Source organism: Polynucleobacter sp. UB-Tiil-W10, from assembly GCF_018881605.1.
Lineage (GTDB): Bacteria > Pseudomonadota > Gammaproteobacteria > Burkholderiales > Burkholderiaceae > Polynucleobacter.
On record NZ_JACVPZ010000001.1, the window covers coordinates 57672 to 288357 of the forward strand.

217 protein-coding genes, 4 tRNA genes, 1 other RNA gene, 3 pseudogenes and 1 riboswitch (2 of these 226 only partly in view) are annotated in these 230686 nt (G+C 45.8%); of the genes and pseudogenes, 92 read left to right on the plus strand and 133 right to left on the minus strand.

Annotation, left to right across the window (positions count from 1 at the left end; translation table 11 throughout):
• The 3 genes from ICN33_RS00220 to purU all read left to right on the plus strand — a co-directional run.
• A protein-coding gene (locus tag ICN33_RS00220) for a penicillin acylase family protein (RefSeq protein ID WP_216193418.1) crosses the window boundary here: on the plus strand, nucleotides 1-807 show its 3' portion. The gene continues 1653 nt to the left of window position 1, outside the view; only the last 807 of its 2460 coding nucleotides appear in the window; its start codon lies off the left edge, out of view; the stop codon is at nucleotides 805-807.
• 86 nt (nucleotides 808-893) lie between these two features.
• Nucleotides 894-1298 carry a surface-adhesin E family protein gene (locus tag ICN33_RS00225; protein WP_216193420.1) on the plus strand — a complete coding sequence of 135 codons (405 nt, stop codon included), beginning with the start codon at nucleotides 894-896 and terminating at the stop codon, nucleotides 1296-1298.
• 453 nt (nucleotides 1299-1751) lie between these two features.
• Entirely contained in the window at nucleotides 1752-2606 is an 855-nt protein-coding gene (purU, locus tag ICN33_RS00230; RefSeq protein WP_216193422.1) for a formyltetrahydrofolate deformylase, read from the plus strand.
• A gap of 18 nt (nucleotides 2607-2624) precedes the next feature.
• On the opposite strand, the gene soxA is transcribed toward purU, so the two are convergent.
• From soxA to ICN33_RS00290, 12 genes are all read right to left on the minus strand, one after another.
• Nucleotides 2625-3407 carry a sulfur oxidation c-type cytochrome SoxA gene (gene soxA / locus ICN33_RS00235; RefSeq protein ID WP_216193424.1) on the minus strand — a complete coding sequence of 261 codons (783 nt, stop codon included), beginning with the start codon at nucleotides 3405-3407 and terminating at the stop codon, nucleotides 2625-2627.
• Nucleotides 3404-3733, minus strand: coding sequence for a thiosulfate oxidation carrier complex protein SoxZ (locus ICN33_RS00240; protein ID WP_216193426.1), 330 nt, complete (start codon nucleotides 3731-3733; stop codon nucleotides 3404-3406). Before ICN33_RS00240 ends, soxA begins: the two co-directional genes overlap by 4 nt.
• Entirely contained in the window at nucleotides 3730-4206 is a 477-nt protein-coding gene (locus ICN33_RS00245) for a SoxY-related AACIE arm protein (protein ID WP_216193434.1), read from the minus strand. Before ICN33_RS00245 ends, ICN33_RS00240 begins: the two co-directional genes overlap by 4 nt.
• A gap of 10 nt (nucleotides 4207-4216) precedes the next feature.
• Nucleotides 4217-4657: a sulfur oxidation c-type cytochrome SoxX gene (gene soxX / locus ICN33_RS00250; RefSeq protein WP_216193435.1), complete on the minus strand. Its 441-nt coding sequence runs from the start codon at nucleotides 4655-4657 to the stop codon at nucleotides 4217-4219.
• A 27-nt stretch (nucleotides 4658-4684) separates the two neighbouring features.
• A complete protein-coding gene (locus ICN33_RS00255) occupies nucleotides 4685-6901 on the minus strand; it encodes a molybdopterin cofactor-binding domain-containing protein (RefSeq protein ID WP_216193436.1) in 2217 nt (738 codons plus the stop codon).
• Nucleotides 6902-6911: 10 nt separating this feature from the next.
• Nucleotides 6912-7361 carry a (2Fe-2S)-binding protein gene (locus tag ICN33_RS00260; RefSeq protein WP_216193437.1) on the minus strand — a complete coding sequence of 150 codons (450 nt, stop codon included), beginning with the start codon at nucleotides 7359-7361 and terminating at the stop codon, nucleotides 6912-6914.
• A gap of 157 nt (nucleotides 7362-7518) precedes the next feature.
• Nucleotides 7519-8664 carry a M20 family metallopeptidase gene (locus tag ICN33_RS00265; protein WP_216193439.1) on the minus strand — a complete coding sequence of 382 codons (1146 nt, stop codon included), beginning with the start codon at nucleotides 8662-8664 and terminating at the stop codon, nucleotides 7519-7521.
• A 6-nt stretch (nucleotides 8665-8670) separates the two neighbouring features.
• The gene (locus tag ICN33_RS00270; RefSeq protein ID WP_216193441.1) at nucleotides 8671-9378 is read right to left on the minus strand and encodes an ABC transporter ATP-binding protein; all 708 of its coding nucleotides are present in this window, start codon (nucleotides 9376-9378) and stop codon (nucleotides 8671-8673) included.
• Between the two features lie 2 nt (nucleotides 9379-9380).
• Nucleotides 9381-10175, minus strand: a complete 795-nt coding sequence (locus tag ICN33_RS00275; protein WP_216193442.1) for an ABC transporter ATP-binding protein — start codon at nucleotides 10173-10175, stop codon at nucleotides 9381-9383.
• Nucleotides 10172-11314: a branched-chain amino acid ABC transporter permease gene (locus tag ICN33_RS00280; RefSeq protein ID WP_216193444.1), complete on the minus strand. Its 1143-nt coding sequence runs from the start codon at nucleotides 11312-11314 to the stop codon at nucleotides 10172-10174. The genes ICN33_RS00275 and ICN33_RS00280 overlap by 4 nt, the downstream gene beginning before the upstream one ends.
• A 2-nt stretch (nucleotides 11315-11316) precedes the next feature.
• A complete protein-coding gene (locus ICN33_RS00285) occupies nucleotides 11317-12249 on the minus strand; it encodes a branched-chain amino acid ABC transporter permease (protein WP_216193445.1) in 933 nt (310 codons plus the stop codon).
• Nucleotides 12250-12279: 30 nt separating this feature from the next.
• The gene (locus ICN33_RS00290; protein WP_216193448.1) at nucleotides 12280-13431 is read right to left on the minus strand and encodes a branched-chain amino acid ABC transporter substrate-binding protein; all 1152 of its coding nucleotides are present in this window, start codon (nucleotides 13429-13431) and stop codon (nucleotides 12280-12282) included.
• Between the two features lie 217 nt (nucleotides 13432-13648).
• On the opposite strand from ICN33_RS00290, the gene ICN33_RS00295 reads away from it, so the two are divergent.
• Together ICN33_RS00295 and ICN33_RS00300 are read left to right on the plus strand one after the other, a co-directional pair.
• Nucleotides 13649-13996 (plus strand): CidA/LrgA family protein, encoded by a 348-nt coding sequence (locus ICN33_RS00295; RefSeq protein ID WP_216193449.1) that lies wholly within the window; start codon nucleotides 13649-13651, stop codon nucleotides 13994-13996.
• Nucleotides 13989-14717, plus strand: a complete 729-nt coding sequence (locus ICN33_RS00300; RefSeq protein ID WP_216193451.1) for an LrgB family protein — start codon at nucleotides 13989-13991, stop codon at nucleotides 14715-14717. The genes ICN33_RS00295 and ICN33_RS00300 overlap by 8 nt, the downstream gene beginning before the upstream one ends.
• 3 nt (nucleotides 14718-14720) lie before the next feature.
• Here the strand turns inward: ICN33_RS00300 and ICN33_RS00305 are convergent, their stop codons facing one another.
• From ICN33_RS00305 to ICN33_RS00315, 3 genes are all read right to left on the minus strand, one after another.
• Nucleotides 14721-15035, minus strand: coding sequence for a HigA family addiction module antitoxin (locus ICN33_RS00305; RefSeq protein ID WP_216193453.1), 315 nt, complete (start codon nucleotides 15033-15035; stop codon nucleotides 14721-14723).
• Nucleotides 15036-15043: 8 nt separating this feature from the next.
• Nucleotides 15044-15322 (minus strand): type II toxin-antitoxin system RelE/ParE family toxin, encoded by a 279-nt coding sequence (locus ICN33_RS00310; protein ID WP_216193455.1) that lies wholly within the window; start codon nucleotides 15320-15322, stop codon nucleotides 15044-15046.
• Between the two features lie 62 nt (nucleotides 15323-15384).
• Nucleotides 15385-16728, minus strand: a complete 1344-nt coding sequence (locus ICN33_RS00315; RefSeq protein WP_216193457.1) for an aspartate aminotransferase family protein — start codon at nucleotides 16726-16728, stop codon at nucleotides 15385-15387.
• 100 nt (nucleotides 16729-16828) lie between these two features.
• On the opposite strand from ICN33_RS00315, the pseudogene ICN33_RS00320 reads away from it, so the two are divergent.
• From ICN33_RS00320 to ICN33_RS00335, 4 genes and pseudogenes are all read left to right on the plus strand, one after another.
• Nucleotides 16829-17226 (plus strand): annotated as a pseudogene (locus tag ICN33_RS00320) (nuclear transport factor 2 family protein).
• A 26-nt stretch (nucleotides 17227-17252) separates the two neighbouring features.
• Nucleotides 17253-18638, plus strand: a complete 1386-nt coding sequence (locus ICN33_RS00325; RefSeq protein WP_216193459.1) for an FAD-binding oxidoreductase — start codon at nucleotides 17253-17255, stop codon at nucleotides 18636-18638.
• 43 nt (nucleotides 18639-18681) lie between these two features.
• Nucleotides 18682-19662: a tripartite tricarboxylate transporter substrate binding protein gene (locus tag ICN33_RS00330; protein ID WP_216193461.1), complete on the plus strand. Its 981-nt coding sequence runs from the start codon at nucleotides 18682-18684 to the stop codon at nucleotides 19660-19662.
• Nucleotides 19663-19696: 34 nt separating this feature from the next.
• Nucleotides 19697-21286: a gamma-glutamyltransferase family protein gene (locus ICN33_RS00335; RefSeq protein WP_216193462.1), complete on the plus strand. Its 1590-nt coding sequence runs from the start codon at nucleotides 19697-19699 to the stop codon at nucleotides 21284-21286.
• A 22-nt stretch (nucleotides 21287-21308) separates the two neighbouring features.
• On the opposite strand, the gene ICN33_RS00340 is transcribed toward ICN33_RS00335, so the two are convergent.
• Nucleotides 21309-21500 carry a hypothetical protein gene (locus ICN33_RS00340; protein WP_216193464.1) on the minus strand — a complete coding sequence of 64 codons (192 nt, stop codon included), beginning with the start codon at nucleotides 21498-21500 and terminating at the stop codon, nucleotides 21309-21311.
• A 160-nt stretch (nucleotides 21501-21660) separates the two neighbouring features.
• Here ICN33_RS00340 and ICN33_RS00345 point away from each other — a divergent pair, with 160 nt between their 5' ends.
• Both ICN33_RS00345 and ICN33_RS00350 read left to right on the plus strand, forming a co-directional pair.
• Nucleotides 21661-21954 (plus strand): ADP-ribosyl-(dinitrogen reductase) hydrolase, encoded by a 294-nt coding sequence (locus tag ICN33_RS00345; protein ID WP_216193466.1) that lies wholly within the window; start codon nucleotides 21661-21663, stop codon nucleotides 21952-21954.
• A 55-nt stretch (nucleotides 21955-22009) separates the two neighbouring features.
• A complete protein-coding gene (locus ICN33_RS00350; RefSeq protein WP_216193468.1) occupies nucleotides 22010-22360 on the plus strand; it encodes a hypothetical protein in 351 nt (116 codons plus the stop codon).
• Between the two features lie 4 nt (nucleotides 22361-22364).
• On the opposite strand, the gene ICN33_RS10450 is transcribed toward ICN33_RS00350, so the two are convergent.
• The 15 genes from ICN33_RS10450 to ICN33_RS00425 all read right to left on the minus strand — a co-directional run bounded on the left by ICN33_RS10450 (nucleotide 22365) and on the right by ICN33_RS00425 (nucleotide 34249).
• Complete coding sequence (locus tag ICN33_RS10450) at nucleotides 22365-23693, minus strand: ATP-dependent RecD-like DNA helicase (protein WP_216193470.1); 1329 nt, start codon at nucleotides 23691-23693, stop codon at nucleotides 22365-22367.
• 3 nt (nucleotides 23694-23696) lie between these two features.
• Nucleotides 23697-24482 carry an SUMF1/EgtB/PvdO family nonheme iron enzyme gene (locus tag ICN33_RS00360; protein ID WP_216193472.1) on the minus strand — a complete coding sequence of 262 codons (786 nt, stop codon included), beginning with the start codon at nucleotides 24480-24482 and terminating at the stop codon, nucleotides 23697-23699.
• 52 nt (nucleotides 24483-24534) lie between these two features.
• Nucleotides 24535-24610 (minus strand) — tRNA-His (locus ICN33_RS00365).
• Nucleotides 24611-24675: 65 nt separating this feature from the next.
• On the minus strand, nucleotides 24676-25758 hold the full coding sequence (gene dusA, locus ICN33_RS00370) for a tRNA dihydrouridine(20/20a) synthase DusA (protein ID WP_370623206.1): 1083 nt from the start codon (nucleotides 25756-25758) through the stop codon (nucleotides 24676-24678).
• A 213-nt stretch (nucleotides 25759-25971) separates the two neighbouring features.
• Nucleotides 25972-27180: a DUF1501 domain-containing protein gene (locus ICN33_RS00375; RefSeq protein ID WP_216193474.1), complete on the minus strand. Its 1209-nt coding sequence runs from the start codon at nucleotides 27178-27180 to the stop codon at nucleotides 25972-25974.
• Entirely contained in the window at nucleotides 27177-28640 is a 1464-nt protein-coding gene (locus tag ICN33_RS00380) for a DUF1800 family protein (protein ID WP_216193476.1), read from the minus strand. The genes ICN33_RS00375 and ICN33_RS00380 overlap by 4 nt, the downstream gene beginning before the upstream one ends.
• Nucleotides 28641-28798: 158 nt before the next feature.
• Nucleotides 28799-29059: a hypothetical protein gene (locus ICN33_RS00385; protein WP_216193478.1), complete on the minus strand. Its 261-nt coding sequence runs from the start codon at nucleotides 29057-29059 to the stop codon at nucleotides 28799-28801.
• 22 nt (nucleotides 29060-29081) lie between these two features.
• On the minus strand, nucleotides 29082-29465 hold the full coding sequence (locus ICN33_RS00390) for a translational machinery protein (protein WP_216193480.1): 384 nt from the start codon (nucleotides 29463-29465) through the stop codon (nucleotides 29082-29084).
• A gap of 112 nt (nucleotides 29466-29577) precedes the next feature.
• The gene (locus tag ICN33_RS00395) at nucleotides 29578-30474 is read right to left on the minus strand and encodes a pseudouridine synthase (protein WP_216193483.1); all 897 of its coding nucleotides are present in this window, start codon (nucleotides 30472-30474) and stop codon (nucleotides 29578-29580) included.
• A gap of 73 nt (nucleotides 30475-30547) precedes the next feature.
• Nucleotides 30548-31336, minus strand: coding sequence for a methylmalonyl-CoA decarboxylase (gene scpB / locus ICN33_RS00400; protein WP_216193485.1), 789 nt, complete (start codon nucleotides 31334-31336; stop codon nucleotides 30548-30550).
• A 41-nt stretch (nucleotides 31337-31377) separates the two neighbouring features.
• Nucleotides 31378-31593, minus strand: a complete 216-nt coding sequence (locus tag ICN33_RS00405; RefSeq protein ID WP_216193487.1) for a hypothetical protein — start codon at nucleotides 31591-31593, stop codon at nucleotides 31378-31380.
• Nucleotides 31594-31606: 13 nt separating this feature from the next.
• Complete coding sequence (locus ICN33_RS00410) at nucleotides 31607-32824, minus strand: polyhydroxyalkanoate depolymerase (protein WP_216193489.1); 1218 nt, start codon at nucleotides 32822-32824, stop codon at nucleotides 31607-31609.
• Nucleotides 32821-33159 carry a hypothetical protein gene (locus ICN33_RS00415; protein WP_216193491.1) on the minus strand — a complete coding sequence of 113 codons (339 nt, stop codon included), beginning with the start codon at nucleotides 33157-33159 and terminating at the stop codon, nucleotides 32821-32823. The genes ICN33_RS00410 and ICN33_RS00415 overlap by 4 nt, the downstream gene beginning before the upstream one ends.
• Nucleotides 33150-33587 carry a cupin domain-containing protein gene (locus tag ICN33_RS00420; protein WP_216859625.1) on the minus strand — a complete coding sequence of 146 codons (438 nt, stop codon included), beginning with the start codon at nucleotides 33585-33587 and terminating at the stop codon, nucleotides 33150-33152. Before ICN33_RS00420 ends, ICN33_RS00415 begins: the two co-directional genes overlap by 10 nt.
• Before the next feature lie 2 nt (nucleotides 33588-33589).
• Entirely contained in the window at nucleotides 33590-34249 is a 660-nt protein-coding gene (locus ICN33_RS00425; protein WP_216193493.1) for a glutathione S-transferase family protein, read from the minus strand.
• A gap of 173 nt (nucleotides 34250-34422) precedes the next feature.
• Between ICN33_RS00425 and ICN33_RS00430 the strand changes: the two genes are divergently transcribed.
• Genes ICN33_RS00430 through ICN33_RS00440 form a run of 3 tightly spaced genes read left to right on the plus strand, consistent with a single transcriptional unit; the run spans nucleotide 34423 to nucleotide 41373 of the window.
• Nucleotides 34423-37815 carry a DUF2126 domain-containing protein gene (locus ICN33_RS00430; RefSeq protein WP_216193495.1) on the plus strand — a complete coding sequence of 1131 codons (3393 nt, stop codon included), beginning with the start codon at nucleotides 34423-34425 and terminating at the stop codon, nucleotides 37813-37815.
• Nucleotides 37816-37850: 35 nt separating this feature from the next.
• Complete coding sequence (locus tag ICN33_RS00435; RefSeq protein WP_216859626.1) at nucleotides 37851-40439, plus strand: circularly permuted type 2 ATP-grasp protein; 2589 nt, start codon at nucleotides 37851-37853, stop codon at nucleotides 40437-40439.
• Nucleotides 40417-41373, plus strand: a complete 957-nt coding sequence (locus tag ICN33_RS00440) for a transglutaminase family protein (RefSeq protein ID WP_255530470.1) — start codon at nucleotides 40417-40419, stop codon at nucleotides 41371-41373. Before ICN33_RS00435 ends, ICN33_RS00440 begins: the two co-directional genes overlap by 23 nt.
• 98 nt (nucleotides 41374-41471) lie before the next feature.
• Here the strand turns inward: ICN33_RS00440 and ICN33_RS00445 are convergent, their stop codons facing one another.
• The 10 genes from ICN33_RS00445 to scpB (ICN33_RS00490) all read right to left on the minus strand — a co-directional run bounded on the left by ICN33_RS00445 (nucleotide 41472) and on the right by scpB (ICN33_RS00490) (nucleotide 55627).
• Nucleotides 41472-42458 (minus strand): tripartite tricarboxylate transporter substrate-binding protein, encoded by a 987-nt coding sequence (locus tag ICN33_RS00445; RefSeq protein WP_216193499.1) that lies wholly within the window; start codon nucleotides 42456-42458, stop codon nucleotides 41472-41474.
• Between the two features lie 93 nt (nucleotides 42459-42551).
• Entirely contained in the window at nucleotides 42552-44915 is a 2364-nt protein-coding gene (locus ICN33_RS00450) for a Tex family protein (protein ID WP_216193500.1), read from the minus strand.
• A 103-nt stretch (nucleotides 44916-45018) separates the two neighbouring features.
• Nucleotides 45019-46836: a translational GTPase TypA gene (gene typA, locus ICN33_RS00455; protein ID WP_216193502.1), complete on the minus strand. Its 1818-nt coding sequence runs from the start codon at nucleotides 46834-46836 to the stop codon at nucleotides 45019-45021.
• Between the two features lie 51 nt (nucleotides 46837-46887).
• Nucleotides 46888-47799, minus strand: coding sequence for a tRNA pseudouridine(55) synthase TruB (gene truB / locus ICN33_RS00460; RefSeq protein ID WP_216193504.1), 912 nt, complete (start codon nucleotides 47797-47799; stop codon nucleotides 46888-46890).
• A gap of 3 nt (nucleotides 47800-47802) precedes the next feature.
• Nucleotides 47803-48180, minus strand: coding sequence for a 30S ribosome-binding factor RbfA (rbfA, locus tag ICN33_RS00465; RefSeq protein WP_216193506.1), 378 nt, complete (start codon nucleotides 48178-48180; stop codon nucleotides 47803-47805).
• A 5-nt stretch (nucleotides 48181-48185) separates the two neighbouring features.
• Nucleotides 48186-50945 carry a translation initiation factor IF-2 gene (gene infB / locus ICN33_RS00470; RefSeq protein ID WP_216193508.1) on the minus strand — a complete coding sequence of 920 codons (2760 nt, stop codon included), beginning with the start codon at nucleotides 50943-50945 and terminating at the stop codon, nucleotides 48186-48188.
• A 13-nt stretch (nucleotides 50946-50958) separates the two neighbouring features.
• The gene (gene nusA / locus ICN33_RS00475) at nucleotides 50959-52440 is read right to left on the minus strand and encodes a transcription termination factor NusA (protein WP_216193510.1); all 1482 of its coding nucleotides are present in this window, start codon (nucleotides 52438-52440) and stop codon (nucleotides 50959-50961) included.
• Nucleotides 52437-52928, minus strand: coding sequence for a ribosome maturation factor RimP (rimP, locus tag ICN33_RS00480; protein ID WP_216193512.1), 492 nt, complete (start codon nucleotides 52926-52928; stop codon nucleotides 52437-52439). The genes nusA and rimP overlap by 4 nt, the downstream gene beginning before the upstream one ends.
• A gap of 173 nt (nucleotides 52929-53101) precedes the next feature.
• Complete coding sequence (locus ICN33_RS00485) at nucleotides 53102-54901, minus strand: pseudouridine synthase (RefSeq protein WP_216193514.1); 1800 nt, start codon at nucleotides 54899-54901, stop codon at nucleotides 53102-53104.
• A gap of 6 nt (nucleotides 54902-54907) precedes the next feature.
• Entirely contained in the window at nucleotides 54908-55627 is a 720-nt protein-coding gene (gene scpB / locus ICN33_RS00490) for an SMC-Scp complex subunit ScpB (RefSeq protein WP_216193516.1), read from the minus strand.
• 298 nt (nucleotides 55628-55925) lie between these two features.
• Here scpB (ICN33_RS00490) and ICN33_RS00495 point away from each other — a divergent pair, with 298 nt between their 5' ends.
• The gene (locus ICN33_RS00495; protein ID WP_370623243.1) at nucleotides 55926-56738 is read left to right on the plus strand and encodes a patatin-like phospholipase family protein; all 813 of its coding nucleotides are present in this window, start codon (nucleotides 55926-55928) and stop codon (nucleotides 56736-56738) included.
• Between the two features lie 26 nt (nucleotides 56739-56764).
• On the opposite strand, the gene ICN33_RS00500 is transcribed toward ICN33_RS00495, so the two are convergent.
• From ICN33_RS00500 to ICN33_RS00520, 5 genes are all read right to left on the minus strand, one after another.
• Nucleotides 56765-57412, minus strand: coding sequence for a C40 family peptidase (locus ICN33_RS00500; RefSeq protein ID WP_216193520.1), 648 nt, complete (start codon nucleotides 57410-57412; stop codon nucleotides 56765-56767).
• Nucleotides 57413-57560: 148 nt separating this feature from the next.
• Nucleotides 57561-59222 (minus strand): ABC transporter ATP-binding protein, encoded by a 1662-nt coding sequence (locus ICN33_RS00505; protein ID WP_216193522.1) that lies wholly within the window; start codon nucleotides 59220-59222, stop codon nucleotides 57561-57563.
• Nucleotides 59219-60244, minus strand: a complete 1026-nt coding sequence (locus tag ICN33_RS00510; protein WP_216193524.1) for an ABC transporter permease — start codon at nucleotides 60242-60244, stop codon at nucleotides 59219-59221. The genes ICN33_RS00505 and ICN33_RS00510 overlap by 4 nt, the downstream gene beginning before the upstream one ends.
• Nucleotides 60241-61305 (minus strand): microcin C ABC transporter permease YejB, encoded by a 1065-nt coding sequence (locus ICN33_RS00515; protein WP_216196495.1) that lies wholly within the window; start codon nucleotides 61303-61305, stop codon nucleotides 60241-60243. The genes ICN33_RS00510 and ICN33_RS00515 overlap by 4 nt, the downstream gene beginning before the upstream one ends.
• A gap of 11 nt (nucleotides 61306-61316) precedes the next feature.
• Nucleotides 61317-63185 carry an extracellular solute-binding protein gene (locus ICN33_RS00520; protein WP_216193527.1) on the minus strand — a complete coding sequence of 623 codons (1869 nt, stop codon included), beginning with the start codon at nucleotides 63183-63185 and terminating at the stop codon, nucleotides 61317-61319.
• Between the two features lie 50 nt (nucleotides 63186-63235).
• On the opposite strand from ICN33_RS00520, the gene fabI reads away from it, so the two are divergent.
• The 6 genes from fabI (at nucleotide 63236) to ICN33_RS00550 (ending at nucleotide 69588) form a co-directional block, all read left to right on the plus strand.
• Nucleotides 63236-64021 carry an enoyl-ACP reductase FabI gene (fabI, locus tag ICN33_RS00525; protein WP_216193529.1) on the plus strand — a complete coding sequence of 262 codons (786 nt, stop codon included), beginning with the start codon at nucleotides 63236-63238 and terminating at the stop codon, nucleotides 64019-64021.
• On the plus strand, nucleotides 64018-65346 hold the full coding sequence (gene chrA / locus ICN33_RS00530) for a chromate efflux transporter (RefSeq protein ID WP_216193531.1): 1329 nt from the start codon (nucleotides 64018-64020) through the stop codon (nucleotides 65344-65346). Before fabI ends, chrA begins: the two co-directional genes overlap by 4 nt.
• Before the next feature lie 22 nt (nucleotides 65347-65368).
• Nucleotides 65369-66253, plus strand: coding sequence for a MaoC family dehydratase N-terminal domain-containing protein (locus tag ICN33_RS00535; protein ID WP_216193532.1), 885 nt, complete (start codon nucleotides 65369-65371; stop codon nucleotides 66251-66253).
• A 17-nt stretch (nucleotides 66254-66270) separates the two neighbouring features.
• Nucleotides 66271-67656 (plus strand): MmgE/PrpD family protein, encoded by a 1386-nt coding sequence (locus tag ICN33_RS00540; protein WP_216193534.1) that lies wholly within the window; start codon nucleotides 66271-66273, stop codon nucleotides 67654-67656.
• A gap of 27 nt (nucleotides 67657-67683) precedes the next feature.
• Nucleotides 67684-68529 carry a CoA ester lyase gene (locus tag ICN33_RS00545; RefSeq protein WP_216193536.1) on the plus strand — a complete coding sequence of 282 codons (846 nt, stop codon included), beginning with the start codon at nucleotides 67684-67686 and terminating at the stop codon, nucleotides 68527-68529.
• Nucleotides 68530-68604: 75 nt separating this feature from the next.
• A complete protein-coding gene (locus ICN33_RS00550) occupies nucleotides 68605-69588 on the plus strand; it encodes a tripartite tricarboxylate transporter substrate-binding protein (protein WP_255530806.1) in 984 nt (327 codons plus the stop codon).
• Nucleotides 69589-69666: 78 nt separating this feature from the next.
• Here the strand turns inward: ICN33_RS00550 and ICN33_RS00555 are convergent, their stop codons facing one another.
• From ICN33_RS00555 to ICN33_RS00565, 3 genes are read right to left on the minus strand one after another with little or no spacing between them, the layout of a single operon-like run.
• Nucleotides 69667-70281 carry a hypothetical protein gene (locus tag ICN33_RS00555; RefSeq protein ID WP_216193539.1) on the minus strand — a complete coding sequence of 205 codons (615 nt, stop codon included), beginning with the start codon at nucleotides 70279-70281 and terminating at the stop codon, nucleotides 69667-69669.
• Nucleotides 70281-71516: an exo-alpha-sialidase gene (locus ICN33_RS00560; RefSeq protein WP_216193541.1), complete on the minus strand. Its 1236-nt coding sequence runs from the start codon at nucleotides 71514-71516 to the stop codon at nucleotides 70281-70283. The genes ICN33_RS00555 and ICN33_RS00560 overlap by 1 nt, the downstream gene beginning before the upstream one ends.
• The gene (locus ICN33_RS00565; RefSeq protein WP_216193543.1) at nucleotides 71513-73234 is read right to left on the minus strand and encodes a glycosyltransferase family 39 protein; all 1722 of its coding nucleotides are present in this window, start codon (nucleotides 73232-73234) and stop codon (nucleotides 71513-71515) included. Before ICN33_RS00565 ends, ICN33_RS00560 begins: the two co-directional genes overlap by 4 nt.
• A gap of 181 nt (nucleotides 73235-73415) precedes the next feature.
• On the opposite strand from ICN33_RS00565, the gene ICN33_RS00570 reads away from it, so the two are divergent.
• Nucleotides 73416-73751: a c-type cytochrome gene (locus ICN33_RS00570; protein ID WP_216193545.1), complete on the plus strand. Its 336-nt coding sequence runs from the start codon at nucleotides 73416-73418 to the stop codon at nucleotides 73749-73751.
• Between the two features lie 11 nt (nucleotides 73752-73762).
• Entirely contained in the window at nucleotides 73763-75037 is a 1275-nt protein-coding gene (locus ICN33_RS00575; protein ID WP_216193546.1) for an NAD(P)/FAD-dependent oxidoreductase, read from the plus strand.
• A gap of 70 nt (nucleotides 75038-75107) precedes the next feature.
• Here the strand turns inward: ICN33_RS00575 and ICN33_RS00580 are convergent, their stop codons facing one another.
• A complete protein-coding gene (locus tag ICN33_RS00580) occupies nucleotides 75108-76436 on the minus strand; it encodes a DUF3422 domain-containing protein (RefSeq protein WP_216193548.1) in 1329 nt (442 codons plus the stop codon).
• Between the two features lie 68 nt (nucleotides 76437-76504).
• A complete protein-coding gene (locus ICN33_RS00585; protein WP_216193549.1) occupies nucleotides 76505-77917 on the minus strand; it encodes a TAXI family TRAP transporter solute-binding subunit in 1413 nt (470 codons plus the stop codon).
• A gap of 92 nt (nucleotides 77918-78009) precedes the next feature.
• Here ICN33_RS00585 and ICN33_RS00590 point away from each other — a divergent pair, with 92 nt between their 5' ends.
• The 4 genes from ICN33_RS00590 (at nucleotide 78010) to ICN33_RS00605 (ending at nucleotide 81668) form a co-directional block, all read left to right on the plus strand.
• Nucleotides 78010-78711: a pirin family protein gene (locus tag ICN33_RS00590; RefSeq protein WP_216193551.1), complete on the plus strand. Its 702-nt coding sequence runs from the start codon at nucleotides 78010-78012 to the stop codon at nucleotides 78709-78711.
• 53 nt (nucleotides 78712-78764) lie between these two features.
• Entirely contained in the window at nucleotides 78765-80312 is a 1548-nt protein-coding gene (locus ICN33_RS00595) for a UxaA family hydrolase (protein WP_216193553.1), read from the plus strand.
• 61 nt (nucleotides 80313-80373) lie between these two features.
• A complete protein-coding gene (locus ICN33_RS00600; protein ID WP_216193555.1) occupies nucleotides 80374-81354 on the plus strand; it encodes a DnaJ C-terminal domain-containing protein in 981 nt (326 codons plus the stop codon).
• Between the two features lie 5 nt (nucleotides 81355-81359).
• Nucleotides 81360-81668, plus strand: coding sequence for a chaperone modulator CbpM (locus tag ICN33_RS00605; RefSeq protein WP_216193557.1), 309 nt, complete (start codon nucleotides 81360-81362; stop codon nucleotides 81666-81668).
• Between the two features lie 9 nt (nucleotides 81669-81677).
• Here the strand turns inward: ICN33_RS00605 and ICN33_RS00610 are convergent, their stop codons facing one another.
• Nucleotides 81678-83618: an ATP-binding cassette domain-containing protein gene (locus ICN33_RS00610; RefSeq protein WP_216193559.1), complete on the minus strand. Its 1941-nt coding sequence runs from the start codon at nucleotides 83616-83618 to the stop codon at nucleotides 81678-81680.
• A 67-nt stretch (nucleotides 83619-83685) separates the two neighbouring features.
• On the opposite strand from ICN33_RS00610, the gene ICN33_RS00615 reads away from it, so the two are divergent.
• Nucleotides 83686-84282: an ATP-binding protein gene (locus tag ICN33_RS00615; protein WP_216193560.1), complete on the plus strand. Its 597-nt coding sequence runs from the start codon at nucleotides 83686-83688 to the stop codon at nucleotides 84280-84282.
• Between the two features lie 69 nt (nucleotides 84283-84351).
• Here the strand turns inward: ICN33_RS00615 and ICN33_RS00620 are convergent, their stop codons facing one another.
• The 3 genes from ICN33_RS00620 to ICN33_RS00630 all read right to left on the minus strand — a co-directional run bounded on the left by ICN33_RS00620 (nucleotide 84352) and on the right by ICN33_RS00630 (nucleotide 88234).
• On the minus strand, nucleotides 84352-85017 hold the full coding sequence (locus ICN33_RS00620; RefSeq protein ID WP_216193562.1) for an OmpW family protein: 666 nt from the start codon (nucleotides 85015-85017) through the stop codon (nucleotides 84352-84354).
• 169 nt (nucleotides 85018-85186) lie between these two features.
• Nucleotides 85187-86602: an oxygen-independent coproporphyrinogen III oxidase gene (gene hemN, locus ICN33_RS00625; RefSeq protein ID WP_216193564.1), complete on the minus strand. Its 1416-nt coding sequence runs from the start codon at nucleotides 86600-86602 to the stop codon at nucleotides 85187-85189.
• 18 nt (nucleotides 86603-86620) lie between these two features.
• Nucleotides 86621-88234, minus strand: coding sequence for an NAD(P)/FAD-dependent oxidoreductase (locus ICN33_RS00630; RefSeq protein ID WP_216193567.1), 1614 nt, complete (start codon nucleotides 88232-88234; stop codon nucleotides 86621-86623).
• A 120-nt stretch (nucleotides 88235-88354) separates the two neighbouring features.
• Here ICN33_RS00630 and ICN33_RS00635 point away from each other — a divergent pair, with 120 nt between their 5' ends.
• Nucleotides 88355-88897 (plus strand): YaeQ family protein, encoded by a 543-nt coding sequence (locus ICN33_RS00635; protein WP_216193569.1) that lies wholly within the window; start codon nucleotides 88355-88357, stop codon nucleotides 88895-88897.
• Nucleotides 88898-88921: 24 nt separating this feature from the next.
• The gene (locus ICN33_RS00640; RefSeq protein WP_216193570.1) at nucleotides 88922-89338 is read left to right on the plus strand and encodes a putative toxin-antitoxin system toxin component, PIN family; all 417 of its coding nucleotides are present in this window, start codon (nucleotides 88922-88924) and stop codon (nucleotides 89336-89338) included.
• On the opposite strand, the gene ICN33_RS00645 is transcribed toward ICN33_RS00640, so the two are convergent.
• Nucleotides 89333-90331: an LLM class flavin-dependent oxidoreductase gene (locus ICN33_RS00645; protein ID WP_216193572.1), complete on the minus strand. Its 999-nt coding sequence runs from the start codon at nucleotides 90329-90331 to the stop codon at nucleotides 89333-89335. The two genes, ICN33_RS00640 and ICN33_RS00645, sit on opposite strands and share 6 nt — an antisense overlap.
• 33 nt (nucleotides 90332-90364) lie before the next feature.
• On the opposite strand from ICN33_RS00645, the gene ICN33_RS00650 reads away from it, so the two are divergent.
• From ICN33_RS00650 to ICN33_RS00660, 3 genes are read left to right on the plus strand one after another with little or no spacing between them, the layout of a single operon-like run.
• Nucleotides 90365-90586, plus strand: coding sequence for a hypothetical protein (locus ICN33_RS00650; RefSeq protein WP_216193575.1), 222 nt, complete (start codon nucleotides 90365-90367; stop codon nucleotides 90584-90586).
• Nucleotides 90587-90601: 15 nt separating this feature from the next.
• Nucleotides 90602-90802, plus strand: a complete 201-nt coding sequence (locus ICN33_RS00655; protein ID WP_216193577.1) for a SlyX family protein — start codon at nucleotides 90602-90604, stop codon at nucleotides 90800-90802.
• A gap of 57 nt (nucleotides 90803-90859) precedes the next feature.
• Nucleotides 90860-91207: a phage holin family protein gene (locus ICN33_RS00660; protein ID WP_216193579.1), complete on the plus strand. Its 348-nt coding sequence runs from the start codon at nucleotides 90860-90862 to the stop codon at nucleotides 91205-91207.
• Between the two features lie 17 nt (nucleotides 91208-91224).
• Here the strand turns inward: ICN33_RS00660 and ICN33_RS00665 are convergent, their stop codons facing one another.
• Nucleotides 91225-93033: an AsmA family protein gene (locus tag ICN33_RS00665; RefSeq protein WP_216193581.1), complete on the minus strand. Its 1809-nt coding sequence runs from the start codon at nucleotides 93031-93033 to the stop codon at nucleotides 91225-91227.
• A gap of 66 nt (nucleotides 93034-93099) precedes the next feature.
• Between ICN33_RS00665 and ICN33_RS00670 the strand changes: the two genes are divergently transcribed.
• Nucleotides 93100-93444 carry a zinc ribbon domain-containing protein YjdM gene (locus ICN33_RS00670; protein WP_216193583.1) on the plus strand — a complete coding sequence of 115 codons (345 nt, stop codon included), beginning with the start codon at nucleotides 93100-93102 and terminating at the stop codon, nucleotides 93442-93444.
• Nucleotides 93445-93482: 38 nt separating this feature from the next.
• On the opposite strand, the gene ICN33_RS00675 is transcribed toward ICN33_RS00670, so the two are convergent.
• The gene (locus ICN33_RS00675; protein WP_216193585.1) at nucleotides 93483-93698 is read right to left on the minus strand and encodes a YdcH family protein; all 216 of its coding nucleotides are present in this window, start codon (nucleotides 93696-93698) and stop codon (nucleotides 93483-93485) included.
• Between the two features lie 217 nt (nucleotides 93699-93915).
• Here ICN33_RS00675 and ICN33_RS00680 point away from each other — a divergent pair, with 217 nt between their 5' ends.
• The gene (locus ICN33_RS00680; protein WP_216193587.1) at nucleotides 93916-94794 is read left to right on the plus strand and encodes a hypothetical protein; all 879 of its coding nucleotides are present in this window, start codon (nucleotides 93916-93918) and stop codon (nucleotides 94792-94794) included.
• Between the two features lie 36 nt (nucleotides 94795-94830).
• On the opposite strand, the gene ICN33_RS00685 is transcribed toward ICN33_RS00680, so the two are convergent.
• Nucleotides 94831-95094, minus strand: coding sequence for a hypothetical protein (locus tag ICN33_RS00685; RefSeq protein ID WP_216193590.1), 264 nt, complete (start codon nucleotides 95092-95094; stop codon nucleotides 94831-94833).
• A gap of 102 nt (nucleotides 95095-95196) precedes the next feature.
• On the opposite strand from ICN33_RS00685, the gene ICN33_RS00690 reads away from it, so the two are divergent.
• Nucleotides 95197-95568, plus strand: coding sequence for a YcgJ family protein (locus tag ICN33_RS00690; RefSeq protein ID WP_216193592.1), 372 nt, complete (start codon nucleotides 95197-95199; stop codon nucleotides 95566-95568).
• A 9-nt stretch (nucleotides 95569-95577) separates the two neighbouring features.
• Here ICN33_RS00690 and ICN33_RS00695 read toward each other — a convergent pair whose 3' ends face one another.
• The 3 genes from ICN33_RS00695 to ICN33_RS00705 are packed head-to-tail and all read right to left on the minus strand — an operon-like array spanning nucleotide 95578 to nucleotide 98718.
• Nucleotides 95578-96228 (minus strand): DUF6134 family protein, encoded by a 651-nt coding sequence (locus ICN33_RS00695; RefSeq protein ID WP_216193594.1) that lies wholly within the window; start codon nucleotides 96226-96228, stop codon nucleotides 95578-95580.
• Between the two features lie 27 nt (nucleotides 96229-96255).
• A complete protein-coding gene (locus tag ICN33_RS00700; RefSeq protein WP_216193596.1) occupies nucleotides 96256-98313 on the minus strand; it encodes an autotransporter outer membrane beta-barrel domain-containing protein in 2058 nt (685 codons plus the stop codon).
• Between the two features lie 15 nt (nucleotides 98314-98328).
• Entirely contained in the window at nucleotides 98329-98718 is a 390-nt protein-coding gene (locus tag ICN33_RS00705; RefSeq protein WP_216193598.1) for a hypothetical protein, read from the minus strand.
• A 49-nt stretch (nucleotides 98719-98767) separates the two neighbouring features.
• On the opposite strand from ICN33_RS00705, the gene ICN33_RS00710 reads away from it, so the two are divergent.
• Nucleotides 98768-99352: a TetR/AcrR family transcriptional regulator gene (locus tag ICN33_RS00710; RefSeq protein WP_216193600.1), complete on the plus strand. Its 585-nt coding sequence runs from the start codon at nucleotides 98768-98770 to the stop codon at nucleotides 99350-99352.
• Between the two features lie 277 nt (nucleotides 99353-99629).
• Here the strand turns inward: ICN33_RS00710 and arsB are convergent, their stop codons facing one another.
• The 3 genes from arsB to ICN33_RS00725 are packed head-to-tail and all read right to left on the minus strand — an operon-like array spanning nucleotide 99630 to nucleotide 101490.
• Complete coding sequence (arsB, locus tag ICN33_RS00715) at nucleotides 99630-100688, minus strand: ACR3 family arsenite efflux transporter (protein WP_216193602.1); 1059 nt, start codon at nucleotides 100686-100688, stop codon at nucleotides 99630-99632.
• Nucleotides 100685-101164 carry an arsenate reductase ArsC gene (locus ICN33_RS00720; RefSeq protein ID WP_216193604.1) on the minus strand — a complete coding sequence of 160 codons (480 nt, stop codon included), beginning with the start codon at nucleotides 101162-101164 and terminating at the stop codon, nucleotides 100685-100687. The genes arsB and ICN33_RS00720 overlap by 4 nt, the downstream gene beginning before the upstream one ends.
• Nucleotides 101161-101490, minus strand: a complete 330-nt coding sequence (locus ICN33_RS00725) for a helix-turn-helix transcriptional regulator (RefSeq protein ID WP_216193606.1) — start codon at nucleotides 101488-101490, stop codon at nucleotides 101161-101163. The genes ICN33_RS00720 and ICN33_RS00725 overlap by 4 nt, the downstream gene beginning before the upstream one ends.
• Before the next feature lie 158 nt (nucleotides 101491-101648).
• On the opposite strand from ICN33_RS00725, the gene ICN33_RS00730 reads away from it, so the two are divergent.
• Complete coding sequence (locus ICN33_RS00730) at nucleotides 101649-101930, plus strand: serine/threonine protein kinase (RefSeq protein ID WP_216193609.1); 282 nt, start codon at nucleotides 101649-101651, stop codon at nucleotides 101928-101930.
• Nucleotides 101930-102703 carry a polyphosphate kinase 2 gene (gene ppk2 / locus ICN33_RS00735; RefSeq protein WP_216193611.1) on the plus strand — a complete coding sequence of 258 codons (774 nt, stop codon included), beginning with the start codon at nucleotides 101930-101932 and terminating at the stop codon, nucleotides 102701-102703. Before ICN33_RS00730 ends, ppk2 (ICN33_RS00735) begins: the two co-directional genes overlap by 1 nt.
• Nucleotides 102704-102707: 4 nt before the next feature.
• Here the strand turns inward: ppk2 (ICN33_RS00735) and ppk2 (ICN33_RS00740) are convergent, their stop codons facing one another.
• Nucleotides 102708-103613, minus strand: coding sequence for a polyphosphate kinase 2 (gene ppk2, locus ICN33_RS00740; protein ID WP_216193613.1), 906 nt, complete (start codon nucleotides 103611-103613; stop codon nucleotides 102708-102710).
• 50 nt (nucleotides 103614-103663) lie between these two features.
• The gene (locus tag ICN33_RS00745; protein ID WP_216193615.1) at nucleotides 103664-104458 is read right to left on the minus strand and encodes a 1-acyl-sn-glycerol-3-phosphate acyltransferase; all 795 of its coding nucleotides are present in this window, start codon (nucleotides 104456-104458) and stop codon (nucleotides 103664-103666) included.
• A gap of 104 nt (nucleotides 104459-104562) precedes the next feature.
• Here ICN33_RS00745 and ICN33_RS00750 point away from each other — a divergent pair, with 104 nt between their 5' ends.
• Genes ICN33_RS00750 through ICN33_RS00765 form a run of 4 tightly spaced genes read left to right on the plus strand, consistent with a single transcriptional unit; the run spans nucleotide 104563 to nucleotide 107774 of the window.
• Entirely contained in the window at nucleotides 104563-105372 is an 810-nt protein-coding gene (locus ICN33_RS00750; RefSeq protein WP_370623208.1) for a UDP-2,3-diacylglucosamine diphosphatase, read from the plus strand.
• Nucleotides 105369-106397, plus strand: a complete 1029-nt coding sequence (locus ICN33_RS00755; RefSeq protein ID WP_216193617.1) for a glycosyltransferase family 1 protein — start codon at nucleotides 105369-105371, stop codon at nucleotides 106395-106397. Before ICN33_RS00750 ends, ICN33_RS00755 begins: the two co-directional genes overlap by 4 nt.
• Nucleotides 106398-106409: 12 nt before the next feature.
• Complete coding sequence (locus ICN33_RS00760) at nucleotides 106410-106814, plus strand: diacylglycerol kinase (RefSeq protein ID WP_216193619.1); 405 nt, start codon at nucleotides 106410-106412, stop codon at nucleotides 106812-106814.
• Between the two features lie 36 nt (nucleotides 106815-106850).
• A complete protein-coding gene (locus ICN33_RS00765; RefSeq protein ID WP_216859627.1) occupies nucleotides 106851-107774 on the plus strand; it encodes a GNAT family N-acyltransferase in 924 nt (307 codons plus the stop codon).
• Nucleotides 107775-107845: 71 nt separating this feature from the next.
• Here the strand turns inward: ICN33_RS00765 and ICN33_RS00770 are convergent, their stop codons facing one another.
• From ICN33_RS00770 to ICN33_RS00800, 7 genes are all read right to left on the minus strand, one after another.
• A complete protein-coding gene (locus ICN33_RS00770; protein ID WP_216196498.1) occupies nucleotides 107846-109327 on the minus strand; it encodes a Ppx/GppA phosphatase family protein in 1482 nt (493 codons plus the stop codon).
• A gap of 194 nt (nucleotides 109328-109521) precedes the next feature.
• The gene (locus tag ICN33_RS10455; RefSeq protein WP_370623209.1) at nucleotides 109522-109731 is read right to left on the minus strand and encodes a GDCCVxC domain-containing (seleno)protein; all 210 of its coding nucleotides are present in this window, start codon (nucleotides 109729-109731) and stop codon (nucleotides 109522-109524) included.
• A 54-nt stretch (nucleotides 109732-109785) separates the two neighbouring features.
• Nucleotides 109786-110502, minus strand: a complete 717-nt coding sequence (locus ICN33_RS00780) for an MgtC/SapB family protein (protein ID WP_216193620.1) — start codon at nucleotides 110500-110502, stop codon at nucleotides 109786-109788.
• 11 nt (nucleotides 110503-110513) lie between these two features.
• A complete protein-coding gene (locus ICN33_RS00785; RefSeq protein ID WP_216193622.1) occupies nucleotides 110514-112259 on the minus strand; it encodes an alkaline phosphatase in 1746 nt (581 codons plus the stop codon).
• A gap of 92 nt (nucleotides 112260-112351) precedes the next feature.
• Nucleotides 112352-113782 carry a DUF2252 domain-containing protein gene (locus ICN33_RS00790; RefSeq protein WP_216193624.1) on the minus strand — a complete coding sequence of 477 codons (1431 nt, stop codon included), beginning with the start codon at nucleotides 113780-113782 and terminating at the stop codon, nucleotides 112352-112354.
• 61 nt (nucleotides 113783-113843) lie between these two features.
• A complete protein-coding gene (locus ICN33_RS00795) occupies nucleotides 113844-114284 on the minus strand; it encodes a tautomerase family protein (RefSeq protein WP_216193626.1) in 441 nt (146 codons plus the stop codon).
• 23 nt (nucleotides 114285-114307) lie between these two features.
• The gene (locus ICN33_RS00800) at nucleotides 114308-114805 is read right to left on the minus strand and encodes an arsenate reductase ArsC (RefSeq protein WP_216193628.1); all 498 of its coding nucleotides are present in this window, start codon (nucleotides 114803-114805) and stop codon (nucleotides 114308-114310) included.
• Nucleotides 114806-115473: 668 nt separating this feature from the next.
• Here ICN33_RS00800 and ICN33_RS00805 point away from each other — a divergent pair.
• Together ICN33_RS00805 and ICN33_RS00810 are read left to right on the plus strand one after the other, a co-directional pair.
• On the plus strand, nucleotides 115474-115950 hold the full coding sequence (locus ICN33_RS00805; protein ID WP_216193629.1) for an MgtC/SapB family protein: 477 nt from the start codon (nucleotides 115474-115476) through the stop codon (nucleotides 115948-115950).
• Nucleotides 115951-116034: 84 nt separating this feature from the next.
• Nucleotides 116035-116235 (plus strand): hypothetical protein, encoded by a 201-nt coding sequence (locus ICN33_RS00810; protein WP_216193631.1) that lies wholly within the window; start codon nucleotides 116035-116037, stop codon nucleotides 116233-116235.
• 3 nt (nucleotides 116236-116238) lie between these two features.
• Here the strand turns inward: ICN33_RS00810 and phoR are convergent, their stop codons facing one another.
• The 8 genes from phoR to ICN33_RS00850 form a co-directional block, all read right to left on the minus strand.
• Nucleotides 116239-117537 (minus strand): phosphate regulon sensor histidine kinase PhoR, encoded by a 1299-nt coding sequence (gene phoR / locus ICN33_RS00815; protein WP_216193633.1) that lies wholly within the window; start codon nucleotides 117535-117537, stop codon nucleotides 116239-116241.
• Between the two features lie 65 nt (nucleotides 117538-117602).
• Complete coding sequence (phoB, locus tag ICN33_RS00820; protein WP_216193636.1) at nucleotides 117603-118316, minus strand: phosphate regulon transcriptional regulator PhoB; 714 nt, start codon at nucleotides 118314-118316, stop codon at nucleotides 117603-117605.
• Between the two features lie 17 nt (nucleotides 118317-118333).
• Nucleotides 118334-119038, minus strand: a complete 705-nt coding sequence (gene phoU, locus ICN33_RS00825; RefSeq protein ID WP_216193638.1) for a phosphate signaling complex protein PhoU — start codon at nucleotides 119036-119038, stop codon at nucleotides 118334-118336.
• Between the two features lie 13 nt (nucleotides 119039-119051).
• Nucleotides 119052-119888, minus strand: a complete 837-nt coding sequence (gene pstB / locus ICN33_RS00830; RefSeq protein ID WP_255530481.1) for a phosphate ABC transporter ATP-binding protein PstB — start codon at nucleotides 119886-119888, stop codon at nucleotides 119052-119054.
• 8 nt (nucleotides 119889-119896) lie between these two features.
• A complete protein-coding gene (gene pstA / locus ICN33_RS00835) occupies nucleotides 119897-120763 on the minus strand; it encodes a phosphate ABC transporter permease PstA (protein ID WP_216193640.1) in 867 nt (288 codons plus the stop codon).
• Nucleotides 120760-121746: a phosphate ABC transporter permease subunit PstC gene (pstC, locus tag ICN33_RS00840; RefSeq protein ID WP_216193642.1), complete on the minus strand. Its 987-nt coding sequence runs from the start codon at nucleotides 121744-121746 to the stop codon at nucleotides 120760-120762. The genes pstA and pstC overlap by 4 nt, the downstream gene beginning before the upstream one ends.
• Nucleotides 121747-121834: 88 nt before the next feature.
• Nucleotides 121835-122857: a phosphate ABC transporter substrate-binding protein PstS gene (gene pstS / locus ICN33_RS00845; RefSeq protein WP_216193644.1), complete on the minus strand. Its 1023-nt coding sequence runs from the start codon at nucleotides 122855-122857 to the stop codon at nucleotides 121835-121837.
• A gap of 184 nt (nucleotides 122858-123041) precedes the next feature.
• Entirely contained in the window at nucleotides 123042-124055 is a 1014-nt protein-coding gene (locus ICN33_RS00850; protein WP_216193646.1) for a CorA family divalent cation transporter, read from the minus strand.
• A 112-nt stretch (nucleotides 124056-124167) separates the two neighbouring features.
• On the opposite strand from ICN33_RS00850, the gene ICN33_RS00855 reads away from it, so the two are divergent.
• The 3 genes from ICN33_RS00855 (at nucleotide 124168) to ICN33_RS00865 (ending at nucleotide 126482) form a co-directional block, all read left to right on the plus strand.
• Nucleotides 124168-124998: a hypothetical protein gene (locus ICN33_RS00855; protein WP_216193647.1), complete on the plus strand. Its 831-nt coding sequence runs from the start codon at nucleotides 124168-124170 to the stop codon at nucleotides 124996-124998.
• 87 nt (nucleotides 124999-125085) lie between these two features.
• Nucleotides 125086-125505, plus strand: coding sequence for a hypothetical protein (locus ICN33_RS00860; RefSeq protein WP_216193649.1), 420 nt, complete (start codon nucleotides 125086-125088; stop codon nucleotides 125503-125505).
• A 2-nt stretch (nucleotides 125506-125507) separates the two neighbouring features.
• The gene (locus ICN33_RS00865) at nucleotides 125508-126482 is read left to right on the plus strand and encodes a hypothetical protein (protein WP_216193651.1); all 975 of its coding nucleotides are present in this window, start codon (nucleotides 125508-125510) and stop codon (nucleotides 126480-126482) included.
• Between the two features lie 315 nt (nucleotides 126483-126797).
• Here the strand turns inward: ICN33_RS00865 and ICN33_RS00870 are convergent, their stop codons facing one another.
• The 3 genes from ICN33_RS00870 to ICN33_RS00880 form a co-directional block, all read right to left on the minus strand.
• Nucleotides 126798-128096, minus strand: coding sequence for a lipase family protein (locus ICN33_RS00870; RefSeq protein ID WP_216193653.1), 1299 nt, complete (start codon nucleotides 128094-128096; stop codon nucleotides 126798-126800).
• A gap of 137 nt (nucleotides 128097-128233) precedes the next feature.
• The gene (gene recQ, locus ICN33_RS00875; RefSeq protein WP_216193655.1) at nucleotides 128234-130072 is read right to left on the minus strand and encodes a DNA helicase RecQ; all 1839 of its coding nucleotides are present in this window, start codon (nucleotides 130070-130072) and stop codon (nucleotides 128234-128236) included.
• A 122-nt stretch (nucleotides 130073-130194) separates the two neighbouring features.
• Nucleotides 130195-130284: transfer RNA gene (locus tag ICN33_RS00880), tRNA-Ser, on the minus strand.
• 133 nt (nucleotides 130285-130417) lie between these two features.
• Between ICN33_RS00880 and ICN33_RS00885 the strand changes: the two genes are divergently transcribed.
• The gene (locus ICN33_RS00885) at nucleotides 130418-130663 is read left to right on the plus strand and encodes an AbrB/MazE/SpoVT family DNA-binding domain-containing protein (protein WP_216193657.1); all 246 of its coding nucleotides are present in this window, start codon (nucleotides 130418-130420) and stop codon (nucleotides 130661-130663) included.
• On the plus strand, nucleotides 130663-131088 hold the full coding sequence (locus tag ICN33_RS00890; protein WP_216193660.1) for a type II toxin-antitoxin system VapC family toxin: 426 nt from the start codon (nucleotides 130663-130665) through the stop codon (nucleotides 131086-131088). Before ICN33_RS00885 ends, ICN33_RS00890 begins: the two co-directional genes overlap by 1 nt.
• 80 nt (nucleotides 131089-131168) lie before the next feature.
• Here ICN33_RS00890 and ICN33_RS00895 read toward each other — a convergent pair whose 3' ends face one another.
• From ICN33_RS00895 to ICN33_RS00910, 4 genes are read right to left on the minus strand one after another with little or no spacing between them, the layout of a single operon-like run.
• Entirely contained in the window at nucleotides 131169-131573 is a 405-nt protein-coding gene (locus ICN33_RS00895) for a hypothetical protein (protein ID WP_216193662.1), read from the minus strand.
• 32 nt (nucleotides 131574-131605) lie between these two features.
• Nucleotides 131606-132916 carry a serine--tRNA ligase gene (gene serS / locus ICN33_RS00900; protein ID WP_216193664.1) on the minus strand — a complete coding sequence of 437 codons (1311 nt, stop codon included), beginning with the start codon at nucleotides 132914-132916 and terminating at the stop codon, nucleotides 131606-131608.
• A gap of 49 nt (nucleotides 132917-132965) precedes the next feature.
• Nucleotides 132966-133649: an outer membrane lipoprotein carrier protein LolA gene (locus tag ICN33_RS00905; RefSeq protein WP_216193666.1), complete on the minus strand. Its 684-nt coding sequence runs from the start codon at nucleotides 133647-133649 to the stop codon at nucleotides 132966-132968.
• A gap of 6 nt (nucleotides 133650-133655) precedes the next feature.
• Nucleotides 133656-135932, minus strand: coding sequence for a DNA translocase FtsK (locus tag ICN33_RS00910; protein WP_370623244.1), 2277 nt, complete (start codon nucleotides 135930-135932; stop codon nucleotides 133656-133658).
• 75 nt (nucleotides 135933-136007) lie between these two features.
• Between ICN33_RS00910 and trxB the strand changes: the two genes are divergently transcribed.
• Nucleotides 136008-136964: a thioredoxin-disulfide reductase gene (gene trxB / locus ICN33_RS00915; protein ID WP_072583823.1), complete on the plus strand. Its 957-nt coding sequence runs from the start codon at nucleotides 136008-136010 to the stop codon at nucleotides 136962-136964.
• Nucleotides 136965-137061: 97 nt separating this feature from the next.
• Here trxB and ICN33_RS00920 read toward each other — a convergent pair whose 3' ends face one another.
• Nucleotides 137062-139122 carry a sodium-translocating pyrophosphatase gene (locus ICN33_RS00920; RefSeq protein ID WP_216193670.1) on the minus strand — a complete coding sequence of 687 codons (2061 nt, stop codon included), beginning with the start codon at nucleotides 139120-139122 and terminating at the stop codon, nucleotides 137062-137064.
• A 183-nt stretch (nucleotides 139123-139305) separates the two neighbouring features.
• On the opposite strand from ICN33_RS00920, the gene ppa reads away from it, so the two are divergent.
• The 3 genes from ppa (at nucleotide 139306) to ICN33_RS00935 (ending at nucleotide 141908) form a co-directional block, all read left to right on the plus strand.
• On the plus strand, nucleotides 139306-139842 hold the full coding sequence (gene ppa, locus ICN33_RS00925; protein ID WP_216193676.1) for an inorganic diphosphatase: 537 nt from the start codon (nucleotides 139306-139308) through the stop codon (nucleotides 139840-139842).
• A 35-nt stretch (nucleotides 139843-139877) separates the two neighbouring features.
• Nucleotides 139878-141497, plus strand: coding sequence for an NAD+ synthase (locus ICN33_RS00930; protein WP_216193678.1), 1620 nt, complete (start codon nucleotides 139878-139880; stop codon nucleotides 141495-141497).
• A gap of 72 nt (nucleotides 141498-141569) precedes the next feature.
• Nucleotides 141570-141908 carry a P-II family nitrogen regulator gene (locus ICN33_RS00935; protein ID WP_072583818.1) on the plus strand — a complete coding sequence of 113 codons (339 nt, stop codon included), beginning with the start codon at nucleotides 141570-141572 and terminating at the stop codon, nucleotides 141906-141908.
• Between the two features lie 28 nt (nucleotides 141909-141936).
• Here the strand turns inward: ICN33_RS00935 and ICN33_RS00940 are convergent, their stop codons facing one another.
• Nucleotides 141937-142944 carry a helix-turn-helix transcriptional regulator gene (locus ICN33_RS00940; protein ID WP_216193680.1) on the minus strand — a complete coding sequence of 336 codons (1008 nt, stop codon included), beginning with the start codon at nucleotides 142942-142944 and terminating at the stop codon, nucleotides 141937-141939.
• 279 nt (nucleotides 142945-143223) lie between these two features.
• Between ICN33_RS00940 and ilvD the strand changes: the two genes are divergently transcribed.
• Entirely contained in the window at nucleotides 143224-144915 is a 1692-nt protein-coding gene (gene ilvD, locus ICN33_RS00945) for a dihydroxy-acid dehydratase (protein WP_216193681.1), read from the plus strand.
• Between the two features lie 72 nt (nucleotides 144916-144987).
• On the opposite strand, the gene ICN33_RS00950 is transcribed toward ilvD, so the two are convergent.
• Nucleotides 144988-145467: a copper chaperone PCu(A)C gene (locus ICN33_RS00950; protein ID WP_216193683.1), complete on the minus strand. Its 480-nt coding sequence runs from the start codon at nucleotides 145465-145467 to the stop codon at nucleotides 144988-144990.
• A 41-nt stretch (nucleotides 145468-145508) separates the two neighbouring features.
• Here ICN33_RS00950 and ICN33_RS00955 point away from each other — a divergent pair, with 41 nt between their 5' ends.
• Nucleotides 145509-146024 carry a peroxiredoxin gene (locus tag ICN33_RS00955; protein ID WP_216193685.1) on the plus strand — a complete coding sequence of 172 codons (516 nt, stop codon included), beginning with the start codon at nucleotides 145509-145511 and terminating at the stop codon, nucleotides 146022-146024.
• Here ICN33_RS00955 and ICN33_RS00960 read toward each other — a convergent pair whose 3' ends face one another.
• From ICN33_RS00960 to ICN33_RS00985, 6 genes are all read right to left on the minus strand, one after another.
• A complete protein-coding gene (locus ICN33_RS00960) occupies nucleotides 146025-147095 on the minus strand; it encodes a TonB-dependent receptor (protein ID WP_216193687.1) in 1071 nt (356 codons plus the stop codon).
• Between the two features lie 82 nt (nucleotides 147096-147177).
• Complete coding sequence (locus ICN33_RS00965; RefSeq protein WP_216193689.1) at nucleotides 147178-147549, minus strand: DUF2946 domain-containing protein; 372 nt, start codon at nucleotides 147547-147549, stop codon at nucleotides 147178-147180.
• Nucleotides 147550-147662: 113 nt separating this feature from the next.
• Complete coding sequence (gene oxlT, locus ICN33_RS00970) at nucleotides 147663-148925, minus strand: oxalate/formate MFS antiporter (RefSeq protein ID WP_216193691.1); 1263 nt, start codon at nucleotides 148923-148925, stop codon at nucleotides 147663-147665.
• A 538-nt stretch (nucleotides 148926-149463) separates the two neighbouring features.
• A tRNA-Thr gene (locus ICN33_RS00975) sits at nucleotides 149464-149539 on the minus strand.
• Between the two features lie 15 nt (nucleotides 149540-149554).
• The gene (locus ICN33_RS00980; protein WP_216193693.1) at nucleotides 149555-150022 is read right to left on the minus strand and encodes a DUF1854 domain-containing protein; all 468 of its coding nucleotides are present in this window, start codon (nucleotides 150020-150022) and stop codon (nucleotides 149555-149557) included.
• Complete coding sequence (locus ICN33_RS00985) at nucleotides 150019-152352, minus strand: ABC transporter ATP-binding protein (RefSeq protein WP_216193695.1); 2334 nt, start codon at nucleotides 152350-152352, stop codon at nucleotides 150019-150021. Before ICN33_RS00985 ends, ICN33_RS00980 begins: the two co-directional genes overlap by 4 nt.
• Before the next feature lie 203 nt (nucleotides 152353-152555).
• On the opposite strand from ICN33_RS00985, the gene cphA (ICN33_RS00990) reads away from it, so the two are divergent.
• Complete coding sequence (gene cphA, locus ICN33_RS00990) at nucleotides 152556-154748, plus strand: cyanophycin synthetase (RefSeq protein WP_216193697.1); 2193 nt, start codon at nucleotides 152556-152558, stop codon at nucleotides 154746-154748.
• Entirely contained in the window at nucleotides 154749-157319 is a 2571-nt protein-coding gene (gene cphA / locus ICN33_RS00995; protein WP_216193699.1) for a cyanophycin synthetase, read from the plus strand.
• 68 nt (nucleotides 157320-157387) lie between these two features.
• Here cphA (ICN33_RS00995) and ICN33_RS01000 read toward each other — a convergent pair whose 3' ends face one another.
• A complete protein-coding gene (locus ICN33_RS01000) occupies nucleotides 157388-158386 on the minus strand; it encodes a class 1 fructose-bisphosphatase (protein ID WP_216193701.1) in 999 nt (332 codons plus the stop codon).
• A 117-nt stretch (nucleotides 158387-158503) separates the two neighbouring features.
• Between ICN33_RS01000 and ICN33_RS01005 the strand changes: the two genes are divergently transcribed.
• The gene (locus tag ICN33_RS01005; RefSeq protein ID WP_216193703.1) at nucleotides 158504-158680 is read left to right on the plus strand and encodes a type II toxin-antitoxin system VapB family antitoxin; all 177 of its coding nucleotides are present in this window, start codon (nucleotides 158504-158506) and stop codon (nucleotides 158678-158680) included.
• 2 nt (nucleotides 158681-158682) lie between these two features.
• Here ICN33_RS01005 and pepN read toward each other — a convergent pair whose 3' ends face one another.
• From pepN to ICN33_RS01030, 5 genes are all read right to left on the minus strand, one after another.
• The gene (gene pepN, locus ICN33_RS01010; protein WP_216193705.1) at nucleotides 158683-161292 is read right to left on the minus strand and encodes an aminopeptidase N; all 2610 of its coding nucleotides are present in this window, start codon (nucleotides 161290-161292) and stop codon (nucleotides 158683-158685) included.
• 45 nt (nucleotides 161293-161337) lie between these two features.
• Nucleotides 161338-161913 (minus strand): TMEM165/GDT1 family protein, encoded by a 576-nt coding sequence (locus ICN33_RS01015; RefSeq protein ID WP_216196501.1) that lies wholly within the window; start codon nucleotides 161911-161913, stop codon nucleotides 161338-161340.
• Nucleotides 161914-162010: 97 nt separating this feature from the next.
• Entirely contained in the window at nucleotides 162011-163129 is a 1119-nt protein-coding gene (gene ald / locus ICN33_RS01020) for an alanine dehydrogenase (RefSeq protein ID WP_216193707.1), read from the minus strand.
• A 12-nt stretch (nucleotides 163130-163141) separates the two neighbouring features.
• The gene (locus ICN33_RS01025) at nucleotides 163142-164524 is read right to left on the minus strand and encodes an amino acid permease (protein WP_216193709.1); all 1383 of its coding nucleotides are present in this window, start codon (nucleotides 164522-164524) and stop codon (nucleotides 163142-163144) included.
• 223 nt (nucleotides 164525-164747) lie between these two features.
• Nucleotides 164748-165521 (minus strand): ThiF family adenylyltransferase, encoded by a 774-nt coding sequence (locus ICN33_RS01030; protein ID WP_216193711.1) that lies wholly within the window; start codon nucleotides 165519-165521, stop codon nucleotides 164748-164750.
• 22 nt (nucleotides 165522-165543) lie between these two features.
• Between ICN33_RS01030 and pdxH the strand changes: the two genes are divergently transcribed.
• Nucleotides 165544-166179 carry a pyridoxamine 5'-phosphate oxidase gene (gene pdxH, locus ICN33_RS01035; RefSeq protein WP_216193713.1) on the plus strand — a complete coding sequence of 212 codons (636 nt, stop codon included), beginning with the start codon at nucleotides 165544-165546 and terminating at the stop codon, nucleotides 166177-166179.
• Between the two features lie 9 nt (nucleotides 166180-166188).
• Here pdxH and msrA read toward each other — a convergent pair whose 3' ends face one another.
• Entirely contained in the window at nucleotides 166189-166761 is a 573-nt protein-coding gene (gene msrA / locus ICN33_RS01040) for a peptide-methionine (S)-S-oxide reductase MsrA (RefSeq protein ID WP_216193715.1), read from the minus strand.
• Nucleotides 166762-166810: 49 nt separating this feature from the next.
• Between msrA and ICN33_RS01045 the strand changes: the two genes are divergently transcribed.
• From ICN33_RS01045 to ICN33_RS01055, 3 genes are all read left to right on the plus strand, one after another.
• Nucleotides 166811-168208: a coniferyl aldehyde dehydrogenase gene (locus tag ICN33_RS01045; RefSeq protein ID WP_216193718.1), complete on the plus strand. Its 1398-nt coding sequence runs from the start codon at nucleotides 166811-166813 to the stop codon at nucleotides 168206-168208.
• A 303-nt stretch (nucleotides 168209-168511) separates the two neighbouring features.
• The gene (locus tag ICN33_RS01050; protein ID WP_216193720.1) at nucleotides 168512-170062 is read left to right on the plus strand and encodes a DEAD/DEAH box helicase; all 1551 of its coding nucleotides are present in this window, start codon (nucleotides 168512-168514) and stop codon (nucleotides 170060-170062) included.
• 2 nt (nucleotides 170063-170064) lie between these two features.
• Complete coding sequence (locus ICN33_RS01055) at nucleotides 170065-170637, plus strand: chorismate lyase (RefSeq protein WP_216193722.1); 573 nt, start codon at nucleotides 170065-170067, stop codon at nucleotides 170635-170637.
• Nucleotides 170638-170659: 22 nt separating this feature from the next.
• Here ICN33_RS01055 and ICN33_RS01060 read toward each other — a convergent pair whose 3' ends face one another.
• Nucleotides 170660-171484, minus strand: coding sequence for a uroporphyrinogen-III synthase (locus tag ICN33_RS01060; protein ID WP_216193725.1), 825 nt, complete (start codon nucleotides 171482-171484; stop codon nucleotides 170660-170662).
• A 47-nt stretch (nucleotides 171485-171531) separates the two neighbouring features.
• Nucleotides 171532-172497 (minus strand): hydroxymethylbilane synthase, encoded by a 966-nt coding sequence (gene hemC, locus ICN33_RS01065; RefSeq protein ID WP_216193727.1) that lies wholly within the window; start codon nucleotides 172495-172497, stop codon nucleotides 171532-171534.
• Nucleotides 172498-172540: 43 nt separating this feature from the next.
• On the opposite strand from hemC, the gene argH reads away from it, so the two are divergent.
• Genes argH through ICN33_RS01080 form a run of 3 tightly spaced genes read left to right on the plus strand, consistent with a single transcriptional unit; the run spans nucleotide 172541 to nucleotide 176045 of the window.
• Nucleotides 172541-173959, plus strand: coding sequence for an argininosuccinate lyase (gene argH, locus ICN33_RS01070; protein ID WP_216193729.1), 1419 nt, complete (start codon nucleotides 172541-172543; stop codon nucleotides 173957-173959).
• 5 nt (nucleotides 173960-173964) lie between these two features.
• Entirely contained in the window at nucleotides 173965-174516 is a 552-nt protein-coding gene (locus tag ICN33_RS01075) for a TRAP transporter small permease subunit (protein ID WP_216193732.1), read from the plus strand.
• Nucleotides 174513-176045, plus strand: coding sequence for a TRAP transporter large permease subunit (locus ICN33_RS01080; protein ID WP_216193734.1), 1533 nt, complete (start codon nucleotides 174513-174515; stop codon nucleotides 176043-176045). Before ICN33_RS01075 ends, ICN33_RS01080 begins: the two co-directional genes overlap by 4 nt.
• Before the next feature lie 49 nt (nucleotides 176046-176094).
• Here ICN33_RS01080 and ICN33_RS01085 read toward each other — a convergent pair whose 3' ends face one another.
• The 4 genes from ICN33_RS01085 to ICN33_RS01100 are packed head-to-tail and all read right to left on the minus strand — an operon-like array spanning nucleotide 176095 to nucleotide 180735.
• A complete protein-coding gene (locus tag ICN33_RS01085; protein WP_216193736.1) occupies nucleotides 176095-178362 on the minus strand; it encodes an arginine/lysine/ornithine decarboxylase in 2268 nt (755 codons plus the stop codon).
• The gene (locus ICN33_RS01090) at nucleotides 178359-179273 is read right to left on the minus strand and encodes an ion channel (RefSeq protein WP_216193738.1); all 915 of its coding nucleotides are present in this window, start codon (nucleotides 179271-179273) and stop codon (nucleotides 178359-178361) included. Before ICN33_RS01090 ends, ICN33_RS01085 begins: the two co-directional genes overlap by 4 nt.
• A gap of 12 nt (nucleotides 179274-179285) precedes the next feature.
• The gene (gene dcd / locus ICN33_RS01095; protein ID WP_216193740.1) at nucleotides 179286-179852 is read right to left on the minus strand and encodes a dCTP deaminase; all 567 of its coding nucleotides are present in this window, start codon (nucleotides 179850-179852) and stop codon (nucleotides 179286-179288) included.
• 40 nt (nucleotides 179853-179892) lie between these two features.
• The gene (locus ICN33_RS01100) at nucleotides 179893-180735 is read right to left on the minus strand and encodes a formate dehydrogenase accessory sulfurtransferase FdhD (RefSeq protein WP_216193742.1); all 843 of its coding nucleotides are present in this window, start codon (nucleotides 180733-180735) and stop codon (nucleotides 179893-179895) included.
• A 153-nt stretch (nucleotides 180736-180888) separates the two neighbouring features.
• Between ICN33_RS01100 and metG the strand changes: the two genes are divergently transcribed.
• From metG to panC, 4 genes are all read left to right on the plus strand, one after another.
• Nucleotides 180889-182559 (plus strand): methionine--tRNA ligase, encoded by a 1671-nt coding sequence (metG, locus tag ICN33_RS01105; RefSeq protein WP_216193744.1) that lies wholly within the window; start codon nucleotides 180889-180891, stop codon nucleotides 182557-182559.
• A 103-nt stretch (nucleotides 182560-182662) separates the two neighbouring features.
• Nucleotides 182663-182851: a DUF3460 family protein gene (locus tag ICN33_RS01110; protein ID WP_216193746.1), complete on the plus strand. Its 189-nt coding sequence runs from the start codon at nucleotides 182663-182665 to the stop codon at nucleotides 182849-182851.
• Nucleotides 182844-183707: a ScpA family protein gene (locus tag ICN33_RS01115; RefSeq protein WP_216193748.1), complete on the plus strand. Its 864-nt coding sequence runs from the start codon at nucleotides 182844-182846 to the stop codon at nucleotides 183705-183707. Before ICN33_RS01110 ends, ICN33_RS01115 begins: the two co-directional genes overlap by 8 nt.
• Nucleotides 183704-184555, plus strand: a complete 852-nt coding sequence (gene panC / locus ICN33_RS01120) for a pantoate--beta-alanine ligase (protein ID WP_216193750.1) — start codon at nucleotides 183704-183706, stop codon at nucleotides 184553-184555. Before ICN33_RS01115 ends, panC begins: the two co-directional genes overlap by 4 nt.
• A 14-nt stretch (nucleotides 184556-184569) precedes the next feature.
• Here the strand turns inward: panC and ICN33_RS01125 are convergent, their stop codons facing one another.
• Nucleotides 184570-185409, minus strand: coding sequence for an autotransporter outer membrane beta-barrel domain-containing protein (locus ICN33_RS01125; RefSeq protein ID WP_216193752.1), 840 nt, complete (start codon nucleotides 185407-185409; stop codon nucleotides 184570-184572).
• On the minus strand, nucleotides 185384-186916 hold the full coding sequence (locus ICN33_RS01130; protein WP_216193753.1) for an autotransporter-associated beta strand repeat-containing protein: 1533 nt from the start codon (nucleotides 186914-186916) through the stop codon (nucleotides 185384-185386). The genes ICN33_RS01125 and ICN33_RS01130 overlap by 26 nt, the downstream gene beginning before the upstream one ends.
• Between ICN33_RS01130 and ICN33_RS01135 the strand changes: the two genes are divergently transcribed.
• Nucleotides 186897-187055: a hypothetical protein gene (locus ICN33_RS01135; RefSeq protein WP_216193755.1), complete on the plus strand. Its 159-nt coding sequence runs from the start codon at nucleotides 186897-186899 to the stop codon at nucleotides 187053-187055. The two genes, ICN33_RS01130 and ICN33_RS01135, sit on opposite strands and share 20 nt — an antisense overlap.
• Before the next feature lie 59 nt (nucleotides 187056-187114).
• Here the strand turns inward: ICN33_RS01135 and ICN33_RS01140 are convergent, their stop codons facing one another.
• From ICN33_RS01140 to ICN33_RS01165, 6 genes are all read right to left on the minus strand, one after another.
• Nucleotides 187115-188047, minus strand: coding sequence for a methionyl-tRNA formyltransferase (locus tag ICN33_RS01140; RefSeq protein WP_216193758.1), 933 nt, complete (start codon nucleotides 188045-188047; stop codon nucleotides 187115-187117).
• 1 nt (nucleotide 188048) lies between these two features.
• A complete protein-coding gene (gene frc, locus ICN33_RS01145; RefSeq protein ID WP_216193759.1) occupies nucleotides 188049-189296 on the minus strand; it encodes a formyl-CoA transferase in 1248 nt (415 codons plus the stop codon).
• Between the two features lie 140 nt (nucleotides 189297-189436).
• Nucleotides 189437-189865, minus strand: a complete 429-nt coding sequence (locus ICN33_RS01150; protein ID WP_216193761.1) for a PAS domain S-box protein — start codon at nucleotides 189863-189865, stop codon at nucleotides 189437-189439.
• Nucleotides 189866-189988: 123 nt separating this feature from the next.
• On the minus strand, nucleotides 189989-191239 hold the full coding sequence (frc, locus tag ICN33_RS01155) for a formyl-CoA transferase (RefSeq protein ID WP_216193763.1): 1251 nt from the start codon (nucleotides 191237-191239) through the stop codon (nucleotides 189989-189991).
• Between the two features lie 82 nt (nucleotides 191240-191321).
• Nucleotides 191322-193031 (minus strand): oxalyl-CoA decarboxylase, encoded by a 1710-nt coding sequence (gene oxc, locus ICN33_RS01160; protein ID WP_216193765.1) that lies wholly within the window; start codon nucleotides 193029-193031, stop codon nucleotides 191322-191324.
• 204 nt (nucleotides 193032-193235) lie between these two features.
• Nucleotides 193236-193853, minus strand: coding sequence for a Crp/Fnr family transcriptional regulator (locus ICN33_RS01165; protein WP_216193767.1), 618 nt, complete (start codon nucleotides 193851-193853; stop codon nucleotides 193236-193238).
• Nucleotides 193854-193935: 82 nt separating this feature from the next.
• Nucleotides 193936-194151, plus strand: a riboswitch (cobalamin riboswitch).
• Nucleotides 194152-194293: 142 nt separating this feature from the next.
• On the opposite strand from ICN33_RS01165, the gene ICN33_RS01170 reads away from it, so the two are divergent.
• The 5 genes and pseudogenes from ICN33_RS01170 (at nucleotide 194294) to ICN33_RS01190 (ending at nucleotide 198141) form a co-directional block, all read left to right on the plus strand.
• Nucleotides 194294-196417 carry a TonB-dependent receptor gene (locus tag ICN33_RS01170; RefSeq protein ID WP_216193770.1) on the plus strand — a complete coding sequence of 708 codons (2124 nt, stop codon included), beginning with the start codon at nucleotides 194294-194296 and terminating at the stop codon, nucleotides 196415-196417.
• A gap of 103 nt (nucleotides 196418-196520) precedes the next feature.
• The gene (locus ICN33_RS01175; protein ID WP_216193773.1) at nucleotides 196521-196808 is read left to right on the plus strand and encodes a hypothetical protein; all 288 of its coding nucleotides are present in this window, start codon (nucleotides 196521-196523) and stop codon (nucleotides 196806-196808) included.
• A pseudogene (locus ICN33_RS10460) lies at nucleotides 196789-197004 on the plus strand (cell division protein ZapA); the annotation flags it as partial. The gene ICN33_RS01175 and the pseudogene ICN33_RS10460, both read left to right, overlap by 20 nt.
• A gap of 99 nt (nucleotides 197005-197103) precedes the next feature.
• A non-coding RNA gene (gene ssrS, locus ICN33_RS01185) (6S RNA) lies at nucleotides 197104-197322 on the plus strand.
• Entirely contained in the window at nucleotides 197323-198141 is an 819-nt protein-coding gene (locus ICN33_RS01190) for a sulfite exporter TauE/SafE family protein (RefSeq protein WP_216193775.1), read from the plus strand.
• On the opposite strand, the gene ICN33_RS01195 is transcribed toward ICN33_RS01190, so the two are convergent.
• The 9 genes from ICN33_RS01195 to ICN33_RS01235 all read right to left on the minus strand — a co-directional run bounded on the left by ICN33_RS01195 (nucleotide 198142) and on the right by ICN33_RS01235 (nucleotide 208054).
• Nucleotides 198142-199665, minus strand: coding sequence for a malonyl-CoA synthase (locus ICN33_RS01195; RefSeq protein WP_216193777.1), 1524 nt, complete (start codon nucleotides 199663-199665; stop codon nucleotides 198142-198144).
• A gap of 40 nt (nucleotides 199666-199705) precedes the next feature.
• The gene (locus tag ICN33_RS01200; protein WP_216193779.1) at nucleotides 199706-201064 is read right to left on the minus strand and encodes a TRAP transporter large permease; all 1359 of its coding nucleotides are present in this window, start codon (nucleotides 201062-201064) and stop codon (nucleotides 199706-199708) included.
• A gap of 2 nt (nucleotides 201065-201066) precedes the next feature.
• Nucleotides 201067-201573: a TRAP transporter small permease gene (locus ICN33_RS01205; RefSeq protein WP_216193781.1), complete on the minus strand. Its 507-nt coding sequence runs from the start codon at nucleotides 201571-201573 to the stop codon at nucleotides 201067-201069.
• Between the two features lie 3 nt (nucleotides 201574-201576).
• Nucleotides 201577-202644, minus strand: a complete 1068-nt coding sequence (gene dctP, locus ICN33_RS01210; protein WP_216193783.1) for a TRAP transporter substrate-binding protein DctP — start codon at nucleotides 202642-202644, stop codon at nucleotides 201577-201579.
• Between the two features lie 130 nt (nucleotides 202645-202774).
• Nucleotides 202775-204079, minus strand: a complete 1305-nt coding sequence (locus ICN33_RS01215) for a malonyl-CoA decarboxylase domain-containing protein (protein WP_216193785.1) — start codon at nucleotides 204077-204079, stop codon at nucleotides 202775-202777.
• 120 nt (nucleotides 204080-204199) lie between these two features.
• Nucleotides 204200-205126: a LysR substrate-binding domain-containing protein gene (locus tag ICN33_RS01220; protein WP_216193787.1), complete on the minus strand. Its 927-nt coding sequence runs from the start codon at nucleotides 205124-205126 to the stop codon at nucleotides 204200-204202.
• 30 nt (nucleotides 205127-205156) lie between these two features.
• Complete coding sequence (gene lgt, locus ICN33_RS01225; protein ID WP_216193789.1) at nucleotides 205157-205945, minus strand: prolipoprotein diacylglyceryl transferase; 789 nt, start codon at nucleotides 205943-205945, stop codon at nucleotides 205157-205159.
• 5 nt (nucleotides 205946-205950) lie between these two features.
• A complete protein-coding gene (locus ICN33_RS01230) occupies nucleotides 205951-206415 on the minus strand; it encodes a DNA polymerase III subunit chi (RefSeq protein ID WP_216193790.1) in 465 nt (154 codons plus the stop codon).
• Nucleotides 206416-206449: 34 nt separating this feature from the next.
• Entirely contained in the window at nucleotides 206450-208054 is a 1605-nt protein-coding gene (locus ICN33_RS01235) for a leucyl aminopeptidase (RefSeq protein WP_370623245.1), read from the minus strand.
• A 164-nt stretch (nucleotides 208055-208218) separates the two neighbouring features.
• Here ICN33_RS01235 and lptF point away from each other — a divergent pair, with 164 nt between their 5' ends.
• The 4 genes from lptF to ICN33_RS01255 all read left to right on the plus strand — a co-directional run bounded on the left by lptF (nucleotide 208219) and on the right by ICN33_RS01255 (nucleotide 212923).
• Complete coding sequence (gene lptF, locus ICN33_RS01240; RefSeq protein WP_216193795.1) at nucleotides 208219-209334, plus strand: LPS export ABC transporter permease LptF; 1116 nt, start codon at nucleotides 208219-208221, stop codon at nucleotides 209332-209334.
• Nucleotides 209331-210485, plus strand: coding sequence for an LPS export ABC transporter permease LptG (lptG, locus tag ICN33_RS01245; protein ID WP_216193798.1), 1155 nt, complete (start codon nucleotides 209331-209333; stop codon nucleotides 210483-210485). Before lptF ends, lptG begins: the two co-directional genes overlap by 4 nt.
• 62 nt (nucleotides 210486-210547) lie before the next feature.
• Entirely contained in the window at nucleotides 210548-211489 is a 942-nt protein-coding gene (locus tag ICN33_RS01250) for a CysB family HTH-type transcriptional regulator (RefSeq protein ID WP_216193800.1), read from the plus strand.
• A 27-nt stretch (nucleotides 211490-211516) separates the two neighbouring features.
• On the plus strand, nucleotides 211517-212923 hold the full coding sequence (locus ICN33_RS01255; RefSeq protein ID WP_216193802.1) for a tetratricopeptide repeat protein: 1407 nt from the start codon (nucleotides 211517-211519) through the stop codon (nucleotides 212921-212923).
• 69 nt (nucleotides 212924-212992) lie between these two features.
• On the opposite strand, the gene ICN33_RS01260 is transcribed toward ICN33_RS01255, so the two are convergent.
• Nucleotides 212993-213077: transfer RNA gene (locus ICN33_RS01260), tRNA-Leu, on the minus strand.
• A gap of 152 nt (nucleotides 213078-213229) precedes the next feature.
• Between ICN33_RS01260 and ICN33_RS01265 the strand changes: the two genes are divergently transcribed.
• The 8 genes and pseudogenes from ICN33_RS01265 (at nucleotide 213230) to rng (ending at nucleotide 219933) form a co-directional block, all read left to right on the plus strand.
• Nucleotides 213230-213949 (plus strand): YebC/PmpR family DNA-binding transcriptional regulator, encoded by a 720-nt coding sequence (locus tag ICN33_RS01265; RefSeq protein ID WP_216193804.1) that lies wholly within the window; start codon nucleotides 213230-213232, stop codon nucleotides 213947-213949.
• Nucleotides 213950-214011: 62 nt separating this feature from the next.
• Nucleotides 214012-215289 carry a phosphoribosylamine--glycine ligase gene (gene purD, locus ICN33_RS01270; protein WP_216193806.1) on the plus strand — a complete coding sequence of 426 codons (1278 nt, stop codon included), beginning with the start codon at nucleotides 214012-214014 and terminating at the stop codon, nucleotides 215287-215289.
• Nucleotides 215290-215333: 44 nt separating this feature from the next.
• Complete coding sequence (gene hemF, locus ICN33_RS01275) at nucleotides 215334-216245, plus strand: oxygen-dependent coproporphyrinogen oxidase (RefSeq protein ID WP_216196502.1); 912 nt, start codon at nucleotides 215334-215336, stop codon at nucleotides 216243-216245.
• Nucleotides 216242-216946: a nicotinate-nucleotide adenylyltransferase gene (locus ICN33_RS01280; protein WP_216193808.1), complete on the plus strand. Its 705-nt coding sequence runs from the start codon at nucleotides 216242-216244 to the stop codon at nucleotides 216944-216946. The genes hemF and ICN33_RS01280 overlap by 4 nt, the downstream gene beginning before the upstream one ends.
• A gap of 45 nt (nucleotides 216947-216991) precedes the next feature.
• A pseudogene (gene rsfS, locus ICN33_RS01285) lies at nucleotides 216992-217378 on the plus strand (ribosome silencing factor); the annotation flags it as partial.
• A gap of 23 nt (nucleotides 217379-217401) precedes the next feature.
• A complete protein-coding gene (gene rlmH, locus ICN33_RS01290; RefSeq protein ID WP_216193812.1) occupies nucleotides 217402-217845 on the plus strand; it encodes a 23S rRNA (pseudouridine(1915)-N(3))-methyltransferase RlmH in 444 nt (147 codons plus the stop codon).
• 4 nt (nucleotides 217846-217849) lie between these two features.
• Nucleotides 217850-218473 carry a nucleoside triphosphate pyrophosphatase gene (locus ICN33_RS01295; protein WP_216193814.1) on the plus strand — a complete coding sequence of 208 codons (624 nt, stop codon included), beginning with the start codon at nucleotides 217850-217852 and terminating at the stop codon, nucleotides 218471-218473.
• Complete coding sequence (rng, locus tag ICN33_RS01300; protein WP_216193816.1) at nucleotides 218470-219933, plus strand: ribonuclease G; 1464 nt, start codon at nucleotides 218470-218472, stop codon at nucleotides 219931-219933. The genes ICN33_RS01295 and rng overlap by 4 nt, the downstream gene beginning before the upstream one ends.
• 15 nt (nucleotides 219934-219948) lie before the next feature.
• Here rng and msbA read toward each other — a convergent pair whose 3' ends face one another.
• Nucleotides 219949-221712, minus strand: coding sequence for a lipid A export permease/ATP-binding protein MsbA (gene msbA, locus ICN33_RS01305; RefSeq protein ID WP_216193818.1), 1764 nt, complete (start codon nucleotides 221710-221712; stop codon nucleotides 219949-219951).
• A 10-nt stretch (nucleotides 221713-221722) separates the two neighbouring features.
• On the opposite strand from msbA, the gene ICN33_RS01310 reads away from it, so the two are divergent.
• From ICN33_RS01310 to ICN33_RS01320, 3 genes are read left to right on the plus strand one after another with little or no spacing between them, the layout of a single operon-like run.
• Nucleotides 221723-222484, plus strand: a complete 762-nt coding sequence (locus ICN33_RS01310) for a glycosyltransferase family 2 protein (protein WP_216193820.1) — start codon at nucleotides 221723-221725, stop codon at nucleotides 222482-222484.
• Entirely contained in the window at nucleotides 222481-223260 is a 780-nt protein-coding gene (locus tag ICN33_RS01315; RefSeq protein WP_216193822.1) for a glycosyltransferase family 2 protein, read from the plus strand. The genes ICN33_RS01310 and ICN33_RS01315 overlap by 4 nt, the downstream gene beginning before the upstream one ends.
• Nucleotides 223261-223274: 14 nt before the next feature.
• Nucleotides 223275-224432, plus strand: a complete 1158-nt coding sequence (locus ICN33_RS01320) for a glycosyltransferase family 9 protein (protein ID WP_216193824.1) — start codon at nucleotides 223275-223277, stop codon at nucleotides 224430-224432.
• Between the two features lie 14 nt (nucleotides 224433-224446).
• Here the strand turns inward: ICN33_RS01320 and dnaE are convergent, their stop codons facing one another.
• Nucleotides 224447-228064 (minus strand): DNA polymerase III subunit alpha, encoded by a 3618-nt coding sequence (gene dnaE / locus ICN33_RS01325; RefSeq protein ID WP_216193825.1) that lies wholly within the window; start codon nucleotides 228062-228064, stop codon nucleotides 224447-224449.
• A gap of 3 nt (nucleotides 228065-228067) precedes the next feature.
• Here dnaE and gluQRS point away from each other — a divergent pair, with 3 nt between their 5' ends.
• Nucleotides 228068-229021: a tRNA glutamyl-Q(34) synthetase GluQRS gene (gluQRS, locus tag ICN33_RS01330; RefSeq protein WP_216193827.1), complete on the plus strand. Its 954-nt coding sequence runs from the start codon at nucleotides 228068-228070 to the stop codon at nucleotides 229019-229021.
• 9 nt (nucleotides 229022-229030) lie between these two features.
• Here the strand turns inward: gluQRS and ICN33_RS01335 are convergent, their stop codons facing one another.
• Entirely contained in the window at nucleotides 229031-230473 is a 1443-nt protein-coding gene (locus tag ICN33_RS01335) for a DEAD/DEAH box helicase (protein ID WP_216193830.1), read from the minus strand.
• A gap of 6 nt (nucleotides 230474-230479) precedes the next feature.
• On the minus strand, nucleotides 230480-230686 hold the 3' portion of the coding sequence (locus ICN33_RS01340) for a heme-binding protein (protein WP_215391278.1). 201 nt of this gene lie beyond the right edge of the window; the window shows 207 of its 408 coding nt (coding positions 202-408); its start codon lies off the right edge, out of view; its stop codon occupies nucleotides 230480-230482.

Below are 230686 nucleotides of genomic sequence, written 5' to 3' on the forward strand. Positions count from 1 at the left end.
GACCTCATCAAATCAAAGAATGTTCATACCTTAGACGATATGAAAACCATGCAAGGCGACACCCTATCGCTTGCAGCTACACCACTATTGGAGTTATTTAAATCTAGTCAAGGCTCACATCCTTTGAGCGCCAAGGCAATGGAAATGGGCAGAAGCTTTGATGGCGATATGAAAGTAGATAGCGCAGCTGCCCTTCTCTTTAACGCTTGGGCTGATCAACTAACGCGTAATCTTTTTGCTAGATTAGGTTATCTGTTTTTAGAAAACTATGGGGCACGTAACTACCGCGCCCCACTTTTGCTGCAAGTTAAAAATCCTAATAGCCCATGGTGCGATGATCCCAAAACACAGCAGATTGAATCCTGCCAAGATTCCTCCAATAATGCGCTTGATAAAGCCTTGGTCTATTTAAGTAAAGAATATGGTGACGATCCCAAAACTTGGGCTTGGGGTAAGGCGCACATTGCCATTTCCGAACATCGCCCTCTGAGCAAGATACCGTTTCTTGGCGACCTATTTAATATTAAAACTCCTTTCCCCGGTGACAGCTTCTCGATTAATGTGGGCAGACTAGAGTTATCGCAGTCTGAAAACCCGTATGAGACTTTACAGGCTCCTAGCTTAAGAGCAATCTATGATTTATCGGATCTTGAAAAATCCCTCTTTGTATATCAAACAGGTCAATCAGGATGGGTACAAAGCAAGCTATATCGAAATATGAACCCTCTTTGGGCAACAAATCAATATCTGCCGTTGCAGATGAAGCCTGAGAAAAGTAATCGCCAGCTTGAATTGAGTAATAAGTAGACAAGCCCCCTTATATTGGCGATTAGTGCCATTGGCGTTTAAAATGGCTTATCAATGTCAATAGCCATTACCAAGGACTTCATCACATGAAAATTATCGCCACCCTGCTCGCAATTTGTTCCGCATTATTGGCAAGCAGTAATGCTATGGCTGCCTGGCAAGAAATTGGTAAAAATGATCAGTCAACCGTTTTCGTGGATACCGCCACTATTCAAACACAGGGAAATCTGGCTCAGATCGTGTCGATGTTGGATTTTAAAAAGCCTGGCCAAGATCCTGCGACCAAAGAGACTGTAAATTCCATTATTGGCTTGAATGAATACGATTGCAGCACTGGAAAATATCGTCCGATTGAGTTCAAAGTATTTACTGGCAATCGCGGCAAAGGCAAAGTAGTCGTAGACCAAAAAACATCTGATAGTGTTTTTGATACCATTCCAAATGGCTCATGGGCCGCTGGAGTATTTAACGTTGCTTGCGGAAAAAAATAAGCTCTTTCCTCTTGAGATTGGGTGCTTTATCAGAATCCATAGCAGCCTATGTCTCTGTTTTCTGACTATTTTTTTTCTATCTGCCTGTGCTGCGCCGCTAGCATTCCTCAGTAGTTCGAGTTCCGCGGCAGCCAGCAGCATTGGATCAGCTGCAGTTGCTAACCCCGCCACTGCCGCGAGTTTGGCTTCCACCGCAGCAACAGGAAAATCTCCCCTGGAACACGCAGCTTCAGCAGCCACCAAAAAGGAGTGTAGCTTTTTTAACGTCATTGGCTCAAAACCAATATGTATCGAAGTGGTACTACCAACCATCACCGATAAAAGTGAGCCTCTACTGGGACCTACAGAGTCCCCAAAAAATACCGCCCAGCAATAGATTGATGGTTTTCCCTAGCAAGCGATCGGGAACAGTCTAAAATTGGTCTTTTACCAGCATTACCTTAACAATTGAACATGTCTACAGAAAACTACTACCTCACACTGACTTGCCCCAACAAACCCGGCATTGTTGCTGCGGTTTCTACCTATATATTTGAGCTGGGTGGCGATATTGAAGAGGCACAACAGTTTGATGACAAAGCATCCAAGCGTTTTTTTATGCGCGTTAGCTTTAGCTGCCCTGCAAACGTAGATTCTCTCCGAGCTGGATTTCTGGAAATTGCTAAGCGTTTTGAGCTAACTTGGGAATTACGCGCTGTAAAAGATCTCAAACGCGTATTAATCATGGCATCAAAGCTAGACCATTGCTTAGTTGACCTACTCTACCGCTGGCGCATTGGTGAATTGCCAATGATTATTTGCGGAATCGTCTCCAATCATCCACGCGAGGTCTATGCCAGTATCGATTTTGCCGACATTCCGTTCTACCATTTACCAGTCACTCCCGATACCAAGCCTGCTCAAGAAGCCAGACTTCTTGAAATCGTTGCTGAGTCTAAGGTGGATATGGTGATTCTGGCGCGCTATATGCAAATCTTGTCCGATGACTTATCGACCAAGCTCTCTGGCCGCTGCATTAACGTGCACCATTCATTCTTGCCAAGCTTTAAAGGCGCCAAGCCGTATCACCAGGCCCATGCTCGCGGCATCAAACTGATTGGCGCTACGGCCCATTTTGTTACCAGCGACTTAGATGAAGGTCCAATCATTGAGCAGGATGTCACTCGCGTTACGCATGGTGATACACCAGATGATTTGGTACGCAAGGGTCGTGATTTAGAGCGTGCCGTTCTTTCAAGAGCTTTGCGCTACTACCTGCATGATCGCGTCCTCATTAATGGCGCAACTTCTGTAGTTTTCTCAGACTAATTAAATCAACGTGATTGATTAAGGTCTCACCCCTGGAGATTCCAGGGGTAGACCTCTAGCGCGCCACATCAGAAACAACTCCAGCTGAGCCATTTCTGGTGAGCCGTACTCAAACTGTTGGGCTCTCACGCCGCTCATGCAATTGCGGAGGCGACGTTGCAAAGAGCCTAAGGTTTGCCACTCCAAACGATAAATAGGATAAGCATTTGGATGTCCTTGCGGTATTGGGCTGCCGCCTAACTTTAGACCAGCTCTATCTTCATGGCATTGTGCGCAAGATAAATTGAGTTGACCCATGCGTTCATTAAATGCCTGTCGACCTTTTTTTAAAAAAGGTGCATTGGCTTTGGTTTCGCTAACGGCGATTGGCATTCCTTTGGATTGAAAGGCAATAAAAGCTGTCAAAGCCAAAAGGTCTTTACTCTCGTAAGCCAATGCGGGAGAAGATTGCGCGCCTACTCGGCATTGATTGATCTGTCCCTCCAAGGTCTGCAACTTACCTTTAACTAACTTTGGATATTGCGTCGCTACACCCCGCATCGATTTTTTGGCATCGCCATGGCAAGTACTACAAGATTTATTCTGCGGCCCCATTTTTTGCTGCCACAAAGCTTCACCATCACCAACCCAAAACATGGCAGGGTTTAATGAGGAATCGTCCTGCATCGCTTTGTTTTCTGCAGACATCAACTCATAACTGGATTGCTGTAGCGAAGGCGCTGCATTTACTACCCCTATAGAAAAGAGGCTAGCAAGTATGAGATAAATACTGCTTAGAAGAAGAGATGCTTGCTTGTTCACGAAACAGTAATGCGAGCCTGGTTAATTGCCTCATATCCATCATCCCCTACCCACTTAAACTCGAGGGTTCCGGACTCTACCGCGACAGTGGTAAAGATCATTAAAGGATTAGCACCAATGCCCGAGTAAAAGTCTGCTTTAAATACTTCGACGGTGTTGTAAGTGCAGGTAAAGGTGCGAATAATATCCCGAGGAATGAGTTTGCCGCCCTCGGTATAGCGAAAACCTGACTCCATATCGTGTTGTGCGATCGCGCGGATCTCAATGATGGAATCTTTTTTTGCCGTCGCCGGCATCGTGATAGATGTGCGGGAGGTTTTACTCATACCATCTCCGTGCAAGCTGAAAGGGTTACCAAAGTTTCAGCGGAGCCCTGCCAAAAACTACCATTATTCATTTGCGCAATCGCCCAGACTCTCTGACTATCAGCCAAACGAACGCGAGTCGTAATGTTTGCCGTGCCAGATCTTGGGCTGAGGTAAACGGTGAAGATATTGGGCAAAGGATTTCCCTCTGCAATAACATGAATGGTCTTAACGTAATCATTGGCCGTCATGGGACTATCTACGCTCACTTTCAGTACCACTAAATTCCCATTCTCTACCAGCGGTGGTATCACCAAAGTTACCTTACCCTCCCGAATAGATGCGCCACCGGTGATTTTTTTAATGGCTTCATCCGCTTCTTCCTTCTTGGCAAAAGCAGTCATAGGGTTTAGACAAAATCCCAAGGCTAGTAAGCCAAGACCCTGGACTTGCCTAAGCCAATGTCGACGATGGTTATGAATGATTTTCTTCATCTAGTTTCAGTTAGTTTGAATTATTTAAGGTCATCAAGAAAGCAACAACATCCTCTATCTCTTGGCCATTCAATATCGTTTGACCAGCAAACTTCGGGGCTACACGATTCAGATTGCTAGTTTGATAATAGGCTGGCATGATGGTTTGCGGATTAAAGTAAGCCGCATTGACAATACGCGCCCTTAATTGAGGTGCATTTAAACGGGCAGCACTCGCTTTAAGCTCTGGCGCCAAGCTTCCCTGAAAACGCTCTTCTGGAAACGGCCCGCTATGACACAACAAACATAAACCCGTTTGACGACTAGCCACAATTGCCCTGCCACGCACTGGGTCACCAGGATTAGTAGAAAGGGATTCGAAAATCGAATCCCCCGTTATTGCTTGAGCGTTTGCAGTGCTGAAATTGAGGATGCCTAGCAATAAAAACGCTAATGCGATCCCCTTTTTCATCGACACAATTTCACTATGAGCGAACTCTTAAATCAACGTGATGCCGCTATTTTTCAACGGCACCGTACGCAGGCGTTTACCAGTTGCACGATAAATCGCATTAAGAACGGCTGGTGCAGCTACTGCAATCGTTGGCTCCCCTACTCCACCCCAGTCCTTACCGCCACCTTGAATGATGATGGTTTCGACCTTAGGCATCTGATAGAGGCGAATCGAGTTAAAGGTATCAAAGTTCTTCTGAACCACCGCACCATTTTCGAGGGTGATTTCTTCCTCGAATAAAGCGGATAAGCCGTAAACAAATGAACCAGATACTTGACGTTCAATTTGCGCAGGGTTCACTGCATAACCTGGATCGGTTGCAGCAACAATGCGATGAATCTTTACTTCGTTACCGTTTTTAACGGAAAGCTCACAAGCTGCGGCAACATAACTGCCAAAAGATCGCATTTGCGCAATGCCACGGTAAACACCTGGTGCAGCGGGCTTAGTCCAACCGATTCCATCAGCTACCGCATTAAGCACTGCTAACGCGCGGGGGTACTTTTCCATATGCTTGCGACGGAACTCTACTGCATCCATACCTGTAGCTTCAGCCATCTCATCCATGAACGTTTCAATAAAGATCGCGTTTTGATTGACGTTCACACCACGCCAGAATCCAGGTGGCACGTGAGTATTGCGCATCGCGTAATCAATATTCAGATTTGGGAAGCTATAGGTAATACCATGCTCGCCGGTTGGGTCCACACCCTGAAATGCCAGTGGATCCTTGCCCTTATTTGCCTCTACTACCGCTGGACGTACTGCAGCCAAAATAGACTGGCCAGATAAACGCATATTGACCGCTGTGACATTCTTCTTATCATCGATGGCAGCAGACATTTTGCACATCATTACCGGATGGTAGCGACCTTGGGTCATGTCTTCTTCACGCGTCCAAATCAACTTGATCGGAGTGCCCGGCATTTGTTTAGCAATGTTCACCGCTTGTGTGGTGTAGTCCTGGAATGCACCACGACGTCCAAAGCCACCGCCAAGATTTACTTTGTAAACATTACATTTTTCTGCAGGCAGTCCAGAAGCAGCAATCACGGCTGCTAGTGATGCTTCACCGTCTTGGGTTGGAACCCATGCTTCGCAGGAGTCAGCAGTCCACTTTGCAGTAGCTGTTTGTGGCTCTAAGGTTGCATGATTTAAGAATGGATAGAAATAGGTAGCTTCTAATTTTTTAGATGCTCCAGACATTGCCGCTTTGACATCACCATTGCTGTTGTGTTCAAAGGCATCATCTGCATTCAAGCCCTCTTCCAGCATCTTCTTAATAGAAGCACTAGAGACATTGGCATTGGATCCGTTACCCCAAACAATGTTCACTTGATCCATGGCGGTTTTAGCTTGCCAGAAAGTATCTGCAACGACTGCTACTGCTGAGTCGCCAACCTGAACAACTTTCTTGACGCCCTTCATCGACTGAGCCTTGGTGGCATCGTAGCTTTTCACCTTGCCACCAAATACTGGAGACTCTTTAATGTTGGCTACCAACATGCCTGGCATTTTTAAGTCAATTGCATATACCTGTCGACCAGTCACCTTGTCAGAAACGCCGTCGATACGATTGACGGGCTTGCCAATCAAGGTCCACTCTTTCGGATCTTTTAATGGCACATCTTTTGGCACTTCTAACTGTGAAGCAGCAACAGAAACTTTACCGAAAGTGGTCTTCTTGCCAGATGGAGTGTGTGTAATCACGCTATTTTGCGCAACACACTCTGACGCAGGCACATTCCACTGATTGGCTGCGGCCTGAATCAACATCATCCTAGCAGCAGCGCCACCTTTACGAACATACTGCTCTGAAGTACGAATACCACGGCTACCGCCGGTGGAATAACTGCCCCATACCTTATTACGTTTTAAATTTTCTCCAGGAGATGGATAGTCATAAGATACTTTTTTCCAATCACACTGTAATTCTTCAGCAACCATCTGAGCCAAACCAGTGATAGTGCCTTGGCCCATTTCAGAGCGAACAATACGCACAACAACATCATCATTTGGTTTAACCACAACCCATACACCAATCTCTGGGGTGGCTAAAGGAGTCATGGCAGTCGTGCCAGTACCCATGGCTGCATGCGCGGCAGACATAAAAGAAAGATCAAAGCCAATGGCCAAGCCAGTAGCAATTGCGCTAGAGCCAATAACAAAATGGCGGCGGGAAGTATTTGTATTTGTAGTCATGTCTTTCCCCTTAAGCCTTGCTTGCCGCATGAATAGCTGCGCGCACTTGCTGGAATGTTCCACAGCGGCAGATATTAGTAATGGATTCATCGATTTGAGCATCGGTAGGCTTTGGATTGTTACGCAACAAAGCAGTTGTTGCCATCACCATGCCAGATTGACAGTAGCCACACTGAGGTACCTGATTATCAACCCAAGCTTTTTGTACTCTCGAAAGCTGACCACTCTTCTCCAAGCTTTCAATAGTCTCAATCTTTTTACCTTCAGCAGCAGCTACAGGAATTGAGCAGCTACGAATAGCTTGACCTTCAAACAAAACTGTACAGGCACCGCACTGACCTACTCCGCAACCATATTTGGTGCCAGTTAACCCAACTTGTTCACGGATGACCCAAAGTAATGGGGTATCTGGATCTACATCCACCTTGTACTTTTTTCCGTTGACATTCAATTCGGCCATGAGTGCTCTCCTGTATTTTCTGAATTACTTCTTTTATTGTTTTAGGGGCACTTTTATACCCCTGCTGTTGGTGTGTTTATCTTAACCAAGAATTGATTTATTGCTTTGCAACATAAATTATGGAAAAGTGAACCTAAATAGACTCACTAGGCCAGATCTAGCACCCCTGCCAGTCGAGGATTAATTCAGAAAATAGCTGGGTTGCGTCAGTAATCTTGTCGACATAACAAAATTCATCTGTTTGATGAGCCATTTCTGGCTGCCCTGGCCCCAAGATGACAGTGGGCGGATTGCCAATGGCAGGCTTTAGTGCAGATGCATCAGTAAAGTAGGAGACAGTCTTCTCAATCGGACGGACGCCGTTGATCTTTTCACAAAAATCAAAAACACTTGCCATCCAAGGATCTGAAGCCGGCGTGAAAACGCCTTCAATATCAATAATGGTGTCTAAGCGCACTGACGGACCGAGCGCCTTACACAAGCAGCCGTAAATATGGGGGTGCTTTTGCCCTGCAACTGTTCGAATATCCAAAGTCATTTCAGCAGCATCAGGAACGGAATTGATATTGATACCCGATTTTGCGGTTCCCACATTCAGGGTACCTTGACCCATTAATGCATGAGCGGGGGTGTCAAATTCAAATTTTTCCAAGGTTAACGCTGCCTTGGCTAACTTATAAAAGGCATTATCACCACGCTCAGGCATTGAGCCATGAGCGGTGATGCCATCAGTAGAGGCTCTCAACCAATAAGCACCCTTATGGCCTAACAAAGGTTCATTTGCAGTTGGCTCGGCAACAATAAAACATCCCGCAGGTCCAAGAAAATCCACAATTTCCTGGTTAGTCACTAAATGAAATGCACCTTCACAGCCAGTTTCTTCACCCGCAGTAATAATTAAACTAACTCCTGCGCCCTGCTTTGCCGAGTCCGCCATCTTCATTGCAGCGATAATAAAAGCCGCTACACCACTCTTCATATCGCTTGAGCCGCGGCCATATAACTTACCATCCTCAATGACACCGGCAAATGGCTCGTATTTCCAGGGGCGCGCACCCAAGGGAACGACGTCGATATGCCCAGTAAAACAGATACTGGGTTTTTCAGAAGAGCAGGCACCAATCTTGGCAACCAAACTCATACGATGCGGAGCAAACTCAATCTTGCGACACTCATAACCAGCCGACTCCAAAAGCTTGGCTAGATATTCACAAACTTGATCCTCATTACCAGGAGGATTGATGGTATTAAAGCGAATGAGTTCTTGGGTTAATGCAACCGGATCGGGAAAGGGGTGTGTCATCTTCAATTATCCAAAATATGCCGCTTGTACTTCGGCGTTCTCAGCCAATGCAGTAGCACTTCCTTCGGCAACTACCTGCCCCTTAGAAATGACATACCCTCGATGGGCAATTGCCAGAGTTTGACGAACATTCTGCTCAACCAACAATACTGTCGTACCCATCTGGTTAATCTCTTTAATGATCTTGAAGTTTTCTTTTACAAACAAAGGCGAAAGCCCCAAAGAAGGTTCATCAAAAATCAGTAACTCGGGTGAGCTCATTAAGCTACGGCTGATAGCAAGCATGGCCTGCTCGCCACCCGACATAGTGCCCGCCAGTTGGTTGGAGCGCTCCGCCAAGCGAGGAAATAAATGCTTCACATGCTCGCGACGTTCTTCAATTACTTTCTTATCCGTTACCAAATAAGCACCAGCCGATAAATTTTCATCCACTGTCATACGCGGAAAGACACGACGCCCTTCTGGAACACATGCAATACCCGCCTCAATAATTCGATGCGTTGGTAGATGCGCAATATCTACTCCGTTAAACATAATCTTGCCGCGATTCGCTGGGGTCAATCCCAGGATAGATCGGATTAAAGTAGATTTGCCCGCTCCATTAGCGCCCAAGATGCAAGTGATTTCACCCTGCTCTACTTTGATGGACACATCCTCAAGAACATCGATTCGATCGTAAGCGGTGTATATGTGTTCAATCTCTAATAAGGCCATAATTATTCCTGCCCCAAATAAGCAACTTGCACTTCGCGATTATTCACAATTTCATCGTAAGTGCCCTCGGCAATCTTCTTGCCGTAGTTCAGAACAATGCAACGCTCAGTCATACGTTGTATTAAACCCATCTCATGTTCGATCAAAATAATCGTAAATGGCTTGATCTTGCTACGGACTTGCAAAATATCATCCATGACTTCTGCAGTCTCATCATGAGTCATACCAGCCGATGGCTCATCTAATAGCAATAAATCAGGCTGACTAATCAAAGCACGACAGATTTCAATACGACGGCGATCAATCATCGGCAGACTGGCAACTGGCTCAAATATTTTGTCGGCTAACTTAGGATTAAATGTGAGGAGCAGTTGTCTTACTTGCTCAACCAAGCCTTCGTATTCTTGCTTGAATTTTTCTCTCTGAAATAGATTAAAAATCAGCCCCGTATTGAGTCGGCGGTTATCCCCAATCGCAATATTGTCAAAGACCGTGAGAGGTAAGGATAGGCGCGAACGCTGGAAGGTGCGAGTAATCGCCTGCAGATACACCTGCTGAGCAGTGGCATCCGTTAAATCCTCTCCACGAAATGAAACATTTCCTGAGCTTGCTCGATACAGACCGGTAATCACATTGAAGAAGGTCGTCTTGCCTGAGCCATTTGGGCCTAACAAACCCAATACCTCGCCTTCGTTCACATGCAGATCTAATGAATCTAGTGCCGTTACTCCGCCAAAACGCATGGTGAGTTTATCTGCTACCAGAATACGATTCTTAGGGGATGTTGCAGAGCTCATTTCTGGCCTCCCGCTTTATTGCCTGGGAAATATTCTCTAATACGCCTTGGCAATAATCCATCTGGGCGGAAAAGCAGAATCAAGATCACCACGATCGCATATAGCAAGAAACGATACTCCTGAATAAATTGCAACTTTTCTGGAAGAATCACGACAATTGCCGCAGCAGGAATAATTCCCCAAGGATTGCCAATGCCACCCAAAATCACGATCGACACCAAAATCAACGAGTCGGCAAACGTAAAGTTATTCGGCGCGACATAAGCGGTCATCATTCCATAAAGCGCCCCTGCCATACCAGCAATGAAGTTACCCAAGGTAAACGCCACTACTTTCCAGTGCGCAATATTGACTCCAAATGTGGAGGCAGCAATTTCATCAGTGCGAACCATGTCCATACTTAAACCAATCCATGAACGCTCAAGATTGCGGGTAATTCTGAAGCTAGCAATCAATAAAACTAAGGCGATCAGTAAATAAGGAATGTAGAAAGAAAGTTCAAAACCACCAATATCTAAGCCGTCAGATAAATTCCAGCCAAAAATAGTTAATGGTGGAATTTTGAGACCTTGTGGGCCACCCAATGTATCGTTTACTTCCAAGAAATTACGGAACAAGATACCAAATGCAATCGTTACTAGAGCTGCATAGTGGCCGCGCGTTCTCAACACGGGGTAAATCAGTATGGAACCAATCAAGGCAGAGATCCCGGCTGCAATGAATAAAACAAGTAAGTGCGGAATAGCAGTATGCGTGGCCAAAATTGCAGCAGTGTAGCTACCGATACCAAAAAAAGCGGCACCTGCAAAGTTCACAATGCCTACGTAACCGAATTGAATATTTAAGCCTAGGCAAACAATGGAATAGATCAGCACTGTAGCCAGCATCAAAAGGGCAAAGTGCGAATTGTGGAACACCAGCATAGTGACCAATACACCTACAACCGCTGCGTAAGCTGGAAACTTAGGATGCTCTCTTACAGCGACTGCGAGCTTTTCCATCAAACCCATTTTTTTACCAACTAAGCTCACCACAAATGCGAGGACAACAAGGGCGCCAACTTCTAACTGATTTTCAGAGCCCAACAATAAAATGCTGTAGGCCAGACAAGCTACGAAGGTAGATATTAATAACTTCATACTTAAACTCGCTCGCTTGATTTTTCAGAAATCAAGCCCGTAGGCTTCAATCCCATAATGATGATGATGACTGCAAATGCAAATACGTCTTTGTAGGCGCTAGGAACGTTCGGCAATATTGCTGGTAGCAAAACAGCGCCAATAGTTTGTAGACCTGCAAATAAAAATCCACCCACAATCGCACCGTAGAAATTACCCAATCCCCCCACTACTGCAGCAGAGAAACCAATCACGCCAAGCAATAAACCCATACTGAAATTCACCTCGTTGTAGTAAAGACCATTCATTAGGCCGGCTAGAGCAGCTAAAGCCGAACCCAACATGAAGGTAATCAACACCACACGGTGAAAGTTAATGCCCATAATCCGCGCAGTTTCACTATCTTGAGCAACTGCACGAATCGCTAAACCAATTTTGCTTTTTGTAATCAGGCGTTGAACCGCCACAATCGTCAACACTCCAGTGATCAGCAAGATAAGACTGTCAGAGCGCAAAGTAAATTCACCCAGAACAATGCCATCAACTGGCAATAACTTAGGGAAAGGCTTAGGGTTAGATCCATTTGGATAAAACAAGCGCACTGCCTCTCGCAAAGCAAGGCCGAGCATCAAAGTTACCAACAAGGTATTGATTGGTGGCGCTTTTTGCAAGGGCAAGATGAGATAGCGCGCAATTACTGCACCCAGAAAAGCAGCCACTGAGAGGCTCACCAGCATCAATATAAATAGCTGGAGCCAGGGCGATGTAAATGTCTCAGCTATACCAATATAGGCGGTGAGGCCAGCAAAGGCCCCCACCATCAGGATGTCACCGTGAGAAAACTTAATGACATCCAATACACCGAAGTAGAGGGTAAATCCAACTGCCACGATTGCATAAATTACACCCAACATCAAACCATTGAGCAGGTACTGCAAAAAAATATCAAATGACATGCAAAATTACCCTCTTCTACTACGATTCAATTACTGCCCTAACTTACGCTGCTTTTTAGCGTAGAGACTGTCTTCCCAGAGAACCCATTTGCCATCTTGCGCAACATACTTCGAGATCAAAGGAACAATGTTTTGACGATGATCATCAAAGCTCACTTTGCCAATAATCGTTTCAACGTTTTGGGTGTTGTTTAAAACTTCCATTACCTTCTTGCGATTAGGGCCTGCCTTTTCAATTGCAGCCATGATCAAGTTAGCAGCGGTATAGGCAAATGGACCATAAGCTTCAGGCGCATCTGGATACTTCTGCTGTGAATACTTCGCAATAAACTCCAGTCCACCTGGGAGTTTTTCCCATGGCGCACCTTCGATGAAGGACAAAGAGCCTTCAGACAATTTACCCAAGCCCTCGATGTAAGCATCAGACTTGATACCAGAAGTTCCTTCGAATACAGCCTTAATACCTAAGCGATCCATTTGCGTACGAATGCGAATACCAATTGGAGTCAAGCCACCGAAGTAAACCACTTCAGGATTTAATTGCTTAATTTTGGTTAACTCTGCAGTGAAGTCCTGTTGATCGGCAGTTACACCAAACGTGCCCAAGATCTGCCCGCCATTTTTAGTGAGGAACTGGGTGAAGTACTTGTTGTGGCCTTTGCCGTAATCGGTAGTGTCATGAATGATGACCCACTTCTTGTAGCCCAAACCCGTTAAGAATTTAGCAGCTACTTCATTTTGGTTAATCATCGTGCCATTAACGCGATGAATCTCTTTATAGTCGTTGCCGTATGTAATTTCAGGAAGAACGGCGCCCCATACCATTACTGGCAAACCAAACTTGTGATAAACGTCGACTGTACTCATGGCTACTGCTGAGCAATAGTGGGTTACGCCTGCAATGATTGAGCTATCAGAAGCAATTTTAGTGGCGACCTGTACACCCACATTCGGCTTGCACTCATCATCAGCGGTAACCAATTCATACTTATATTTAGCATTGGGGTCTTGGTTCTTAAGGCGAACCGCTAAGTCTGCAGAATTTCGACCACCGATACCATTGGCAGAGACGCCTCCGGTCAAAGGTCCAATATAAGCAATCTTGACTGTATCTTTAGCGGATACAGAGAAAGAAAGGCTGGAACACAAAGCAAGAAGCAAGCCAGAAACAAGTGACTTCATGTTGAATCTCCTATTTATTAATATGAACTGCTATTTTCAGACCAGTGTAGCAAGATTTTGTATGCAAGATATTGACTGGAGTCATCTGTACACTAGTGCACAGCTCACTCTAGCTCAGGATTCCAAAACGAAACCCTATAGAAACCCCCTCTTTGGTGCCTGGGGCACTAGGATGGTTAGATAAGCACTCCATGCAAGCAGGCGGTAAGATAGGCGCATGATTTCTGGTCTGGTACAAATCCTTCTGTTTCAAAGCCTGGGCGAACTGGTTTCCAAGTTCCTGCTACCAACACTACCTGGTCCAGTGATTGGATTAGTTCTATTAGTCCTTTGGCTTGTATTACGCAAAGGAATCAATTCCGAATTAGCGATGGTTGCCGATGGGTTTAGTCAGTACCTGGGCCTACTTTTTGTACCTGCAGCCGTTGGCGTCGTTCTTTTCTTGCCTCAGCTAAAGGCTAATGCCTTGGCCATTATTAGCGCGCTGATCGGCAGCGTCATTCTCACTATCGCCTCCAGCGCTCTTGTAGCACGGTTTTTAAGCAAGAAAGAATCTCATGAGTGAAAAACACTCCATTGTGGAGATTTGGGTCTACTTATCAGGCAGCCCGCTCTTTGCTCTATTTATTACGCTGGCAGCCTATCAAATTGGGTTAACTATTTATAAGGCCAGCCATCAGAATCCTGTAGCTAACCCAGTAGCGATTGCTATCCTGATCGTAGCGAGCACTATTCAATTTATTGAGATGCCCTATTCGACCTATTTTGAAGGCGCCCAATTTATTCATTTCCTGCTCGGCTCCGCGACAGTCTCTTTAGCGATACCTATTTATCGAGGCCTAAGCAGTCTCAAAGGTAGATCCATTCCACTGATTGTTTCGCTCTGCACAGGTGGCCTAGTGTCAATCATCAGTGCTGTGGGAATTGCCACGATGCTAGGGGCTGACTCCAGCATTACCGGAGCAATGTATCCCAAATCGGTAACGGCCCCAATCGCTATGGGTATCGCAGAACGGATTGGTGTCTCGCCTACCCTCACTGCGATCTTTGCAGTGAGCACAGGAATACTCGGAGCAATCTTGGCGCCTTTTGTTCTCAATGCATTGGGTATGAAAGCCTGGTGGCAAAGAGGCTTTGCGATTGGCATCGGTGCACACGGCATTGGTACCTCACGTGCGTTTAGCATCCATCCAGAAGCTGGAACCTATGCGAGCCTAGCAATGGGAATGAATGGCGTGGTGAGTGCTGTTGCAATACCAGTGATTTACCATTTGCTGAATCACTAATTTTTAGGCAGCCAATAAATCCGAGATTTGTACGTGCTTCACTTTTGTCTTAAGCGTCTTTCTGGCTTTCCATAAGTCATAAGTAGACTGTTGAGCCAACCAAAGACTTGCGCTACCACCATTTTCAACTCCTAACCATGCCTCAATTCTCAATGCCATCTCAGGGGAAATTGCGGCCTTGGCATTTAATACTCGAGATAAAGCAGCCCTAGTAACACCAAGCTGTTCTGCTGCAGCAGTAACAGTAATCCCAAGGGCAGGCAGAATGTCATCACGCAAGGTGAGTCCTGGATGTGGGGGGTTAAACAATTTTCTCATTTTTATCATCAATGGTAGTCCTGATAATTTACCAACACTACATCTTCACCTTCAAACCTAAAAGTAATTCTCCAATTGCCGCTAACAGAAATTGAAAAATGGCCGACCAGTTTGCCGCTTAAAGAATGTAATCGCCAACCGGGAATATTCACATCCTCCCAATTTCGAGCCTCATGCAATCTAGACAATTGACGGGAAAGACGAGGCGCATGACTACTTTGAATACCAGCACGGCTTCCGGTTTCAAAAAATAGCTGCAATCCTTTGTGTCGGAACGATTTGATCATACCATATTGTATAGTGTTGCTATACAATATTCCAACCAATTAAAAACCTAATTTTTGCACGGTTAACTCACTCTCATTGCCACATCAATAGCATCACCTAAAACGCTACACATAAATTCCACTTCTTCTGGTTTAGAAATAAATGGTGGGCCTACAGCAATGGCGTCGCCTGCGACTCGCACTAGCGTGCCCATTTCTATGCAGGCCTCCAGCACTTTCATAGAGCGAAGACCAGGTTTTCCGGGCACAGGATCAAGCTCAACCGCTCCTGATAATCCAAAGTTACGAATATCTAAGATCCCTGACTTACCTTTTAAGGCATGAAGACCATTTTCTAAAACAGGTTCGAGAGCTCGAGCACGATTAACCAAATCATCAGACTCAAAAATATCGAGCACAGCATGACCAGCAGCAGCAGGAATTGGGTGGCCTGAATAGGTATAGCCGTGGAAGAATTCAATGGCTTGCTCTTGTCCACCATTAGCAATGATATTGTCATAGATATCACCACGCACGATCACCCCACCCAATGGAATCACTCCATTGGTAATTCCCTTGGCAAAAGTAATCATGTCAGGAGTAACACCAAAGCGATCAGCTCCGAAGTTCGCTCCTAAGCGGCCAAAACCAGTAATGACTTCATCAAAGATCAGCAAAATACCGTGCTTGGTACAGATCTCGCGAATCCTTTGCAAATAACCCTCTGGCGGTACGATCACGCCAGTAGATCCTTGTACAGGCTCCATGATGACTGCGGCAATTGTATTGGCATCGTGAAGTGCAACAATCTTTTCTAACTCCTCCGCCAAATGAGCTCCCCACTTTGGCTGCCCTCTTGAGAAAGCCATTTCCGACAGGTTAAGTGTGTGAGGCAAATGATCAACCCCAGGCATCATCATGCTGGCAAACATTTTTCGGTTGGCGACCATGCCGCCTACAGAAATACCTGCAATACCAACGCCGTGATAAGCGCGATCTCGTCCAATCAACCGAATGCGGGATGCGTTACCCATTACGCGGTGATAACCAATCGCAATCTTCAATGCTGTATCAACCGCCTCCGAACCGGAATTAGTAAAGAACACTTTATCCAACCCCTTAGGAGCCAGCTTGGCAATACGATTAGCTAGGCTAAAAGTCGTTTCACTGGCCATCTGAAACGCGGGGCAATAATCCATGGTTTCAAACTGCTTTTGAATGGCTGCACCAATACGAGGATCAGCGTGCCCTAATGGGGAGCACCAAAGCCCCGATAAACCATCAAACAGCTTACGACCATGATCATCAAAGTAGTAAGCTCCCTTAGCAGACTGCATGATCTTAGGGTGATGCTGAAAGTAACGGTTGGGTGTGAACGGCAGCCAATAGGCTGACATGTCAATTGGCTTTGTTGATTTGTGATCCATGCTTGTCTCAAATTTTTTTATTGGAATAATTCGATACTATCGTATTTTCAAGGTCCTTCATTGAACACCTTAATTAATTACACTGAATATCCCGCTTCCCATGCAGAAAACTAATGATCAAATTACGGTAGCCACCTTGGCAGCGTTTAGTGCGGCCTGGAATCGCCACGATATTGATGCTCTCATGAGTTACATGACTGATGACTGCGTTTTTAAACTGCAGCCGGACCAGATGCCTGTGGAACACGCCATGTCGGTACAGAAGCTGTAAGAGCTGCTTTTGAAAGCGCTTGGTTAAACTTTCCCGATGCCAAATGGATTAATGATCGGCACTTTGTCCAACAGGACCTAGGGATATCTGAGTGGACATTTACCGGAACGGCCGCTGATGGTTCTCGGGTAGAAGCCGACGGAGTAGATATCTTCACCTTCAAGGATGGCAAGATTCAAATGAAAAATGTCTTTCGCAAGAATCGCCCCAACCTTCCAGCAAAATAAGCGGGAATGCCCTAGACTCGATCTCCATGAAATATGACCCGCTTTATGACCCGCTAACTTCCTCCAATCCTGGAGCAGGACAAGACTATGCACCCAGCTATTGGGCTGCTAGTGCTGGCATACCACCAAAAACAGATGGTCCGATTACACAAGATATTGATGTCGATGTTGTTGTCATTGGCTCAGGGTCGACAGGTGTATCTACTGCGCTTCATTTAGCACAGGAGCATGGCATTAAGGCAGTGATCTTGGAGGCCAATCAAACTGCATGGGGTTGCTCCAGCAGAAGTGGAGGACAAGGTCAAAATGCTAGTGGTCGGTTATCAAGATCACAATGGATTGAGCGCTGGGGGTTAGAAACGGCCAAAAAATTAGATCGAGAAATTTATACCGGTTTTGAAAATTTCAAAGATCTTGTTAGTCAAATTGACTGTGATGCAACCGATGGCGGCCACCTCTATGTCGCACATCGCCCAGAGAAATTGGCTTACCTTCAAAATGAAGCAAGGGTTCGCAAAGAGATTTTTGGATACGACCCCTTATTAATGGGCTCTCAAGCATTAAGGGAGCAGTACTGCGATGATCATGATGCCGCTGGAGCAATGTTAGAGCGCGAAGGTGTTGGCATTCACCCGCTGAAATTTACTTTTGGCTTGCTCAAAAAAGCACAAAGTCTAGGCGTAAAGATTCATACCAGCAGTCCCGTGGAATCTTGGGAAACGATTAATGGAGTTCATCATATTCAAACACCCGGTGGTGTAGTTCGCGCTAAACGTATTGCCATTTGTACTGGTGGCTACGGAATACAAGGATTAAAACCCGTCAAAAATCGCATTCTTCCGATTCTGTCAAATTCAGTAGTGACTAGACCGCTGACCGATGCAGAGATAGCCGCCTGTAATTTTCGGTCACATACCTTCCTTACAGATACTCGGACGCTGCGTTTTTATTACCGACTTCTAAAAGACAATCGCCTGCAATTGGGCAGTCGCAGCTCTATTAGTGGAGCAGATGCCAACTCACCTGAGCATCTGAAGTTGCTAACAGATGCGATTGCTAGAAAGTTTCCTCCACTTGCCGGAATACAGATTGATTACTCATGGTGGGGCTGGGTAGATGTGAGTCACGATATGATGCCGCGCATTACTCAGCCAGATCCAAAGCAAATGGTTTGGTATGCATTGGGATATGGAGGCAATGGCGTTTCCTTCTCCACCTGGGCTGGCAAGCGCTTGGCTGAGCTGGTTGCAGGAAGCAAAGAAAACTCCGAAGTATTTAAGCTCCCGATTTACAACTCCCCTTTAGAATTTCCTAACTTGTTTGGCCAAGTATGCTCAGAAGCATTTGCCCCTTTTAGAAGATTGGGGCAAAGTTTTCTATACAAGTGGTATTGGCTTAAAGATGAAAAATAAATTCACCATTTCAGACTTCAATTTATTTTCAATAAAGGCTCTTATGAATCTCCTTCATCGCATCGCACTTAGCATTACCCTGTCCTTGGGTTTGATCAATCTCAGTAATGCAGCGCCCGATACTGATTGGCCTAAAAAACCAATCCAAATGATCCTCTCCTTCCCCGCCGGAGGTGCATCCGATGTCTTCGCTCGCAGTATTGCTGCACCACTTGGAGAATCTTTAGGTCAAGCGGTTGTGATTGAAAATAAGCCTGGTGCGGGCGGAATGATTGGCATGACTGCAGCAGCTAAAGCAAACCCCGATGGATACACAGTTCACTTTAGCGCCTTAACCAATCAAGCTATTGCGCAAGCGCTCTTTAGTAATGCCCCTGTTAACTTAGAAAAAGATTTTGTTTCGGTTGCGCTGGTCGGCTCGATTCCCCACATCCTTGAAGTAAACCCAACCGTTCCCGCAAAAAATATGCCCGAACTCATTGCCTTTATTAAATCTAAAAACGGTAACTTTAATTACGCCTCCCAAGGTAACGGAACCCTATCCCATCTTGAGGCCCAATTATTTATGGAGCGCATCGGAGCTACTGGGGTTCACATCCCCTATAAAGGTAGCAGCTTTGCCTTGCCTGATTTAATTGCTGGTAATACCTTAATGATGTTTGATAGCCTTACCGCATCATTACCGCACATCCAAAGTGGCAAACTCAGACCCATTGCATTGGTTTCCTCGGAACGCTCACCCTTAATGCTTAATGTGCCGACTTTTGAGCAAGATGGCATGAAAAAATTCGATGTTGAAAATTTATTTGCTATCTATGCCCCCAAAGGCACACCTCCCGGAGTAGTTGCTCGTCTGGAAAAAGAGATCCGTAAAATCCTGACTAACCCTGACTTTAAAAATAGATTGGCTAATCAGGGTGTCCATCCCCAGTTTGCCAATTCCGAAAAGTTAACTGAGATTACTATTGCTGAACAAGCTAAGTGGGCCAAGATTGTGAAAGCCTCCAATATTAAAATTGATTAATTACTAGCAACATTAAATAACTAGAAAACAGACTATGTTGATATCCCCTCCATTTAGCGGCGGCCGCGCTCCTGTGCTGGCGCGTAATACTGTTGCAAGCTCTCAGCCGCTGGCCACTCAAGCTGGCATTGAAGTGCTTCAGAATGGTGGCAATGCAGTCGATGCCGCTCTCGCAACCGCGATCACACTTACTGTTGTAGAGCCTACGATGAATGGCATCGGCGGGGATGGATTTGCAATTCTTTGGGATGGTAAGAAACTGCATGGCTTAAATGCTTCTGGGTGCGCACCTGCCGCTTGGACGCCAGAGTATTTTGCAGGTAAAGCAGCCATGGATTTAATCGGCTGGAATACCGTCACTGTTCCGGGCATGGTGGCCGGATGGATTGAGCTCTCCAGAAAATTTGGCAAACTTCCATTTGCACAATTATTTAAACGTGCGATTGATTATGCGGAAAATGGCTTTCCCGTTTCACCCGTGATTGCTCGTCAGTGGCGTGAAGCAATTCCAATCCTGAAAAATCAACCGGGTTTTGCAGAGTCATTTTTGATTGATGGCAAAGCACCTCAAGCAGGTCAAATCTGGAAATACCCAGCACAAGCAAAAACGCTAAAAGAAATTGCTGCCACTGAAGGGGAATCTTTTTACAAGGGGCCACTTGCAAAAAGTATGGTGGAATTTGCTCAAGCTACTGGCGGCTGCTTCACTATGCAAGACTTTGCAGATAACAAACCAGAGTGGGTTGAGCCTCTCGCCTTTGATTACGGCGACTACACTCTCCATGAGATCCCGCCGAACGGCTCAGGCATTGCTGCACAAATTGCATTGGGGATATTACAAGCGACCAATGTGAAGCAATACCCCGCTAATTCAGCGCAGCGTATTCACTTGCAGATTGAAGCAATGCGGATGGCATTTGCTGATGTCTATGCTTATGTATCGGATGCTCGCTCCATGCAAATGCCGGTGAGTTCCTTATTGGATAGAGAATATTTGGCTAGCCGTGCAGCTATGATTGATCACCACAAGGCTGGTAGTTATGGTCCTGGCGATCCTCATTCGGGTGGCACTGTTTATTTATGTGCCGCTGATGATTCCGGCATGATGATTTCTTATATTCAATCAAACTTCAAAGGTTTTGGTTCTGGCGTTGTCGCACCAGGTGGGATTGCCTTTCATAATCGAGGCATGAGTTTCAGGCTCGACGATGGGCACCCCAATCAAGTTGCCCCAGGCAAACGTCCTTTCCACACCATTCTCCCCGCCTTCTTGACCAAAGACGGCCAACCGACTATGGCATTTGGCGTGATGGGTGGCAATATGCAACCGCAAGGTCACATCCAATTCGTGATGCGCTTTGTAGATGAATACCTTAATCCGCAAGCCTGCTCTGATGCGCCGCGTTGGCGTATTGATGACTTAGGAAAACTCACCGTTGAAGCAGCGATGCCAGCAAGTGTTGTCGAGGGACTAAAAGTACTTGGTCATGAGGTTGCTGTGCAACCAGCAAGCAGCTTAGACTTTGGAAGCGCCCAAGCAGTTGCTAGGTTGAGTGCAGATGCTGATTCAGCTTATATCGCTGGTAGCGATCATCGCAGAGATGGGTTAGCGACTGGATTCTAAAGTAAAGTTTTAGAAAAGTAGTCTACCAATCCAAATCATCATCACTAGCATTTGAAAATGCCTCAATAAGCAAATCTTCATCGCCGTCACTAGCGATAGCTCGAGCACTTTCACGCCATCCCACTCTAACCGTCTTATTGGGCTCATTAAGATATAAAGCACGCTTACCTGCTTTGACAGTCAGTTCACATTTGAAATTCAGATCATTTATCACAAGAGTAGAAATAGTGAAATTAGATTTCTATTTTAATAAAAGTGCGATGCAAAATTTCTGAAATGAATGCCAGTATTTCTATTGGGGTGATTGATACCCTAACTCATCTATAGACTCACCAATTTGATAAAATATGTATATACAATACTAAGGTGAGAGCATGAAGAATCTGGTCATTAGCCCTGCTATTAAAGAAAAGCTGCTCCAAAAACATAGCTTAAGCAGAAATGATGTTGAACAGTGCTTTATGAATAGAACGCGCTCTTACCTAATGGATAATAGGCTAAATCATGTAACAGACCCTCCAACCGAATGGTTTATCGCAGAGAATAATCGCGGATTACTTATTAAAGTGGTATTCGTATTTGATGATGGAATTATCTATTTAAAAAGTGCATTTCCACCAAATTTAACAGAAATTAGTATATACAATACAATATCAATACCTTACTAAAAATGTCATTTCTTATGAATCGAACAATTATTAAAGCTTATAAGCGAGGAAAGCGATGATCGCAAAAACAAAGAAGGCAATGATTCAAAACACTGCTGAGGCTTGGGAAAATGGTGAATTCGGTATGGATATCAAATACGCCAGAGCAGCAAATAAGAAAATTGGGGCTCAAATAGATGAGGCCTTAGGGCTACAGATGATCTCCATTCGCCTCGAAAAGGAACTAATTGAATCCTACAAGCTCTTAGGTACAAAGTATGACATGGGCTATCAGCCTCTCATGCGCGAGGCTTTAAAGCGATTTGTTGAAGGTGAATTTAAGATGATTGCAAGTGAGGTCCTTGAAAAGCAAAACGCAGCTAAGCCAAAAGCGAATGCCATCAGAAAGATGAAAAAAGCTGCTTAAAACTTTATTTAGTAGGCAAGCAATTCATATAAAAACGCTTGATCTCTTGATCACAACTTACATCTCTTGGCTCAATAGGTCTTTGAAGAGAGATGCCTTCGATCGTTTTGCAACGACTTAAGGCAACATAGACCTGCCCTGAAGCAAATGCTCCTGATGAGAGGTCGACTTTTACTTTATCAAGGGTTTTACCTTGGCTCTTATGAATAGTGACCGCCCAGGCTAGCATCAACGGAATCTGCACATAAGTACCGATGATGCTGGGAGAGATTTTTCCAGACATCATGTCATGGTCGTAGCGATAAGATTCCCACTGATGACCGGTCACTTCAACCGTATTTGAGTAAGGGCCGTTTTGAACCATGACCTTTACTTTATCAGGCAGCATTTCACGCACTACGCCAATCGTGCCATTCACCCAGCGTTTCGGAAAACCTGGATCTGTGGCCGTGAACATTACCTTTGCCCCCACCTTTAAGGCAAGATTATTCACTGAAGGTAAATTGCGTTCATCAATATTAAATTTACCGGTCGTTTTACCGGTATAGACTTTGACATCAGCAGTAATGGCACGCAACCCTGCCCCATTAATTTGATCAGCTCGCGCATTGGTAGTTGTTAAGGTAATCGTCTGCTCATCAACCTCTGCATCCTTTTTGAAGCACTGTGTATTTAACGTATCGATAGCCTCGTCAATATCTTGATTGATTCGTATGCGATTGAGCAAACTTGCAAAATGTTCATCTTTTTGGCGAAAGATTTTGGAGAGCTCGACCATCGTGACATCTTTTCGATGCAGGGCCATGGCGCAAAAGAAATAAGGTCCTTCGTAACCGCGCTCAGATAGAACCTGCATATCACTACTAGAAACTACAGGAGGCAACTGAAATAAGTCGCCCACAAACATTACTTGGATACCACCAAAGGGCTTTCCTTTTTGCGGACCATTTTCGCGCAAGAATAAATCCATGGCATCGACTACATCCGCACGCACCATCGAGATCTCATCAATGATGAGTAAGCGAATGTCTTTATAGAGACGTTTATCGCGCAGTGGCTTGATGTCTTCTTCGGGAAATATTAAACGTGGTGGCAAGCGGAAAAAGGAATGAATCGTCACCCCTTTTACTTGCAAAGCGGCCACCCCTGTTGGGGCTACAACTACAACATTGCCGGGAATGGCTTCTCGCAGATAGCCGATTAAGGTGGTTTTGCCTGTACCCGCTTTACCGCTCACAAAGATATAGGGATCGTGACGCTCGATTGCTTCAATGACCGCCTGGTAATCAGGGGTAACTTCGATCTCGGATGAATCTATAGCGGGATTAGTCATTCCCTATTGTTTCACGGCATCAACTACACACCGAAATCCAATGTAAACCACAGCAATATCGCCTGGTTTTGATTCCACATCAGACTCTTGCTGTCTTTCTGGTCCGTACCACCACGAAGCACCACGAGTGATATACCCGCCATTGCGCTCGGTTGCCGTCCACTCCCAAACATTGCCGCCCATATCGAACATGCCATTGACGCCTGGCTTGGTTGTTTTAGTGGTGACATGTCCTGCACCGCGATTGAGTGCGCCGGCAGGAGCTAAACCCTTGTAGTCGCCGCAACCACTTAAGCAATGAGAAACTGCTGGGGTACTGCCACCTGGAAAGGGATAGCGCTGTCCTTTGATATATCCCGCAGGAGGATTGTTTCTTTGCTCCAAGAATGCGGCTGATGTCCACTCAGCTTCAGTCGGTAAGCGCTTGTCGTAGAAGCGACAGATAGACTGTGCCTCTTTTTGATTGAGATGTACTGCAGGCTCTAGATCACCAGCAGCAACTCCATATGGCGTTCTCCAAGTCCATCCCGGTTTTTGTACAAAACCACCCTCATAAGAGAGGCCGCCACCTTTTTTCTCTGCAGCGCTGACAAAACCAGTCGACGATGAAAATACTTTAACGTCAGCGATATTCATCTCGGTTTGATCCCAAATCACATTGCCTATCTGTATTGTTGGAATAGAGGATGCAGGGGCGCTTTTGCTAGCCGAAGATCTCAGCATAAAAAAGAGTGCAACAACGGTTAGCAAAACACCGAAAAGAATAGAAGCAATGTCGAACTTTTTCATGGTATTCAATCCCATAGAAAAAGCTCCTCGAGGGAGCTTTTAATGAATATTTTGGGGCGAACGACGGGGCTCGAACCCGCGACAACCAGAATCACAATCTGGGACTCTACCAACTGAGCTACGTCCGCCATAGTAGACCTGAGATTATAGCTTTTAGACCAAAACCCTGTCAAAAATGGCTTAAATGGCCTATCTAGACCACCTCAAATTCAAAAGCAGCCCAATCTCCCAAGGTTAGGCTGGCATCGATGAAGAAATCCACAATCGCCGCCTTACTCTGAACTTTAGCCAAGGCATGGTGATCAGAGAGCCTCTGACGCCAATAACGTGAGCCTGCCCTGCCATGGGCCAAACCCAAAATGTGCCTTGTAAAAGCCCCAATGTAAAAGGGTTTGCCTTTCCCTTGGCACTCATCAAACCATGCTTGCACTTGCTTCACTAATGCGATCTGAATACGATGCCATTCTGTCTCGCTGAAGAGATAACCAGCTGCGTCACCGTTGGTGTTAATCATGTCATCCCAACCTAAGAGCAGGGCTGGAAAGTGATATGCGGCTCTTCCCACCATGAAACCATCAAAGTCATCCCAATGACCGGCGATTTGCTCATTGGTTTCTAAACCACCATTCAGCAAGACCTTGAGATTTGGAAATTGCTTTTGCGCATCCAGTCTGAGTTTTGCTGCCACCTCGTAACGCAATGGCGGTTTACTGCGATTCTCTTTAGGTGATAAACCCTTCAGCACAGCATTGCGTGCATGTATCGTTACCTGACTGGCCCCAGCATCAGCCACGGCGAGAATAAAGTTGAGTGCAAATTGGTAATCTGCTTCAGAGTGAGCAGCATCCATCGAATCTAAACCCAATCGATGCTTGACGGAGATTGGGATGTCTACTGCAGCCTTCATGGATCGCACACACTCAGCTACCAAATGAGGTTCAGCCATTAAACAAGCGCCAAATGCACCACGTTGCACACGCTCAGATGGGCAGCCACAGTTCAGATCAATTTCATCATAGCCCCACTGCTGAGCTAGGTCAGAAGACTTTGCTAAATCAGACGGCTCTGAACCCCCAAGCTGGAGCACAACAGGGTGTTGATCTTGTGAATAATCCAAATGGCGTGGAACATCGCCATGCAGAAGTGCGCCAGTAGTTACCATCTCGGTATATAAAACCGCCTCTTTTGTCAGAGTGCGATGAAAGGATCGGCAATGGCGATCGGTCCATTCCATCATTGGAGCAACGGCTAACCTCTTCTTGTTTTTAGTTTCCACAGACAGTTCAGCTTAATGATTGATTACCGAATATTTTAGTTTGATTTATGTCTGGGCTAAGTAAATCTTGAGCACCAGAGTAATTTAAAAAAATGGTCGCGGAAGAAATTTTATGTGGATAATTTAAGGCGCTGTCCTAGATACTTTAATTATTCCTAAATTCATCGTATTTTTTTGCAAATGAAACATTTACCGTTGCAGGCCTTTCTAGTTTTAAGACTTTTGATACTTAAAAGCTTGATTTAAAAAGTGCTGATAATCTGTTGTCACCGCTAAATCCACACCTCTATCGAGCGATCCAGCGCTTAAACCCGGCCATTGCCCCAATAATTGACCACCGGGAACGTTGCTCCCCATGATTAAACCTAAAGAACCGTGACCGTGATCGGTACCATTACTTCTATTCGAGCGTAAGCGCCTTCCGAACTCTGTCATCACGACTAATGTGTAAGGCTGATTTTTTTCTTCCATATCTTGCGCAAATGCTGCTAGGCTATTACTCAGATTTTTAATGTGTCCATTAAGTCTTCCGGGTTGATTTTCGTGTGTGTCCCAGCCAGACTGATCAACCCAAGCATATTGAAGACTTACATTAGCATCAATTAATCTGGCAACAGAGCGCAAACCCACTCCAGGATCCGCATTTGGATAAGGAATTTTTCCAGAACTCTCATAGGGTATTACTTTTCCAGCACCCTTTCCAAGAGTTTGATTGATGAAATCTAAATTACTTAGATGATCTCTAATCCATGTTGATGCAATTGCATTTCCATCGGCATTACATAAAGCGCTAAGAGCATTAAATCCATTCGCTCCATTTGGCAATGCAATGCCTCCCTGAATGTCTTTTACTGCAATCGCTCGATGAGCCCCCTGCATAGACCGCGGTAAATTATTATTCCCAGCGAATAATGGGATGGAATTTGCCTGAAAGCGAGTTTTGCTAATGACTTGTCTCGCCATCCAACCCAGGTCGTCAGGGAGGGAGTTCAGGGAGTTCACACCCCGCTCCATCATTTCTTGAGCCTCAAAGTGAGAGCGGGTTTCATCTTTAATTCCTATGGCATTCCACACTATCAACTTTCGATCGGCGAAAAGACTAGCCAATGGTGATGCCTCAGGATGCCAATAAAAGATAGCATTTTCTGATTCTACTTTCCCGCCACTGGCATCAATTGCAAAACGCATTTCAGGTGGTCTTGCAGCAATGAAATTCTCATCATTTAGCGGGGATAGAATAGCCAATCCATCAGCCCCTCCTCTCAGGAAGACCACAATAAAAGGGTGAAGCATTTGTGGTGCCGCTAAAACGCCAATGGATTTTTTTGGAGACTGCGCAAAGGCAAGATCTTCAATGCCAGCAAAAGAGGTTGCTAGGCTGAACTTTAAAAATTCACGGCGGCTAATATAGTCAAAACTCATGCTCGCTCCCCAGCAGAAAAATCTGGATCGATTGCTTCAGTTTGGAAGGAAGGCGCGCAAGCCAAATAACCCACCATTTTTCTAGCCACCCTAATATCGCTAAGACGCTCAGAGCCTATCAAATTTTGTGAACGCAGAAGCGCTTGTGACAACTCAGGTCGCGACTGTCCAAATAATGGAGCTTCCCAAGTAGATAGAAGCTGGGTATATGTAGAACCAGAGCTTACATTTCTGAATGGGTTCCACTCCCCAGTACCCCACCAGTTTTCAGCAATACCCTGAATTAATGTCATTCTTTGTCTTAAATAGGCTGCAGATAAATTCCATTGCAATCCGTCTGGTGGGCCCTCGGGAGAAACCCAACCATACAGTGCGGGTCCCGCTGATTCAACTTGACCCATGATTTTTCCTTCTGATATATCAAAAGGTAAATTGATGGCATTAATAAAGGTCGCGGCAAGCCGCATTGGTTTCTTCACCTTTTGACGCCCCTCTTTTGGAGTAGAGAATGCCAGCTTGGCAATATGCTTAGAAAGTAGACCCAATTGATTTTGTGCATGACGATTTTCGGTAAATACCGCCTGCGCACTTTGAACCATTTTTTCTGAAGGTTGATCATTAATCATGCGCTTGATTAATTTACGCATTAAGTAGCGTGCGGTAGCTGGATGATATGCACACAAATCCAATACTTTCTTGCCATCCTTCATGGGGCCACTGTAAGGATCAAATTCTGTTGCCAGAATTCTTTTCTGATAATTGTCGTGCCATGATTCGAGATAAACAAACTGCCCAGTTTTGGGTAAATTTTGGCCGCCGCCAATTCCTGCGCCATCCTCTACTGTCCATCCAGTAAATGCCCTTGCAGCTTCATACACGTCTTGATCGATATAGCCCTTAGGTTTGCCCTGAAGTGCACCAGGCACTTCGCGCCATTGTGCATACAGATTATTCATATAGGCATCTCGACCCAAAGTATGAAGCTCGAATAATTCTCTAGCGTAGTTTTCATTAGCACTGCCTGCTCGTGAGCTTTTGTTATTCAGGTAATACAGCATGCAAGGGTGAGTGCTAGTAGCCTCCAGAAATTGTCGGAAATTACCAAAAGCATGTTTGCGAATTACCTCACTTTCCCAATGAGGCAAAAATGCTCCGACATTTTGCTCATACCCATAAACCGAGAAATGATCTCTCCAAAAGCTAATCCACTCTTCTTCCCAGTGGCTTTTTGAGTGAATTGCTCTTAAAAGTGTAGCGGCCTGAATTTCTTTTCTAGGGCGCGATCTTTCTGGGGGCGGGATCAACTCATCCTTACCCGTATACTGAAATAAAGTAGTAATACTTGCGTTTAATAAACTCAGCGGCTTTAACTCATCAACAGCAGGATAGTCTCTACCATCCTTCAGCTTGCCTGCAGCATAGCGCTCCCTAAGAAGGGTTTGACTTAAATCAATATTCAATTACAGAGCCCTTAGCTAACTCACATATAAAAGTGATGAATCATCATGGGTGAGGTTGTATAAATCCTAATCCCAATCACCTTCTAAAACAAGGGTGCTCCAAAAAGAAAACCCCCACCATATCTGATGAGGGCTCACAATGTAATCACAGTTTTCTATCAGCGCTTAGACAGCTTCGCCTCTAACTCAACAGCTAGATCCAGAGCCCCCATATAACCAGACTTTAGATGATTCGGAAGATCGGGGTCACCCACCATTGCCCCCAAGGTTTCAACAAGGCTAAATACTAGGCCCTTAGCAGCGCCAGAAGCAATCGTATTATTGGCTACAGCTTCATCAATATGATTTACGGCATCCAAAAAATAATCATGTCCAGGGAGTCCGTCTGGACCCAAAGGCTCTTGAACTTCATCTTTCATTTTCAATATCCTTATTAGCTCTTTAAATCATCTGATCTGCTTTATAGAAAAACTTGCGCGCATATGCAAGAATTTCCTTATCGCTAGGATGGTCAACTGTTTCAACTCCAACGATTTTTTCTGCTACCTTGGCATCATGATGGTGGGCATGCTTGATTAATTCTAGTTTTGCAGAACCAGGTCCGAGAATCAAAATTTCTTTAGACTCATTTACAGCCTGAATGACTGAATGCAGATATTTGGAATCTAAGGCTACTCTACCGCTACCTATTTCCCCACCCTTGTGATGCAAATGGGTATGAGTAGATTTGCTTCTAATTACTTCAGCTTCGCTGGCATCCTCACTTAAAAACATAACATGCGCTTCTTTGTGATCAATCCAAATAACTGCGTGATTTAATGACATATCTTCCCTTATTGTTTTGAATAATTACTCTTTCAGCATACTCCCTGAGAGCTAGGAAAACTTGCAAACCGCTTGATATATGTCAAATTGGTCACGCCAAAGAATAGAAACCCTATAAATCCAATGTTCTTAAGCTAAGAAAAGATCTTGCCTGACCTGTAATGGGGTCTTGAAAAGCAATTTCTTTAGCCAATAACTGCAAGCATTTTGAAGTGTCAAGGTCATATTCTTGATATGGCGTCAAAACAGGGTAAATCTGGTCATGCTTGATTGGTGCGCCCAATGCATTGAGATGGCAGCGGAGTTGATGTTTTTTGCCGCTACCAGGGGTCAAGCGATATTTAGCCCAGGGCTTATTTTCTTGTATAAGCTCAATAAGCGTATCTGAGTTTGGCTCACCCTCCACTTCTTGCATCTGTAGAAAGTGTTCTGATTCCTGTAAACGGCTTTGATAAGTCATTGGCAATCTCTTAGATAAGGCCTCTGAAAAAGGAGCTATCGCTTCGTAGACTTTTTTCACTACCCTATCTCTAAAGAGATTTTGATAGAGGGCACGCTCATTTGGATTGATTGAGAAAATTACCAGTCCTGCAGTATCTCGATCAATGCGATGAAGGGGGCTTAATGTTTGTATGCCTGTTGTTTTCTTTAGTCGATTGAGTAAGGTTTGATGCAGGTAAAGCCCACTTGGAGTCACTGGCAAAAAATGGGGTTTGTCCGCAACTAGGATATGTTCGTCTTGAAAGAGGATCTGCTCTTTAAATGGGATATCTGGTTCGCGAGCCAACCTCCTGAAATACAGCAGATGGGTATTGGGTTGATAGGGGTCACCCGCTTCAAGGGGCTTGCCCTCAATATCCAGGATGAGCCCTTCGTTAAAACGTTGCTCCCACTCACCTACTTTAATATGGGGAAATTGCGCAACGAAAAAAGACAGCAAATTAAAATGGGCTTGATCGGCAGGTAAATACACCCGCGATGCTGAAACTCCTTCTGAATTAACTTGCATATTGATAGCGCTCCATAGATTGGAGTCTGCTATTTTATGCCCTTCTTGATGCGCTTCTTTATGTTCTTATTATTTACTTGGCTTGACCAAATACAGGGTCGCGCTTTTCTAGGAAAGCAGTAATTCCTTCGCGGTAATCACTTCCCATATAAACATTCTTCCGCAAAGACTGTAGGTGTTCAAAAACTGCTGGATTCATGACAGCAGCATCTGATAGCATTTGCGCCTGGGCTTTAAGCACTGAGTTAGCCTGCGGTGAACGCGAGGCAATTGTTCTAGCCATTTGGTAGGTTTTTTGCTCCAGCTCACCAGAAACATATAGGTGATTGAGAATACCGATCTGTAATGCGCGATCTGCACCAATAGGGTCAGCAGTCAGGAACATTTCTTTCACCACGTTTAGCGGCATACGGGACATGAAATGCAATATTCCACTAGCGGTGTAAGGAAGGCCAAGTTTTGCCGGTGTAATCGCAAAAGTTGAATCGTGATCGCCAATCGCAATATCGCAACTCATGATCAAATCCGTAGAAGCGCCCCACACCGAGCCATCTACCATAGCGATTACTGGTGCTCTAAAGGCTCTGATAGATTGAAGTAAAACCATGACAGGGTCATCTGCGGGCAAGGGATCGCGCTCTGATCTAGGCAATTCCATCACATCATGGCCCGCAGACCAGACTTTATTTTTCTTGTCGGCACGCAAAACCAATACGCGTACATCCTGCTTACCGAACTCTTCCAAGGCATGATGCATTTCTTCGATTAAGCATTCACTTAATGCATTACGCTTTTCATAATGATTAAAGCGTATTGTGGCAATCAAATCTGCCTGTTCAGTTTTAATGTATTGATAACTCAAAGCGCTGTCTCTTTTTTTTAATATTATTTGATTTCTGCGTATCAAGCTGCAATCAAAATATCGCCTAACTCCATCTTCTCCCACCAAATGAATGGTAAAAGATAGACTGAATCACCGGCCTCTTGGATGATCTCTAGTGCGCCATCATTGGTTTTATTGGCCTGATATTTACCAGGATTAAGGGGTTTGCAGCCATTATCCGTACCGTCGTTGCAGCGCATTCTGGCAATAATATTTCGAGTGATATAGATGACCATAATTCCCCCTGATTTAAAGTGCTGACTGAATGTGGTTACGTACCACTGGATAAATCTGACTTTCCCAGCGCTTGCCATTAAATACCCCGTAATGACCGACGCCCGCTTGCAAATGATGGGATTTTTTGTATCCCGGTAAGCCGGCGCAGAGATCTTGCGCTGCTAAGGTTTGACCTATGCCACAGATATCATCTCGCTCACCTTCTACTGTGAGTAAAAAAGTTTTTTTAATTAATTTTGGGTTGACCGGTCTGCCTTTATAGGTCAACGTTCCCATGGCTAGATCACGATCCATGAATACTTTTTTGATGGTCTCCAAGTAAAAAGGTCCCGACAAATCCATAATGGCAAAGTACTCTTCGTAGAAATCATGGATGACATCCGCTTTTTCATCTTCACCATTCACGCGATATTCATAAAGCTTTCTAAATGATTCTGCGTGGCGATCGGGATTCATACTCATGAACGCCATGAGTTGCAAGAAGCCTGGGTAAACTTTACGCCCGGCACCATTGAACTGCTTAGGAATGATGCCGATGAGCTTTTCTTCAAACCAAGACATCGGCTTGCTAGTAGCCAACTCATTCACTTTAGTTGGATTTTGACTCACATCGATTGGACCTGCCATCAATGTCAAACTTGCTGGAACATAAGGACTTTTGTCCTCGGACATGATGGCTGTGGCAGCCAAGCAGGCTATAGTTGGTTGGCATACAGCCATCAAGTGAGTCTGCGGTCCAATCACTTGCAGAAAATTAATGATGTGCTCAACATAAGAATCAAAGTCAAAGTCACCACAACTTAAAGGAATATCGCGAATGTTTAACCAATCGGTTACATAGACTTCATGATCCGTTAATAAGGTTTTGATGGTGCCAGCTAACAAAGTTGCAAAGTGCCCTGACATCGGTGCTACCAAAAGAATTTTGGGTTGCCCAGAAATACCAGGCTTTGAGAACCTTACTAAATTACAAAAATGGGTTGAGTAGATCAACTCCTCTGCTATAGGCTGCTCAACACCAAATGAATCAATGATGGAGTCAATCTTAAAATCAGGCCTAGTGTGTGTAAATCCTAGCAACGAAATTTGCTCATAATGCGCAGCTAAACGCTGCATCGGGTTCAGTGCAAAATTCCCAAACCAATTATTCGAAACGCATTCTGACGCTTTTGCAAAGAGCCGCACAGGGTTATGCAAATTCGCAAAGGTTTGATAGGCCTTGTACATCATTTATGGGCACCGCTTTCTATATGACGCAATGCTCGTTCTGTGGTTTTGAGGGCAGGATCAAATACCCTACTCAAAGACACATCATTGGCAATGATGGCTGCGGTTTGCGCTGCTCGCGCTGCAACGATCGATAAATTGACGAAGCCAGCAACATTAAAAGTTTTGAGAAGATCAGGCAGTTCTTCATCACCTGAAGCAACTTCACCCGCCTCTATTTTTTGATAGAGCTCACGATAGTAACTTTTCATACTGTCGAGCTCTTCAGCAATAGTCATAATCCGCTGAAACAAGACGGCAAAGTCAGATGCCAGCGGATTATTCTTGATTACTTCCATGGAGTCACCCCAGGAACTTCGGCGGGACCTACGGACACTGGAACCGTACCAAAGTCGGCCGGGCCAACAATCTCGAGATACTCCATATCTGGCGAATAGTCGAAAAGGAAATGGGTAATGCCAGGCATTTGGTGCACTACATCACCCGCCTCGACCAGAGTAACCTTGCCCTCATACATAAACTTAGCCCAGCCCTTAGTCATGATGACGATCTGAAATTCTGCTACGTGATAGTGCCAACCGGTGCCATTCTCTGGAGGCTTATTCGCTTTTACGAGATGGGCGATGACCTTACCCTTGGTGGCCTTAGCCACACCTAAATCGCGGTAGAGGAAAAAGTCTCTCAGACCACCCGGCAAAAATTGAGTGTCAGCTTGTTTTACGTGGGAAAACTCGGTATCACTTTTAAATGTCACAGGTGCGTTCATTTTTAAAACTCCACTTCAAGTTCTTCGATGTCATCGGGTTCTTCAAGGGCGCCCATCACCCACTCCTTCATCTCCGGCATCGCCATGATGTGCGCGCAGTAATCCTTGCTCGCTTTGTCCAGTTCGACGTGATACGTTAGGAATCTTGTAACAACTGGCGCAAACATCGCATCAGCTAAGGTGGGCTCCTTACCAAACAAGAAAGGACCGCCATATGTTTTTAAACAGTCTTGCCAAATTACCAATATGCGATTGATATCAATCTGGGCTTTTGACCAAACCTTAAAAGATTCAAACTTCGCCTTGACATTCATCGGCAAAGAAGCTCGCAGAGCAGAGAATCCCGAATGCATCTCACCGCAAATAGAGCGGCAATAGGCTCTAGCGACCGGATCGCTGGGCAAAAGATGTGCTTTAGGGTTTAATTCATTTAAATACTCACCAATCGCCATCGTGTCCCATACTTTGCAACCATCATGGTCCAATCTAGGAACCAAAATAGATGGGGAGAGCAATAAGAGCTCGGCGCGGTTATCTACATCATCTGGGTTTACTTGCACCTCCTGAAAAGGCAGGCCTGATAACTTCAGCATCAGCCAGCCACGCAAGGACCATGAAGAGTAATTCTTGCTGCTAATCGTCAGGGTGGTTTGCTTTGGCATATGCGCTTTCTGATGAGGTACAACTACAACTTATTCCCCCTGAAATACCCCCAACCGGCGAAATGCCCTGTTTTTGACGGGTTTTACCCAAATCTGGGCATTTAGCACATTTACGCACCCATCTTGTGCGCCTTATTTCGGTGCGAAATCGTCTTAATCATAGACTTTGAGTCATGTCTATACACGCCGCCCTCCACCACGTCACCGAATACATTTATGACCGTCCAGTGAAGCTGGGACCACAGGTAATTCGCCTGCGACCCGCGCCCCATTGCCGCAGTCATATTCTGTCCTACTCATTAAAAATTGAGCCTGAAGGTCACTTCATCAATTGGCAACAAGACCCGTTCTCGAACTACCAGGCCCGTTTAGTTTTTCCTGAAAAAACAACGCGCTTCAAAGTCACGGTTGACCTTGTCACAGAGATGGCGGTCTACAACCCGTTCGATTTCTTTCTAGAACCCGATGCAGAAGAGTACCCCTTCACGTATAGCCAAGATCTTAAAAAAGAATTACGTCCTTACATAGGTAAAAAGCGAAACGATGGCATCAATAGGTATTTCAAGACCATTGATCGCAGCAAAATGCGCACGATTGATTTTTTGGTTGCCCTCAATCAAAAAGTTCATCAAGATATTGCCTATACCATTCGTATGGAGCCTGGAGTACAAACTCCAGAAGAAACACTCAAACTGCGTAGTGGCTCATGTCGTGATTCTGCATGGCTCATGGTTAACTTGCTCCGTCTTTGCGGATTGGCATCTCGCTTTGTTTCCGGTTACCTCATTCAGTTAAAGCCCGATGTCAAAGCGCTTGATGGACCAAGCGGAACTGAAGTGGATTTCACAGATCTGCATGCCTGGTGTGAGGTGTATTTACCAGGTGCAGGCTGGATTGGCTTAGACCCCACTTCCGGTCTCTTTGCAGGTGAAGGTCATATCCCAGTAGCCTGTACACCCGAGCCCTCAGGCGCTGCGCCAATTGAGGGTGGTGTTGATGAATGTGAAGTGCAGTTTGCTCACACCATGGAAGTGACTCGCATCTATGAGGCCCCCAGAGTCACCAAACCCTACACTGAAGAACAATGGCAAGACATTGTTGAGCTAGGTCATAAGGTTGACAAGAAACTGGTTGCAGGTGATGTGCGACTAACCATGGGTGGCGAGCCAACCTTTGTCTCGATCAATGGACGTGATGAACGCGAGTGGAATGTAGATGCATTAGGGCCCACTAAACGCGCCTATGCAATCACCTTAGTTGATAAGCTCCGTCAAGAATATGGCGATGGTGGTTTCTTGCATTTTGGTCAAGGCAAATGGTACCCAGGTGAACAACTTCCTCGCTGGGCTCTATCTATTTATTGGAGGGCTGATGGTCAGCCTGTTTGGAAAAACCCAAAATTATTTTCTGATGAACAAACCATTGCCCACTACACCAGCAAAGATGCTGAAAAGTTTGTTTACACCCTTTCGAAAAAATTAGGCTTAGCCGATCAATTTATCGAACCGGCCTATGAAGATGTTTTTTATTACCTCTGGCGTGAATCCAAGCTCCCAGTCAACGTCGACCCATTCAAATCAAACTTGGATGATGAGATGGAGCGAACTCGTTTAAAGCGGGTCTTTACTCAGAAATTAGATTCTGTGGTGGGATACGTACTTCCCATTGAAGCGAATGAAGGCAAAAATTATCTTGATACCGCCTGGAAGACAGGTCCTTGGGAATATCGTGATGATCGCCTCTATCTTTTGCCAGGCGACTCACCAATGGGCTATCGCCTCCCCTTAGAATCCCTCCCTTGGGTTAGCAAAGCGGATTATCCCTACCTGATTGAGCAAGATCCATTTGCTCCCAGACAGCCATTAAACAGTCATGTATCGGTTGTTCAACAACAGAAGCCAAGTCAAAAAGAATTTGCAGGTCATGGCAAAACTATTTGGAGTCAGTCTGAAGTTAGGCAGCCAAAACGCCAAGAATCCGCTGCATGGGTTACTAGAACAGCGATGTGTGTTGAAGCACGCGATCCTATGCGCTCGAACGGACCCAAGGCCGAGAATGAACATGGCGGTAAGTCTGGTGTGCTGTATGTCTTTATGCCACCACTCGCTCGCCTTGAAGACTATCTCAATTTATTGCAAGCAGTAGAAGCAACTGCTGAAGAGCTTAAGTTCCAAATCGTTTTAGAGGGCTATCCTCCCCCACGTGACCCTCGCTTAAAGTTGTTACAAGTAACGCCAGATCCTGGTGTGATTGAAGTCAACATTCATCCAGCCCATAACTGGGGTGAGTTGGTTGAGCATACTGAGTTCTTGTATCAAGCCGCTTTTGAATCTCGTCTTTCTGCTGAAAAATTTATGGCTGATGGCCGTCACACCGGTACTGGTGGTGGCAATCACTTTGTGATGGGCGGCGCAACACCGATTGATAGCCCCTTCTTACGAAGACCCGAACTGTTAGCCAGCCTCATTTTGTATTGGCATAACCATCCAAGCCTGAGCTACCTATTTAGCGGTATGTTCATTGGCCCAACCAGCCAGGCTCCTAGGGTGGATGAGGCGCGTAATGACCAAATCTACGAATTAGAAATTGCGCTCAAGGAGATTCATGAGAATCGCAAGAAGTTTGGTCAAAGCATGCCACCGTGGCTTGTTGATAGAACGCTACGCAATATTTTGATTGATGTGACTGGCAACACGCATCGCAGCGAGTTCTGCATTGATAAGATGTATTCACCAGATAGCCAAACTGGTCGGCTAGGCTTACTAGAATTGCGCGCTTTTGAGATGCCTCCGCATGCGCACATGAGTATTGTTCAGCAATTATTAATTCGCGCCTTAATTGCACGCTTCTGGGACGAGCCTTATAACGCGCCAATGACACGTTGGGGAACAGAGCTTCATGATCGTTGTCTCTTGCCTACCTTCATCAAAATGGATTTCGATAATGTCATTGAAGAAATGCAAATGCATGGTTACGACTTTAAGCCAGAATGGTTTGCGCCTCATTTAGAGTTCCGCTTCCCGCTCATTGGTCAAGTGAAAACCATGGGAACCGAGATTACCTTGCGTAATGCCTTAGAGCCATGGCATGTCATGGGCGAAGAAAATGCCGCAGGGGGCACTGCACGCTACGTAGACTCCTCACTTGAGCGTATTGAATTACGTGTCACTGGATTAAATCAAAGCCGCTACACCATCACCTGCAATGGAGAGCCGTTGCCACTGCAACCAACCGGTGTCGCTGGAGAATATGTGGCAGGCATTCGTTATAAAGCATGGAACCCGCCATCTAGTCTGCACCCAAGTATTGGCATACATGTCCCATTGATATTTGATATGGTTGACACTTGGATGAAGCGTTCAGTGGGTGGCTGCCAGTATCACGTTGCGCACCCTGGCGGTCGTAACTATGACAACTTCCCCATCAATGCCTATGAGGCTGAAAGCCGTCGGTTATCACGCTTTTTCAGAATGGGTCACACCCCAGGAACAATAGAGGGAGTTCAGGCCAATATTGACCTCCCAGCTAGCAGAGAATTTCCATTTACGCTGGATATGCGCCGGTGAGACAATAGTTTGTGGACAACTCGCAGACCCATTCTTTGAAAGCTACCAGCAACCCCTCTCTGGTGGACGATATCAACCGTCTGTCCCCCAAGGCCAAAGAGGGTCATTTTGATGAGTTGCGAGGCAAGTCAGAGTCCCTGCTACCCCAATGGCAAACTTTTTTTGAATCCCTAGGCCCTTCTGGTTTAAGCGATCTAGATCAACGTACCCAAGAACTCAATCGACAGATTCGGGATAACGGTATTACGTATAACGTCTATGCCGACGAGTTTGGTCCTCAGCGCCCTTGGTCCGTAGATTTATTTCCACTCATCATTAGCCCTGATTCTTGGCAAGAAATTCAGTCTGGAATTTTTCAGCGCGCACGCTTGCTCGAAGCCATCATGGCGGATATCTATGGACCTCAGCATTTATTAAAAGAGGGTCTGATTCCTCCAGCCTTAATCCATGGACACCCTGGATATTTGCGCTCGATGCATGGCGTCACGCTCAGCAGCAGCAAATATCTGCACATCATGGCCTTTGATTTGGCCAGAGCGCCAGATGGTTCATGGTCTGTTCTCTCTCAGCGTACTCAAGCACCCTCTGGCTTGGGCTATTTATTAGAAAATCGCAACCTGATTGCAAGGCAATTTCCCAAAGCATATGAGCTCATGCAAATTGCCCCACTAGCAAATGCCTACAGAGACCTGATCGATTCACTAAAGCTGGAAAGTCCAGCTGGTGCAAATGCCCATATCGCCCTACTTACCCCCGGACCTTATAACGAAACTTATTTTGAGCATGCCTACCTCGCTCGTTATCTTGGTTTGACCTTGGTTGAGGGTGGTGACTTAACAGTACGTGACCAACGTTTGTTTCTGAAAACCGTACGCGGTTTAGAGCCTGTAGACATTTTGCTCAAGCGCTTAGATGATGAGTTTTTAGATCCACTAGAACTGCGCTCCGACTCTACTCTCGGTATTCCGGGTCTATTGCAAGCGATACGCGCTGGTAATGTTGTATTAGCTAATGCTCCTGGCTCAGCTTTCTTAGAGTCGCCTGCGCTCTTAGGTTTCTTACCTGCGATTAGCGAGAGACTTCTGAATGAGAAGGTTCAACTTCCCGCTATGGATACTTGGTGGTGCGGTGAACGGGCTGCATTGGAGGCCGCCATTCCAAATCTAGGGCATAGCGCTATTAAGCCTACCTTCCCAAATGGTACAGGTCACCAGAATTATGAATCCGCCTTAGGTTGCGACTTAAATCAAGCCCAACTTGATGAGTGGGTTGGGCGCATTACTCGCCAACCAGATGAACATACGGTGCAAACCTATATTCCATTGGCACAAATGCCTACTTGGCTAAATGCATTTAATCTCAATGATGCATCTTTGATTGAAAAACACTCGTATATGTTACGAGTATTCGCCTTAAGCGATGGTCCCAATAGCTGGCAAGTATTACCGGGCGGACTTGCTCGCATCGCCGGAACAGATTCTGGGATTGCCTCGATGCAACGTGGCGGAAGTAGCGCGGATGTATGGGTACAAAGTCCGCAGCACTCGCAAGATCAGGGGCAACAACTCCATCAACCAATTCATCACGCTGAAAAAGTGATGCGCAAGCGCTTGGTCACTAGCCGCGCAGCGGAGAATCTCTATTGGTTTGGGCGCTATACCGAACGCAGTGAAAACATTCTGCGCTTGGCCAAGCTTTATCTTGAAAATATTAATAGCGAATACACTCCTTCGCGCTCATTATGGTCTTGGCTAGAAGGCTTATGTCACCATTACGGGCTCGTACCGGAAGGCGTTCCTAGTAATTTTGATCAAAGTGATATTCGTCACCGTATTTTTGAGCGCACTTTAATTAATTCTCTCAACGACAGCGAGAACGTTACTAGCGTAGGCTTTAATCTCAATGCCATGAAGAGAACTGCCTCTAATGTAAGAGAGCGACTTTCGCCAGAGCAATGGAGCACTATCAATCATTGCATTGAGCAATTTCAAGCTGATTGTCATAAAGCAAGTACCTATCATGACTTTTCTTCCTCGCTTGCTATCGATGCCTTAAATGGTGCCAATAGCTGCTTAGCGGCAATTACCGGCGCTCAAACTGACCGCATGACGCGTGATGATGGTTGGCAACTTCTTTCGATTGGCAGGCATATCGAGCGACTGGCCTTTTTAACCAATGCTTTAGATTCAGCTATTACTTCAGGCTTACTCAGCAACCCGAACTTAGATGGCTCAGGCTATACCGCCCTTCTGAATTTATTTGATAGCACCATCACATTCCACGCACAACATCAACAGAGTCGCGAGATAGCGCCTTTAATTAGCTTGCTGGTCATGGATGATGAAAATCCTCGTTCATTAGCTTGGGTTAGTAAAGCACTTCGCGCTCGTCTTTCTAAGCTTGCGGGCACTGAGCGCAATAGCCCGGATGAACTCACCCGTAGCGTCATCAATCTTTTGGATTATGATTTATACGCTCTATCTACAGCGGATGGGCTTGGGAATTTCTCAGACTTAAGAAATTGCCTAAGCAACTGCTCACAGTCTGCTTGGAATGTTTCTGATGAAATTAGCGCGCGCTACTTCAATCTGATTCACTCCAATGAATACAGCATTCAGATGTAGTTGGTCAAAAATTATGCTGCTAGAAATCACCCACGATACCCGTTACTCATACGACCCTGATGTCGAAATTGCACAGCATTTTGCACATCTCAAACCAGCAGACTTAGAGACACAGCGAGTAATTAAAACTGAAATTCATGTAGACCCCAGACCATCTTGGAGCGAAGAAAACCAAGATAGCTATGGCAATGTTTGCACCTTCTTTTCACTGCAAAACAGACATAGTGAATTGCTCATAACAGCGAAGTCACTAATAGAAACTTCAAGCACAGAATATGGTCCAAAACCCCAGGAAACCGCCGCCTGGGAATTGGTACGGGAATACTTTCGCTATCACTCCAATACTCAATGGGATCCGGCCTCAGAATTTCTCTTCACCTCCCCGTTTATTACCTTACGGCCAGAGTTTGCTGAATTTGCACGAGCAAATTTCACAGCCGGTAGGCCCATATTAGATGCTGCAATTGATTTAATGAAACGCATCTATAGTGAATTTCACTATGTCAGCGAAAGCACTGACATTAATACTCCGGCGCTCGAAGCATTACATAAGCGCGAAGGTGTATGCCAGGATTTTGCTCATATTCTGATCGCGTCATTGCGAAGCATTGGCATCCCAGCAAAATATATGAGTGGCTACATCCTGACAAATCCACCTCCTGGACAAGCAAGACTCATCGGCGGAGATGCCTCGCATGCTTGGGCATCGGTTTATGTGCCGAGCATTGACGAAAATGGCGTGCTTGGTCAGGGAATTTGGTGTGATCTAGATCCAACCAATAATCGCTGGGGCTATGGCACCCCAGGTGAAGATTATGTTCATCTTGCTCAGGGAAGAGATTACTCTGATGTATCTCCTATTCGTGGAGTCATCCATGGCGGCGCTGATCATACACTAGATGTAGCGGTGACAGTAATGCCTATTGACTCTTAAAGTTTTTAACTCTTTCTTCCCTTAGTTTTTGCATTCTTTGATCATTAAAAAACCGCCCGAAGGCGGTTTTATTATTTGCATAACTTACTGCTTGCAATTTAGTCTGCGTAAATACCTGCAGCTTTAATAATTGGTGTCCACAAATCAATCTGCGCCTTCAGATGTTTCTTCAAGCCCTCTGGAGTAGCGTTTGCTTGTGACGGAATCTCAACACCCAACTCTGCCATATGTTGCTTATAGAGCGGATCCTGGATAGCGCCTTGTAAAGCCTTAGCTAACTTGTCCATCTCTGGTTTCGGAGTGCCTTTTGGCGCATAAACTCCATGCCAAACCTTCACTTCAAAGTTCTTTAAGCCTTGCTCATTGAGAGTCGGAATCTTGTCGAATGCTTTGATACGCTGCATTGTGGTTGTGCCGTATGGCTTCACTGCATTGGTTGATAACTGACCTGAAAGATTAGTTGTCTGATCACACATCAATTGCACTTGGCCGCCGATCAAGTCGGTTAATGCCGGAGCAGTACCTTTGTATGGCACGGTTGTTAAATCTAGCTGAATACGGCTCATAAAGAGCAAGCCGCATAAGTGGCTAGCAGAGCCTACACCAGCATTGGCATAAGCGATCTTACCCACATTGGCTTTCATATACGGGAGGAGTTCTTGATAATTCTTAGGAGGTAAATCTTTATTGCCAACCAGAATCATTGGTACGTCAGCAACTTGGCCAACATACTCATAATCATTCATTGGATCAAAGCCCAGGTTCTTATACAACGCTGGGGCAGTAGACATGCCGATATGGTGAATCAATAATGTGTAACCATCGTTCTTAGAATTGATTACACGCTTTGCTGCAATCGTACCGCCTGCACCAGGACTGTTATCTACAATCACCTGACCTTTTAGCTGCTTACCCATTGCCAAAGCAAGTTCACGAGCTACTTTATCAGTCGGACCACCAGCTGAGAATGGCACCACTAGAGTAATTGGGCGATCACCAGGGAAATCAGCCGCCTTGGCAGCAGAAATGCTAACGCCTAATGCACACAGCGAAATTGCTGCAATGCGGAAAATAGAGTGGGACATTTTCACAGTAATCCTTGTCTTTCGTTGTTAAACATACAAAGCATTAGTTTAGAGAATTTGCCACTTAATTAGTGAGAAATTCTCTAAAAATTACTATTTCTTAAGCTTGCCGAAGGCGGCCGCCATTGCATTATTCATTGGGGGTGCTGAGCGCCTATCTTCTTGAGGTCTTCTGAGTTCCGGCGTTTTAGGTCGATTTGGGGTTCTTTGCTCAGACCTAGCGCCGACCTTGGCATCTGCTTTTGGCGCTTCATCCGTTAAACGCATCGTTAACGCAATGCGCTTGCGCTTTTCATCCACCTCGAGCACCTTCACCTTAACCACCTGCCCCGCTTTCACTACGCTATGAGGATCTTTCACGAAGGTATTGGAAAGCGCAGAAATGTGGACTAAACCATCCTGATGCACGCCAATATCAACGAAAGCGCCGAAAGCAGCAACGTTCGTCACTACACCTTCAAGAATCATCTCCGCTTTAAGGTCGCTCATTTTTTCTACGCCATCTTTAAAAGTCGCAGTAGTAAATTCTGGGCGTGGATCACGACCTGGCTTTTCTAATTCCTTAAGGATGTCGGTAACAGTTGGCAAACCAAACTGACCGTCAGCATATTTTTCTGGCGAGAGTGATTTCAGCAAGTTAGCATCGCCAATGACTTCTTTCACCCCTTTCTTGATGTCCTTCAAAATCTTTTCCACTAAAGGATAAGATTCTGGGTGTACCGCAGAGGCGTCCAATGGATCAGTACCATCCATAATTCTTAAGAAGCCAGCAGCCTGCTCGTAAGTTTTCTCGCCGAGGCGCGGAACACTCTTGAGATCAGCTCTCGATTTAAATGCACCTTTACTATCGCGATAGGCTACGATTCCTTCTGCCACAGTAGAGCTCAACCCTGAAACCCTGGCCAACAAAGGTGCTGAGGCAGTATTTACATCCACACCTACAGCGTTCACGCAATCCTCTACCACCGCCACCAATGATTTAGCTAACTGAGTTTGCATCACATCATGCTGGTACTGACCTACGCCAATTGATTTAGGGTCGATCTTGACAAGCTCGGCTAATGGATCTTGCAAACGACGTGCGATCGATACTGCACCACGCAATGAAACGTCCATGCCTGGCAACTCTTTTGAGGCATATTCCGAGGCAGAGTAAACCGATGCACCCGCTTCAGAGACAACAATTTTAGTGAGCTTCAGTTCCGGTTTGGCTTTAATCAGTTCTTGAGCCAATTTATCGGTCTCGCGAGAAGCGGTACCATTACCAATGGAGATTAAGGTGGCCTTATGTTTCTCAGCCAACTTAGCTAAGGCATGTAATGATCCCGCCCAATCATTCTTGGGCTGGTGGGGGTATATGACATCGGTATCTACTACTTTTCCGGTCGCATCCACCACCGCTACCTTGACGCCTGTGCGCATTCCAGGATCTAGGCCAATAGTGACTCTGGGACCAGCAGGAGCGGCTAATAGCAAGTCTTTGAGGTTGCGTGCAAATACATTAATCGCTTCGGTTTCTGAGCGTTCACGCAGCGCCGTCATGAGCTCTGACTCTAAATGCAGTGAACACTTAATGCGCCAAGTCCAGCGCACCGTGTCAGCCAACCATGCATCGGCAGGACGGCTTTCGTTTTTTATCTTGAAATGATTGGCTATGCGGTTTTCACAAGGGTTGTGCGGTGAATCCCATTTGGGCTTTTCTTCTTCGGTATCCAAACGCAGATTGACCATCAACATCTGTTCGCGACGACCTCTAAATAATGCTAGAGCGCGGTGAGATGGAATGGCTTTAATTGGCTCGGAGTAATCAAAGTAATCGGCAAACTTCTCACCCTCTTGCTCTTTCCCGGCAATCACTTTGGACTCTACAACACCATGATCTTGTAAGTACTCTCTAAGAGATTGCACCAATGCCGCATCTTCTGCAAAACGCTCCATCAGAATTTGACGGGCACCTTCAAGAGCGGCCTTGGTATCTACTACACCAGGATTATCAGTGCCATCAACCTGAAAAGCCTCCTTAAGATATTTTGCAGCTTCTGTTTCAGGATCTAAATTGGGGTTGGCTAATAAGTCATTCGCCAAGGGCTCCAAGCCTGCTTCCAAAGCAATTTGCGCCTTTGTTCTTCTCTTAGGCTTATACGGTAGATAGAGATCTTCTAGGCGCGTCTTATCTTCTGCCAGCATGATGGCCTTGAGTAATTCTGGCGTCATCTTGCCCTGCTCTTCAATGGAGGCGACAATCGTTTTGCGACGATCCTCTAATTCCCGGAGGTAGCTCAGTCGCTCTTCCAATAAGCGCAATTGAGTGTCATCTAAACCTCCAGTAGCTTCTTTACGATAACGGGCGATAAAAGGAACGGTAGCACCCTCATCCATGAGAGCTATTGCTGCAGCTACTTGAGCAGGTTTGGCGGAAAGCTCTTGGGCAAGACGTTGTTCAATCGATGGCAGCATAGGGATGTATTTTTACTTTTTCTGACTGATATTTTGGAGTTTTGATTTCAATGAAGAACAAAAGCCACCCGGAGGTGACTTTTGTTGTGTAGCTTAAGGCAGCTTATTCGCGTGATGCCTTTTTGCGATCATGCTCCTTCAGGTGACGCTTACGGATACGTACGCTTTTCGGCGTTACTTCCACCAACTCATCATCACTAATGAATTCCACCGCATACTCTAAGGTCAAATCAATTGGTGTTACCAGGCGAACTGCTTCGTCAGTACCAGAAGAACGAACGTTGGTTAATTGCTTACCCTTGATTGGGTTAACAACCAAGTCATTGTCACGACTATGAATACCAATCACCATACCCTCGTATACAGGATCACCATGGCTCACAAACATACGGCCACGATCTTGTAACTTCCAAATAGCGTAGGCAACTGCTTCACCATCATCTTGACTGATCAATACGCCATTATGACGTTCGCCCAAGATTCCATCTTTAGCTGGAGCATAAGAATCAAATGTGTGACTCATCAAACCATTACCGCGAGTCATGGTCATGAAGTCGCCTTGGAAGCCGATCAGACCACGTGCAGGAATGCGGTACTCAAGACGTGTACGGCCTTTTCCGTCACTCACCATATCTTGCAGCTCACCCTTACGCTTGCCCAAGTCTTCCATCACAGAACCTTGAGTGGCATCTTCTACGTCTACCGTTAAGTTCTCATACGGCTCCATCTTGACGCCATTCTCTTCATGAAAGACAACACGTGGACGGGAAACCGCCATCTCATAGCCTTCACGACGCATAGTCTCTACCAAGATGGTGAGATGCAGCTCGCCACGACCTGATACTTCAAATACGGTGTCATCATCAGTTTCTTTTACGCGCAAAGCCATATTGGCCTTTAATTCACGATCAAGGCGCTCACGAATTTGGCGGCTAGTTACAAACTTACCTTCGCGACCAGCTAATGGACTAGTGTTCACCATGAAGTTCATGGTTAAAGTAGGCTCATCAATCTTGAGCATTGGCAATGGATCTGGCTTATCAACCGCACATACGGTTGTGCCAATCGCCAACTCTTCAATACCATTGATGAGGGCGATATCGCCAGCAACTGCCTCGTCAACGATTTCGCGCTCGAGACCTTTAAATTTCAATACTTGGTTTATACGACCTTTGAATGGTGTGCCATCAGGACCGTTCATGCAGACTACTTCCATGCCTGATTTCACACGTCCGCGGCTAATACGACCAACACCGATCTTGCCAACATAGCTGTTGTAGTCGATTGAAGAAATCTGGAATTGCAAGGGACCATCTGGATCATCATCACGCACAGGGACATGTTTCAGAACAGCGTCAAACAAGGGGCGCATATTACCTTCACGCACATCCTCTGATTCTCCTGCATAACCGTTTAAGCCTGATGCATAGATAACCGGGAAATCTAATTGCTCTTCAGTTGCGCCAAGCTTATCAAACAACTCAAAAGTTGCATTGATCACGTAATCACAACGCGCACCTGGACGGTCAACTTTATTAATCACCACGATTGGCTTCAAACCTAAAGCCAAAGCTTTCTTAGTTACGAAGCGGGTCTGTGGCATTGGGCCTTCAACCGCATCAACCAAGAGTAATACACCGTCAACCATGGAGAGAACACGCTCTACTTCACCACCGAAGTCAGCGTGTCCAGGGGTATCAACGATGTTGATGTGTGTGCCGTCATATTCCACTGCACAGTTCTTGGACAAAATAGTAATGCCGCGCTCTTTTTCCAGGTCATTTGAATCCATGACGCGTTCGGTCATTTTTTCATTGGTGCGGAATGTGCCAGATTGGCGCAAGAGTTGGTCAACCAAGGTAGTTTTACCGTGGTCAACGTGGGCGATGATGGCGATGTTACGAAGTGAGCGTTTAGTCATGTGAAGCTTCTAAAGTTAAAGATAAGTAAAGGGGTTATGGATAATGAATATTCATTGAGCCTGCGAAATTAGGCGCTTAGGATGCAATACACCAGAGCGCCAATCAGCAGTACCGATAAAGTTATGAGGAGCAGCAGTGGCACGATAGATGCGAACTAATGCTTCAATTGAAGGTAAATTGAGAGGAACACGCTGCCCCATCTCAAGACGTTTAGCTTGTTGCTCATCCACAGTTAAGTGTGGCAATGTTTGCAATAAAGCATCAACAGGCAATATGTAGTTAGCGCTATTTTGCAGACCGCTTTGAATGGATTCAATGGTAAAGGACTGCTCAAGATTTAAATGCCCTACTTCAGTACGGCGCAAACCAACTAAATGGGCGCCACAGCCTAATGCATTACCAATATCTTCAGCTAAAACGCGGATGTATGTGCCTTTACTGCAGCTAACTTCTAAAGTAGCTTCTGGCCAAGCGATATTCGTCCAGCGAATCGCGTGAATAGTAATGTTTCGAGCAGCGCGCTCTAACTCAACACCAGCACGAGCATATTCATACAATGGTTTACCGTCACGCTTCAGCGCAGAGTACATTGGCGGCACTTGAGAAATCGGCCCAGTAAATTTTGGGAGCAAAGCCTCTAATGCGGATTTGATTTCTGCTTCACTGGCAAAGACAGGCAAAGTCAATTCTTCAATGATTTGACCTTCGGCATCACCGGTATCAGTACGCGAACCAAACTTCACTCTAGCGATATAGGTCTTGTCCGCTTCAAGCAAGTCTTGTGAATACTTTGTAGCCTCACCCAAGCAAATAGGGAGTAAGCCAGTTGCCATCGGATCTAAAGTTCCAGTATGACCAGCCTTGTCAGCATTAAAAGCGCGCTTTACAGCGGTAACTGCACCCTGTGAACTCATTCCAGCAGGTTTATCTAGCAGCACTACGCCGTCGATCCGAATAGACATGAATTACTGAGTCTCGTCTTTATGATCGCCGCGGTCACTATCCACTGCTTGATCGATCAACCGAGACATTTCTATGCCATGCTCAACTGAGCTGTCATAGTGAAAATGCAATGTAGGAACAGTGTGAATATGCAAACGCTTAAATAATAGCGAGTGCAAATAACCTGCTTTTTCTTGAAGCGCTTTTAAAGCATGCTCAGGCTCAGCGCCCAACACGGTAAAGAATACCTTTGCGTGTGCTAGATCTGGTGTGAGCTCGATACTTTGTAAAGTAATTAAACCCAAACTCGGACTGCGCAGTTCACGCGGAATAAGCTCGGCCAGGTCTCGCTGAATTTGATCGGCGAGACGCTGGTTACGATGTGGACTAGTCTTGTGCATAGTGCTTAGAGTGAACGTGCAACTTCAGTTACTTCAAACACTTCTAACTGGTCGCCTTCTTTAATATCGTTATAGCCTTTTAATGACAGACCGCATTCAACACCGGCACGAACCTCCTTGGCGTCATCCTTGAAGCGCTTGAGAGAGTCCAACTCACCAGTCCAAACAACGACGTTGTCACGCAAGAGACGAACACTAGATGAGCGTTTAACGATTCCATCAACCACTAAGCAACCTGCAATCGCGCCGACTTTAGATACCAAGAAGACTTGACGAATCTCAACGAGACCAGTGATTTCTTCTTTCTTATCTGGAGTCAACATGCCGCTCAGTGCTAACTTCACTTCATCAACAGCGTCATAAATGATGTTGTGATAACGAATATCTACACCATTGTTCTCGGCTAACTTACGAGCAGCAGCATCTGCACGGGAGTTAAAGCCAAAGATGACCGCTTTAGATGCAACAGCCAAGTTCACGTCAGTTTCAGTGATACCACCAACACCTGCGTGAACAATTTGAACCTTAACCTCAGGTGTAGAAAGCTTCATTAATGACTGCGCTAAGGCTTCTTGAGAACCTTGTACGTCAGCCTTAATAATCAGCGGCAACAACTTAGCTTCAACCGCGCCCTCTTCCATGTTTTCCATCATGGTCTCAAGTTTGAATGCCTGCTGTTTCGCCAACTTCACATCACGGAACTTACCTTGACGGAACAATGCAATTTCGCGAGCCTTACGCTCATCGGGAACTACTTGCACTGACTCACCAGCCGCAGGAACATCAGCTAAACCTTGAATTTCTACCGGAATAGATGGGCCTGCTTCGTTACAGGGTTTGCCGTTTTCATCCAACATAGCGCGTACGCGTCCGTAGGTTGAACCAGCAAGCAACATATCGCCACGTTTAAGGGTGCCCGACTGAACCAAAATGGTTGCAACAGGACCCTTACCTTTATCCAAACGCGCTTCAATGACTAAACCTTGAGCAGGAGCATCTTTAGGTGCTTTCAGTTCTAAGATTTCAGCCTGTAAGAGCACGTTCTCTAGCAAGGCATCAATACCTTCGCCAGTTTTTGCTGATACAGGAATAAATGGCACATCGCCACCGTATTCCTCAGGAACCACTTGCTCTGCAACCAATTCAGTTTTAACGCGCTCAGAATTGGCTTCTGGCTTATCAATCTTATTAATTGCGACAACAATAGGAACGCCACCTGCGAGCGCATGGTGAATCGCTTCTTTAGTTTGCGGCATCACGCCGTCATCAGCCGCTACCACCAAAATCACAATATCCGTTGCCTTGGCACCACGAGCACGCATTGCCGTAAAGGCTTCGTGGCCCGGAGTATCCAGGAAGGTAATCATGCCGCGCGGAGTTTCCACATGGTATGCACCGATGTGCTGAGTAATACCACCAGCTTCACCGGTAGCAACTTTTGCAGCACGAATCTTATCGAGCAAAGAAGTTTTACCGTGGTCAACGTGACCCATCACCGTTACAACTGGAGGACGTGGCAACAATTCTGCATCGTGACCATCAGTACCCAGATCCAAATCAGGATCATCTAATTTTGCAGCATGGGCTTTATGGCCCATCTCCTCAACGAGAATCATCGCAGTATCTTGATCAAGCACTTGATTGATGGTGACCATTTGCCCCATACCCATCAGCAACTTAATCACTTCCGCACTCTTAACCGCCATGGCATGAGCTAACTCAGCAACAGTAATTGTTTCTGGAACATGAACATCACGCACCACTGGTTCGGTTGGAACTTGGAAGTTTGTATCTACGTTCGCTTCTGCGATTTGGCGCTGCTTCTTACGGCCACCGCCTGAACGCCAGCCACCAACGCCACCAGAAGAATCACCGCGAGTCTTTAAGCCACCAGGTTTCTTGGCGCCTTCTTCTTGCCAAGTAGATGATGTCTCAGCAGATTTGATGGTTTTACCGCCAACTTTAGCAGCAGCCTTTTTCTTATCATCAGCGCCTTCAACTTTTGCTGGCTTATGCAGGGTACCTTTTTTCGCTTCCTCAGCAGCAATTTCACTTGGTGCTTTCAGAACGCGGGCTGGAGCACTCATCATGTCGCGAATCGCTAAAGCCTCAGCTTCAGCGGCAGCACGACGAACACGAATGTCTGCCAATTCTTTTTCTTTACTTGCAGCTAAATCTTTAGCCGCTTTATCTGCAGTCGCTTTTTTCTCGGCAGCAGCTGCAGCAGCAGCTGGCGCTTCATCTACAGGCGCCACTTCTTTGACGGCTATCGGAGCAGCAACTTCTTTTTGACGCGCTTCTTCAGCCGCCTTCATTTCCGCTTCTTGACGTGCCAATAGCTCGGCTTGGCGTGTCGCCTCAGCCGCGCGTTTTTCTAATTCTTCTGCAGAGATAACAGGCTTAACTGGTGCAGCCGGTGCGACCTCTTTGACCGGTGCTACTGCTGCCTCTTCAGGCGCCTTCTCTCCAGCCTTAACCAGCACACGCTTTTTACGCACCTCAACCTGTACGGTACGAGTTCGTCCAGCAGAATCTGCTTGACGAATTTCTGAGCTCTCGCGCTTGATTAAGGTAATCTTTTTGCGCGTGCCACTGTCAACGCTGCCATGCTCTTTTTGCAAATGCTCGAGCAGGACAGTTTTGTCCTTTTCGGTAATGCTGTCGTCCTCAGAACCTTTTTCAATACCGGCCGCCTTCAACTGCTCTAGGAGGTCTGGCGCGGTACGTTTTAATTCTTTAGCGAGTACTTTTACTGTTGTTGCCATGCACTACTTCCTCTCATGAAGTAAACCAATGTTCGCGCGCTTTCATGATGAGCGTTTTCGCAGTTTCTTCGTCAATTTGTGTCGCCTCAACCAGCTCATCAACAGCTAGTTCAGCAAGGTCGTCACGGGTGTGAACTTGATTGTCAGCAAGCTTAGCAATCAGTTCTGTTGTCATTCCCTCAAGGGAGCGCAAATCTTGTGAAACTTCACCAATACGCTCTTCTTTTGCTAACTCCATAGTCAACAAAGAATCACGCGCACGAGTACGCAACTCATTCACGGTATCTTCATCGAAAGAATCGATCTCTAACATTTCAGAGAGGGGTACATAAGCGACCTCTTCCAATGTATTGAAACCTTCTTCAATCAAGATATCAGCCACTTCTTGATCCACATCCAACTTATCCATAAACAACTGGCGTACAGAAGATGCTTCTTTTTCAGTTTTCTCGGCAGACTCTTCAGGAGTCATGATGTTAATTTGCCAGCCAGTCAAATCGCTCGCCAAACGAACGTTTTGTCCACTTCGGCCAATGGCGATTGCCAAGTTTTCTTCGTCAACCACTACGTCCATTGCATGACGCTCTTCGTCAACGACGATAGAAGATACTTGGGCTGGAGCCAAGGCACCAATCACAAACTGGGCTGGATCTTCAGACCACAATACGATGTCTACTGCTTCGCCAGCAACTTCATTGCGAACTGCAGTCACACGGGTGCCACGTACACCAACACAAGTGCCAATTGGGTCAATACGCTTGTCATAAGTAATCACAGCAATTTTTGCGCGGATACCAGGATCACGGGCAGCGCCTTTGATCTCTAATAAACCCTGCTCCATCTCTGGAACTTCGTTCTCAAACAACTTGATCAAGAAATCTGGGCAAGTACGGGAGAGTTCAATTTGAGGGCCGCGTGCTTCGCGATCCACCTTAAGTATGTATGCGCGGACACGATCACCAGAACGTAAGTTCTCTTTTGGAATCATTTGATCACGACGGAGCAATGCTTCAACGCGACCAGATTCAATAATGAGACCATTCTTATCAGCACGTTTCACGGTACCAGTCATGACTTTTTCGCCACGCTCAAGGTAATCGTTCAAAATTTGTTCACGTTCCGCGTCGCGAATGCGCTGCAAAATAACTTGCTTAGCAGCTTGCGCGCCAATACGGCCGAATGCTAAAGATTCGATTTGCTCTTCGATATAGTCGCCAACTTCCATGTCAGCGAGTTGCTCTTGAGCTTCAAATTGCAGAATCTCTTTATCTGGCTCTTGCAAACCGGCTTCATTTGGAACAACCAACCAGCGACGGAAGGTTTCGTATTCACCAGATTCGCGATCGATCGACACACGAATATCCACATCTTCAGTTGCATAACGCTTCTTAGTAGCAGAGGCTAAGGCCATTTCTAAGGCCTCAAACACAATTGCTTGATCAACGTTCTTTTCACGCGCTAGCGCGTCTGCCAACATGAGAACTTCTCGGCTCATGACTTTCTTCCTTTGAAATCAATAACAGGGACCAACCGAGTCTTATCGACCTCGGCTAAAGAGAACTCCAATTGAGAGGGCTGACCATCAGCACCCTCAAATACCAAACCAAACTTTGCATCAGGAGAATTCAATTCACCACTGAGCAAGCCTTGCAACTCACCACGAAAATTCTTGCGATTGCCAACTGCAACACGCAATTTCAAATCTACTTCCATGCCAGCAAAGCGCTCAAAATCAGCGGCAGTTTTTACTGGGCGATCCAATCCTGGAGATGAAATCTCTAAACGCTCAAAGGGAATGTTTTCTACTGGCAAGGTGTAGCTCAACTGATGGCTAACCTTTTCGCAATCCAACACCGTAATCAAGCGCTCGTAATCTGGGTTTTCAATCGTGACGCGCAGCAATCCTCCGGCTTCACGCTCGATATCAACTAGCGTGTAACCCAAGTTTTCCAGCTCTGCAGAAATAACCTGCTGATCCTTCACGACAACCTTTCATACCAAAATGGCAAAAAAAAATGGGCTTCAAAGCCCATATTCTCGAAATTCAGAACAGGCCGACTTACGTTGATCGCAACATCAGTCGGTAACAACTAAAAACAGCAGAAACCTGCTGTAAGACCAAAATTATAGCCTATTTGGCAGAAAACCGATACAAATCAGAAGCTTTCGCCCGGGTTTCTCGGTTTCCTAGGCCCTTTATTGAAGGGTTTTCGCCCTTTTGGTGCGCTACGCTTAGGCCCATTTCCAGGACTTTGAGGATTGCCCGTCACAAAGGCAGACTGTCCATGATGAACTTTGGCGCCTTTACTGCGATTTTGGCCCTGGCCACCACCTTGTCCGCCCTGAGCGCCTTGACCACCACGACCACCTTGGCCGCCCTGACCTGGTCTACCGCCTTGGGTGCGACCACGGAAAGGTCCGCGACCTTCGCCAGAAGCACCGCCACCACCAGGTTTTCCGCCTCTACCCTGATGAGTCAGGCCGTTATGGCCACTAGCAAGGGTTAAAGCATCACGCGATCCCCAATAAGAAACCGAGGTTTGCATTGGATCCGGCTGGAAATCCTCGCCCACAGGACGACGATCACGATTATTTGGATTAGGGCTGCGACCCTTGTCTTGCGGCTGCGGCATTTTTAAGCCAGCAGACTTCATGAGGTTATAAATGCCGCCGGCCTCAATCTCTTCCCATTTACCCCGTCTCAAGCGTGGAGGCAATAAGAAAATGCCATAACGCGTTCTGATTAAGCGAGATACCGTATGACCAACTGCCTCAAACATACGACGAACTTCGCGATTACGGCCCTCAGTTAATGCAACGTGGTACCAACGGTTAGCACCTTCACCACCACCTATCGCTAGACGTAAGAACTTAGCTTGGCCATCATCGAGCGTGATGCCACTCTTTAATAGAGCAGTATTTTCTTGGCTCAAGTCGCCCAGGATACGCACGGCGTATTCACGCTCGACACCGTAACGTGGATGCATTAAGCGATTAGCTAACTCACCAGATGTGGTGAATAACAAAAGGCCTTCGGTATTAAAGTCCAAGCGGCCAACAGCAATCCAACGACCTTGGCGCGGCTTTGGTAGACGATCAAATACAGTTGGACGACCTTCAGGATCCGACTGACTGACGATCTCGCCAGCAGGCTTGTGATACATGATGACGCGTGGCGGCTTAGTCTGAATCTTGCGATGTACTGGTTTGCCATTAATACGCACTTGATCAGTTGGTCCAATGCGTTGCCCAATATGCGCAGGCAATCCATTGACAGAAACACGCCCCTGAATAATTAAGTCTTCCATATCGCGACGCGAGCCCATGCCGACATCAGCTAATACTTTGTGCAACTTAACAGTATCTTCATCATCCGCGTCATCGTCTAGACCGTCGAGATCAGACCAAACTTCATCACGCAAACTGAGAGGGAGATCATCGACGTTCGCAAACTGCAAACTACTCATTTCTTCATCTGTTGGCGCATCTGAATCTTCATCTTCACGCGAACGTTGAGCACGGCGCTCAGCACCAGTTTGATGCGAGATCTCACTCTCATTAACGCCATCAATATTTTTAACTTCTTCAACCTCAGGGGCATCTAAGGCGGCATCGAACTCACCAGAAACTACCGAAGCAAACAATGCTTCGATTTCAGCGGGGTTAGGGGCTAATTTTGACGAATCGTTACTGCCTTGATTGCCCCTGCCTTCGCGAGGACCATTAGCATCACCACCCTCGCGGCGTGGCCGATCCTTATTAAATGGACGCTTTTTGTTAAAGGCAGGCTTGCCACCTCCCGTGCCTTGGCGACGGGGGCGACGATCGCCACGTTCAGCGCGTTCCCCACCTTCAGTCTTAGGGCTATCAGTATTCGATGGCGCAGCGTCTGAGTTAGAGGGAGTTGCCGATGAATTTACTACCGGTGATGATTCGTTTTCGTTAGAGCTTGTCATTAATTATTATTTTGTTTCGTCTGGTTTATCTTCAGACTCAGGGGTAACTTCTTCTTCAGTAATTTCAATAGTAGTTTCTTCAATAATGATTTCTACTACTTCAGTTTCAGCCTCACTTACTTCTTGTGTATCAGCATCAATGATGACTGTCTCGACGGTGGCGGATGGATCAAACTGCATCACCGCTTGACCTAATTGCTCTGCAGCAGCCATTGGCGCCGCATCTTCCAACATTGGCAGACTTTGTAAATTCGTCAGACTGAGGTCATCTAAGAACTGCTTGGTAGTGGCGTACAAGCCTGGGCGGCCAATGGTTTCTTTATGACCAATGACCTCAACCCAACCACGATCTTCTAACTGCTTCATCACGTTACTGCTAACCGCAACACCGCGAATCTCTTCTATCTCACCGCGAGTAACGGGTTGGCGATAAGCGATGATGGCTAAAGTCTCCATCACAGCGCGTGAATACTTTGGTGGCTTTTCTGGTGTCAGGCGATCAAGATATTCGCGCATTGAAAGGCGGCTCTGAAAACGCCAGCCTGTTGCGATATGCACTAACTCCATACCCTTTTCATCCCAGGCGCGTTGCAACTCTACCAATGCTTCATCGATATCTGCGGTCGTAATGTCTTCTACAAATAGACGTGACAAATCAGCAACGGTGAGTGGCTCCTGTGCGCATAGGAGGGCTGTTTCAATTACACGCTTATTGTGATCATCCATAAAATTCGGGCTACCAGGAGCAATCCTGATTAGGCTTTAATAATGTATTCAGTAATGGGTTTTGGTGTTCTCTAGCGACTACGGACAATCCATCTCATCAGTTCTTATTGGAATATGCCCGCGCTGAAACGAAGTCCTTTTCGTTCACCTTTCGGCCATTATAAGGTAGGCTCAATACAATAGCCACATGCACAAGAATTCTACAAAACCCTCTTTATCGATGCCAAACACCCCGGATTCCAGTGAGCGACGCAGACTCCTGAGCCTCGGAATTGGCATGGGGGCTCTTTTTGGAGGGATGAGCCTGAGCTCTTGCAGCCTCATGGGCAGCAAAAAACCAGTGGTTGGCTTAGTTTTAGGTGCTGGCGCTGCTAGAGGCTTTGCCCATATTGGCGTCATCAAGGCGCTAGAAGCCCAAGGCATCAGACCTGACATCGTTGTGGGCAGTAGCGCAGGCAGCGTGATTGCTGCTTTATTGGCCTCCGGGGTAACTGGGAATGATCTAAACCGCTTAGCCATGAACTTAGATGAGGCCACGATTGCGGACTGGGGACTTCCCTTTGCAGGGCGATTTGGAGGTCTGATTAAAGGCGACGCCTTGCAAAACATGGTCAACCGAGAAGTGCAAAACAAATCCATTGAACAAATGCGCATCCCTTTGGGAATTGTTGCCACCGAATTGCAGTCAGGCAAAGGGACTTTATTTAGAACCGGCAATACAGGTTTGGCAGTGCGTGCATCTTGCAGCATCCCAGGTGTGTTTCAGCCAGCAGTAATTGGCGGCAAAGAATATGTAGATGGCGGTTTAGTTGCGCCAGTGCCTGTTAGCTATGCAAGACAGATGGGTGCAACTTTAGTGATTGCAGTCAATATCTCTTCTGAGCCAGTTCATCAAGATGCCAGCGGAACCTTTGGCATATTGCAGCACACCATCTCCATCATGCAAAGAAGCATCAATCAGTACGAGTTGAAAAGTGCTGATATCGTCATTCAGCCGCAATTAAAGCAAATGAGTAGTGGCGATTTCAAATCCAGAAATGCCGCGATTCTTGCTGGCGAAATCGCTGCACAAGAGCAAATGGGATTGATTAAAGAAAAGTTGAAGGGCTAGTAGCCATCGGGCTGAAGTGCCCTAGCTTAAAGACTGCGTGACTTACGCTTGAGACTTTTTACTTCGTTCAGGAGTTCTTGACGCTCGGAATCATTAAGATTATCGCTACCATCTAAGCGACGTGCACCATCAAAACGTTTATCCCAATAGAGGCTACCAAGATCATCTACTCGTACATTCGTACCTTTAGAAGGAGAGTGAATGAATTTGTTGTCGCCGACATAAATTCCCACGTGAGAAAAAGTGAGACGCATAGTGTTAAAGAACACGAGGTCGCCTGGTTGCAATTCTTCACGGGTAATGGGTTTTCCAACACGACTCATCTGAGTTGACTTACGTGGCAACAAGAAACCAAGCTTGTCTTTAAAGACATAACCCACAAAGCTGCTGCCATCTAATCCGGATTGCGGTAATTCTGTGTCAGAGCGATAACGTACGCCAATGACTTCCATAGCGCGATTAATCAACTCTTCTGATTTACCTGTAACGGTATCAGCCAAGCGATCTGATACGCGAGCAATATAAGAACGCCCCGCCTGAAACATGCTCTCTTTTGGAACCACAGCATCAGCGGATGCCTCTATCGCAGTATCAGCAGCATAAGCAGATACCGAAAGGATGGCGCCTAAGCTCAGGCCCAGTAGTTTTAAAAGTAGTGCTTTTTTCAATGACATCGGATCAGTTTAACAAAGAACCCTTAATTAACCAAGTATTCAGTCTATGCTTAAGTCTTTGTTTATAAACATAAATTTGCATTAAATAGGGGCAAATGCACCAATTTAGCCCATTTGAAGAGGATTTTTACCCTCCCCTTAGACCTGCCTAAGTCAACTCAGCAGCAGCAAAAAGCGCTTTGGTATAGGTTTGGTGGGGATGCTTGATGAGGGTTTCGGTATCACCAAACTCCACTACCCTGCCTTCTTTAAGAACCATTACCTCATGAGACATCGCTCTAATGACGGCTAAGTCATGGCTAATCATGAGATAAGCTAAGTTGTACTTTTTCTGCAGCTCAGTCAATAAAGCAAGTACCTGCTTTTGAATAGAGACATCTAATGCAGACGTAGGCTCATCTAAAACCAAAATTTGTGGGCGCAAGATTAAGGCGCGGGCAATCGCAATACGTTGCCGCTGTCCGCCAGAAAACTCATGGGGATAACGAAGAAGCGCCGAGCGATCTAAACCCACTTCCTTGAGTATGTCTACTACGCGAGTCTCGCGTTCTGTGGCCGAGAGTTTTGGCAAGTGCACATCCAAACCTTCAGAAACAATCTGTAAGACATTCATTCGGGGAGATAGTGATCCAAAGGGATCCTGAAAAATCACCTGCAAGCTAGAACGCATCGCGCGCCGTTCAATGGGTTTCAGTTTCTGCCAGTCGCTACCAAGCACATCAACAGTGCCAGTAACCTCTGCGGCTGAGTCGCCCAACAAACCAAGCACCGCCATACCCAATGTTGTCTTACCTGAACCAGATTCGCCAATCACGCCAATGGTTTGACCTTGCTTTAATGCAAAGCTAACTTTCTTTAGCACCTTGTGTGGTGGTGCTTTTTTAAACCAAGAAACTGATTCTGAACTTGGATAAGCAACAGATAACTCTTCGGTTTTTAATAACACTGGGGCTAAAGGCATGAGTGGTGCCAAGTCACGTACTGGCTCACTATTTACCAAGGCCCGGGTGTAAGGATCTTCAGGATGCTGAAATACTTGCTTAGTCGATCCCGATTCCAGCAAGTTACCTTGATTCAGTACTGCTACGCGTTGTGCAAAATGCTTTACCAAATTGAGATCATGGGTAATTAGGAGTATTCCCATCCCACCATGATCTTTAGATTCTTCTTGAAGCTCCTTCAATAAATCTAAAATCTGTAAACGTAAACTCACATCCAATGCTGTCGTAGGTTCATCTGCAATCAATAGCCGCGGCTTGCATGCCAAAGCCATCGCAATCATTGCACGCTGTCTTTGACCGCCAGAGAGTTGATGTGGATAAGAATGAAAACGACGCTCAGGCTCAGGAATTCCTGTCTTTCTGAGTAAGTCAACCGCAGCATCAATCGAGTCTGCCTTAGAAATCAGGGGTTGATAGATTTGTACCGCTTCAATTATTTGATTGCCAACAGTAAATAATGGGTTCAGCGCGGTCATTGGCTCCTGAAACACCATGGCTATTTCGCGCCCACGAATTTCCCTAATATCTTGCATAGACATTGAGAGTAAATCTACTGTGCCGCTCCCGTCTTTTTTGTTCCACAGAATCTTTCCAGAAACTTTGGCGCCCTCAGGCTCAAGCTGCAAAGGCGCCAAAGCGGTCAGCGTCTTGCCAGAGCCTGACTCCCCCACTAAAGCAACGCGTTCACCTATGCCGATTTCTAAATCGAGATGATTGACGGCAAACTTTTCTCGTCGGCCTGATCCAAATGAAATGCAGAGATCTTCATAGCGCAACAAGGATTGCTTTGGAGTTGAACTTACGCTCATGAGCGACCTCCATTCATCAAACCAGCCTTACGAGAATCAAAAGCATTGCGTAATGCTTCGCCCATAAAGGTTAGCAGCAATAAGGTTGTAACCAAGACTACGAATGTAGATAAGGAGATCCACCAGGCATCAAGATTGCTTTTTCCTTGGGAAAGTAACTCACCAAGACTGGGGGTTCCTGGAGGAACGCCTAAACCTAAAAAATCTAGGCTAGTTAAAGATAAGATTGCTGCACTCATGCGAAATGGCAAAAAGGTGATTACCGGCGTCAAGCTATTAGGCAGAATATGACGCCACATGATTTGCACATTCGTCAAACCCAGCGCTCGCGCGGCGCGAACATACTCCAAGGCACGATTACGGAAAAATTCTGCGCGGACATAATCTGATAAACCCATCCAACCAAATGCTGCCAATAAAATAATTAATAAAGAAACGCTGGGGTTAAAGATAGAGGCAAAAATAATCAGCAAATACAACTCGGGCATGGCCGACCAGATTTCAATTAAGCGCTGAGAAACTAAGTCGAACTTGCCACCAAAGAACCCCATTAAGGATCCAGTAACGATGCCTACACTAACTCCCACAATGGTGAGCGCTAGGCCAAACAAAATGGATAAGCGAAAGCCATAAATAAGCCGCGCCAAAACATCGCGCCCACGATCATCAGTCCCGAGCCAATTCTCCCAGGACGGCGGCGCAGGATTAGGCACCTGAGAAAAGTAGTTCAGCGTCTCGTAGCTATAGTGAATCGGGGGATAGATCGCCCAATTGCCGTTGCTCGTGACATTCCTACGAATATCCGGGTCCAAGAAGTCTGTGGGTGTTGCAAAGTCTCCACCAAAAACGGTTTCAGGTTGGCTCTTCACAATCGGAAAATAGAAATGACCTTCATAGCGCACCACTAAAGGCTTGTCATTTGCAATCAACTCAGCGCACATCGATAAACCAAACAGGACCATAAAGATCCAAAGGCTCGCATAACCCATGCGGCTATTTTTAAAACGCTGCCAACGATTCATGAACCCCCTCCCGCACCAAACTGAATGCGTGGGTCTACATATACATAACAAAGATCAGAAATTAACTTCGTAAACAATCCAATCAAAGTGAATAAATACAAAGTGCCGAAAACTACAGGGTAGTCACGGCGCATGACTGACTCGTAAGAGAGTAAGCCAAGGCCATCCAAGGAGAACAGTGTCTCGATCAATAATGAGCCGGTAAAAAAAGCGCCAATAAATGCTGCCGGGAAACCCGTCACTAACGGTAAGAGCGCATTACGGAATACGTGCTTCCATAGCACCTGCTTTTCTGTAAGGCCTTTTGCGCGCGCAGTCAAAACATATTGCTTGCGAATCTCTTCCAAAAAGGAGTTCTTGGTCAGCATAGTGACTACGGCAAAGCTGCCAAGAACAGAAGCAGTAATCGGCAACACTAAATGCCACAAGTAATCCATGACCTTGCCAATTAAACTGAGGTCACTCCAGTTATCTGACGTTAACCCTCGCAGCGGAAATAACTGCAAGAAACTCCCGCCTCCAAAGAGCACTAGCAATAAGACGCCCAGCACAAATCCTGGAATCGCATACCCAACCAAAATCATGCTACTAGTAATGGCATCAAAGCGAGAGCCGTCGCGTACTGCCTTAGCGATGCCGAGAGGAATGGATACCAAGTAAGTAATAAAGAAGGTCCATAAACCGATACTGATTGAGACCGGCAATTTAGAGACGACCAAACTCCAAACGCTTTCATGTTGGTAGTAGCTTTGCCCCAAATCAAATCTGGCAAAGCGTCCCAACATCATGAAATAACGCTCGAGTGGTGGCTTATCAAAACCATATAAAGCTTTCACTTCTTCCAGGCGCTGTGCATCCACGCCTTGGCGACCGCGATACGTTGAACCGGAACCAGAAGATTCTGAACCACCTGTTGCAGCGCCACCCTTCCCTTTTAACTCAAGAACCATTTGTTCTACAGGTCCACCTGGAACAAATTGCACTACCGCAAAGGTAAGCGTCAACACACCCAAGATGGTGGGGATCATTAATAACAAACGCTTAAAAATATAGGCGCGCATTTGACCTTGCATTATTTAGCCTCTTCTTTCCACCAATTTTGCATGATCCATGCCTCGGCCGAGTAATACAAAGGAGGCTCTGGATAGCGCATCTCATGACGGAAGGCAACGCGGTGAGTTGGGTTGTACCACTGCGGAACGACGTAATAACTATTCCACAGGACTCTATCCAGGGCTCTCGTTGCGGTTCTTAACTGCTCCCGATTTTGCGCCTTGGTAATTTCTTCGATCAATGCGTCCACTACTGGCGATTGCACACCAATCACATTGTCAGAACCCTTCTCTTTGGCGGCTTGACTGCCAAAGCGATCCCAAAGCTCGTTGCCGGGATTTTGGGAATCTTGAAAACGCACAGTCGTCATATCAAAGTCATACTCATTCATGCGTTTTTGATGTAAAGCAAAGTCGCTTGTCCGGATATCTACTTGCACTCCCAACTTTTCTAAGTTGCGCACATAAGCAGAGATCACCCTCAAGAAGAATCCGCCGTCTTCCACAATCTCAAAGCGAAATGGCTCACCCTTTTCATTGCGCAATGCACCGTCACGATACTGCCAACCAGCATGCATGAGAAGCTCACGTGCTTTCTTTAAATTCTGGCGCAAGCTACTCGGCGGCGTTGTTGATGGCGCCGCAGACATTGGGCCAAAGACAGAGTCCGGGACCCACTGCGGATATTTAGCCTTCAAGGGCTTTAGCAGCTTTAACTCCCCTTCAGTTGGTTTACGAGGGCCATCAAAGTTTGCACTCAAATCACTGTTCGTAAAATAGCTATTGATTCGACTGTATTGATCAAAAAAGATTTGGCGATTGAGCCATTCAAAATCCAATGCGTAACCCAGAGCCTCACGCACACGCACATCTTTAAAAATGGGGCGCCTGACATTCATAGCGAAGCCTTGCATACCAGCGCCATTATGATTTAAGAATGCTTTCTTTAAAAGAATGCCTTTATCAAACTTAGAGCCCACATATCCTTTGGCCCAAATCTTGGCGCGATACTCAACGAGAGCATCAAACTCCCCTGCTTTAAAGGCTTCCAACCTAACAGCATCATCACTATAGAGTTTGTAAAGCACTCGATCAAAGTTATAAAAGCCAACGCGAACATTTAAGGGTTTACTGAGTTGATCTACCCAATAGTTTGGATTCTTTTTATAAACAATCGACTTACCTGCTTTGAAAGATTCAATCAAATAAGGGCCACTACCAATCGGAACTTCAAAGGCAAGCTTCTCAAACGGAATAACTGTTCCATCGGGCTGTTTACCCCAGTTACGCGAGAAAACTGGGAAGGTTCCTGCCAAGATAGGAAGCTCGGCGTTGTCATTCTTAAAATCAAATCGAATGGTTCGATCTGATAAAACTACCGCTTCTTTAATATCTGCAAAAGTCGTTTTATATCGAGGATGCGCTTTACCACTCATTAAAGTATCAAAGCTATATTTAACGTCGGCCGCCAATACTGGACTACCATCCGAAAACATTGCTTCAGAACGAATATGAAAGGTGACCGACTGATGATCTTTGGCTACCTGAATATCGTCCGCTAATAAACCGTAAATACTGGAGACTTCATCTGCACTCCCTTCGGCCAAGGACTCAAACATCAATTCAATTCCTGGGGCAGTGATACCTCTTAGGGTAAATGGGTTGAACTTATCAAAGCTTGTTCTTTGCCCAGGATTTGGCAGGACCAGCGTTCCGCCACGGGGGGCATTGGGATTTACGTAATCAAAATGGGCAAATCCCTCGGGATATTTGGGTTTGCCGTATTGTGCAATTCCCTGTCCCGCCAGCACTTTATTGGCCCCAAGCCCTACTAGCAGGGCTAGCAGCAAGAAATAGGCAATTTGTCGAATGGGTTTAAGGGTGGGCATATATGCAACAATTGTAGATAGCTAATCATATTTGAAGTAAAGGACACAACATGGGCTTTCTCACCGGCAAAAAAATCCTCATTACCGGCCTCCTCTCCAACCGCTCTATTGCCTATGGCATCGCCAAGGCCTGCCATCGTGAAGGCGCTGAACTAGCCTTTACTTATGTAGGCGAACGCTTTAAGGGCCGGATTGTTGATTTTGCAAAAGAATTCAATACCGAGCTGATTTTTGACTGCGATGTCGGTAGTGATGAACAAATCAGCGCCCTTTTTAAGGATTTAGCCAAATCCTGGCCTCAGTTTGACGGCTTTGTACATGCGATTGGCTTTGCTCCACGCGAGGCAATTGCTGGTGATTTCTTAGAAGGCCTAACTCGTGAAGGCTTCAAGATTGCGCATGACATCTCTGCCTATAGCTTCCCTGCAATGGCGAAAGAAGCGCTCCCAATGTTGCGCGACAAATCTTCATTGCTCACATTGACTTATTTGGGATCCATGAAGAATGTTCCTAACTACAACACCATGGGTTTAGCAAAAGCATCCCTTGAGGCTTCTGTTCGCTACCTCGCTGGCTCAGTAGGACCAAAAGGCATTCGCGCTAACGGCATCTCTGCAGGCCCCATTAAAACTTTGGCCGCATCTGGCATTAAAGGGTTTGGCAAAATTTTAGAGGCAGTTGAACAAACTGCACCCTTACGCCGCAACGTGACGATTGATGATGTAGGCAATACTGCCGCATTCTTATTGTCTGACTTGGCCAATGGCATTACCGCTGAAATCATTTATGTTGATAACGGCTTTAGCCAAGTGGTCGGCGGAATGGATGAAGTTTGAGCATTCCACTAAGTGAAGCCCTGAAGTTTTGGGCCAAACTAGGCTTCATCAGTTTCGGTGGGCCTGCAGGTCAAATTGCTGTTCTGCACCAAGAGTTAGTTGAAAAGCGTCGCTGGATTTCTGAGCGGCGCTTTTTACATGCGCTGAACTATTGCATGCTTTTGCCAGGGCCGGAAGCCCAACAGCTGGTTACGTATATAGGCTGGCTGATGCATCGGAGTTGGGGTGGCATTCTGGCAGGCAGCCTCTTTGTACTGCCATCCTTGTTTATCTTAATTGGCCTATCTTGGGTGTATCTCACCTTCGGACAAGTTCCCTGGATTGCCGCCATTTTCTTTGGCATTAAACCCGCTGTCACTGCGATCGTATTGCACGCAGCAGTACGCATTGGTAAGCGCACTATTCATAACCAAGCACTTCAGTGGATTGCCCTTGGATCCTTTCTCTCCATCTTCATTCTCAATCTAGCCTTTCCTATCATCGTATTGATAGCTGCTGCGATCGGATTCTGGGGAGGTAAACGCTATCCAGAATATTTCCAGCAAGGTGGTGGTCATGGTGAAAAGAAAGAAAAACAATATGGCGCTGCCATTATTGATGATCACACCCCCACACCTGAGCATGCAAAATTTACTTATTTAAAAGCAATTCGTCATAGCCTGATCGCACTCACATGTTGGCTGGTCCCATTTGGTGCTTTAGTAGCCATCTTTGGCTGGAAGACCCTATATCCCAATATTGCGTGGTTCTTTACCAAAGCCGCCTTTCTGACTTTTGGTGGCGCATACGCCGTTCTTCCATACGTTTATCAAGGTGCAGTCGAGCACTTTCATTGGCTCAGCGCCAATCAAATGATTGACGGCTTAGCTCTAGGCGAAACAACACCAGGCCCACTCATCATGGTGGTGGCTTTTGTGGGCTACCTTGCTGGACACATTCAATCCTTAATCGGTAATAGCAATCCATTTTGGTTTGGCGTTATTGGTGCCTGTGTTGCTACTTGGTTTACTTTTTTACCCTCCTTCTTTTTCATTCTAGTAGGCGGTCCTCTCATTGAGTCAACACATGGCAAGCTTGGGTTTACCGCCCCACTCACAGCTATTACCGCCGCAGTCGTTGGGGTCATCGCCAATCTTGGTCTATTTTTTGCGTATCACGTCTTTTTACCTAGAGGCTTTAGCGGCTCCATTTCTTGGGTCTCGATCCTCATCTGCGCATTAGCTGGGCTGGCCTTATTTAAGTTTCAGAAAGGCGTTTTGTCAGTACTGGGCGGCTCTGCATTAGCAGGATTACTGTTCTATTTCATCTCTGTTTTGATGGGGTGAGCTTTTCCACAAGATTGGCATAATGGAACTCATGCGAATCGAACCTCAAACTATTACCCACCTGCAGGAATGGCTTGGTAAAACCGAGTCACTTCAAGACACCGTCACAGCAGCGCCTGTACGTGCACTATCGGCAACCTTAGATCGCGATGACATTGCGCCCAGTACAGGTACTTTTTTACCCGAGCTATGGCACTGGCTGTACTTTCTTCCGCATGCTCGCCAATCCGAAATTGGGCCTGATGGTCACCCGAAACGGGGTGGCTTTCTTCCACCGGTACCACTGCCACGACGGATGTGGGCGGGCAGCCGCATTGAATGGCTAAAGCCGCTTACCGCTGGAGATGAGATTGAGCGTATCTCCACTATTGAATCTGTTACCCATAAAGCAGGTCGCACTGGTGATTTGATTTTCGTATTAGTCAATCACAAGATCTCAAACCAACATGGTCTTGCGATTATTGAAGAGCATGACATTGTGTATCGCGATGCGCCAGGGCCAGATGACAAGCCTGTCACCCCAACTCTCGCGCCTACTGATGCTCAGTGGAGCAAAACCATTACGCCCGATGATGTGTTGCTGTTTCGCTATTCAGCACTGACTTTTAATGGTCATCGTATTCACTACGATCGCAAGTATGTCACCGAGGTTGAAGGCTATCCAGGTTTAATCGTTCATGGCCCCTTGATAGCAACCCTACTCGTTGATTTGGTGCGTCAAAGCATTCCAGGATGCACGCTCAAGAGTTTTGAGTTCCGAGCGATCCGACCCACTTTTGATATCAATGTCTTCACAGTGAATGCCAAGCCAGATTTAGAAAAAGATCCTAGTGGAAAAACAATCTCCATTTGGGCACAAGATCACGAAGGCTGGCTCACTATGCAAGCCACAGCTGTATTAAATTAATCAATCACATTTTATTTATGACAACTCAACATCTCTCTCGTGAGCTAGCCAGTTTTGCAGCTAATCTTCAGGCTGCAGATATTCCTGCAGACGTTATGAATCGGGCCGAAGACTTATTGGTCGATTGGTTTGGTTCAGCTATTGCAGGTAAGGGCTCCCGTCCAGTAGAGCTCATTACGCAGTTCGCACAAAATATGGGTGGCTTTGATGCGGAACATTCTGGCCCTTCGGAGATTTTGGTTTCTCGTAAAACCTCCAGCCCTTTTTTAGCAGCCATGGCCAATGCTGCCGCATCTCACGTAGCAGAGCAAGATGACGTTCACAATGGCTCGGTCTTTCATCCAGCAACCGTCGTATTTCCGTCTGCGCTAGCTTGTGCTCAAGCCATTGGCGCCTCTGGCGAAGATTTATTAGTTGCTGCAGTAGCGGGTTACGAAGTCGGTATTCGGGTTGGCGAATTTTTAGGTCGCTCTCATTACAAGGTGTTTCATACAACGGGAACTGCTGGCACATTAGCGGCAGCAGCAGCGGTTGGGCGCCTACTCAAACTCAAGCCCGAGCAAATGCTGCATGCCTTGGGTTCTGCCGGCACACAGTCAGCAGGTCTTTGGGAATTTCTCCGCGATGCCGCCGACTCCAAACAACTCCATACGGCACATGCTGCTTCTGCTGGATTAATGTCCGCCTACATTGCACAAACTGGCTTTACAGGGGCAGAGCATATTCTGGAAGGCAAGCAGGGCTTAGCAGCAGGCATGTCAAGCGATAGTGATCCAAGCAGATTGGTTGACCGTTTAGGAAGTCGCTGGGCTTTGGCGGAGACGAGTTTTAAGTATTACGCTTCATGTCGTCATACACATCCTGCAGCCGATGCCCTTCTTCAAGTAATGTTGGCAAACAATTTATCGCCTAAGGATATTGCCAAAGTAGAAACCTTGGTTCACCAAGGCGCTATTGATGTATTGGGTCCGGTAACTGACCCTGCCACCGTGCATCAATCTAAGTTCTCCATGGGAACGGTCCTAGCTTTAGTGGCACATTATCAATTTGCTGGCTTGCAAGAATTTGATCAACACTTTCATGATGATGAAATCTGTGCATTCCGTGAGCGTGTCTCCATGACGCTAGATCCCGAAGTGGATGGCGCCTACCCACAGCGCTGGATCGGTAAAGTCAAAGTCTATTTAAACAATGGGCAAATTCTGGATGGTCGCGTAGATGAACCCAAGGGTGATCCTGGAAATACCCTGTCTCGCGCAGAGATAACCGATAAGGCAATGCGTCTTGCTGCCTTTAGCAGTGGCGCAAGTCCAGCAGAGATGAGTAAAGCAATTGATCTCTTGTGGAATATCCGCAAACAAGCCAAGATAGGTTTTTTACTTTCTTCCGCATCAGCTGCTTAACAAAAAACTCTTATTTTCTAAGTTGATATGAATCCACTCGAAACACCACTAGGCTTTAGCACTAACTTTCTATTTGTACCGGGCACTCGTCCAGAACGTTTTATGAAGGCCCTGGATAGTGGTGCAAGCGGAGTTGTATTAGATCTAGAAGACGCTGTTGCGCAAGAAGATAAAGTCATTGCACGCGATGCTATTCGAACTGCATGGTCTAGTTTTAGTCCCGAGCAAAAGAAACGCCTAGTGATTCGCACAAACTCACCCGGTAGCAAGTATTACGCTGCAGATTTAATTTTGGCTCAGGAGCTTCAAGTTGCCTGCTTATTAATCCCAAAAAGTGAATCGTGTGACCAAGTTAATGGCGCCGCCCTAATACTTCCCAATACCGCAATCATTCCCATGATTGAAACTGCGGTTGGCTTAGATCAGTTAAAAGAGATTGCAAACTCTAATCAAGTGATTCGACTTGCTTTAGGTAATTTAGATTTACAGGCCGATCTAGGTATGGTGTGTGACCGTCAAGAAACAGAGTTACAAACTGCACGCTATCAAATCGTCTTAGCCTCTCGCCTTGCGCAGATTGCCCCTCCAATTGATGGGGTTACGCCATCTACTGATGATATTGAGCGCATCACTGATGATGCTGAGCGCGCAAAACGTATGGGCTTTGGTGGGAAACTCTGCATTCATCCTAAGCAGGTAGAAATCGTCATCAAAGCATTTACCCCAACAGAGGAAGAGTTGGCTTGGGCTCACCGTGTTATTGAAGCCGATAAGGCTTCCAAAGGTGGTGCTGTGAAGCTAGATGGTCGCATGATTGATCGACCAGTTGTTCTCTTGGCCCAAAGAACCCTGGCAATTACTGGTAAACACTAGGGTTATTAAAGGCAAATAAGTTCTAAAACTGGCAAAATTGGTCTACATAAAAAGAAGATGGAGACCACGATGCAAATGAAGAAATTCTTATTTTCAGGAATCGCTGCCGCCCTCACGGCTGGCGCATTTCTAAGTACTAGCGCCCTCGCTCAAAACAATTGGCCTACTAAGTCAATCACCTTAGTCGTTCCCTTTGCTGCTGGCGGACCAACCGATACTGTTGCTCGTTTGATTGCAGTTCCTATGGGTCAATCGCTCGGCCAAACAGTGATTGTTGAAAACGTCAACGGTGCCGGTGGAACCATTGCTAGCACTAAGGTTGCACGTGCTGCTCCTGACGGTTACACCATCTACCTTCATCATATGGGCATGGCTACAGCAAATGCACTGTATGACAAGCTGCCATATGATCCTTTGCAAAACTTTGACTATATTGGCCAAGTGGCTGACGTACCAATGGTGCTCTTAGGCAAAAAAGATTTGCCAGCCAACAACTTTAAAGAGCTCGAAGCCTATATCAAAGCGAACGGCTCCAAAGTCACCATGGCTAATGCAGGACCTGGCGCTGTTTCTCAACTTTGCGGACTCTTGTTTCAGAGTCGCATGGGTGTCAAGCTAACCAACATTCCTTACAAAGGCACTGGACCCGCACTTACTGATTTGCTAGGCGGCCAAGTGGATTTACTTTGCGATCAAACCACCCAAACCATTCCTTACATCAAGGATGGACGCGTCAAGGCTTTCGGAACAACTACCTTAAAGCGCTTACCTGCAATTCCTAACGTCCCGACTTTGGATGAACAAGGTCTAAAAGGTTTTGAAGTGAAAGTCTGGCATGGCATGTACACACCAAAAGGCGTTCCTAAGCCTATCTTGGATAAATTAAATGCTGCCTTGAAAAAAGCACTCAATACTCCTGATGTGAGAAAACGATTAGAGGATGCCAATATTGATATCGTCTCTCCAGATAAGATGACTCCAACTGGACTCAAGTCACATCTGGAGGCTGAAATTAATAGATGGGGACCGATCATTCGTAAGTCCAATATTGCAGACTAAGCTTTAGTCGCATCAAACAAAAAAGCCGGCATGATGCTGGCTTTTTTGTTTCTGTACTCTATTGAGCTGGGCTATGTATTAACCTGGTCTGAATAAGTACCCAGAGCGAGCCCTCTCCCGACGCTTTCTGCGAATCATTCCAACAAAGGCGAACAAAGCCCAGATAGCCAAGAACGGATCAAGCAGATAGTCCCAAAGATTAGCCGACTCATGCCAATGGGCCGCCCAGGCAATGATGGCGATGGCTATGATCCAAACGCCCTTACTCCAGTTTGCCAATCCGCAGACCAGGGCAAAAAATAGCGCTGTCACTAGAAATGCAATCGATCCATATCCCCATGCATACGGATCAATCATCCCAGCACCTAAGGCGAATGGATAAAAGCATAAAGAGATGATTGCCACTGCAAATTTAAACGCAAACGGCACGGGTTTATACGATGGCAGCAATGTACTCCATAACAGTAGAGACAAGACAATACTCAGATCGCCAGTTGCGCCACGAATGTAAGCAACTAAGGGCAAATTCATACCCATGGGCCAAAATAAAATATTGCCAATCAGAAGCACTAAAAATGCTTTTACGAAAAATGGAAAGCTATTTGGAGAAAACCTTTCCAATAACCAAGTACACGCTACTGCACACGTTAGGGATAACTCAATCAACACCAAGGATTGCATTAAAGAATTCATTATTGCGCCTCCTGATGTGGAGCATCCACTTCTGCTGACTGTAACTTACTGAAAGCGTGCTTTAGCCAAGCGCCAGAAAAATAGCGATGGCGAATCTTTTTACGGTGCCAGGTATATACCAAATGGGCATCATCGCCATTAACTGTAAGCAAGTATGGGTAGGAGAATTCTTTACGTTGAGCATCAGGTAATGCCTCGTCATCCTCTAAGACCTCGACGGTTTGCCACTGCCCAGATTTAGTATCGCTCATTAGCAAGACCAAGCGATATCGGCCAGATTCAATATTATTGAGAACCAAAACGCGTGCACCATTTTTTAGAATCAGTCCAGTAACCGCTGAATTGGGATTGGCGATCGGCAAATCCTCTGACTGCTGCCAACTTTGACCAGCATCTTGGGTTCGACTAACTGGTATTTGTTTTGGCAAACCTGCACTACGCGTTTGACGAAAATAAGCGCTAGCATCCTGTGCATCATTTACAAATACGAGTGGCTGAATTGCACTACGACCAGAACTCATGCGACGCTTATCAATTACTTGCCCTGCATCTATCCTCAAGAATTCACCAAAGCGCCCTATCCATTCGTGATAGGCCGGCATACCTAAGAGGCCATCAGCAAACAGAACGCTCGGCGATTTCACTAGCGTGCTTAAGTTCAACAAAGGGGAGCTAATCAAGCGCTGTGGATTGCTCCATGTCAAACCTTCATCATCAGAAGTCATCGTAGAAATTGAGCTCCCAGCCCAACCGCCAATAGAAACGGTCACAAAAAATAATTGCAGTCGTCCATCGGATAGTCTTGCAGGCACGGGATTGCCTAGCTTGGCGATGTAGCGTGCAAGACCCTTCTCTGCACTAATGCGGTCCATGACAACGGTGGGCGCACTCCACTCGGCAGATTTCGAGTCATATACAGAGCTATAGATCGATACATCCGCGGCACCTTCGCGACTACCAGAAAACCAAAATGCCCTCACTGCACCATCCTTGAGGGCAATCAATGATGCCGCATGAACTGAGGCAGCGCCTGTATCTGGTAACCAATTGGATTGCGGCACTGGAATGCCAGTCTTTATTTCACCTTTTGTTTTAGCAGTGGCGGACTCTTCAATCCCGTCATCTATTTGAAAAGGCGAAACCGCAAATGGCGCCCAAGCAGGACGACTATCAATATGCAGAAAGCCAATCACTGCAGCAAGCAACAGAAAACAAAGGGCAATGACACGACTCATCTACAAACATCCTTCAGATTTGATAAATTGGGGATGGGTGCTGGTGTAGAAACCAAATATTCATTTACAAATAAATGTTTACCTATCTGCCCCATTAGCATCTCAGTAATTTCTTCATTAGTGTGGCGCGCCCTCATTTCCATTCGCTGCCCAACGATCCGACAAGAATCGCAGAGTGTTGGCTGCACACCCAATGGAGCATGCACTGCTACCAAAGGATAAGCCGATGTAAGGGATGTAACATCACTAGCATCTTGGGCTAAATAACCATGTAGTTTTGCTCCCGGCATCAACAAACGATATTCCTCATCCTTGGCACGATAGTCACAAGGAACCCAAACATCCTTATCTTGCAACTGAGCAATGGTTTCTGCTGAATAGCGCCCTAAGCGCCCCTCTAAGGGAGCAAGGCTACTCGTCAAAGCACAATAAACCAGAAAGCAAGCGGCTAAAGAGAGGGTTTTAGTGAAGTTTCGCTTAACCAAACCAAACAAGACAAGCAATATTCCAAACGCCATGAGAATCCAATGGCAATAAGAGTAAGTCCATGAGCCTGTAGCACCCATCCATTGCGAGGACTGAAGATTTATGCCTATCCAGAGCAGTAGCGACAGCACCAACAACTGCAAGAGCAAGGCAATCCGAAATCCCCACAAGGGCAATCTATCCCAAGACAAAGCGATCAATGCTGCAAATGCTGGCATCACTGGCAAAAGATAGCGGCCCGAGCGTTGGCTAGGCAAACTAAACACAATCCAGAATGCTGCAATTAATAGCAGCAGCAGAACCTCTTCCAAACTCAGAAATCGACGTGTACGCCAGCACTGCATCAAGCTAGAAATCAAGACAAAACTAAATAAGCCTGCATTGGCTATCGTGGTCAGCATTAAAAGCCAAATACTGTCACCACCTCGAACTAGATCCATCAAATAACTTGACTGACGCGCCGCAAATTTACCCGCATTCTCACCCAATACAAATTCTTTCCATACAGCTTCTGGATTGGGGTCCATGGCAAACCACAAGGCAAATACGCCAAGGGCAAGTACAGCAATCATGATTAACTTATATAGATCTTGAATAATGACCCTGGGAATACTCCACTGCCGCCAGCGCCAGTAATACAGCCCTAAGGCAAATGAGGCAGGAACGATGTAGGCAAACGATTTTGCAAATAAGGCGAGACCAAAACAAACTCCTGCCATGAGTGGAAAAAAGAATTTGGACTCAAATGCACACCTACCCCAATACAAGATTGCTAAAAATGGGAGTGAAATCCAAAATACTTCGGGTGGATCGGCTAGGAATGGTCGACCATAGCGATATGTTGCAAAAAAGGAAAGCCAAACCAAGGCAGCCAATATTCCAGTTTGTGTTTTGCCACTAAACCGACGAACTGCTAAAAATAAGAAAAATGCTGTTAGCCCGGTATACAAAACACTAGGCCAACGTAAATTCGCGAGAGTCCATTCGCTTGCCCAATGGGTGCTCGCAATACCCTGCCAAAAAATAAGGGGTGGCTTGGTGTTTTTGATGCCATCCATTTCAGATTGAAGCGGTAACCAGTGACCCGAATCCGCCGTCATCCGCACAATATGCATATAGGGGTATTCATCTCCATTTTTAGGCGCAAATCGGCTATCCAAACCATAAAGGTAGGTAAATACACCTAAAAGGACTATCAATAAGGCTGAACGGTAAGAAAATGAAGCTCGCATTCCTATAGTTTATAGGGCTTACTAGAAACTTGAATATAAATAGCGGTAACTGGATTTTTGAATGAGCTTATGAAAAATACATCTGAAATGAGTGCCCTATTTCAGCGCCTTCTTGTTTAAGATGCTATCAACGCAATACGTAATTCATTACCCAGAAATATTCTGAACGGAGACAGACTTTATGCGAGCAAAGCTTTTAAAACCCGCAGTCTTATTGTCAATCTATATTGGCATAAGTTATTGGAGCGGAAGCGCTCTTGCCCAAAATACCGATGCGAGCAATTTATATAAACGCAGCCTTGCAGCTACCTGTGCCAATTGCCATGGAACCGATGGTAAGGGTGTCGTTGATGGCGGAATGCCGCTGATCAATAACCTTACTAGCGAACAAATGCTAGCTCAACTGAAAGCATTTAAATCTGGTGCACGTGAAGGCACCATCATGCCCCAATTAACCAAGGGCTACACAGACGAGCAACTCGAAACCATCGCCAATCAACTTGGCAAGAAACAATAAGGAAGCACATCATGGATCGTCGACACTTTATTGGGAACAGCGCAGCTGCCCTCGGCTTACTAGCCGGCTTCTCAGGCCAAGCTAAAGCCAGCTTACCGAAAGCAGAAATACTTGTCATTGGTGGCGGGTACGGGGGTGCTACTGCAGCTAAATATTTACGTCTGTTTTCTAACAACACCGCTCAGGTGACTTTGATTGAACCAAACCCCACCTTTATTTCCTGCCCACTCTCAAACTTAGTTGTGGGTGGCTCACGCACCTTATCTGAACTTACCAGTTCTTATGACAACCTTAGCAAACGCCATGGGATCAAGATTATTCAAGATAGCGTGGCTAGCATGGATCCCGATAAGAAAACAGTCAAGCTCGCCTCTGGAAAAACCTTGCGCTATGACAAGGCAATTGTTTCTCCCGGTGTAACTTTGATGATGAACAGCATCGAAGGCTTATCTCAAGCCAATAAAGCAGGCGTTACTCTGCAGGCCTGGAAAGCAGGTCCTGAAACTACTGCCTTACATAAGCAACTTGCCTCTATGCGGGATGGCGGCACCTTTGCCATCAGCATTCCGGAAGCGCCATATCGCTGCCCTCCTGGCCCCTATGAGCGTGCCTGCCAAGTAGCAAATTATCTAAAGCAGAACAAACCAAAATCAAAGGTTCTGATTTTGGATGCCAACCAAGATGTCACATCTAAAGGTGCGCTGTTTAAAAAAGTATGGGCAGAGCAGTATCCAGGAATGATTGAGTATTTACCAAAATACAATGTCACTGCTGTAGATGCAAAAACAAAAACCATCAAATTTGAAGTGCAAGATGACATCAAGGCAGATGTATTAAATCTTCTGCCCGCAATGAGCGCTGGTGAGATTGCCGTTAAAACTGGCTTAGCAAATTCCAATGGCCGCTGGGTGAATGTCAATTTCCTAAATTTTGAATCCACTGCGCAGAAGGATATTCATGTCTTAGGAGATTCAATTCAAGTCGCCTATGCAATGCCTAAATCGGGACATATGGCTAACCAGCACGCCAAAGTTGCTGCTGCTGCCATCGTGGCAGAACTCAGCGGCTGGGAAGTGAACCCTGCTCCAGTGCTAACCAATACCTGCTACAGCTTTGTGAATGACCGGGAAGTTGTTCACGTCGCTAGCGTCCATCAATACAACGCCACTGAGAAAACCTTCAAGCCTGTTCCGGGATCGGGAGGACTATCTCCTGCCCCTTCCACCCTAGAAGGCGTCTATGCCTGGGGTTGGGCCCACAACATTTGGGCTGATAGTTTGGGCTAAAGTCTTTGCGCTCAATAAAAAGAGGCTCTTGGGCCTCTTTTTATTTACACCAATTTCCAAGTCACGATGATTACCGATGCCGCCTACGTCGACTGATCACCACGAAAATAATAGCAATTAAGGGGGCTGCTACGGCAGCAATAATCTCTGGGTGGATATCAAGCCCAGCTTCTTTGCCACCTTTAACGATATATGCCAATAAACCAACCGCATAATAAGTTAAGACCAATACCGACAAACTTTCAACCGTCTCTTGTAGTCTAAGCTGCAATCTAGCCCGTTGATCCATGCTAGCTAGTAATTTTTGCGTTTGCTCCTCATTCACAAACTCAATACGCGTTCTGAGGGTTTGCGTGGTCCTAGAAATACGGTCAGATAATTCTCGCAAACGTCGTTGCGTCCAGATACAAGTTCCCATGGCAGGTTGAAAACGCCGATCCATAAACTCAGATAATGTTTGCACCCCTGGAATTGATGACTCACTTAACTCCAGCAAATTTTTTGACAGGAGCTGACTATAGGCCTCTGATGCAGTAAATCGAAGTCCGTATCCTGATATCCATTGTTCAATGCGAGAGGCCAAACGAGAAAGCTCTTCTAGAAAAATCCCGTCATTTTTAGTATTCACACCTGACTCTGCCTGAAGCTGAGATATCTTTTCAGATAGAGCGGCTAATTCAGACTCTGCCTCCCTTAAGGGTAGGGAAAGACTTTTAGCCACAGGAAATGAAACCATGGCAACCATGCGGTAAGTTTCAGCCTCCGCCAGTGCCCTAGCTACCCGCCCTAACTGCCTTGATCCCAATAAGTCATGGGGCATAAAAAAGGAGATAAACCCATCTTGATCTAGCTGAAGGTCAGTCCATAACTGAGCCCTTTTACTAGAGAGGATATAGCTACCCAAAACGGTATTGCCGTTAAAAATTTCAGACACTTCTTGTGCATCAGAAATCAGTGGTCGATGCTCAAATACCAAATCTAAGGCAGAAATTCTTTGCCCGCCAGCTTCAGAAATCGTTGAGCAACCCAAGCTCTTGAATAGCGAATCTAATTCACGCTCAATTTCCAATCTCGACTTTAGTAAAGGCTCGTTAGTCTTTTGCTTGTTATGAACAATTACCGCAATGGTTGCAAATTCCCCATGCAGCTCCCACTTCACCAAAACCCTCTCCGGTTCTGGAGCTAAAGTCAGAGTCATAAAAGAGTGGTCGTCTCGATTAGGGGTGCACCCTAATGCACTGCTAAGCCTTTGAACCCACTGTAACTGCTGTTTACGAGCACTAGCATCCAATAGAAAGGATTGTGATATCACTCTTTCATTTGGCCATAGTGGAATTGGAGGTCGAGCATGAACTTCTTCATGCAAGATTAATCTAGAAGGATGATCGTAAGGTCTCATAAAAGGATATTAATCTTTCAATTCATTTAGATCATATACCCAAGCCATATTCAACCAAGGCAATGAATTTAATAAGGTTTATTGGTATTTATATCCTCAGATTGATAGGGGTGCATCCCCCTATTTAAGCAATTACGCACATAGTCAATGCTAGTGCGCAAGGAATAGTAATCGCTGGAGAGACGTCTTGAGATCTGGATATTTAAGGCTTGGAACTCTAGAAGATCTAACTTCTTCAGATATTCATCCCTCATGTTGGGGTTAAAGTTTGTAAGCCACTCTTGCTCATACCCTCTTAAAGTCCCGTACAGTCGGGTAATCTTGTTTTGCATACGCCTTGCACGAAAACTAGGCAAAGCTTGCAAGATAGGATAAGCAAGAATACAGAATGGCAGCAATATGAAAACAAGTCGATTAATGAATTCTGCCAACCAGAATGGCACATAATTTGATAAGAGCGGATATCGATTATTTTCATAGTGCACTGCTATAGGACTATCTGGCAAGACCGAATCCTTGAAGGAGGGAAACTCACCACGCTCTGCAAAGAATGATCCACGTCCATTGATTTCACGAGCAGCCTCTAGGAATAAAAATTGAATTGCTGGATGCATGCGATCATCTACTAATAAATTCGTAGTAGTAGCAAGTAACTTTATATCTTGAGGTGGGAAATTTCGGTTCAGATCAAATGAGCCTTGGGGTACTTGCAAAATATGCATATACGGAATGATTTTGGCATAAGCCTCTGCACGCTTAAAGGTAACTAAATGAATAGCCGGATCATTTAGCAAGGTCTGAACATTTGGAGCGTCATAGGCGTCAACGATAAAAGTACCATCAATCGCCCCGTCTTTCAAAGCCTTTACTGCCTCTGCCCCTGGCAAATTCACAAAGTGGGGAAGATGCTCAAATCCGGATACCTCCAAAATCTTCATTGCTTGCGCATAGGTACCGCTGCCCTTAATGCCAACAGAGATTGTTTTGGAGGTAAAGTATTTGAAGTCGCCTCTATGCGCCTCTAAATCACCATTCTTCACTTCTGGGCCACGATAAAAAAACCAGACTGGATCGTAAGCAATCGCACCAAGAGATTGAACCCCCTTTATATCGCTGCCGTGAACGATTCCTGCCTGAACAAAAGCAGCCTGCACAGGATCATTACGATCAACTAGGTGATCGATATTTTCTTGGGCACCCAAAGTGCTAACGAGTTCTAGAGTGACGCCCTTCTTTGCAAAATATTCGGCATATTTTTTTCCAAGCGCCTCGTATGAGCCACCAGCTGATCCAGTGGCTAATTGAACGCGACTTGGAGGTGGTGGATCTGCATACCACCAGATACCCATTAGGATCAATAACAAGAGAATGAGGAGTGGCCATGCTTCTTGTAAAAATTGGGTAAAGTCAGCCCACTTCTCCTGAACAGTCTCAGAAATACCCAAGTACGTCTCTTGAAGGTCTTGTTTAAAGCTTCCCATGCGCTACCGATCAGCAAAGTTCATTAACACCAATAATAATGATAATGTGCTTATTCTGATTCCTTTAATGCACTTTTGAATACCCTGAAAACATGATAACCCTTAGAAAATCCCAGGAACGCGGCTATGCCGATCATGGCTGGCTTAAAAGCTTTCACTCCTTTTCATTTGCCGGCTACCATGACCCTCGCTTTATGGGTTGGGGGAACCTGCGCGTCATTAACGAGGATCGGGTGGCTGCTGGAATGGGTTTTGGCAAGCACAGCCATCGCAATATGGAGATTATTAGTTACGTACTGTCTGGAGAGCTGGCACACGAAGATAGCATAGGAAATGTCAAAGGAATCCCGCCAGGAGATGTCCAACGCATGAGCGCAGGTAGCGGAGTAACTCATAGTGAGTTCAATCATGCTAAAGATCAAACAACCCATTTTTTACAAATCTGGATAGAGCCTAATGTTTCCGAGATTGATCCTAGCTACGAACAACAATCTATCCCTGAAATAGAAAAAGATGGCAAGTTGCGCATCATCGCATCCCCAACTGGGGGTGATGGTGCCGTGAAAATTCACGCTGATGCAACCATATATGCTGGACTTTTTAATGGGACTCAAACTGCCACAGTACAGCTTGACCCAAAACGAAAAGCCTATGCTCACCTCATTCGCGGAGCCATCACGATCAATGGTCAAAAATTGGCTGCTGGAGATGCCCTTCTCATTGAGAATGAAACCAAGCTAGAAATCAATAATGGCGTAGATGCAGAAGTGCTGATTTTTGACTTGAGTCATTAATTATTTCCTAGCTTAAGCATACGATCTGGCATCACCCTTAAATCTTAAAGCTCATGATTGAAACTTCTGGCAAGAAACTAGCCGGTCCGATTATTCGACTGCATCCAAATGACAATATCGTAGTTGCTCGAGTGGACATTGGTATTGGCGCCGAAGTTCCTAGCGAGAATTTCACGAGCCGCAGCCAAGTACCTGCAGGTTACAAAATTGCCGCCAAGAAAATTCTTAAGGGTGAGCCCATCCTAAAATATAACGTGACGGTGGGTTTTGCTAATACCGATATTGATGCGGGAACGATGGTGCATAGTCACAATACTGAGTTCAGAGAGTTTGATCGTGACTATGCTTACGCGAGCGAATACAAACCAACCGAACTCTTACCCGAATTAGAGCGCGCCACCTTTCAGGGATATGTTCGAGCCAATGGAAAAGTTGGCACGCGTAATTTCATTGGCATTCTTTCCACAGTGAACTGCTCAGCAACAGTAGTGAACAGGATTGCGGATTGGTTTACACCAGAACGACTGAAAGAATTTCCCAATATCGATGGTGTGGTGGCATTTAGCCATGACATCGGTTGTGGCATGGAAATGAGTGGCGAACCTATGGAACTACTGCGCCGTACTATGGCAGGCTATGCTCGCCACCCTAACCTTGCTGCGGCGCTGATTGTTGGATTAGGCTGTGAACGCAATCAACTCAAAGGTTTGATGGAGCAGGAAGACCTAGTTGAAGGAAATACTCTGCATACCTTCATCATGCAAGAATCCGGCGGCACACGCAAAACCATTGAGGCTGGCATAGAGGCTGTTAAGGCACTGCTTCCAGCAGCAAACAAAGTAAAACGTGAAACGGTTGCTGCAAGTCACTTATGTGTTGGCTTGCAATGTGGGGGATCTGACGGCTTTTCATCAATCACCGCTAACCCCGCCTTAGGAGCGGCGATCGATATTTTGTCCCGCCATGGTGGTACGGGAATTCTTTCAGAGACACCGGAGATTTATGGGGTTGAACACACCCTGACCCGTCGAGCAGTAAATAAAACGGTAGGTGAAAAACTCATTAAGCGGATTCGCTGGTGGAAAGATGAATACTCCGTTGGCAGAGATGTACAAATTAATGGGCAAGTAAGTCCCGGCAATCAAATTGGTGGCTTAGCCAATATTTTTGAAAAATCCCTTGGATCTTCCATGAAGGGTGGGACAGGCCCTCTGATGGAGGTCTATCAATATGCTGAGCCCGTAAGTACCAAAGGCTTTGTGTTCATGGACACCCCAGGATTTGACCCCGTATCAGCAACCGGCCAAATCGCCGGGGGCGCCAATCTGATCGCCTTCACTACAGGCCGCGGCTCCATGTTTGGCTCCAAGCCAGCGCCTTGTATCAAGCTAGCCACTAATACGCCGATGTATCAACGCCTTACAGAGGATATGGACATTAATTGCGGAGAGATTTTGGATGGCACAGTCTCCGTCCAGGAGATGGGACAGCAGATATTTGAGTTATTCCTCCGCACCGCCTCTGGCGAACCTTCCAAAAGCGAACTCCTTGGTCTAGGAGACTATGAATTTGTTCCCTGGCAAATTGGGGTAATGAGCTAAGAGAACTGTAGAATTAATCCTATTAGCTCAACCCAGACTGAAACGAAACTGAAACAGGCTTATGAAATTTAGGGATTACTACGAAACACTCGGTGTTGCTCGCGGCGCTACTGAAGCTGAGATTAAATCAGCCTATCGCAAAATGGCCCGCAAATTCCATCCAGACGTAAACAAAGAATCTGGCGCTGAAGAGCAGTTCAAGCAAATCGGCGAAGCTTATGCCGTTTTAAAAGATACCGAGAAACGCGCAGCCTACGATCGATTTGGCGAGAACTGGAAAAACGGTCAAGACTTTACCCCTCCCCCAAATTGGAATGAAGGCTTTGAATATTCCGATGGTGGATTTGGCGGTGGTCACCCAGGTTATGGCGGTGGGTTTGAGGGTGATCAAAGCGAATTCTTTGAATCTCTATTTGGCAGAGGCAAACATCGCCAAGGTGGACGCAGTGGTAATGCTCGACAGGGCATGAACTTCAAAGGACAAGATCATCATGCCAAAATTTTGATTGATCTGGCTGATGCTTATAACGGTGCCAAGCGTACGATTGCACTGCATATGCCTACGCAAGATGCGAATGGTCATGTCAGTACACAAGAGCGCAAATTAGATGTGAGCATTCCTAAGGGCATTAAGTCTGGACAAAATCTGCGACTCTCTGGACAAGGTGGTCCTGGTGTTGGTGAAGGTCCTGCTGGCGACCTTTATCTAGAAATTGATTTCCACCCTAACCCCATTTATCGTATTGAAGGAAAGGATGTCTTCATTGATATTCCTTTAGCACCTTGGGAGGCTGCTCTGGGAACAACAGTCAATGTTCCCACTCCAGCAGGCAGCACTTTGGAATTAAAGATTCCAGCAGGCACATTAGCGGGTCGCAAAATGCGACTCAAAGGTAAAGGTATTCCCAGTGCGGAACCTGGCGATCTTTATGTTGTCCCTACTATCGCTTTACCACCAGCCGATACTGATGCCCATAAAGAAGCCTATCAAACCTTTGAGAAAGCTTTTGATTTCAACCCCAGAACTCACTTGAAGGGATGATCGAGATGACACAAACCAATATCACTTGGATTGAAGGCAGCGTCGTAGAGAATGAAGTTCATATGACGATTGTGGAACTCTCTCACGCCTCGCGCACGCCGGAAGATCTCATCATGACCTGGGTTTCAGAAGGAGTGCTCAGTCCAGTTGGATCATCGCCAGAAGATTGGCGCTTTAGTGGTGATTCCTTGAGAAGAGCGAAAACTGCAGCGCACCTGACACATGATCTTGAGTTAAATGTACCTGGCGTTGCACTCGCACTAGACCTACTCGATGAAATTGCCCAGTTGCGCGCCCGCCTACCGCGCAACTAGACTTTTACATTAAGATTCTGAACGACTTAAAAGCTGCTCCCAACGTTGCAGCTTTTGATCTAATTGAGCAGTAATTTCGCTTAGGCGGGCTTGCATACTTGCCGCCAACTCAGGTTCATTTTTATACAAATCTGGGTTGCTCATGGCAATACCAATATCAGCCTGCTCTGTTTCCAGGACTTCAATCTGCAATGGCAAAGCCTCTAGCTCCTGACGTTCCTTGCCATTAAGCTTTTGAACGCCGTTCTTGGTTGCTGGCTTGTCTTCCTTCTTAGCCTCAGACTTCACTTCAGCCTTTACCTCTGCTTTAGGTTCGGATTTTTCTATCGACTTTGGATTAGCATTCGCGGCGCGAATTTTATCTGAGCGTGCCTTCTGGATTTTCCAATCCTCGTAACCGCCTTCGTATTCACGCCAGAAACCATCACCCTCATTCGCAATAATGCTCGTGACAACGTTATCCAAGAAATAGCGATCATGGCTTACGAGGAAAACAGTACCCTTGTAATCTTGCAAAAGTTGCTCGAGCAAATCTAAGGTATCAATATCCAAGTCATTTGTTGGCTCATCCAAGACTAAAACGTTTGCTGGGCGCGCAAACAAGCGAGCCAACAGTAAACGATTGCGCTCTCCGCCGGAAAGCGTACTCACAGGAGAATTTGTTCTCTCAGGAGCAAATAAGAAATCACTCAAATAACTCTTCACATGCTTTTTATTGCCGTTGATTTCTATCCATTCGCTGCCAGGACTAATGTAATCTTCCAATGAGGCATTGAGATCTAACCCTTCACGCATTTGATCAAAGTAAGCTACTTCAATACGAGTGCCCATAGTTGCAGTGCCAGAGTCCGGAGCAATCGTACCCAGTATTAATTTGAGTAAGGTTGTCTTACCTGCACCGTTGGGGCCTAGTAGACCTACCTTATCACCGCGCAAAATCGTTGCCGTGAAATCTTTCACAATCGGACGATCATAAGTCTTGCTGACGTTTTGGAGATCGGCCACAATCTTGCCGCTACGGTCTCCAGCAGAAACTGCCAATTTCACTTGCCCCATCGCATCTCTGCGCTCGGCACGGCTACTACGTAAATTTTCTAAGCGGGCAATTCTGGCAACACTTCGAGTACGACGTGCCTCAACTCCTTTACGTATCCACACCTCTTCTTGCGCCAATAACTTATCGGCACGGGCATTGGCTAAAGATTCAGAGTTAAGCTCTTGCTCTTTCAAAACTTCATACTGAGTAAAGTTTCCGGGGTAGCTCCGTAAAATGCCGCGATCCAACTCTACAATTTGGGTGCAAACGTTATCCAAGAAGGCGCGGTCATGGGTAATCAAAATGACTGAGCCCTGATATTCCTTGAGTAACTCCTCTAACCAAGCAATTGAGTCCAAATCCAAATGGTTGGTTGGCTCATCCAACAGCAGTACGTCTGGCATCTCGACCAAAGCGCGTGCTAATGCAACCCGTTTTTTTGTGCCGCCAGAAAGTGTATTGATCTTGAGATCTGCTTCGAGATGCAGGCGATCTAAAGTTTCATGAACGCGTTGCTCCCAATTCCAGCCACTCAATGCCTCTAATTGTGACTGCACTTCGTCCAAGCGATGATGGGAGGCATCGTCCCATTCGCCAACGCTAAGAGCTTCATACTCCTCACGTAAGGCCTTAGCTTGGGCAACACCCTTGGAGACCGCCTCAAAAATAGTTTCTTCCGCTTCAAAAATAGGCTCCTGAGGAACGTAGGCAATCCTCAAGCCTTGCTGATATTGCAGCAACCCATCATCCAATTTTTCGATGCCGGCCATTATCTTCAATAAAGAAGATTTGCCAGTGCCATTACGGCCAATTAAGCCAACACGTTCACCCGATTCGAGTGAAAAAGCGGTGTTTGCGAGGAGGTCAACGTGGCCAAAAGCCAGTTTTGCATCAGTGAGTACGATTAAAGCCATGGCGACATTATCGTCACTTCCCCAAAAGAGGAGATATTTTCATCAATATCTGCGAGACTAGCTACCTATGGTTTGCAAACTAACACCCTCTGCGCCCCGCCTGATCCTCTTTGCAGGACATGCCGGTACCGGCAAATCGACTTTGGCTAAAAGGGCTCTGCCTTTGCTAATTGAAAAAACAGGGGAAGATTTTTTCTTTCTAGACAAAGACACTGCCTATGGCGCCTTTAGCGCCCATGTCATGAAACTGACGACCCAGAATCCCAATGACCGTGATAGCCCCTATTACCTCAAAAACCTTCGAGATTGGGAATACCAGGGCCTCATTGATATTGCTAGAGAGAACTTACGCCTCGGCGTGAATGTGATTTTGGTAGGTCCATTCTCTAAAGAGATTCAGAGCGGGAGAATGTTTGACCCCCAAAAGCTTGGGGTGCCTCCACAAACATCCATTCAGATTGCCTGGATTGATTTAGAGGAAACAGAAGCTAGAAAACGGATGGAAAAACGAGCCGACCCTAGGGATGAATGGAAACTTGCTCACTGGGATCAATATGCCAAACGCAGAACAGAGCCGCCAATCCATTTTGCTTTACACCGTTTTGATAACTTCTCTTTTACAGAAGTAGCGTTTACAAAGCTGATTGACGACTTGGCGCCATAACTGCGAATCAAAAAAACAAAAAAATAGGGCTCCTAAGGAGCCCCATCTCAAGACCTAAGAACTGAATTCTTAGAACTTGTAAGTCACACCAACAGCAGGCATCCATGGGTTCAATGTCAGCTTGCCAATATTGCCTGTTGCTGCCAAAGCATTTTGACCAGTTACATTGGTGCTCATTGTGGCGTACTTAACATCCAAATTAAGACCCCAGTTTTTGTCGAGCATATAGTCAGCGCCTACTTGCCCTACAAAGCCAACGCTATTTTGATCAACTGTCAAAACATTATTGTTTCCACCAACTGAGAAATTATTTCGATTGGAGAAGATTGTGTAATTAATACCAGCACCGACGTATGGCTTGAATGCGCCCAATTCTGTAAAGTGGTATTGCAGTAACAATGAAGGAGGTAATGCTGTAATGGTACCTGTTGGGCCAGAAGTTAAATTGGAGTAGATATTTACGCGCTGTGGATAAGTCAATACCAACTCAGCCGCGATGTTCTTTGTAAAGAAATAGGAAATATCAAACTCAGGAATCCATTGATTTTTAGCGCGTACGTTGTTCTGTTGAACGCCTGCGCCTGCATAGCCGCCATTTGACTGGCCATTTTGCCAAAGCAAATCCACCGCGCGCACACGCACCATCCATGGATTTTCTTCTGCTTGAGCTTGTGCTGCGATTGGGGCTAAGGATGCTACTGCAGCCATTGCTGCTACGAGTGTCTTAATACGCATGATGGTTTACCTTTTTGTTATCAATTTCGATGAGATCATTTTCGAATTGATGCAGGGGGCGCAATTTGATGTAAATCAAATTGGAAGCGCTTGGGAATTTTTTGTTTGCTAAAAAGCAACACTGTTGAAGGGCTTATTTGATCTAGATCAAATTGGCGGCGCTTTACCCTTATAGAACCTTGGAATACGTGCCTTTTGCTTGAGATTCTCTTAAGTGTCGATCAAAGGTCATGGCCACCCTTCTTGCTAAGAGGCGACCTTTGGTAGGAACGAGCATATTCTGCCCCTCCCAATCCAATAGCCCAGCTTCCTCTAGATTTTTTAACTCTTCTATCTCAATTTTAAAGTAGCTAGAAAAATCAATTTGATGTGATGTTGCAAATGCTTTGGTATCCAAGGCAAATTGACACATCAATTCACCAATAAGCTCTCGACGCAGCAGATCATCTTTGTCGAGCTGCAAACCTCGCAAGACTGGGAGATGCCTATGATCAAGCGAGTCGTAATATTCGTCCAAGGTGCGGACATTTTGAGAGTAGCAATCATCTACCTTGCCAATAGATGAAATTCCAAATGCCAGAAGATCGCACTCTGCCTGCGTCGAATAACCTTGGAAGTTGCGATGCAGTTTTCCTTCTTTTTGGGCGATTGCTAATTCATCATCAGGTTTAGCAAAATGGTCCATACCAATAAAGACATAACCAGCCTCGCCTAAGCGCGCAATGGTATTGGAGAGAATATCGAGCTTGTCTGCAGCAGCAGGTAAATCTGCCTCAGCAATCCGGCGCTGCGGCTTAAAGATATGGGGCAAATGGGCATAGTTGTAGACCGATAGGCGATCGGGGTTCATGGCCAATACTGCGTCTACGGTTTCTTTAAAGGTTTCCGGCGTTTGTTTTGGTAGGCCGTAGATTAAATCCACGCTTCTGGATTTAAATCCATACTTTCTGGACCAATCCATTACCGCTTGAGTTTCTTCAATCGTTTGGACCCGATGCACAGCCTCTTGAACTGCTAAGTTGAAGTCTTGTACTCCTAAGCTAATGCGATTAAAGCCCAAGTCCGCTAAGAGGGCAATATCTTGCTCAGTAACACGCCTTGGATCAATCTCAATGGAATACTCGCCGCCAGGCAAAAGCTCAAAATGCTCGCGGGTGTGATGCATCAACTCCGTCATCTCATCATGCGACAGAAAGGTTGGTGTACCACCACCCCAATGCAATTGCGTCACTGGAATCTTTTTCTGAGCACCCATAGCCTGGGTAACCATCGCCATCTCTTTTGCTAGGTACTTTATGTATTTGGCACTACGTCCATGATCTTTTGTGATGATCTTGTTGCAACCACAGTAGTAGCAAATATTGGGACAAAACGGTAAATGAAAATATAGGGAAAGAGGCTCATTGGCTTTCGCCACTCTATTGAGAGCCCCTAAATAGTCGACCTCAGAAAAATCACTATGAAAACGATCGGCGCTTGGGTAGGAGGTATATCGCGGTCCATTGATATCAAACTTTTTCAATAGCTCTGGATGGAATAAGACTTCTTTTTCCTCGGCTGATGAATTCGTTGCTACTGGGTTCATGAAGATCTTCAGTGATATTTACTTTGACAGAAAGTCTAGCGCAACCGCTTCTGCTACTTTAATCCCATCGACACCGGCAGACAAGATACCGCCCGCATAGCCAGCGCCCTCGCCAGCTGGATATAGCCCTTTGATATTCAGGCTCTGATAATTAGGACCTCGAGTAATCCGCAAAGGAGAGGATGTGCGTGTCTCTACACCGGTTAATACGGCATCCTTCATAGAAAAGCCTTTAATTTGCTTTTCAAAGGCTGGGATCGCCTCCCGAATTGCCTCGATAGCATAAGCAGGCAAACTTTCTGCCAGGTCTGTTAAATGAACGCCCGGCCTATAGGATGGGATAACACTGCCAAATTGCGTAGACGGTCTTCCCTCTAGAAAATCACCAATGAGTTGACCTGGCGCTTCATAAGTTCTACCGCCCAATTCGAAAGCCTTGGACTCTATTGCCCTCTGAAACTCAATTCCAGCTAGTGGGCTACCAGGGTAATCTTCCGGGGTAATACCAACTACGATACCTGCATTAGCATTTCGTTCGTTACGAGAATATTGACTCATGCCATTCGTCACTACTCGGTTTGGTTCGGAGGTGGCAGCAACTACTGTTCCACCAGGGCACATGCAAAAGCTATAGACAGAGCGGCCATTTTTAGCGTGATGCACCAGTTTATAATCAGCTGCGCCAATTAACTCGTTGCCGGCATGAGGGCCAAGGCGCGCTTTGTCGATTAGTGACTGTGGATGTTCAATGCGAAAGCCTACTGAAAAAGGTTTAGCTTCCATAAAGACCCCAGCGTGATGCAATGCTTCGAAAGTATCGCGCGCGCTATGCCCAAGAGCCAAGATCACATGGCTAGCAGATAAGTCGGGCTGGCCTTCTATTTTGACCCCAGTAATGTGCTCATTCTCGATATCAAAGCCAATCACCTTTTGTGAAAACCGAATCTCGCCACCTAGATCAATAATTTCTTGACGCATCTTCTCAACTACGCCTACCAAGCGGAAGGTGCCAATATGAGGTTTGGCTACATAGGTAATTTCTTCTGGCGCACCAGCTTTGACGAACTCATTGATAACCTTGCGGCCATAAAACTTAGAATCCTTAATCTGGCTATACAACTTACCATCTGAAAACGTACCAGCCCCACCCTCACCAAACTGCACATTGGATTCTGGGTTCAATACATTTTTACGCCATAAACCCCAAGTATCTTGAGTACGTTCACGTACTTTTTTGCCACGCTCAAGAACAATGGGTTTAAAGCCCATTTGTGCCAATACAAGTGCAGCAAAAATGCCGCATGGTCCAAACCCAACGACAACCGGGCGCATTGCCTTGCCACTATTAATTGATTCAGGAGCTTTTGCTACGAAGTGGTAGCTTGTATCTGGAGATGGTCTTACATGAATATCGCCTGCGAATTTCTTGAGGAGGTCATCCTCATTTTTTACTGATAAATCGACTGTGTAAATAAACGAAAGAGCGACATTTTTTCTGGCGTCGTAGCTACGCTTAAAGACCACGAAGGTTATTAAGTCCTTAGGGTCTAAATTGAGGCGCTTCAAGATCGCCATCTCCAAGGCTTCAGGAGCGTGGTCAATTGGCAGACGTAATTCAGTAATACGGATCATGAGTTTTACGATACACAGTAATTTGAGGCATTTCTAGGCTCAGCAAGAGCCACAAGCCAAATAATACTGGTTATGAGATCACTCAGACCAAGAGTTGGCTCATAAAGGCGATAATGGGTCATGGCTCTACGCGCAACTATTCACAAAGCCGACCTTCATGTCGCAGATTCTGACCGTCATTACTATGGCAGCCACTCCCTAACTATCGCCAAACATCCCTCAGAAACTGAGCAGCGGATGATGATCCGCATTATTGCCTTTGCATTACAGGCGCAAGAAGACTTGGTGTTTACAAAAGGTTTGAGTGATACCGATGAACCAGATCTCTGGATTAAAGATCTCACTGACGCAATTAAGCTATGGATTGAGATCGGCCAGCCTGATGAACGCCGTATTCTGAAAGCCTGTGGTCGCTCAGATCAAGTGATTGTCTATTGCTATGGTGGACACACCAGCAAAATCTGGTGGGATGGCATTGCAAACAAGCTTACTCGCGCGCGCAACTTACAAGTAGTTTCAATTCCAGCCGAACAGGCTGAAGAACTGAATAAGTTGGTCGAGCGAAGCATGGTGATTCATGTCAACATTCAAGATGGTGAGGTCTACGTATCCTCTGATCATGGGCAAGTCACCATTACCCCTGAGATTTGGCGCAGCAGTTAATCATTAGTAAATAGGTTTTAAGAAATGCAAACGATTGTTTTTGATACCAATGTCTTGCTAGATCTCTTTGTCTTTAATGACTTTAGGGCGCTTCATTTAAAGCAAGTGCTGATCGAAGGCAATATTGAGGCCTTGGCCACTCAAAGCACACTAGAAGAATTTGCCGACGTCATTGCGCGTCCCTTATTTTCCTTGGATGAAGCACAACAAGGGCTAACCCTCAATAAATGGCTGAGTCTTGCCAAGGTGTTTGATGATCAAAGCCTTATAAAGGCACCTTGGGTATGCCAAGACCCGGACGATCAAGTCTTTCTAGATCTTGCCTATACAGTAAAGCCCTGCATCTTAATCAGCAAAGACAATGAAGTCTTACGATTTGCGAATCAATCCGCCAAAGAACAAGTTCTGATTACTGCAGATTACAACGTCCTATCTCTATAGACTTTTGGCGGCCTGCGCTGCAATCTCAAACGATCTTAGGCGCGCTTGATGATCAAAAATTTGTCCTGTAAAGATGAGCTCATTGGCGCCGGTGAGGTCTAACCAATGAAGCATACCCTTTTGAATCGTTTCTAGCGAACCAACTACTGAGACCTGCAAGGTATGTTCTGCAGCAGCTTGCTCATGAGGCTCACAAAATTCATTGATGTCAGTAATTGGAGGCGGTAACTGCCCTCGTGTATTGCGACGCATTCTGACAACATTCTGTTGCAGCGTAGTAAATAGATGCTGAGCTTCTTCATCGGTGTCTGCAGCCACTACATTCATCACAAATGCAGAATAAGGTTTAGCTTGTTGTGCTGAAGGCTTAAATAGCTCACGGTAAATCTTCATCGCCTCCAATAATTGCTCTGGAGCAAAGTGTGAAGCAAAAGCATAAGGCAAACCAAAATGTGCTGCCAATTGGGCGCCATAGAGACTTGAACCCAGAATCCAAATAGGTACATTAGTACCGATACCCGGGATTGCTTTTACGGCCTGCCCTTCTTGAAGAGGGCCAAAATAATGTTGCAACTCACGAACATCTTGAGGAAAGCGATCATCGCTCCCTAGTAAATCTCGGCGCAACGCCCTCGCAGTCATTTGATCGGTGCCAGGCGCCCTTCCCAAGCCGAGTTCAATTCGTCCTGGGTACAAAGACTCTAAGGTGCCAAATTGCTCAGCAATGACGAGAGGGGCATGGTTAGGCAGCATTACGCCACCGGAACCCACTCGAATGTGAGAAGTGCCGCCAGCTATATAGCCTAGAAGTACTGCAGTTGCTGAGCTCGCATTACCCGTCATATTGTGATGCTCTGCTACCCAATAGCGGGTATAACCCCATTTTTCAGCATGCCTAGCCACATCCAATGAATTACGCAACGCATCGGCAGCAGTAAACCCCTGAGGGATCGGAGATATATCTAGAATGGAGTATGGGATGGAATTTGCCATCGCTAGATCATACCGAGAAAGTGCATTGTTGACATGAGTAAACCCAAAATGGCCGATCCTGACGATGGCCTCTTTAAGCCGGGTAGTAAGTTGAGACACATCAAGACTGGCGGCTTTTATAAAGTCGCTTTTTTAGCAAACGTAGAAGCAACGTTAGAGCCTGCTTATGTATATGAATCCATGCAATCCCATGACTTTTGGATTAGGCCTAAAACAGAAATGGAAGATGGGCGTTTTGAGCTCGTCTCAGAATAAGAAAGTCAATTGAATATGTCTGAAGAACGCATCACCAATCTAGAAATCAAACTCAGCTTTACAGAAGACTTAATTGAAAAGCTCAATGAGACGGTATACAAACAGCAACAGCAAATTGAATTTCTGTATCGCGAACTCAAAGCCATCAAAGAGCAAGCCAGTAGCAGCGGTGGTGGGGGCGGAAGTCTCAGAGATGAAATTCCCCCGCACTATTAATCAACTGATAATATAGTCTCAGGGAATGAGTTCCCATCAATAGATCAAAGGATATATATGAGTAACCTAACGCTATTTCTAGTCCAGTGGGGCTTAACCTCCTTATCCCTTTGGGTCGCCAGCTATATCTTTAGCGGCTTGCGCTTTGCGGATAGTGGCTCACTCTTAATTGCCGCCCTACTGTTGGGCTTTGCCAACGCAATCGTTAAACCATTGCTTATTTTATTCACGCTACCACTGACGGTAGTGACGATGGGTCTCTTCTTGCTAGTGATCAATGCGTTGGTATTGATGCTGGTTTCTGCAGTAGTGAGTGGCTTTACGATCTCCAGCTTTTGGACCGCATTCTTTGCCAGCATCTTTATTTCTTTGTTTAGCCTCTTTGTCAGCGGCCTCGTTTTTTAAGAAATACATCCCAAAGGTTAATTACTTGCGGGATTAATGCTTGACCAAGGATGCAGCGCAGTTTTGCATGGCTGTGACTTGGTCATCAATGATTTAGCATTCTCGGCGGCAATGCTAATCCCGCCAGTCAAAAAGCCCAGACCAATCGAGGCGGCGCTAGTGACTACTCCAGTCTTATTTACTCCAGCCTTAGGATTTTGCAAGGTTCCCTCAATTTTGACGAGGCCACCTAAATCCAAACCCGTTGTTAAACCCGATTTCTCGCTTGGACTAATGTTGATATTCAGGGCTTCAGTATCCAGATTTACAGATCCTGAAAGGACAATATTCAAGCGATCCGTTTCAATACCAACTGAATTCTGAATACCAACTACCCCGGCGTTGATCGGTAAATAAGCAACAGCGCAATCCAAAATGGTTTGGTTTGATTTCTTATAAAGTGGATTGATTTCATCGAAAACCGTAATCAAAAAATCTCCGCCCTTGTTTATAAATTTTGAATCTAGCTTAGCTGGCCCAATCGATACTTGAATAACGCCATTCGCTCGACTGACTAACTGATGAGGGCTTATGCCACTTCCTTTTAAATTCCAGGCAATATGAGTGGCTCCACCAGAAACCTTCGCACTAGAATCCGTGGTCGCAACAATTTGCTCCAATGTATAGTCTTTGGCCACACCATTAAAAGAGATATTAGGTGCATTGCTATTAAATCCTGATACAGAAAGATGGGCCTGAGCCTTCCCTTTGCCAACATTAAAACTCAAATCTTTTGCATCAATTTGGTCATTCTTAAATTGAATGGTAGTTTTAAAATTAGAAAATGGCGCTTGGTTGGGCACCCCAAGTTCGGCAATATCGATATTGATCGAGCCATCAGCTAGCGGCAAAAGATCGAAAGGTAATGCCTCATCTGAGAAAAAATATTTTCCTTGGGGCTGATGAGTAGTCACAGGACCAGATTTAGCAGCGGAATTGGCTATTGCTGCCGAGCCTGCTAAAGGCGCTAAATCAAAAGACTTGGAGTTCAACTTGATATTAAATTGTGCCAAAGACTGAGGCGCCTTATTAATTTCACCCGTAATATCAACTGACTTCTCATTTAATGTCAAAACTAAATCCAGATCTATTTTTGCTGGTGCCTGGTTCCAAGCAAAGTAGGCGTTGCGAAGTGAACCTGTTTTGCCCTTTAAATTCAGAGTGTATTTTGCATACTGAAGATCCATCAAAATCGTAGACTTGCCGTCATCACTCATTAGAGATAATTTAGGAACATTTATCACCTTTACAGAATTTCCATTATCTTGATAGTGAATACGAGCATCAACCACCTCAAGAGCTCCAATAGACACAAGAACATTATCCGAAGAAACGCTGCTTGCTGACTGCGCCCCTGGAGCGTTAGGAGCGCTGGGATTCATAGTGGGGGGAGTGAGATTCCAATTTCCATTCCCTGCTTTATTCGTTTGGAGATATGCCTCTAGACCCGTGATATTCATTTTCCTGATCTCAACGCTACCTTTAAGCAAAGGCCATAGCCTGATGTCCAACTCAATCTGCTTTAACGCCAACATGTCTGGATTGCTTGCCCAAGCAGTATTGCTGAGTGAGACCTGTTCAGCCTTTACGCTAATAGATGGGAAAAGATTGAGGCTTACTGGCCCAGTGATTTTCAAATCACGTCCAGTAGCTTCCTTGACTGAGGAGCTCAGCAGCTTAGTTAATTCAGTAGGATTAATAAAAGATGCCGCATACCAAGCGCCTAGACCAGCAATGGCAACGCTACCTACAAAAGCAATCAGGGAAATCTTCAGCACTTTATTCACCTCACCATTCTAATTGGAGTGGAAGTGATTGGGGGGATAGATGCGCCCCTAGACTAAAATAGATCCATGAGCACAGAGAATCTACCAAAGTGTCCTGCTTGCCAGGAAGATACGACTTACCCAGACGGGGAAAATTTCGTTTGTGCGCAGTGCGGCCATGAATGGCCAATGATTGGGGCTGCTGAAGAAGTTGAGGCAGGCCTCATAGTCAAAGATGCAAATGGCAACCTATTAGCGGATGGCGATACCGTCACCCTCATTAAGGACCTGAAGGTCAAAGGATCTTCCACAACCCTGAAGGTCGGCACCAAAATTAAAGGCATTCGACTGGTACCCGGAGACCATGAGGTAGATTGCAGAACCGAAGCCGGCAATATGCTCCTCAAAGCCTGCTTTCTGAAAAAAGCCTAGATCCATTGAGCATCTAGGCTTTCTGCTATAGCCTGTACTTAACTGGCCGCCTTTTTCAAGACTGCATAAATCTGATCTTTAAGAAGTAGCTTTTCTTTTTTCAAGGTTTCGATTTCTTCTGGAGTACTTGGCTCAGAATGGACCTCCATTCTTTGGATCTTCTGATCTAAATTATTATGCTTATCAAATAAGTGCGAGAAATGACGATCTGATGTTTTTAACTTGGTGATGAGTTCGCGATATTCAGGAAACATAAATCCTCTTGATATTTGGGTTGTAGAAAACTTAGTGCTTTTAGTGTAGCAACCCTCCTTTGCAAGAACAATAGCCAAATCTATCTATTTATTTCAGCCCTTCCCTTGTAATCTGCAGGAAAAACCCCATGTATGAAAGGCGAATTCCTCTAGGAATTTGCAGTAATATCAGCAAGTGCATTAAGCACAATAACTACCAAAAGAAGGGTAATAAACCATGGCTACAAAGAAGTCTCCAGCAAAAAAGAAAGTAGCTACCAAGGTGGTAAAAAAAGCCCCCGCTAAAAAAGCTGTCAAGAAGGTTGCCGCTAAGAAAGTAGCAAGCAAAAAGACGGTCAAAAAGGTAGTGAAAAAACCAGTAGTCAAGAAAGTGGCTGCAAAGAAGCCTGCTACCAAAAAAGTAGCAGCTAAGAAGACACCGGCAAAGAAACCTGCGGCCAAAAAGCCAGCAGCCAAGAAAGTTGCCAAGAAGACTGCTAAACCCGCTTCATCAAAAGCCCCTAAGGTAGACCAATATGGTCTAGAGCAAGATGATGAGTTTTACGGTCTCTATTTTGCAAAGTCCACTAAAAAAGGATTAGTTGAAGTCAAGCCTTGTACTTTCTCATTGATGTACTGGTGGAAAGGTTTGCTTGGCTACCCTGACATGATCGAGATCTCCAAAGGAAGCAATACTGCGATGCTGCAGTTTGAATCTACATTTGGCGGAGGCGATTCTGGTGAGACCGAGTTAACCGAGAAAGACGTTCTAGATATTGATCACATCATTGAAGTAGATGAAGAAGAAATGATGATCTCCCTTTACTCCTATGTGCCGATCCCAGTGCCTGAGAAATTGGTTGGGGCTTTGAGCTTAGCAATTCTGAATATCAATCCAGAGACTCGTTATGGCAGCTTAGAGTTATGCCCTACTGAGAATGAGGAAGGTGTAACTGAGCATTTCTTGCGCTACCGCGCAGCAACCTATTTGCGTGGCATCAAGTCAGGCAAAGTGGAAGCGATTGAAAGCTTGGTAACCAATGGTTCTGAGTTCTTTGGCCTTGCTTTAGATGCAATGTGTGTAAACAAGTCTATCAAGAAGTGGTTGTTGAGCTAATCCAGCACCAACAATCGGCGGAATAACTAGCCGCCGCTATCTGCAAAGATAGATATACGTTAAGGGAAAACGGTCATTGACCGTTTTTCTGCTTTCTAGAATCGTCGCCGTTCTTTTGCCCTGCTTCTTGCACTCTGCAAGAGCTACTTCCTGAGCCTCATTCTCTTTAGCAGACTTAGGCGCATGCACGCCAATCGTTCCATCGGACTGCTGATAGACCCCGAATTCGCTTTGCGGGGTTGAGCAGGCTAACAAACCAAAACCCACTCCAATCAGCACTACTGTATTCAAATTTTTCATTCAATTTTCACGATTATTTCTAGATTAAGACTAACTCTAAATCAAAATAGAACAAAATGGGCTATGTCATACTGCTTAAGAACCAAAAGGAGTGATTCAATAATGAAATCTTTTAACAAAACCTTTCTCATTGGCGCCGCACTGCTTTGCATGGGCCCTTCTGCGTTTGCACAACCAAACCCCAATAGCGCAATCACTTACCCCAAGCCAGGCGGCGTCATTTGCGATCAGAAAAGCGGTTTTTGTGCAGACGAACAAGGTGTCTCTGTTGCCATTACTGAAATGGAGTTAGGAAAAAAGGCATCCAAAAAATTAATGGATCAAATCCGTACGGTGGGCATCGAAAACTTCGATGCCACCAGCTTCACAATGACCGGTGGCTTACATTGCGAGACTAAGCAGAAAAAGTGCTTTACTAATAAGTATGACAACCGAGTAGATCCCAAGGCGACTAAAGCACTCTTTGGAAAGTAAAAGCTAAAATTATTTAGCCATGGATTTTTTGTAGACGACGGTATTGCCATTACGAGTTAATTCACCGACGGATAGAAAATCTCCCTCGTAAGTGAACTTACCCTTAAACCCATCTCCTGTTAACTCTATTGAACCATCAGGCATTGTTTTGCTGCTAGTCATTAGCACCTTCCCCTGCGAAACATCAATCACTACCGGATGTTTGGGGGCATTGGCAAACCAATAACTATCTAAAGTAACCGCATCTAAAGGAGCCACCTCCTGTTGGTCACCCACTTTAAAGAGTAGGCCATTTGGTCCTATTTGTCCGGTTATATCGACTTCACTACCATTCATTTGGGTTTTGGCATTGAGCTTATTGAGATGAGGAACTTTAGTCCACCACTCGGTAGATCGATGCTTCTCCGTAAAAGCGGAGATAAACATTACCTTGACATCTACTTCTCTAGCGTGATCTAAGCGAATGAGATCGCCATCGGGCAAGACTTTAAGTTGATGCTCTCCGACTTTTTCGCCCTTGTAAAAGATATCGTACTTAAAGCTGACCCCCGCAGGCGGGAGGGGATCCTTTAAATCAAGAGCTAGCGCACTTCCAACAATTGAGAATACGCCAAAAGTAAAAACTAGAAGTTTGATTGCTATCTTGTTTATTGGATGCATCTCAGTAATATTTAAATTAACGGAACTCTATAAACCGATCGTGTAGAGCGCCATATAAGTTGTTGCCCCCACCCCTTGATATGGAGCTTGACGATATACACCCGTTAGACTGATCCGCTGATTCTTTTCCACATCATAGTAGGCGCCTAACATTGCTGTTGGACGGGTGTATTTTGGATTGGGGTTCATATTGATCGAAGTGAGACCATATAAACCTGTGGCAGAGTAAGAGCTGTAGTTGGTATTGGTATCGGACTCAACACCAGCGCTAGCTAACAAAGTAACTGGAGGGGCAATCTTATATGTTGCGCCCACACCTGCCACGATAGTAGTCGCATTGGTATTTAATGGTGCATAAGTTAATGGTGCGGTCACAGTTGCTGAAGCGCCCTCTGTATAGCCATTCATATTATTTTGGGTATATCGCAAGCCAGCATAAGGCGCCACTACCGTGTTGTCAGTTACACCAAAACCATACTTAGCAATGGCTTGTGCGCCTTGTGAAGTTAATGTTGATGAACCACTACCAGGCTCAGTTCCATCAATTACTGGGCGTGTCATGGTGGTGTTCTTTTGCCCATAACCAGCTGAAACCCTCACTTCTGCACCAGTACCATCCAAGCGCTCATTCCATACTCCAAATAAACCCACCATTGGAGAGCCATTGCTCACCTTAATAATGCCTGTGGTGTTAGTTGACACATTTTGATCAATATAAGCACCAAGACGTATTTGGCTGTTCCAGCGATAGGCGCCAATCAAAACACCAGCGCTGCTGTTAACCGATTGTGAATCCACGGCTGTATAGCGACCACCAACAGATACGCATACATTACTCTTATCAAACAACGGGCAGTCATAGGTAAAGCCATTTACAAGTACAGTGTTCTGCAAGGCAAAGGCAGTCTGAAGACCCTGAGCAGTTAGATTATTCGCTGATATAACATTTGTATTGGAGCCGACAAAGTTGAGATCCCACACATTAGAACCCAAGGAATTGAGAGACCAAGTCATGCCTTGATAGGTTCCTGATGTTTTTACAAAATTTCCACTTCCCACGCCGGAAATTACTGCAGAATATGTTTTTGCAGTTACGACTGAACCCGAAGCAATGCCAAAATTAGTTACGCTGGATCCCGCATTCACTACACTAATTTTTCCGAAGTTGGTTGGGGTTGAAATAATAATGCTGTAATTCGTAGGTAAAGTTCCAGTGTAGGTAAGATTCGTTTGCGCATTATTGATAGTAACGATCGTTCCGTTATTTTCAATACCATATCCAATAAATCCAAACCCAGAACTTCCTACGATTGACCCATTGTTATTAATTTCAGCAATAGTTCCCCAATTTCGTATGGAGTTGTAACAGCCAAGTCCATTACAAGCGCCTGTCCGAATTTCCCCGCCGGCTTTATTGTTGATGACTCCGATACTATCGCCAGTTCCAACCAAGATTCCTGCGTCCTGACCGCCGTTAATTGAACCGCTATTATTAATCGTTCCGATTGAGGCAGAATTCCCACCATTCGCTGTATCCAAATAGATTGCTCCATTAGTTCCGCCTATTGTTCCGAAGTTATCAATCGTTGTAATGGAGGGCGAACCACTTGAGTTTGGGCGTAAAAAGATACCAATATTTGGGTAAAGGCTAGCTCCGCAACTAGCACAATTTATGATGCTCCCAGTGTTATTGATTCGCCCTATATTGGCAGAGTCATAAATCTGAATAGCATATTTAGAACCGTTAATTTCTGTTGTATTGTTTAAGTTACTTACTACTGACGTTCCACCGATATCTATACCGCTAGTATTTGCTGACTGACCCTGAATAAGCCCTGAGTTATTTAGGTTTCCTACTGACACATTCACTATCGATAGGGCTGGATTTGGCGATCCAAATGTAGTTCCTAGCTGAGCGCCAGCCTGAACTGTAACATCTGCTTTATTTGTAGCTATAACAACATTAGGACAAGGATTTCCGGTTATAAAAACTGGATCCGAAGCGGTGGAGCATTGCGCGTAAGCAACGCTTCCAAAAACTATGCCCCCAAACAATACCAAAAGTCTTATTGGATTAAATTTCATCTTCTATTGAGTAAGTTACTCGTTCTTATACATATGCACAGTTCCACCACAAGCGGCAAAACACTGTCTATAGGATTCATCGCATTGCCAATAGCTTGGATTGACTGGGCAATATTGGGCATTAGGGTGGCACTTCTTTACGTCATCATGACTCTGTGCTCTATTGACGCAAGCTTGATAGCTAAAATTATTTTGCTGCTGACACATGTTGGCATTATTTTGAGCCTGAGCCTGAGCTCCGCTGTAGCAAACATTCTTCGTATTCATGCACTGAACCGCGCAGGTTTTACCTGACTCGGTTGGAGGTGCTGTGTACTCGTAGCGATAGGTGGTGCAGGAAGCAAGACCAATAATTGCTACTAGGCAGAAAAGAAACTTCTGAATGTTCTTCATTTTTGTTAACATGTTATCAAATATACCTATAATTATTACATAGACCCATGAATTTCTAGATATGGAACTTAGCCAACATCCTCTGAAAAGCCAGAAAGCACAAGAGCGTTTAGCTCAAGTGATAAAAATCGCCCACCAGCTCTTTGCTAGCCGTGGGTACGAGGATGTGGGTGTTCGGGAAATTGCTAAAGAAGCTGGAATTAGCCCTATGCAGGTGTACCGCCTCGGAGTCGACAAACATGACTTGCTGGCGGAGGTGATCTTGATTGTTAATCAGGAATTGATTGATGGTATTGAGCCATTTAAAAATACATCCCATAGAAGCGCTCTCGCCTTCATTGAGCAATATTTACTGCATGTTTATGAGCAAGATATCCGCATCAAAAGTATTCGCAAAGAAGGCGCTGCTTTTGGATGGAAATGGTCCGGCAAATATGAAGCGCTCATCATTGATCAGTTGATGCAGATACTCAAGCCCATTGCGGATGCCCTCGCACATTTTAAATATGACGAGATTGATGCGCGCTGCTATGCCATCTGGTCCTTATATTATGTTGGCTATAGAAATGCAGTCATGAATAACGCTGACGCTGATGCATGCTTGATCGCCATCAAGCCTAGTCTAGCTATTTGTTTAAAGCGCTAAGAAATTCAGATAAGCAGAGACCCTGCCGCTGTTTTCACAGTGTTATTAAGTTTTGATATTTTTTGTTTTTGCTGCAGTGTTTCGCTTTAAACGATTAACCAACTTGATTGGTCGCACTACTGCGATTGATGTCTTTTAAAGAGCGTACTAACAGTCTCCACATCTGCGGTAAAACTTTACGTCTGTACGCTCTTTAATGCTGCGGGCGAACCCTCAGCGAGTTACCACTATATTCCTTACTTCTTCAAAAGTCAAGGGTTTACCCTAATTTATTTCATTAATTAGGGCTTAATTTACTGCCGAAGAAATGGTCTCTCAGCCAAAGAGCAACGGAGACCAATCCCACCATAATTGGCACCTCAACCAAGGGTCCAATGACTGCTGCAAATGCAGCACCTGAGTTAATCCCAAATACTGCAATAGCTACAGCAATGGCTAGCTCGAAGTTATTACTAGATGCTGTAAACGACAAAGTACAGCAGCGCTTGTACTCAATGCCCATTTTGATGGTGATGAAAAATGTTAACAAGAACATCACCACAAAAAATATTAACAATGGAATGGCTATCGTGATGACATCCATGGGTAGCTGAAGAATGAGCTTTCCCTTTAAGCTAAACATCACCACAATCGTAAAGAGCAGAGCCACCAAAGTCAGCTTGCCAATTCTGGGAACGAAAGTATTTTGATACCACTCTCTTGAGACAAACTTTAGGGAAATGTATCTGGTTAAAAATCCTGCTACACAAGGAACACCAAGATAGATGGCAACTGTTTTCGCTATGTCGCCGATCGTGATATTAACGACAGAACCTGCAAAGCCAAAGTATGGCGGCAAGACAGTTAAGAAGAAATAAGCATACAAACTAAAGAACAGTACTTGAAAGATGGCATTAAAGGCCACTAAACCTGCGGCATACTCAGTCGAACCTTTAGCAATATCGTTCCATACGATCACCATCGCGATACAAGGCGCAATTCCAATGAGTATGAGACCAGCCATGTATTCAGGCTGGCTGGGCACAAAGATGATGGCCAAGAGGAACATCAAAGTAGGCGCCACAATCCAATTGAGCAAGAATGCCAAACCAAATATTCGTTTATCTCTAAACACGTCAGGCAAATCCTCGTACTTCACCTTTGCAAAGGGTGGGTACATCATGAGAATGAGTCCGATGGCTATTGGAATATTGGTTGTTCCACTTTGAAATGAATTAATAAACCCCTCTACCCCCGGGACAAAATACCCCAAGCCAATACCTACTGCCATGGCAGTAAAAATCCATACAGTCAGGTATCTATCTAAAAAGGAAAGCTTGCTGGTAACGGTATTCATGACTTGGTGTGTATCTCTTGAAGGCTGAGTGAATTGAGTCGATCCAAAGGCATGTCCGCCAGAAGATCAATACGTTTTTTAAGACCAATCATGACTTCTTTAAATGCGCGCCGTTTATCGTCATCTGATCCTGCCACTTGAGATGGGTCAGGGAATCCCCAATGCGCAGTAGCGGGCCTACCAGGCCAAAATGGGCAAACTTCGCCGGCCGCGTTATCACAAACAGTAATAATAAAATCCATCTGAGGCGCATCGGGCAAGCCATACTCATCCCAAGACTTGGAGCGCAATTTTGATTCGTCGTAGCCCATCTGCAAAGCTAACTCACGCGCAAATGGATTAACCGATGTGCCAGGAGTAGATCCTGCTGAGTAACCAACAAACTTTCCACTTAAATGCGTGGAAGCGATTGCCTCGCCTAAAACGGAGCGAGCAGAATTATGGGTGCATAAAAAGAGAATATTGAACTGCTTCATTTAGCCTTAACCTTTTTAATAATGGATACCGGAGCACATGATTTACCACCACAGCAGTTTTCAAGCAGAAACCCGCTTAACTCTTGAACCAAGTTGGCATTCGGTCGATATATGAGATTGCGACTTTGACGCTCCACCGACAATAAATCAGCCCCCACCAGTTCTTTCAAGTGAAAACTCAGTGTGGCATTGGCTACGCCTAGATTTTCAATAATCTCGCCCGGCGATAATCCAGTATCACCACGCTGCACTACCAAACGAAAGATATTCAAACGTGTCTCTTGGCCTAGGGCCAGAAATGCTTTGATGGCATCAGTATTTTTCATATTTCCAATTGTATCGAAATGTATATTTCACATTTATTACAATCAATGTCATATAAATGACATATATGTGTCATATTGGCTTGAAAATAGAGGAAATAAACCGTAGGATTGGCTACTATTCATTACAACAAACCCTCAAGCTAACCTAGGAATAAATCATGAGCCAAAAGAAATTAGTCAAACAGCTACTTAAAAAGCTCGATAAATTAGAGTCCGACAGAGAAAAGCTGATCGACAAGCTCGCAAAAGCATTAGATAAGCTAGATAAGAAGGTGGCGACTAAAAAGACTCCAGCCAAGAAAGCGCCTGCGGCAAAAAAAGTTCCTGCTAAGAAGGTCCCAGCAAAAAAGGCACCAGCCACTAAGAAGGCTCCCGCAAAAAAAGTTCCCGCTAAGAAGGCTGCTGTTAAAAAGCCAGTCAGCGCAAACGAAGCAAGTTAATGGGTCATAAGGACAAAGATAAGCCAGAGCAATCTGGCTATGAAGCAGAACTTCGCCTTTTACAAATAGAACTGGTCAAGCTACAAAATAGCTTAATCAGCAAAGGCGATCAGATATTGGTCATTCTTGAAGGTCGCGATACAGCCGGCAAGGATGGCAGCATTAAAGTCATCACCCAACACTTAAGCCCACGGGAAACCCGTGTGGTTGCCCTAGGCAAGCCATCTGATGTCGAAGCGAGTGAGTGGTATTTTCAAAGATATGTAGCTGAGCTGCCTAAAAAAGGGGAATTCGTACTCTTTAACCGCAGTTGGTACAACCGTGCCGGGGTTGAAGTGGTGATGAAATTTTGCAGTAAGTCCCAGCATGCTAATTTTATGGAAACTGTAAACGGGTTTGAGTCAATCCTGGCTAGCTCAGGCATGACTATTCTGAAATACTATTTAGATATTTCCAAAAAAGAGCAGGCTCTGCGTCTTCAGGAAAGAGCCAAGGACCCGCTCAAACAATGGAAGATCAGCCCCATTGATCAGCAAGCCCAGAAAAACTGGAATGCTTATAGCAAGAGCAGAAATGAGATGCTAGAAAAAACCAGCTCTTCAGACGCACCCTGGATCATTGTGAAGGCTAATGATAAAAAAGTAGCCCATTTAAATATGATCAAGGATCTTCTATCTCGGGTTTCGTATCCAGGTAAAGACAAAAACCTGCTGAAGGTTGATAAAGACATTACCTTCCAATGGGAAGGTAATGTATCTAAGCTAGAAAAATAAAACCCTAGAAAACTTCTGGAACATACATCTCCGGAGGCACTGGCCCGCGTAGGTAGTCTGGGTTATGTACACGTTTTGGCAAAGTAATCACTGGGTGATCGATCTCTTTATAAGGAATTTGATCTAACAAATGCGTTATACAGTTTAAGCGGGCCTTTTTCTTATCATTCGCAGCCACTACCCACCAAGGCGCCTCAGGAATATGTGTTCGCTCAAGCATGGTTTCTTTGGCCTTGGTATAGGCCTCCCAAAGTCGTCTTGCCTCTAAATCCATTGGGCTTAATTTCCACTGCTTGAGTGGATCATGAATACGCATCATAAAACGGTTGTATTGCTCGTCATCAGAGATTGAGAACCAATACTTAATGAGGATCACTCCAGATCTAATCATCATCCGCTCAAGATCAGGAACTGTTCTTAAAAACTCTTCGTACTCGTCATCGGTACAAAATCCCATCACCCTCTCAACGCCAGCTCGGTTGTACCAGCTTCTATCAAATAGAACGATCTCACCGCCAGCTGGTAAGTGAGAAATATATCTTTGGAAATACCACTGTGTTTTCTCGCGCTCGTTGGGCGCAGGCAAAGCAACCACCTTACATACACGGGGATTTAGACGTTGAGTAATCCGTTTAATGGCACCACCCTTACCTGCGGAATCTCTTCCTTCAAATAAGACTGCCACCTTAAGCTTATTCTCAACCACCCAGTCTTGGAGTTTTACTAACTCACCCTGGAGTCTAAAGAGTTCACGAAAGTAAACATTACGCGGAATTTGCGACTGACCATCGCCATCCAAAGACAGGCGGTCATCATCAAGCTCCATCTCAAGCTCTTCATCCATGCTGTCAAGAATCTCCTCTTGAGCACGGCGGTACCACTCGGCCATTTCGTTATGCTTGGATGTCATGCGTTTACGCTCCTAGACCTTATTTATATCTAGAAATGATGACACATTTATTACATCAGGCGGTGATTGCCTTTTAATTGATTCGAAATGGCCTCTTGGCTGTGCAAGGCCAGCCACTTTCTATCTTTAGATGCCTCAGGACTGGCCCCTGAGGGTGAAATAAAACTCAATTCAACAACTAGCTTGCGATCCCTCAAGATCTTAGCCATTGATTCTAGTAGCCCCATATCGCCCACAAATGCTGGCAGCTCACTTCTAGCACCAGTCACACTGGAATGATAAGAAATCGCTAGGGAATAGACCGGGACCCCTGCAATCACGGCCGATTCAAATAGATTGGGCTTAAATGGCAGAACACCCTCTCCTATTGTGGAAGTGCCCTCCGGGAAAATGCAGACAGATTGTGTCTTGAGCACATCACCAACCTCGCTCGCGATCTGCTTTCCATGACGGGAGTTATTACGCTTGATAAATACTGTGCCCAATTGCCTTGCCATCCACCCAAATACAGGCCATCCCTCTACATCAGACTTCGCCACAAATCGGATGGGCTTAAATGCATTAATTGAATGTATGTCCATCCAAGAGATATGGTTTGAGGCAAGAAGGTATGGGGTAGAAGGAAGAATCTCCTGATTCGTGAGCTTTAATTCAATTCCAAAAATGCTGAGCAATCTTTTTGACCAATCTTGAATAAGTGTATTTTTGGTTTCCTGCGTTGCAAATGGAAACCGCAAGGACAAAGTGATTGCACCATGAATAACGTGAGCCCATACCTGTACCCACCGCCATGCAGTTGCTCCACACTGCAGTGGGGAGTTATTTGTGGTCTGATAATGACTCATATGATGTAGGAATATAAAACAAATTCAGAAAATAGCTAAAGCGTCATAAAACTGCCTTGGAACTGTCATCCTAGTTTCATACTCCTTAGGCTTAATACTGTTTCATGATGCATTACAAAGCGATCTGGATTTCAGACGTACACCTCGGAACATCAGGGTGTCAGGCAGACTACCTTCTGGATTTCCTAAAACATAACGAAGCAGATAAATACTATCTTGTAGGCGACATTATTGACGGCTGGAGACTGAAGAAGTCATTCTATTGGCCTCAATCACACAACGATGTTGTGCAAAAACTCTTACGTAAAGCACGTAAAGGTAGTGAAGTTATCTACGTTCCCGGAAATCATGATGAAAGTGCTAGACAGTTTTTTGGGCTTTCATTCGGCGATGTCAAAGTAGTTGAAGAGGTAATTCATATCACTGTGGATGGTAGAAAGCTATGGGTAACGCATGGTGATCAGTTTGATGGTGTGATGCAATACGCCAAGTGGCTTGCCTACGTTGGTGACAACCTGTATTCGTTCATTCTTTACGTAAATCGCTACTTCAATATGGTCCGCGCCAAGATGGGACTGCAGTATTGGTCTCTATCTCAATACCTTAAACACCAAGTGAAGAATGCCGTCAGCTATATCGCCGACTTTGAACACATCATGGCCAGAGAAGCCCGCTTAAGAGGCTGCGACGGGGTTGTATGCGGCCATATTCACAAAGCTGAAATTCGCGAGATTGATGGACTTTTGTATTGCAATGATGGCGATTGGGTCGAAAGTCTCACCGCCCTTGTTGAAACACAAACAGGCGAACTCAAAATTATTCACTGGACACAGATCAAAGGTGAGCCAGTTGAGTCTCCTCAAATCACCCTTCAACCCGCTATCGAATCACTCATCAAAGAGGCTGCACTATGAAAATTATGATCATTACAGACGCTTGGGATCCACAAGTTAATGGTGTTGTCCGAACCTTAAAGCAAACCCGCGCTGAGTTGACCGCCATGGGCCATGAGGTGGAGATGATTACACCAAATGGTTTTAAATCAATTCCTTGCCCAACTTATCCTGATATTGCCCTTTCGCTTTTCCCAGGAAAAGAAGTGGCTCGTCGTATTAAAGAGTTTGCTCCTGATGCAATGCACATTGCCACTGAGGGACCGCTGGGTTTATCCGCTCGCGCCTATGCCGTGAAGAATCGCCTGCCGTTTTCCACCGCATATCACACCCGCTTCCCCGAATATGTCAAAGCGCGCACCGGTATTCCTTTGGCCATTACCTATATGTTTATTCGCTGGTTTCACGGCCCGTCAATGGCCGTTATGGCACCAACGATTGTTGTCAAGGATGATCTTGAAAAATATGGCCTCAAGAATGTAGTGCTGTGGTCACGTGGCGTAGATCTTGATATTTTTAAGATGCAAGATTCCAAAGCCTTAAATACTGCTCACCCGATCTTTTTATATGTGGGCCGGGTGGCTGTTGAAAAAAACATCAATGCATTTTTAGAGATTGATTTACCAGGTTCTAAGTGGGTAGTAGGAGACGGACCAGCAATGGCTGGCATCAAAGAAAAATATCCAGAAGTGAATTATCTGGGAGTGCTGCAGCAGCATGAGTTAGCAAAAGTCTATGCAGCTGCAGATGTCTTTGTTTTCCCTAGCAAGACCGATACATTTGGCTTGGTGTTGCTTGAGGCCATGGCGTGTGGCACACCGGTAGCTGCCTATCCAGTCACTGGCCCAATTGATGTTCTGGGAAATTCCAACTCAGGCGCCATGAACGAAGACTTGCGTGAAGCTTGCATACAGGCACTAAAGATCCCTCGTGAAGTTGCACGAGCGCACGCCGAGAAATTCTCGTGGAGAGCTGCATCTGAGCAATTTGCAAACCATCTCAAGCCAGTACCAACACCAGAAGTTCACGTCACTGCCCTGGCCTAAAGAAGATTCATAGTGAACTCTCCTTACCATATCAACCAGAACCCTCATAAGGGCAACCGAGGCCTCACCAGAGCATGGCATGCAGCCAAAAACTCTTGGTGTGGATTGGTTTATGCCTTTATGGAGGAAAGCGCCTTTAGGCAAGAGCTCACTTTATTTGCATTGCTAACACCAGTGGCCCTTGTATTACCTATAACGCTGTTAGAGAAAGCTTTATTGGTCTCTTCTTTGATTATGGTTCTGGTGATTGAACTCCTGAACTCCAGCGTAGAAGCAGCGATCGATCGCATCTCATTTGAACACCATGATCTTTCCAAGCGAGCAAAAGATTTTGGGAGTGCTGCAGTCATGCTTGCGCTATTTGTAGCGGCCCTACTTTGGGCTGCAGTCTGCATCCCGTTGATCCTCAAGGTCTAAACTTTTTTTGAATTTCATCACCATCCAAGGCTAACTATGTCTGATATCCCTAATCCAATCGGCTCATTTGAGATTTTCGCCCCTAAGAAAGTCAAGGCATTAAAAAGAAAGAAGCCGAGCGCATTTAAAAAACTCTCTAAAAAGTTAGCCAAAAAACTATTTGGAAAACCTTTTGTTGCCAAAACAAGAGCTGAATTAAGGGAAGTAGATCCTAGCCCAGCGATTCAGATTGATAAACCCAAAAGACCTGCTTTCCAAATTATTTGGGCCAGCACACCAGGCGAAGTTAAGGAAGCGCAAAGATTGCGTTACAAAGTGTTTGCCGAAGAAATGGGTGCAAATCTGCCAAGCAATGCCGAAGGCTTAGACGTAGATAAATTTGATTCCTATTGCGACCATTTATTGATTCGCGATCAAGATAGCCTGAAGGTAGTTGGCACTTACCGTGTACTGCCGCCTCATAAGGCGCAGGAAATCGGACGCCTCTATTCGGATTCTGAGTTTGACCTTTCCCGTATTGATCATCTGCGCCCAAAATTGGTTGAGTTAGGCAGATCTTGCGTTCACCAAGACTATCGCTCCGGCGCAGTCATCATGGCCCTATGGAGTGGCTTGGCTCAATATATGCAAAAGAACGGTTATGAAATCATGCTTGGTTGTGCAAGCATCCCAATGGCTGATGGAGGCCACTTTGCAGCGAGTCTTTACAATTCCCTAGGCAATGATCAAATGGCTCCAACAGAATTTCATGCATTCCCACGCCTTCCTTTGCCTCTAGATAGGCTAAATGGTGGATTAGATGTGCAGCCCCCACCTTTGATCAAAGGCTACCTGAAGCTTGGGGCAAAAATTTGTAGCGCCCCTGCTTGGGATCCAGACTTCAATACTGCTGATTTATTAACGATGTTGCGATTATCAGAAATCAACCCACGTTACGCAAAGCATTTCTTAAGTCTTTAATTCTCGAGCATTCATTCTCAAATAAAAAACCACTTCGTTTTGAAGTGGTTTTTTTTACTCTATGTTTGTATTTACTTAAAGCTAACTTGATAAGAGTGGCCAATTCTTTCCCACTCTGCAGCTTCTTTCATAAGGCTAAATTCTGTTAGCGGATGTTTGGCAACCCATTCTTTAGAAAGGCTAACCAGATAAGAACCACCATGCTCTGAAACCTTGACTTTGGGAAAGTTGACATCATTTCGACCACGGCAAAGTACTTGAGCAAGCCGCAAACAAAAGAGCATGCGCCAGTCTTCAAAACTATGATTATTGGCCAACTTACCAAGCTTGCCGGTATGCCCAATCAATAGGGCTGCAAGCCTTGCTTGATCATTCTTAGAAAAGCCGGGCATATCTGCATTGCCTGCTATGTATGCAGAATGTTTGTGATATCCATTGTGAGAAATCGATAAGCCGATTTCATGTAAATTGGCCGCCCACTGCAATAGAGCCACATTATCAGCCCTACTTTCTGTTTCAGGTTTAGGTAGCTGTTGTAAAAAATCAGCCGCTAATTTACCAACCCTATCAGCCTGCTCTCGATCGACAGAATAACGCTGCATGAATTGTTCGACAGTGACATAACGCATGTCATGGTGCTGTGAACGACCAAGCAAGTCATACAACACACCGCTACGCAATGCGGCATCTGTGACTTCCATCTCATGGATACCTAATTCATCGAAAGCTGCCAGCATAATCGCTAAGCCGCCCGGCCATACCATTCTTCTATCTTCTTTTAAACCGATTAGCTCTACCTGATTTACATGTTCGTACTTCAGTAAATGCTTTTTAAGATTCTTTAAGCCCTCGCGCGTTATCAGACCGCTGGCGCCATTGACACGGCCCATCGTCAAACCATCGGCAAGGCCATTAAAATTATTGCTACCAATCAGATCGGCCAATGCTCTGGCCGTTCCAGAGGAGCCAATCACTTGATTCCAGCCACTTTTTAGGTAGGCGCCTGAAATGACCTGAATTTCTCGTCTAGCCGCCAACTCGGCCTCTTTAAAAGCATGTGCGTCAATATTTCCTTTTGGGAAAAAACGCATGCTATGAGAGACGCAACCTATATAAAGACTTTCCATCAGCTTTGGCTCATAGCCTTTGCCAATAATGAATTCTGTCGAGCCACCACCAATATCAATCACCAGTCTGTTACCTTGAACTGCTGGCACTTCATGTGCAGCCCCGATATAGATGAGTCGAGCCTCCTCTACACCAGCAATCACTTCAATTGGAAATCCTAATGCCTCTTGTGCATCCTCAACAAATTGCTGAGCGTTTTTGGCAACTCGTAAGGTATTTGTCGCAACTGCTCGGACATTGGAAGGATCAAACCCCCTAATACGCTCGCCAAAACGCCGAATAGTAATCAAACCTCTTTGATAAGCTTCATTGCCTAGTAACTTGTTTTCAGTAAGGCCGGCAGCAAGGCGAACCGTCTCACGCAAGGTATCTATAGGGCGTAACTGAGTTCCCGAGGGTGTGTTTACTGCCTGAGCCACCAGCATCCGAAAACTATTGGAACCCAAATCAACTGCAGCGACAAGGTCTGCTGAATTAACTAAAGGATCTACGGGATTGGTGGCCAAAATATTCCCCAAAAATGGAATGCTGTTTCAATTGTGTCTATTTTATGTAAAAAGCGTGACACATTGATGAAATTAACAGCAAGCCTTTATGGCTGGGGTGCAAAGCCTAAGCGTTAGGCGGCTAAGTTTTGCTCTGAGCTTGAACAATCGCGGTCACCGAAGCTACATAATATGCAGCAATCACCAGATTTTGGCTTCAATATAGCGCTGCAGGAACGGCAACGATACAAATGTGGGGCACCTTCTTCGAAATTGATAATTTCAGAAACCTGGCAGTGTGGGCAGGTAACGGTAGATTGCAGATTGTTGATGGTCTTATTCACGATGCAATACTGAACGAAGATTATTTCAATATTGTGTCAAAGCGAAGGAATGCCTTAATCCGTCGTACTAGGACTCCAGAATGCTTGATTCACAAAATCTTGGTCCGCAATTTTTGCAATAAGCTTATCCATCTCGTCACCGTCTACAGCGGATGCTGTTAGCACGGCTTGAATTTCAACATCCTCGCTACCAAACTGATGCACCTCAATATCTTGGGTCTGATAACCCGCTTCTTCAAGCGTCGCAATAAATTGTTTTAAAGCATGCTTTTGAGCATGCTTTGGCGTGATGATATATACCGAATTCGTTACCTCAACTGAAACGGTATCAAGGGGTTGACGATTAATAAAAGTAACCACAGGGCGTAAAAGCGTATTGGCTGCCAGCACAAATAGAGTTGCCAACCCAGCCTCTAATATTAAATCTGCGCCAGCACAAGCCCCCACCGCTCCTGATGCCCATAAAGTTGCAGCTGTATTAATACCGCGAACATTACCCTCTTCTCGCATGATGACACCAGCACCTAAAAATCCAATGCCTGAAACGACATATGCCATTACGTGTACGGCACCATCATGACCTGTCAGACGATTTGCGGCATCCACAAAAATAGCCGCTCCAATTGCAACCAAAATGTTGGTTCGCAAGCCAGCAGTCCTTTGGCGGTATTGACGCTCCAAACCAATTAAGCCGCCAAAGAAAAAGGCTGCTGTCAGACTAATTGCGGTATCAGTCAACGATGCATAGTTGACATTATTAATAAATTCCATAGAGCTAGTAATTATTTTGAGCCAAGACCCAAGGACTCTACCATTACTTTAAATACCTCGGTGTTATCCATGAATCCTTTGAATTTTTCAGATCCTGGGCCCATGGCATTAAGAACAGCATCATCTGCTGTATGCACGCCAGACTCTTGATGGGACGGTAAATTGCCACCCACATGAATAGCATCCTCCTGGAGTTGGACATATTTTGGATTAGCAACATATTTACCGGAATCACCTTTAACGGCTGGAACAAATGTGCCATCAAGCTTAGGATGCATCGTCTCATAGTGATCAGGATAGTTCCCGTAAAAGAATGCAATGCGCTTAGAAACATCGATCTTATTTGGATACCCCTGAATATCTGCTTTAGGGTAATTTGGATAGCCAGCCTCTGCATAAATGCCTACTTTTTCACGCAAGGGGCCGGGCCTATCATCGTGCACAACTCCACTAATTGAGCCGCTATGTGTATGGTCAGGCGTAACGATGATCAAAGTATCAGGATGTGTTTTAGCAAAATCTTTAGCAATCTGCACAGCGTTACTTAGCATGATGGTGTCAAATGCAGCGCGCTCCCAGTCTAGAGGGTGATTAAACTTATCTATTAAAGCCGCCTCTACCATCAAGAAAAAGCCATTGGGGTTTCTGGATAAAACGTCTATAGCCGATTGCGTCATTTCCGTTAGGTCCGGCTGATTAGGGTATTGCTCAACCGTATTCTTTTTAAGGTATAGACGATCTAGAGAGCCATCCATATTGTCTGGATGAAAAACGCCGAATAATTTTTTTGTGGATTTGCTTTGAGAAGCAGCAAGTAACTCTTGCTTTGTAAAGGCTAATTGATAGCCTTCCGATTTAAAGCCTTCAACTAGATTCTTCTCGTCCTTGCGCTTAGAACCTTTGTCTGATTGAGGATAAAAATAAGCTGAACCTCCACCCAGAATCACCTCAGCACCACTGGCCTTAAGTTGATCAGCTATGTATTGCTTATCAGCCCTACGCCTTGTATGCGAAACCATGGCACCTGGAGTTGCATCCTCCAACTCGGCATCGGAAACGATGCCAACTGCCATTTTGGTATTACGCTTAATAAGCTCTGTAATGGTTTCTACTTTAGGGTGCGAGAAATTGTCGTTAGCCCTCGATACATAGACTCCCATTGCATTTACGGCCGTCTTATGCCCTGTTGTGTAGGCGCTCATCGAGTTTGCAGAATCCGTGATCAGAGAATCGGACCCCGATGTACCAATCATTGCTGTACTTGGCATGTCATCAAAAGCTAAGCGGCCCTGATACTTTCCCTCCTGAATGCCCTTAGAGAGAACCCTGGCGGTAGTTCGATTGGCAATCGTCATACCATCGCCAATAAATAGAATCACGTTTTTTACCCGGCGAGGACCAGTTGCGTAGACATCCCAATTGACTTGCAAGCGCTCTTGAGGTGTACGAGCGACTATTTGGTATTTACCGGACTTAGATAGCTGAACATCTCTAAACAAAATTGAGCTACCTTTGCCATTTTCAGTTGAAATAAACTCTGGTTTAGCGCTAATAATTTTATTAATTGGCGCACCGTTAAGATCGACTGATACCTGTTCAGGGTTGATAACAGCATTAAATTCAATCTTGATATCGAACTTGGAACTTGCCAAAATAGAAGCTTGATCGATTGGATATACTGCTGCAGCCGTCACCATGCCAGAAAAGCTAGCGAAAATAATCAGCAGTGTAGCCCTCAGATGGATTGATGTATTCATAGAAAAATAGCGCGTGAGATAGGTCAATCTAGACTATCGTCTACTCAAGTGACATTTTGATGACGATCTTAGAGAGCCTTGCTTAAGTGAAATTACGTCTTTGCAACCTTAAGTCTTCCACTCTTAACGGCCTTGCGAAATAAATCAAAATCGCGTTCATTCTGTTTTGCATAGGATCTGGCAAATAAGTACATTGCCTCACCAAACTCTTTTTCTTGACCGCAATACCCAGCAATCATGGCCGCATCCCCAGAACGAGAATGGCCAAGAGCGAGAGCCCAGCCAAACAATTTGGAATAGTCTGCAAAATTCTTTACAGAAACTCCACCTGGCCCAATTGGTATGCCCCCCTTCATATCGCGTAATTGACGAAGATAGAACCCCTGACTTTTATCAATATCGAATTGCATGGAGCCATAATTCAAAAAGATATCTGGAGCCCCTTGGAGCAATCTCTGACCAGCCACCACGCGTTGACCCATATCTCTATAAATAGACTCGCCCAAATAAGGACTTAATACAGATTTTTGAGCTTCTTTATATTGCAAGAATAAGGGATCATTTTCACTATCTCCCTCAAAATAAAGAACCATGCAATTAGTGCCCACACTTCCAACGCCAACAACCTTGCGTGCAAAATCTTTCAAAACATAGCGCTCAAACAAAATTTTTCGATCAGCAAGTAAAGTGCTCGAATAATTTAGCAAGGCCTTGTCAATTAGAGAGCTAAGAGGATGCCCAAAAGCACTCTTTTTGAAGTGCTCAATTAATGGGGGTTTGTTGATAATCTTTCTATCTTTTCCAACAAGGGTGGTAAGTTTTTGCAATACCTGTACATTTCCCTGCCCTTTGGTCTGCTTTAAATACATCTCAATTTGCTTTTGATGCTCTTTAGAAAAGTGCTTACGAATATCTGCATCACTAATGAATTCTTGTGCCAAATCCAAGTAAGGCATTTTGGCATATTGAGTTATCCGCTTTTGATACTCTGAACAAATGCGAAATACTATTTTTTTGCTTAGCGCTTTATCACCGCCGTTACTTTCACAAGCAATAACTGCGCTTGCAACAAGGCGCTTTAAATCCCATTCCCAACTACCAGGAAGAGTTTCATCAAAGTCGTTAATACCAAATACCAAGCGATGCTCAGCCGTTCCAAATAAACCAAAATTGGATACATGCATGTCACCACAGAGCTGCACAGTGATATTGGTTGTCGGTTGATTCGCTAAATCCTGCGCCATGATGGCGGCACCACCGCGATAAAAAGCAAACGGAGACTGCAACATTCGCTCGTAACGGATTGGAATCAAAGACTCAATACGATCTTTAGCTTGAGTTTCCAATATTGATATTGGATCGATTCGGTTCTTGGGTGGTGTATAGATCCCCTGAGCAGAAAGGCTCACTTCCTTACGCAAAGCCCTGCCGTCGGCCATCCGCTTTTGAATGCTAGGGCGCGGGTTTTTGAAAGACTCTACAGATCTAAGTACGGCAAATTGTGGTTTCTTTTGGGAAGACATGGGCAGCCTTGTCAATAAACTTACCCACCCATATTAATGCCATCGCAAAATTCTGGTTCGTTTATGAGTTGAGATAATTCAGCTTCTTTTGAATGCTTGCTGGCAGCGTCGAAAACCACACTCTATCGTCACCCACAGCGGGCAATATCTGGCCATACTCAATCATTTGACCAGGGGTAATTTCGTCAATGTAGGCCCAAATTTGGTGCCCCGCTAATTTACTGGCGCTTTGTATTGCAATTTCAAGTTCAACGAGCAATTGTTTCTTTATCTGCTCCCCTCTACCGAGGCGAATTTGTCCATTCAAAAAGATGTGTGGCTCGTCTAGAAGGACGCCACCGATAAAACAATCGTGTATATCTAAATTTTTAAATATGACTTGGGCAAAATAGGCTTCTGCGCCAGTGACGTCGGCATGAATTTTGGTAATCGCTTTAGCGAGTTCAAATTTTTGATGGGTTGTCAGCGATAAACCAGCGTAATAAACACTATAAGTTGCCATAATCAACCTCGTTCGGAATAGTTTTACTGAGATCGATGATGAATGGAATGCAACTCATCTTTGATCTGCAAATGGTCCAACTTATCAATCGGAAGGTCTATTAATAATTCAATTCGGTTACGTAAACCCATTTCAACTTTTCGAAAAGCGTCCCACATATCCTGCTCGCTGCCAGATTCAGCTGCCGGATCTGCAAACCCCCAGTGGGCAGTTGCAGGGTGACCCGGCCAATAAGGGCACTCTTCACCAGCCGCAGAATCACAAACGGTGATGATGAAATCCATATGCGGTGCATCATTCCTGCCAAACTCATCCCAAGCCTTGCTTCTCAGTAGTTCTAGCGGATAACCCATCTCCCTTGCAAGCTTCAAAGCAATGGGATGAACATATGCTTTTGGCTTTGATCCCGCCGAATACCCTATAAAACGTCCATGACTGAGGGTAGTTGCAAGCGCCTCACCAAGAATAGAGCGGGCTGAGTTACCTGTACACAAAAAGAGAATGTTATATGGGCGTGTCATTTGCAGTGAATGGAAATTTTAGGTTCAAATGATTTCGTCAAGACGTAAGGAGTACCTTCTATCGACCAGAAATTGATTTATTTTTGAATCATTAAAATGGGAAATTCCAACTTTATGTTCCTTAGACTCAAACTTGGTCTTGTCCTGCACTTCATTTCTAAATACTTCGGATAAATATTTGTTGAAATTTGGATTCATAAAGACCCCCTTCAATTAAATGATATGTAGCGACATCCTAGGATGTTTATATTTCAGTTTTATTAAGACTTGAGAAAAGAAAACCCAGCGCGAGCTGGGTTTAAAGGAAGAACGTTACAGATTTATCTTGGCCAGAAATACTCTGACTTTTGCACAATAGCAGGACTTTATTACAGACAAATGACCAAGCAATAAAGTCAATCAACTGCCAAGGCGATGGGAGGTATAGCGATTCGCATAAGCTAAGCGTGCTTCATACCAGGCTTGCCAAATAGCTAATAAATAGTTTTTCATATAAATCCTTATGGTGAAAGATTAATCAAGATATTTTTATTTTGTAAAAATATCACCGAAACAACGATCTTATTATTTAGTGTTGAAATGACAAGAAGAAGACGTTTTTATGACCGATTGAAGTGGCTGGGATACACTATTCGATACATAAACGCTTATCCAGCAAGGAAGTTCAAATGCTTAATTGGGATCTTTACAGCACAATTGCCATCAGGCTGACTTTAGCTCTATTGGTTGGAGCAGTTCTTGGTCTAAATCGTTGGTTACACCATAAATCTGCTGGTATTCGTACCCACTCTTTAGTAGCCATAGGGTCAGCAACAGCCGTCATGCTCATTAGCGATTTCGTCCAAGATGATGCTCAGTCAGTCAGTCGCGTTCTTCAGGGGCTGATTACCGGTCTTGGCTTCTTAGGTGCTGGAGTTATTATTCGCGAGCAACGTTCGCGGCGTGTCCATGGCCTGACTACTGCCGCCAGCTTATGGGTTTGCGCCCTTATCGGGGCCGCTTTTGGAGCTGGTCAATTTGCACTTGGAGGATTAGCTTTGGGGGCAATTTTGCTCACCCTATTACTTGGCGGTCCATTAGAAAACTTGGTTGCGCAGCTTAATGGGGTCAAAAGAGGATCTGAAATTTCAGATGACCCAGACTAAAAAACCCATTAAAACACTCAAAAATGTGTATTTGTCATATTACTTTGTTAGGATGTGCCATCCAAACAATGACAAATATATGCCATGAGTGATTATCGCTACGAAGATGCCGTAAAACAACTGCAAGAAACTGGTGCCATTGGGCTGGTGGACCTCAAAAGTCTCCCGCATGATGATCTTGTAGAGCTGTTCGAGGAAATCAAAGTTTGGTGTTTATACGCCAGCGGAAAAACGGATAAGCTTCCCAAAGAATCAAAGAAAAAGAAAAAGAAAAAGAAGGACTAGGGCTTAAGGAGTCAAGCGCTCCTTAGGAAATCGTAGTTTGAAGACGCTACCCTTTCCCGGCGTACTTTCAATTTCCAGCTGAGCTTGGTGACGGCTAGCAATATGCTTCACGATAGCCAATCCTAAACCCGTTCCCCCAGTGTCACGAGAGCGACTTCGGTCTACACGATAAAAACGCTCTGTCAGTCTAGATAAGTGCTCTGATGCAATGCCTGGGCCGGTATCTGTTACAGAAAATTCCCCGAGCCCCTGTAGATTAACGCCCCATTTAACACTGATTGCACCCGACTCTGGTGTGTAGCGAATCGCATTTGACACTAAATTACTAAATGCAGAAAGTATCTCTCGCTCATCACCCAGTATATTTTTTGCGCTATCAACTGTAAAACTAAAACTATGCTTTCCTTGAGACAAAGCTTCTGCATCATTCCTGAGTAATGCCATCAAAGTTTCAATATTCACACTATTTGTAGCAGCCGGTAATGAGTTAGCCTCCAAATTGGCTAATGTCAGGAGATCCTCCACTAGGCTTTTCATTCGCTGAGCTTGCGACATCATCATTTCAAAATATTGATCGCGCTGACTTTTTTCAAGATCTAATGATTGGACCGTCTCTAGAAACCCCATCAATACAGTAATTGGGGTCCTCATTTCATGAGAAACGTTGGCAACGAAGTCACGTCGCATTGCATCAGCTTTGTGTAAATCGGTCACATTTTGCACTAACAATAAATGACGTTGGTTGCCAAACGGAAATGCTTGCAACATTAAGCTAAGACTACCATTTGGACCCATTCGCTCTAGCAACAAAGGTTCATCAAAATTACGCTTAATTAAATATTGTATAAACTCCGGACGGCGTATAAGAAAATTAATCCGCTGCATCACATCACGCTTGAAGTTCAAACCAAAAAAACGTTCTGCGATGGCATTGCACCATTCAATCTGATCGCTTTCATCAAGCATTACGATGGCGTTGGGTGATGCTTGAAAAGCTTCAATAAAATGCTCGTGTTGCTGCTCAATAACCCTCATCTTTTGCTTCAAGGTTTTGACTAAACGCTGCAATCTAAAGATTACCTCTTCCCATAAGCCGCTAGGTAGCGGCATATTCTCTACACCATCTGATTGAATATACTTTCCTAAACGAGCAAGATTGATGTAGGAATAAACTAGTGGGATTGATAGTAGCGCAACACTAGTGAAGATAGCCCATTCGTCACCCCAGTTGTATAGGACGACAAAAGAAACAATTAAAACAAAACAGGTAAAGACAAAAAGGCGCGTAAGAGCAGAGATCATGGTGCAATCTTAGACCATCTCTAGACCGCAGTTGAAATGGCTTAAAAAAACCCTAAAAATAGGCCTTAGGTTTCGGTTGGCATTTTAGTAATGCGGTAACCACTACCTCTAACTGTTTCAATAAAACGATCACAGTCTACAGGGCTTAAAGCAGCTCTCAAGCGCTTGATATGAACGTCTACCGTACGCTCTTCGATGTAAACCTCATTCCCCCACACTTTATCCAGAAGATTTGTACGCGAATGCACGCGCTCTGGATTAGCCATGAAGAATTGGAGCAGCCTATATTCCGTAGGACCTAAGGAAATTGGCTTTGGGTCAGAATTAGGCCAAATCGCCAATACTCTATGAGAGCTGGGGTCTAGCTTTAATGGCCCCACTGTAAGGGGTCCAGTATCTTCAATCGGAGTTTGTCTTCGCAGCAGAGCTCGGACTCTAGCGATCAGCTCCTTAGGTGAAAAAGGCTTGGTGACATAATCATCCGCACCAGAATCCAACCCCAAAACCTTGTCTGCCTCCTCGCTTTTAGCAGTGAGCATCAGAATTGGTAGGCCCCTAGTCTGTTCATTTGCCCTTAATTCTTTAGCAAACTGAACACCAGACTTGCCTGGAAGCATCCAATCCAAAATGACAAGATTTGGTAGGCGCTCTTTCATCATGCTTTGAGCAATGTCGGCCTGCATAGCCTTTTCAACCTCATAACCAGCATGGGTCAAATTCACTGCAATTAGCTCTGCAATCGATGGCTCATCTTCGACTACCAGTATGCGCTGAGTCATATTTGGGCTTGAGTAAATTACTTGGTGGCTTCTCGTAGCAAATCAGCGTGTGGAATATGGCGAACATCAGAGCCTTTTGCAATATAGATCACAAATTCCGCAATATTTTTCGCATGATCGCCGATACGTTCAATAGCCTTAGCTATCGTTAGCATGTCTAGACCAGTGCTGATTGTATGGGGATCTTCAGACATATAAGTAATTAACTTACGCACAAAGCCTCTAAATTCCTCATCAATCTGACGATCTTCAGCAACCACCTCTGCAGCAGCTACAGTATCAAGTCTTGCAAATGCATCCAAACTACGGCGCAATAAAGTAATTGCCATCTGTCCTGATAGACGAATTTCCGCAACGTTAATATTGTGTGGTGAGCCTGACTCAATTAAGCGTTTAGTGCGCTTAGCAACACGCTCCGCTTCATCACCAGCTCGCTCCAAATTCGTAATCGCCTTAGATACAGCCATTACCAAACGAAGATCGCGGGCCGTAGGTTGACGGCGAGCAATTAGTTCCGTGCAAGCTAAATCAATCTGAATTTCAAGATCATTAACTAGCTTTTCGTTTTCAATAACGATATTGCAAGTATCAATATCCATTTGCGTAAACGCACGCATAGCTGTAGCAATTTGCGACTCAACTAACCCGCCCATTTCAAGTAATCGGCTTGATAGTGAGTTTAGATCAGCATCAAATTGTGATGATAGGTGTTTATCTGGCATTTAATGTCTCCAATTAACCGAAGCGACCAGTAATATAGTCTTCAGTTTCTTTACGCTTAGGCTTGATAAAGATTTCGTCTGTTTTACCATACTCAATCAGACTACCTAAGTACATATAAGCAGTGTAATCGGATACGCGAGCTGCCTGTTGCATATTGTGAGTCACAATTGCAATGGTGTAATCGTGCTTTAACTCATTGATCAATTCTTCGATTTTTCCAGTAGAAATTGGATCCAATGCTGAGGTTGGCTCATCTAGCAAAATCACCGAAGGCTTTACTGCTACGCCACGTGCAATACATAAGCGCTGCTGTTGTCCGCCTGAGAGAGATAAACCGCTCTGATTTAGCTTATCTTTTGCTTCCGTCCATAAAGCGGCTTTATTTAAAGCCCACTCTACACGCTCATCCATTTCTGAACGGGAAAGCTTTTCATAAAGACGCACACCAAATGCAATATTTTCATAAATTGACATAGGGAATGGTGTTGGTTTTTGAAAAACCATTCCAATACGTGAGCGCAATAGGTTTAAATCCTGACCTGGCTCAAGAATATTTTGGCCGTAGAAATTGATTTCACCTTCAGCGCGCTGACCTGGATAAAGATCGTACATGCGATTTAAAGTACGCAATAAGGTGGATTTACCACAACCTGAAGGGCCAATAAATGCAGTTACCTTGCCTTGCTCAATATCCAGGTTGATGTCTTTTAAGCCCTGAAAGGAGCCATAAAAGAAGTTCAGATTTCTAACTTCAAGCGCATTGATAGCTGCCTGTCCTGATTGTTGATTTATTACTTCCACTTTACCCCCTTGACTATCAATCTTATTTAAGTCAAACATTGTTTTCATATTACTCATCATCCTTGGACCTTCTCGCGGAATACCACTCGCGCCAAAATATTTAAGCCGAGAACGGCAAATGTAATGAGCAGAGCACCGCCCCACGCTAATTCAACCCAGTTGTCGTATGGACTCATGGCAAATTGGAAAATCACCACCGGCAAGTTAGCCATTGGTGCATTCATATTGGTTGAGAAGAATTGATTATTTAAGGCGGTAAATAGCAATGGAGCTGTTTCACCGCTCACGCGAGCAAGCGCAAGCAAGATGCCAGTCATCACACCACTCTGAGCAGCGCGCAAAGTAATCATGAAGGCTACCTTCCACTTTGGCGTACCCAAGGCGTAAGCTGCTTCGCGCAAGCTACCTGGCACCAAACGCAACATATTTTCGGTGGTACGAACTACAACCGGTATAGCAATAAGTGCCAAAGCAATGGTGCCAGCCCATCCTGAGAAGTGCTTTGCCTGCGCAACCACAAAGGCGTACACAAACAATCCAATCACAATGGATGGCGCAGAAAGCATGATGTCTGTAACAAAGCGAGTAACGGCAGCAACACGGCTGCGGTCGCCATATTCAGACAAATATAGTCCTGCTAAAACACCAATAGGTGTACTGATTAAAGTACAGCTTCCCACCAGCATAAGACTTCCAACAATCGCATTAGCAAGACCGCCACCCTCAGATCCTGGAGCCGGAGTGCTATGGGTAAAAAGATTCAAATCAATTGCTGATAGGCCTTTAAATACTAAAACGCTCAAAATCCAAAGCAAAAAGACCATACCCAAAGTCATTGCACCCATCGAGAGGGTTAAACCAATCTTGTTTGCCCGCTTTCGCTTGGCAAAGATAGATTGATCAATATTAGAAGTATTGTTCATGTTTTCAATCCCTGCTTTTTCTCCATATTGCTCAGCATCCACTTAGCGCACGCTAATACAACGAAGGTAATAATGAACAGAGCTAAACCTAAGGCAAATAAAGAAGATAAATGATTGCCTACTTCAGCCTCCCCAAATTCATTGGCCAGAGTGGAAGCAATTGAGGTGCCTGGAGCAAATAGCGAAGCAGATAAGCGATGTGCATTGCCAATCACAAAGGTGACCGCCATCGTTTCACCAAGTGCTCTACCCAAACCCAGCATGACGCCACCAATTACACCAGCCTTGGTATAAGGAAGAACAACATTTTTTACCACTTCCCAAGTAGTGCAACCAATACCGTAGGCAGATTCTTTAAGGACAGGCGGAACGATTTCAAACACATCTCGCATGACAGATGCAATGAAAGGCAAAATCATCATTGCCAAGATTAATCCGGCACATAGAATACCAATGCCATTAAATGCACCGGAGAATAAGATGCCTAAACCAGGAATTTGCCCCAAGGTAGCAGCTAAAGCAGGCTGGATGTATTCAGCAAACAATGGCGCAAAAATAAACAAACCAAACATACCGTAGATGATGGATGGAACTGCAGCCAGGAGTTCTACAGCAGTGCCAAGAGGTCTACGAAGCGGTCCAGGGCAGAGCTCCGTTAAGAATACGGCAATACCAAAACTCAAGGGAACGGCAATCAATAATGCAATTAATGAGGTAACGACTGTTCCATAAATAGCAATTAATCCACCAAACTCACCATTCACCACGTCCCACTCTTGTGAGAAGAAAAATCCAGGGCCAAAAGTATGCAAAGCTGGCCATGCATTCATGAAGAGCGAAATCAGAATGCCCATCAAAGCAATTAAGACAGATACGGCGAAGAATTGCGTAATTCCATGGAACAGGAAATCCTGAACTCGCTGCAATTTAGCGATCTTTAGAGCCTGCGGTGTAGGCGCCGAATGCGACTGAATAATATCCATTTAGATAGGCTTATTTAAATATTAAAACAGCCCCACAACGCTGTGGAGCTGTTCATTAAAGAATGCTTAAAGATATGACCATCAAGCTTTACTTAGTTACAACCTTTGTGAATACATTCTTGCGAATGAAATCAGTTGTCGCGTCAGGCATTGGAACGTAATCCAACTCTTCCGCCATTTTTTTGCCATCCTTGAAAGCAAAATCAAAGAACTTGATCACTTCAGCTGCATTGGCCTTGTTTTCTGGATTCTTGTACAACAAGATAAAAGAAGCGCCAGTAATTGGCCATGACTTAGCACCAGAAGCATTGGTAATGAATGTTCCCATGCCAGGAATCTTGGACCAATCAGTACCAGCTGCGGCAGCAGAGAATGTTAGGTCGTCAGGAGCCACAAAATTACCGTCTTTGTTTTTCAAAGAGATAAATGTCATTTTATTTTTCTTGGCATACGCATACTCAACATAACCAACAGAGTTCTTAACACGGGTTACGTTTGCAGCAACACCTTCATTGCCTTTGCCGCCAACTGTAGAGGCTGCTGGCCACTTCACGTTAGCACCAGAACCAACTGAATCTTTGAACAAAGTGCTTGTTTTTGCCAAGTAATCAGTAAAAATTGCGGTAGTACCTGAACCATCTGCACGCGTTACCACAGTGATTGGACCAGAAGGAATCTTCACGCCTGGGTTCATGATCGCAATACGCTTATCGCCCCAATCAGAAATGATGCCCTGGAAAATGTCAGCCAAAGTTGGGCCATCCAACTTGATTTCGCCTGGCTTAACGCCATCAACGTTAATGACCGGAACCACGCCGCCAATGATGGCTGGAAATTGAACCATGCCGTCTTTTTCTAAATCTTCAAACTTCACTGGGTTGTCAGTAGCACCGAAATCAACAGTCTTTGCTTTGATTTGCTTTATGCCACCAGAGGAGCCAATAGACTGATAGTTCAAATTTGAGCCAGTTTTAGCTTTAAAGGCTTCTGCCCACTTTGCATAAATTGGGTATGGGAATGTTGCGCCTGCACCCGTCATGTCAACAGCAAAAGCTGTCGGAGCAAGCGAAATAGCGCTAATAACTAGTGCTTTTTTCAAAAAAGATTTCATGTAGATTGTCCTGATATTGAAATAACGCAACATTGCGATACTAGGACGATACGTTTTCACTATGACGATTTAATGACAAAGTCTTATTTATAAATAATTTTCATATAAAACAATGACTTAATGAAAATAGTGAAAACTTAAAAAAGAGCAGTTTGGCAATCTAGAGGGTGCTCAATCCAGCAGATTAAATGATCCTTTTTAGCTTTAAAGCTGCATAAACTGCCGCGCCAGTAATCGACATGATGACCATCACCTCATAAAAAGAGCCTTTTAGCCCTGGAAGATCCTCCATATTCATACCCATAACCCCTGTTATCAAAGTCATAGGAAGAAAGATCACCGTCATTACGGACAAAACTTGCAAGTTTTTAGCATTAAATTCCGCCACATGGGCCGCTTGCTCATCCTGTAGCACCTTTGCGCGATCGTAAAGGCTCGAAATCTCTTGCACCAAGTAGGAGAGCAAATCTAAGTCATCATTGAGGCGATTCTTATCCTCATCACTAAACCAGTATGGGAGGCGTTTTAACAAGCGATGCAAGGCTATTAATTCTGGTGAAAAATGCCTGCGGAGGCGGCTACATTGAATGCGTATCCTGCCAAGATTTTCATGCTCCGGAAACTCCCTTCCTTTGAGTAGTTTTTCCTCTAAATCATCCATATCCTCTGAAAGATGGGCCAATAGTGTTCGCAAGTGCTCGGCACGTAAATCCAATAACTCATGAAATAACTCAATAGCAGAGGCTGGATTAAGCTGACCGCCCCTTAAGTCATACCGCAATTTGTCAGTAGTTCTGAGGGGGTTATTGCGCAAGGAAATCATTAGTCTTGGAGTAACAATTGCCCAAAGTGTGCCTAAGCTTGAGTCACCAGACTCCTCTCCAAACTCTTGCTGAAAGTCATTCATCACCATCAAAAGACAATCATTTAACTTTTCAATGCGTTCCAAGCGGCTCAGATTGACACCCTCTTGAATCATCTCTACTACGCGCTCAGGAATCAGTGGCGTATTTTCAAGCCATCGCTGTATTTGAGAATTGGATAGGTTTAAATGCAGCCAGACAGAGATATCTGGATTTTCAAGTGCGTCAGCAATTTCAAATAAAGGAATTTCGTACCCATCACCCGATATAGGCATAGCCCAGGCAAATACAACGCCTGCAACTGGAAAAGGTTTTTCAATGATTTCTATAGCCATCAATAAATTGTATGGCACAAATTAAAAGGGTTCGTGCAGGCCTGACATCAAAATGACATGAAATTGGTCTAAACAGATTGCTTTACTAATCAGCTCGCTGCGTAAGACCTTCATGAAAAGCTTATGTCTTACTCTTTTAATTGTGCCGACATTCGTTTTTGGATTTGAACCTTTAAATACTGATGATGCAGGAACTGTAAAAGCCGGCGGCAATCAGATAGAGCAGTATTTTTTCTCCATCAATCGATATGGCGGAATGCAACAGGCAGATATCATCACTCCAGGCGAAGAGTACACAGGCAGAACGGATGCAAAGGCTTTTCCATTTACCTATACACGTGGATTAAGTGATCAAGTAGAGGCGTCGCTCTCTGCGACTTACTACAACGAACCCAGCGGCAGTTACTCAAAGTTCTCCAACTATGTATTAGCGAGTAAGTGGCGGTTTCATGAGGACAGCGATCTAGGCTATGCTCTTGCCGTTAAGCCAACGGTTGTATTGCCTGCTGGTAAACAGCAACAAGTTGCAGGATTAGGCTTAGCCGCGTTTAACTATGGCGTCAACTTCATTGCCTCCAAATATTGGCAAGATATAGAGTTGCACCTGAACATGATGTACATGCGCTCGCCCTACAATATAAATTACAGCGTCGGGACTTCTAGCGATCTCAATCGTACGAATATCTTTTTAATTTCTCTTGCCCCTGTTTGGTCTATATCGAAGAATTTGAAAATCGCATTAGACATTGGGGCGGCGACTAATCCACCCTCCTCCGAGCAATACTTAAGTCATTACGCCCTGATTGCCGGAATTTATTCCCTTACCGATAGCGTAGATCTTGGTATCTCCTATATGCGGACCGGGTCAAACTATGGCGAAACTTTTGCATCGCAACAAGCCGGTGCCACACGTAGCGAAGTTGGCATCACTTGGAGATTTTAAATTTCAGTTAGGGCAAGAAATATTAAATTGTCACAATCTCGTAGCAAACTAAAGGTAATCCCATTACATTTACACTGGAGCAACTAAATGTACTATCAGATTATTCCTTTAGAAATGGGCTCTTTAGTAGAGCGCAATGTCTTTCAGCAATCAAATAAAGAAATGAAATGTGGCATGGTCTGGAAGCTAGGTTCAGTTTTAACCAACATTAAGCCCGTATTCATTAAGGCATACGATCCCAATATTGGCATCTGCATTCAAGATATCCCCGGTGGTGTAATCAGCAAAACTTATGATGGGGAAAAAGTAATTTATTTTTCCGATACCGTCGAAGAAGATGAGCAAGATGAGTTAACAGATATCTTTTATCAAAGTAATCGAAAGTATTCAAAGAGTTATGAAGATGTCTACCATGATTTGGGATGGACTCATATAAGCTCAGAGGCCTATATATTTGGCGAGCTTGAAATCAAAGAATTGGATGATGCTCCTATTTCTTATAAATAGCCATGAAATCACTTAAAGCATTATTCGCTGGTCTATTTATCGCATGCTCTTTGGCAGCCTCTGCGCAGTCATTGGAGGCATTTAAATTTATAGCCTTGGGTGATATGCCCTATTTCATCCCGAAAGATTATGTTCGTTATGAACGGATAATTTCAACGATCAATCAGACCAATCCGAGTTTTAGTATCTTTATTGGCGATACTAAATCAGGCTCAACACCCTGTAGCGATGAATACAATCAAAAAGTTAAGGGATATTTCAATCAATTTACATCTCCATTAATCTATAGCATTGGAGACAATGAGTGGACCGATTGTCATCGTCAGCTGGCGGGATCTTACGATCCCCTAGAACGTTTAGATAGCCTGAGAAGTACTTTCTTTGACACCCCAAAAAGTTTTGGAAAAAAACAGATTGACCTCATTAGACAAGCTGATACAGATCCAAAGTACAAGAAGTTTGTTGAAAACTCTTACTGGGTAAAGAATCATTTTTTGTTTGTCAGCTTACACATTCCCGGCTCTAACAATAACTTTGAGCGCAATGAGCAAGCAAAAGCAGAGTACTACGAACGCAATCAAGCCAATTTAGACTGGATTCAAAGTGCCTTTACCCTTGCATCAACTAAGGGGTATTTAGGAATTGTTTTTTGCTACCAAGCCGATATGTTTTATACGCCTACACAAGCAACTGATGCGGATAGCGGGTATCGAGATACATTACATGCTTTAAGTAAAAATGCACAGGAATTCAAAAAACCTGTACTTTTAATTCATGGTGATAGCCATCACCTCATTATTGATCAACCACTAAAAACTGTAGATCAGAAACATACACTTGAGAACGTTCTCCGCCTAGAGCTGATGGGCGCAGAACAAGTCCAAGCCGTCATGATTGGGATAAATCCAAAGTCCGAACAACCATTTAGCTTTACGCCAATTCTGCTAAGACAAAATATGAGTATTCCAAAACCCTAAAGCCGATTAAGAAGGCGGTAATCTTATTAAAACGGTATTCGACAGTACATTGATTTTCAGACTATGAACTGTCATCAAAGTCACATCAACCTGTCACATTACATTTGTAAAGTTAGCTTCTACTTATGGGAGATGAGGTGTAATTCTCTCGTTACTGGTTACGAATAGTTTGTGCCAACAGCCCATAGGTAACCAAATTCATCACCTTTGAGCCGCAGTCACGCATTCATCATTACCCTAAGTCAGATAAAGAAAACCACCCGAAGGTGGTTTTATTCTTCTTGCTACCCCAATACTTTGGGGATGCATTCAGATCTATTTTGCGGGACATCCATTTGCCAATGGTTTACCGGCAATACGATCCTTCACCCAAGCTAAATACATGGGTGCCGATACACCAGGAGTTGTAAAGTGAGTTTGCTCACCTGGCAGCTGATTTCTGCCTACGTTCGCCCCCATTGTGCACATCTGCTTTTGATACAGCTCATGCATGACTGGAGGAACGGCGGTATCTTTTGTACCCCAATAAATTACCACTGGAGCAACTGGCTTTACTGGTTTCACGCTGCCATCAACAAATGCCTTAACCCATGCCATGGAATTAGTGGCTGTTGGCTTCAAGAGGGACTTGTAACTTTCTCCGTAGGCATAGTTAAAGGTATCCGCCATTACATGAACGCATTTATTACTTGATAGCTTTTCAACAACCTTTGCACCCTCATCAGTCAATACATCAGTCAACTTCAAATTAGGGAATGCAGCCTGCGTACCCCAAAGACCCATCATGTAATGCGCAAACAAAAATATGTTAGGGACATTAGCTTGCGTAAACCCGTTCATGAGCTTGGTTGCACCAGCCTCATCGGTAGGTGGATTTGCAAGCATGACCGCTACATCGTCAGGCGCTAATGCAACAAACCCAAGGTATTGCAGATCATCTGCGGCTGTGCCTTTTTGAGCCTGATAGTCTGGCAGGCTGGCAGCCGCAATAGTTGCACCACCACCCTGCGACCAACCATAAATGATGGTCTTTTTACCGGCGCCGACCTCTTTCATAGAGCTCGCAGCTCTCGCAGAGTTAATTGCGTCTCTACCATTCGTTTGAGCCACTGCGTATTGATGTTTACCGCCACCACCTTGACCTTGATAGTCTGTAGCAACAATGACATAACCTTCTTGAATAAATTCCTCTACATTCGGAATACCGTAATCCGTCCAAGAATTACCATCCATTAAGAAGTATTCATTTAATGGGGCAGTGGGATTGGTGATTTGTGAAGGGCCACAGTTTTGAGCAGAGCCGGTTGTGCCATGTGCCCAGGCTAAAATTGGTCTACCCTCCTTGGGTGCCTGCCCAATGGGAGAAATAATGAATCCAGTGGCAATTGTCTTGCGCCCAGCTACATCAGATGAAATATAAGCAATCTTCCAAGCTTGCGCACCTTTTACGGAAGTATCAATCTTTTCTTTTTTAATGATCTGCCCCAATTTACCTTCAGGAGCCATTTTCATAACGGCTGCATAAAAAGGCGGCATTGGTGGATCAGCATGGGCTGCCGAGAAACCAATACCTAGCAGAGAACCTATCACTAGAGTGGAGAGTATTTTTTTCATATGCGCCTTTAATTAAAAAAGGAAATAAACTGGAATACTGGCGGATAGGTGCGCGAAGCCTTTGCTGCACAACCTTCAATCTAATCCGACTCGCTTTGATTGTAATAGACACTCTAACCGCCAGTAGATATAGCCGTCTAGCTGGAGCGCTCTTGATTTTCTAGGATGACTTTAAGAAAGTGCTCGCCATAGCGCTCCAACTTAGCTTGCCCCACTCCACCAATACGACTGAAGTGAACTAAGGTAGCAGGCGTAGATTTAACCATCTCCTGCAAAGTGCTGTCGTGAAAAATGACATAGGGCGGTACACCTTGTTCGCGTGCCAGCTCAGTACGCTTAGCCTTAAGTGCCTCCCACAGTTTTTCATCTGCAATATTGCTAAAGGGATGCGTAGATCTCTTGTTTGCACCAGACTTAGCGGCTTTGCTCTTGGAGTAGCCTGTTTCATTGCGTAGCCATACCTCTTGCTCTCCACGCAATACGGGCAAGGCAATGGCATCCACTAACTTTAAGCCCCCGTGCAATGCGATATCAGCATCCAAATAACCGCCCGCTACCAATTGACGATAGATACTATTCCACTGCGCCTGATTGAGCTCTGAACCAATTCCAAATGTACTCACTTGCTCATGAAAAAATTGCTTTACTCTAGGAGTCACTTTACCCATCAGCACATCAATTAAATGGGTTACACCAAAACGCTGGCCTGTGCGATACACACATGACAATGCTTTTTGCACTTCATGTGTAGCATTCCATATAGCTACTGGCTCTAGACAGTTATCGCAGTTACCGCAGCTACCAGCATGTATCTCCCCAAAATAGCGCAAGATTGTTTGGTGGCGACACGTCGTGGATTCGCAATAGCCAAGTAGCGCATTGAGTTTTTGGCGCTCTACCCGCTTACGGTCTTCAGAAGCCTCACCAGAATCTACCATTTGCCGCAAGCTCACCACGTCCCCAAAGCCGTAGACCATCCAAGCATTTGCAGGCAAGCCATCACGCCCTGCCCGTCCAGTTTCTTGGTAATACCCTTCCATACTTTTGGGCAAATCCAGGTGGGCTATAAAGCGGACATTGGGCTTATCAATACCCATACCAAAGGCTACAGTGGCAACCATGATGACGCCCTCTTCACGCAAGAAGCGTTTTTGATTAGCACTGCGTGTTTCCACACTTAATCCTGCGTGATACGGCATTGCATCCCACCCACGATCCTTGAGCCATTGCGCAGTCTCTTCTACGCTGCGACGCGATAGGCAGTAAATAATTCCTGAGTCATCGGCATGTTCTGCATCTAAAAAATGCTCTAACTGTTGTTTAGCGCTTTGCTTTTGGAGAACTCGATACTTAATATTGGGACGATCAAAGCTAGAAACAAACTGCTCGGCAGATTCCAGCGAAAGACGCTCCACAATTTCTGCTCGTGTTGGCGCATCGGCAGTAGCTGTTAAGGCGATACGAGGAACCTTTGGGAATCGCTCGTGCAAAACAGTTAACTGGCGATATTCTGGGCGAAAATCATGACCCCATTGAGAAACGCAGTGTGCTTCATCGATAGCGAATAGTGCAATTCCAGGGCTACTATTGAGTCTATCGAGTATCGACAGAAAACTTGCACTCATTAGACGCTCTGGTGCTACATAGATCAAGTCAAGGTCTCCAGCTAGCAATTGACTAGTTACCTTTTGAGACATGACTGCATCTAGACTAGAGTTTAGAAATGAGGCCTTAACGCCCAACTGGGTCAATGCATCAACCTGATCTTGCATCAGTGCAATTAAGGGTGAAACCACAACCCCTACGCCGCGTCTAACAAGCGAAGGAATTTGATAGCACAGCGACTTGCCGGCACCTGTAGGCATGAGGACCAAAGCATCCCCACCTGCTACTACATGACTAACAATAGACTCTTGTGCTCCGCGAAATTGATCAAAGCCAAAAACATCATGAAGTACTTGTTGGCTCGACTGCAAAAGTAATGCTCTCCCGTCTGATTAAATACATGCGTAATACAAGCTACCTATAAATAAAAAGCCCCCACGTCACGCAAGGCTCTCTCAATATTTTTTCTATGTGAACAAATACAGAATCTGAATGGCGGAGAGGGTGGGATTCGAACCCACGGTAGGTTTGACCCTACGCTTGATTTCGAGTCAAGTACATTCGACCACTCTGCCACCTCTCCGAACCGAAAATCATTATAGCTAGCTATATATAAATCCATACAGCCAATATTGGTTCAAGATTGAGCTAGGCAAACTAGATGAGTTCAATTAATATAGATATACTTTAATGTATATTTATTTGAGGACTGGTTCATGAATATCCAAATTTCAAAATGGGGCAATAGCCTGGCACTTCGCATTCCCGCAGCATTCATTAAAGAAATTCAGCTAAAAGATGGCGATAGAGTTGAAGCTACACTTTCTAGCGACGGAGCCTTGGTCATCAGACCTCAAAAGCTAGATCGTAAAACCTTATCCAAAATGGCTAGGGAATTAAGGGCTTCGATGAAAATGGGTACGTCAGTAATGGATGAGGTTCGCTCTGGGGCTCGCTACTAATGCTCTATGTAGATACGAGCATATTGGTTGGATTTTGCACTCACGAAGGAAAAAGTCTCGCCATCCACAAATGGTATGACAACACCAAAGATACGAAGCTGATCTCATCTACCTGGACGTTTACTGAATTTGCTAGCGCCTTAAGCATTAAAGAGAGGACCGGACAGATTACCCCCAAGGAGGGCAAGAATGCTTGGAAGCTTTTTGAAGCAATATGCGCTAATGATATTGAATTACTGCCAGTAGAAAATAAAGTCTTTTACTCCGCTGGACTTTTAGTGCTTGATAGTAAATCCAAATTGCGCTCTGGCGATGCACTTCATCTCGCAGCAGCAAAATCTTTCAAAGCGAAGTCAATCATTACCCTTGATAAAGCGCTTGAAATGAATGCCTCTAGGCTGAAAATAAAAACTATCGTTATTTAAGGGGCTGAGTTTAACCACTCGAAATGACTCAAATGACTTTAAAATAAATCCATGCGGTGATTCAGGCTAGAGGTACGCTATTACTCGCATACGCCCGTCATCAGGAGCGCGCCAGAGAAGAATCCAAAAGGATGCTTACCATCTTTTGCAAATCCTTCGATGCTGAGATAGTCCACAAAGGCGCCATTCTTACCTGCAGCCTTTTGTGTCCAAATGACTTTATATGGATTACCCGCGCTTCCAGAAGCTATCACTTTAGGATTTTTCAGAGTATCCATCACATCACCAAAAACTTCTCCAGTTTTCTTTATCACTGTAAAGTCTTCGCCAACTCTGGGGCTATCTTGAATTAAAACCAACTCTCCATTGCTTTTGATATAGGCATCACTTAATACCTGGCAATGATAGATTGTTTCAGCAGCAAAAACGCCCTGAGACAAAAATGCTACGCCAATCCAGAATAAAAATACTGAGCGCTTATTCATTTGAGTAGGCCCACTTTTCGCGTTCTCAAATATTAAATTGGCTTTAGCACTTCTAAACCACCCAAGTAAGGCTGCAATGCTTTAGGAATAGCAATGCTGCCATCTACCTGTTGCTTATTCTCAAGAAGAGCAACTAACGCCCTACCTACTGCAAGACCCGAACCATTTAAGGTATGAACTAATTCTGGCTTGCCTTGACCTGCTTTGAATCTAGCTTGCATACGTCTTGCCTGGAAATCGCCCATGCTAGAGCAAGAGCTAATTTCTCTATAAGCATTTTGTGATGGAACCCACACTTCTAAGTCATAAGTCTTAGTGCTACCAAAGCCCATATCACCAGTGCAGAGCAATACTTTTCTGTATGGCAACTCGAGCAATTCCAAAATACGTTCGGCGTGACCCGTGAGATCTTCCAAAGCCTGCATTGAATCTTCTGGCTTGGTGATTTGCACCAACTCCACTTTATCGAACTGATGTTGACGAATCATGCCGCGCACATCACGCCCATAGCTACCTGCTTCCGAGCGGAAGCATGGAGTGTGAGCTACAAACTTCATTGGCAAGCTATCTGCGTTAACGATTTCATCGCGAACTAAATTGGTCACTGGGACCTCGGCAGTTGGAATAAGGTAGAAGTTTTCAGTTTTTACTTCTCCACCCTCATCTTCCCCACCCATTTGACGCGGAACCTTGAATAAGTCTTCTTCAAACTTAGGAAGCTGTCCTGTGCCGCGCATGGATGCAGCGTTCACCATGTAAGGCGTATAAACCTCTAGGTAGTTATGTGCCGTAGCGTGGGTATCAATCATGAACTGCGCCAAGGCACGGTGCAGCCTGGCAATAGGCCCTTTGAGAACTACAAAGCGCGAGCCACTGATTTTGGCTGCGACTTCAAAGTCAAGACCTAATGGTCCACCGAGATCAACGTGATCTTTAATCTCAAAGTCAAAAATGGGCTCTTCACCCCAGCGCTTTACTTCTTTATTTTCTGTTTCGTCTTTACCAGTGGGTACAGATTCATCTGGAAGATTGGGGATGCCCATCAAGAAATCAGCAATCTCAGCCTGAAGAACGGCTAAACGTGCAGATCCCGATTCCATATCGGTATTCACATGGGCTACCTCTGCCATCTCAGCAGAGGCATCCTCGCCCTTACCTTTTTTCATACCAATCGCTTTGGACAATTGATTGCGCTTGGCTTGTAATTCTTCGGTACGAGTCTGTAAAGATTTCCGCTCGGACTCTAGTGCGTTGAATTTCTCAACATCGAGTTGAAATTTACGAGTGGCAAGGCGCGCAGCAACTGCGGCGATATCTTTACGGAGTAATTGGGGATCAATCATGTGATGCTCTGTGGATTAAGGGTTCTAGGTTTTGCTCTATTTCTAGGTTCTAGTTTAAGCGCAAGACTTCTGCTCCTGCCGGCGGATTAAAGGTGAAGCGATTGGCTGGCAAATTGACGTTGAGTTGGATCTTATCTAAAGTCACTAGAACAATACTGCCCAAGCCATCGGTTAGCTCTAAAGCTTTAGGTAGGCCACTAGCCATCCCAATAGAGATCTTTGTATATGGCAGGTCATTTTTATTCTTAGCATTAGGGTCTTTTTTGGGGGTCAAGGCTACCCACTTCATCCCTAAGCGCTCCTCACCATCTACCAAGTCAAAATGTTGATCAAGTGATGATTCACCAAATAGGATGGCTGCTGGTGTAGAAGCTAAGGCCTGCCCTGCTGGACGGAATGTTGCCTGGTTTAAGTCTTTATCCCACAAGATGAGTTGCTTGCCATCGGCAATCAATTTTTGCTCGAATGGCTTTTGGGTATCCCAGATAAAACGTCCTGGACGCTGAAATACAAAATGACCTTGCGTCTGGCGTACAACTTTCAACCCCTTGTCCTGTGACTCATTGGCTTTGGGTGCGCGTAACTGTTGTTGCACGAAGTCACCTTCAGCAGTTTTGGAGTTGCGCACAAATTGACGTAACTGCTCTGAACCACTCTCAGCTTGAGCAAATGATGTAACTGAAAAAAGAGAGCTTGCAATCGTCAGAATTGCTGCAATTAGAAATCTTGGCATAGATTCTTACTCAGAGGGGCGATGCAAAATCTCGCGATTGCCGCCGTTACCCATTTTAGATACGAGGCCTGCTTTTTCCATATCTTCAAGGAGGCGGGCTGCACGGTTGTAACCAATACGCAAATGACGTTGCACTAAAGAAATGGATGGACGCTTATTGTCTAGGACGATCGCAACCGCTTGATCGTAAAGTGGATCGGCTTCGCCGCCGCCCTCACCAGTCAGTGCATCAACATTAGATTCATCAGCGCCCTCAAGAACACCATCAATGTAATTGGCATCGCCCTTCTCTTTAAGCCACTCTACTACGCGGTGTACTTCATCATCCGATACAAATGCCCCGTGTACGCGCACTGGCAGACCAGTGCCTGGGGCCATGTAAAGCATGTCACCCATACCGAGCAGCGCTTCGGCGCCCTGCTGATCCAAAATCGTACGGCTGTCGATCTTTGAGCTCACCTGGAATGAGATACGCGTTGGTACGTTGGCTTTAATTAATCCCGTAATCACGTCTACGCTTGGACGTTGCGTTGCTAATACCAAGTGAATGCCAGCAGCGCGCGCTTTTTGGGCAATACGAGCAATGAGTTCTTCAATCTTCTTGCCTGACACCATCATCAAGTCAGCCAATTCATCAATCACGATGACGATGACAGGCGCTTTATAAATTGGCTCCGGATCATCTGGAGTCAAACTAAATGGATTGGTGAGCTTCTCACCTTTTTCTTCTGCTTCGAGAATCTTCTTATTAAAGCCAGCTAAGTTACGCACACCAAACTTACTCATGAGCTTGTAGCGGCGCTCCATCTCATTAACGGCCCAATTGAGCGCGTTATAAGCCTGCTTCATGTCGGTAACGACCGGGCACAACAAATGTGGGATCTTGTCGTAGATTGCCATCTCTAGCATCTTCGGATCAATCATGATCAAACGCACTTCATCAGGCTTAGCCTTAAAGAGCAGTGACAGAATCATGGCATTAATACCAACTGACTTACCAGCACCAGTTGTTCCCGCAACCAAGCAGTGTGGCATCTTGGCTAAGTCAGCCACCATTGGGCTGCCTGAAATATCTTTACCTAAAGCTAAGGTCAGCAATGAATGGTTGTCGTTATATACCTGTGAGGTGAGAATCTCTGACAAGTAAACGGATTGACGTGTTGGGTTTGGCAACTCCAAAGCCATACAAGTTTTGCCAGGAATAGTTTCTACTACCCGCATGCTGACAACACCGAGTGAGCGGGCCAAGTCACGTGACAGATTCACAATCTGACTACCCTTCACACCAATTGCCGGATCAATCTCGTATCGAGTAACCACTGGACCAGGGTAAGCAGCAATCACTGTTACCTGCACATTAAACTCGGCTAACTTGCGTTCGATTAGGCGTGAAGTAAATTCCAGCACATCTGCAGAGATCGTTTCTTTTGCTTCAGGCACTGGATCCAGTAATGCGAGTGGTGGCAATTCTGAATCAGGGATATCCACAAACAAAGGTTGTTGCTTTTCGCGCTCTACTCGGGCGCTCTTTGGGATCTCTACAGGAGCACGCACAATTTGTACTGGTGTTGCGACTTCAACGCGGCCACGAAACTCCTCGACAAACTCTTCACGCTCTTCTGCAGCAGCTTCGCCTAACTTGCGATCCTCTTCGCTATCGCGTCGCTCGCGAATGCGGTAAAAAGTGACCTCTAGGTACCGCCCTACCTTCTCAGCCAAATCTAACCAAGAGAAGTGGAGGAATAAAGAGAGGCCCGCACAGAGGCCAAACAGCAGCACCAAGGTTGCACCCGTAAATCCAAGGGACATTTGCAAAGGATCGCCAATCAGCTCGCCCAAAATGCCGCCTGGCGGCCTTGGAAGCTCCCAGGACAGCGAATGCATGCGAATGGACTCCAAACCCATGCTGCAGATTAAAGTCAGACCAAAGCCCAACCAACGCATCAACAGAGAATCTGGCTTCGCATCCGGATCGGGCGGCAAAGGAATGCTCCAAAGCTCACGCCAGCCATTGAGGACGCGGCGCCCAAAGAGAGCCACCCACCAAAAAGCAGAAATACCAAAGATATACAGCATTAAATCGGCCAAATAAGCCCCAAAACGACCACCTAGGTTCTTGGGAGCCTCAAAACTGGCATGAGACCAGGCTGGATCCGCCTTGGAATAAGTCAGCAAAATGGCAAATAAGCCCAGACACAAGCCTACAGAGATGAACCAACGGGCCTCTAATAAAAGGCGGGGCATCCGGCCCTGTCCGCCGTTCTCAGGGGGCTGGGGGCTCATTGGAGCCTTGGACTTCGGGTATGCGGTTCTAGCCATGTTCTACCGATTGTAATCAAGCAAACCTATAATTTGAATATGACTACAAATACCCCAAAACACTCCAAAGTTCTGATCCTCGGATCTGGCCCTGCCGGCTATACAGCAGCAGTCTATGCCGCCCGCGCCAATTTAAACCCTACCCTCATCACTGGCCTGGCTCAAGGGGGTCAATTAATGACCACCACCGACGTGGAAAACTGGCCAGCGGATGCTGATGGCGTTCAAGGTCCAGAGCTGATGGAACGCTTTTTGAAGCATGCCGAACGCTTTAATACTGAAATCATTTTTGATCATATTCATACGGCAGCTCTCAAAGAGAAGCCAATTCGCTTAGTTGGCGATTCTGGAACCTATACCTGCGATGCATTAATTATTTCCACCGGCGCTTCCGCTCAATATATTGGTCTACCAAGTGAAGAGGCATTTATGGGCCGCGGCGTTTCTGGTTGCGCAACTTGCGATGGCTTCTTCTATCGTAACCAAGATGTTTGTGTAGTGGGTGGTGGTAACACTGCAGTTGAAGAAGCGCTCTACCTCACTGGCATTGCTAAAAAAGTAACTGTGATTCATCGCCGCGATAAATTCCGTGCTGAGCCAATCTTGAATGATCGCTTAATGGCAAAAGTTGCTGAAGGCAAAGTAGAACTCAAGTTGAACTCTACTCTTGACGAAGTATTGGGGGATGAAAAAGGCGTGACTGGCGTTCGTATCAAGAAACAAGATGGCAGCACAGAAGATCTCGCGGTGACTGGTGCCTTTATTGCGATCGGCCACAAACCCAACACTGAACTCTTTGTTGGTCAGCTTGATATGAACAATGGTTACCTCAAGACCCACTCAGGACTTGAAGGCAATGCTACTGCCACCAATATCCCTGGCGTATTTGCTGCTGGTGACGTACAAGATCACATCTATCGTCAAGCCATCACTAGTGCTGGTACAGGATGTATGGCTGCACTAGATGCGCAGCGTTACTTAGAAACTTTGGAATAAGTATTTAAGCAACTGAACAATAAAAAACGCCTAGCATTACTAGGCGTTTTTGTTTGTCGCAGTCTGATTGCTACTGCATTTAATGACTACTCATTACTTAACGAGAGACCATTGGCAATAGTGGCACGATAAGCAATGCCACGATGTTGATAATCTTGATCAATGGGTTAACAGCAGGACCCGCGGTATCTTTGTAAGGGTCGCCAACGGTGTCGCCAGTGACTGCAGCCTTATGGGCTTCAGAACCTTTGCCGCCGAAGTTACCTTCTTCGATATATTTCTTCGCGTTATCCCAAGCGCCACCACCGGTACACATCGAGATCGCTACGAACAAGCCAGTCACAATCGTACCCATTAGCAAGCCGCCCAATGCAGCAGGTCCTAACAAGAGACCAACAACAATTGGAGCAACTACTGGCAACAAGGATGGAATGATCATTTCTTTAATAGCGGCAGAAGTCAGCATATCCACAGCCTTGCCGTACTCGGGCTTCGCAGTGCCTTCCATGATTCCAGGGATATCACGGAACTGGCGACGAACTTCCTCAACTACAGCGCCAGCACAACGGCCAACCGCCTCCATCGCCATCGCACCAAACAAGTATGGAATCATGCCGCCAATAAACAGACCAATGATCACCATGTGATTAGACAAGTCAAACGATACTTGCTGACCAATGCCCTCTAAGGCATGGGTGTAGTCAGCAAAGAGTACGAGTGATGCTAAACCAGCCGATCCAATTGCATAACCTTTGGTCACTGCTTTAGTGGTGTTACCAACAGCATCTAATGGATCAGTGATATCACGCACTGATTGTGGCAAGCCTGCCATCTCTGCAATACCACCAGCGTTATCAGTAATAGGGCCGTATGCATCAAGCGCAACCACAATACCTGCCATAGACAGCATGGCTGTAGCAGCAATTGCGATGCCATACAAACCGGCTAACCAATACGCTGCAAAAATCGCCGCACAAACAAAGAGCACTGGATAAGCGGTCGACTTCATAGAAATACCCAGGCCAGCGATGATGTTGGTGCCGTGACCTTTAGTAGAAGCTTCAGCAATATGTTGTACTGGCTTGAACTGGGTACCGGTGTAGTACTCGGTAATCCATACCAAACCTGCTGTCAGTAACAAGCCCACTACAGTTGAGCCAAACAAGCGCCATTGGCTACCTGGAATACCCAAGGCATCATCCGGCATGATGAAATTGGTTACGAAGTAGAAAGCAATCAGCGACAAACCACCAGCAATGATTAAGCCCTTATACAAAGCAGGCATGACGTTTCTCATGCCAGGCGTTGCCTTAACAAACGAGCAACCAATAATAGAGGCGATGATAGAAACACCGCCAAGTACTAATGGATAAATAATCGCAGCGACTGGTGCACCAGTAACCATCAATGAACCCAAGACCATGGTGGCAATCAAAGTCACCGCATAAGTTTCAAACAAGTCAGCTGCCATACCTGCGCAGTCACCTACGTTATCGCCAACGTTATCAGCGATCACAGCAGGGTTGCGTGGGTCATCTTCTGGAATGCCTGCTTCTACCTTACCGACCAAGTCAGCGCCAACGTCTGCACCTTTAGTAAAGATGCCGCCGCCTAAACGTGCAAAGATTGAAATCAATGAAGAGCCAAACGCCAATCCAATTAGTGGATGTAATACGGAAGAAAGATCTTGTCCTGCACCAATCGACACGAGGAACATAAAGAACAGGCCAACACCTAATAGGCCAAGTCCCACCACCAACATACCCGTTATGGCGCCACCCTTAAATGCTACATTGAGCGCTTCATTCATGCCCTTGGTGGCCGCTTCTGCAGTACGCACGTTTGCGCGTACTGAGACATTCATGCCAATGAAACCACAAGCGCCCGAGAGAACGGCGCCAACCACAAACCCAATCGCAGTCGCAAAATCCAGGAAGAGCGCCATGAGAATGGTCAAAACCACCCCGACAATCGCAATCGTTTTATATTGGCGCGATAAATATGCTGCAGCACCCTGTTGAATCGCCTCAGCAATTTCTTGCATTTTGGCGTTTCCTGTACTTTGCTTCAAGATCCAGCTGCGCATCACAAAACCGTATATCACGGCTATAACACCGCATGCCAAGGCAAAATACAAGCCTAAAGTGACATTACTCATGCTTGAACTCCCTAAAGTTAATCATTTGTTAATCTTTATTGTTTTGTATAACCTGTACTTAGGTAGACCTGGTTCCCGAAAGCTTTAAACTGTGGTCTTTAAGCTGTATCAGTATGTAACAGAATCACCCCTGCGCCCCCTTTATAGGATCAGGGTATTTACTAATCATTATTCGGAGTATTTATGAGTCTCGACAAGGTCAAGCCAGGTAAAAAGATCCCTGAAAGCTTCAACGTCATTATTGAAATCCCAATGAATGCGGATCCAATCAAGTATGAAGTGGATAAAGAGAGTGGCGCAATTTTCGTTGACCGTTTTATGGGTACTGCAATGCACTATCCATGTAACTATGGTTACATCAATAAAACGATTGCTGGCGATGGTGATCCTGTTGACGTTCTCGTCATTACTCCATTCCCACTCATTCCGGGTGTAGTGGTTAGCTGCCGCGCAATTGGTGTTTTACAAATGGAAGATGAAGGCGGTCAAGACGCTAAGTTGCTAGCTGTACCTGAAGACAAAATTTTGCCAATCTATACACACTGGCAAAAACCAGAAGACATCAACCCATTACGCTTAAACCAAATTCAACACTTCTTCGAGCACTACAAAGATCTCGAGCCAGGTAAGTGGGTAAAAGTTAAGGGTTGGGGTGGTATTGCTGAAGCCCATCAAGAAATTCTTGAGGGCATCGATCGCTACAACAAAGAGAACAAGTAATTTTTTAGATGATTGAAAAGGCTTTGTGAGTCGGAGTGAGCGCACAGAAAATTGCTTTAGCTCAAGTCAACCCATTACTGGGTGATTTGGCTGGCAACGCGCAACTGATTCACAAAGCCGCTCTAGACGCCTATTCTCAAGGCGCCAAACTCGTAGTAACCCCAGAGCTTTCGCTCACAGGATATCCCCCAGAAGACTTATTGCTCCGCCCTGCTTTTATCGAAGCAGCGCAGCAGCAGCTTGAGCTCCTCATGAAAGAGTTGGCTCAGCATTCAGATTTGACAGTGATCGTCGGTCACCCCAAACAATCCTTTGCAGGTTTACAAAACTACGCTTCTGTTTTAAGAAACGGTAAAGTGATTGCAGGCTATGCCAAACAAGAGTTACCCAATCACGAGGTATTTGACGAAGTACGCTACTTCGTTCCCGGCAATCAAGCCTGCGTATTCGAATGCGAAGGTGTTCATTACGGCTTAATCTTGTGTGAAGATGCGTGGCATGCAGGACCAGCTAAGCAAGCGCACGCCGCTGGCGCCCAAGTTTTACTCGTTCCTAATGCATCGCCATATCACCTCAAGAAAGAAACCCTACGTATAGAAGTGCTGCGTGGGCATATTGCGCAAACTAATATGCCACTGGTTTACGTTAATGCAGTTGGCGGTCAAGATGAATTGGTTTTTGATGGCGGCTCATTTGCACTGAATAGCCGTGGTGAAGTCGTCATGGCCCTACCCCAATTTGAAACAGGCTTAGGCCTTGTTGCCGTTACAACGACTGGCGAACTGGAAAAGGGTCTCATTACCCCACCCCAATCAGTTGAAGCGCAAGCCTATCAAGCGCTTGTCTTAGGCGTTCGTGACTATGTGACTAAAAATCGCTTTCCGGGCGTCATTATTGGGCTATCTGGCGGCGTAGATTCAGCCTTAGTGCTAGCCATTGCAGTGGATGCCTTAGGTGCAGATAGGGTACGCACTGTGATGATGGCCTCTCGTTATACCGCCGATATCTCCTGGATCGATGCACGTGAAATTGCTGAGAACTTGGGCGTGCAATACGACGAGATTCCCATTAGTGGACCAGTGGATGCCCTAGAGCAGTCACTGGCAGAGCAATTCAAAGGTTTAAAAGTAGACGCTACTGAAGAAAATATTCAGGCGCGCGTGCGAGGCACATTACTCATGGCGCTCTCTAATAAAACCGGTCGCTTGGTTTTAACTACCGGTAACAAAAGTGAAATGGCAGTAGGTTATTGCACTCTGTATGGTGATATGGCGGGTGGCTTTGCCGTCATTAAAGATATTGCCAAAACTTTGGTCTATCGCTTGTGCGCTTATCGCAATAGTATTGGGGCCGTTATTCCAGATCGCATTTTGACTCGCGCCCCTTCAGCAGAATTGCGCCCCGATCAAAAAGACCAAGATAGCCTACCCTCCTATGAAGTATTGGATGGCATAGTTGAACGCTATATGGAGCAAAACCAATCTATTGCTGAGATTATTGCAGCAGGATTTGATCCTGAAAGCGTAGAAAAAGTAACTCGCTTAATCAAGCTAAATGAATACAAACGTCGCCAAGCGCCCCCAGGGGTTCGCGTCACTACCCGCGCCTTTGGCCGTGATTGGCGCTACCCCATTACATCGCAGTTTAGAGCCTAGCCCTTTAAAAATGGCTTGGTTTTTGGCAAGCCATTCAAGTTCTAGGTATGATTATCGAATTAGGGGGAACATATGAAATTAATTACATCCATCATTAAGCCGTTCAAGCTTGACGAAGTTCGTGAATCATTGGCAGAAGTGGGCGTTACAGGCCTCACTGTTACCGAGGTTAAGGGTTTTGGTCGCCAAAAAGGTCATACCGAACTCTATCGTGGCGCTGAATATGTTGTTGATTTTTTGCCTAAGGTAAAAGTGGAAGCTGTGGTTTCTGATGACCGCGTTGAAGCAGCGATCGAAGCCATTACTAAAGCAGCGCGTACCGGCAAAATTGGTGACGGCAAGATTTTTGTTACTGCTGTTGAACAGGTAATTCGTATTCGTACCGGCGAAACCGATAACGCAGCGGTCTAATCAATAAAGCCACTGAGCTCTCAGGGCGTCAACGTACCTGAGAGTCTGCAGTAGTAGCTGGTAGAGCCACAGGCTGAACAATCTCAGCTGGCTCCAAAATAATTGTCTTGCCAGTGGTATTACCGATGCGAACCCTCGCGCCTTGGTAATACATGTCCACTTGATTTAAACCGCCAGTTAACACCTTCAATGGTGGCTTACCAAAAACACTCACTCCAATACCTGGCTCCAAAGCTTTATTTTGGGTCCTACCAGCAGCGTCCACCACACAAACTGTTTGAGCGATTTTAGATTGTAGATAAACCATATCACCCGCTTTTTTAGGAGCCTCAGGTTTGTAATTGAGGATCGAAGCATCTGCAGGCGGGCACTCAGTCGAAATGGCTGCCAACTCGGGTTGCGCCATAACTGCGGGTGCAGGCTTAACGTCTGGCGCAGGTTCTGCTGGGACATTCGTCGGCGGAGCTTCTTGCGCCACCTCTTGAATGATGACAACTTCTTCTTTAACGGGTTCAGGAAAAAAGAGTGGTCGTAAGTTCACTCCAGCGAAAATGACTGCAGCGCCAATTGCTAAAAGCAAAATGCCTTTCTTTTTGGGGTCTGCTGAAGGCTTTGTTTGATCGCTATAACCAGAGACGCTTGCAGGCATTGGTTCGAAAACCTTTGCTACCGAAACAACTTCTGGCTTTTCTTTTACTTGTTCTGTTTCATTTACTTTTTCAGACTTCGCTTTTTTCTCTACAACAGGGACAATTGTCTCCCCCTGTAAATTGATTTGTGAATCTGATGCTAGCGTCTCACCTAAATCAAATGCATCTTCTGGTTTGAGCTTTAGTAGACCAGCTACTTTTTTGGCTGCTGTGAATTTCACTTGAGGACCATAAAAGCTGCTGCTTTCACCATTCTCAATCTGCTCAATTTGTCGAGTAGAGAGACATGCTAAACCTGATAAATCCTTCGTACTTAAACCGAGGGATTCTCTAGCTTTGGTAAATGCCTCTTTTCGAATCTCCGGAATTTTTGCCTTAGTAATCACAGGGGACTTGTCTTGTTATTTATTATTAATATAACTTTAAATTATTGATAAATATAATGCTTTTTAGTTAGCAGCATCATATTAAAGGATAAATTCACTCTAAAGCTAGAGGGTTGGTAGGTGACTTTCTAAATCAGACTCCAATTTCCTTTTCACCAATATTTATTGCAGTGCAATAAATTAATTGGATTAAGCCGCCCCTCAAGCCTAAAACACCCTAAAACCAATCTCACGGCACAATAGAGCCTTTCGACACAACCCTTTTCTGGAGTAATAAGCATGAAACGCCTAAATGAACGCTCGCGCATGGTCACCGAAGGGGTCGCTCGCGCGCCTAATCGTTCGATGTATTACGCAATGGGTTACGAAGAAAAGGATTTCGTAAAGCCAATGGTTGGGGTCGCAAATGGACACTCAACTATCACCCCCTGCAATAGTGGTTTGCAAAAATTAGCTGATGCTGCGGTTGAGGCCCTAGAAGAGGCTGGCGCAAAAGCCCAAGTATTTGGTACGCCAACCGTTTCTGATGGTATCGGCATGGGTACTGAGGGCATGAAGTATTCCCTGGTCTCACGTGAAGTGATTGCCGACAGTATTGAAGTTTGTGTAAATGGTCTTTGGCAAGATGGCGTAGTGGTCATTGGTGGCTGCGATAAAAATATGCCTGGTGGCATGATGGCTTTAGCCCGCACCAATGTGCCGGGTATCTATGTCTATGGCGGCACAATTAAGCCCGGCCATTTCAAAGGCAAAGAATTGAATATTGTTTCTGCATTTGAAGCCGTGGGTGAATTTACATCTGGTCGCTTGAGTGAAGAAGATTTAAAGGGCGTAGAGCAACACGCCTGCCCAGGTAGCGGCTCTTGTGGCGGCATGTACACAGCGAATACGATGAGCTCTTCATTTGAGGCTTTGGGCATGAGCCTGCCCTACTCCTCTACGATGGCTAACGTTGATGCCGAGAAAGTGGTGAGTGCTGCTGAATCAGCACGCGTTTTAGTGGAGGCTGTAAAAAACAACCTTCGTCCCCGCGACATCATCACCAAAAAATCAATTGAGAATGCAGTCAGCGTGATCATGGCGGTTGGTGGATCAACTAATGCGGTGTTGCATTTCTTAGCCATTACTAGCGCCGCTGAAATCGACTGGACAATTGATGACTTTGAGCGCATTCGCAAACGCGTACCGGTCATTGTGGATATGAAACCCTCTGGCACATACCTTGCAACTGATTTGCATCAAGCTGGCGGCATTCCACAAGTAATGAAGATTTTGCTTGACGGTGGATTACTCCACGGCGATTGCATGACCATTACCGGCAAGACGATTGCTGAGGTATTGAAGGATGTTCCATCAGTACCACGCGCTGATCAAAAAGTGATTCGCACCTTAGATAATCCTTTGTACAAACAAGGCCACTTGGCAATCTTGAAGGGCAACATCTCCCCTGAAGGCTGTGTAGCCAAGATTACCGGTCTTAAGAACCCTTCTATTACTGGCCCAGCGCGCGTATTTGATTCTGAAGATGACGCAATGGCAGCCATCATGGCACAGAAGATCAAAGATGGTGACATCGTAGTCATTCGTTATGAAGGCCCTAAGGGTGGTCCTGGTATGCGTGAAATGCTTGCCCCTACCTCAGCCCTTGTTGGCCAAGGATTAGGCGAATCTGTTGGCTTGATCACCGATGGTCGCTTCTCTGGCGGGACATGGGGTATGGTTGTGGGTCACGTAGCTCCCGAAGCTTATGTGGGCGGCACAATTGCCCTCATCCATGAAGGTGATTCAGTGACTATTGATGCCCATCAACTGCTCATCCAACTCAACGTGGATGAAGCAGAAATTGCGAAGCGTCGTGCAGCCTGGGTTCAACCTAAGCCTCGTTACACTCGTGGCTTACTAGCAAAATATGCAAGCCTCGCAAGCAGCGCCAGCAAAGGCGCGGTAACTGATTTGGATTTAAATATCTAATTTTTTCGTTGCTCTTGTTAAAAAGCCCCTAAGTAAAACTAGGGGCTTTTTTATTTACATACAGAAGGTTACTTAATGCTTCATAGCTCCTGCTGCATTTACGGGAAGCTTCACCTCAACATCTCCAGATTTGGCAAACTTGAGCTTGACTGGAATGGTTTCGCCAGCTACAAAGGGCCCTTTGAGATCAAGAAACATTAAATGGTAACCACCCGGCTTTAGCTCAACTGAACCATTTGCTGGCACAGCAATATCCTTCACCTGACGCATCTTCATGACATTGCCCTCCATTGCCATCTCGTGAAGCTGTACATCACCTGCTGAAGGCGAACTTGCAGAAACCAATTGGTCAGGAGTGTTGCCTTTATTTTGAATCTTGAGGAAACCGCCGGCTACCTTCTGCCCCTGCACTGTTGCCCGCGTATAAGCATCAGAAACACTCACTGCGTCCATCTTAACCGCTTGAGCGAATGCCTGAGAACTCAGAATCACGGTTGCGCCAATGCAGGCCGTTGCCAACCTAAACACCAAACCTTTATTACTCTTTATCATTACCCACTCCTTTAATAGATGCTCATGAAATACTTGTTGAAATGCTTAAATCTTGTTTTTCCCTTCACCTCACCCTCTTGGCGCTTTTTACGGGCCTCTCATCTGGCGCAGTGTATGCTGGAATTGAGGTAGGACAGACTGCACCCAATATAGAAGGTACCCTGATTGATGGCAAGCCCTTCTCGCTGAATAACGCCAAAGGGAAAGTTGTCTTAGTCAACTTTTGGGCCAGCTGGTGTGAGCCGTGCAGAGAAGAAATGCCCGCCATCGAAGCCTATCTAAAGAAAAATAAATCCAAAGGATTTGAAGTGCTTGCCATTACCGTTGATAAAGCTGCGGACATTGAACAAGCAAAACAAATCATGCGCAACTACTCCTTTATCTTTGCCGATAAAAATCAAATGAATTACTCAGGCTACGGCAGAATCTGGCGTATTCCGAGCTCATTCATCATTGATAAGCAGGGCATTCTTCGCAAAAACGGCTTAACTGGGGATCCCAAAGTTGATACCAAACTTTTAGAAGAAATGGTTACCCCGCTTTTATCAGCTCAGTAATTAAAAGTGCACTCGAATGCCCATCGAGGCAATGTACGAAGGTGTAAGTTGAATGCCATTTACATTTTGATATACCGGGAGCTGTAAGTTAGCGTAGACCTGGGTTTGCTCAGTCAGGCGATACAAAACTCCTGGCGTTAGATATGCCAGCGTTCCACCCGTAGCCCAAGTATCTGCAGCCGTTCCACTATCCGCCCTTTTATTAATCACATTCAGTTGCAGTGTGGGGACCCATTTTTCAAAGGCTTGATAGTTCACTCCAACATTCACATTAAGTGAATTACCGGGTCGATAAGAGCCACCGGTGGATACAGTTGGTGCATCACTTGATCCGCTAGATAAGCCCACCAAGGAGTTTGGCACATTGGTCACAATCACTGCCGCTTGATATTGGGCTTGAGCAAAATAACCCCAATTCTCCGAATCGTTCACAAAGCCAAACTTATAGATACCGCCAATTAAGTCTGTTGATCCAGAGCCACGCTGTAAACCAGGATCTACCGCTACAGTTCCACCTGAGTTTGCAGCAGCGCTTTGAGAATTACTACCAGTTGGCAACTTCACACCAAACTGTAGGCCCCAATCCTTTTGCTCAGAAAATCCAAAATAGCGTCCAATGAGTTTGATATCACCAATGCCAGAACCTTTGGAGCTGTAGCCATTCTCACCAGTCGGAAATCCACCTGCACCATCGCTAGAGTTTGATCCAAAGGTCATGTGATTACGCATGATGAATGGAACTACGGTTGTAAGCCCCCAATTTTCACCATCGTTGTAATCCAATGAAGCAGTAATGTAATTATTTTGGGTATATCCCTCAACCTCAGCAGGTGCGCCAGTAGCCCCATTGGTTGTATTGGCAGCCTGAGATTGAGAAATACCCTTAGTACCGTAACGTAACTTATTTTGGTTCAGAGAGTCGTACCTCAGATCCAGGGACCAACCTGGTGTCATACCCATTCCTTGCGTACCGATATCAGTATTTAAGCTACAGCCGCAACTAGCACAAGCAAATGCACTTGTCCCAGAAACAGAAAGCGCCACGCCAATAACAATTTTTCTTAATTTCAATTTACTTCTCCACACAAATTAACGGTAACGTATTAACTGCTTTGTTACCAACTACATAGCATTGCTATGCCCTAATGATTAGTTAGGCTTTTATGGGAGGGGCTGCTGAAGGTGGGGTTACCCAAACAGCGAGCGGCTTGGGTGATTGATAGAAAAGCTTGGCGAGCATCGCAAAAGATTGCGGCGCTTGAAAAGTAAGATTGGTATTCAATGCTGGAGTAATTGTACTGTGCGCCAAGCAATAAGGACATGGCTGCACTTGATTAGCAGCATCTTGCTCATCACCCGGTACATCGACTTTCATGCTACTGCCATCAACCGAACAAATCTCCATCGCAAAACCTTGGCCATGCTTAGCAACTGAAATTGCCTGTGATGCTGCCGGCGCAAGCGCACTCATCGCGATTGCAAATGCGGCAATCCAGTGAATAATGCGGTTTTTGTGGAAATTCATGATTTGGGAATTTTATCTGATTTTCACCTCAGACTGATCCTGCCAAACTTTACTTTATTTTGGGCAAACAAAAAGGGGTCCGAAGACCCCTTTTCTTAGGCTTTTAACCTGGATTACATAGAAGCAGAACGCTCGATGAGTTTGCGACGCATTGGGCGCAATACAAACCAAGCCAGGATTGCAGCTGTACCGTTCAAGATACTAGCAACCCAGAACACCGCTTCCCAGCCACCTGTAGCAGCCATTAATACGCTAGATAAAGGTACCAACAATGAAGCTGTGCCCTTTGCCGTATAGAGGAGGCCGGCGTTACCAGCAGCGTATGTTGATCCGAATGTGTCAGCGTTGGTTGATGGAAACAAACTGTAAATCTCGCCCCATGCAAAAAACACTAAACCAGTTAACAGCACAAACATAACCGGGTCATGACCGAGGTAGTACAAACCAAGAATACCTACGCACTCAAAAGAGAAGCACAAAGTCATTGTTTGTTCGCGACCAATTTTGTCTGATACCCAACCAAAGAATGGACGAGTCAAACCATTTAAAACACGATCAATGGTTAATGCAAAAGTCAGGGCTGGCAATGCTAGGCCCAACAAGCTCACCGTTACGCCAGCAACTTGGAAGTCTTTAGCGATTGGAGCTAATTGGGCAGTAGCCATCAAGCCACCAGCAGCAACCATCACGAACATGATGTACATAATCCAGAATACTGGTTGCTTAACCATTTCCATTGGACGGAAATCTTTACGAGTCTGTGCAACGGCAGCCTTAACTGCAGTAATAGCACCCTTAATTGGCTTGGACAGGAATAGACTTAACAAGACAACGATTGCACCTTGACCAATACCAAAGAACCAGAAAGTTTCTTGATAGCCTTGTTCAGCAATCATTTTTGCAATTGGAATTACGGTTAATGCAGAGCCCGCACCAAAGCCCGCAGCTGTAATGCCTGCAGCCAAACCACGACGATCTGGGAACCATTTAAGCGCATTACCTACGCAAGTACCGTAAACAGCGCCAGCGCCAACACCGCTAACTGCAGCAGCCGTGTAAAGCATGGTTAGTGTGTCTGCATGGGAATTCATGATCCAGCCAAGACCGCACAAAATACCGCCACCAAATACCACTGGACGAGGGCCAAATTTATCAACGAGGTAACCTTCAATCGGAACTAACCAAGTTTCAGTCAACACGAAAATGGTGAAAGCAACTTGAATCGCTGCGCGACCCCAACCAAACTTAGCATCAATTGGGTTTACAAACAAAGTCCAACCGTATTGCAAGTTTGCAATCATTGACATGCAAATGACGCCAATTAGTAGCTGAAACCAACGACCTCCTAAAGGCCCTGCAGTTTTCTCGCCGCTCATCCTGAATCTCCTATTTTTTACTTTTTATAAATACTCATCACACCCAAAAATTTGGGTTGAATGATTTTTAAACATTTAGACCTGAGAATACTTGACACCAATCAAGATTTCTTGAAATCCCCACTAGTGAATACCCTCGACATAAGCCCATGAAATATAAGTCAGATCAAAGTGGAATCTCAGGTTAAGTGCACTAATTAAGAGCGGTGAAAGAGAACAAAAAAGCCACCCGAAGGTGGCTTTTGATTTACTCTAAGTTTTTAAATTACATGCCGCGGTAAGCGCCGTCGAAATCGTAGTGACGAGCAGGCTTATCTTGGCTTGGTTTGCTTTCAGAAAAAAGCTGATTAATCATATTCAATAAAACAGTCATTTGAATCTCCTTAAGGGTTAGTACCTAGAGTATAACCCTAATACTATTGCGGTGCAACAGCTATCTAAAACAACAAATAGATCCATAACTCATTGATTTTAATGATAATTTACTGTATTTTACGGAAAATCAGGTTTTTGATGGTAGATGGCTGAAAGATTGTCTTGGTGCCGCTTGCCGGAATCGAACTGGCGACCTTTTCATTACGAATGAACTGCTCTACCAACTGAGCTAAAGCGGCAACTCTGCTTTTATTCTAGCGGAAGCGGTCTAAAAGCTTTTTGCTCACTTTATCCAATTGCGTAGAGTCTTTGATGAGAAATTGCAGTCCGTTGGAATCGGCAATCAGCAATGTATTCCCAGCAATTCGACGAATATCTTCCTCGCCCTTGAGGCGAATTCGAGTTGGGCCACGGTCCGTTTCGATATCCCAAATACTAGGAGTAGCGAACGTAGAAACCTTAGTGATCTTCTCAATGATGGGCATGAACTCGCGTTCAGCCAACTCTTCCTCGATCAATCCAAGTTCTGCTTCAGAAATAGCGGTGACATCTGGAAACCAGCAAAGCTCTTTTCCAGATTGATTCATGATGCCAATACCCGCAACAGGCGCAGTAATTGGAAAAGCTCTGACAGGATGAACGCCAATGTGTCGCCCTCCTTTGTCATCGATGAAAACTAGACGACCCAAGGCATCACGCTCTAACTGATGAGTCTGACTCATACTCCACCCCCAACATGCTTAGCCACTTCTTCCAGTTTTTCTTCTTGCACTTCTTCTAAACTTTCACCAATAGCTCCGCCCTCAACGAGTTCTGCAGCATGACGTAACTGGGCTTGATACAAGGTGTAATAAGCACCCTGGGCTTCCATCAATTGATCGTGAGAGCCTATTTCCACAATCTCACCTTTATCTAGAACCACTAAGCGGTCAGCTTTTCTGAGAGTGGAGAGACGGTGGGCGATTGCAATCGTAGTGCGGCCCTTAACCAAGTTATCCAAAGCGCGCTGGATTTCTTTTTCAGTAGTGGTATCAACCGATGATGTTGCTTCATCCAGGATCAGAATACTTGGATTAATCAGCAATGCACGAGCAATTGATATGCGCTGACGTTCACCACCAGAGAGCGATTGACCGCGCTCCCCTACCAGGGAGTCATAACCTAGAGGAAGGCGAAGAATAAATTCATGAGCATGAGCGGCGCGTGCTGCCTCAATAATTTCTTCGCGAGTTGCATCTGGCTTACCGTATGCAATGTTTTCAGCAATGGTGCCAAAGAATAAAAATGGTTCTTGCAATACCAAGCCAATACGCTTGCGATAGTCAGCAATTCTGATGCTGCGAATATCACGACCATCCAAGGAAATTGATCCCGCGCTCACGTCATAGAAGCGGCAAATCAAGTTCACCAAAGTGCTCTTACCAGAACCACTATGGCCTACTAGGCCAATCATTTCTCCGGGAGCGATATCTAAGTCAATGCCTTTAGAAACAGCACGATTACCGTAACGGAAGCCTACGCCACGCAGGGAGATGCGGCCTTTGACTTCGACCAATGGGGCTGGATTGATAGGCTCAGGAACGCTAGAGACGTGATCCAAAATATCAAAAATACGTTTAGCGCCAGCTGCCGCTTTCTGGGTATGAGAAACAATTCGACTCATGGAATCTAGGCGAATATAAAAACGTCCGATATAGGCCAAGAAAGCAATTAAGACGCCAACAGAAATTTTCTGGTGCGCAACTTGCCATATACCAAAACCCCACACCACTAGTAAACCCGTTTCGGTAAGCAAAGTGACCGTTGGAGAAAACAAGCCCCACACACGATTCACGCGATCATTGATTTGTAAATTGTGCTTATTGGAATCTACGAAGCGTTTGAGTTCGCGATCTTCTTGTGCAAATGCTTTGACTACCCGAATGCCTGGAATAGTATCCGCCAAAATATTAGTTACTTCAGACCAGATGCGATCAATCTTTTCAAAACCAAAACGCAAACGATCGCGCACGACATGAATCATCCAAACAATGAATGGCAATGGGGCCAAGGTAACCAAGGCCAGCAAAGGATCAATGGATACCAGGATAGCCGCGGTCATGGTGATCATCAACACATCGGTAGCAAAGTCTAGCGCGTATAAGGAGAGGAAAACGCAAATACGATCGGTCTCAGCGCCAATGCGGGCAATCAAGTCACCTGTTCTCTTGCCGCCAAAGTATTCCAGTGAAAGTTTGAGTAGATGCTCAAAAGTAGTGTTGCGTAAATCAGCACCTATGCGCTCACTCACCAATGCAAGTAAATAGGTCTTCCACCAACCCAGACCCCAAGCAACAATTGCAGCACCAAACAATGCCAGTAGATACATGCTGGCCAAATGAAAATCGATAGGATTGCCACGCTCATATGGAATTAATACGTGATCCATCAATGGCATAGTGAGATACGGTGGAATTAAAGTAGCGCCTGTAGATAACAGAGTCAACACAAAACCCAGCAACAATTGTTTCTTGTAAGGTCGTGCAAAACGCCAAAGTTTAAATAGCGTCCAAGTAGATGGCGGTGCATCATCTTCAGGATCACAAGTCGGGCAAGAATCAGAATTTGCTGGTTTTGGACTCAAACAAACTGGGCAGACCTGCTTGTCATATTCGCTGACCTCACCATTGCTCAGCTCCTCGCCACGAGTTAATTGCTTGAAACTGGATTGCAGGCGAAGTACTTGGGGATTTACCGCCAGGGTGAAATTCCAGGATCTCAACAATTTATCGGGGGTTTCTAGGCGCAAATGCCCCACTCCGGCATGATCACCGTGGATTAAATGGGTATTTGTCTCTAATTTCCAAGACTCAAATACCTTGCCGTCCGTCCAAAACAAGCCTTGTTCACTGAGTAAAAGCAGGCTTTTTTCAAAGCGTAGATCTAGGCCTAAATCGAGCTCAACCCACGCTAGTAGGGCTTCAGGGCTCTTTACTGGGGAAGTTTCAGCCCCCAAAACAGCCAGCCAATAGCTCGGTAGCACGGGGGCAAAAGGTAGGATTTGTGGCTTCATTGACCTTAAAAGTATAGTGGAGCTGAATTTTTTAGATTTATTGCTCCTGTCAACTTTAGAGGGTCAAAAGCCGTTAAATTGTCTAAGTAGGCCCTTTTGTGTATTTTTGCTGAATTTGTGAGTTTTTCAATAACTATTAGAAACAGAGAGACTGTCTGACGCGTCAACGCCAAAACCTGGCGCTGACCATCGCAACACTGCATATGCCCCAATTACTAGATAAATCCATCGAGATTCTGAGCGTTAAGCATCTCCGTGGTCCCAATATGTGGACTTACCATCCCGTAATTGAGGTTTGGCTCGATATTGGTGATTTAGAGGATTACCCATCTAACCTCATTCCTGGCTTTTATGACCGCTTAGTCAAAGCTCTCCCAAGCCTCGTTGAGCATCGCTGTAGCTATGGAGAAACTGGTGGATTTTTAAAGCGTGTTGAAGAAGGCACCTGGCCTGCTCACATTCTCGAACACTTAACTCTTGAGTTACAAAACTTAGCCGGCATCCCTGGCGGCTTTGGCAAGGCCCGCGACGGCGATAGACGGGGTGTTTACAAAGTAATGGTTAGCGCGATCAATGAAGAGGTAACGCTTACCGCCCTTAAATATGCTCGTGATTTATATCTTGCTTTAGCGCAAGACAATAAAGATTGCGTTGCAGAAGTTCAAACCATTATTGAAAATCTCCGCGAACTCGGTGATGACCTCTTGCTCGGACCAAGTACCGCATGCATTGTGAATGCAGCTGAAGAGCGTGGCATTCCATCGATTCGTTTATCTGAAGGCAACCTGGTTCAACTGGGTTACGGCGCTAAACAACGCCGCATCTGGACAGCAGAGACCGATCAAACAAGCGCAATTGCTGAAACCATTTCTCGCGATAAAGATTTAACTAAGAGCTTGCTACGTAGCGCTGGAGTTCCAACACCCGAGGGTAGAACCGTTACCAGCCCTGATGATGCCTGGGAAGCGGCGCAAGATATTGGCTTGCCAGTGGTAGTGAAGCCGATTGATGGCAATCACGGTCGTGGTGTATTCATCAACCTTTATACCCAACAAGAAATTGAAGCAGCTTATGCCGTTGCCATTGATGAAGGTAGCGAGGTTTTAGTTGAGCGTCACATTGTTGGTGATGAGCACCGCTTGCTAGTTGTAGGAAACAAGGTAGTTGCTGCGGCAAAAGGTGAAACCGTATGGGTCACTGGTGATGGCAAACATACCGTTCATGAACTGATTCAAATACAGATTAATTCTGATCCACGTCGCGGCACCGCAGAAGAGCACCCTCTTAATCCTGTACGCATTGATTCTGCAGTAGAGCTTGAGCTGGCACGTCAACAATTAAAAGGTGACAGTGTTCCTGCAATAGATCACAAAGTACTGATTCAAAGTAACGGCAACGTGGCATTTGATGTCACTGATTTAATTCATCCTGATGTTGCTAGCCAAGTAGCACTTGCTGCCCGTGTTGTTGGTCTTGAAATTGCCGGCGTTGATTTAGTAGCGCAGGACATTAGCAAACCATTAGCAGATCAAAACGCTGCCATTGTTGAAGTGAATGCAGGACCAGGGCTTCTGATGCATCTCAAACCCGCAAGCGGCAAACCTCAGCCTGTTGGCAAAGAAATTGCGAATCACCTTTTTCCACCTGGGGTAGATTTCCGTATTCCGGTAGTTGGTGTCTGCGGTGAACACGGCAAAACCCCTGTCGCCGAGATGATTGCCCATTTCTTGCGCTTAACCAATGTCTATGTTGGACTGTCTTGTAGTAAGGGACTATTTTTTGGTAACCGCGCCATTCCAAACTCCAATTCATCCAATTGGGAGAATGCCCGTCGCACGCTTCTCAATCGCGCAGCTGAAGCGGTGGTGATTGAGAACAATCACCTATCGATGTTGATTGAAGGCTTAGCTTACGATCGATGCCAAGTTGGCGTCGTGCTGAATGTTGATCCGCAGGCAAACTTCCCGCAGTATGCGATTTACGATGAAGATCAAGTCTTTAGTGTTGTGCGCACTCAAGTAGATGTAGTGCTTCCAACCGGTGTTGCTGTACTCAATGCTGATGATCCAATGTGCGTGCAAATGGCCGAGCTTTGCGATGGTCAGGTAATTTTCTTTAGCGCAAATCCCGACTCTGAGGTTATCAAAAATCACTTGCTCAATGGCGGACGTGCAGTTGCTATCGGCAAACAACAAATTACTCTGAAGTCTGGCAAGCTGGATCAGAAATCGATCCCTGTGCCACGCCACTCAGAAGCCAACAGCACTTCTCCTTGGAAGACTATGAATTTAGGGGCGGCAATTGCTGCTGCCTGGGCTCTAGATATTCCGTTTAATGTTATCGAAGCAGGCGCAGAAACATTCGTGCCTGATGCCACTACCGCTACAGGGGCTTAATTGGAAATTACCCGTATTCGCATGTTGCGAGGCCCAAATTTATGGAGCCGCCATACCGCTTTAGAAGCGATTGTTTCTTGTGATGAGTCAGAACGCTCCATCGACTCTATCCCCCAATTTGAAACCAAGATTCGGGAACGCTTTCCGCAACTAGGAAGCATGCGTCGCGGCGGCCACAATGAAGTACTGTCACTGGCCCATGCCCTTGAGCATGCGGCCCTCGGACTTCAGGCCCAAGCAGGTTGCCCCGTTACCTTTAGTCGTACAGTACCAACGATCGATGTTGGTGTCTATCAAGTTGTAGTGGAATACATCGAAGAAGTTGTAGGTCGTATGGCGTTTGACTTTGCTTTTGCATTAATTCAAGCCACCCTTAATGACGCACCGTTTGATCTTGCCGCCGCATTATCAGAATTAGAAGCGCTTTATGAAGATGTTCGTCTTGGACCGAGTACAGGCTCGATCGTCGACGCTGCTGTCCAGCGCAATATCCCCTTCCGCAGAATGACTGAAGGTAGCATGGTCCAGTTTGGCTGGGGTAGTAAACAGAAACGAATTCAGGCAGCAGAAACGAGTAATACCAGCGCGATTGCTGAAGCGATTGCGCAGGATAAAGAGCTCACGAAAAATCTCCTCGCTGCAGCAGGTGTATCCGTACCTATTGGCGAGGTTGTTACTACCGCTGACGACGCTTGGCGTGCCGCTCAAAAAATTGGCGGCCCTATTGTCCTCAAGCCTAAAGATGGCAATCAAGGCAAAGGTGTTGTAGCCAATATTGAAACTGAAGAAGAGGTTCGTGCTGGTTTTATCGTAACCCAGGCTTTTGGCCGTGAAACCATTGTTGAGCGCTACCTTCCTGGCGCCGACTACCGCTTGCTCGTAGTTGGCAATCGACTTTCAGCAGCAGCACGTCGTGAACCTGCTCAAGTAGTTGGGGATGGCACCAATACTGTCGCTCAGCTTGTTGAAATTGAGAATAAAAACCCATTGCGTGGCGATGGGCATGCAACGGCGTTAACCAAGATTCGCTTTGATGATATTGCCCTTGCGCACTTGGCAAGCAATGGCCTAACACCGCAGTACGTTCCCAAAACCGGTGAACGCGTTCTCTTGCGTAACAATGCCAATCTCAGCACTGGCGGTACTGCAACCGATGTAACAGATGATGTTCATCCTGATGTAGCAGCGAGTGCTGTTGCAGCCGCGCAGATGATTGGTCTTGATATTGCTGGCGTAGACATCCTCTGTGAATCTATCTACAAACCATTAGAGCAACAAGGTGGCGGCATTGTTGAGGTGAACGCAGCACCTGGATTGCGTATGCATTTAAAGCCTTCTTACGGCAAAGGGCGCCCTGTAGGCGAAGACATCATCAATATGATGTTCCCGCTGGGTGAAGACGGAAGAATTCCTGTAGTTGCGGTTACAGGCACCAATGGCAAAACGACCACTGTGCGCCTGATCTCCCATTTATTAAATGAAACTGGTCTACGCGTTGGTATGACTGGTACCGATGGTGTGTACATTAATCATCGCCTCATCGATACCGGTGATTGCAGCGGCCCCAAGAGTGCCCGCAATGTATTGATGCACCCAGATGTGGATGCGGCCGTTCTTGAAACAGCACGCGGTGGCATGTTGCGCGAAGGCCTTGGTTTTGATCGCTGCGAAGTCGCTGTCGTAACCAATATTGGCGAAGGTGATCATTTAGGCCTCAATTACATTACAAGCGTTGAAGACTTGGCTATTCTGAAGCGCGTCATTGTGCAAAACGTTGCCCCTACTGGCGCTGCAGTATTAAACGCAGCAGATCCTATAGTGGTGAAGATGGGTGACAAATGCTCTGGTCGGGTAATCTTTTTTGCCCAGAACCAACATCACCCAGTGATTGCCGCCCATCGCGCCAAGAATAAAAAAGTAATTTACTTTGACGGCACTTACATCGTTGCCTCTAAGGGCTCGCGTGTCATGTATCGCTTCCCGGTAAGCGAGATTCCTTTGACGCAAAATGGTGTTCTAGGATTCCAAATAGAAAATGCAATGGCCGCTATTGGTGCAGCCTGGGCCTTAGGTCTTGATGCTGAAAAGATCGCTCGCGGTCTAAATAGCTTTGAAAGTGATCCGAATTCAGTTCCAGGTCGCTTTAATCAGTTTCAGCATAAGGGCGCTACAGTCATTGCTGACTACGGTCACAATCCCGACGCTATGCGCGCTCTAGCAAGCGCAATAGATGCGATGAAGCCAAGTAAGAGCCATGTAGTGATTAGTGGTGCAGGCGATCGTCGCGATGAAGATATCCGTGATCTGACTCGCATACTTGGCAATTCTTTTGATAATGTCATCCTCTATCAGGATGCCTGTCAACGCGGCCGCGAAGATGGAGAAGTCTTAAAACTCTTGCAAGAAGGTTTAGTTGGGGCCACCAAGGCCAAGCAGATCAAAGAGATTCATGGTGAATTCAAAGCAATTGATGCCGCTCTTGATGATCTTGCTGCTGGTGATATCTGCCTCATTCTGATTGATCAAGTTGAAGAATCACTTGCCTATCTTAAGCAACAAGTAAGGCCTTAATCATCATTGCATGAACAATAAAAAACCCAATCACTTGATTGGGTTTTTTATTTATAAATCTGGCATATTTAGGAGTGATAGTGCTGAATACGATCAATCTCTTCCTTGGATCCCAACATCACCGAAACACGCTCATGCAGATCGGTTGGCTGCAAATCCATAATTAAATCTGTACCGTTCGTAGATGCGCCACCCGCCTGCTCTACTAAAAAGCTCATGGGATTTGCTTCGTACATTAAGCGTAACTTACCTGGCTTATGAGGCTCACGCTGATCCCATGGGTACATAAAGACACCGCCACGAGATAAAACACGGTGTACATCAGCCACCATCGACGCAATCCAGCGCATATTGAAATCCTTTTCGCGCGCCCCACTCACGCCAGCAAGGCACTCATCAACATAGCGACGCACTGGATCAGCCCAGTGACGCATATTGGACATATTGATTGCGAACTCTTTGGTGGAATGGGCAATTTTCACTGAATCCTTGATTAGCAAAAACTCACCAGTCACTTTATTCAGTGTAAACATCACCACCCCGTCACCCAAGGTCAAAGCCATCGTGGTTTGCGGTCCATACACCACATAACCCGCTGCAACCTGATGGCGTCCTGATAATAAAAAGTCAGAAGTCTGTAAGGAAGCATTTGGGTCCTGCTTCTTCAGAACTGAAAAAATCGTTCCAATGGAAACGTTCACATCAATATTGGATGAGCCATCGAGCGGATCAAACAATAGCAAGTAATCACCAGTACCTTGAACTGGAACAGGCAACTCCATTTCTTCGGAAGCTAAACCAGCAAGTGATTTACAGCCCTTCACTCCATCAATCAATAAATCATTTGCAATGATGTCGAGTTTTTGCTGAACTTCACCCTGCACGTTACCGGTTCCCGCGGAACCGAGCAATCCAATCAAGGCACCCTGCGCTACTTCATGACTTAAGGTTGAGCAGGTGTCGACTACTGCAGTGAGTAATTCTTGCAAACCAATAGGTATAGCAGCACCCGCTGGCTTTGCAGAAACCAAATATTGCTTGAAATTGATATGAGTACTTGAGGACAAAGGTAATTCTCCAAAGCTCTATTGAAATTAAGGTCTATTTTGCCCTGTTCTTGGTTGCCGTCATAATTTATGTCTTATGAATGTGAAATTACGCACTTTAAAACGGGGGGTTTAGTAATGATAGTTAATGTGGATGACGAATTGATCAGAGATGCCATGCAGTATTTAGACCCACAGCTAAGCCCTAACGACATGATTAATGAGGCAATTGCGACCCTTGTTAGATTGCAGGCCACTAAAAAACTAGTAGCCCTAGGAGGGATGACGCCTGAAATGAAGGACATCCCACGCTAAATTTAATTTCCCAATGCCTTTCCTATCACCTCTCTCGTATCCGGAGAGAGTGTTTGGCATGATGAAACCCTCTCCAGAGCCGCTTTCATGCGATCTTGATAGGGTTGAGCAAACAAACGCCAGCGATCCAAGGCCCTAGCCAGGCGAGCTGCTACCTGAGGGTTGATTGGATCCAGCGCTAAGACGCTATCCGCCCAGAACTCGTAACCACTACCATCGGCCTGATGAAAACTAGCAGGATTGTTAGCGCAGAAAGAATGAATAACGCTACGCACTCGATTTGGGTTATTTAACTTAAACGCCGGGTGTTCACGCAGTTTCTTCACTTCAACCAACGTAGACTCAAGCCCATCTACTGGTGGACGGCTCGATTGCAATCCAAACCACTTATCAATTACAAGAGCATCATTTGCAAATCGATTATAAAAATCAATCAGGCAATCTTTGGCCGATGTTGCACCATGTACTACTAATGCAGACAACGCTGCGTAGCGATCGGTCATATTGTCGGCAGTCTGATATTGATTGGTGGCCATTGGAGCCCATACTGAAGGAGCCGCATCAAGCAACATACTCAATGCTAAATTTTTAAGGGCACGTTTACCTGCGTCTACTCCATCAGATTTAAATGGACCAGGGGTCTGCATTTGTTGATACAAAGCTGCCCATTCGAGCTGGAGTTGCTTGGCGATCTCTTTTCGGAAAGCACGTCGCGCACTAAAAATTTGCTGTGGATCAACGCTCGTGCATTGCTCATACAAATAGGATTCTGCTGGCAATGTTAAAGCTAGGTCCTTGAAAGCTGGGTCTAATTTGGGATCTAGCAAGATATTGCGATAGGCCTCAATCAATTGCGCGTCGGGCAGACGGTTATTCAAAATCATTTGCATTGCCAACTTCTGACCGGCTTCCCAACGATTAAATGCATCATCGTCACTCGAGAACAACGTGAGAAGATCTGCTTCAGACTGCTCAAAATCTAAATTGATTGGTGCTGAGAAGTTTCGATTAATCGAAAGAACTGGGCGCTCTTCTATATTGTCAAAAGTCCAAGTTTGAGTCTCTTGCGTAAGTTCTAACAATTTTTCCACTTGGTTATTCGCTTTTGTCAGCAAACGTATTTCCAGCGGAATATGAAAAGGTTTCTTCTCTGGCTGGCCAGGACTTGGTGCGCAACTTTGAGTCAGCGTCAATTGATACTGTTTTTTGGCGGCATCGTAACTCTCCTGCACCTTAACTCTTGGGGTACCTGCCTGGCTGTACCAATTCTTAAACTGAGTAAGGTCTCTACCGTTGGCGTCAGCCATTGCCGCTAAAAAATCGTCGCAGGTCACTGCTTGACCATCATGGCGCTTGAAATAGAGATCCATCCCTTTACGAAAGCCCTCTTTGCCCAATAAGGTTTGATACATCCTAACGACTTCGGAACCCTTCTCATACACGGTAACGGTATAGAAGTTATTAATTTCTTGGTACTCATCAGGGCGGATTGGATGTGCCATTGGACCGGCATCTTCTGGAAACTGAAGCTGACGTAGCAATCGGACATCTTCAATGCGCTTTACTGCCCTACCAGACTCGCTACCCATTTGATCAGCCGAGAATTCTTGATCTCTAAAGACGGTTAAACCTTCTTTGAGTGATAGCTGAAACCAATCCTGACAAGTAACGCGGTTACCGGTCCAGTTATGGAAGTATTCATGAGCAACCACACTTTCAATATTGGCAAAGTCAGCATCAGTAGCAGTTTCTGGTTGAGCAAGAACAAACTTGGTATTAAAAATATTCAAGCCCTTGTTCTCCATCGCACCCATATTGAAATCACTCACCGCCACAATCATGAAGCGCTCTAAATCTAACTCCAAGCCAAAGCGCTTTTCATCCCAATGAATAGAAGCAATGAGGGAGTCCATCGCATGGCGAGTCTTCTTCAGATCATGAGGTTCAACCCAGATCTGCAGCAACTTCTGAGCACCACTGCTAGTTGTAATGGTCTCTTCAATACATTCCAACTTACCAGCCACCAAAGCAAATAAGTAGGATGGCTTGGGAAATGGATCTTCCCAGGTTGCGCTATGCCAGCCGTTTGGAAGCTTTTCAGTATTGAGTAGATTGCCATTGGATAACAAGACTGGGCACTCTGCTTCACGGGCTCGTAGAGTTACTTTGAAGCGTGCCATCACATCTGGACGATCCAAGAAATAGGTAATCTTTCTGAAACCTTCTGCTTCACATTGTGTGAAGAAGTTTCCATTAGAAACATACAAACCCATCAGCGTAGTATTTTTCTCAGGAACGCAAACGCAAATGATTTCCAGAACAAACTTTTCTTTACCTTCTTTTGGCAAAGAATGAATCGTGAGCGTTTCAGGAGTTAATTCAAACTGGCGATGAGCTTCACCATTGATGCGCAGGCTCACAAATTCGAGTTCGTGCCCGACTAAAACCAAGGGGGCTCCTGGCTCAAAGCTTTTGCCTGGCAAAACCTCAATCCGACTCTTCACAATCGTTCGCGCGGGATCTAAAGCAATATCTAGCTCGACTTGGTCGAAGTTATATACAGGCGGGCGGTATTCGAGCCGGCGAAAGCTCTGTGGGAGATCAGTTTTCATGAGCCTATTTTAAGTCTAGGCCGCAAGACTGGGCGACCTTCTAACTTAAGCCCATATCAAGGTGGCTATGCCAATAGCAATAAAGGTAATCGCCGCAACCGCATGCACCCACTTAATGGGCATACGCTTAGTGAACTTCTGGCCAATCCAGACTGCAGGAGCATTTGCCAACATCATCCCCAATGTGGTGCCTATAGTTACCGAGACCACGTCCTCATAACGAGCTCCTAAAGCGATGGTCGCTATTTGCGTCTTGTCACCCATCTCGGCCAAAAAGAATAAGCCCACGGTCAGCAGAAATACTTGAAGGGCTTTATCAGCCACCTTAGACCCGGCAGCATCGTCAATATGATCTGGCACCAATAACCACAAACCAATCCCCAAAAAGCTTAAGCCCAGAATCCAACGCATCACATCAGGTGACACCAAAGTGGTTAGCCAATGCCCCAGTAAGGCAGCACAGGCATGATTTGCAATCGTAGCAATAAAGATGCCCGCAATGATGGCTAAGGCTTGCTTAGGATAGCGAGCAGCAAGCATCAAGGAAAGTAATTGGGTTTTATCCCCCATCTCCGCTAAAGCAACCACTCCAGCAGAGAGGGTTAAGGCTGAAAAGTCTATCAATCGATTAGATCCAGTGAGTTAAGCAATTTCTTGCGTATTGGTGATAGTTTAAATCCCCGCACTCACTGGACCCAACCATTTTGAAAATAGATCGCTATGCCGTCAAAAACTCCTCTGGTATTGCGTAGTCCAAGCCTTGTGCCACTGCTACGGGTTTTGAAGTCAGCACCCCTTTATGCACGCTCAAGCCATTACGCAAATGATGGTCAATCGATAATGCCCTCATCACCCCGCGATTTGCCAATGCCTCCACAAATGGATAAGTAGCATTGGTTAAAGCAAAGGTTGAGGTTCTCGCAACCGCTCCCGGCATATTGGCAACACAATAATGCAGAACACCGTCCACTAAAAATGTCGGGTCTGCATGAGTTGTAGGTTTAGATGTTTCAAAGCAACCACCTTGATCAATGGCTACATCTACCACTACAGAGCCGGACTTCATTTTTCTAATCATGTCATGAGTTACTAGCTTAGGAGCGGCGGCGCCTGGAAGCAAAACCGCACCAATCACAACATCAGCCTCACTCACCTCTTGCTCAATCAGCAAACTATCCGAGTAAAACGTTCTGACCCGATTGCCATAAAACATATCAACTTGACGTAAGCGCTCGATATCCCGATCAAAGATACAAACATCTGCACCCATGCCCACCGCTATCTGCAAAGCATTGCGACCCACTACACCGGCTCCCAAAATCACAATCTTTGCTGGCGAAACGCCTGGAACGCCCGCCATCAAAACTCCCAGGCCGCCATTCGTTTTCTCAAGATGTGTTGCAGCAGCTTGAATCGACATCCGACCAGCCACTTCACTCATGGGAGCCAATAGCGGCAGAGCACCATTCATGGCAGTGACAGTTTCATAGGCAATACAAGTCGCTCCTGATTGCAGTAAAGCCTTAGTTTGTTTGGGGTCTGGCGCCAGATGCAAATAAGTAAACAGAATTTGATCTTCTTTTAGCATGGCACACTCTTGCGCTTGAGGCTCCTTAACCTTCACAATCATCTCTGCCTTTTGAAACACTTCTGCTGCACTGTTGATTAAGCTAGCACCAGCAAGTCGATAGGCCTCATCACTTAAGCCAATTTGCTCACCAGCACCTCGCTGGACAAGGATAGAGTGGCCTTGCTTACAAAGCCCGCTGACATTACCCGGCGTTAAGCCTACTCGAAACTCATTATTTTTTACCTCTTGAGGTACGCCAATAATCATTGCTATCTCCTATTATTTAAAGTCACGCTTGATTGCTGTTTTGCGATGTAAACCCACGATATAAAACATCACGAGATACACGCCCAATAAACACGGCCCCACTATTAAGGCGATCCGTGCATCCTCATGAAAGCCCATCAGCACAACTACCAAAGCAATAAATGCCAGAGCAAACCACGAGGAATACGGCCACCAAGGTGCGCGATAGGCCAACTCAGCCACTTGGGTTTTATTTAATGAGCGTCGGAACTGGATTTGCGTAATGAGAATTGCGATCCACACCATCAAACCAATAAAAGTCACTGCAGCCATCATGTATTGAAAGGCTTTATCGGGAACAAAGTAGTTCAATACAACGCCTGACATGCAGACCCCGACCGTAGTCATGACAGCCCGATGAGGAACCCCATACTTTGAGAGCTTTGCAAAAGATTTAGGAGCATATCCGTTGGACGACAATGAGTACAGCAAACGTCCACCACTAAAGATCCCAGCATTACAAGACGAGAGTGCTGCTGTGATCACTACAAAGTTAATCAAGCCTGCTGCCTCTCGCAAACCCAGTCGCTCGAACATCACTACAAAAGGACTGCCTTGCTGACCCACTTGATTCCAAGGGAAGATCGCCAAGATTACTAGGATCGCACCCATATAGAAAATCAAAATGCGCCATGCTAAAGAATCAATTGCCATGGGAATAGTCTTTTGTGGGTTCTCGGCCTCACCCGCGGACAAGCCAATCATCTCTATACCCACATAGGCAAACAAGACCATTTGCAATGACAGCAACATCCCGCTAATGCCATTGGGAAAGAAGCCTCCGTGTTGCCATAAATTACTCAGGCCAATCGGTTGCCAATCATTCGTAAAGCCAAATAAGATGACCGAGAATCCTAGTGCAATCATTGCAACGATCGCTACCACCTTAATCAAGGCAAACCAAAACTCAAACTCACCAAATACCTTTACAGCAATCAGATTGATAAAGCCCATCATCACAATCGATGAAAGTGCCCAGATCCACTGTGGCGTTTCAGGAAACCAAATTCCCATATAAATACCAACGGCAGTAACTTCAGCGATACCAACTACGATCCAGTAGGTCCAATACCCCCAACCCACCATATAACCTGCCAAGGGGCCTACATAGGTATTGGCGTATGCCGCAAAAGAGCCCGCTACAGGCTCATGAACCGCCATCTCACCAAGAGTACGCAAGACAATGAAGGCGACAATGCCTGCGAGCAAATAACCTAGAAGGATAGATGGGCCCGCAATCTGAATCGCGCTTGCTGACCCCAGAAATAATCCCACACCTATCGTTGAGCCTAAGGCCATCAAACGAATATGCCTTACCTTGAGATGGCGTTTTAAGCCAGTATGTTCAGTCTGCAAGAGAGACCTCCTTTCGAATTGTCGTTGGCGATATACCAACGGAGCAAAGTCTAGGGAGGACTGAGGGTGAGCACTAGAGGAGAAAAATTACTAAAGTAATTAAATGAATAAATCTATGCAGGGGGGAAAATGAAATGCCTTTTAAATCAATGCAAGGATTGAAATAAATTATTTCCGACTGCAAAAGAATCAGTAACTTCCTACAGGGAATCCCCTTAAGGATTTATGGTGCTTTGCTAAGAAAGGCTTGCTGTGTGGAGATGAGATTCAGAATTTCTGCAGCAGCAGCAAGTCCACAGGCAGCAGTTACCATCACGGTAGAACCATACCCCGAGCAGGCTAGACCTCCGCTGGAAGCACCAGCCCGCGGTTCATGCGAGTAGATTGCGCGAATGCCAATTTTTTTCTTGAGATTTCTAGAAAAGCCATGATCCTGTCTCAGCCCTTGACGAACCTTCGCCAACAAAGCATCTTGTTCTGTGCGAGATAGATCATCACAACGAACTGATGTTGGATCTGACTTCCCGCCAGCGGCACCACACATTACAAGAGCTCGATTATTTTTGACAGCCCATACCGATAAGGCAATTTTGGTTTGCACTGAATCAGTGGCATCTAATACCAAAGCATTTTCTGGAATGAATTGATCGAGATTTTCTGGCTCCAAGAATTCATCATATGCAGTTAGCTTTATCTCTGGATTGATTTGCAAAATACGTTGCGTCATCGCCTCAACTTTTGCTTTGCCATACTGACCCTCTAAAGCATGCAACTGTCGATTGGTATTGCTCTCGGCAATATGATCAAAATCAATTAGAACAAGATGTCCAATGCCGGTGCGAGCCAAAGCCTCCGCCGCCCAAGAACCAACACCTCCCAGACCAGCCACCACTACCGTTGCATTCAGAAAGCGCTCGCGCAGCTCTGGCCCATAGAGTCGTGAAACCCCGCCAAAACGTCGATTTTCTAAGCTGCCCTCTACCTTGTCTTCTGCCATAGCTTCTCTTTATACTGAATAAATGGATCCCATTGCACAACTTCGCAAAAACTATACCTTTGGTCAACTGTCAGAGACCGAGGTTCCTCATGACCCTCTAGAGCTTTTCAAGCTTTGGTTTGATCAAGCCATAAAGGCGGAGTGCCCAGAACCTAACTCCATGACCCTGGCAACAGCAGACCAAGCTGGAAATCCATCAGCACGTATTGTCTTACTAAAAGGTGCGGATCAAAATGGCTTTACCTTTTTTACCAATTACGAGAGTCAAAAAGGTCGTGATCTAGCAATACGTCCACAGGCAGCCCTACTCTTTCATTGGCATGAATTAGAGCGACAAGTGCGTATTCAGGGTGTTGTAGAGCGGGTTAGCGCAGCTGAAAGCGATGAGTATTTCCATTCGCGTCCAGCCGCTTCCAGAATCGGTGCCTGGGCCTCACCTCAGAGCGCCGCCATCCCTAATCGTGAATTCCTAGAAAAAGCTGAAGAACGCTTTAAAGCTGAGTTTGGGGATGTGCCTCCACGCCCAGAGCATTGGGGTGGATACCGCCTAAGCCCAACTGAGATTGAATTCTGGCAGGGGCGCCCATCTAGACTGCATGACCGCATGCATTACAAACTAGAGGGAACTGAGTGGCAGGTAAATCGCCTGGCGCCTTAGTGACGTTGCTCAGGAGTACTGGGGCGCTATCAGCGATTTGAATTTCGCTCTAAATTTAGCAAGTTTGGGGGCAACCACTGCCATGCAATAGCCCTGATTGGGGTGCTGCTGAAAATAATTCTGGTGATAGTCTTCTGCTGGGTAAATTATTGGCGCAGCTTCAATCTGCGTTACAACCGGATTAGAGTAGATTTTAGAATCCTCTAGCTCTCTCACCACCTCTTGCGCAATCTGAGATTGCTCTTGGCTATGAGTAAAAATCACAGATCGATATTGCGTCCCATGATCATTGCCCTGATAGTTCAATGTAGTCGGATCATGAATTACGAAAAAGATTTCTAGCAAGTCCCGAAATGAAATTATTTGTGGATCAAACAAAATATCGACAATTTCTGCATGTCCAGACACGCCGGTGCAGACTGCCTCATAGGTCGGATCAGGTCTTGCACCACCGGCATAACCTGAAACTACAGACCGAACCCCAGAAATTTGCTGGTAAACCGCTTCAAGACACCAAAAACATCCTCCACCCAAGGTGGCGCGCTCTAAAACAGGCTTATTTTTATCTAAATTTGTTTCCATGGCTTTATCCTAATGCCTTATTCAAATGCCTGCCAACAATTAATACCCTATGAATCGCTTTACTATCCAGCTCGATGAAATAAAAGCAGCCTATGCTGCAGAACCAAACCCTACACTCGAAGTGAGGCTGGATCGAATTGCTCGCATTGAAAAAATGATTGCAGCAAACGAAGAAAAAATCTGTAAAGCCCTTATCGCTGATTTTGGCGTTCGCCATCCAGTAGAGACACGACTTGCCGAATGCCAGATGATTTATCAGGCATGCAAGTACACCCGGAAGCACCTCAAAGAATGGATGAAACCCGACCAAAGGGAGACCCCATTTCACATGGGCGCATCTCAAGCATGGGTTGAAAGTCAATCCCTTGGAGTAGTTGGCATTCTGAGTCCCTGGAACTATCCAGTTCAATTGGCGCTCATTCCTGCGATTGCTGCTTTTGCCGCTGGCAATCGTGTTTGGCTCAAGCCCTCTGAACGTAGTTTGCGCACCTCAGGATTTATCGCAAGTTTGATTCAAGAGTATTTTCACCCAACAGAGTTCTGCGTCACTACTGGTGGACCAGAAGTTGCCGAACAATTTGCAGCCCTGCCTTTTAACCATCTCTTTTTTACTGGCTCAGGAGCAATCGGTAAAAAAGTGATGCGTGCCGCAGCAGAAAATCTCACGCCAGTTACCCTAGAGCTAGGCGGCACAACACCTGTGATTATTGATAAGAGCGCAAAACTCGAAGATGCTGCCGCCTCGATTGTGTATGGCAAGTTACTCAACGGTGGACAAACCTGTATTGCTCCAGACTATGTTTTGCTTGAACCAAGTATTCAGGAGGCGTTCGTCAAAGAGTTGCAAGCAGCAGCGCAAATTCAATTTAGCAAACCAGAAGAATTAACTGGGCCAATTGATGGAAGACAGCTGGAATACTGGCAACACTTAGTTAGTGATGCGTTGGATCGTGGGGCAAAAGTGATTCCCTTGCTGAATAATCCTGGTGCTGGCGCAAGGCCATTCGAGCCCATTGCATTGATCAATGTTCCACAAGAGGCGCGAGTCCTTCATGAAGAAATCTTTGGTCCAATTCTGCCGATCGTGACTATTCCTGATACTTCTGCTGCGATTGCTTATGTAAATAACAAACCAAACCCACTAGCTCTATATTGGTTTGGTAAGGATAAAAAGAATATGAAACGCGTCTTAGATGAAACGCGTTCTGGCGGAGTCACTGTGAACGACACTCTCTTACATATCGCTATTGAAGATTTACCTTTTGGCGGTATTGGCCCCAGTGGTATGGGCAGCTATCACGGTAAAGCAGGCTTTGATACTTTCAGTCATCAAAAGTCCATCCTTGAAGTGCGCGGCTTCTTGGGTCTAAGCTTCCTGAAAGGAACCATAACAGCGCGCCCTCCATATGGAAAAATGACTGAGTGGCTATTGCGATATTTGAATTAGAGATACAAACCAGCAATACTTGAATCACCAACCCAAGAAGAACAGGCATTCAAGCCCAATTTCATAATTAAGTCGGGAAAACCCTTGTAATCGAGTGCTTAAAATGCCATAATAAGAGGCTTTTTTAAGCAATTTGATTCATCGCCCCCCAGCTCTATTTCAGCGTATCGTTTAGAAGTTATAAACACCGAAGTCACAAAACGCGCTGCCGCTTGTCTGATGGTCGATGCCTTTGACCATCGCACCCTATAAAAAACAATGGGTGCAACATACGGAGACATCCCTTAAAGAGGATGTAATAGCATGACTTTTTCTAAAGAAACTAAAATCGAGTCGAAAGACTCAAAGAGCACTGGAAATGAATTCCAGAATTTCGCCCTAGCGGCATCACTCCTTAAAAACGTTGCTGAACTGGGTTATACCCAAGCCACTGAAGTACAAGCTCAGGTTATTCCTGCAGCCTTAGCTGGCGGTGACTTATTGGTCAGCAGCCAAACCGGTAGCGGCAAAACCGCAGCCTTTTTATTGCCTTTGATTAATCAACTCATCGAAGACAACCCGAACAACTCACCTGTACCAGGTCGCGCACAACCTAAAGTGTTAGTGCTCTGCCCTACTCGTGAATTGGCTCAACAGGTTGCTGCTGATGCAGTGAACTTAGTGCGCGGCATGAAGGGTATCCGCATTGCAACTGTGATGGGTGGCATGCCTTACGGCAAGCAGATCCAAGCATTGAAAGGTGCATTGTTAGTTGTTGCAACTCCAGGTCGTTTACTTGACTTGTGCGATAGCAAAGCAATTCGTCTAGATGATGTAAAGCAACTCGTTATTGACGAAGCCGATCGCATGTTAGACATGGGATTTGCTGATGATCTCGAGGCGCTTGATAAGCGTTGCGCAGGCCGTAACCAAACCTTGATGTTCTCTGCAACTTTTGCGCCAAAGATTATGTCTTTAGCAAACGAGTTGACTACAGATGCCAAGCGCGTTGAACTTGCTCACGCAGGTGAAAAGCACGCCAACATTGAACAGAAGTTGCATTGGGCTGACAGCATGTCACACAAGCATAAATTGCTTGAGCATATTTTGGCTGATGCCGATTTAGATCAAGCTGTTGTGTTTGCAAGCACTCAAGTTGAGAGCGAAAAAATTGCTGACACATTACGTGCTAATGGCTACGAAGCAACTGCCCTACACGGTGCAATGCCTCAAGCCGTGCGCATGCGCCGTCTAGAGTCTTTGCGTAAAGGTCACACCAAGATTTTGGTAGCGACTGACGTAGCGGCTCGCGGTATTGATGTGCCACGTATTAGTCACGTGATTAACTTTGGCTTGCCAATGAAACCAGAAGACTATACGCACCGTATCGGTCGTACAGGCCGCGCTGGTCGCAATGGTGTTGCTATCACTTTGGTTGAACATCGTGATCGCGCTAAGATTCGCAATATTGAGCGCTTTACACAGCAAGATATCACCGCTTCAGTCATCGCTGGTCTTGAGCCACAAGCTAAGCCTAGCTTTGGTGGTGGCGGTGGTCGTCCTGGTGGCGGTCGCTCTGGTGGTGGCGGTGGTCGCTCTGGTGGTGGCTTTGGTGGTGGCGGTCGCTCTGGTGGTGGCGGTGGTCGTTACGGCTCAGGCGCTCGTTCAGAGTCTCGCTTTGGTGGTGGCGGTTCAGGTGGTGGCAATGCTGGTGGTCGCTCAGACGATTCACGCCCAGCTCGCTCAGCTGACTCACGTCCAGCGCGTTCCGCTGATTCGCGTCCTGCGCGTTCTGCTGACTCACGTCCAGCGGGTGGTCCACGCTTTGCTAAGCCAAAGGCCGGCGGTCAACGCCGTAACTTTAGCGGTAGTTAAAAATGATTCACCGTAATCGTCTCCGTTCTGCATGGAATCGAGTCGGTTCCGGTGAAATCCATCGGGCGCCACGCAAGTGGCAACCATGGCTAAGCGATACCGGGTCTCTCACCCAAAAAATTGAGCAGGCAATTGGGCAAAAACTAGAAATTCAGGTTTTGCGTGACTGCCCTCAATCACTTAATAGCGACGAAAGTCGCTATTTTCATTTCAAACTCAGACGCTGCAGAGTACGTGAAGTACTGCTTTGCTCTAATGGAATTCCGTTGGTAATGGCGCATAGCGTGATCCCCACATTAAGCTCTAGTGGTAGCAATCACACCATCTTGCGACTGGGAACAAAACCCTTAGGCGCAGTTTTATTTAGCAAAGTTCGCAAACACTCTAGAGCAAAGCCGCCACGCGATATCGCGCGCCTAGATAAAAGCAGTGAATTATGGCGGCGATACTCGAAACACTTTGCTGGCTTGAGCTCGCCATTGTGGGCACGACGTACCCTCTATCGCCTAAAAGGCCACCCAATTTTGGTCAATGAAATCTTCTTACCTACCTTACTAGAGGCTGCAAAGCCTTAAAAACAGACCCTAGAATCTGGAATTAAATTGTTAGCCACGCTAAAGTGGATTTAACCAAAGCCTCATCACCTGGCTCACTCGTAAAGACCTCACCAAATCCAATCATCTCGGCCGCATCAGCAATATTGTGATGTGGGCATAGAGCGCTAGCAGTACTGAGGTTTTGCGTGAACTGATCTTTCATTACGTTACCAAGATAACGCACTGCCTCTGAGGAAGTGAGCAACCAAAGAGATTTTCTGAAATCCATTTCTCGGACAAGTTGCCAAGCAGGATTATCAATATCTAACGGTATGCGACTATAGGTAGAAATTGCCTCTACAGTGGCGCCAGCCTTTATAAATGTGTCAGCCAGCCAATCGCGGCCGCCCTCACCCTTAAAGATAACTACTTTTTTATTCTGCCAATCCCATTGCAGGGATTGAAGCTCATCCCATAAGCCTTCTGAATCCCATTGTTCGTTTTTCTTTGGAATGAAGATGGGTGTTGGATTCTCTTCCAATCCGATACCGTGATTTTTCAATGCTTGATGGCTGCTCCCGCCCATTACACCGATCGGAATAATCTTTTTAGAAAAGTCTTGCCAGTCTCGCTCCAATAAACGCATCACACTCTCGATAGCATTTGGGCTTACAAAGACGGCTAGATCAGCGTCACCAAGAACAGAGGCAATATGGTCAGCCAAGTGCTCATCGGACTTTGGAACAATCGTTAACAAAGGTAATGAAAGTATTTCTGGCAGACTACGCTTGCCTACTCCACTCGCTTCGATCGCGCGAGTGAGGACTTCAATCAACTGGCGTGACTGACCGCTAGGTCTCGTAACAATGATGGTCTTGGTGCTCATACTGGTCGCAGCCCTGAAGTTTCGTTACTTTTTTCGTTACTTTTTTGTTACTTCGGGAGCTTTGGTATTAAATCTGCAGCCCCTTGCGATAGCAAGTCCTTTGCTACTGCTAGTCCCAATGCCTCTGCATCCTCAACCGACTTTACTGATGCGCTGCCATTCGCCAGACAGATGGCTTTACCATCGGTGCTCGCGACAAAAGAACGAATGTTCATTTGATTTTGATCCCATACTGCATGAGCAGCTAGCGGCACCTCGCATGAGCCACCCAATTGGCGAGATACCATACGCTCGGCAGAGACCGCAAACAGGGTTGGCAAATCATTTAATGGGGCAAGCCACTGCTTGATATTAGGGTGCTTGCTTAAGGTCTCAATGCCCAAGGCGCCCTGACCTGCAGCTGGCGTATAAGGATCGTATGGTAAGAATGCGCGAATGCGGGCCTCTAAACCTAAACGCTTTAAGCCAGCAGCTGCCAAAATGATTGCCTGATATTCGCCTCGATCTAACTTACCCATACGGGTATCTAAATTGCCGCGCAGTGGGTGAATCACGAGATGAGGAAATTTTGCACGTAGCACTGACTCGCGTCGCAAACTCGACGTGCCAACAATTGCTCCTACTGGAAGATCTTCAAGACTGGCGTAGTCACTAGAAACAAAAGCATCCCGCGCATCTTCTCTGGCCATGACGCAGGCAAGGTCAAAGCCCTCAGGCATCACCATTGGGACATCTTTTAGGGAGTGAACCGCCAAATCTGCACGCCCGTCCTCAAGCGCCGTTTCCAGCTCTTTTACAAAAAGACCCTTGCCACCCACTTTAGAGAGTGCCCGGTCCAAAATCTGGTCCCCCCGGGTAGTCATCCCCAAAATCTGGACATCACAGTCCGGATAGAGCTTTTTAAGGCAATCCCGGACGTGCTCCGCCTGCCACATGGCCAGGCGACTTTCACGGGAAGCAATTACGAGGCGCTTTGGGGCTGCCGAGGAGGAGGAATTCAGGGTTTGGGACATAACATTTAAAATAATCAAAGACCTACACCAATATACTGTGTTTATGAGCTCATCAAATAATTCCTTAGCCAACAAAGCCCAAGCTTGGTCGGCGCGTTTTGCCGAACCCGTCGACGAACTTGTTCAGCGTTATACCGCCTCTATTGGCTTTGATCAACGCTTTGCAATGGTCGATATTGCCGGCTCCCTGGCTCATGCCGAGATGCTGGCCACTCAAAAGATTATTAGCACTCAAGATTTCGCTGATATTCAAAAAGGAATGGCGCAAATTAAGAGCGAAATTGAGTCCGGTCAATTTAATTGGCAACTTGCTCTCGAGGATGTTCACCTCAATATCGAAGCTCGCCTTACCGAATTAGTTGGCGATGCTGGCAAACGTTTACATACTGGTCGCTCACGCAACGACCAAGTGGCAACGGATTTGCGCCTGTGGTTGCGTGGCAGCGTTGATGACATTGCAATCACCCTGAAATCTTTGCGCAGCGCTTTATTAGATCTAGCAGAGAAACATGCATCGACCATCATGCCTGGTCACACCCATTTGCAAGTAGCACAGCCCATTACTTTTGGTCATCACCTGATGGCCTACTATGAAATGTTTAGCCGTGATGCAAGTCGCTTGGCAGATTTGCGTGCTCGCTTTAATCGCCTCCCTTTGGGTGCAGCTGCATTGGCTGGAACAACCTACCCCATTGATCGCGAACAAGTTGCAAAGACTCTTGGTTTTGATGGCATCTGCAATAACTCCTTAGACGCCGTATCTGATCGCGACTTTGCCATTGAGTTCTGTGCCTTTGCGTCCATCTTGATGATGCACGTTTCACGCCTATCGGAAGAACTCATCCTGTGGCTGAGCCCCCGGTTTGGCTTTATTGATCTGCCGGATCGCTTCTGCACTGGTAGCTCGATCATGCCGCAAAAGAAAAATCCGGATGTCCCAGAATTGGCTCGCGGCAAGACTGGCCGAGTCTATGGAGACTTGATATCTTTACTGACTCTCATGAAGGGTCAGCCACTGGCTTACAACAAAGATAATCAAGAAGATAAAGAACCTCTATTTGATGCAGTAGACACAGTTCAAGATACCTTGCGTATTTTTTCTGACATGGTCCCACATGTTGAAGTGAAAGCCGAGATCATGAAGAAGGCTGCTGAAGAAGGTTTTGCAACAGCAACTGACTTGGCCGACTACTTAGTGAAAAAAGGTTTGGCCTTCCGTGATGCCCATGAGGCCGTAGCACATGCAGTTAAGGCTTGTGTTGGTAGAAACTGCATGTTGACGGATTTAAGTCTCTCTGAGCTTCGCTTTGCTTGCGGCTTAGATAACCGCCCTGAACTCATTAGTGATGATGTGTTTGCGTTGCTCACCGTTGATGGCTCAGTTCAATCACGCCAGCATGCTGGTGGCACAGCTCCAGCCCAGGTCCTCGCTGCTATCAAACGGGGTCGCGCAGACCTTTAAAGCGAATGGGGTTTTGGTCCAAACTCTCTGCAGGCATTGATTACGTAAATCAGCTTTTCGGTAAAGCGGCCAGCATGATGATTTTGCTGTCCTGTTTCGTATCGGCACTCAATGCCCTGCTTCGTTACGGATTGGATGTCAGTAACAACTGGCCACTAGAACTTCAGTGGTATCTCTTTGCTGCTGCAGTAATGCTCGGAGCCTCGTACACCCTAAAACGCAATGAGCACGTTCGCGTAGATTTAATTTATTCCCAGCTTTCTGATCGCGGGCGATTGTGGGTTGATCTCTTTGGCTTAATTTTCTTTTTAATGCCAGCCTGTATTTTATTCACATGGCTCTCTTGGGCCACCCTGTTTTATCCATCATGGTTAGTCATGGAGCATTCATTAAATTCTGGTGGCCTGGCGCGCTATCCAATTAAGTTTGTGGTTCCGCTTGGCTTCTTCATGCTCACCCTACAGGGTCTCTCAGAAATTATTAAACGTATCGGCGCCCTAAAGGGTAATGTGATTTTGCCTGCCGAAGACCTTCACTACGAAAAGCCAACACAATGATTCCATTGGAGTGGATGCCGCCCTTAATGTTTGCTGGGCTCATTGTATTTATGTTGATCGGCTTTCCGGTCGCCTTCTCACTCATGGCTGCTGGTTTATTTTTCTCAGGAATTGCCATCAGCGAAGGTTTCTTTGGTATTGCATTTTTGCAAGCAATTCCGCAACGTATTTTTGGCAGCGTACTTGCGAATGATTTACTACTTGCTATTCCTTTCTTCACTTTCATGGGTGCCATCCTTGAACGTTGCGGTCTTGCCGAAGAAATGCTGGACTCCATGGGACAACTTTTTGGGCGCGTGCGTGGCGGTCTTGGATACTCTGTCATCATCGTCGGATTTATTTTGGGTGCCATCACAGGGACTGTGGCCGCCCAAGTCATTGCTATGGCGATGATTTCTTTACCGGTGATGATGCGTTACGGCTACAACATGCGCTACGCTACGGGCGTTTTAGCCGCCTCTGGCACGATTACCCAGCTAGTGCCGCCATCCTTAGTTCTCATCGTTCTTGCAGACCAACTCAAGACCCAAAGCGGTAGCGCTGATGTCGGAAGTATGTATCTTGGAGCATGGGGTCCATCGCTGTTGCAGATCGCCCTTTTTGCTCTCTACACATTCTTCTTGAGTCGTGTTCGTCCAGACTATTTACCGCCATTGCCAGCAAGCGATCTCACGCTAAAGGGCTGGGCGCTTTGGAAAAAATGTCTTTTGGGGATTATTCCATCAGCCGTACTCATCTTTCTAGTACTCGGCACCATCATGACTGGCATTGCTACTCCCACAGAATCTGGCGCAATGGGCGCGATAGGGGCTTTATTGCTTGCTTGGTTACGCCGAGCCAGCATCCCTAATCTCAAGGGCTTAATACAAGAGGCTTATCAAAACACGATGCGCATTACAGCCATGGTGGTTTTTATTCTCATTGGATCTACCTGCTTCTCGGTAGTATTTCAAGGGGTAGACGGCGGCTTCTGGGTTGAGGAACTCTTTTCCAATCTTCCTGGCGGCTGGATTGGCTTTCTGATTATTGTTAATTTATTTGTATTCTTTCTGGCCTTCTTCTTAGACTTTTTTGAAATTGCCTTCATTGTTGTGCCGATGTTGGCACCAGTTGCCGTCAAGCTACTGTCCCCAGTATTACTAGATTCCATGAATGGCAATCCTCAAGCAGCAGCCAGTGCCGCGCTAGTTTGGTTTGGCGTCATGCTCTGCGTGAATATGCAGACCTCCTTTATGCATCCTCCATTTGGATTTGCTCTCTTCTACCTTAGAGGAGTGGCACCCAAGGAAGTGAAAAGCAGTGATATCTATTGGGGTGCACTACCTTGGGTGGGCTTGCAGTTGATCATGGTGGTTTTGGTAATGACCTTCCCGGCTTTAGTAACGACTTTGCTGGACAAACCTGCGGCAGTGGCAGAAAGTCAGGACTTTAATTTCACTGGTGGCGATACTAACAAGCCAGATTCACCTTCAAGCAAGGTTGATGAGGATGCTCCAGTCACTTTTCAATTGGATAGGCCGGTTAAATAAAAAATGCTCCACAGTTGTAGAGCATTTTTTATGTACGTCTGTTAAATATTTAAAGCGTGATATCTCGCTCTTGTCTGACACAATCCACGTAATACTCGCTCTTACCATCAACACTAGTTTTTACAAGCCCGTGGATATCAGTCTCAAATCCAGGAAACTTCTCATTAAAGTCTCTAGCGAAGTAGAGATAGTCGATGATGCGTTTGTTAAAGCGCTCGCCCGGAATTAGCAGAGGGATGCCTGGAGGATATGGGGTAACCAACATTGCAGTCACGCGCCCCTCAAGCTCATCCAGTGGCACGCGATCGACTTCTTTGTGCGCCATCTTCGCCCAAGCCTCTGAAGGCATCATGGCAGGAACCATATCCGAGGTATACATCTCAGTAGTCATACGCGCTACATCGCGGCCCTTATAGAACTCATGGATTTGCTGGCATATATCTTTTAAGCCTACGCGCTCATAGCGCGGATGCTTAGCAACAAACTCGGGCAACACTTTCCATAACGGGGCATTTTTATCAAAGTGGTCCTTGAACTGCTGTAACTCGGTTACCAGCGTATTCCATCGGCCCTTAGTAATGCCGATCGTAAACATGATGAAGAAGGAATATAGACCACACTTCTCAACAATAACTCCGTGTTCTGCAAGATACTTAGTCACGATGCTGGCCGGAATACCCATGGAGCCAAAATTACCTTCAATATCCAAGCCAGGGGTAACCACAGTCGCCTTAATTGGGTCGAGCATATTGAAGTCTTTAGCCAGTTTGCCAAAGTCATGCCAGGCTGCAGATGGCTCCAAAATCCAATCAGAGCGTTCGCCAATACCCTCTTCAGCTAAATGATCTGGGCCCCAAACCTTAAACCACCAATCTGCACCAAACTTATCATCTACTTCCCGCATAGCACGGCGGAAGTCCATCGCTTCGGCAATAGATTCTTCAACCAAGGTTGTGCCACCAGGAGATTCCATCATGGCAGCCGAGACATCACAAGAGGCAATAATTGCGTACTGTGGGCTGGTAGAGGTATGCATCAAATAAGCTTCATTGAAACAATCACGGTCGAGCTTGGTATCTTCCGCATCCTGCACCAAAACTTGCGAGGCTTGAGATAAACCAGCCAATAACTTATGGGTTGACTGGGTAGCAAACATCAAACTTTTCTTAGTCCGCTTGCGATCCGAACCAATTGCATGCATGTCTTTATAGAAAGGATGGAAGGCAGCATGTGGCAACCAAGCCTCATCAAAATGTAATGAGTCTACTTTGCCATCCAACATCTCTTTAATCATCTCAACGTTGTAAACGATGCCGTCATATGTACTTTGCGTCAATGTCATCACACGGGGCACGACATTCTTGTCTTTAATGAATGGATTAGCATCAATTTTTTTCTTGATGTTTTTCCACTCAAACTCTTCTTTAGGAATCGGGCCAATAATGCCCAAGTGATTTCGGGTCGGCATTAAGAAAATAGGAATCGCGCCCATCATGGTGATGGAATGAATAACAGACTTGTGACAATTTCGATCAACCAAAACAACATCGCCAGGAGCTACGGTAGAGTGCCAAACAATCTTATTAGATGTGGATGTGCCATTGGTTACAAAGAACAAATGGTCGGCGTTAAAGATGCGAGCAGCATTACGCTCACTCTGTAACACTGGGCCGGTATGGTCCAAGAGTTGACCTAATTCCTCAACAGCATTGCAAACGTCGGCGCGAAGCATATTTTCACCAAAGAATTGGTGGAACATTCGGCCTACCGGACTCTTTAAAAAGGCTACACCACCGGAATGGCCTGGGCAATGCCAAGAGTAAGAGCCTTCAGAGGCGTAATTCGTTAAGGCGCGGAAAAATGGGGGTGCTAGAGAATCTAAATACACTTTAGCTTCACGAATAATGTGACGTGCCACAAACTCTGGAGTGTCTTCATTCATATGAATGAAGCCATGCAGCTCACGCAAGATGTCATTCGGCATGTGACGAGAGGTGCGAGTCTCACCATACAAGAAGATCGGAATATCTTCATTGCGCTTGCGCACCTCAGTAATAAATGCACGTAAGTTATTTAATGCTGGAAGATCGTTGTCTTCAGAGTCAGAATCAAATTCTTCATCATCAATCGAAACAATGAAAGTAGATGCGCGTGAAGCTTGCTGAGCAAAAGACGTGAGGTCGCCATAGCTAGTTAAGCCAATGACTTCCATACCTTCATTCTCAATAGCCTCTGCTAGGTCACGAATTCCCGAGCCAGAAATATTTTCGGAACGAAAATCCTCATCAATAATGATGATTGGGAAACGAAATTTCATAAAAACTCCCCTACTAATTTATCCGATGTACTCGGAATCCACTTATCAAAATTGGTGAGATCAATAACCCGACCACCATCTGGCAAAACTGAAACTATATCGACGAAGGTCGCATTTTGCTGCACATTTCTAGGCAAGTAAACATGGCGTGCGTAAACTTGATTGGCCAAGCTCTCGTGGTATCCCGTAAAAGTAATTAGCAAATGCCACTGTTGCTCCACGGCAGTCTTACCTAGGAAGTCTTTTAGGGCGCTATTCTCATCCACGCTATGCATCGCCGTCCAAGTCAATGAAAAGACCGGACTTTCAGAGCGGTGCAACTGCAACTCCACTGAGCGGCGATAACGCTCACCTTCACTAGTCATACTTTCAGCAATCAACCATAGCCGCAATTGCGCCTCAACAATATGAGAGCTACGATCATTGGCCACGCGAAACTTAAATGTTTTTATGCCGTTGTGATTACCAACCACGGCCACTTTAGAGAAACGGACGCCTGCTGTAGGTCTTGTAAATCGTGCAAATGCTAATCCAGTAGTTAAGGCTGAGTAAACAATTCCGAAAAAAGCTTCAAATGTCACAATCGCATTGGGCCAATTACCATTGGGGGTCATACGGCCATAGCCGATGGTGGCCATGGTTTGAACACTGAAGAAAAAGACATCCAATAAGGATCCTGGCTGAGCATGGCTAATTGCTCCATCGCCACATGCCAAATAGGCTATAGCAAATAAGAGATTGGTACCTAAATAAACTAAAACTACCAGGAATAAAAAGCTGGTCCAGCTAGCGCCCAATAACCAATGGTAGAAATTATTCTCAGGACGCTCCATCTCTGAGCGCGAGAGTGTGGCGCGATATTCTTCAAGATTAATCCGTGCTGGACGGCGATTAAACAAAGCTTTACGCACTGCCGTTATGGCTTAGGTCTTTGGCAGGGTAACGCCCCGCTGACCTTGATACTTACCACCGCGATCTTTATAAGATGTTCCACAAACTTCATCGCTCTCGAAGAAGAGCACTTGTGCACAACCTTCGCCTGCATAAATCTTGGCAGGTAATGGTGTCGTGTTTGAGAACTCTAAAGTGACATAACCTTCCCACTCAGGCTCGAATGGAGTCACGTTCACAATAATTCCACAACGGGCATAAGTGCTCTTGCCAACGCAAACAGTTAATACACTGCGCGGAATCTTGAAGTACTCGACCGTTCTTGCTAATGCAAAAGAATTTGGCGGGATGATGCAAACGTCACCCTTGAAGTCGACGAACGATTGTTCGTCAAAGTTCTTCGGATCAACGATGGTGCTATTGATATTGGTAAAGATCTTGAATTCGTCTGCACAACGAATGTCATAGCCATAGCTTGAAGTACCATAACTTACGATTTTGTTGCCGTCGGCATCTTGGCGAACTTGCCCAGGTTCAAATGGGCTGATCATGCCTTGCTCGCCCATGCGGCGGATCCAGTGGTCTGATTTAATAGTCATGGGCGAATTGTAAAACCTTCGCCCTCACCTGCCCATGAATTTAATTAGGTTTTTGGGTAAAAACGACCCTCTCCGGGGCGTTATAGATCTCGAAGTGTTTTCCAGAGCAGCGTGAGAGGATTGTGAGATGGGTTTTGCGTGCTAGCTCGAGACCCATCAAGGTCACCCCTGAGCGGGTTAGAAGGAAGGGAATGCCCATCTGAGCGCCCTTGATGACCATCTCAGAGGTCAGGCGCCCAGTGGTGAAGAAAATCAAGTCCTTACCTGGCTTGTTAGCCAACCACATCAGCCCAGAAATAGAATCGACCGCATTGTGACGGCCAACGTCCTCGATGAAGTGAAGCAGGCGCACTCCGTCATTACCATCTCGCTCGTAAACCGCACAGGCATGAACTGATCCTGATTTCTTGTAGATCGTGTCATGGATCCGAATAGAGTCAATCAAAGCCACAATTGCCTCCTGGGATAAGGTTGGGCCTTCGGGCAGTCGAATCTCAGACATCTCTTCAATCAAGCCACCAAACATCGTGCCTTGACCGCAGCCAGTAGTTACCACCCGCTTACTCGTCAAGGCATCAATATCGACCGTACTCCGACGGGTTTTAACAGCAGCAGAATCTGTCTCCCAATCCACTTGAATGCTCTCAATATCGTCAGGCGACTCCACTAGACGTTGATTACGCAAATAGCCCAAGACCAAAGCCTCTGGGGCGCTCCCCAGAGTCATGAGCGTAACTACCTCTCGCTTATCCAAATAAATAGTTAAAGGACGCTCCCCGGGAATGTGGGTGGTTTTGAGGCGCCCCAACTCATCCATAACCTCAACCTCATGCACTAAGGGCACGGAGGCACAAGACATCTGAATAGTCGGTTTTACTGCCATAAAATACTCTCTAAGGTAGGACTGAACTGAAGTTTATCGGTGTTTATGAACACTTTAGGGTGCTTTACTTTAACCGCAGACTAAAATCACTGCATAAGCAAGCATAATTGATTGCTACAGCCTAATTAACCCTCTTATTTAAGACCGCATTACATGAGTAGTTCCCAACGCCGCCTTCTTATCACCTCCGCTCTACCGTACGCCAATGGTCAGATCCATATCGGTCATTTGGTTGAATACGTACAAACCGATATTTGGGTTCGGTATCAAAGAATGCGGGGTCACGAGGTGCACTACGTTGGCGCCGATGATACTCACGGCACCCCCATCATGTTGCGCGCCGAAAAAGAAGGCATTACCCCAAAGGAACTCATCGCCAATGTTTGGAAAGAGCATAAGCGCGATTTTGATAACTTCCTTATCTCATTTGACAACTACTACACTACGGATAGCCCCGAGAATGAGCAGCTGGCACAAAGTATTTACCTCAAACTACGTGATGCTGGCTTGATTGAAAAACGTGCAATTGAGCAAGCCTATGATCCAGTAAAAGAAATGTTCTTACCGGATCGCTTTATCAAAGGTGAGTGCCCAAAATGCGGCGCTAAAGATCAATACGGTGACAACTGTGAAAAATGTGGTGCGACATATGCGCCTACCGATCTAAAAAATCCCTTTTCAGTAGTCAGTGGTGCAACCCCAATTAAAAAAGTCTCCGATCATTACTTCTTTAAGTTATCCGATCCCCGTTGTGAAGAATTCTTACGCGAGTGGACACAAGTAAAAACACCTTTGCAGCCTGAAGCTCGCAATAAGATGAAAGAATGGGTTGGCGAACCAGGCGAAAGCAAGTTGGGTGACTGGGATATCTCCCGCGATGCCCCGTATTTCGGCTTTGAAATCCCTGATGCGCCAGGCAAATACTTCTATGTGTGGCTTGATGCCCCGATTGGTTACTACGCCAGCTTCCTCAATTACTGCCAGGCTAAAGGCCTCAACTTTGATGAGTGGGTTAAGCCAGATACCACTACCGAGCAATACCATTTCATCGGCAAAGACATTCTGTATTTCCATACCCTGTTCTGGCCGGCCACTTTAAAGTTTGCCGGTTATCGCACCCCAACCAATGTATTTGCGCATGGGTTTTTAACCGTCGATGGCGAAAAGATGAGTAAGTCACGCGGCACGTTGATTTCTGCAAATAGCGTCATCGAATGTGGGTTTAATCCAGAGTGGTTCCGCTACTACTTTGCAACCAAACTCAATGACAGCATGGAAGATTTAGATTTAAATCTTCAAGACTTTGTTGCGCGTGTCAATAGTGACTTATTGGGCAAGTACATCAACATTGCAAGTCGTAGTGCAGGGTTCTTAGTGAAGCGATTTGGTGGCATTGTTTCTGACGATGTAATGGGCATCCCATTGCTGAAAGAAATTGCTTCTTCTAGCGAAAAAATTGCACAGCTTTATGAAGCGCGCGAATATGCCAAAGCACTACGCACAGTGATGGAGCTCGCAGATAAGGTAAATGGCTTTGTCGATGAGAACAAGCCATGGGAAATTGCCAAAGATCCAGCGCGTGAAGCCGATTTGCAGCGAGTCTGCAGCATTACCCTAGAGGCATTTCGTATGCTCAGCCTTTACCTAAAGCCTGTAATTCCACAGGTGATCTTGGGAGTTGAAGAGTTTTTATCCCTCCCCCCTCTTTCTTGGGCCGATATCAACACCCCTCTTTCCAGTAAAAATCCAATCAAGCCCTACAAGCACCTAATGACCCGAGTGGAAGCCCCACAAATTGAGGCTTTGCTGGCTGCAAACTTGTAAAAAGTCCCCTAAAAAGCACCTATAATGGCGTTTGTAGTCCCCAAGTAACTTTTTGAATTAATTTCATAAGTTATTGAATTTATTGAGTATTTTAGGAAATGCTATGGCAAGATATCAATCCGAATTCACCCAGTTCTTAAATGAACTCAAAACCGAGAATCCAAAGCTTGAGGCTGAACAGCAAGCTGGTCGCGCCCTACTGTGGGATAAAGAGCCCTTGAGCGTTGAAGATCAACGCCGCGCAAAAGCTGCAAAACTCAAGCAACGCGCCTACGTGTATTCGAATGACTGAGCCAAGCACTCAGCCAATATCTGATTTGCTCGACAGCACCCCATCGGTTACCGATGGTATGTCGGCCGCCTTCGCCAAACTTTATGGCGAACCTCTTTTTAAGCTCCCTACTGACTTATACATTCCACCAGATGCTCTAGAAGTTTTCCTCGAGGCATTTGAAGGTCCTTTAGATCTATTGCTGTACCTCATTCGCAAACAGAATTTCAACGTTCTTGATATTCCAATGGCACAGGTTACACAACAATACCTAAGCTATATCGATCAAATTCGTCATCACAATCTTGAGCTTGCGGCCGAGTACTTGCTCATGGCCGCAATGTTGATTGAAATTAAATCACGCATGCTTCTACCAATGAAGAAGGCTGACAGTGAAGAAGAAGTTGATGATCCCCGCGCAGAATTAGTACGTCGCCTCTTAGAGTACGAGCGTATGAAACTTGCCGCGCAAGAGCTCGATCAAATTCCACAACAGGGTCGCGACTTTCAGGTGGCGCATGGCTATGTGGACACCACCATTGCGATTGCTTGGCCAGATGTCAATGTAGAGGACTTGCAAATGGCTTGGCGTGATGTTCTACACCGTGCCAAGCTCACCCAACATCACACCATTACTCGTGAAGAATTATCTGTGCGTGATTTTATGACGCGCATCTTACGCCGTTTGCAGAGCACTAAATTTGTAGAGTTCGGTGAGCTATTTGAAGATGCCATTAAGTCTGGCAAGGGCATTCCTGTGGTGATTGTGAACTTCATTGCGATGCTTGAACTTTCACGTGAAGCCTTAGTAGAAATTACCCAGGCTGAGCCCTATGCGCCGATTTATGTGCGCCTTGCCTACACGCCTGTTGCATGAAAATCATTAGCGATATTCAAGAATTACGCGACCATTTAAGAGGTCAGAACCGCGCTTCATTTGTTCCCACAATGGGCAACCTCCATGAAGGACACCTTTCGCTCATGCGCCTAGCAAGGCAACATGGGGATCCTGTCGTAGCCAGCATCTTTGTTAATCGCCTGCAATTTGGTCCCAACGAAGATTTTGATAGCTACCCTCGCACCATGCAGGCGGATATTGATAAGCTTGAAAAAGAAGGTGTCTACATCTTGTTTGCACCTACTGAGCGAGATCTCTATCCACAACCCCAAGAATATCGAGTTGACCCTCCACAACAGTTAGGCGACATCCTTGAAGGTGAATTCCGCCCTGGTTTCTTTAAAGGGGTTTGCACCGTTGTTCTCAAGCTCTTTTCTTGCGTGCAGCCTAAGGTTGCCGTGTTTGGCAAAAAAGATTATCAACAACTGATGATTATTCGTCAGATGGCCAAGCAATTTGCTTTACCTGTCGACATCATTCCAGCAGAAACCATTCGTGCGGAAGATGGTCTCGCCCTCTCCTCGCGCAATAGCTATTTATCGACTGCAGAACGCGCAGAGGCTCCCGAGCTGATGAAGGCTTTAAAAGAAGTGCGTCAACGTGTGCTCGATTTAAAGGTGCGCGATGTAAAGTCTGTCTCCGAACTTGAAAAGTTGGCCGTTGCCTCTCTTGCTGCTCGTGGCTGGCAACCGGATTACATCGCTATTCGCCAACAAAGTGATTTAGCCCCTGCTTCTAATGAGCAATTACAGGCCGGGGAACCGCTGGTTATTTTGACAGCGGCTAAGCTTGGCAATACACGCTTAATTGATAACCTCGAGATTTAATTCGATTCTTTAGGTTAATAGCCAATTGTGTAAGTCATTAGCGCTGTAGTGGTATTTGTAGCAATGAATGGCTGTTGTTGCCACAGTATATTAAGACCTAAACGCTCACGCTTGTTGATGTCATAAAACAAACCAGCGGACGCAGTCGCCATACTATTCACATTGCCAGGCATGGCTACACTAAAACTTTCCAGCCCAATAATGGAACTTGTCACTTGGTAGTTGTTCATTGAGTATTTAAGATTCTGCTGAATACCAATTGAAGCTGTTCCAGTCAGATTCTCAGATAAGCCAACACGAAATCCAAGACCACCAATCGCAGAGAATGTATTTTGCGTTAACGAATTGTATGAAAGCGGTAGAGTCACGTTGGCATTGCTACCCTCTGTATAACCGCCAGTATTGAGATGGGTGTAGCGCAGACCCACATAGGGAATAACAGAGAACGAATCTATTACTGGATGGTGATAGTTTGTAGTGAGCTGATAGCCCTGACCATTAAATGAAGTTGAGCCAGACCCAGCCTCAGTATTTGCTAAGAGTGGACGGGTAATACTCAGGGTACTATTAGATGCAACTCCAGATGCCTGTACTCCCCACCCGGTTTCATCTGGGTTCATATGCCACTTAGCAAAAAGCCCCCACATCGGACTATTGTTACTTTGACTAAAGCCAGACGGCGTCGCAACACTAATGGTTTGATCTGCAAAAGCGCCCACTCGTAAATTTGGTGAAGGCTTATAACCTAACACCACTAAACCAGCCTGTTGATTAGCTGATGGCGATGGCCCTGAATAGGTATAGCGGCCACCAACACTCACGCAGACATTATTTTTGATAAACACGGCAGTCATACATCAAAGCTGCTTGATATGCGGCAACTTGTTGGTTGTAGATACTGGCTAAACCTGATGCACTTATCTGAACTGATCGAACTGTATTATCGTTATCAACTTCGAAGTAGTCTGTATCTAAATACAAAAATACATCTTTACCGTCATACCCCAAACGATACTTTGATGCAGATTCTTCAAAGTCATTCGTGAATTTAGAAAATGTACCGGTCAAGCCTGATTGCGCATTAATTAATGTATAGCGTCCAGCAGAATAATGGCCAGGGTTAGCATTGACATATAAGGTGCCGGCTATATTTGCGGTTCCGGCTATTAATAACTTTTCCGTATTGGATGTATTCAGGGCCATCTTTAAAGCACCCGCACCTGTTTGCACATAGTTACCTGATAAATTGGTATTGGCAGTTTTTTGCACAATATCAAAGGTACCGTTATTAGTAAATGTGCTTAAGTTTGAGCTGGTAATCGATCCAGAATCTGCCAAAGCAAGAGTGCCACCACTATTGATCAGAGTATCTCCCGCATAAGTATTGGCACCTGACAATGTCAGCGTGCCAGAACCAATCATAGATATGCCGCCCGTTCCAGCAATTACACCTGAATAGCTACCCGATCCACTATCAGTGAAAGCAATCGTTCCATTATTGGTTAAGCCGGTTGTGCCGTTTGCGGTTGAGCCTGGAATAGCCAATGCATCACCTTGCAGCGTGGCGCCAGCACTAATAGAAGTGCTACCAGCAAACCCGCTGTTGTCCCCCTGCAAAGCTAAAGTTCCACCCTGCACGCTTACTGTAGCCAAGCGAGAGATGGCTGTCAGTGGATTAGTAAGTGTCCAAGTGCCTGAGTCTAATTTATTTAAGGTCTGAAAATTAGATGTGGCGTTACTAAATGTACTGGAGCCCGTACCAGCAAATTGCAAAGTATTAGTGCCGCCGCCTCCATTGATGGAGCCAGTAATAGATGAACCGGTATGGAGAGTAACCTTATTAGATCCGGTGGCCAAAGACACACTACCCAACACAGTGCCGTAGTTATCAAATAAAACACTGCCGGGCGCAGAAGCGCCGATAGCCTGACCGCCAGTCCCTGCTTGAATAATGCCCGACGCTCTGTTAATGATCGTATTTGAAGAGCCGGGGTCTACTGAGTTTTGAAACCAAATGGCAGTACCAGTTAAGGACTTAATCGTTCCAGAGTTATCAATTGTGTTGCCAGTTCCTGCGGGATTAATAGCTTCTGATGAAGTAGCAGGGCCTGCCGCATATACAGTCGCACCGCTATTAATTGTTACAGTGTTATTAGACTGAAACTCTATTGTGTTATTACCTGCGTTGATTGGTGGAACGCCCGTGCCGCCCGTAGCATAGTTAATTACAGACGCACCCGAATTTATCAGAAGCGTGCCGCCATTGCGAAAATAGATTGCAGAGTTATTGATGCCGGCACCACTATTTGGTGCGGAAACTGTTGCATTGCTGCCGATCGTAATGTTGGCGCCATCAAGCAAGTTAATTGTTGCTGTATTGGGGCCAAACAAAGCTGGGTCAAGACCAATCGATGTGCCTGCACCAGTTGTTACCGTGATGCCACTTTGCGTTGGAGCACCTGTTGCAACACTTGCTGCCGCTCCAATGCGCCCTGAATAAGGAGAGCCAGTGCCGGTACAAGAAACCGTTGCGCCAGAAATGGTTCCTTAGAGAGCGATTTAAATAGCGAAAGACTGCCCTACTTCTAGATTTAATTCCTTCGCTAACTCTGCACCAGATACCTTACCTGTAGCGCCTTTAGCTTTAAGCACTTCAATTTGCCCACCGTGACAGGCAATGAAAAAAGAATCTAGCGTAATTTGAGTAACTTCGCCTGGTTTGCCTTTCACGGCACCAAAAGTAGCGGTCACATGCTTGTGACAATCGTAGATCTGCACCTTTTGCTCGCCAAACTTTGTCCATGCACCCGGCGCAGGATTGCATGACCGAATGAGATTGTAGATTTGACTGATGTGTGTTGCCCAATGAATCTGAGCGGCGTTGGCATCAAACCAACCTTCGTAGTTAGCCTGTGATTCATCTTGCACTAACTCTTGATGCTTGCCTGCGACCACCAGATCAGCGGCTTCTAGCAGCGCTCTAACGCCGATTGGAAACAGATGATCAAAGTAAATCTTACCAAGCGTATCGTTAGGACCAATCGGCACTTCTTTTTGCAAAATCACTTCACCTTCATCCAAGCCATCGGATGGGCGGAAGATGGTTAAACCAGTCTTGTCTTCGCCCAATGCAATTGCCCAATTAATAGCGCTTGGTCCCCGATATTTAGGGAGCAAAGATGGGTGATATTGAATAGTGCCGTGCTTAGGAATCTTACAGAGCTCTTGCGGTACAAATTGCAATACGTATGCCATGACACAGATGTCGGCATTGCTATCAATCATGGCTTGAGCAGCTTCAGGACCCTTCAGGGAGGCAAACTGCAAGGGGCTTAAGCCCCTTGCTAGAGCAGCTTCTTTTAAGACTTCGGGTTTACTTGATTTGGGATTATCGGGTGGGCAAAAAACAGCAACCACTTCATCGCCACGATCTAAAAAAGCTTCTAAAGCCGCTTTACCAAAATCCGCACTCCCAATCAAAGCAACCCGCATCTTAGATCACCTTATCGTGACGTAATGCAATCAGCTCATCAGTTGAGTAACCTAACTCACTGAGAATCTCATCGGTATGTTCGCCGAGCAAAGGTGAGCGCGTCACATCTGTTGGGCTATCGGACATCTTGATTGGGTTGCCAACAGTTAAATACTTGCCGCGAATTGGGTGATCCACTTCAACAACAGTACCTGTAGCACGCAATGCAGGTTCTTCAGCGATTTCTTTCATGGAAAGAATTGGACCGCATGGGATGTCGTATTTATTCAATACATCCATCACTTCAAACTTCGTCATGGTCATAGTCCACTTTTCGATCTCGCCGAAAATTTCCATGAGATGTGGCAAGCGCGCCATTGGTGATGCGAAACGAACATCCGTAATCCAATTTTCATGACCAATCACTTTACAAATCGCCTCCCATACTGGGGCTTGTACCACTACATATATGTAAGCATTTGGATCGGTTTCCCAGCCCTTACACTTCACAATCCAACCCGGTTGTCCGCCACCAGAGGCATTGCCCGCGCGGGGTACAGAGTCGCCGAACTCACCGTTCGGGAACTGTGGATACTCTTGCATCAAGCCAACGCGCTCAAGGCGTTGTTGGTCGCGCAACTTCACACGACACAAGTTCAGAACAGCATCCTGCATTGCCGCTAATACTTTCTGACCACGGCCAGAGTGAGTACGTTGATATAAAGCAGTAACAATGCCTAATGCCAAATGTAAGCCCGTTCCACTGTCGCCAATTTGCGCGCCAGTCACCATAGGAGGACCATCATCAAAACCAGTAGTTGATGCAGAACCGCCTGCGCATTGCGCTACGTTCTCATACACTTTGCAGTCTTCATATGGTCCAGGACCAAAACCTTTAACAGAAGCCATGATCATCATTGGGTTTAACTCTTGAATACGTTCCCAAGAAAAGCCCATGCGATCGAGTGCGCCTGGTGCGAAATTCTCAACCAATACATCGCACTCTTTAATCAGGCGCTCGAGAATCTCTTTGCCCTTTTGGGTTTTGGTATTCACGGTGATTGAACGCTTATTGTGGTTGAGCATCGTGAAATACAAACTATCTGCGTCAGGAATATCACGCAATTGACCGCGAGTTGCATCACCCTCGCCTGATTTTTCTACCTTGATTACATCCGCACCAAACCAAGCGAGCAACTGAGTACAAGTCGGGCCTGATTGAACGTGCGTAAAGTCGAGGATTTTGACCCCTTCTAGTGCTTTTGCCATGATTTAAGTCCTAATAAGAATAAAAATTTTGAATTGGGGCAATTTTACCAGCGGGAAATAAGGAAAATGGGAGTGTGCCCAATTTTTGGGCACAGATCCCATCTAAGCCTGTATTGGCGTCACTATAGGACTATATGCGGTTATGTCTGGGGATTTTCAAGCTCCGAGATGCGCTTTTTAAGGGCCCTCTCTTGGGCAAAACGTTCGGTTTCATCCCGAATGATCGCCACGACACCATTAGCCTTCCCATTTGGATCAAACAGCATTCCAACAGTGAAAGCAATCGAAAGCGTACCGCCATCCTTGTGCTTAGCAGGCACCTTCAATAAGGAAGTGCCATAACGAGTTGTACCGCTCTCCATGGAATGGTTGTAGCCCTCATTATGTTTTTGACGTTGGCGTTCAGGAACAATTAAATCCAAGGTATTGCCCAATGCCTCTTCTTCAGAATAGCCAAAGATGCGAGTGGCGGCAGGATTCCACAACACAATTTTTTCATGGGCATCAGCAACAATAATTGCATCACCCACACACTCTACCAACTGGTGTAAATCAACATTTGTCTTCATGTAAGTAGTCTATAGAAATTTTGCTTTAGTAGTGATTTATTTGTAACTTGATGACTAGAAAGAAAAAAGGCGCTCACTAGGAGCGCCTTAAAGAAACTACTTTATTGCAGATTCGTATTCTTATTACACCGCTTTTGCTGCATGCAACTTAGCAATGTCATCAGCGTTGTAACCAAGATCAGCCAGCACTTCATCAGTGTGCTCACCCAATACTGGTGATGGACCGACTTCGATTTCCAAATCAGAGAACTTGATTGGGCTACCGATAGTCAAATATTTGCCACGTACTTTGTGGTCAACTTCAACAATCGAACCGCTCTTACGCAAGTCTGGGGAAGCAGCCAATTCTTTCATTGAGAGAACTGGAGCACATGGAATATCGAACTTGCGGAGGATGTCCACAGCTTCGTACTTAGTCTTGTCTTTGAGCCATTCTTCAATCGTTGCGAAGATGTCAAAAATCTTGTCTTGACGAGCTTCAGCAGTCATATAGGCTGGATCAGTTGCCCACTCTGGCTTACCAATCGCACGGGTGATTGGCTCCCAAGCATGACCTTGAATGGTGAAGTAGATGTAAGCGTTTGGATCTGTTTCCCAACCCTTACACTTCAATACCCAACCAGGCTGACCGCCGCCACCAGCGTTACCGCCACGTGGAACTACGTCAGTGAATGAACCGTGTGGGTACTGTGGGTACTCTTCCAAGTAACCAATCTTGTCCAAACGTTGTTGATCGCGCAACTTCACGCGGCACAAATTCAATACTGCATCTTGCATTGAGCAAGATACTTTTTGACCTTTGCCAGTTTTTTGACGCTGCATCAATGCAGTCAAAATACCAATTGCCAAGTGCATACCAGTATTGGAGTCGCCCAAAGCAGCAGCAGAAACTGTAGGAGGACCATCCCAGAAGCCAGTTGTTGAAGCAGCGCCGCCAGCACACTGAGCAACGTTCTCATACACTTTTAAGTCTTCGTATGAGTGACCATCGCTAAAGCCTTTTACAGAAGCCATAATCATTTTTGGGTTCAATTCTTGGATACGTTTCCAAGAGAATCCCATGCGATCCAAAGCGCCAGGACCAAAGTTCTCAACCATCACATCAGAAGTCTGGATCATCTTCTCTAAAACTTCTTTGCCTTCTTGAGTCTTGGTATCCAAAGTCAAAGAACGCTTATTGCCGTTGAGCATTGTGAAGTACAAAGCATCTGCACCTGGAATATCGCGCAATTGGCTACGTGTTACGTCGCCAGAACCTGGGCGCTCTACTTTAATTACGTCAGCACCATACCAAGCCAACAACTGAGTACATGCAGGACCTGCTTGTACGTGTGTGAAGTCAATAATGCGAATACCGTCTAATGGTTTAGTCATGTTTGTTTCTCCTTAAGTCTTTCTTGTTTACTTCTCAATTTAGTCTAAAAATATTAACTTTTTATTACTGTTTTTAAATATCTTATTTCTTAGCAGCTGCTGTGGATGGATTTAAGTTTGTTAAACGTCCACTCTCAGTACCTGCAGTTTCATCAATAACAGCATTGATGAGGGCTGGTTTACCGGCAGCAATCGCTTCTGTTAACGCTGCTTCTAATTCCGCTGGGGTAGTTACGTAGTAACCAACGCCGCCAAATGCTTCAATCATCTTGTCATAACGAGCATCTTTAACAAACACTGTCGGCGCAACATCAGCACCGCCCGTTGGATTCACGTCAGTGCCACGGTAGACACCGTTGTTATTGAAGACAACTGTAGTGATTGGCAAGTTGTAACGGCAAACAGTCTCTAATTCCATGCCGCTAAAACCAAACGCGCTATCACCTTCAACAGCAACCGTTGGCAAGCCGCTAGTTACAGCAGCGCCAATGGCGTAACCCATACCGATACCCATAATGCCCCAAGTGCCTGAGTCAAAACGTTTGCGCGGCTTGTACATATCGACAATTGCACGGCAATAGTCCAGTGTATTTGCACCTTCGTTTACCAAGTTCACATCCGGATTCTTCTTGATCACATCACGAATGACACGTAACGCACCGTGGAAGTTCATTGGATTGGCTTCTTTAGCCAATGTCTCGGCCATCTTCGCAGTGTTCTTGTCTTTCTTCTCGGTAATCGCAGCGATCCACTCAGCGCTTGGCTTTGGAACAGCAGAGATACCTTTCAAGAGTTCACCAACGCATGAACCGATATCGCCGATCAATGGAGCAGCGATTTGTACGTTGCTATCCACTTCGTTTGCTTGAATATCGATCTGGATAAATTTCTTAGGATCTTTGCCCCAAGTTTTACCCTTGCCATGTGCCAGCAACCAATTCAAACGTGCGCCAACCAATAACACCGCATCAGCTTCAGCCAACACAAATGAACGGGCCGCAGAAGCGGATTGCGGATGATTGTCTGGCAATAAACCTTTAGCCATCGACATCGGCAAGTATGGAATACCGGATGTTTCGATTAAGTCACGAATCTCTTTATCAGCCTGAGCATAAGCAGCGCCCTTACCCAAGAGAATCAATGGACGCTTAGCGCCTTTCAACACATCTAATGCGCGAGCAACTGCATCAGCGGCTGGAATTTGACGTGGAACTGGATCGATTACCTTGAAGATAGATTTCTTAGCTTCGTCAGCAGGCATTGTTTGGGCAAGCAACTGGGCTGGCAAGTCTAAGTACACGCCGCCTGGACGACCAGAAACTGCAGCGCGGATTGCGCGAGCAAAACCGATGCCGATATCTTCAATGTGATTAATACGATAGGCTGCTTTGCAGTATGGCTTAGCTGCATTGAGCTGATCCATCTCTTCGTAGTCACCTTGTTGCAAGTCAACGATTTCACGCTCGCTTGAACCAGAGATCAAAATCATTGGGAAGCAGTTCACAGTGGCGTTTGCTAATGCTGTCAAACCATTTAAGAAGCCAGGAGCAGAAACGGTCATGCAGATACCAGGCTTTTGAGTCATGTAGCCTGCAATCGCGGCAGCATTGCCAGCGTGCTGCTCATGACGGAAGCCAATAAAACGCAAACCTTCAGCCTGCGCTAAACGGCATAAGTCAGTAATTGGAATACCAACGAGACCAAAAATTGTATCGAGGTCATTTGCTTTCAAAGCGTCAATGACGAGATGAAAGCCATCGGTTAATTGTGTGTTTTGATTATCTGTTGTCATAGAAATTTATATAAAAATTGCGGTTCTGCTCTTGTAGAGCTAATGCAATTTAGCTTTCGCTAACGTCTCCAATGTAGTTATTAATCGCACAACGGGTTTTGTATCCCGCTTAGGCTGAGTTGAATATTAGGCTTGGGGAAGGGGTTCATCATTGACTTCGGTCAATTTCCCCCTAAATCCCGTAATTACAGGCAGTTCCGCTGCTTAGACAAAGAGCTCTTTATGCTTAGTTTTTAGGCGACTCAAAGTCTCAGGAGAGAGATTTAGGTAGGCGGCCAGCTCTTTTTTAGGGAGTAGCTCAAATAAATCCTCATATTTGCGCAAGAAACGCTCTACCCGACCCGGGGCATCAAGCATATGCAGGGTAATGGTATGGGCCATGATTTCACTCATCAGGCGCATGACCTCAAACTCGAAACTCTCCTTGAGGGGCTTGTGCTGCTCCAAAAATTCCGCCCACTTTTTCATCGGCATACGAGCTACGCGGGCCTTAGTGACACAAGCAATGCTGTATGGAGCTGCGGTTTTCAAGCGCCAAGCAGCATAGCTAGTTTCAATATCTTTTTCGATGGCAAAACGCAAAATCATCTCTTTGGCATCTGCACTAGAAACAATGCGCTTGAGGATTCCGTCTAAAACAAAGTATTGCTCCATCTGATGGTCACCCTGATGAAGCAAGATTTCGGATTTCTTCAAATCATCAATCACTAAATAGCGTTCTAAATCAGCCATTGTTGAGGGATCCAAGCTTTTTAAGACCGAGTTTTGACTCAGCTGCAGACGAATCAGGTTTTTTTCGGGGTGCTTATCTAATGCGGTCATGAATCCTTACTCCTAGACCCGTTATTGTAGGCTTTTTTACCCCCAAAAGCCTTAGTTACTAGCTTAGGGTAGGTGACATCCGCTAGAATGGCGAGGTAGTGGTGCTTTATTGCAGTGCAATAAAGTTAAACGGGAAACACTAAACGTGTGCTGCCCCCGCAACGGTAGGTAAATGCGTCTTTGCTAGCTGTCTAAGACGTCAGGAATCTGACAAAGCCACTGTGCGCGTCAATCGCATGGGAAGGCCAGATTCTGATATTTACTAGCCCGGATACCGGCCAAGACAGGTGGAATTTTGCGGACGGGGACCTTCGCGCGCCAAGCAAGCGCTTAGCTTTTCGTTGCCGCGCCCAATTGACGCCTGAACCCCTGCACGAGAAATTCTGTTCGACCCAGTTAACGGGGAAGTTAACTAGGCAATCGATAACAGAAAGTGAATCATGAAGCAGCAGTTAAAACAGAAGAGGATCGCCCTCGTTTGCGGCACGCTTTTCACGCTATACCTTACCCCTGCAGTCTTTGCGCAAAGCAACCAAAACACAGTCATTGTTACCGGCTCACGCTTTGAAGAAAATCTCAATGAGGTGCCCGCGAATGTAAACATCATTACTCGCGAAGAAATAGAAAATTCAAGCTCCAACACAATTCCTCAGGTGTTATCCCAAATTGGCGGCTTAAGAGTCAGCGGCTTAAATTCCAGCGCCCTGAATCTAGATGCATCAGTTGACATTGGGGGATTTGGGCCAACGGGCAACAGCACAACCGCCGTATTAGTTGATGGCATCAGAATTAATCCCATTGATTCTGGAAATGTTGACTGGTCAACCATCCCAATAGACTCAATTGAGCGCATTGAAATCCTTCAAGGGGGTGCCAGTGTCCAATATGGAAACGGTGCAGTTGGTGGAGTGATCAATATCATTACCAACGGTGGGAAGAAAAATATTAACCAAGTCTCGGCAAGCTATGGCACCTGGGGCACATCCATTAATAATGCAATTTTCAGAAATACAGTTGAAAAGACAACTTACCAACTGAGTGCGAATACTTCTAACACCAATGGTTGGAGGCCAAATACAGCAGCAAACGCCTACTCAGTCGATGCAAAAATTTCACAGGATTTAGGTGGTGGCGATCGAGTATTTGTCGACGGCTATTACGGATATACCAATTCTCAATTAGCAAGCCCTGTTGTGGGTCTGGTTGGTTCAGGTAACCCACTTTCTGTTCGCCCTCAAAATGCGGGCAATAATCTAACCACTAATAATTCCGGTTTTAGACAGGGCTTAACAAAGAACCTGAATGAAAATTACGTATTTGAGGTCGATACTTCTTACAACAATAAGACCTCCTTCTATTACACGCCTCAAGCTGATTATTTCGTTTCTCTCGATCCAAATGATTATTCATATGGTTATGCTGGCAGTGCAATGAATAGTAAGTTGCAGGGCTGGCAGTTGGCTATCTCTCCTCGCGTTAAAGCAAATTTTGCAGGAATAGGAACAACCATTATTGGGTATGACTTTTCCAAAGCCAATCAAGCGGGCAGTAATGCTTATAGCCCCCTATCGCAAGGCATCATCCTTGCTAATCAGGCAAGCGGCTACTATTACAACAACTTGACCCATGATTCACAAAATGCCTCTCAAGTTAATAATTCAGTCTATGTGATCCAAAAAATTCCATTAGGTAAAGTATTTGAAGCGAGTGGAGGATTTCGACGCCAAGTACAACAGGCGTCAACTACAAACACCTCGATCTCCGCAGCGAATGGAACGGTGAATAATTCTCAACAATTTGCGGCTAACGCAGGAGACCTTGCCTTAAATGCAAACTACCTACCCGGACAACGGGTGTACGTAAAGTGGAATCAGTCTTTTAGGTTCCCAAACATCGATGAATATTGGGGGTTTGGATATAACCCCGATGGGGCCTATGAAGCTGTCTTCAATGGAATACTGCACCCCCAAACAACTCAAACTTATGAAATGGGTGGTAGCTGGTCGGTTTGGAAGTCAAAGATTACCTCATCAATTTTTAAATCGATGACACTAAATGAGATTAGCTATAACCCCTCTACCGGCTACAACTACAACTCCATTTACCAAACCAATCGTGGTGGAATTTTGTTTGACATCTCATCCAATATTTCCCCGTCGCTCTTCATTGCTGCTGGAGGAAAATACCAAAAGTCATATTATGCGAATGGGCCCTATTCAGGCAATACCATCCCGATAGTTCCAGATACCTTACTTAACGCTAGAGCAAACTACCTAATCACAAGTAATTGGTCAGTTGGTGGTGTTGTCAACTATGTTGCTAACCAACACTACGATACTGGGCCTAATAATTACAGTGCAGCCCCGACTATGCCGGCTTATGTAATCGGCGATATCTTTACCTCTTACAAGTTCAAAGGTATCGAAGGTCGACTGACGGTTAAGAACGTTGGTAATGCGCAATACTCAAGCTATGGAGGGGTCAGTTCCTTTTCCGGAACACACTTTTACTACCCCAGTGAACCCAGATCGGTTTTCGCATCCCTCAAGTACAACTTTAACTAGTTTGCGCGGGGTTTACTCGCCGGGTTTAGATCTAATAATGGATATTTGAGGATCTAGACCAGCAGTCTAGCGCCTAGGCTAAGCCTGAGGCTACAATGGCTGTATGAGTGAGCAAACCTCCTTTTCCCAAGAATCTGATGCATCAGGATTGAACGTCTTGAGCACTTCTATTAAGCGCGTTTCAGTAAAAATTTCCTTGATTCAGGACGCCGTAAAAAATCTTGCACAAGATCGTGCATTACAAGAAAATAAGATTGAAGATGCGCAAAAGCGTATTCAGCGCATCTTGAGTCGTCTGCCAGAACAGAGTGATGGTCGCCAACTAAATCTACTTGGCGAAGTCGTTCCGCCAAATAATCCAGAGGATGATAATGAGCCAACAACGCATTGAAGTCAGTATCGCCGGCCAAAAAATCACCTTAGCAACCAGTGCTGAGCATGAGCCGTTATTAAGGGCAGCCTGCGTCTTGGTTGACGAACAGATTCAACTTGCTATCAGTGGCGGCAATCGCAGCATTGAGCGCGCTAGCATGATGGCAGCACTCAAAATTGCAGGCGACCTTATTACCTTGCAAAAAAATCAATCGCAACAAGGTGCTTCATCCAATATGAGCTCCGATGAAGTCACTCGTCTACAGAGTGAAATTCACGCTCTAGAGGATCAAGTAGATGCCTTGATGCAAACCCTTTCCCTGCCTGGTTCGCCAAGGCCAATAGTTCCTTGAACCGATGCGCAAGCATCCGGAACGATCTTTACCTTGCGGGCGTGAGCGTTTTGCAAGTTCACAGTGCCAACTTAGACTTGGTCACTCCCTGAACCTCTTAATGCACCCGAAGCAGAGTAGCCGTTCCACCTTGAACCTTAGGGTTCAGGATGACGGCCTAGCGGCTAAGGCGGGGAATTCATGTTACTAAGCGATATCTTGATGTTGATGTTGTGCGGCGCCATCTCTGGCTACTTGGCTGGACTGCTGGGTATTGGTGGCGGGATGATCTTGGTTCCCTTCATGATTCTGGTGTTTAACCATCTTGGCTTTAGTCAAGACGTAATCGTTCATATGGCGATTGCCACGGGAATGGCCACGATTTTATTTACTACGACCTCTGCAATTTGGGCCCACCACAAACACGGCTCAATTGATTGGAAGCTAGTTGCATCCTTAAGTCCAGGAATGGTTTTTGGCGGACTGATTGGTGGCAGTGAATTATTCGAAGCACTAAAGACTTCCTGGTTGTCACTCTTCTTTGCCGTTTTTATTGTCTACACATCAATTCAGATGCTGCTCAATAAGAAACCCAAGGCAGGCAGAGATTTACCAAACGCAGTTGGATTATTTTCTTTTGGAACATTTGCGGGGGCGCTGGCCAGTTTAGTCGGAGCAGGCGGAGCTTTTATTACCGTGCCATTTATGCTTTGGTGCAATGTTAAACCTCACACAGCAATGGCTACCTCGTCGGGCTTAGGCTTTCCAATTGCTGCCGCAGCTACGATTGGCTACATGTATGGCAGTTGGGGTAACCCCAATCTACCAGCAGGTTCCTTAGGGTTTGTTTATCTACCAGCGGTTGCTTGCATTGTGACGGTGAGCATCTTTACAGCACCCTTGGGTGCCAAGATGGCCAGAAAACTGGATATCGCACAACTCAAACGCGTTTTTGGCATCCTGCTTTTTTTCCTTGCAGCCTTCATGTTTAATGAAAGCCGCAAGGCATTTGGTTTTTAACTAGGCAGTGTACTGCTGACGCAAAATATTCTTTTGCACCTTACCCATAGCATTACGAGGTAAATCGGCAACAATCTCGACACGCTTAGGAATCTTAAAGTTCGCAATCTGTGTTTTCAAAGTAGCGATCATCGCCTCTGCATTTAACTTGGCTCCGGCCTTTGGCACTACTACCGCCATAACCGCCTCACCAAAGTCAGGATGCGGAATACCAATCACGGCACTCTCATCCACACCAGGCATGTCATCGATAAAACTTTCGATTTCTTTTGGATAAACGTTGTAGCCACCCGAGATAATTAAATCCTTGCTACGGCCAACGATGCATAAGTAATCATTGGGAGCCTTGCCGCCATTGGCATCCCCACCCCAACGACCGACGTCGCCAGTTTTAAACCAACCGTCTTTTGTAAATTCTTCGGCAGTCTTCTCAGGCATGCGCCAGTAGCCTGCAAATATATTCGGACCTTTGACCTGAATGCTGCCAATTTCATTGACTTTGCATGGCTTGTTATCTTCATCAACTACACGCACCTTAACGCCAGGCAGTGGCAGGCCAACAGAGCCACCTACACGCTTGCCTTTGTAAGGATTGGAAACCAACATCACCGTCTCACTCATGCCATAACGCTCAAGAATCGGCTGGCCAATAACATCTTTAAAGGTATTAAATGTTTCGGTTAACAAAGGAGCTGATCCGGAAATAAACAAGCGCATATTGCTTGCCACTTTTTTGGTAAATCCTTTATCAGCCAATAAGCGTACATAGAATGTAGGTACACCCATCATCACTGTGGACTGTGGCATATGCTTGAGAAGCTGCGCTGTATCTAAACGCGGCAACCAAATCATTTTGCTGCCGTTAATCAACGCACCATGTGCAGCTACAAATAAACCGTGAACGTGGAATATTGGCAAAGCATGCAACAGGACGTCGCCTTTTTTCCAACCCCAAAACTTTTGCAACACTTGCGCATTGCTGCCCAAGTTTTTATGAGTCAGCATTGCACCCTTGCTGCGACCGGTAGTACCAGAGGTATACAAAATTGCTGCAAGGTCATCGTCTTTAGCGGGGACGGTCTTAAATTTATCGCTCAGACCGCTTGCAGAATCCAATAAAGTGCCTGTGCGGTTTTCATCCAAGGTAAAGACATACTTTGTGCCTGCCTTGGAAGCTACTGCAGAAACCCAGGAGAGATTCTTGCTACTACACACAACCACTGCTGGCTCTGCATTTTCTAAAAAGTACTGGATTTCGGCAGATTGATAAGCGGTATTGAGTGGCAAATATACATATCCTGCACGAATGGTGGCTAGATAAAGAAAAAGCGCTTCAGGAGATTTTTCAACTTGTACTGCAACCCTGGCTCCTTTTGGAAGCTTAAGACTGGCAAGTAAATTAGAAAGCTTAGCTGTTGCAGCTTCTAGGTCACCCCAGGAGTAATAAAGACCATCATGCGTCTCGAGAGCGCACGCTTTTTTATCTTTTGGAAAACCTTTTTCCAATACCGAGTACAAATTCATGAAAGTTCCTATAAGGCTAATATTTTTATTAATACTGCAATCAATGTACCTTGGCCGCACCCATTACCAAATCCGATAATCCTGTAGCAATTTCTGGCACAAAACAGAGCACCACAACAGAGAAAATCATGATGATCACAAATGGGAATACTCCCCAAATAATTTCATTGAGAGAAATATCGGGTGCAATGTTCTTGATCACAAAGATATTTAGACCCACCGGAGGGTGAATCAAGCCTGTCTCCATAACAATAGTCATTACCACTCCAAACCAAACCAAATCGAATCCAGCAGCTCTTAATGGCGGCAAGAAAATCGGCGCTGTCATCAAGATGATCGAAACAGGGGGCAAGAAAAAACCGAGAATGACTACCAAGACCAGAATAGCGGCCAACAATCCCCAACGACCAAAGCCTAGATCAACAATAGCTTGCGCAGCTGATTGACTTAAATGCAAATGGCTCATCACGTTTGAGAACAAGAGTGACATACCAATGATGAACATCAGCATCGTTGATTCTTTGATGGTGGCATTGAGCAACGGCGACAAATCTTTAATGCGCCACATCTTATAAATAATGGCAATCAAAGCGAATGCCAAAATGGCGCCAAGGCCTGCTGTTTCTGATGGAGTGGCATAGCCACCGTAAAGCGCAATCATTACACCTAGCAATAAAACCAAGAAAGGCAACACTCGCGGCAGTGAACTCATCTTCTGCTGCATAGTGTAGGTTTGACGCTCGAGAATTGGTTGGCGTGGGGCGCCAACTTTAACTGCCTCTAAAGCCAGGTTGTATTCCTTGCGGAATTTATAAACTGTGTAGATCGAGAAGAATACAACCAACATCAAGCCAGGGCCGATACCTGCCAGGAACAAACGTCCCAGCGACTGCTCCGCCGCAACCGAATACAAAATCATGGTGATCGAAGGGGGTAACAGGATGCCCAAGGTTCCACCGGCAGCAATAATGCCAGCCGCTAAGCCCGGAGAGTAACCACGCTTACGCATTTCTGGAATACCGGCACTTCCGATTGCAGAGCAAGTTGCTGGGCTTGAGCCCGCCATAGCAGCAAACAAAGCACAAGCCAATACGTTAGCAACACCGAGTCCACCCGGAACTTTGCCCAACCAAACATGCAAAGCCTCGTATAAATCTTGGCCGGCACGTGACCGTCCGATCGCCGCCCCTTTTAAGATAAAGAGCGGGATCGAGAGCAAGGTAATGCTGGCCATTTCTTCATAGACGTTTTGAGTCACTGTATCCAAGGAGGATGCAGGCATAAAAAACACCATAAATACAACGGCTACCGAGCCCAACGCAAAAGAGATGGGCATCCCTGAAAACATAACCAGCAACGTGACCGCTGCAAACAATAATCCTAATGTCGTGATTGACATGCTTATTCCCCTTCGCCTGGATTAACTACATCTCCAAACGCTTGGAGCAAAATCTGAACTGCCAATAAAGTCATACCAATGGACATCATGATGTATGGAATCCACAGCGGTGGAGCCCATGAAGATGAAGTCACTTGACCGTCTACCCACGCCTCATGAAACAGAGTCCATGACTTCCATGCAAAAAAAGCACAGAAAGCGCAAGAAGCAATATCAATTAATAGAACCCTGATTTGATTGACTGTTTTGGGCAACATCGTAGAAACAGCAGAGATCCCAACATGTCCGCGAATTTGTTGTACGTAAGCACCACATAAAAATGTTGCGCCTACCAAGCAAAATACTGCAGCTTCATCTTGCCAATCCGTCGTAGCCCCAAAAAATGCGCGTGAGGCAACGCTGTAACTCAAAATTACTGAAGCCGCCACCAATGCCAAGGAGCCAAATAGCACCATGAACTTATTAATTCCCGACATTAAGCGGTCGGTCGCTTGCAAGAGTTGAGTCATGATTTAGGTCACTTTTTCTGCTGCTTTTAGCAATGCTGCGCAGCTTTCATTCTTTTCTGCATAATCTTTCCAGGCGCTATCGCGAGCAACCGCCTTCCACTTGTCCACAATCGCTGCATCAACGTCGGTGACCTTACTACCCGCTCTTGCATAAGCTAAGGCTGCAGTTTTGTCATCTTCCTTGGCGGCTTCAAGCCCAAACTTTTCCATTTCGGCGCCAGCTGCCATGAGGGCATCACGCTGATCTTTTGGTAGTGCATCAAAGATTTGCTTAGACATCATCAACGGCTCAAGCATGAACCAATAAGATTTTTGGCGTGCACTAGTAAATGCTTTTGCCAACTCTTCAAGCTTGAATGACATAAAGCTTGTAGAAGATGTGTAAGCTGCATCCATTGCGCCAGTTTGCATGGCGGCGTAGATTTCGTTAGAAGGCAATGAAATAACTGAAGCCCCTGCTGCCTTGAGCATCAAGTCAAATTCACGACTACCACCGCGAATCTTCATCCCTTTAACATCCTCTGGAAGAATAATTGACTTGTTTCTACTGGCAACACCACCTGCTTGCCAGACCCAACTCAAGAGCACAATACCTTTGTCTTCTAAAGTTTTGGTGAGCATCTTGCCCACTTCCGCAGTCTTCCATTTAGCAGCCTGCTCATAACTTGTTACCAAAGCTGGCATTAAGCCGATATTGACCTCTGGTACTTCACCGCCTGCATATGGCAATGGGAATAATGAGATGTCTAAAGCACCCTTTCGCATTGCGCTGAACTGCGCATTCGTTTTCATCAATGATGAGCCTGGGTAAACCTGAAACTTCAATGCACCTTTGGTGCGCTTTTCAACAGACTCGGCAAATTTGCGGCAAAGACGGTCACGGAAATCACCTGCCTGAATAGTTCCACCAGGAAACTGATGAGAGATGTTCAAAGTTTTAGTTGCGCCTTGAGCGTTCGATGCAGGGCTAAAGCCCACGATGCCAGCTAAGGGCAACGCTGCAGATCCTGCCAATAATTGGCGACGCAAAGCATTTGGCTTATTAGATCCAGCTTTCAATTCATTGCTCATATTGTTCTCCTAGTAGTGTTTTATAGACTGCATAATACGGTCAGATCTTAGTGTCTGCTTCCTTGCCACATACTCTAAAGCGAATATTCTCTGAATTCTGCTTTTAGAGCCTCTCCTCCTAAATATATTTCTAGGCCTGCATTAATCGGCCAACAGCTCGTGAATAATCAATTTCTCCCTGAGTAAAGCGCTCATGGTTTTCCTCAACAGAAGAAAGATCATATAAATAATTGACCATCAGGCAGGCTGACTGCCTTAAACCCTTGCGAGAGAGGTCTCCAGCCCAGTTAATTTGATGAAGCTTGGCGCCGTTGCCCAAGTGAAACTTAGCAACCGGGTTGCCATTACGACCAGCAGAGCCTAACCCCAGATAAATACTAGCCAAGCACATTAACGCCGTCTTTTCTTTTTCGGTAGCGTTGTCAGGGTGCCAGCCAGAACTTAAGCGCTCGGTCCACGAACGTTTCGCCAATCCAAGGACCTCCAAGGATTGTTCACGGGCAGTGCGGACTGCAGGCTTGAGTTGAGTGCCCGTCTTTTCTCCACCAATATCTGCACCAGCAGCGACCCAGTCAATGAAGCCTGGAATTGGTGAAAGCGTTACGAAGGTTTTGAGACTAGGAAACTCTGCATGCAACTGTTCGGCAACTCGCTTAATCAGGAAGTTACCCATTGAAACACCTCGCAAGCCTGGCTCGCAATTACTAATGGAATAAAAAGCAGCCACTTTATATTGTGAAGTTTGATGAACTGTCTCTGCCTTCTTATCCACCAAAGGAGTAATTACAGCGGGGATTTCTGGCAAAAGCGCTACTTCAACGAAAATCAAAGGCTCATTTGGAAGTTGTGGATGAAAAAACGCAAAACATCTACGATCAGGCTGCAAGCGGCGGCGCAGGTCATCCCAGCCATCAATTGCATGCACAGCCTCATGCTGAATCAGTTTTTCCAAAACCTCGGCAGGCGACTTCCAATCCACCCGATGCATCTTTAAAAATCCCGGGTTAAACCAAGAAGACAAGAGGTGACGTAAGTCAAAATCAACGGCAGTTAATTCGGGCTGCTTTTCGAGCAATTGCAAAAGATCGCGACGCATACCTACCAGCGCAGCAGTTCCATTAGTTGCGCGATTAAGTCGACGAAACAGTTCTTGCCTCGGCGGTTCAGTTACGCGTTGTAATTTAATGTAATTGCGCGCACTTGCTTCTGCTGAAAAATTTTGTGCGGCAGACATAACTGCAGCTGCATCAGGATTGAGTTTTTCAAATAGAAAATTGAAAAATTTAGAATGCTGATCCTTAGAGAGTTTGCGGTAGTTGTGAATTACATCGTCTGCCATGCTGACTGCATTCGATTCACCACGCTCAGAAATGAGTCGATTGACCGCGCCTGTAACACGGGAAAAGTAACGGGCTTTTGCTAGCTTTTCAAGCATGTAGATCTCTCAAAGAATTCATCCCAAAGGGAGAAGGATTGAAATCTAATGTAAAGCCGAGTAAATACCAAATCAATTAATTAAAGTGTAGTTTCATTAACTTTAAGTTAATTATTGAACTCACTTACCTAAGACTGCGTAAGTAGTATTGCGATGCAACATGCGGGTTTCAGCTGCTAGAGCGAGGATATTGGGGTTAGATTCATTAGCCTGGAGGTACATTAAGCCAATATGTTGAGTCACCTGATATTTTGGCAATAAGGGGGTAAATTCAATGGCATCGCCCATCAAAGCCATCACCCGGCCAGGCAGCAAAGATCTCCCCAGGTCACCTGAGACCATATTCATGAGGGAAAAGATATCCCCCACCTTCATTACAACATTGGGGCTAAATCCAGCCAACTGGAAAGCCTCATAAAACCCTGAAGTGGTGGCAAAACCATCTTGCAGGGTCAAAAATTTCTCATTTTGGTATTGGGATAAATCAATATTGGCTTCATCTGGCTTATTGTTTTTTGAAGAGGCTAAAAACAACTGGTCCTCAAAAAGAGGGACTACCTGGACGCCCTCCGGGAGATCTCTTGTGGGAACTGCCATGACTACTGCGTCTACATTTCCCTCGCTGAGCCTCTTCATCAAGTCCTCATTAGATCCCAGATATAAATCAATATCTAAGTCAGGCCTGCGGATTTTGGTGCCCATAATGATCCGCGGAATGATATTGGCAGTTAAAGAGTACATCGAGCCTAAGCGGATTTGCCCAATCTCAACCCCTGATTTAGCTCGCGTCTTTTTGAGGATACGATCTACATCCGCTAATAAATCTGCACTAGCCTCTGCCAAGTAAATGGCGGCTGGTAAAGCTTTTAGTTGCCGCCCTTCTTTTACAAAGAGAGGGCAACCAATTCCTGACTCCAGAGAATGTAAGGCTTTATGAATGCTGACTGAGCTTAAATGCAATTCTTCTGCTGTTTTGGAAAGACTTCCAGTGCGCACAAAAGAACACAGGATTTCTAACTTTCGTAGCGTCAGTTCTTCATTGAGCATAGAGTCGCTAATTAGCTTATGAAGTACTCTTTAAGTACTCTTAGATTTAAATGCTGTCATCAGGTAGATACCGAACAATATCATCGGTACACATAACCACTGACCCATAGATAACCCAAGACCTAGAAGGCCCAAGAAAGAATCTGGTTCACGTGCGTATTCAGCTAAAAAACGACAAATGCCGTAACCCAATAAGAAGAATCCAGATACTTGACCAACTTTTCTAGGCTTGCCTGCATATATCCACAAAGCAATACCTAGAAGGACACCCTCACCAAGCAGTTGGTAAATCTGTGATGGGTGACGTGGCACTGAATCTACCAATGGAAAGACCATGGCCCAAGGCAAATCAGTAGGCCTGCCCCATAGCTCGCCATTAATAAAGTTCCCCAGTCGCCCAAATGCCAAACCAAAAGGAACAAGTGGTGCCACCAAATCACTCACCACAAAAAAAGTGGTCTTGCGTTTTTTAGCAAACCAATACAGCGCAACGAGAACGCCCAGTAAACCACCATGGAAAGACATGCCACCTTCCCAAATTTTGAAAATACTCAAAGGATGAGACAAATAAAAACCAGGCATATAAAAGAGGGTGTAACCCAAGCGACCGCCAAGCACTACCCCGAGAACACCAGCAAAAAGTAGGTCCTCGAGATCCTTATAAGTCCAACCTAATGCTTGATAGCGCGGGGATCGAATGCGTAAGCGTCCTAAAAGCAAGAATTGGGCAAAGGCCATTAGGTACATCAAACCATACCAATGAACTGCAAATGAACCAATCCGAATTACTGCAGGGTCAAACTGAGGATGAATCAACATGGATATTAGCTTTTGGATTGATCAAAGTTATGCAACTCATGACCCAACTCTCGATAAGCCTTATAACGCTCGCGCCCAGCCAGACGCTCAGCCTCGTTTACCGTAACCACCTCCACAATTCTGGGGAAGCGCGCAACTAGAGCAGGCACATCTGAGGGCATGCGCATTCCCAAATGAATCATGACATCAGCATGGGGGATGCTATTTAAGACCGAAGAGGCAAAGTCATCCGTTAGGACAATGGGAGTTTCTGCTGCTACTTCATCATCAATAAAACAGTGCGGTAAAAAATCAGTGCTACTAAATGACCAAAGAAGTTCGTTTAACTTTTGCAGATCAACTTTTTCTCCCACCATCACAATATTTCGAACGGGCTCACCTTCTGGGGTAGCGCTCCAAATTTTGCGCGTGAGGCGACAAGCATATTCCAGCTTGTCACTCACATTGCTATGGAAATCAATTCGAGCCATTCAATCTTTATCCGGTGGTCTGAGTGGGCGCCTATTACTTACGCTCAAGCAAGAAGTTCACCAAGAGTGGCACAGGACGACCAGTAGAGCCTTTGGCAACTCCGCTCTTCCATGCAGTTCCAGCAATATCTAAGTGAGCCCATTTATATTTCTCAGTAAAGCGTGATAAGAAGCAAGCTGCTGTGACACTACCAGCTGGACGTCCGCCAATATTGGCAACATCTGCAAAGTTGGATTTAAGTTGCTCATGATAAGCAGCATCTAAAGGTAAACGCCAAACTGTGTCCAAAGAAGCATGGCCTGCTTTAGTAAGCTCACTTACCAAGTTCTCATCTTCAGAAAATAAACCGCTATGTACATGACCCAAGGCAATCACGCATGCGCCAGTCAAAGTAGCGATATCAATAACTGCTGCAGGCTTAAAACGCTCCACATAAGTGAGCGCATCACAAAGAATGAGTCGGCCTTCTGCATCGGTGTTGAGAATCTCAATGGTTTGCCCAGACATGCTCTTGACAATATCGCCAGGACGAGTGGCTTGACCTGATGGCATATTTTCACAGGTTGGAATAACCCCAATGACGTTCTTATTCAGCTTCATTAGGGCAACCGCATACATCGTGCCAATGACGGAAGCTGCGCCGCACATGTCGTACTTCATTTCATCCATCGCCTCACCTGGCTTCAGTGAAATACCGCCAGTGTCGAAAGTAATGCCTTTACCAACCAAGACAATCGGTGCTTCACCCGCTTTACCACCTTGATGGCGCATCACAATAAATTGTGGCGGCGTGTCAGATCCTTTAGCAACAGATAAGAATGAACCCATCCCTAAAGCCTCGATTTGCTTGCGTCCTAGCACTTCAACTTTGAGGCTAGTTTTTTTACTAAGGCCTTGGGCAGCCTTACCTAAATAGGTTGGAGTGCAAATGTTGGGCGGAAGATTGCCAAGATCCTTTGCTAAGTTCATTCCTTCAACCATAGATACGCCCTGCTCTACAGCAGACTTCAGCTCTGTTGAGCAATCATTGTTACCGGCAAATACCAAGTTTTTAAAGGTGTCTGCTTTATCTTTAGCCTTAAATTTCATGGCAGGCTGACGTACGCCAAAACGGTAAGCTTGATCGCCAGCATATTGAATAGTGAGACGAACTTCTTCAGCAATAAATTCCGCCTTGTGGGCGAGCGCAAAACTTGGAGTAAACCAGAGAGCGCTTTCAATTGATCCGCCGCTGAGTTCCTTCAGGGCAGACCGAGCAACTTTGGAATACGTAGTAAGGCTACGCTCACTAGCAAGATGTAAGTCGCCCAAACTGATGAGCAATACCCGTTTTGCTTTTACCCCATTTGCAGCCCACGATTTTTCTGCTCTCAACATGCACGCTGAGGCCTGCTTGGAATCTAAATCTCCAACAATATTGGCGTGAGTTACCGAACCCCCGAGCAAGAGATCGAGCTCTGGCAAATATCCCGTTTTTGCTTTGGCGGCCTTAGCGCGTGAGAAGCTATCCAAGTCAGCTTTGGAATACCCCAAAACCAAACAGTCAGCACTATGGCCAAGGAGAGATTTAAGGCTAGATTTCTGGAGTTTTGGGCTCTGAAGGTCGGCTTGAGGGAAAATCTTGGTGCTAAATTGAATTGTCATAATCTATTACGGTATTTTGGTCGATGCAAAGGGGTGGTAATTGCTAATTTGGGACGTTTATCCATTATCCTCCGACATGAGATTAACTTCCCCTATCACTAGCAATATAAGCCATTTGCAACCATTCATAACTTCATAAACCCAGACCCTTACATCTCATGATTTTTAACCAGGCCCTTCGCCGCGAACTCAGTTTTACGACTGGCGGGGTCTTTTTGGTCTTAGTCACCATCATGGTGACCACCTTGGTGATCCGAATTTTGGGTTATGCCGCCAATGGCGCAGTGAATCCAGAAGATGCGCTCGTTTTAATAGCCTTGGCCACCTTGGGGTATCTTGCGGTTCTTTTGACAGTTTCCTTGTTTGTCGCCACCCTCATTGTTTTGGTGCGTTGGTACAAAGATTCAGAAATGATCGTTTGGTTTGCAAGCGGCTTAAGCATTACCAATCTCATTCGCCCTATCTTGCAATTTGCTACACCGCTCATCATCGTCATCGCCTTGCTAGCGCTTTTTGTCTGGCCATGGGCCAACCGTGAGTCGACTTTAATTAGTCAACGCTTTCAACAACGTGATGATGTATCTATGGTCAGCGCTGGGCAATTCAAGGAGTCCGCAAAAGCAGATCGAGTCTTTTTTATTGAAGAGCTTGATGTTAATAAAAGCGAAGTCAAAAATATCTTTGTTGCCGACTCTAAGAATGGCCGCCTTAGCATTGCAGTTTCTTCAACCGGCTTTATTCAAAATGCTGAAGGTGGCGAAAAATCCATTGTTCTTCACAATGGCAGGCGCTATGAGGGGCAACCCACACAGCCCGATTTTAGGATCTTAGAATTTAACGAATACAGCACTAAAATCCGCAGTAAAGATGCCTTAGCCCCTGCGCCGCGTGATCGCGAGAAGACGATTACAGAACTTCTAAACGATCCCAATCCTGTAACCATTAATCCTAATCGCGCTGAATTGCTCTGGCGTATTGGCCTACCATTAATGGCCTTAGGTTTGGTATTGATTGCCATACCGCTTGCTTACGTCAACCCGCGTCTTGGCAACTACACGGCCATGTTCTATGCGGTACTCATTTATTTAATCTATAGCAACTTACTTAACCTGACACAGAATTTTGTTTCTCAAGGTAAGGTGAGTGTTTTTGTTGCCATCTGGCCAATTCATTTATTTGCTCTTTTGATTGCCACGGCCCTAATCCGTAATCGCATCAACCCATCCTTAAAGTGGTGGCGTCGTCAATTACCTGCTTCTATGGCCGCCAAATGAAATTGCTCTTCCCCTTCATTTATGAGCGCTATTTAGCCAAGCAGATTTATGCTGCTTTTGGATTTATCTTATTTGCTTTGGTTGCCTTGTTTTTATTTTTTGATATTTTGAGTGAGCTGGGCTCTGTACAAGGCGCCTACACACTTCCTTTGGCACTGCTTCATGTCCTCTTAAAGGCACCAAGTCGAATTTCAGAAATCATCCCCATTGCAGGCTTGATCGGCAGTATCTATGTATTTGCCATGCTTGCCAGTCAATCCGAATTTACTATTTTGCGTATCGCTGGTCTAGACGTAAGACGTGGATTAATTACGCTTGCCAAAATATCACTACCCTTAATTGCGCTCACACTCATCATGAGCGAATGGGTGGGCCCATACACTGAAGCCAAGTCGGATCAGATCCGCATGAAAGCCATGGGATCAGCCTACTCATCTCAATTTAGAACTGGCGTCTGGGTAAAAGATCGTTTACGTGATGAAGACGGCAGCGGTCCTGTTCGCCCCGGGGTACGCTATGTCAACGTTGGCAAGGTTGATAAAGACAATGAAATTCGCGATATCCACATGTATGAGTTTAATGATACTTATCACCTCTTATCTATTCGCAACGCAGCTTCTGGTCAATTTGATAAGACCGGAATCTGGGTTCTCAATGATGTAACAGAGACCCGCTTCAAAGAAACCAAGAGCTCCGATCCTTTGAACCCAGTTTTTTCTGCGCAAACTTTTACACACCCGATTGTGACTCTAGAATCTGAAGTTACTCCGCAAATCCTGAGCGTCCTCTTAATTAGCCCGGAAAAAATGTCGATCATGAGTTTGGGTCGCTTCATATCTCATCTGCGCGATAACAAGCAAGATGCGCAACGACACTCCATCGCCTTTTGGAAAAAAGTGATCTACCCCTTTACGATTTTTGTGATGCTAACTCTGGCCCTTCCCTTTGCTTACCTAAAGGTACGTGCGGGCAGTGTTGGCATTAAAGTATTTGGGGGCATCATGCTAGGCATGAGTTTTCAACTATTCAACTCACTGTTCTCCAATGTAGGCATATTAGGGTCCTGGCCTGCACTTCTTACCGCACTCACCCCGCCACTGTTGTATTTCCTATTGGCGCTGTTCGGGTTACGCTGGGTTTCTAAGGCTTAATAGCAAAAAATCATTTAGAATCTTATTCCTATATCATTGTTGATATATAGATAGGAATCCTTATGAATCTTCATCAATTCCGTTTTGTGCGGGAAGCGGTTAGGCAAAACTTCAACTTAACGACCGCTGCAAAGGCCCTCTTCACCTCCCAACCAGGGGTATCTAAGGCAATCATTGAATTGGAAGATGAATTGGGCGTGGAGATCTTTCGTCGTCACGGCAAACGCATTCGCTCCATGACGGAGCCAGGCAAACGTATTTTGAGCTCGATTGAGCGCATCCTAGATGAAGTAGAGACACTGAAAAGGGTAGGGAAAGATTTTGCCAGCCAAGATCAAGGTAGCTTTGTGATTGCCACCACCCATACGCAAGCACGCTACGCCTTACCAAAAGTACTGACTGAATTTACTAAACGCTTTCCGAAGGTGAAGGTCAGTATTCAGCAAGGCAGCCCCGGCCAAATCGCTGAATTACTCACGCATGATCGCGCTGATATTGCGATTGCTACAGAAGGTATCGCAAATACGCCAGGTGTGCTCGCATTGCCTGGCTATCAATGGCACCATGTGTTGATGGTACCGCTCAGCCATCCACTTCTAAATCAAGCAACACTTACCCTCGAAGAAATTGCCAAGTATCCAATCATTACTTATGACAAAGCATTCGCAGGTCGTAGCAAGATTGATGCTGCCTTCGCCCAAAGAAATATCACCCCAGATATTATTTTGGAGGCCATTGATGCCGATGTCATTAAGACTTATGTAGAAACAGGTATGGGAATTGGTATTGTTGCTGGCCATGCTTATGATCCTGATAGAGATCGCAATCTCAAAGTGATTCCTGCGGGGCATCTATTCGGAAATAATGTGACGCATCTAGGCGTAAAACAAGGGGCTTACTTACGTTCTTTTGTGTATACCTTTATTGAGCTCTTCTCACCAACGCTGACGAAAAAGATCGTTGAGCAAGCAATGAATAATGAATCAGAGACTTACGAAATCTAAGCATCGCAAAATACAAATCAAATAAATATGATCGACTCAAGCTTGCTTTCTCAAGCCATTGCGCTGCACCAACAGGGCGAGCTACAACAAGCAAATGCGCTCTACCTATCAATTCTGAGCCAAGACCCACATCATCTTCAGACTTTGTGCCTGAGCGGCTCCATTGCACAAGCGCAAGGCGACTTTAGTCGAGCAGCCCAACTCTTCAGTCAGGCGCATCACCTCAACCCTGCTCACGCAATGATCTGCCTTCAACTTGGAATCTGTTATTCCAAATTAGGGGAGCTTGAGATTGCAAATAAGCTCTACATACAAGCCTCTGCGATAGATCCCAATCAAATTGAGCCTATTGTTAATTTGGCAAATAATTTGACGAAGCAGAATCATTTTCAAGAGGCTTACGCTTTATATAAAAAGGCTTTGCAACTCGACCCACTTTCTGCATTAGTGCATTACAACATTGGGTCGTTGTTTCTCAAATCGATGAAGCCTCAAGAGGCGCAAAGCTGGCTTAAACAATCTTTAGATCTACAGAAAAATAATGCCAGCGCTTGGAATAGCTTAGGTGTGGCACTGACAGAGATTGGCGCAATCGAAGAAGCCTTAGACGCCTATAACCAAGCTACTATCTGTGACCCTAGCTTTGAAGAGCCGTTGTTTAATAGCCATACGGCTTTACTTGATCTCGGCAAAACGGATGCGGCCATTACAGCATTAGAAAAAGTTTGCAATTTAAATCCAGCAAACCCTGTATACCAATTTTTCCTTGGAATGTTGCAAGAATATCTTGATCCAAATAACCAACCATCCCCAAGCTTACGCAGTCTCTCAGACAACAAGCAAGTTCAGGCTGAACTTGAATCCTGGGAATACCTGAAGAGGCAGCATCGATCAGCACTTCTACTGAGCACCAATACCAAAACAATTGATCTGGCGCTTACACATGCTGAACTTGAGGGCTTAGTTTTAGAGTTTGGGGTTTACAACGGTAAATCCATTCGCAATATTGCTTCTATCGTAGCCACAGAAGTTCATGGCTTTGATAGTTTTGAAGGTATTCCAGAAAACTGGAATGACGAGCCTAGCGGAAGCTACAGTGCCAATGGTGAGCTGCCAGATGTGCCAAGCAATGTCACTTTGCATCAAGGGTGGTTTGAGGACACTATTCCAAAGTTTATAAATGCAAATAGCGGACCCATTCGATTCATGAATATCGATTGCGATCTCTACAGTTCTACAAAGACTATTTTTGATTTGCTTGGTCCGCAAATTGTCTCGGGTACTGTCATCGTTTTTGATGAATACATTGGCTACAAATCCTGGAAAGATGATGAATTTAAAGCTTTCCAAGAGGCGGTAAGCCAATATCAATGGGACTACGAGCTTCTCAGTTTTAGCTTTGCAACCAAGCAAGTGGCGCTCAAAATACTTTAGAACCCTATCGGTTTCTCAGATTTCTATCGTCAATGGGGTGTCAGAGACTGCGTATGAGCAGTTAGATGATGGTGCCTCGGGGCGGACTCGAACCGCCACGCCTTGCGGCACCGGATTTTGAGTCCGGCACGTCTACCAATTCCATCACCGAGGCAGGTGTTTGCAGTGGAAATTCTGCTTACTTTGCTACTTTGTTACTGCTAAGACATGAGAGTGTAACAAAAAATGGTCAGATACCCTCTACCTTGGGTCTAGAACCCCTTAAAATGAGGTCTTCTAGCCAAATTAATAAAAGGACTTACCCGTATGGCCGGCCATTCGAAATGGGCCAATATTCAGCACCGCAAAGGTCGTCAGGACGAAAAACGCGGCAAGATTTGGACCAAACTCATTAAAGAAATTACCGTAGCTGCCAAGTTAGGCGGCGGCGACATTGCTACAAATCCGCGTTTACGCTTGGCAATTGATAAGGCCAAAGACTCTAATATGCCGAACGATAACGTACAAAGAGCTATTCAGCGCGGCACCGGCTCACTTGAGGGTGTGAACTACGAAGAGATTCGTTACGAAGGTTATGGCATTAATGGTGCTGCCATCATTGTGGATTGCTTAACCGACAACCGTACGCGCACTGTTGCAGAAGTTCGCCATGCTTTTAATAAGAATGGTGGCAATATGGGCGCCGAAGGTTCAGTTGCTTTCTTATTCAAGCACTGCGGCCAAATGTTATTCGCGCCTGGATCCAGTGAAGATCAACTCATGGAAGTAGCGTTAGATGCTGGTGCCGATGATGTGATTGCTCATGATGACGGTTCATTCGAAGTGTTATCTCCTGTGCCTGATTTTTCTAAAGTTCAAGACGCTATTAGCAAGGCCGGCCTCAAACCAGAACTTGCAACCGTCGCCATGCGACCCGAGACCGAGATTGCCTTAGAAGGCGATCAAGCAGAAAGTATGCAAAAGCTATTAGATGCCCTTGAGAACTTGGATGACGTTCAAGAAGTATTTACGAATGCTGCTCTTTAATTACCGCTGTATATATAAAAAATTATCTTATTAATACCTACTAATACAGACAAACTATCGTTATGAAAATTCTACTCATCGGTTCTGGTGGTCGCGAACATGCTTTGGCCTGGAAGTTGGCTCAATCCCCGCAAGTCCAAACGGTTTATGTTGCCCCAGGCAACGGTGGTACGGCTACCGCCAAGCAAGTTGCAGCAGGCATTGAGAACTTGCCGATCACCGGTTTACAAGAGTTAGCAGACTTTGCAAAGCGCGAGAAGATTCACCTCACCGTTGTCGGTCCTGAGGCTCCTCTTGCCGCCGGCATCGTAGATGTATTCCGTAACAATGGCTTACGTATTTTTGGGCCAACTCAGTTAGCTGCTCAATTAGAGTCTTCTAAAGACTTCTCTAAAGCCTTTATGAAGCGTCATGGCATTCCCACTGCGGATTACCAAACTTTCTCTTCCGCATTGGAGGCGCATGCTTATATCGATGCAAAAGGCGCGCCGATTGTGATTAAGGCTGATGGCCTTGCCGCTGGTAAAGGTGTTGTAGTCGCCATGAATCTAGAGGAAGCTCATGCAGCCGTAGATATGATGCTGGCTGACAATAAATTAGGTAACGCAGGCGCACGCGTTGTGATTGAAGAATTCCTGACCGGCGAAGAGGCGAGTTTTATTGTTTTGGTAGATGGTAAAAATGTGCTTGCCCTAGCTACTAGCCAAGATCACAAGCGCTTGCTTGATGCAGACCAGGGACCAAACACAGGCGGCATGGGTGCTTACTCCCCCGCTCCTGTAGTTACACCAGAAATTCATGCGCGCGCATTACGAGAAGTTATCATGCCAACCGTTAAAGGCATGCAGGCAGACGGCATTCCCTACACCGGCTTTTTATATGCGGGTTTGATGATCACCCCTGATGGCAAGATTAAAACTTTAGAATTTAACTGCCGTATGGGCGATCCAGAAACACAACCGATCATGGCTCGCTTACGCAGCGATCTCGTGAATGCACTTGATCATGCGGTGGATGGCACATTAAATGAGGTTGAATTGGAATGGGATCGTCGCACAGCGCTCGGCGTTGTACTTGCGGCCCATAACTATCCTGATACCCCTCGCGCTGGCGATGTCATTACCGGCATCCCGGCTGATACCGAAGATCAAATCACCTTCCATGCCGGTACGAAATTACAAGATGGGAAGTTGGTGACTTCTGGTGGACGAGTAATGTGCGTTGTTGGACTGGCGGACACTGTTCGTGGCGCCCAACATAAAGCGTATGAAGTCATCAACCACATTCAGTTCGATGGCATGCAATATCGTAAAGATATTGGTTATCGCGCCATCAAGTAAATCTTTCTATAGTTAGAACGCTCTTGTCAGATCAACAGACCCAAATTGATATCGCCGCCTTAAAAGAGTATTTTTTAGGCTTACAAGATCGCATCACGAGCGCAATGAGCGCGTTGGATGGCAAAGTCTTTGTTGCTGATGAGTGGCATAAGCCTGAAGACAGCAAACTCAAAGGTTACGGTCGCACCTGCATTCTGGATGGCGGCACTATCCTTGAAAAAGGTGGGGTAGGTTTCTCGCATGTTCGCGGCGATCAAATGCCACCTTCGGCATCGCATCACCGTCCAGAAGTAGCAGGACGCAGCTTTGAAGCCATGGGGGTTTCCTTGGTCTTTCATCCCAACAACCCCAAAGTACCCACCACGCATATGAATGTGCGCTGCTTTATAGCTCAAGCGCCAGACAAAGAGCCTGTATGGTGGTTTGGCGGTGGCTTTGACCTTACCCCCTATTACGGCGTTGACGAAGACTGCAAGCACTTTCATCAAACTGCGAAGGATGCTTTAGATCCATTTGGCGAGGAACTTTATCCGCGCTTTAAAAAATGGTGTGATGAATATTTTTACTTAAAGCATCGTGAAGAGCCGCGCGGTATTGGTGGTGTTTTCTTTGATGACTTTAATGAGCTTGGATTTGAGAAGAGCTTTGCTATGACCCGCGCAGTAGGTGATGCATTTATTAATGCTTACCTCCCGATCGTTCAGCGCCGCTATCAAGACAGCTTCACTCCAGAAGAAAAGTCTTTCCAAGAATATCGCCGTGGTCGTTATGTTGAATACAACCTGCTCTTTGATCGAGGAACTATCTTTGGTTTGCACTCTGGCGGACGCACCGAATCTATTTTGATGTCAATGCCTCCAGTCGTTCAATGGTGGTACAACTGGCAGCCCAAGCCTGGCACTCCTGAGGCAAAGCTGTATGACCACTACCTTAAGCCACGAGATTGGCTAGCTTGAGCGCCTTACCTTTGAACGCCCTGCAAAAAATTGGCATTCTTGGGGGCACATTTGACCCTCCCCATGCTGGTCACCTGAGACTAGCCACGCATTTTGCCAAGCTGTTGCACCTAGATGCATTGCTACTCATTCCTAGTGGTGAGCCATGGCAAAAAGGAACTGGCATCACTCCTGCCGAAATACGTTTTCAGTTAACTGAGGCTGCCGGCATTGATTTGGCGCGTGCATTTTTATATCTCAAGGTTTCTACTCAGGTAGGCATTGATCGTATTGAGATCGATCGTGCTGGACCTAGTTATACGATCGATACCGTTAAGGCCTTGCGAGAGCGATTTGGCGCAAATGCTAGCCTGACCTGGCTAATGGGGGCAGACTCCTTGGTTGCGCTACCCAGCTGGAACTCCTGGGAAAAGCTAAGTCAATATGTCAATTTCGCCGTTGCAACTAGACCGCACCATGATTTAAAAGCGCAAGCTAACCCTGAAGTGATCCAATTTCTGAAAGATCATCAAACAAAAGATGCTGCTGCTCTTGAAAATAGTACCTCAGGCCTCATATATATCGATGAAAGCCTGAATGTTGATCTATCCTCTACCGAGTTACGAGATCGCCTTAAATCCAGCTCCAGAAACGCTAAAACGTCTGAGCAAATCCCAACCCACACCCTAGAATTCATTACAAATCTGGGCTTGTATCAGTAATCAAGCTAAGATCACCCTAAATACAAAAATTATTGCCGAGAAAATATGGACTTACGTAAATTACAACGCGTCGTGATTGATGCCCTAGAAGATGTAAAGGCGCAAGATATTCGCGTCTATGACACTACCAAATTAAGTGAATTATTTGATCGTGTGGTTATCGCCACTGGTTCAAGCAATCGTCAAACCCGCTCTTTAGCAATGTCAGTTAAAGAAGAGGTGAATGCTAAAGGTGGCGAAGTGATTTCCATTGAAGGTTTAGAAACCGGTGAATGGGTATTGGTGGACTGTGGCGATATCGTTGTGCATATTCTGCAACCAATGCTGCGCTCTTACTATCAGCTTGAAGGCATGTGGGGTGCCAAACCTGTGCGCGTGAAATTGGCTGGCGACAAAGGTCTTGCTAAGGCTAGTGAACCTGAAGACGAAGAGTAATTTCGTCGTCATTTGCATCAATGCGTCTCACTATCGTTTCAGTTGGTCATAAGATGCCCGAGTGGGTTGCAACTGCAACCCATGACTATATCAAAAGAATGCCTGCAGATTGCAGCATTGAAATTAAAGAGATCAAGCCCGACCTCACACCAGCTAAAGAAGCGGTAAAAATTGCTGCAGCCATTCCCAAAGGCTCTAGAGTGATTGCTTTGGATGAACGCGGCAAAGACCAAACTACTCAGAACCTAGCCACTCAACTTGCTAACTGGCGCCAAGAGGGATTTGATATCACCTTTTTAATTGGTGGGGCAGATGGCTTAGATCCCAGCCTAAAAAACACAGCACAAGCCATGTGGCGATTGTCTAGCCTTACGCTTCCGCATGCGATGGCTAGAGTATTGCTAGTTGAGCAACTCTATCGTGCTTGGACCATTCTCCAAGGTCACCCTTACCATCGCGAGTAATGGCATGCATTCTTTTATTTATCTCGCTTCGCAAAGCCCTCGCCGCCAAGAACTTTTAAAGCAAATAGGCATTCAGTTTGAAATGCTCTTACCTGCCCCGGGCGAAGATAGTGAGAGTATTGAGAACCCATTACCCCAAGAAAAAGCTCGCCTCTATGTAGAGCGAGTTACCTTAGCAAAGAGTGCGGCAGCACTTGCTAGGTGGCAAAAAAGTGGTTTACCTTGGGCGCCTATTCTTTGTGCTGATACTACCGTTAGCCTGCCCAATAGCGATGATGGCGAAATTCTAGGTAAACCAAGTGATGCAGAAGATGCTGCACGCATTCTGACTATGCTCAGCGGCAAAGTACATGAAGTGCTTAGTTCGGTGGCAGTGACCGTGAGCCCAAATGAAAAACCAATACAGCTAGTGCAGGTTTCTGAGGTTCAATTTACAGAGTTATCTCCAGAACAAATTAACACCTATATTGCCAGCGGTGAACCCTTCGGCAAGGCGGGGGCATATGGCATCCAGGGACTGGGCGGGGCTTTTATTCCCTCAATTCGGGGAAGTTATAGCGGTATCATGGGTCTACCTATTTATGAAACCAAGCTTTTATTAGATCGCGCCCAAGTCAGCAGCATATGAATGAAGAGATACTGATCAATATCACTCCGCAAGAAACGCGAGTTGCCCTCATTCAGCAAGGGGCAGTCCAAGAGTTGCAGATTGAGCGTACGCGTCAACGCGGAATTGTCGGCAATATCTACCTAGCCAAGGTAGCTCGTGTATTGCCAGGTATGCAATCTGCTTTTATCGAGATTGGCCTAGAACGCACCGCCTTTATGCACGTTGCCGATATCACTCAAAATAATCCTCAGGCACAAATTGAAAAATTATTGTTTGAAGGTCAAACACTGTTGGTGCAAGTATTAAAAGATCCGCTTGGCACCAAAGGTGCTCGCCTGACAACCCAGTTGAGTATTGCTGGCCGTAATTTGGTTTATCTACCTCCGGCAGGAAGTGATGCCGCTACCGAAAAATATATTGGCGTTTCTCAGCGCATTGATCAACCCGAAGAGCGTGAGGCGATTAAAGCCCGTCTTGCTAGTTTGATGGCTGCTGATGAGAAAGGCGGCATCATCGTTCGCACAAGCGCTCAAGACGCATCCGATACAGAACTGCAGCATGACATGCTTTACCTTCGCACCACTTGGGAAAACATTCATGCAGCTATGAAGCAAAATCCAGCCCCGACCCTCCTTTATCAAGATCTCAGCCTCGCTGAGCGGGTATTACGAGATGTTGCTGGAGAAGAGACCTCTCAGATCCGGGTAGATTCTGCTGAAAACTTCGAGAAGCTCAAGGCATTTACTAATGCCTACATGCCTAACCTATTGGGCAAACTAACTCTGCATCGTGGTGAGCGCGCCCTCTTTGATTTATTCGATGTGGATGCCGAGATCAATAAGGCGCTGGGGCGAAGAGTCGACCTAAAGTCTGGCGGCTATCTCATGATTGATCAAACAGAGTCCATGACTACGATTGATGTCAATACTGGAAGTTATGTTGGCGCACGCAATCTTGATGACACCGTCTTCAAAACTAATTTAGAAGCGGCGCAAGCGATTGCCCGTCAACTCCGTTTACGTAATCTTGGTGGAATCATCATTATCGACTTCATTGATATGGTTGGTAAGGATCATCAAGAATCCGTATTACACGAACTCAAGCGCAATCTGGAGCGCGATCATGCGCGCACCTCAGTGAGTGACTTTTCTGCTTTGGGGTTAGTGGAGATGACTCGTAAACGGACGCGTGAATCATTGGCCCATATCACCTGCGAGCCATGCGCTACCTGCCTTGGCAAAGGGGAGATTAAAACTGCCCAAACGATCTGCTACGAAATATTACGAGAGATTGTGCGAGAGCACCGCCAATTTAATCCACGAGAATTCCGGATTGTTGCTGCGCCGGATGTCATCGATTTATTTCTAGAAGAAGAAAATCAATTCTTGGCGCAGCTTGGCGATTTCATTGGTAAACCGATCACCCTGCAAGCAGAGGGTAACTTTCGCCAAGAGCAATACGATATTGTCCTCAGTTAACCGCGGTAATTTGTATTAAGCGTTTGAGAACTGGATACGATGCAAATTCGCGTAGAGTCCATCTTGCTTAATCAAATCTTCGTGGGAGCCGTTCTCAACAACTTTGCCATGCTCTAGAACCACAATTCTGTTGGCATGCTCAATCGTAGATAAGCGGTGAGCAATAACCAAAGTAGTTCTATTAGCCATTAATCTGTCTAAGGCATCTTGAACCTGGCGCTCCGACTCAGAATCCAAAGCAGAAGTTGCCTCATCCAAAATCAGAATTGGGGCATCCTTATAGATGGCACGCGCAATCGCCAAACGCTGGCGTTGACCTCCAGATAAACGATTGCCGTTATCCCCCACCATGGAATCAATGCCTTCGGGCAACTCTTTAATCAGGGCACTCAGATTCGCGGCCTCTAAAGCCTCCATCACGCGGCCACGATCAATCCCCTCTTGGCCAGCTGCACCGTATGCCACATTTGCAGCAATCGTATCGTTAAAGAGGATGACGTCCTGACTGACAAAAGCAATTTGTCGACGCACATCAGCTAGCACGATATCTTCCAAGGGGATATCGTCCAAGAAAATATGGCCGCTGGTGGGCCTGAAGAATCGCGGCAACAAATTCACTAAGGTTGATTTACCGCCACCAGATGGCCCAACAAAAGCAACTACCTCTCCCGGCTGGATAATCAGATTGATATGACTTAAGGCGTCTTTACGTCCCGCTTCTTGTTGATAAGAGAAGCCTACATCCTCAAAACGAATACCACCCTTAGCCTTATCCAATGACTTCATGTTTTGCTTGCGATCCTCATCCTCTTCAAAAGGCTGATCCATTAAGCCAAAGATCATTTCTGCGGCGGTCAGTCCACGCTGTAGCGGCTGGTTGATATCGGCTAAATGTTTTAAAGGAGAGATCACCAACATCATGGCAGTAATAAAAGCAGCAAATCCACCGACAGTAGTACCCTCAGTTGCCGACTGCATCAGGGCGATGACCAAGACAACCGACAAGGCCATGGAGGCAATGAGCTGAGTAATTGGCTGGTTCAGGCCACCAGCTACTGCTGACTTCAAGGCAAACTGTCTTAATCGCTCTGCCTTTTGTTGAAAGCGCGTCATTTCATATTCTTCTGCGCCATGAACTTTAACGATTTTGTAACCAGCTGCCGCCTCTTCAACGATATAAGCAAGCTCACTGGTAAGCGTCTGCTGTTCTCTATTCAGGGATCTTAAGCGACGATTAATTTTGCTCATGATGAATGCAATCACGGGGAAAATAACCAAGACGACTAGGGTTAATTGCCAGTTCAGGTAAATTAAATACCCCATTAATCCGACCACTGTTAATGAGTCCCGCACCAAGCTAATTAACATTCCACCCATTACAGAGAGGACATTATTCACCTCGAAGACAACTCCATTAATTAAGGTCGATGCAGAGTTCTTTTGAAAAAAAGTGGTATTGGCATGCAAGAGCGTCTGAAACATTTGCTCGCGCAATTTGAGCAGTACGGAATTAATAACTCTTGTGAGTAAATAGTTCGATAAAAACTGAGCCAAACTTCGAACCAAAGCTAAGCCAACCAAGAAAACAGGCACCTGCCATAGCTTGCTATTGAGCTGACCGGTAAATCCGCGGTCTAATAAAGGCTTCATCAAAGCCGGTATAGAGGTTTCGGCGCCAGCTACCAGCGCCATGGCCAAAAGCGACCCAATAATCAAGCCAGTATGGGGCTTCAGGTAGGTAATTAAGCGATTTAGGGCGGTACGGTCTTGAGCATTCATATAATGAATTATGCCCACCTTATCAGTCATACTCATCACCCGCAATGAAGAGGCCAATTTGGACGATTGTCTAGCCTCCCTAGAGGGCATCGCCCAGCAGATAGTGGTTGTTGATACCAATAGCTCCGACAACACCCTAGAAATAGCTAAAAACCATGGCGCAACCATTTCCCAGCCGTCTGACTGGCCTGGTTTTGGCCCACAGAAGAACCGTGCCTTAGAGCTAGCCACCGGCGATTGGGTTCTATCCTTAGATGCCGATGAAAGACTGACTTCCGCCCTTAAATCAGAAATTTTGACAGCGATAAACCACAGCGCCCATGTGGATTGTTTTGCCATTCCTAGGCTATCTTGGTATTGCGGACGATTTATCCGCCACTCTGGCTGGAGCCCTGACTATGTAGATCGCCTTTTTAAGCGTGGAACAGCCCGCTTCTCGGATGACCTCGTTCATGAACGTCTCATCCCGAATGGCCAAGCAGCTAAATTAGAGAATCCCATGTTGCACTACAGCTTCATGAACTACTCGCAGGTATTGCAAAAGCTAGATCGATATTCCACTGCATCGGCAGAACAAGCTTTTGCCAAAGGCAAAACTAGCAGCCCCCTTAAAGCTGTACTTCATGGAGCATGGGCCTTTTTCCGGACCTATATTCTGCGTGCGGGATTTCTAGATGGCCCCCAAGGATTTGCATTGGCCATATCGAATGGTCAAGGAACTTATTACCGCTATATCAAGTTGTGGCACCTCAATCAGGAAGCGGGTAAATGATTTCAATATTGCTGGCCACCTACAACTGGCCACAAGCGCTTAAGCTTTGCCTGGAATCACTGGCGACTCAAACCGACAAAAACTTTGAAATCATCATTGCAGATGACGGCTCTACTGAAAGTACCAAACATCTGATTGAGTCTATTAAAGACTCATACCCAACATCCATCACCCATCTTTGGCAAGATGATCAAGGCTTTAGAAAAACCAAAATTCTGAATCAAGCAATAGCTGCCGCTCATGGTAACTATTTAGTATTCCTCGATGGTGATTGCATTGTGCAGCCAGACTTTGTTGCTCGGCATCGTGAATTAGCGCAAACAGGTTATCTAGTCACCGGCAGTAGAGTTCTGCTTAATGAAAGCCTTACAACAGAATTACTCACTTGGCCCCACTGGGGTTTTCAAAAATTCTGTTCAAGCCTATTAAGCAAGCGCTTCAATGGCGGTATTAATAAATATTGGCCTCTCAAAATGAAACTGGGCAATGGCTCCTGGCGCGATTACAAAAAATTTGTATGGCGACGCATTAAGGGTTGCAATATGGCCTGTTGGAAGGCTGATGCAGAAGCAATCAAGGGCTTTGATGAAACCATGACGGGCTGGGGTCATGAGGATGCTGATTTTGTATTTCGCTTGCAACGCCATGGCATTCGTCGCAAATCAGGCTCATGGTCTACCGAAGTGCTTCATCTCTTTCATAAAATCAATGATCAAACGCATGCTGCCGAGAATGCCCGCCTCGTGCGTGAAAAGATCTTAGCTAAGGCGCTTTAAGTATTCACACTACTATGACTACTTACTCCAAGCTCAAACCTAAAAAGATACTATTCATTGCCACCCGGCAAATTGGTGACGTATTAGTAACAACGCCACTAATTAGCAAGGCTAGGGAGCTCTGGCCCGATGCAGAATTCCATTTCTTAGGTTACCGCGGCAAGTTAGAGATGCTTCATGGAAATCCCGATATCGCTGAAGTGATCGAAACCTCAGATCGACCCGGTTTTAGTGAATACTTTGTACTCTTTATCCGTCTGTTTCAGCGCTATGACTTGGCTGTTGTGACACAACCAAGTGACCGAGCCTACCTGTATGGTTTAGTAGCAGCCTTTAGAAGGGTAGGAGTACTTGGCGGCCATCCTCAAGGCAAAGATGCGCAAGATCAACAGAAAAGAAGCAAGAGCGAGAAGCAAAATGCTTGGAAGAAATTCATCTGTATGCACACAGTAGATGTTGACTACTTTAATCAGCATGTCATTACAGAAAAGCTTCGCCTTTTAGAGGCCTTTTTTAAAAGCCCGACTGAATTATTTTCCAAACCTATCTCTGTGACACCGCCCGCTGGCGAGCCTATAACACCCGCCATTACTAACGAACTCATGCAACCCTATGTCGTTGTGCACCCAGGGCCACTCACTGCGTACAAACGTTGGCCGCTAGCGTATTGGCAGATACTCATTACTTGGTTAGTCAAGCATGGTTTTCAGGTGGTGCTAAGCGCCTCTCCAGCAAAGCAGGATGTGCAACTCAATCACGACATCATTTCCTTGTTGGATGAAGACACCAAGATCAAGGTGATCAATGCAGCCGGCAAACTATCCATTCCGCAGGCGGGTACCCTTATTCGCAGTGCCGTTTTGTATATTGGAGTAGACACCTCTATTACCCATTTGGCCGCTGCTTGCAATACCCCAACCATTACCCTCTTTGGGGCCACCCCACCTACGAACTTTGGCCCTTGGCCTAATGACTTTATTGGTGCGCAGCCTTACCAATTGCGCGCCCGCTCTCAAACCGTTGGAAACGTCACCATCCTTCAAGGCCCTGGTGAATGCGTACCCTGTCGTAAAGCGGGATGTCTAGATAAAGCAGATAGTTATAGCGAGTGTTTAGATTTATTAGAACCTCAGCAAGTGATTGAGGCCATTCAGAAAGTACTACCAAGCTAAAACCAGTTCCATTTTTAAAGGTATTGAATCTGTACAGGGTCTTTTTGCTTAGAAGCTAAGATTTGATTTAAGCCGTGCAAGCAAGCATCGTCCGGGTATATGCGAAGTTCTTCTGGGAATTGCATTAAGCAGGCACCGCCACTGGTAGTGACAGCAGCCGTTAGCATTAAACCCTTCATTCCATCGTTTGATCCCGGTACAGCAGGAGCAGATGCACCTAACTTTGGATCGCGTACGCGATTGGCCATAAGGTAGGGATTAATTTGACTACGAAGCATCTTGATATCAATCGCATTATCAATACAAACATGGACGTTACGAGCAAACCGCATGCGTGCGCCAGTGATATCCATTACTGCCTCAGAGACAATACGCATGCCCCCCGAGAATTTATCTGGCGTTACATTCACCTTGGCAACCAAGAGTTCATCTTCTTTTAACCAAGAACGATTTGGTTCATAGACTTCGCTATACAAAGTTACCTCTAGTGCAGCACTACCATCATCGATAGTTGCAATCATCATCCGACCACGTTGTCCAGTCAGCATCCGCGCAGAAGTAATAATGCCGGCAATGAGTTGATCCTTGCCCTCTGCAATCTTGGATAAAGGCTGACGAATGAAATGAGAGGTCTCATCCCGATATGCATCGAACATGTGGCCCGTTAAGCAAAGACCTAGAGCAGTCTTCTCTTCTTGCAGGCGTTTTTTCTCGGACCAGATTGGCTCACGCACCAACTCTGGGAGATGACGATTCTCTTCGCCGGCCACATCAAACAAACTCACCTGATGAATAGACGCCTCGGCCTGTTCAGCAGCTTCAATTGCTCTTGCTAAGGAAGCGAGCAAAGTAGATCGGATGTCATATAAATTCCCGCCCACAGGCACAGTATCGCGATACAAGCTATCGAAAGCACCAGCACGCATCAGCGCTTCGATAGCGCGGCGATTCACTTGACGACGATCGACTCTTGCGCAGAAATCAAATAGATCTTTAAATGGTCCGCCAGTTTCACGCGCTTTCACAATGGATTCAATCGCAGCCTCGCCGGTACCGCGCACCGCACCTAAACCATAACGAATATGACTAATTGAGGAATCTTGAGCGGCATCTGGCGCACGCAATGGTGTGAACTCATAAACACCGGTATTAATGTCTGGCGAGAACACCCGAATGTTATTAGCCAAGCAATCGTCATACAGAATCTTCACCTTATCGGTGTCATCCATGGCGAGTGATAAGTTGGCCGCCATAAATTCTGCGGGATAGTAAGCTTTCAACCAGGCGGTTTGGTAAGCCAAGAGTGCATATGCAGCCGCATGGGACTTATTAAAACCGTAGCCCGCAAAACGCTCCATTAAGTCATAGATCTCATTTGCCTTTGACTCTGTGATGCCGCCCGCTTTAGCACCATCACTAAAGATTTTTCGATGCTGAGCCATTTCTTCTGGCTTTTTCTTGCCCATTGCACGACGCAACATATCAGCGCCACCCAATGAGTAGCCGCCAATCATCTGCGCCATTTGCATCACCTGCTCTTGATAGACCATGATGCCGTAGGTCTCACGAAGAACAGGCTCGATACGAGGATCTGGATACTCTACTTTTTGACGACCATGTTTACGCTCAATAAAGTCAGGAATCAAATCCATTGGGCCTGGACGGTACAAAGCCACCAAGGCAATGATGTCCTCAAAACGGTCTGGCTTAGCTTCACGCAGCATACCTTGCATGCCGCGGCTTTCTAGCTGGAACACGGCGACGGTATTCGCACGCTTGAGAACATCAAAGGCTTTTTCATCATCGAGTGGAATCTCGCCGATATTCCAATCTTTGCGATCCGTGTGCAAAGCCTTAATCCAACGCTCTGCGGCGGCCAAAATTGTTAGAGTGGTCAAGCCTAAGAAGTCAAACTTCACTAAGCCGATAGCTTCTACATCATCCTTATCAAACTGACTAATAACAGAGCTACTATCTTGATCTTTACTTTCTTGGGTATAGAGCGGACAAAAATCAGTGAGGCGTCCTGGAGCAATTAAAACTCCACCCGCATGCATGCCGACGTTGCGGGTCATACCTTCTAACTGCTGCGCCAAGGAAAGCAATTGACGCACTTCATCTTCATTCTTTTCGCGCTCGGCTAATTGCTTCTCTTCCTTCTTCGCCATCTCAATAGTCATGTACTGACCTGGCTTATTCGGAACCAGCTTTGCGATACCGTCAACGAAGTTATAGCCCTGCTCGAGCACTCGCCCTACGTCACGAATCGCCGCTCGCGCAGCCATCGTTCCAAAGGTAGCAATCTGACTCACCGCATCTTTACCGTATTTATCTTTAACGTACTGAATCACACGGTCACGACCGTGCTGACAGAAGTCGATATCGAAGTCGGGCATTGATACCCGCTCTGGATTTAAGAAGCGCTCAAAGAGCAGGTTGTAACGCAATGGGTCAAGGTCAGTAATACCCAAGGAATAGGCAACTAAAGAGCCTGCCCCAGATCCACGGCCGGGACCAACGGGAACGCCATTATTTTTAGCCCAGTTAATGAAGTCTGCCACGATCAAGAAGTAGCCTGGAAAACCCATTTGAGAAATCGTCTTCACCTCGAACACTAAACGTTCGTGATAACGCTTCATTTCATTTTTGCGCCCTTCCGGATCCGGGAAATTGCGCTCCATGTGGCGCTCTAAACCAATCTCCGATTGAGCAAGCAAAAACTCATCCAGGGTAATGCCTGGCGGCGTTGGAAAATCTGGTAACCGTGGTTGACCCAATACTAAGGAAAGATTACAACGCTTCGCAATTTCAACCGAGTTTGCTAATGCTGCTGGCAAATCAGCGAAACGCTTTTCCATTTCCGCTTGGGTCAGGAAATACTGCTCATCATTAAACTTTTTAGCTCGGCGCGGATTACCCAGCAACTCCCCTTCGGCAATACATACACGGGCCTCATGCGCAGTAAAGTCGCTCTTCTGCATGAACTGTACTGGGTGCGTTGCAACCACCGGCAGATCTAATTCGCTAGCGAGATGACAGGCAAGCTGAAGCTGTTTTTCATCTTGGGGATTACCGCCACGCTGCACCTCGATATAAAACGCCTTCGAAAACAGCTTTTCATAGCGTCTGGCAATAAGCTTGGCTTGATCTTCTTGTCCGCCCAATAGGGCTGTTCCGATCTCACCCATTCGTGCGCCAGAGAGCGCAATCAAGCCATAAGAAAGTGTGCGCTTAGCGGCTTTATCCTCCGCCTTGGCAGCTGGCTCGCTGAACCAGGCCGAATCCACTTCGGCGCGACCGCGCGATTGATTATCTAAAGATGCTCTACTGAGGAGTTCGCATAAATTGAGATAACCAGAATGGTTTTGCACTAACAGCAATAAACGATAGGGTTGATCTGGATCCTGAGGATTACTTATCCATACATCCGCTCCGGCAATGGGCTTAATGCCGCCAGAACGGGCAGCGGTGTAGAACCGCACCAAACCAAATAAATTACTTAAATCCGTAATGGCCAATGCACCCATCTCATCTTTGACTGCTGCGGCAACCGCATCATCAATGCGCACGACTCCATCCGTAATTGAAAACTCGGAATGGATACGAAGATGTACAAAACGGGGTGAAGCCATGAGATGATTTTAGCTGTGTCCAAGCTCAAAAACCCTTCATCCCCAGCCGACGGCTATCGCGGGCGATTTGCCCCCTCACCTACTGGTCCGCTCCATGCAGGATCTCTGGTTGCCGCCCTCGGAAGCTGGTTAGACGCCCGCAAGAATGGGGGTAAGTGGCTGCTCAGAATTGAGGATTTAGACACCCCCCGCTGCGTAGCAGGGGCAACCCAACAGATTCAGTATCAATTACTCGCCTGCGGCCTTTCTTGGGACGAGGAAGTCATCCATCAGTCTCAGCGCCAAGATGCCTACAAAAGGGCCTTAGAGCGCTTAAATGGGCTTCAATACCTATATCCCTGCATCTGTTCCCGGCAAATGATTGCCAACACCCTTATAAGCCAAGGCATTCAAACACCCCGCAATCAAGAAATGGTCTATCCAGGCACCTGTCGTCCTGCCTCAATCCGTAGCAATCCAGTAGAAACATTAGGGGAATTGCAACAGGCTTGGCGTATCGCCCTGCCCCAAAATTGCCATATTGAATTTGAGGATTCTGCGCTTGGACCCCAAAGTCAAAATCTCAATAAGGAAGTGGGTGATTTTGTCCTGCGTAGGAGTGATGGCTTATTTACTTATCAATTAGCTGTAGTTGTTGATGATGCCGAGCAAAACATCACCCATATTGTTCGCGGCAAAGATTTATTAAGCAACACTGCTAGGCAAATTTATTTACAAGAAGTATTGGGATATCAGAGGCCAGATTACCTGCACCTGCCCCTGGTACTTGATGAGCATGGTGAAAAACTCAGCAAGCAAACTTTAGCAACCCAAATTAATACCCAAGATGAAAAGCATGCGCTTCTTGAGTTACGTAAAGCAGCAAACCATTTGGGTTTAAGTCATCTGCCTGATGGCGAGAATGTCACTATTGCAGAGTGGCTACTGGCAGCCACTCATGCATGGCGAAGTGAATGACTAAATGAGTTATTTCTTTTTAAAGCCGCCGAGCAAAGCACCAACTGCAGGTTTAGCTGGTGTAATGCCAACTTTTTTCTCTTCTAACTTAGCATTATCTGAAGCCGCTACTGGCGGGGTACTTGGCTCGTAAGGCTTATAGAAGAATGGGTCCGACATCTTAGCTGGCGCACTACTAGAAGAGCGACTCGAGGTTGATCGACTTGGCGAAGGCGCACCCTCAGGCAAAGGTTTCACATCTAACTTACGCTTCATCAATTTTTCGATATCGTCGAGCAAGCGCTTCTCACTAGCATCGACCAATGCAATCGCATCACCTTTGCTGCCGGCACGGCCAGTACGTCCAATGCGGTGAATAAAATCTTCCGCGTTATATGGCAGTTCGTGATTAATCACACAAGGCATATCCGGAATATCGAGACCACGTGCAGCAACATCAGTTGCTACCAACGCTTCAATGGCGCCAGACTTAAAGGCATCTAAAGTTAAAGTACGTTCACCCTGACTCTTGTCGCCATGAATCGCGCCGGCCTTGATACCATCACGCTCGAGTGCACGAGATAACTTTGCGCAGCCCAAACGGCTATTGGTGAAGATGATGCATTGACGTGATAAACCTTGGCGTGTACGTGCTTCCAATACCTGAACAATCGCACGTTGCTTATCCGCAGAAGAAACCATGTGCACCACTTGTTTTACCGTGTCGGCCGCCGCATTTTGACGGGCTACCTCCACTGTTACCGGGGTACGCAAATAACTTTGTGCCAGCTTTTTGATTTCTGGTGAGAAGGTTGCAGAGAACAAAAGTGTTTGTCTTTGTGCAGGAATCAAATCAATGATGCGCTGTAAGTCGGGCAAGAAACCCATGTCAAGCATGCGATCGGCTTCATCCAAAACCAAAATCTCTACCTGTGAGAGATTGGCGACTTTAGAGCCTATGTGATCCAGCAAGCGTCCTGGGGTAGCAATCAAAATCTCTACGCCATTACGCAAAATGGCAACTTGCTCTTTCATATCCACGCCACCATAAACGACGGCGGCGCGTAAATCCGTATGTTTTGAGTAACTGGCGGCATTCTCGGATACTTGCACTGCCAATTCGCGAGTTGGCGTCAGAACCAATGCACGAATTGGATGGCGCGCTGGTGAAGCACTACTGCTAGCGTGACGCAAAATCTTTTGAATAATCGGCAAAACAAAGGCAGCCGTCTTGCCGGTACCAGTTTGGGCTGCACCCATCAAGTCACTACCCGCTAATACGTGCGGTATTGATTGCGCTTGAATCGGAGTGGGAATGGTGTAACCCTGCTCAAGAACCGCTTTTTGTATTTTCGGGTCTAAACCAAAGTCAGCAAAAGTAATCGTTGCTGGCGGGGCATTACTAGCATCAGTAGGGGCAGCGGCATCGCTAACCCCTGTAGAAGAATTTATTTCAGTAGCAGTATTTATCAAGGTAACTTACAGGATGGCCGCAATGCCGGCCTTAGCGGTTTCAGCATCCTCGGTCGATTTAACGCCGGAAACGCCGACTGCGCCGATGGTAAACCCGTTTACCTCGATATTGACCCCACCCTCCAACATGCCCGAGATATGTGGGGCAGATAAGAAAGAAATGCGGCCGTTATTAATAATTTCTTCGTAAACACGACTCTCGCGCTTACCCAT

Coding starts and splice junctions, on each gene's coding strand:
- ICN33_RS00755 (WP_216193617.1), top strand. CDS start 105,369: ATGAAAATTATGATCATTACAGACGCTTGGGATCCACAAGTTAATGGT.
- ICN33_RS00885 (WP_216193657.1), top strand. CDS start 130,418: ATGAATATCCAAATTTCAAAATGGGGCAATAGCCTGGCACTTCGCATT.
- ICN33_RS00275 (WP_216193442.1), bottom strand. CDS start 10,175: ATGAGCTCTGCAACATCCCCTAAGAATCGTATTCTGGTAGCAGATAAA.
- pepN (WP_216193705.1), bottom strand. CDS start 161,292: ATGAAAACTGATCTCCCACAGAGCTTTCGCCGGCTCGAATACCGCCCG.
- ICN33_RS00795 (WP_216193626.1), bottom strand. CDS start 114,284: ATGGCAACTTATAGTGTTTATTACGCTGGTTTATCGCTGACAACCCAT.
- ICN33_RS00765 (WP_216859627.1), top strand. CDS start 106,851: ATGTCTGATATCCCTAATCCAATCGGCTCATTTGAGATTTTCGCCCCT.
- ICN33_RS00330 (WP_216193461.1), top strand. CDS start 18,682: ATGAATCTCCTTCATCGCATCGCACTTAGCATTACCCTGTCCTTGGGT.
- ICN33_RS01140 (WP_216193758.1), bottom strand. CDS start 188,047: ATGCGGGTTGCTTTGATTGGGAGTGCGGATTTTGGTAAAGCGGCTTTA.
- ppa (WP_216193676.1), top strand. CDS start 139,306: ATGAGTCTCGACAAGGTCAAGCCAGGTAAAAAGATCCCTGAAAGCTTC.
- ICN33_RS00585 (WP_216193549.1), bottom strand. CDS start 77,917: ATGGGAAGCTTTAAACAAGACCTTCAAGAGACGTACTTGGGTATTTCT.
- ICN33_RS00570 (WP_216193545.1), top strand. CDS start 73,416: ATGCGAGCAAAGCTTTTAAAACCCGCAGTCTTATTGTCAATCTATATT.
- ICN33_RS00540 (WP_216193534.1), top strand. CDS start 66,271: ATGACAACTCAACATCTCTCTCGTGAGCTAGCCAGTTTTGCAGCTAAT.
- ICN33_RS00640 (WP_216193570.1), top strand. CDS start 88,922: ATGCAAACGATTGTTTTTGATACCAATGTCTTGCTAGATCTCTTTGTC.
- ICN33_RS00720 (WP_216193604.1), bottom strand. CDS start 101,164: ATGAAGCAGTTCAATATTCTCTTTTTATGCACCCATAATTCTGCTCGC.
- ICN33_RS01215 (WP_216193785.1), bottom strand. CDS start 204,079: ATGCTTGAAAAGCTAGCAAAAGCCCGTTACTTTTCCCGTGTTACAGGC.
- lptF (WP_216193795.1), top strand. CDS start 208,219: ATGATTTTTAACCAGGCCCTTCGCCGCGAACTCAGTTTTACGACTGGC.
- ICN33_RS00565 (WP_216193543.1), bottom strand. CDS start 73,234: ATGCGAGCTTCATTTTCTTACCGTTCAGCCTTATTGATAGTCCTTTTA.
- dcd (WP_216193740.1), bottom strand. CDS start 179,852: ATGACTATTAAATCAGACCACTGGATCCGCCGCATGGGCGAGCAAGGC.
- ICN33_RS00955 (WP_216193685.1), top strand. CDS start 145,509: ATGCTTAAATCTTGTTTTTCCCTTCACCTCACCCTCTTGGCGCTTTTT.
- ICN33_RS00610 (WP_216193559.1), bottom strand. CDS start 83,618: ATGGCTTTAATCGTACTCACTGATGCAAAACTGGCTTTTGGCCACGTT.
- purD (WP_216193806.1), top strand. CDS start 214,012: ATGAAAATTCTACTCATCGGTTCTGGTGGTCGCGAACATGCTTTGGCC.
- ICN33_RS00255 (WP_216193436.1), bottom strand. CDS start 6,901: ATGACTACAAATACAAATACTTCCCGCCGCCATTTTGTTATTGGCTCT.
- ICN33_RS00810 (WP_216193631.1), top strand. CDS start 116,035: ATGAGTGATTATCGCTACGAAGATGCCGTAAAACAACTGCAAGAAACT.
- ICN33_RS00375 (WP_216193474.1), bottom strand. CDS start 27,180: ATGAGTTTTGACTATATTAGCCGCCGTGAATTTTTAAAGTTCAGCCTA.
- ICN33_RS01250 (WP_216193800.1), top strand. CDS start 210,548: ATGAATCTTCATCAATTCCGTTTTGTGCGGGAAGCGGTTAGGCAAAAC.
- ICN33_RS00890 (WP_216193660.1), top strand. CDS start 130,663: ATGCTCTATGTAGATACGAGCATATTGGTTGGATTTTGCACTCACGAA.
- panC (WP_216193750.1), top strand. CDS start 183,704: ATGAAAATCATTAGCGATATTCAAGAATTACGCGACCATTTAAGAGGT.
- ICN33_RS00605 (WP_216193557.1), top strand. CDS start 81,360: ATGACACAAACCAATATCACTTGGATTGAAGGCAGCGTCGTAGAGAAT.
- ICN33_RS00440 (WP_255530470.1), top strand. CDS start 40,417: ATGAATACAGCATTCAGATGTAGTTGGTCAAAAATTATGCTGCTAGAA.
- phoU (WP_216193638.1), bottom strand. CDS start 119,038: ATGCCAGATAAACACCTATCATCACAATTTGATGCTGATCTAAACTCA.
- ICN33_RS01200 (WP_216193779.1), bottom strand. CDS start 201,064: ATGTCAATCACGACATTAGGATTATTGTTTGCAGCGGTCACGTTGCTG.
- ICN33_RS00420 (WP_216859625.1), bottom strand. CDS start 33,587: ATGAACGCACCTGTGACATTTAAAAGTGATACCGAGTTTTCCCACGTA.
- ICN33_RS00770 (WP_216196498.1), bottom strand. CDS start 109,327: ATGCTGGTGGCTCAGGCAGTAAACACACCCTCGGGAACTCAGTTACGC.
- ICN33_RS01195 (WP_216193777.1), bottom strand. CDS start 199,665: ATGAATTTGTACTCGGTATTGGAAAAAGGTTTTCCAAAAGATAAAAAA.
- dctP (WP_216193783.1), bottom strand. CDS start 202,644: ATGAGCAATGAATTGAAAGCTGGATCTAATAAGCCAAATGCTTTGCGT.
- ICN33_RS00790 (WP_216193624.1), bottom strand. CDS start 113,782: ATGTCTTCCCAAAAGAAACCACAATTTGCCGTACTTAGATCTGTAGAG.
- ICN33_RS01265 (WP_216193804.1), top strand. CDS start 213,230: ATGGCCGGCCATTCGAAATGGGCCAATATTCAGCACCGCAAAGGTCGT.
- argH (WP_216193729.1), top strand. CDS start 172,541: ATGAGCTCATCAAATAATTCCTTAGCCAACAAAGCCCAAGCTTGGTCG.
- phoB (WP_216193636.1), bottom strand. CDS start 118,316: ATGACTCAGCGCATACTGGTAGTCGAAGATGAGCCATCGATTGCAGAG.
- ICN33_RS00620 (WP_216193562.1), bottom strand. CDS start 85,017: ATGCGTATTAAGACACTCGTAGCAGCAATGGCTGCAGTAGCATCCTTA.
- ICN33_RS00710 (WP_216193600.1), top strand. CDS start 98,768: ATGGAACTTAGCCAACATCCTCTGAAAAGCCAGAAAGCACAAGAGCGT.
- ICN33_RS00860 (WP_216193649.1), top strand. CDS start 125,086: ATGTACTATCAGATTATTCCTTTAGAAATGGGCTCTTTAGTAGAGCGC.
- ICN33_RS00980 (WP_216193693.1), bottom strand. CDS start 150,022: ATGAGTCAGACTCATCAGTTAGAGCGTGATGCCTTGGGTCGTCTAGTT.
- ICN33_RS00285 (WP_216193445.1), bottom strand. CDS start 12,249: ATGTCATTTGATATTTTTTTGCAGTACCTGCTCAATGGTTTGATGTTG.
- gluQRS (WP_216193827.1), top strand. CDS start 228,068: ATGATTTTAGCTGTGTCCAAGCTCAAAAACCCTTCATCCCCAGCCGAC.
- ICN33_RS00260 (WP_216193437.1), bottom strand. CDS start 7,361: ATGGCCGAATTGAATGTCAACGGAAAAAAGTACAAGGTGGATGTAGAT.
- dnaE (WP_216193825.1), bottom strand. CDS start 228,064: ATGGCTTCACCCCGTTTTGTACATCTTCGTATCCATTCCGAGTTTTCA.
- ICN33_RS01205 (WP_216193781.1), bottom strand. CDS start 201,573: ATGACTCAACTCTTGCAAGCGACCGACCGCTTAATGTCGGGAATTAAT.
- ICN33_RS01170 (WP_216193770.1), top strand. CDS start 194,294: ATGAAGCAGCAGTTAAAACAGAAGAGGATCGCCCTCGTTTGCGGCACG.
- soxX (WP_216193435.1), bottom strand. CDS start 4,657: ATGAAAAAGGGGATCGCATTAGCGTTTTTATTGCTAGGCATCCTCAAT.
- ICN33_RS00920 (WP_216193670.1), bottom strand. CDS start 139,122: ATGAGTAATGTCACTTTAGGCTTGTATTTTGCCTTGGCATGCGGTGTT.
- pdxH (WP_216193713.1), top strand. CDS start 165,544: ATGGATCCCATTGCACAACTTCGCAAAAACTATACCTTTGGTCAACTG.
- ICN33_RS00645 (WP_216193572.1), bottom strand. CDS start 90,331: ATGGCAAATTCCATCCCATACTCCATTCTAGATATATCTCCGATCCCT.
- ICN33_RS01005 (WP_216193703.1), top strand. CDS start 158,504: ATGATAGTTAATGTGGATGACGAATTGATCAGAGATGCCATGCAGTAT.
- ICN33_RS00870 (WP_216193653.1), bottom strand. CDS start 128,096: ATGAAAAAAATACTCTCCACTCTAGTGATAGGTTCTCTGCTAGGTATT.
- ICN33_RS00705 (WP_216193598.1), bottom strand. CDS start 98,718: ATGTTAACAAAAATGAAGAACATTCAGAAGTTTCTTTTCTGCCTAGTA.
- ICN33_RS00615 (WP_216193560.1), top strand. CDS start 83,686: ATGGTTTGCAAACTAACACCCTCTGCGCCCCGCCTGATCCTCTTTGCA.
- ICN33_RS01080 (WP_216193734.1), top strand. CDS start 174,513: ATGATTCCATTGGAGTGGATGCCGCCCTTAATGTTTGCTGGGCTCATT.
- ICN33_RS00655 (WP_216193577.1), top strand. CDS start 90,602: ATGTCTGAAGAACGCATCACCAATCTAGAAATCAAACTCAGCTTTACA.
- ICN33_RS00545 (WP_216193536.1), top strand. CDS start 67,684: ATGAATCCACTCGAAACACCACTAGGCTTTAGCACTAACTTTCTATTT.
- rlmH (WP_216193812.1), top strand. CDS start 217,402: ATGCGTCTCACTATCGTTTCAGTTGGTCATAAGATGCCCGAGTGGGTT.
- phoR (WP_216193633.1), bottom strand. CDS start 117,537: ATGATCTCTGCTCTTACGCGCCTTTTTGTCTTTACCTGTTTTGTTTTA.
- purU (WP_216193422.1), top strand. CDS start 1,752: ATGTCTACAGAAAACTACTACCTCACACTGACTTGCCCCAACAAACCC.
- ICN33_RS10450 (WP_216193470.1), bottom strand. CDS start 23,693: ATGACTAATCCCGCTATAGATTCATCCGAGATCGAAGTTACCCCTGAT.
- ICN33_RS00560 (WP_216193541.1), bottom strand. CDS start 71,516: ATGAGTCGTGTCATTGCCCTTTGTTTTCTGTTGCTTGCTGCAGTGATT.
- ICN33_RS00650 (WP_216193575.1), top strand. CDS start 90,365: ATGAGTAAACCCAAAATGGCCGATCCTGACGATGGCCTCTTTAAGCCG.
- ICN33_RS00295 (WP_216193449.1), top strand. CDS start 13,649: ATGATTTCTGGTCTGGTACAAATCCTTCTGTTTCAAAGCCTGGGCGAA.
- ICN33_RS00450 (WP_216193500.1), bottom strand. CDS start 44,915: ATGCTGCCATCGATTGAACAACGTCTTGCCCAAGAGCTTTCCGCCAAA.
- ICN33_RS00780 (WP_216193620.1), bottom strand. CDS start 110,502: ATGGAATTTATTAATAATGTCAACTATGCATCGTTGACTGATACCGCA.
- ald (WP_216193707.1), bottom strand. CDS start 163,129: ATGATTATTGGCGTACCTCAAGAGGTAAAAAATAATGAGTTTCGAGTA.
- ICN33_RS00785 (WP_216193622.1), bottom strand. CDS start 112,259: ATGAATACATCAATCCATCTGAGGGCTACACTGCTGATTATTTTCGCT.
- ICN33_RS01110 (WP_216193746.1), top strand. CDS start 182,663: ATGGCAAGATATCAATCCGAATTCACCCAGTTCTTAAATGAACTCAAA.
- ICN33_RS00910 (WP_370623244.1), bottom strand. CDS start 135,932: ATGAGCCCCCAGCCCCCTGAGAACGGCGGACAGGGCCGGATGCCCCGC.
- ICN33_RS00305 (WP_216193453.1), bottom strand. CDS start 15,035: ATGAGAAAATTGTTTAACCCCCCACATCCAGGACTCACCTTGCGTGAT.
- ICN33_RS00895 (WP_216193662.1), bottom strand. CDS start 131,573: ATGAATAAGCGCTCAGTATTTTTATTCTGGATTGGCGTAGCATTTTTG.
- ICN33_RS00390 (WP_216193480.1), bottom strand. CDS start 29,465: ATGTCATTAAATCACGCAGTTATTTGGATTGATCACAAAGAAGCGCAT.
- ICN33_RS00905 (WP_216193666.1), bottom strand. CDS start 133,649: ATGCCAAGATTTCTAATTGCAGCAATTCTGACGATTGCAAGCTCTCTT.
- pstA (WP_216193640.1), bottom strand. CDS start 120,763: ATGAACAATACTTCTAATATTGATCAATCTATCTTTGCCAAGCGAAAG.
- ICN33_RS01220 (WP_216193787.1), bottom strand. CDS start 205,126: ATGCTCAATGAAGAACTGACGCTACGAAAGTTAGAAATCCTGTGTTCT.
- ICN33_RS00350 (WP_216193468.1), top strand. CDS start 22,010: ATGATCGCAAAAACAAAGAAGGCAATGATTCAAAACACTGCTGAGGCT.
- ICN33_RS00855 (WP_216193647.1), top strand. CDS start 124,168: ATGAAAAGCTTATGTCTTACTCTTTTAATTGTGCCGACATTCGTTTTT.
- ICN33_RS00395 (WP_216193483.1), bottom strand. CDS start 30,474: ATGCAAGTTAATTCAGAAGGAGTTTCAGCATCGCGGGTGTATTTACCT.
- ICN33_RS00575 (WP_216193546.1), top strand. CDS start 73,763: ATGGATCGTCGACACTTTATTGGGAACAGCGCAGCTGCCCTCGGCTTA.
- ICN33_RS00745 (WP_216193615.1), bottom strand. CDS start 104,458: ATGAGTCATTATCAGACCACAAATAACTCCCCACTGCAGTGTGGAGCA.
- ICN33_RS00510 (WP_216193524.1), bottom strand. CDS start 60,244: ATGAATCGTTGGCAGCGTTTTAAAAATAGCCGCATGGGTTATGCGAGC.
- ICN33_RS01315 (WP_216193822.1), top strand. CDS start 222,481: ATGATTTCAATATTGCTGGCCACCTACAACTGGCCACAAGCGCTTAAG.
- ICN33_RS00660 (WP_216193579.1), top strand. CDS start 90,860: ATGAGTAACCTAACGCTATTTCTAGTCCAGTGGGGCTTAACCTCCTTA.
- ICN33_RS00685 (WP_216193590.1), bottom strand. CDS start 95,094: ATGAAAAATTTGAATACAGTAGTGCTGATTGGAGTGGGTTTTGGTTTG.
- ICN33_RS00800 (WP_216193628.1), bottom strand. CDS start 114,805: ATGACACGCCCATATAACATTCTCTTTTTGTGTACAGGTAACTCAGCC.
- ICN33_RS01055 (WP_216193722.1), top strand. CDS start 170,065: ATGATTCACCGTAATCGTCTCCGTTCTGCATGGAATCGAGTCGGTTCC.
- ICN33_RS00635 (WP_216193569.1), top strand. CDS start 88,355: ATGGCTCTACGCGCAACTATTCACAAAGCCGACCTTCATGTCGCAGAT.
- infB (WP_216193508.1), bottom strand. CDS start 50,945: ATGGCAACAACAGTAAAAGTACTCGCTAAAGAATTAAAACGTACCGCG.
- lptG (WP_216193798.1), top strand. CDS start 209,331: ATGAAATTGCTCTTCCCCTTCATTTATGAGCGCTATTTAGCCAAGCAG.
- ICN33_RS00700 (WP_216193596.1), bottom strand. CDS start 98,313: ATGAAATTTAATCCAATAAGACTTTTGGTATTGTTTGGGGGCATAGTT.
- metG (WP_216193744.1), top strand. CDS start 180,889: ATGAGTAGTTCCCAACGCCGCCTTCTTATCACCTCCGCTCTACCGTAC.
- ICN33_RS01135 (WP_216193755.1), top strand. CDS start 186,897: ATGTTGGCGCCATCAAGCAAGTTAATTGTTGCTGTATTGGGGCCAAAC.
- ICN33_RS00385 (WP_216193478.1), bottom strand. CDS start 29,059: ATGAAAGATGAAGTTCAAGAGCCTTTGGGTCCAGACGGACTCCCTGGA.
- ICN33_RS00300 (WP_216193451.1), top strand. CDS start 13,989: ATGAGTGAAAAACACTCCATTGTGGAGATTTGGGTCTACTTATCAGGC.
- ICN33_RS00245 (WP_216193434.1), bottom strand. CDS start 4,206: ATGAAGAAAATCATTCATAACCATCGTCGACATTGGCTTAGGCAAGTC.
- pstC (WP_216193642.1), bottom strand. CDS start 121,746: ATGGATATTATTCAGTCGCATTCGGCGCCTACACCGCAGGCTCTAAAG.
- ICN33_RS01255 (WP_216193802.1), top strand. CDS start 211,517: ATGATCGACTCAAGCTTGCTTTCTCAAGCCATTGCGCTGCACCAACAG.
- pstB (WP_255530481.1), bottom strand. CDS start 119,888: ATGAAAACAATGTTTGACTTAAATAAGATTGATAGTCAAGGGGGTAAA.
- ICN33_RS00415 (WP_216193491.1), bottom strand. CDS start 33,159: ATGGAAGTAATCAAGAATAATCCGCTGGCATCTGACTTTGCCGTCTTG.
- ICN33_RS01310 (WP_216193820.1), top strand. CDS start 221,723: ATGCCCACCTTATCAGTCATACTCATCACCCGCAATGAAGAGGCCAAT.
- ICN33_RS00550 (WP_255530806.1), top strand. CDS start 68,605: ATGAAGAAATTCTTATTTTCAGGAATCGCTGCCGCCCTCACGGCTGGC.
- ICN33_RS00515 (WP_216196495.1), bottom strand. CDS start 61,305: ATGCGCGCCTATATTTTTAAGCGTTTGTTATTAATGATCCCCACCATC.
- ICN33_RS00495 (WP_370623243.1), top strand. CDS start 55,926: ATGAGCCTGAGCTCTTGCAGCCTCATGGGCAGCAAAAAACCAGTGGTT.
- ppk2 (WP_216193613.1), bottom strand. CDS start 103,613: ATGACATCCAAGCATAACGAAATGGCCGAGTGGTACCGCCGTGCTCAA.
- oxc (WP_216193765.1), bottom strand. CDS start 193,031: ATGACAACAGATAATCAAAACACACAATTAACCGATGGCTTTCATCTC.
- ICN33_RS00535 (WP_216193532.1), top strand. CDS start 65,369: ATGGAACTCATGCGAATCGAACCTCAAACTATTACCCACCTGCAGGAA.
- ICN33_RS00580 (WP_216193548.1), bottom strand. CDS start 76,436: ATGAGACCTTACGATCATCCTTCTAGATTAATCTTGCATGAAGAAGTT.
- ICN33_RS00985 (WP_216193695.1), bottom strand. CDS start 152,352: ATGAAGCCACAAATCCTACCTTTTGCCCCCGTGCTACCGAGCTATTGG.
- ICN33_RS00725 (WP_216193606.1), bottom strand. CDS start 101,490: ATGAAAAATACTGATGCCATCAAAGCATTTCTGGCCCTAGGCCAAGAG.
- ICN33_RS00345 (WP_216193466.1), top strand. CDS start 21,661: ATGAAGAATCTGGTCATTAGCCCTGCTATTAAAGAAAAGCTGCTCCAA.
- rng (WP_216193816.1), top strand. CDS start 218,470: ATGAATGAAGAGATACTGATCAATATCACTCCGCAAGAAACGCGAGTT.
- ICN33_RS01320 (WP_216193824.1), top strand. CDS start 223,275: ATGACTACTTACTCCAAGCTCAAACCTAAAAAGATACTATTCATTGCC.
- ICN33_RS00950 (WP_216193683.1), bottom strand. CDS start 145,467: ATGATAAAGAGTAATAAAGGTTTGGTGTTTAGGTTGGCAACGGCCTGC.
- ICN33_RS00850 (WP_216193646.1), bottom strand. CDS start 124,055: ATGGCTATAGAAATCATTGAAAAACCTTTTCCAGTTGCAGGCGTTGTA.
- typA (WP_216193502.1), bottom strand. CDS start 46,836: ATGACTAAACGCTCACTTCGTAACATCGCCATCATCGCCCACGTTGAC.
- ICN33_RS00680 (WP_216193587.1), top strand. CDS start 93,916: ATGGCTACAAAGAAGTCTCCAGCAAAAAAGAAAGTAGCTACCAAGGTG.
- ICN33_RS00310 (WP_216193455.1), bottom strand. CDS start 15,322: ATGATCAAATCGTTCCGACACAAAGGATTGCAGCTATTTTTTGAAACC.
- cphA (WP_216193697.1), top strand. CDS start 152,556: ATGCCCCAATTACTAGATAAATCCATCGAGATTCTGAGCGTTAAGCAT.
- oxlT (WP_216193691.1), bottom strand. CDS start 148,925: ATGAGCGGCGAGAAAACTGCAGGGCCTTTAGGAGGTCGTTGGTTTCAG.
- msbA (WP_216193818.1), bottom strand. CDS start 221,712: ATGAATGCTCAAGACCGTACCGCCCTAAATCGCTTAATTACCTACCTG.
- ICN33_RS00595 (WP_216193553.1), top strand. CDS start 78,765: ATGATTGAAACTTCTGGCAAGAAACTAGCCGGTCCGATTATTCGACTG.
- ICN33_RS00280 (WP_216193444.1), bottom strand. CDS start 11,314: ATGAAGTTATTAATATCTACCTTCGTAGCTTGTCTGGCCTACAGCATT.
- ICN33_RS00270 (WP_216193441.1), bottom strand. CDS start 9,378: ATGGCCTTATTAGAGATTGAACACATATACACCGCTTACGATCGAATC.
- ICN33_RS00500 (WP_216193520.1), bottom strand. CDS start 57,412: ATGTCATTGAAAAAAGCACTACTTTTAAAACTACTGGGCCTGAGCTTA.
- ICN33_RS00965 (WP_216193689.1), bottom strand. CDS start 147,549: ATGAATTTCCACAAAAACCGCATTATTCACTGGATTGCCGCATTTGCA.
- ICN33_RS00865 (WP_216193651.1), top strand. CDS start 125,508: ATGAAATCACTTAAAGCATTATTCGCTGGTCTATTTATCGCATGCTCT.
- ICN33_RS00730 (WP_216193609.1), top strand. CDS start 101,649: ATGAGCCAAAAGAAATTAGTCAAACAGCTACTTAAAAAGCTCGATAAA.
- ppk2 (WP_216193611.1), top strand. CDS start 101,930: ATGGGTCATAAGGACAAAGATAAGCCAGAGCAATCTGGCTATGAAGCA.
- ilvD (WP_216193681.1), top strand. CDS start 143,224: ATGAAACGCCTAAATGAACGCTCGCGCATGGTCACCGAAGGGGTCGCT.
- ICN33_RS00695 (WP_216193594.1), bottom strand. CDS start 96,228: ATGCATCCAATAAACAAGATAGCAATCAAACTTCTAGTTTTTACTTTT.
- fabI (WP_216193529.1), top strand. CDS start 63,236: ATGGGCTTTCTCACCGGCAAAAAAATCCTCATTACCGGCCTCCTCTCC.
- ICN33_RS00425 (WP_216193493.1), bottom strand. CDS start 34,249: ATGCCAAAGCAAACCACCCTGACGATTAGCAGCAAGAATTACTCTTCA.
- ICN33_RS01190 (WP_216193775.1), top strand. CDS start 197,323: ATGTTACTAAGCGATATCTTGATGTTGATGTTGTGCGGCGCCATCTCT.
- ICN33_RS01295 (WP_216193814.1), top strand. CDS start 217,850: ATGCATTCTTTTATTTATCTCGCTTCGCAAAGCCCTCGCCGCCAAGAA.
- ICN33_RS00750 (WP_370623208.1), top strand. CDS start 104,563: ATGATGCATTACAAAGCGATCTGGATTTCAGACGTACACCTCGGAACA.
- ICN33_RS00315 (WP_216193457.1), bottom strand. CDS start 16,728: ATGGATCACAAATCAACAAAGCCAATTGACATGTCAGCCTATTGGCTG.
- ICN33_RS01100 (WP_216193742.1), bottom strand. CDS start 180,735: ATGGCAGTAAAACCGACTATTCAGATGTCTTGTGCCTCCGTGCCCTTA.
- pstS (WP_216193644.1), bottom strand. CDS start 122,857: ATGAAATCTTTTTTGAAAAAAGCACTAGTTATTAGCGCTATTTCGCTT.
- ICN33_RS00225 (WP_216193420.1), top strand. CDS start 894: ATGAAAATTATCGCCACCCTGCTCGCAATTTGTTCCGCATTATTGGCA.
- ICN33_RS01165 (WP_216193767.1), bottom strand. CDS start 193,853: ATGACCGCATTAGATAAGCACCCCGAAAAAAACCTGATTCGTCTGCAG.
- ICN33_RS00555 (WP_216193539.1), bottom strand. CDS start 70,281: ATGAATTCTTTAATGCAATCCTTGGTGTTGATTGAGTTATCCCTAACG.
- trxB (WP_072583823.1), top strand. CDS start 136,008: ATGACTACAAATACCCCAAAACACTCCAAAGTTCTGATCCTCGGATCT.
- ICN33_RS00335 (WP_216193462.1), top strand. CDS start 19,697: ATGTTGATATCCCCTCCATTTAGCGGCGGCCGCGCTCCTGTGCTGGCG.
- ICN33_RS01175 (WP_216193773.1), top strand. CDS start 196,521: ATGAGTGAGCAAACCTCCTTTTCCCAAGAATCTGATGCATCAGGATTG.
- scpB (WP_216193516.1), bottom strand. CDS start 55,627: ATGGATGATCACAATAAGCGTGTAATTGAAACAGCCCTCCTATGCGCA.
- ICN33_RS00600 (WP_216193555.1), top strand. CDS start 80,374: ATGAAATTTAGGGATTACTACGAAACACTCGGTGTTGCTCGCGGCGCT.
- ICN33_RS01050 (WP_216193720.1), top strand. CDS start 168,512: ATGACTTTTTCTAAAGAAACTAAAATCGAGTCGAAAGACTCAAAGAGC.
- ICN33_RS00630 (WP_216193567.1), bottom strand. CDS start 88,234: ATGATCCGTATTACTGAATTACGTCTGCCAATTGACCACGCTCCTGAA.
- ICN33_RS01030 (WP_216193711.1), bottom strand. CDS start 165,521: ATGGCAGAAGACAAGGTAGAGGGCAGCTTAGAAAATCGACGTTTTGGC.
- ICN33_RS00265 (WP_216193439.1), bottom strand. CDS start 8,664: ATGACACACCCCTTTCCCGATCCGGTTGCATTAACCCAAGAACTCATT.
- truB (WP_216193504.1), bottom strand. CDS start 47,799: ATGTCTATTCGGATCGACGGCGTAGTGCTGCTAGATAAACCTGCTGGA.
- ICN33_RS01075 (WP_216193732.1), top strand. CDS start 173,965: ATGGGGTTTTGGTCCAAACTCTCTGCAGGCATTGATTACGTAAATCAG.
- ICN33_RS00505 (WP_216193522.1), bottom strand. CDS start 59,222: ATGAGCGTAAGTTCAACTCCAAAGCAATCCTTGTTGCGCTATGAAGAT.
- lgt (WP_216193789.1), bottom strand. CDS start 205,945: ATGTTGATTCATCCTCAGTTTGACCCTGCAGTAATTCGGATTGGTTCA.
- ICN33_RS00690 (WP_216193592.1), top strand. CDS start 95,197: ATGAAATCTTTTAACAAAACCTTTCTCATTGGCGCCGCACTGCTTTGC.
- ICN33_RS01150 (WP_216193761.1), bottom strand. CDS start 189,865: ATGAAGACAAATGTTGATTTACACCAGTTGGTAGAGTGTGTGGGTGAT.
- ICN33_RS01085 (WP_216193736.1), bottom strand. CDS start 178,362: ATGAAATTTCGTTTCCCAATCATCATTATTGATGAGGATTTTCGTTCC.
- hemN (WP_216193564.1), bottom strand. CDS start 86,602: ATGAACCCAGTAGCAACGAATTCATCAGCCGAGGAAAAAGAAGTCTTA.
- nusA (WP_216193510.1), bottom strand. CDS start 52,440: ATGAGCCGAGAAGTTCTCATGTTGGCAGACGCGCTAGCGCGTGAAAAG.
- ICN33_RS00290 (WP_216193448.1), bottom strand. CDS start 13,431: ATGAAGTCACTTGTTTCTGGCTTGCTTCTTGCTTTGTGTTCCAGCCTT.
- rbfA (WP_216193506.1), bottom strand. CDS start 48,180: ATGCACAAGACTAGTCCACATCGTAACCAGCGTCTCGCCGATCAAATT.
- ICN33_RS00675 (WP_216193585.1), bottom strand. CDS start 93,698: ATGTTTCCTGAATATCGCGAACTCATCACCAAGTTAAAAACATCAGAT.
- ICN33_RS00240 (WP_216193426.1), bottom strand. CDS start 3,733: ATGAGTAAAACCTCCCGCACATCTATCACGATGCCGGCGACGGCAAAA.
- ICN33_RS01230 (WP_216193790.1), bottom strand. CDS start 206,415: ATGGCTCGAATTGATTTCCATAGCAATGTGAGTGACAAGCTGGAATAT.
- serS (WP_216193664.1), bottom strand. CDS start 132,916: ATGATTGATCCCCAATTACTCCGTAAAGATATCGCCGCAGTTGCTGCG.
- ICN33_RS00405 (WP_216193487.1), bottom strand. CDS start 31,593: ATGGTCATCTATATCACTCGAAATATTATTGCCAGAATGCGCTGCAAC.
- hemC (WP_216193727.1), bottom strand. CDS start 172,497: ATGTCCCAAACCCTGAATTCCTCCTCCTCGGCAGCCCCAAAGCGCCTC.
- ICN33_RS00485 (WP_216193514.1), bottom strand. CDS start 54,901: ATGACAAGCTCTAACGAAAACGAATCATCACCGGTAGTAAATTCATCG.
- ICN33_RS01060 (WP_216193725.1), bottom strand. CDS start 171,484: ATGAGCACCAAGACCATCATTGTTACGAGACCTAGCGGTCAGTCACGC.
- frc (WP_216193763.1), bottom strand. CDS start 191,239: ATGACTAAACCATTAGACGGTATTCGCATTATTGACTTCACACACGTA.
- frc (WP_216193759.1), bottom strand. CDS start 189,296: ATGGCAAAAGCACTAGAAGGGGTCAAAATCCTCGACTTTACGCACGTT.
- ICN33_RS00410 (WP_216193489.1), bottom strand. CDS start 32,824: ATGATGTACAAGGCCTATCAAACCTTTGCGAATTTGCATAACCCTGTG.
- ICN33_RS00445 (WP_216193499.1), bottom strand. CDS start 42,458: ATGTCCCACTCTATTTTCCGCATTGCAGCAATTTCGCTGTGTGCATTA.
- ICN33_RS00325 (WP_216193459.1), top strand. CDS start 17,253: ATGAAATATGACCCGCTTTATGACCCGCTAACTTCCTCCAATCCTGGA.
- ICN33_RS00360 (WP_216193472.1), bottom strand. CDS start 24,482: ATGAAAAAGTTCGACATTGCTTCTATTCTTTTCGGTGTTTTGCTAACC.
- ICN33_RS00590 (WP_216193551.1), top strand. CDS start 78,010: ATGATAACCCTTAGAAAATCCCAGGAACGCGGCTATGCCGATCATGGC.
- ICN33_RS01115 (WP_216193748.1), top strand. CDS start 182,844: ATGACTGAGCCAAGCACTCAGCCAATATCTGATTTGCTCGACAGCACC.
- ICN33_RS00805 (WP_216193629.1), top strand. CDS start 115,474: ATGCTTAATTGGGATCTTTACAGCACAATTGCCATCAGGCTGACTTTA.
- ICN33_RS00430 (WP_216193495.1), top strand. CDS start 34,423: ATGTCTATACACGCCGCCCTCCACCACGTCACCGAATACATTTATGAC.
- ICN33_RS00935 (WP_072583818.1), top strand. CDS start 141,570: ATGAAATTAATTACATCCATCATTAAGCCGTTCAAGCTTGACGAAGTT.
- ICN33_RS00520 (WP_216193527.1), bottom strand. CDS start 63,185: ATGCCCACCCTTAAACCCATTCGACAAATTGCCTATTTCTTGCTGCTA.
- msrA (WP_216193715.1), bottom strand. CDS start 166,761: ATGGAAACAAATTTAGATAAAAATAAGCCTGTTTTAGAGCGCGCCACC.
- ICN33_RS00670 (WP_216193583.1), top strand. CDS start 93,100: ATGAGCACAGAGAATCTACCAAAGTGTCCTGCTTGCCAGGAAGATACG.
- ICN33_RS01125 (WP_216193752.1), bottom strand. CDS start 185,409: ATGACTGCCGTGTTTATCAAAAATAATGTCTGCGTGAGTGTTGGTGGC.
- ICN33_RS01045 (WP_216193718.1), top strand. CDS start 166,811: ATGAATCGCTTTACTATCCAGCTCGATGAAATAAAAGCAGCCTATGCT.
- arsB (WP_216193602.1), bottom strand. CDS start 100,688: ATGAATACCGTTACCAGCAAGCTTTCCTTTTTAGATAGATACCTGACT.